This is a genomic window from Planococcus rifietoensis (assembly GCF_001465795.2).
Taxonomy (GTDB): domain Bacteria; phylum Bacillota; class Bacilli; order Bacillales_A; family Planococcaceae; genus Planococcus; species Planococcus rifietoensis.
Window position 1 is genome coordinate 2,141,985 of the sequence record NZ_CP013659.2, and the last position, 230,686, is coordinate 2,372,670.

The window sequence follows — 230,686 nt, forward strand, 5'->3', positions numbered from 1 at the left end:
AACCGATTCCTGCCGGCGCGAGCACCCCTTCGCTGCCGGGACGGTTATTGACCTTGGCGTTATCGCAGACGAGCCGCACTTCCTGTCCACCGCTATGTTCAACGAAGATCTCTACTTCTTCGCTGAATTTATGGATCGGGGCTGGCGGCAGTTTGACGGTTTCCGCTTCGGACGCCCCGTTTTTCTTATTGACTGTCATGCGTGGTTCGTCTTTCATATCAAGCGGAGAGCGGCCGCCTTCAGGCACGTATTGATGCAAGCGCCCGTTGTAAAGGATGCTCGTCGTATCGTATTGGTATTCTTCATTGTATAAAGAAGTGATCGAGGCAAGGCCGTCTCCCATGCCATCGCGCGGTTTTGCAAGGAGCGGCTCGATGACGCTGAGCCCTGCCGCATAATCGAGCAGGACATTGGCATAGCCGTTGTTCTCAAAATAGCTATGGTTGATGCTGCCGGAATACGCTGGCGTCGTGTTTATCGCGCCGCTGCCGATATGGATGCCCGCGATGCCGTTCGAATCGAAATTGCCGCCTTGAATATGGTGTCCATACAATCCGCGCACCATCAGGCCGGTCGCTGCGTTGCCGACGAAATGGCAATCGTAAATCCCGTAGACGTTATTATCGCTGCCACGGTCCGTCTGCAAGCCGCAGCCAAGATGGATTTTATAGGGCGTTCCCGGCGACACCGTCTCTTTCAAAGGCGGCGACACCGTGATGCTGCGTGGGCCGACTTCATCGATGTGGTAGACAGACCCTTCTCCGGAACCCACTTTGAAATAAGCGCCGACATGGACATCTCGCGCGGCTGGATCGAGTTTCATGAATGAAATATTCGTTCCCCGGCCTGAAGCACCGCTGCCTTCGATGACCGATCCATTTTGCGAAAACTGGCACAGCCGATCGAATACGCAGAGATTATTATTGCCTTCTTCTAAAATCTGCAAACCGTGGACAGATCCCCACATAAAGGCAGCTCCTGAAAATAGTTTATCGCGGATTTCACTCGCGACCATACACACTTTGACCAGCTGGGTATAGCCATTTTCGGGATCGGTCCCCATGAACTGGATGCCCTTGACCGAGCCGCTGCCGCCGCGCATGCGCACCAAATAATCCATCGGTTCAGACGGTGCGATGCGCGTCGTCTCCGAACTATGCCCGATCCACGAGACAGCTGCCCCCATGCCCCATTCCGGCACTTCAATGGGGCCGCTGATGCGATACAAGCCCGGTGGAAAAAACAGATTGCCGCCTTTACTCGTGCCATATGCGGCATCGATCGCTTTTTGCAGCGCTTTCCGGTCATCGACTTTGCCGTCACCGATCGCTCCGTATGATTTCACGTTGAATAATTGGTCTGCAGTCTTTTTCGGACTCCACATTTCGCGGACGATATCCTCTTTATTGCGCGGAAGCAATTCTTTCTCCCTCGGTTTTTTCCAAAATGCCATGATTGTGCCGCCCCTTTGCTCACTGAATGTCGTACGACGATTCTACCTGCTAAATGTTAAAAAACGGTTAAAAATTTTTAAAATGAAAAACAGCTCCCAATAACCGGAGTTGTGCCGGCGGGAGCTGCCCATGAAAGGTTCTATTTTACTAAGGTCGGTGCATGGCCTTTCATCAATTCCATTCGTTCAATCAGTGCCGCTGCCCGCAGCACTTTCTCTTCTTCAAAAGCCGGACCCATGATCTGTAATCCTACTGGCAAGCCATCTTTTACCCCTACCGGAATGCTGAGCGCCGGTAAGCCGGTCAGATTTCCCGGCCCCGTAAAGCGGATCACTTCATCCAAGAAACTTAATTCCTGGCCGTTGACATCCACCGTCTGCGAACCGATCGGCGGGGACAGGAACGGCAAGGTCGGGCTGATCAGCACATCGACGCTGTCAAACGCTGCGGCGAATTCCAGATCTAGTTTCCGCCGGATCTGCTGGGACTGGACGTAATCGACGCCGCTCATCAATTCGCCGACTTCGAGTAAAAAGCGCACGTCTTCGCCGTATTTCTCCGGCGATTTCAATAAATTCGCATGATGCACAGCGCTCGCTTCTGTCGTGATCGTCACGAGCTCCGCAAATTCCGCTTGCTTCAAGGACGGAATACTGACAGGCTTAATGACCGCACCCGCATCTTCCAGCTGTTTCAAAACGTGTCGCACTTGTTCGTCCACACGGCTATCGACGTTTTTAAAGAAATATTCCTCCTCAATGCCGATGACTAAATCTTTCGCATCGCTTTCCAATAAACCTGAGAAATTCTTCGCCGGGCGGTCGATCGAAGTCGGGTCTTTCGGATCGTAGCCGCTTAATAATTCCAATAACAATGCCGCATCGTACACCGTCTTTGTCATCGGCCCGATATGATCGAGCGACCAAGCGAGCGGGAAGCAGCCGTATTTCGAAATGCGCCCATGGGTCGGCTTAAGCCCGATGATGCCGCAGCTCGACGCCGGGATGCGGATCGAGCCGCCCGTATCCGTACCGAGGGACGCAATCGACATATGGGACACCACCGCAGCACCCGATCCGCCGCTGGAGCCGCCTGGAATCTTCGTTAGGTCCCACGGGTTTTTGCACGGCCCGAAATGCGGATTGGTCGTCGTCGCGCCCCACGCATATTCGTGCATATTGAGCTTGCCGGTGAATGTCACACCCGACATCTTCAATTTCGAGACGACCGTCGCATCGAAATCCGCCACGAACTCACTGTGGATGCTCGATCCCATCGTCGCCTTCTCGCCTTTAAAATACAGAATATCTTTTAGTGCCATCGGAATCCCATGAAGCGCGCCGCGATAATTGCCGCTTTGGATTTCCTGTTCAGCTTGGGCGGCAGCTTCCAGTGCTTGTTCTTTTTGCACGCTTATATACGCATTGATGTCCCCGTCGTATAAATCGACGTTTGCCAATACCTGCTCCGTCAACTCGACAGGCGACACCTGTTTCGATTGGATGAGCGGCGCCAGTTCCCCGATGGATTTCTGCGCGAGTTCATTGCTCATTTCTGCTCACCTCCAGGAATATGCGTCAAGGCCATATCCAGGTCTTTCAATTGTTCCTGGTTCACCGTCTTGCGCAGCTCCTCGAATCCTGCCATCTGTCCAACGAGCATTTCTTTATGATGATCCGGGACGTTGATGCCTTTCCTCTCCAAAACTTCGTGAATGTCGAACGCCACATGAATCCCCCATTCCTGAATTTTTTCTGAGGTGTAGGTCCTGCTGATTACCGACAGTTTACCATTCTTCTGTGTCAATTAACAGATTGTTCTGAAATCAAATAGTTTGCATTCGAATTTAAAAGCAGTGATTAGAAAAGCTTCCGCTTTTCGACTGCGTTGCAGGGGGCTGCTTGCCGTGGGGCGGGTGTTGAGCCAACGTGCCAAAAAGCTCGGCACGTTTGTCTCGCCAGCCCGCGCGGTCCCACAGGCGTCAGCCCCCTTCCACTCCGTCTCTAGTTTTAAAGAGGAAGGGAGTTTCTTCTATCTGCTCGACTGAAAGTATTAAAATGCTTCAGGCTTTGTAGGCCGTATCACATGAACCAAAGACAAGGAGATTACGAGTGTTAATTTCACCGAAAGCTTTTCGAATTAACATCATAGGTATAGATGCTTCATCTCGGGAAGCGATTCCCCCACTAGCCGGCAACTAGTTACAGAAGCAGATCTGACTAAACAAATTCGAATCAATGGAATTTTTCAGCTGCCGAGCGTAAAAGGGTGTGCCGATGCCGTAAGACAGGTGCTTTTCCTGGCTTATGGCAAGAGGCCAACCCAGAGCACGGCGGCGACCAATAAGATGAAGATCAAATAAAATATCATAACACTTCCACAACCACCCCCCTCGCTGTCCAATCTAAGCTTTTCCAGGGAAGCGATTCCCCACTAGACGGGAACTTCATTTAGAACCAGAACTGTTTGAACTGTCTTCAACCAACGAAATCTCTCAGCCGCCCTGCGCCAAGGGTGAGCCGATGCCGTAAGACAAGTGTTCTTCTTGGCTTATGGCAAGAGGCCAACCCAAAGCAAGGTGGCGAATAGTAAGTTGACGCAGAAATAGAATGTAAGAACATTTTCACTACCAAACTCCTGCCCCCTTCTTTCCATTCTCTCTTGAGAAACCCTTCAGCAACCAGCCCGAAACGAAAAAAAGAAGACACAGCCAAGGCCGCATCTTCTATCAACTACTATTTATTTCGCCGTCACGCCGCCGTCTACCGGAAGCTCGATGCCCGTGATGTGACTGGCTTCATCTGATGCGAGGAACAACATCGCATTGGCGACTTCGGTTGCATTGCCAAGCTCAGGAAGCGCAATTTGTGCGAGGAAATGTGGGCGGAATTTTTCACTTTCCATGTATTCCGCACTCATCGGCGTCACGATATATCCCGGATGAACAGAGTTGACACGGATGTTCTGTTTGCCGTAATCGACAGCTGCCGCTTTTGTAATCGACCGGACAGCTCCCTTGGATGCCGTGTAAACGCCCGCTCCGGACATGCCAGTCAACGCTGCGATCGATGACACATTGACAATCGATCCGCCGCCGTTTTTAATCATATGCGGAATCGCCAGCTGCATGCCGTACATAACGCTGTTCGTATTGATTGCAAAGCCCTTCGCAAAATCTTCTTCGGTTTGGTCCAGGAAATCTTTAGCCACCGAAATGCCTGCGTTATTGACGAGAACATCGATCTTGCCGAAAGTTTCAACGGTCTGACTGATGACGGACTGCCAATCTGTTTTGTCTGCCACATTCTGCTTCATCGCCACCGCTTCAAATCCCGCTGCTCGTACAGCTTGCGCGACCTTTTCCGCCGCTTCCACATTAATGTCAGTGGCGACGACTTTCGCTCCTTCTTTTGCAAACAAGCGAACAGCCGCTTCTCCCATGCCAGATCCGCCGCCAGTGATAATGGCTACTTTGTTTTCCAATCTCATTATAATCACCTCGAATTAAATTTTGATAGTCTGACTATCAATTTATTTCAAGTATACTCCCGCAACGCCATTACTTCAATTAAAGCGCTATACTAAAAGCAAGGAGTGAAAACGACATGCCATCAAAACGACAAGAAAACAAACAACTGCAAACCGATAAAATCGTTGAAGCTGCAAAAGAACTCTTCACAGAACGCGGGCTGAACGACGTGCAAATGAAAGACATCGCCGAACGCGCCGGTGCCGGTGTAGCCACCGTCTTCCGCTACTTTCCGAAAAAGGACGAATTGATCGTCGAAGTCGCCATCCGTTCACTGGATGCCATAGAAGCTGAATTCCAGCGCATCATTTCCATGAAATCAAGCGCCTTCGAACGGCTGGAACAATTGCTCGATACTTTGCTCGATGCACAAAAAGCTGAACAATATAAATCCGCACGTTTCCGGGAAGCATTCGAAAGTTATGCCTCGTTCCGCACCGAACCGCTTCCTGAGATTGACCGCTACTTGGCAAGGCAGCGCCAGATCATGGATTTGCTCGAACCGCTCATTCAAGATGGCCAACGAGACGGCTCCATCAATAGCTCAATTCCCGCTAAACCGCTTATCGTCACCATCATCAACAGCTATTCAAGCTTCACGAACAACGTCGCCTTAAAATCGTCCATCTCTTACCTGGACGAAGACATCCAACCCGAAACCCAGCAGCAAGTGTTAAAGAAAGTCCTGCTCGACTATTGCAGGGCTTAATAAGAAAGCTAAATTGATATCTCTCTCCTTTTCAGCTCATCAGTTGGGCCCATCTCCCGTTTCCAAAACCAATCATTACTAGATGCCGTAACAGGGAAGCGATTTCCCCACTAGCCGGCAACTCCATATAGAAGCAGATCACATTAAACTTGAAATGATCATTGCAATCTCTCAGCTGCCCAGCGCCAAGGGTGAGCCGACGCAGTAAGACAGACGTTCTTCCTGGCTTACTGCCAAAGGCCAACCCAAAGCAGGGCAGCGACTAGTTAATTGAAACACAAACTGAAGAACGGAACAGTTGAACAAGCAAACACTCGCTATCCGCTCAACACCTGCCCAGGGAAGCGATTCCCACACTAGCCGGCAACTAAATATAGAAGCAGACTCACTTAAACTTAAAATAATCAATGCAATCATTAAGCCGCCCGGCGCCAAGGGTGAAGCGAAGCCGTAAGACAGGCGTCCTTCCTGGCTTACGGCGGGAGCTCAACCCAAAGCAAGGCGGCGAATAGCCAAATGAAGCCCGAGCAGAAGCAACGGAACTATTACACAATATAATCCCGCTATCTTCATTCAAAACAAAAAAGACGCAGCTCATCGCTGCGCCTTTTTATATTCAATATAAGATCGGTGCATGGAACATCCCGTCCGGCTGTTCAAGATACTTGTTCCACACCCTCGCCGCTTTGTCGGCAGGGAGCGGCCGGCTGAAATAATAGCCTTGACCGATGACTTCATATTGCCGCATCAAGGTCACTTGCTCGAGTGTCTCGAGCCCTTCGACGACTACGTCCGCCCCCAGGTTTTTCCCAAGTTCGATAATGGTCGCCAAGATCGCCATGCTGCGGTCGCTGCCGAGCACTTCGTCAACCAATGACTTATCGATCTTCAAAGTGTCGATCTGAATGTTCTTGACCGCATTGAGCGATGAATATCCCGTACCGAAATCATCAATCGCCAGCTTGACGCCGAGCGCTTGCAGCTCCTCGACCAATGCGGCGGCGGTGTCGAGGTCGATCATGACGCTTTCGGTGATTTCAATTTCCACGCATTCGGCAGGCACGTTGGTTGCGATTAAAATGCGTGCCACTTTCTCGGCAAACTCCGGATCGAGAAATTGCTTGGCCGAGACATTGACCGACACATGGACATCTGGCCGGCCTTCACGGCGCCATGCACTCAATTGCTGGCAGGCTTCACGCAGTACCCATTCACCGATTGAATGGATCGCGCCGCATTCTTCAGCGACCGGGATGAATTCAGATGGCGGAACCGCGCCCAGTGCTGAATTCCAGCGCAGCAAGGCCTCAAAGCCGATGACTTGTCCGTTCATCAATTCGACTTGTGGCTGATAATGAACCGAAAACTCCCCGTTCACCAAAGCCTGCTGCAGCGCCGACGTTATTTCCTGCTTGCGGATCGAGCTGTCCAAAAGATCCGGGGAAAAGAATTCATAGCTCTCTTTGCCGGCGCTTTTCGCCATGAACAGCGCCAGGTCCGCTTGCTTGATCAAACTCTCCTCGTTCAGCTCCTTAATTTTTTGGCAGCTGATGCCGAGGCTGATGCCAGAAGCCACCGACCGTTCCCCGATCTGTATCGGCTCTTCCATGATTAGCAAAATGTTTTGGCAAAGCCGCTCAAGATACGGCTTTTTTGCATTCGGCACTGCAAAGACAAATTCGTCCCCGCCAAGCCTGGCAAGCGAAATGGTTGCGGGCAGCACCGATTTCAAGCGCTCAACGACTTTTTTCAGGAACTGGTCACCCCCGTCATGGCCGATCAATTCATTGATTGACTTAAAATCATCAAAATCGAGAAGCACCACGCCGATCGACTCCACTTTGCCGTCTGATGAATCCATCAACTCCCGGAAATGTGCAAAAAACCAATGGCGGTTCGGAACACCTGTCAACTGATCGGTATACGCGAGCGTGCGGAATCGGCTTTCGCTCGCTTTCACTTGCTGCAGCAGCCCGTTCTCAGTTTCCAGCGCATGCAAATCGACGAGTGCCAGATTCGCTGCAGACAATAGCAGCAAGGCAACAATCGAAGCGACAAAAACAGCCATCGTGATAGCCCCCATGCCATTAGCTGTCGCTTCCGGAAGAGCCATATTGGAATAGAAGGTTTTTGTTGAAGTGTAATAAAGCAAAGTGAGCACGAATCCTAAAATGGTGGCGTTCTTAAACCGCTGTTTCTCAGTCACTTGCGTCGCATTGGTCTTCATTACGAAGCGGAAGCTGAAGTAGCTTATTCCCAGTACCGTGATTGCCGATAATACATAATAGCCTGGCGAAATCGCTGAAAACCGGACGTTCAATACGCCTGATAACCCAAGAAAATGGACTGCTTTCATAAAAAATGCCGTGACAAGAACCCGTTTTGCCATATCACTGCGGTTGTTGATGTTTTTTGGCAGGATTTTCAAGACATAGACTGCCAATGCACATGCTGTAAACAGCGCAAGCGCAAGCAGCCAATAGCGCGGCGTGAATTGATATTCCGCCATAAAGGTCAAAATGCCAATCACTTGAATGCCAAAAAACCCACTGCCCAAAGCCAGCACCGCCAGCAGATTGGAGCGGGAATTAATGGCCTTTTTCCGCTTGCTTACGTATTCAATCAGGATCAACACGGTGTAGCTCGTCGCTATGGAAACGATGATGGATAAAAAGATTAAACTGATATGCGGGAACATAGCCATGGCAAACCTCCTGACTTGGCGAACCGAAAAAATATTATTTAGCTAACTATTTTCTAGTTACAAAAAGAAAAAGATCGATTAAAGGACTTTTTGCTTACCAATTAAAATCATTAGTGATTCTTAACGCTCTTATTTCTGGAATATAGTAAACATTATACCTTTGATTACCTCCTTTTCACATAGACCTTAATGCCTGCTGCCACCTCATAAAATTATCAATTATTCACTTATCAATGCCAATTATCCTACCCCGTGGGTTTATTGAGTGTTTTTTTTGAAATAAAAAAAACGCCGCTATCGCAGCGCCGCCTCCCTTTGCCCTTTATTCTTTCGGCTTTCCATGGCTCCCTTTCTTTTTCAATGTCACTGTCATTCCGGCTTCCGCCTTGCCGGCGACAATGAATTGCAACAGGCCGCCTGTCTCGACTGCCCCGACCACGTTCAATTCAATCGTCTCTACTTCATAGCCTTCGAAGCCGCGCACCATCTCTTCCAATTTGTCGCGGGAAATCGGTGCGTGCTCACGGCTTTCGCCTTCTGAAGCCATCTTGAATTCCTTTCCGCTGATGTTGCTTTGGATCTGAACATCTGTTCCCTGCTTTTCCTTGATGATTGGCAGCCAGATGAAAGGCTCCTTGGATTTCGCCATACCCATCCTCCCCTTTCGCATTGTCTCCTATATTCCATATTTTCTGCCAATTTCCTGCCGCGGGGTGACCAATGGACATTTTTCCCTTAGAATGGAGATAGACACATCAAAACGCATCAAGGAGGAAATGGGATGGCAACTTTAAGCGACATCGCTCTAGCCGATGATTTAGGGCAATTTGAAATAAAGGAAATCTACGGGGCGACGCATCAGCTGCTGCAGGAAATGCAACAAGCGAAAGCCGAAGCTTTCCCTGGCCGCATCAACGCCATGATCAATCATTTGAAGGAGCGCCTTCAAGGCAAAGCGGCTTATCCGCTCGCTGTGCTGCTGGAGACGAGTTATCTATCGATCCAGCACCAGCTGAAAAAAGACTGGAACTCTGATTTGAAACAGCGGCAATTGTATTTATACGATAATACAATCGAATCGTACCGTGGGCGCATTCCATCGAATGTCTGGAACCAGGTGTGCTTAAACTATGCGGAAACGCTCGTCCATACCGGACGCTCGATTGATGCACAGGCGGTCCTGAAAGAAATGGTCAAAGACGAAAATGACCCATCTTACCAGCGATTGAACGGCGAATTCGGCTGGACATTGATTTTCTACTCGACATTCCTGCCGGTCAAAGCCGAACGCCTTGGCGCACTTGAAAAAGCGCTTGATTTATTCAAGACAGCCAAAACCGACATCAAAGACGAAAAAGGCCAAGCCCTTTACGACGAACGCATCAAGCTTGCGGGGAACATGATCGATCAACTCGGTGATGTGGATCCAGTGAAACTCGCCCAGCAGCCGGAACCTACTGCGGACGAACAGCGCTATCTCAATTGGTGCGCTGAGCAGCAATTGTTCCTCAATAGCGGCAACGACATCGAGCCGGACACAATGGCGAAGCGCGATCTTCCGCTGCGCATCCAGAACAACGCGTTCCTTGGCAATTTCCTGGACTCGCTGACGCATGAATTCACGGCAATGCGCCGTTCGCTCTACCTCGCAATGAACAGCGAAGAAGTCGCAGACGACCACAAGATGGACGGCGACAATACGCGCTATACGAAACGCCAGGAAGACTTGAAGCAAATTTATCGCCAAGCTTATTCCCTCTTCGACAAAATGGCGCTTCTATTGAATCAGACGATGCAACTCGGCGTCGAAGAGCCGCGCGTCAACTTCCAGCGCATCTGGTTCGAAGACGAAGACTTGAAAAAGCCGCTCAAGCCATTTGTCCAAAACACGAAAAACGATGCCTTGAAAGCCTTGTACTGGCAGTCGAAAGAAGTGTACGGTTATGAGAAATCGGACGAACAAAGCCTGTTCGTGAAAAAAGCCTTGCATATCCGCAACCGCATCGACAACAGCTATTTGCAAGTGGTCGAAAAAGCGGAGCCTTTCGAAAAAGACAATGCTCGTGCCCAAAGCCACCATATTACAGAAGCAGAACTAGAGCGCATGACGCTCGCCATGTGCCAAAAAGCGCGCAACGGCATGATGTACTTGCAGTTCGCCTTGGCGATCGGCAAGAAATAACTAGAGAAAAAAGCCGTGCAGTTTTTGCTGCACGGCTTTTCAGAGTGTTGAAGAAGTCTATTAATCCATTACGAATGAGAATGGGATCGTTTTTTCTACATTCAAAAATGCAATGATATTTCTAAGTATTTGGAGAAGCGTTCGCTCGACTCCTGTGGATCAGCGAGACGACCGAGACCCCGCAAGGAGCACAGCGACTGAGGAGGCTTGGGCGCGAGCCCACGGAAAGCGAGCGATAAGCTTCGGAAGATACGATTTCTAACCTTTCTTATTGCCCGTATTGTTGGATAGCGATGGTGACTTTATAGCTTGCGAACTCGCTGATGTCATTCAGGAACTCATCCAGTTTCTGATGCGTCGGGAAATGGCATTCGATTAAATAGCAGCCTTCGCCGCTCGTCTTGAAATAACGGCTGACGGTTTCTGTCCGGCTGTCCAAGTCGTCGAGAAACTTCTGGTGGCGGGGTTCGTGCATGATGGCCGTGACAAAAGCGTGCACAGGATAGCCAAGTTTTTCTTTTGGCACACGGATCGTATAGCCATCGATAATTCCTGCTTCCTCCAATTTCAAGACGCGCGCAGCGGTCGCCTGACCGGTCAAATGTACTTTTTCGCCAAGCTCCTTCATCGTCATGCGGCCATTCTGGGAAAGTTCACGCAAGATAAGTTGATCTGTCGAATCCATTGCCAGGTCAATTCCTTTCATTAATCAAGTGAAAACGCCAAAAGACCTTCACGAGGCCATCGTCTCTATAGTGAATTTCAGTATATACTAGGGTCACACCTCATGAAAGGAGTTCGAATCATGAAAATCGAACAAATCCGCAACGCTACTTTACGCATCCAATACGCAGGCAAGCATTTCCTCGTCGACCCGTTTCTCGGCGACAAAGGAAGCTACCCGCCATTCCCGAATTCCGCACGCCAAGATCAAAACAATCCTTTGTCGGAATTACCGGTTTCAAAAGAACAGCTCGTCGAAGGCATCGATGCGCTAATCATCACCCATCTTCATATGGACCATTACGATGAAGCGGCCAAAGAATTCTTGCCAAAACACTTGCCGCTCTTTAGCCAAAACGAGGAAGACGCACAAGTACTCCGCAACGACGGCTTCACGAATGTCAATGTCCTCGGTGAAGATACGAGCTACGAAGGCATTTCCCTAATCAAGACGCAAGGCGAACACGGGCGCGGCGAAATCCTGAAAATGGCAGGACTAGTGTGCGGCGTTGTCTTTAAACACGAAGACGAAAAAACGCTTTATGTCGCAGGCGACACCGTTTGGTATGCGGGCGTCCAACAAGAAATTGACGCTCACCAGCCGGAAGTCATTGTCCTGAACGCAGGCGACAACCAGTTCCTAGAAGGCGGCTCGCTTGTCATGGGCAAGGAAGACGTCCTACAAACGCACCAAGCAGCACCGCAAGCGACATTGATCGCGAGCCATATGGAAGCCGTCAACCACTGGACCTTATCGCGCGAAGAGCTAAAAGCTTTTGCAGCCGAGCAAGGATTCTCTGATAAATTGCATGTTCCACAAGACGGCGAAGCATTCGAATTTTAATCGTCAAAAAGCCAGGAATCTGAATTCCTGGCTTTTTTCTATGCAAGAATTAGACAATCGACGCCGCACGTTTTTCCTTGCCGCAGCGCTTGCAGCGATACCAACGCATAGCGGGAACTTCTTCAACCCGCTCCTGGCGCTCAAAATCATGAAACCCGATCCGGCACAGCCAATGCTTCTCGCCGTTCCCCGCAAACTGCGCAATGGCCAACATCACCAACCCGCCGACAATGAAATAAACCGCAAATCCCTCCAAAGGCGCCAGCAGCTCAGCATCCGCAAACAACAAGATGATTCCCATCAAAATAATAAAACCTGCTAAAGTCTTCATAAGTTCCCCATTTCCTCATTGTTTTTTAGTATAATGTCCACTGCTTTATATGTATTTGCAGAGAGGAATTTCTAATTGCATATTTGGCAACAGAGATGGAGCGGATGGCGGTGACGCCTGGGGGACTGAGTGGGACTGGCGAGACAAATGTGACGCGCTTTTTGCGGCACATTGGCTCGACGCCCCCCCCCCCCCGGCAAGCATCCGCCAGGAGCGTAATCTCCGTATAAAAAATCCCTATTTACATTTACAACGTGCTGTGCGTTCTAAAATTGAATCTTCAATACTGATATGTATTTCACTTCCCTTTATTCCAATACAAAAACCCCTTCTCAAAAAAGAGAAAGGGCTGTGTTTTACAATGTATTGCCTTCTGCTGGAATCGGATTCTCTTTCAGCATATTCGCTAAGTGGTAAGTATTATACGCTAAACGCTGAATCGCCGATTTGGAGAAGTCGTTGCCATGCCCTGCTTCCAAATACGACGGCCCTGGACCGGCTTCCCCGACCCAATACGCATCCACATTCGGCGGGATGACAAAGCCGATATGCGACAAGCCGTATAACAGAGATGCCGCCGCATGCTTCGCGCCATCTTCATTGCCGGTGATAGCTGCTGCACCGACTTTATTATAGAAAATCGCCTGGCCTTTATCGTTGGTCACGCTGCTCGACCCATATAAGCGTTCGATGGCTTGTGTCGCAAGCGAACTCTTTTCGCCAAGCCATAGCGGTGTCCCGACAATCAAGATATCGGCAGCTTTGACTTTCTCCAATATCTCCGGCCATTCGTCGCCGTCTTCCATATCTTCCTCCACGCCGTAAGCGATGTAATAATCCGCCAACCGGATGATTTCCGATTCGACACCGAGTTTTTTGTAATGGGTTTGAACGTCTTTCATGAACCCTTCAGTATTGGATTCTTCTTCTGAACTCTTCAATGAACAATTAAGGAATATTGCTTTCAAAGCCATGCAGGCACGCCCTTTCGTTTTCCGTCTCCCTCTAGCTTTCCCTGAAACGGCACGAAAAAAACATTAGTTTAAATCTTCGAATTCACGTGCAATGCGTTCCATCGCTTCTTTGATCAGCGGGCGCGGCGACGGGATGCAGATGCGCTGGAATCCTGCACCTTCAGGACCGAACATCGTGCCGTCTTCCAAAATGACGTTCGCTTTGTTATAGATGCGGTCATGGATTTCCTTATCGTCAATTCCGTAGCCGCGGAAATCGAGCCACATGACGTAAGTGCCTTCCGGAATGCGTACTTTCACTTTCGGCATATGTTCTGCCAGGAATTCCTGCATCCATTCGAGCGTGCCGTCAAGGTATTCATTCACTTGGCTGAGCCAGTCGTCGCCTTCTGTATAGGCAGCGATCAGTGCCGCGACCGTGAACGGCGTCGGCAACTGCATGCCGAGTTCCACAGTGAATTTCTCGCGCAAGTCTTCGTTTTCAATGATGACGTTTGTGCAATGCAGCCCTGCCACATTGAAGGTTTTATTGATGGCCGTGCACGTGATGATGTGGTCGGTCTCATCCGCCGCCAAAACCATCGGCGTGAAGGTTTGGTCATTGCGCACCAAGTCGCCGTGGATTTCATCGGCGATGATCGTCACATTGTGGCGCTTGCAGATATCCGCCAATTTCTTTGACTCTTCCGGCGTGAATACGCGCCCTGTCGGATTGTGGGGATGGCAATGGATGAACAATTTCGTATCTTCATCTTTTGCAAGTTCCTCGAATTCTTCGAAGTTGATCGAGTAACGGCCATCTTCATCCATGACGAGTGCGTTGTTTTTCACGACGCGCCCGTTGCCTTCTACAGCGGATGTAAACGGCGGATACACCGGACGCTGGATGATGACGCCATCGCCTGGTTCAGTCAAGGCTTTGACAGCGATATTCAAAGCGTGCACCGTTCCCGGGCTGAAGACGATCTGTTCTTTGTCGATTGCCCAGTCGTAGCGCTTATGAAAATATTTTTGGATCGCCTCGAAATACGCATCCGGTAAAATTGTGTAACCGAAAATACGGTGGTCAACCGTTTTATGGAGCGCATCGACGATCGGCTGCGCGACCGGAAGATCCATATCCGCCGTGAACAACGGAATCGTGTCTTCATCGTAGCGATCGGTGATGCCGAATTGCTTGATCAGTTCCGCACCGTCCCATTTCAGTGAATAGGTATTGCGGCGTTCAATTGTTTCGTCAAAATTATAGTTCATGCAAAAACTCCCTTTCTCGAATGGATTCAACACATCTAGTGTACCGCTCCTATCCAGTGAGTTGGTGAATTTTGCTTATGGTCAGCGCTCGAACTTCTTGAGCAAGTCGCCGCGCAGAACGTCATCCGAGATTTGCAGTTCTTTCGAGCCTTCCTTGAACGGCTCTTCGCAGGCTTCAACGCCCATCGCTTCGCCGGTCATGCGCCAGAAGCAGCTGCCGTTGTCGTAAATCCCATCAGATGATGCGATAAAGCTTAATTCGCTCGTAATAAAGGAGCCATCGCGGAATGTCGCCCGCCCGCCTTCTGCATCCCACATATTGCGGCCGATGAAATGGTGCTGAGCCGGGTCGCCGCCGAGCACGTCCACCAAGGTAGGTGCGAGGTCAAGCTGGCTCGCCACTTGGCTGAAGGTTTTCGGCTCCGCTCCTGGTATGTGGAGAATAAGCGGCACGTTTTTGTTTGTTTCAAAATAATTCAGTGGATCTTCCGCTTCGGTGAACTCCACGAATGCTTTCGTATTCGCCGTCATTCCCGTGCTATGATCGCCGTAAATGACCAGCATCGTGTCATCAAGCATGCCTTTTTGTTCGAGACCATCGACGAATTTGCCGATTGCCTGGTCGACATAATGGATCGACTGTAAATAATTCTTGAAATGGCGATCTTGATAGCCGTCATAGCCTTCCGTATTGAGCAGCTGCAACTCCTCCGGCATCTCAAACGGATGATGGCTCGTCAGTGTCACGATATGGGAGTAGAACGGTTCTGTGAATGTTGCCATTTCTTCAAGCGATTGATCGAGCATCGCTTCGTCGTTGATCGCCCAGCCGATCACTTCCGCTTCCTCGAAATCATCATCGGAATAAAACGTGTCGATGCCAAGCTGCGGATAGATGATGTAGCGGTTCCAGAAACTCGCTTTATATGGATGGAACACATTGGTCCCATAGCCTTGCTCTTTTAAAATGGAAGGCAGCGCATCATACGTGTTTTCTGCATACAGCATGTACGCAGAACCTTCTGCTGTTGGGTACAAAGACGTGTTTAACAGGAATTCGGCATCCGAAGTCCGCCCAAGCGCCGTCTGTTCATAAAAGTTCGGGAAATAGAGATTTTCTTGTGCCAAGCGGTTCAAGTTCGGCGTAATCTCTTCCCCGTTCACTTCACGGTTCAGGACAAAATTCTGCAGCGCTTCCACTTGGAGCACGATGACATTCTTTCCTTCTGCCATGCCCGAATAAGGGCCTGGCATGCGCTCGGCATTGCGCCCGTCGAACCAATCCTGCGACTCTGAAATCTCGTCTTCACTATACACTTTCCGGTTGATGAAATTATCATCGATATAGCGTGTGATATTGGCGCTATGGAATCCGAGCAAGCCGGTGAAATTATAAACCCGCATATTCGAAATCAATTTATTGAACTGCCATGCGCCGCCGTCTTCCATCGATTTATTGAACGGCACCGTCGTCAATTGCCACCCAAGCACGAGCACCAACAGCGCCGTCCCGACTTTTGCAAAGCCTGATGGTTTCGTGACAGCCGTTTTTTTCCGGCTGATGACTACCCATAGAATCGCCATCAATAACACGTCTGCCATCAATAACGCATCACTTAAGCGGAACAAGGCGAAAATGCTTTCGCCGACATCGCCCACTTGGCGCATCTGCATTAACACCGTCACGGAAATGATGTCTTCGAAATAACGGAAATACAAAGTATCCGCCAAAATGATAAAACTCAACACCAGGTTGGTGATGGCCATCCAAAACAGCCGTTTGCGGCCGTACAAAAGCAATAGCCAAAACGTCCCGAGCAGGATCGTCCCAATGCTGATCAACAGCACCCCTTCAAAAATCCGGTCACTATCCCCGCCAAACAGCCAAGCCACGAATTCCCCGGCATAAGCGAACGGTCCGAGTGTCGTAAACAGCGTGCCGCTGACGTTCGAAAAATAATACACTTTTCCAAGCAATAATAAGACAAATAATGCATAATCCCATTGACTGAGCAAGAATTTCCCAGCCGTCTTTATTTTTTCCAATAAAAAAACGCCCTTTTCTCTTTTTCTCATAATATTACCATACTCGAGTTTTATTTTTTCCATTATTTGAATATTTCTTTGTTTTTCATCACACAAGTTCTTTTATACCGAATGCACGCATATCCTCCTTTTGAAACGGGTAAAGGTTTTTATAGCTCATTCTAATTAAAAAGGAGGGATTCCGTGAAACATCTTATTGCACTCGCTATCAAATTTGTCATTATCACGCTTGTCTTGCTCGTTATCCTTACGTGGGCATTTGATGTCAGCTTTATGAATACCTTGATGATCAGCCTTGCCTTGACGGCTTTGTCCTACGCGATTGGCGACATTCTCATTTTCCTGAACGCTGGAAAACCAGGCAACCAGTCGACACGTAATACGATCGCTACATTCACCGATTTTATCATGGCATTGGCCGTTATCTTGTTGATCGGCTGGCTATTGACCGGCGAATTCGCCGCCATGGTCGCGCCCGCACTCACTAGCGCACTCGTATTGTCGGCAGGCGAATGGTTCTTCCACCAATACGTCGACCGCAGCGTGGTTCCTTGGTATAACGAATACAAATCAGCCAAAAGCTAAACACGTAAAAATGCTATCCCACAGTATAGGGATAGCATTTTTATATTTGACTGCACATTCTTCATCTTCATTCAATGAATGCTATGCGTTCACTTGGTATTCGGTTTTTTTCTCGATTTCGGCTTTGGTCGAAGCGACCGTTACTTGGTTGCGCCCGGACTTTTTCGAGTGGTAAAGCGCTCGGTCAGCCTGTTCGATCAATTCATCCAGTGGTTGTTCCGTTTCTGATAGCGCCGCGCCGATGGACACGGTCAACCGCCCTCCCGGCTGTTGATCGGCGCCGTAGAACGCATAGCTTTCGATGCGTTCACGCAAAGCATCCGCTAGTTCAAACGCCTGCTGTTCAGTCGACACGCCCATAAAGCACAAGATGAATTCTTCCCCGCCGTAACGGGCGATGACATCTCCCGGCCGTGCCGATTCTTCCATTAATCGGCCGATCGACCGCAGCACGCCGTCTCCCGCCGGATGGCCATGCGTATCGTTGTAATTCTTGAAATGATCGACATCCATCATGACGACCGCCATGGGCATGCCGCGATATTTCAATTCGCGCACCTGTTCATGGAAAAACCGGAGATTCGGCAAACCCGTCAAGGCGTCGTGCGTTGAATCATGTTCAAGCGCTTTCCAGCGAATGATATTCCGGTGTGTATCATTAAGGATCCAGCCCATCGCCAATACGCCGATCGTCCCCATCAAAGCCATGATAAGTGCCATGCTGGCAGTCGCAGGCGTCGATAAAGCCATCCACACCGATTTGATCACTTCAAATACGACAAAACCGATCATCATCCGCTTAATGCTGATTAGTGCATAAGGCGGCCGGTAATTTTTCCAGTCATGGAACAAGCTGCCGATCAGTACAGGCAGCATAATCCCTTGTAAAATGCCTTGCAAAACAGTCGGGCCTTCCATCATCACTCTGTAAATCGCTGGAATAATCAAGGCGACAATTCCAGGGAACCAGCCTCCTACAAAAGCGATAAAATAAAGAGGCGCCTCTCGTAGGTCCACTCGCATGCCTTCATGAAGAAGTGGATTGTACATAATGACAAACGCCAACACACCCACGAGCAACCCATTCACTAATGGTGCTGTTCGTGATTTTGCAATGGACGGCAAAATATATTCCCGCGCTTTCAAGCCCAGGTACATCATCGCTATGATCAATGCCATATTTTCAAGGAAATAAAAAAAGTACGCCTCCATCATTACACCTCACTCTAGTCAGTCTCCTAAGTTTAGCAGGAAATGTCATTCGGTATATAGATTTTGGAAATAATATATAGGAAAACTGGAATTTTCAACAGCTTAATTGCATAAAAAAAATACCGCAATCGCTCTTTGTAAGCGTTGCGGCATCTTCCTTACATATCCAATAATAATTTCGCCAGACGGTGCGTTTGTTCGTCGAGCTCGTCATGCTTTTTCACAAGATCGCCGAGTTTACCTTTCATCGCGTCGACGTCTTTATCGTCTTCGAATTGCTCGGTGATATCCACTTGTTCCTGCAATACGTGGATCGTCTGTTTTAAGTTTTCACGATATTCCGTGCTCACCGCAAACTTTTCTTCTTTATCTTTCAATTTATCTTTCATCTGTATCCACCTCCTGCTTGTTCTATTCCCGTTGTCCGCCATCAAAAACACCGGTTTCACGCAAAACAAAAAAAGGCCGTTTACCAACTGGTTTCGGCCTTTTTCTCGTGTTGCCATTTATTTTTTGCGAATAGCCAGTAGCACAACAAGCCTGTCGCTGCTCCGGCACTGTCGATCAAGACATCGCGGATTTCGCCGCTGCGTCCGGGAATGAATAATTGGTGGAATTCATCGGACGCTGCGTACAGCGCGCTCAAGGCAAATGCCCACAATAGCGCCCGCCCAAAGGCCATGCCATTTTTCAACAACGCCCTCACAAACAATAGCCCGAGTACGAGATACGCGAAGAAATGGGCGCTTTTGCGGAACAGCGTATGAAGCGTTTCGAATTCCACGGGAACGAACCTAACGATGGCTTCAAACACTTGCCGGACGATTTCCGAACTGATGCCGCCGGATACCCCCGCTGGCTGATGCGATAAAGTAAATATAAGAACCATCCATAAGACCGGCCAAAGCCAGGCCAGCAATTGCTTTTTCATCCTGCCAAATCCTTTTCTTTCTTGTCGTTCTTCCATTATAACCTAGCGCCTTCAATCGACAAGCGCTTCAAGTGAACGGACCATTTCTGCATCAATGAGTTGTTCCGAATCGACGACCAGAAACGATTGATATTGTTCCAGCTGCTGTTTCAGTTCATTCGTCAATCCATCTTTGCCGACCAAATACAGCGAAGCGTTGCGCCGTGCCGCTGCATTCGCCGCAGACAAGGCATCGGTGAAATTCGATGCCGGCGCCAAAACGGCTACGCGGCGTTCAGCGTCTTCCTCTTTCGTGCGCGCTTCGATCGACAAGCGGTCAGCGGCCAGCACAATATCGCTGCGCCCTGCCATCGCTTCGGTCGTTTCACGCGGCATGCGGCTGCCTTGCGACAATAAAATCGGGTATTGATTCTGCGCCGCAAAGACGGACGCGAGGGACACATCTTTGAACGTCGTGCCATCCGCAACGACTGCCCCCTCCGAATCGATGCGCTCAGAAACAAGTGCCGCTGTTTCATAGCGATTGGCGCCGCCGATGCGCTCCGTTTCCACACCCATTATCGATAATGCGTTCAATTGCGCATCCGAAATGACCGGTGCGCTGCCAAGGACGATGGCGTTCGTTGCCCCGAGCCGTTCAATCTCCGCTTTCGCGAATTCATTCAAACGGCCTTTTTCCGTAAACAATAACGGTCCGCCTTCCAAATAAGCGAGAGGTGCCCCGGACAAGGCGTCCGCAAAGCCTTCACCTGTTGCGAGCACGACCGTCTCTGCTGAATCCCATACCGCTTCCGACAATAACGCCGCCGTCTCAAAGCCATTTTCACCGCTGATTTTCGTCACCGCTGCCGCTTTCGGTTCGGGTTCTCCGCTATACGATGCAATGCCGCTGCCGCCATAGACATACACGGTGTCGTCGACAGAAGCGAGCAGTTCACTGCCTGAGGGCACGCCCTCCTGCGCCACTTGATTGCCTTTTGCATCATAGAATTTCAAGCTCCCGCCGCCGAGCACCACAGCACCGCCGGAAGGGGACAGCGCCGCCGCTTCCACGGAATGCTCCAGCACTTTATTGAATCCTCCGTTTGGTGCGGTCACTTGCAAGGCGCCAAGATGATACGGATTGCCGAGCGCACTCGTCCCTTGTTCTTGAAGCAATAGCAGACGGTGATCGCTTTGCTGCTGGTGGCTCAGAGCGGATTCGGTCACGACCGGCCGGTAGCGGTTCTCAAGCGCGCGGAACGAAGCTGAGCGAATCGGCTGGCGCAAGCGCTCGCTTCCTCTGGCATTTAAAAATACCCATTCCCCGGAATCCACAAATTCGACAATCGCACCGTCCGCGTCGGTTCCCGCCAACCGCACCTCTTGCGTCTCGGGCAAGGCTTTCTCATACACGACCCGTTCGTTGTCGAGCGACCGCGCAATCAATGTCGGCATCATCTGCTCTTCGTTTGGTGCTTTAATATAGTAGATGATGCCATCCTGTACGGCATAAGGTTCCAGCACATTAGTCGATTGCCACTCCTTACCGCCTGACAGCGCACGGCCATGGAGCGTCGAGCCGTCGAAATACATCAGATGCCCATTGGAAATGACCGCTTGGCGCAAATCACCGCCCGTCACATCCGCGACCGGCGTGCCATCGAGTTTATGCACAAGCAGCCGTGCGCCGAGATTTCCAGTAATGATCACATGTCCCGACTCAAGAGCGACAGACGCTCCCGAACCGCTCATGCGAAAGCCGTCTGCTAGCGTAAATGCCCCTGTTTCTTTGCCATCCGTTAAATCATGTACCGACACTTCATTTCCGGAAATGACGACAAACGCCCGATTGCCGATTGCATAATGCGCACCCTTCAGTTCCTTGCGCCATAATTCCTTGCCCGCCGCGTCATAACTGACGATCGCCTGCGCTTCCAGCTGATTCTCGAGCACCGCTATGATTTGTTTATCCACAACTGAAAGCTCGCCCGCTTTGACACCGCTAGGCAGCTTGACCAGCTCCCGGTATTCGGTTTCAGCCGCGAGCGCTTCGTGCGTGAAGAGACCTGTCCCTCCTGCTGCAGCGAGCAAGGCGATGCCTACCCCGATCTTGACCTGTTTCATGTACGTCCCCCTCTTCTCCTGGCTGTCTTCTTTCAGCCTAATGATAGAAGGTTAAGGAAATGTTAAAAAAACGAGAAAACGCCCCGGCTGGATTGTGGGAATCCAACCAGGGCGCAAAAAATCATACCGTTTCTTCGCGTTTCGGATGCGGCTGCGTGATATCGACCGCATACACTTCAATTTTATTGACCATCAAGTCTTTGATGCCGTAGACCGGACGTTCACGCTTTTCGACGTCCGCGACGAATTCGTTGAGCTGCTCCTGCAAAAAGACGCCGACCGGCTTTTGGGCGTCGGCGATTTGCGAGGCGGCATACTGGAAGGACGTCTCGAAATACAAATTGGAAATCTCGATTGCATTCAAGGTATCTTCGTCTTTATGTAAGCCGACCACTTTATAGTAATTGCCATATTCATCCCGCACCAAATCACTCTGTTCGATGTTCTGCATGCTCATCAAAATGCCTCCTTCAATTAGTCTGGGTTGGAATTGCCTCATTTACTCCTATAGACGGAACGAGGGGAGCTTAAACAAATTATTATTAGCGAGAGCCGATTACTTGTGAATAAATTAATTGGGTTAAATTCTTCATCAGGGCTTAGCCACAGCTGGGCTTTGGGCTAGCAATGAACTGGCGAAAGGAAGTTGAGCCGGTTCATTTGCGACGCATCTGTCCACAGATGCGGGAGCACGGTTTTCAATCTATGCCCCCAAAGAGTGAAAGGCTAATGCTGCTTGGAGATTTCATTGGGGCACGATGAGCGTGTCGGGTCTGGTTGTTTTATAGTATCTGCCTTTTTGGAAAAGTATAGTTTTAAGCTGAATCGGGATTTACCGAATACTTATGAGCAATGGCAAATGTGCGTAATTGCTTATCGTTTATGCTTACTCCAGTCATAAGGTTCTTTCGCCCAGTCCCATAAAAAATATAAAAGAAATATGATAATCCCGAACACTAGGGTGTTTACCCATTGGATTTCTCCGCCCAAAAGAAGATCCTTGAGCGAGAAGAAAAGAACTACTGCCAAGGCTATTTTCGCATTTTTCTTCAACATGCATTATCCCCCTTTTGTTGCTAAGCCGTAATGTGCACATTCTTCATGAATTGCTCTGACAGAACGATTTTTTTAGAGAAATGCACCAAAAATGAAGCTTCTGGGGCTTTCATCCGTATAGATGTATAGAGGTGAGCATACATGACTTTCCATTCGAAAATCGATTCCTTCTTTATCCGTTTCCTCCTGGCGGCAATCCTGATCATTGCCACTGTTTCGTTTGTTCCGCTACTGTTCGAGGATGCACCGTTTTCAGCTTTCGTAATCGTCACGGCTACATTCCTCCTGACCACCGCTCTCATCTTATGGATCACGTTCGCTATCCGTTACGTCTTTCTAGACCATCATCTGCTCGTGAAAGCCGGCCCTTTCAGAAGCCGCATCCCGTACGAAAGCATCTTGAAAGTTGCCCCGACTCGCGATATTTTCACCGGCTACCGCCTATTGTCGTCCCGTGATGCGCTGGAACTGATCAACAACAAGACCATGTTTGGGACGGTAAAAATCTCGCCGGAAAACCAGCACTCGTTTATAGAAGAGCTGAAGAAGCGTTGCCCTGATTTGAAGATTGATGGCAGACTTTCTTAAGCGGGCATTGACATTGCTTCGTATTTAATTAAATGCCACACCTTCTCTATTCACAAATTATACCTATATCCTATGAATATTGTCATTCAATAGCAAGGTCTTATTACACATAATTTTTGGTAAAGTTTGATGAGACATGCATGTGATTGAAAATTTCCTTTCACACTCGATATGCTTATTTCAGTATTAAAGAATTTATTTTCCGGTAATATAATGGATATTATATGATATATTAGTTCTATATAATTGCAATCCAGTTAATTATCGGAGGATCTGAAATGAAAAAACTAATTATCGCCATCCCGCTATTATCGCTAGCTATACTTGCGGTGTTAGTCATCAAGGCCAATTTCGGCGATTCGGAGACTCTCACCCTACAGGAAGCGGAAGAATCAGCAGAAACCGAAGCTTTGGCAATGTCCGATGCGAATGCAGCAAACCCGAAAAGCACATCCCACCAGCTCGGCTACAGCGAGTACGATGACTTAGAGCATTTTGTCACAACCGTTCATGGCCAATGGTTCGCCATCCATCCGGAACAACGCTTCACTTTTACTATTGAGGGAGAAAATCAGCTTCTTTTGTCGACCGTTGTGAAAGAAGTGAATCATTGGGAATCTGTTATCGAAGAGCGCGGTTGGACAGGGGAATTCGATCGGCTTCAAAGTACCGCGTTTCAAATTTCCAGCCCGCTCAGCGAACTCCACGACCAGCAAAAAGAAAACGAGCTAATCCATTTCCAGGAACAGCTCGACCTGATTTACAAGCGCATCGCAAGCGAATCTTAAAAAACTGGCGTCGCTCAAAACTATCATCCTGCCCGCCATTCTGCACTCTGGAATTGGCAGGCAGGATTTCTTATATTATTCCCATAAATTTGGATTACTTCTGAAATCAAGGGTATACAAAAAGGAAAGAAGCCAAACATTCCCACGAAAGGAGCTTGATGATGCCTTATTGCGAAAACTGTGGAACCGAGTGGAACTGGGGCGACTCGTTAAAGATCGGTTTCACAAACAATCGGAAATGCTCAAACTGCGGCGACCGGCAATATGTCGTGCCTGATAACAGACTAAGAACTTACCTATTGACCATGCTGCCTTTAATAATTCTTATTACGGCAAGCAACTACTTCGACTTCTCAACCCAACTTACGATCGCCATCGCCGCTGTCTTCTTCATCATCATGATGGGCGTTCTACCTTACACGGTTAAACTGTCGAACAAGCAAAAACCGCTATGGTGATAATTAAAAATAAATTAAGATAGGAGCGAATTGATGCCGAATTGTAAGAACTGCGGAACCAAGTGGAGTTGGGGAGACGCATTTAAAGTTTCCTTTTTGAACAAACGGATATGTCCGAAATGCGAAGAGATGCAGTATCTAAAATCACATACCAATGCAAAAAAGTTTTATGCAGCCGGGGCCTTCCTATTCATTGTGAACATCATACGCCCTTATTTGGATATTCCACTCAATCTGTTCACTCTTATTTTCACCTTATACGTTTGCGCTCTTTTTATCGTCTTGCCGTATAACACCCAACTCTCCAATCAACCGAAAACCCGCTGAAGAAAGGAAGTTTTTTTATGCCCCGCTGCCAAAACTGTAATTTCAAATGGAGCTGGAAAGATGTCATGGCGCTCAGTATGAAGGGCAAGAAAGAATGTCCGAACTGCCAGAAACGACAATACGTCTCCAGCAGATCGACCTTCTGGACCACGTTTTTAATTACCATGGGTTTTCTTATGCCAATGAACGTGCTGCGGTATTATTACGAAATTGGATGGCCATTGATCATTCTCGCTTTTGTGATTTATATCCCACTTGTGCTAATGCTTACGCCTTTTCTCTACAAACTATCGAACACAGGCAAACGCTTCGGTAAAACGGTCGAATAGCCGGCTAATTTAAGGTCTTTCAATTTCATACATAATTGCTTAACAGAAAGGGGGGATTGCATGGCTCAATGCCAAAATTGCGGATTCCAGTGGGACTGGAAAGATATGTTCAGACTATACTTTAAAGGGAAGCAAGAATGCCGAAACTGTCATACTCTCCAACATGCAACATACCAATCGAATTTCTGGAGTTCCATGCTATTTCTGATTCCTTTTGTGCTGGTGTTCAATTATCTCCTTATCTATATGGAAGTTGGTTGGCCGCTTCTTATCCTTTTCTTCATTGCATATGTATTGATTGCCTATTTATTAATTCCATTTTTGCTCAGACTATCGAATACGAAACATCGTTTTTGAAAATTTATTTAAACATAAAAAAAAACGCCTGAACAAAACTGTTCAGGCGTTGACTTTGGGTGTTTCAGGGTGCAAATAGCTGTCTATGAACTGCGTCGCTTCTTCAAGCGTTTTATATTCCCACGTCATGCCATTGGACATGTCGCGGATGACCAGTCCCCCGGTGCTTGGCTCGCACTGAACGATAAGCGTTTTACCGTCTTCGGAGTTGAAGGTCTGGGTAATGCGCACGCCGCGATATTCGAGAAGCGTGGATAAAAATGTGCGGATACTCTCTAACTTCATACGGAACGCCCCTTTCAGGTTTGTGGTCCGTGGCTCGAAATCCGTGCAGTCTTATGCTATTTCACATTATCATATTCAGAATAATTGCACGAGAGACTTTTTTCCTCTTTATGGACTAGAAAGCTCGACAAGTTTTGGCACGAATAGGTCCTCTTCCACTGCCATCTCCCAAATCGCGGAAGCCTCCTCCATCTCGAGTAGTTCCTTTAGAATCGCTTTCACGGCTATAGGATTGCGGCATGCTAGCTGTGCCGTCACAAAGCTCAGCATAATTAAAAGGCCGCCCCTGCGCTAATGGCAGGAACGGCCTTTCATTTTTCATAAATTAAACAGTCAATCCGCGTGCTTGGCGGAATTCAGTGATGCGCTCATCTTTGATGATGCCGTCTTCGATGACGATGGCATTTTGGACCATTTCAGACGTATGGCCTTCGAGCAACTCATCGAGCATTGGCGCAAAGCCGGTGCTGAGCACTTTCGTAATTGTATGCGGGAACATCGCCGGCGTGTTGTCGACGGCATAATGAATGACACCGTCTACTGTATAGACCGGGTTGTCGATCGTCGTCGGCGTCGAAGTTTCGATCTCGAGTTCCGGGTCGCAGCTGACATCAATGATCATCGCGCCTTTTTTCAAGCGCTTCAGGTCCTCGCGGTAGATGATGCGGTCGGTGCGCGTCGTGTCCCACATGATGCAGTTGACAAGCACATCGTAATCGACCATCTTCTCGCGGAACAACGCTTCAGCGCGGCGGCCGTAAACGTCCACCTCTGCACCCAGTCCGTGAAGGATGCGCATCGCGCCTTTGGCCGTATGGCCGTTTCCAAGAATCGCGACTCGCGTCTCGTACGGCATCTTGCCGCAATGCTGGTAAGCCTGCAGCACAGCTGCTTCGCCTGCCACTTCACGGTTGCGATAGAAAATATAGCGCCCGCCTTCGAATAACTCTTCCCAAGCAACGACCGTATGTTTGCCAGCAATTGCGCCGTCGGTGAACTTAACATCCTGGATCGCATGCGCCCAGCCGATCAACAACTTGCCTTCTTCCAATTGATCGAAATAATCCGCAAAGCCCAGTTTCACATCGACAATCGCATCGCAAGACAAGACTTCATCACGCGTGGCAATGTTCACGCCCATCGCACGATAATCCTCATCTGACAACCCGAGCACCTCGCCGTAGCCTTGCTCAAAATACAAGCGCTCCGGATGTGCCACTTGCTTCAAATCTGCCGGCAAAATCGCCCGCCGCTTCTCGTTATTTTTACGGCTAATTACAAATCCCATCGTCTTCAAAATTCATTCCTCCATTTTCTCTCGGCAAAGCCGTTAATCTCATATTATCATGAAAACCCTTTCAACGGCGTATTCTGACAGTGGTGTTTTTGTGTCCCTGTGCACCACACAATTTACCGAGTATGATTCGCGTGCTGGCGGCATTTTAGTGTGCGATTGTCCCTGTGCATTACACAATTCTGTATACTATTTTTCACCCGTCGATTATACTGAACGAGATTACATTTTCTATAAGAAAGAAGGGATTCCTATAAGCACATTTTTCATTTCTCCGTCTCCAGTTTCTTCATTCCCCAGCAGTTCCTCAGCCTCTATCCGAAACACCCCGCCTCCCGAACATCCTTACTGCCACCAACTGTCCAACACCTCCCAATCGGACGGTGGCTGCACATGACAAGAAGACGCGAGTTCAACCCCGATTCCTATTACCATGTCATCATGCGCGGCAATAACCGGCAGCCCATTTTTAGCACAAAAGAAGATATGAACGAATTAAAACGCGCCTTTTTATACACCCACAAGCGCTATCCGTTCACCATTCTCGCTTGGTGCTTCATGACCAACCATTATCATATTTTGATTAAACCGAAAGAGGATTCGCTCAGCAAAATCATGAGCATGGTCAATCGCCGCTATAGCTACTCCTACAGCAAGCGCTTCAATCATGTCGGGCGCATCTACCAAAGGCGCTTTTTCGCCAAGGAAATCGCTTCCGCTCACGGCTTATTGGTCGTCAGCAGCTATATCCACCGCAACCCTATCCAGACTTCCACGCCCCTGGTCACGCGCCTCGCACACTATCCGTATAGCTCGTTTCCATATTATTGGAACGAGGATCTGCCAGCCCCTCCGTTTTTAGACCGTTCCTTTCTCTCCACGCTCATGCCATTTCCTCACGAAAAAACCAACGCTTCCTATTGCCAATATTGCTTGAAGTACCGACAGAAAGTGGAAGAAGACATGAAGACGGAAGAGCTTGAAACGCCGGAGATGTAGAGTATGTGCGGCATTTGTCCCTGTGCGCCATACAATTTCGGCGTCGTTCTTTCTCGGAATACCAGGTGCTGCAAGGGTTCGGTGAAGTTCTATTTCTGATGCGTCCCTGTGCACCACACAATTTAAAGAAGCATCCAACCGTTTTAACGATTGGATGCTTCTTTTTTCTGTTGAATTGTGTCACGCACAGGGACATATCCGATCTGAAATCCTGCCACAACAGCGTTCCTGCCCTGTGAATTGTGTCGTGCACAGGGACATTTACCCCTTCATCCGGTTCAAGCAGAACTCCAAGTCCAGCTGCAGATGCGCTTTCATGAGCCGTTCCGCTTCGTCTGCGTCATGAGCAACGATGGCATCGTAGATTTCTTGATGCTCTTCGATCAACAGCGGCCGTTTGTGGTAGACGACCGTCTTGCGGAACAGGTAGATGATCGATTGCATGCGTTCGAAGATGTCGATCATGACCGGGTTGTTCGTCGCGCCGACGATGATTTCGTGGAATTCCTTGTTTGCCGCCATGACTTGTTCCATCGTGCCGGTGCGGCCGACTTCAACGCAGTTTCTCAGTTTGTCGAGATCGCCTTCAGTGAGATACATCGCACAATGGCGCACGGCGAAGCCTTCGAGCAGCATGCGCACTTGGAAGACGTCGCGCAGGTCGCTGTCGCTCGGGTTGACGACGCGTTTGTCTTTGATGAGCCCTTCCTGTTCGAGCTTGCGGATGGAATCGCGCACCGGCGTCCGGCTGATGCCCATTTCTTCGGCGAGCCGTTCCTCGACCAATTTCGTGCCTCGCTCGAGTTCGCCGTTGAGGATGCGGTCCCGTATGTATTCATATGCTTGGATGTACGCAAGCTGTGTGGATTTTTTTGTCATGCTAATCGACTCCTGGGTTATTTATTTCTCCTTACAAAGTATAAGTTCTATTGGAAAAATTTAAAAGCCACTATATTTTTTGTATACATTTTAAAATATTTTGTATACAAAATGAACAATAATGTGTACTATATTGATTAATACCAAAATGAAAGCGCTATTTTATATGGCAGCTTTGTGAATTTGAAGGGAGCAATCATCAATGAACAAAACGATAGGATTTATCGGGCTCGGGATTATGGGCAAGCCGATGTCATTGAATTTACTGAAAGCGGGCTACCAAGTATCGGTCAATGACCTCAACACACAAACGGTCGAAGTGCTCAAGGAAGCTGGCGCACAATTCGCGACACCTGCAGAAATGGGTGCAACTTGTGATGTCGTCATCACGATGCTTCCGGCGTCCCACCACGTAAAACAAGTCGTCCTCGGCGACAACGGCATTTTGACGAACGCCACACCGGGAACGGTCATCATCGATATGAGCTCGATCTCCCCTGTCGCTTCGGTTGAAATTGCCAATGAAGCTGCGAAGCGAGGCGTTGAAATGATCGATGCACCGGTCAGCGGCGGCGAGCCGAAAGCGATCGATGGCACCTTGGCGATTATGGCGGGCGGAAAAGAAAGCGTTTTCGAATCCGTCAAAGATGTTTTCGAATGCATCGGTTCCGATATCGTCCTTGTCGGCGATAACGGCAGCGGCGTCACCGCCAAACTCGCGAACCAAATTATCGTCAACTTGAACATTGCCGCGATGTCCGAAGCACTCGTGCTTGCAGCGAAAGCCGGCATTGACGTAGAGAAAATGTATCAAGCCATCCGCGGCGGCTTGGCCGGCAGCGCTGTGCTGGATGCTAAAGTGCCGTTGATCCTCGACCGCAATTTCGTCGCAGGCGGACGCATCGACATTAATTTGAAAGACATGACGAACGTGATGGAAACCGCACACGAAATTGGCGTGCCGCTTCCGCTTTCGAGCCAATTGGTCGAGATTTTCCACGCTTTGAAAGTCGACGGCAAAGCAGCCGACGACCACGGCGGAATCGTCCAATACTATGAAAAGTTAGCGAATGTCGAAGTAAGGAAGGTGTAACGGATGGCGCATTCTGAAATCCTAAACGCACACGATGTGCTTGCTTCCCTGCCAGCGATTCCGGATGTCACACAAGTCGACGCCTTGCTCGAGCAAGAGCTGCGCGATTTCAATAAAAAAATCATCGTGCTCGACGACGATCCGACCGGCGTGCAAACCGTCCACGGCGTTTCGGTCTATACCGACTGGACAGCGGAAAGCATCGACGCCGGATTTGCGGAACAGCAGTCGATGTTCTTCATTCTCACCAATTCCAGAGGCTTTACGGCAGCGGAAACACAACAAGCGCATAAAGACATTGCGCGCGTTATCCAAGAAACCGCCGCGAAGCACGATAAAGACTTCATCATCATCAGCCGCGGCGACTCGACCTTGCGCGGCCATTATCCGCTCGAGACTGAAGTGTTGAAAAACACGGTCGAATCCGCAACCGATCGTTCATTCGACGGCGAAGTCATCATGCCGTTCTTCCAGGAAGGCGGCCGCTTGACCATCAACAACATCCATTACGTCCAGGACGGCGAGCAGTTGGTGCCGGCCGGTGAAACCGAATTCGCGAAAGACCGCACGTTCGGCTACACGGCGTCGCATCTTGGCGAATGGGCAGAAGAAAAGTCAGACGGCGCCTTCAAAGCACAAGACGCGGTCTATCTGTCGCTCGAAGACATCCGCGCTTTGCGCATCGACCGTCTCGTCGAGCAATTGATGTCCGTTGCGGATTTCAATAAAGTGATCGTCAACGCCGTACAATATATGGATGCAAAAGTCGTCGTCATCGCCTTGATTCGCGCAATGAACGCCGGCAAGCAGTTTATGTTCCGCAGCGCAGCAGCATTGACAAAAATTATCGGCGGCATCAGCGACAAAGCCTTGCTGACGAAAGAAGAACTGATCACTGAACCAAGCGACAACGGCGGGCTTATCATGATTGGCTCCCATGTGAAAAAGACCACCGAACAATTCGAAGTGCTGAAGACGTGCGACTTTATCGAATTTATCGAGTTCGATGTCCATCTCGTCCTGCACCCAGAACAATTCGAAGCGGAAATCAAACGCGTCATCGACACGAGCGAGCGCTTGATTCGTGAAGGCCAGACGGTCGCTGTCTACACGAAACGCGAGCGGCTCGACCTCGGCGACAACCAGCAAGAAGAAGAATTAAAGCTGTCGGTGAAAATTTCGGACGCTGTCACAAGCATCGTCAAAAACTTGCACGTGCGCCCGAGCTTCATTATCGCAAAAGGCGGCATCACGTCGAGCGACATCGGCACCAATGGCCTAAGCGTCCAGCGCGCCACAGTCGCCGGCCAGATTCAACCCGGCATTCCGGTATGGCTAACGGGCAGCGAAAGCAAATTCCCTGGAATGGCTTACGTGATTTTCCCGGGTAATGTCGGCTCGAAAACTAGCCTAAAAGACGTAGCGGAAATCCTCCACGGATAAGCAAGGCGGCACTTGCCGCTTGCCATCCATGTAAGCGAATACAAGAAAAGGCGGTGTGTGAATGTTTATCCAAACAAAAGAAATGTTACAAGCGGCACAGGCCGGACACTACGCGGTCGCCGCATTCAATGTCTACAGCCTCGAAACTTTGCAGGCTGCAATCCATGCGGCGGAACAAGAAAACCAGCCCGTCATCATCGCGCTCGGCGAACGTTATTTCGGCACTGTCGACGTCGAAGGCTTTGCGGCACTGACGAAATCCTTAGCAGAAAAAGCATCCGTCCCGGTATCCTTGCACCTCGACCATGCGTACGAGAAAGAATCGATCGTCCGCGCGATTGCTTGCGGCTTCACGTCCGTCATGTACGACGGCTCGAAACATGAGCTCGAACAAAACATCGCCTACACGAAAGAAATCGTCGAACTCGCGCATCAGGCAGGCGTCAGCGTCGAAGCGGAAATCGGCTCCACTGCCCGCGGCGCGTTCTCCGATGAAGAAGAAGGCACCGGCGCTTTGACGGACCCCGCATCCGCTAAAGAATTCGTCGACCAAACCGGCGTCGATTTCCTCGCCGCATCGATCGGCACCCTCCACGGCATGTACACCGGCGAACCGGACATCAAGCTCGGGCTACTCGACGACATCCGCCAAGCGGTCGGCGTCCCGCTCGTGCTCCACGGCGGCTCGGGCACTCCGGACGATACGATGCAACAAGCGGTCGCCAAAGGTATTTGCAAAGTCAACGTCAATACGGAAGTGTCGCTCGCTGCGACAAACTATTTGAAACAAGCGGCTGATAACCCAATGCATCTATCCGATATGATGGCCGGCATGCAACAAGCCATCACGCCGGTCATGGCGCGATTTGTCCGTCTGTTGAAAAACCCGGATGCTTGAGGGAAGTTCTTGCAGATGGTTAAGCAGTCTATTTGAAGGAAGTTTTTGCATTCATTAAAAAATTAAGGCATATCTAGTCAGCGTCATTGGCTTCTAGGCTATAAGCTGCCCCACCAAACTTTACCGATAAGGGAGATGTTCACATGGTTACAGGAAATTTGTTGATTGTGATTTTTGTTCTGTCGCTCGCCGCTTTGTTTTTTGCCATTCTTAAATTAAAAATCGAGCCATTCCTCGCCTTGATTACCATTGCCGTGCTCACTGCGCTCGCAATCGGCATGCCGCTGCAAGACGTGGCATCGACCGTCACGACCGGCTTCGGCAACACGCTTGCAGGCGTCGGGATCCTCATCGGTCTTGGCGTCATCTTCGGCCAATTCCTCGGAGCGTCCGGCGCGGTTGAAAAAATCGCACAAGCCGTTTTGAAAGTGTTCGGCATCCAACGCTCCCCGGCAGGCCTCGCCTTGACAGGTACAGCCGTTTCGATTCCGGTATTCTTCGACGCTGCATTCGTCATCTTGAGCGGCTTGATCCGCTCGCTTTCGAGCAAAACAGGCATTTCCGTCGTCACGTTCGTTACCGCTCTTGGCGTCGGCTTGATCGTGTCGCACAATATGATCGCCCCGACACCCGGCCCGCTCGTCGTTGCGGAGAACACGGGTGCTGAACTTGGGCTCTTCATTCTCTACGGCATCATCGTCGCCATTCCAGCGACATTGGTCGGCGGTTATTTATACGGCATGTTCATCGGCAAACGCGTCAAGCATTCCGGCGAAGTCGAAGAAGTCACGATCGACAAAGCCGATCTCCCGAAAAAAGAAATCAGCACAGGTTTGAGTTTCTTCATGCTGGCATTGCCGATCGTCTTGATTTTGGCAAATACAGTATCTCAACTGTTGCTTCCTGAAACTTCTGTTTCCAGCTTTTTCGGATTTGTTGGTGAGAAAAACGTTGCCCTCTTGATCAGTGTGTTCGCAGCGATCATCTTCCTGCGCCCTTATATTTCCATCCCGAACAACCGCTTGTACAGCGAAGCCATCAACTCTGCCGGGATCATCATCCTAATCACAGGAGCCGGCGGTGCGTTCGGTGCCGTCATCAACAACAGCGGCATCGGCGACCATTTGATCTCCACCATGCAAAGCTGGAGCATTCCGGTACTCTTGCTCGCGTTCATCTTTTCGCAGATTCTGCGTGCTTCACTCGGCTCGGCAACTGTCGCGCTCGTCACTACTTCAAGCATTCTCGGGCCAATGGTCGGCGAACTCGGCGTCTCGCCAATTCTTTTGGGTCTTGCCATCTGTGCCGGCGGAATCGGCTTGTCCTTGCCGAACGATTCAGGCTTCTGGGTCGTCAACCGCTTCGGGAAACTCACTGTTCCCCAAACGCTTCTCGCCTGGACTGGCGGCGGCTTCATCGCCGGCGTCACAGCCCTGATCACGGTCTTTATCCTGAACTTGTTCTCAGGGATCTTGCCTGGGCTATAAGGAATTAAACATATGCAAAAAAGCCGCATCCATTTCGATGGATGCGGCTTTTTGAATTGTGTGGTGCACAGGGGCGTCCGAACATCGAAACCGCGCTGTGACAGGATTTCTGTCACTGGAATTGTGTGATGCACAGGGACCACCTATCCTGCCTACGCGAATTGTGTCTTGCACAGGGACGTTTTCTTTCTGATACCGCGCCACATCAGCTTTTCTCTCTTCTGAATTGTGTGATGCACAGGGACATCCAACCCACTCTACCCCAAATGCTTCTGCATAAATTCCATAATCATCGTATTCATGGAAATATGATTTTCCATCTTCTCGGTTTGATGTCCTTCGTCTTCGAAGATCACCAATTCCACCGGCTTCCCTTGACTCTCCAGATCTGCAGTCAGTTGCTCCGCTTCAGTTACGGGAACACGGGTGTCGTTTCGCCCATGAAACACCAATAAAGGCGCGGTGATTTTTTCGGTATGGTTGAGCGGTGCAATTTCTTCGAAAAAGTCACTATCGTCTTTCAACGAACCGTATTCAAGCTCGCGCAACGCCCGTCTCCACTCTCCAGTATTTTCAAGGAATGATTTAAAATGCGAAATGCCGACAATATCCACGCCAGCAGCCCAGACATCTGGATAATGTGTCAACGCGGCGAGTACCATGAAGCCTCCGTAGCTGCGCCCCATGATTCCGATACGCGTTTGATCCATTCCGTGGCAAGCAACCAGGTCTTTTGCCAAAGAGTTCAAATCTGCAACGGAATCCATCCGTTTCCGGACGTCATCCATTTGGACGTATTCGCGTCCGTAACCCATACTGCCACGGACATTCGGCGCTGCTACTGCAAAACCATTGGCAGCCAAGAACTGAATCACTGGGTTGAATTCCGCACGAATTTGATATTCCGGTCCGCCGTGCACATAAATGACCACCGGCTGGGAATGATCTTTCTTTCCGTAAAGGAAATACGGAACTTCCAAGCCATCAAATGAAGGGAAGCTATGCAATTCAGGCTCCACCCATTGCGCTTCGATTTCTTTTTCCTGCCCGACAAATGTCAGCCGTTCCGCTTGCTTATTATCCACAGAAACCTTCCACACATCACCAGGAATAATCGGGCTTTTCACGCCGATGATTAATTCTTCATCGTTGGACCAAGACAGCGAATCAAAGACTCCTGAAGGCGTATCTTCTATTAAATACGTATTGCCACTGACGATTTCATAGATGCCAAGGCGCGAGATGCCTCCCTCGTTTATGGTGTAGGCAAGTTTGGAATTATCCGGTGATATCCGGATTCCATCGATATCCCAGTCATCCACTTGGTGAACTTCAAATAACTCACCCGGTGTTTGGAAGTCGAATGACTGAATAGACATCGTGTTGCGGCCCGAATCCGACAGGAGAAACCCACCCGATCCATCTTCAAGCAGCTGAATGGATTGATGGCGCGCGGAAACTAAGCCGTTGCCGATTTTCGCTGTCGATCCACTATCCAAATCAAGTAAATAATACGACTGGTCAATATTCGTATCCGGCATGCTTAAAATCAACGCTCTTCCATTTTTAGTCCAACTTACAGGCGTGCAATTGCCTTCTGCCTCAAATACTTTTTCTTCTATTGAATCATCTAGATTTTTTACATATACGGTAAACTCACCTGGTGAACGCCGGTTGCTTGAATAGGCAATTTTCTGGCCATCCGGCGACCAGCCTCCGAAAATATGAAAATGTTCATCTGACACAACCACTGGTTCCACTTCCAAGGTTTCCAGATCCACCAAATGCAATTGCTGCTTTTCATTCCCATGATGGTCCATTGTAATGACCGCTGATTTTTCTGAAGGAGATGGATGAATTTCCATGACACGGTCGTTAAGATGTGTCAGCTGCTGGATTTCCTGGACATCAGGATCCCATTTCCAAACTTGTGGAAGTCCGCTTTTTTTAGATAAAAACAAGACGCCTTTTTCATGAGGCAGTGATTTCGGCTGCAGTGCGCCCGTTGCATTCAGGTAGGTCGATAAATGTTGATCGGTGAAAACAGTCATGAAACATTCTCCTCAATGATTGATTTTAAAAAAACTACCCGTTTAGTAATAAACGAGTAGTCCAACAATTGATATAAAAATAGAGGCAGCAGACAAACTCGATGTAAAGACCAACAGGTTTTGTGCAATTTTCGCCTTGAATTGCTTCAAGCCCTCATCGTTAGCTAACTGAAGGTTCGCTCTCTCTAAAGAGCGGGACTTCGCCATCGGCATGAAGAACGGCCCCATATTGCGAAAGCCGTCGATGAATAAATCCAAAAACCGACTTTGCCATATCTTGATCGAGGCAGTCAGCATCGCTGCCGCGAGACCGAAGAAAAATGCATAATTGATCCAATCGACCAGCGTCCAGCCGCCGAACCATTTAACCACCGTCCATATAGCCATTAAGATACCTGTCAATGCAATAAATCGTTTCATCTGCTCACCCCATTAGCTTTTTCCACCCGAAGAACGGGCGGATTTCAGCCATTTTTCATCATTATTGTGTTTTTTCAGCCCACTTCAAGTACGGGTAACGGTTGACATAGTAGGCAATGTTTTCGTAATCCTGGTTGACCATATACGTGTTTTTGTAGAAATAGACCGGCATAAACGGCATATCTTCCAATAGGATTTCTTCTGCTTGGTGAAGCAATTCGTAGCGCTTCGCCTGATCTTGTTCAACTTTCGATTCCGCCATGATGGAATCGTATTCTTCATTTACCCAGCCAGTGCGGTTGTTCGGGCTGTCGCCCAAATAGTAATCCAAGTTGACGACAGGATCCAAGAAGATTCCGATCCAACCCATGCGGGCCATTTGGAAATTCCCTTGTTTTGTCGTATCCAGGTAAGTTCCCCATTCCTGGTTCGCCAAGCTTACATCGACATCCAAGTTATTGCTGAGCATTTCCTGTACCGCTTCTGCTATCTTTTTGTGGTTTTCTGAAGTATTGTACATCAAGGTTACTTCAGGGAGCGTATCCCAGCCTTCTTCAGCCATGCCTTCTTCCAGTAATTGCTTAGCTTCTTCAATATTTTCTTCGAAATAATCTCCGCCGACTTCACGGAAATCGCCTTCTGGTGTCTCTGCACCCTCTGGTACCATTGCATAAGCTGGCGTTTCTCCAGCTAGCGTTACATTATCGGTAAGTGACTGGCGGTCAACCGCCATTGCAAAGGCTCTGCGGACTTTAGCATTGTTGAAAGGCTCTTCTTCTACATTGAACATGTACATATATGTTCCGTAGTATGGCACTTCCATGTATTCTTCATTTTCGCGTTCCGAAGCGATGACATCTGTCGGCAAGGTCATGACCAAGTCAAGTTCGCCTGTTTTGAACATTTGATAGTACGTTGTCGCTTCGTTGACCAACTCAAATGTGACTTTCTCCATTTTCACTTCTTCTTCACCATAGTACTCGTCGTTCTTTTCGATGACGACATTGCTTTCATGCTGCCATTCGGTCATTTCAAACGGCCCGTTGCTGACATAAGTATCCGCTTCAGCTGCCCAGTTTTCATCCGCTTCAACAGCTTTCTGTTGAACAGGGTAGAATGTCCAAAGCGTCAATAGGCTATCCATATAGCCAAGCGGTGCATTCAACTCCACTTCGAATGTCATATCGTCAACTGCAGTGATTCCAACATCCTCTACACTGCCTTCGCCTTTATTGTAAGCTTCCGCCCCTTTGATATAGTACATATAAAAGGCGAACGGGCTTCCTGTATCAGGGTTCAAGACGCGCTCCCAAGCGAATTCAAAATCGTTTGCTGTTACAGGTGAACCATCGGACCATTTTGCATCTTCACGCAAAGTGAAAGTATAAGTTTTGCCATCTTCTGATACCGAGACATCTTCAGCTGCGCCAAGCACCGGGTTGCCTTCTTCATCGCGTGTATACAAACCTTCGAAAATATGATCCAGTACCCACCCCGATGTCGTATCTGTCGCAATGGCCGGATCGATCGCCGGCGGTTCAGTCATCGCATTGACGACGATCTCCTGTTTGATGTCCGAGTCGCCGCCGCTATCGCCTGATTGCGCAGTGTCTTCGCCGCCACCTCCGTAGCAGCCTGCGAGTGCCGTGGACGTTGCGAGCATGATGCTGATTGGAAATAACCATTTCTTCATATAATTCTCCCCTGTCTATTTTTAATATAAATGACAAGCAACCCAATGCTCGTCTTCTACCTGTTTCCATTCCGGGTCTTTAGCAGCGCAAATATCCATGGCGTGAGGGCAGCGTGTACGGAACCGGCAGCCGCTCGGCGGATTCGTCGGACTCGGCGGATCGCCCATCAGCACGATGCGTTCGCGTTTCGCAGTTCGCGGGTTGGCTTTTGGAATCGCTGAAAGCAAAGCTTGTGTATACGGATGAAGCGGGTTGCGGAACATATCGTCACTATTCGACAGTTCCATCATTTTCCCTAAGTACATGACACCGATGCGGTCACTGATATGCTTGACCATGCCCAAATCATGGGCAATGAACAGATAAGTCAGCCCTTCCGTTTCTTTCAACTCTTCCATCAAATTGATCACTTGCGCCTGGATGGATACATCAAGAGCGGAAATTGGTTCATCTGCAACAATGAATTTCGGCTCTACCGCAAGTGCCCTCGCGATGCCGATCCGTTGCCGCTGCCCACCGCTGAATTCATGCGGGAAGCGCTTAGCGTGCTCTGGACGCAAACCGACACGCTCCAGCAATTCGTAAATTCTCTCGGTGCGCTGTTTTCCTTTCGCCAATTTATAGGCATCAATGCCTTCAGCAATAATTTCACCGACACGCATTCTTGGATTCAAAGACGCATGGGGATCCTGGAAAATAATTTGCATCTCCTTGTTTACATTGCGTGCCGTTTCGCGGTCTAGATCGAGTACATTCTGGTCGTTATAGATAATCTCTCCTGAGGTTGGCGACTGCAAGCCGACCAGCGTTTTGCCGAGAGTGGATTTGCCGCTCCCGCTTTCGCCCACGAGACCGAAAGTTTCACCACGCCGAATTTCGATCGAGATGTCATCAACCGATTTGACGGTTTGGCCATCTTTGACATTGAAATATTTTTTTAATGAGCGTATTTCCACCAAATTGTCCTGTACAGCTTTTGTGTTGGCATCTGTCAGTTCTTTCACCATTTCTGCCCACTCCCTACTGTCTCAGCTTGTTGTTTTTCCTGTGTTTTCGGGGCAAACTCATGATCTACTTTCGGAGACCGTTCATCGTTGAGCCAGCATTTCGCGTGATGGCCTTCGTTGATTTCAAACGCTCCAGGCATCTTCTCAACACAAATGTCCATTGCAAATTCGCAGCGTGGGGCAAAAGGACAGCCTTTAGGCGGAGCGAATAAATCAGGCGGAGAGCCTTCAATCGGAATCAATTTCTTTTTCTCCGGACCTTCAACATCAGGTATGGAATTGAGAAGGCCCCATGTATACGGATGTTTCGGATTCTCAAACAGATCAAATACCGTTCCGCTTTCAACCATCATGCCGCCATACATGACCATGACCCGCTGTGCAGTTTCTGCCACGACGCCAAGGTCGTGCGTGATGAGGATAATCGATGTATTGGTTTTTTCTTGAATGTCTTTCATTAATTCCAGCACTTGCGCTTGGATCGTCACATCAAGTGCGGTTGTCGGTTCATCGGCAATCAATAAATCCGGTTTGCAGGCAAGCGCGATAGCGATCATCGCTCGTTGCCGCATGCCGCCACTGAATTCATGCGGATACTGATGATAGCGTTCCTCAGGGTTCGGAATGCCGACCAATTTGATCATTTCGATTGCTTTGGCTTTCGCTTCTTTTTTGGAAACATTTTGGTGGGCGATGACGCCTTCTGCGATTTGTTTCCCAACGACCATGGTCGGATTCAAAGAAGTCATCGGGTCCTGGAAAATCATCCCGATTTTCGAACCTTTAATTTTGCGCAGCTCCCTTTTGGAGAGTTTCAGCAAGTCTTGTCCTTGAAAATCGATGGTGCCGCCCTTGATGATGCCGGGCGGGGTCGGGATGAGCCCCATGATCGTTTGAACGGTAACACTCTTCCCGCTTCCGCTTTCTCCGACAATCGCAACCACTTCACCTTTATTGACATGAAACGATACGTCCCGAACTGCCTTGACTTGCCCGCCATATGTCTTGAAATTCACTTCCAGATTGTTTACTTCCAGTATTCGGTCCATCGTTTTGCCTCCTTACTTCCGTGCTCGTGGATCAAGAGCATCTTGAATTCCATCACCCAGTGAATTGAATGCAAACATCGTCAGCGCGATCATGAATCCTGGGAAGAATAACCTCCACCACTGTCCGCTTAGGATAACGCCAAGCGAATCGTTCGCCATCGTTCCCCAGCTGGCAAATGGCGCTTGAACACCGAGTCCGAGAAAGCTTAAAAAGGCTTCCGCAAAGATAGCTGTCGGGATGGTGAACGTTAGATTGATGATGATGATGCCCATCGTATTGGGCAATAAATGACGGGAAATGATTTTCGGATGCGAAGTTCCGAGCTTTTCCGCTGCCAATACGTATTCCTGTGATTTTAATTGTAGAATCTGCCCGCGGATAATCCGGGCCATGCCAACCCATCCCGTAATGGATAGGGCAATGATGATCGTGACGATCCCTGGTTCCATGATGACCATCAGCAAAATAACGACCAATAGATATGGAATTCCGTAAAGAATTTCGACGATGCGCATCAGGACATTGTCTACCTTATCGCCGGCTTTCCCGCGCCCTGCCATATAGCCGGACACTCCACCGATGATGACGCCGAGTGCTAAATCGATAAACGCTGCGACAAATCCGATGGTCAACGAGACGCGCGCTCCTTGCCATGTGCGTGCCCACATATCACGGCCGAGGTCATCGGTACCGAACCAATGATCAGCGGATGGAGGCTGGTTGGTATTGGTCAACTCCTGTTCAGATGCGCTATACGGTGTCATTGCCGGGCCGAACAGGGCAAAAAAGATAATGATCGCGAGTAAGATTAATCCCAAAAGCGCTAATTTATTTTTTATAATACTGAGAAATGTTTCTTTCCAAATTCCAAGGCTTGGGCGTTCAATGACATCTGTTTGCTGCCTTTCCGGATCAATCGGCCGGAATAAAGCGTCGTCCCCTACTTTTACCACCGTCAATCCCCCTTACTGGTCAGCTTGATTCTCGGGTCGATCAATCGATAGGAAATGTCGATCAAGAACAAAGTAACGACTAAGATGACACTAAAGAATACAGTCGTTCCCATGATGACCGGATAATCCCGATTGAAAATGCTGTCCACAAAATATTTTCCGATTCCCGGAATGGCAAAAATCTTTTCGATGACGAACGTGCCTGTGATCAACGCAACGAATAGCGGGCCAATAAAGGAAACAACCGGCAAAATCGCATTGCGGATACCGTGGCTGATGACGATCTTAACCGATGACAAGCCTTTGGCATCAGCAGTTTTAATGTAGTTTTGGTTCATGACCTCCAGCATGCTCGACCGCATGAATCGGGCAACGACTGCTAGAGGTGTTGTCGCAAGGGCGATTGTCGGCAGCACCGAATGCTGGAATGTTCCCCAGGAGGCAACCGGCAATAAGCCCCATTCAACTGCGAAGTAATTAATCAATAAAGGTGCCAGAATAAAACTCGGAACCGAAATCCCGATAATGGCAAAAATCATTGCCGAATAATCGGGCAGCTTGTTATGGTTCAGCGCTGCCACTATCCCCAGCAATAAGCCGAAGAATAAGGCAACGATAATCGACTGGATGCCGAGTGTCGCGGAGGCCGGGAAACCGGCAATTAAAATATCATTGACTGTCCGTGTTTCTGATTGAATGGATGGGCCGAGATCCAAAGTGACAAGATTCTTCAAATACAGTGCATACTGGACCGGAACCGGTTCATCCAAATTATATTTTGCCCGCATGTTTTCAACGACTTCTTCCGGCAGAACATCTGCATCGGAAGCGAACGGATCTCCCGGTATCATTTTCATAATCAGGAAGGTCAGTGATGCGATTACCCAAATCGTCAGGAGCATTGTCAAAAATCTTTTTACAATATACATGCCTTACACCACCGTCCTCTTATTGATTAAACTCACGCATTAACGCTTCCTAAAACCCCGTTGGTCGCTGTCATCGCGATGATCACGCAGCCCCACATATGTTTGTATGCCGTGACGACATCCTCGCATGTAAAACGGATACTTTTCGGGCCCGTCATTTCTACACTTGGAATCGTGGTCGTCATCATCGCCTGTTGGGATCCTTTGAATTGAATATCAAATGTGACCGGGCCTTTAAGTTCTAAAGGCTGATGCTTTTTAGCATTTGTGACGGCGAGCTCCGCTTTTGCCCGAATGGCTTTTTGGGCTTCTTCCGGATGCAGTAGTTCTGCGGCGAAACGATCCACCGCTCGCTTGGTAACGGCTGCTTCGATATTTGGCAGCGTTTCCTGTACTTCCGCGATATAGGCATCATCCCCGCTCGTGAAAATCGGCGGTACGCCAAATGCTCCTGCGACATAAGCGTTCATCTCAGTCTCTCCGACGACTTCGCCATTGATTTTCATTTCGTTTACGCAAATACCTGCAAGCGTGTGGCTGATGACTGCGGTTTCGGATCCGCCTTCCCGGCCATGATGGCCAACGAACATGATGCCATCAAAGCTATCATCCAGCCCTTCCAATTGACACATCACACGATTATTTCCAGACACCAAGCGTGCACGCGGATCCAACTCCTCAATCAGGATATTCGACATATTGCCATGCCCATCGGCAACTACGATTTCTTTCGCTCCACCGCTTATTGCGCCTTCGATCGCGGCATTGACATCCGCTGTCATGAGCTTGCGAAAGCGTTGATATTCGGATGGGGTTTTTAATTGCTGGTTGGTCGCGACACCTGAAATGCCTTCCATATCAGCTGAAATAAAAATTTTCATCTGTTGTTCCCTCCTTAATAAACGAAATATTCCGTCATTTATTCTTAAAAAATATTTATCGAATGTACTCGAATGTGTTTTTGAAGACGTCTAATTGAATGATCGTGTTAACGTCTGTTACTTCTTCTATTTCAGTGATCGCGTACACTACTTCTGTAATTTTTTCTTGATCTTTGACCGTAATCTGGACCAGAAGCGGATATTCACCTGAGGTTACCGTTATATAGCGGATCGGTGGGATTTGTTTCAGTTCTTCGATGACTTTTTGCATCGAGCGCGATTTCACTTTCATCTGGATGATCGCTCCAGCTTTCAAACCGACCGCAATGGGGTTGACGATGCCAACGACATCCAATATTTCCTTGTCCAATAAATTTTTATACCGTAAACGAATCGTTTTTTCCGTCACTTGCAGGTTTTTCGACAGTTCAGCAAAAGATATCCTGCCATCCTGCGACATCATCTTGATGATGCCATGATCGAGTTCGTCCAGTTCGTAATACATATGCCACCTTCTCTCTGATTCTTTATCACTACCGGAAACCGGTACTAATTCTTTTTTCGCTACTCCTTTACAATATTCAAAATATATTTTATTATCTAAAAAAGGAATTAACGATTATTTTATAGTATGTATTTTTATAAATCAATCCTTTTTTTTATAAATTCTGGGAGGTTTTTTAATGATAGCGATTACAAATTCAACCATTTTTGACGGCAAAGGCCGCCAGCACGAAGATCATAGCCTGTTAATCAAAGACGGCAAAATCGAAGGAATTTTTTCTGGACAAAAGGTGCCAGAAGGATATGAAGTGATTGATGCAGCCGGCAAAATGGTGACACCGGGATTGATCGACGTTCATACCCATTTAGGCGTTGCAGAAGAAGGCGTTGGCAAAGAAGGGCAAGATTTCAATGAAACCAGTTCTGCCACAACTCCTCAAATCCGTGCAATTGACGGCATCAACCCAATGGAAAAAGGATTTGACGATGCACGGCGCGCTGGTGTTACTACCGTTCAAGTCATGCCCGGCAGTGCCAACGTCATCGGCGGCGAAATGGTCGTCTTGAAAACGGTCGGGCACATCGTCGATGAAATGGTCATCAAATCCCCTTCCGGCATGAAAGCCGCAACTGGCGAAAACCCGAAACGATTCCACGGAGAAAAAGGAAAAATGCCAGTGACTCGCATGGGTGTGGCTGCGTTAATCCGCGAAAAGCTAATCGAAGCGCAAAACTATTTGGACAGTGACAAAAAAGAACGCAAACTGGATATGGAAAACTTAGCAAAAGTATTGAAAAAGGAAATTCCTTTGCGCGTTCATGCTCATCGCGCGGATGACATTCTAACGGTCCTGCGCATCAAGCGTGAATTCGATATCGACCTCACCATTGAACATTGCACAGAGGGCCATCATATCGCAGACTATATCGCTGGCCATGATGTTCGCGTGTCGGTCGGGCCGACCATGTCCAGCCGCTCGAAAGTCGAACTTAAAGACAAAGGGTGGCACACCGCCAAAGTCTTGCTGGATGCAGGCGTCCCATGTTCTTTGACGACCGATCACCCGGTTGTCGGAATTGAATACTTAGTCACCAGCGCTATCCACGCCATCCGGCACGGTCTGGGCGAACAGCAAGCACTGACTGCATTGACGCTCGACGCAGCCAAACATCTCGGCGTCGAAGACCGTATCGGTTCCATTGAAGCTGGCAAAGACGCAGATTTGGTCATCTGGAGCGGCAATCCTTTCGACCTTCGCAGCACAGTTGAGCAAGTTTTCATCGATGGCAAGAAAATTTGACCATAGAAAAAAGCCGCATCCATTTCGATGGATGCGGCTTTTTGAATTGTGTGATGCACAGGGACGTTTGCGTATCGAAATCGCGCTGTGACAGGATTTCTGTCACTGGAATTGTGTGGTGCACAGGGACACCACCTATCCTGCCTACGCGAATTGTGTGATGCACAGGGACAATCTCATACCGAAATCCCGCTACATCAGCATTTCGTCCCCGAGAATTGTGTGGTGCACAGGGACAAAACTACTTCAGCATCCCTTTCACGTCTTCCGAGACCGCGCCCGTTCCTCCGAAGATCGAGAACCCGCGATAAGTCGGTAGCTGCTGTTCGGTCGCGGATGGGATATTATCCGGGCGCACGAGCAAAATCGGTGCGTTGTTTTTCGCCGCCAACACAGAGCCTGTCAGTGCATCCGGGAAGTTGAGCCCGGTAGCGATAAAGGCGCGGCTATCGCCGAGCGGAAGGCGCGTTGCCACTTCCAAGCCCGTGTCGTAGCGGGTTTTACCACCGAAGCGTTCGGGATTCGGCAAGTGCCCGAAGACGTCTTCACTGACGACGCCAGTGCCGCCAATGACCAAGCTCGATGTATAGCGTTCAAGCGCGGACGCCGTTTCTGTCGGCAAAGCGTCGCTGCGCGTCAATAGGATCGGGATGCCGTTTTTCGCGGCATACGGCGATACCGACAAGACGTCCGGGAAGTTCAAGCCGTTCGCGACGACTGCTCGCCGTGATCCTAGTTTCTCTGCAATCATGGCCGCCGTCTCATAGCGCGTCTCGCCCCCGATGCGCTCGGTCGCAAGATTCATTTCAGCGAGTTCCGCTTCGACCGCTTCCGACACGGCTCCGCTGCCCCCTAGAATGATGGCTTTCTCTGCGCCAAGCCGTTCAATTTCCACTGCCGTTTCGGAATGAATTGCACCAGAACGGGTCAAGAGAATCGGTGCATCTTCCAGATAAGCGAGCGGCCCGCCGGCTAATGCGTCCGGGAAATTGCCTGCAGTGGCGATCACCACTGTATCCGCCGACTCCCAGCCGGTTTGTGAAATTGCAATCGCGGTCTGGTAGCGGTCGATTCCGGAAATGCGCCCTGGCAGTTCGTCAGCTTCCGTTTCTTTGACGGTGACTTCCAGCGCTTCGCTTTGATTGCCGTAACGATCACGAATCGTCAATGTCAGCACACTGCCGGCTGCTTGCTTCGGAATGGCCATGCTGAACTTGCCCGCTCCTGTGTAGCCTTCTTGACGCGCGATTTCACCGCCTTCATTGTCCACGGTAATCACGGCGTCTTCCACAGCTTGAATCAATGTGCCGTTAATTTCCACCGAGCTATCATAGACAGCGCTGACGGCCGGTTGCTCGATGTCAAAAATCATCAACGCCGCTTCCGCATCGATCCGCCCGTGGCCGAAATACGGATCTTTCCCAGCTGCGCCGAGATCAACCGCCGTATCGTACAGACGCTGTTCGATTTCTTCATTCGACAAATCAGGCTCGTTCGCTTTCACAAGCGCCGCAATCCCTGCCACGACCGGGCTCGCCATCGAAGTCCCGCTCATTGAACCGAAACTGCCGCCGGCGATTGTCGACCAAATGCCTGTGCCGGGTGCTGAGATGTCCTGTTCGGCTCCGTAATTCGAGAAACCCGAAAACCGGTCGGCACGGTCCGTCGACCCCACCGCCATAACGTTTTCGTAACCGGATGGATAATGCGTCTTGTCCGTGAAATCATTGCCGGAAGACGCAATCACCAACACGCCGCGCTCATGTGCATAATCAATGGCCTTCTGATAAGATTCACTATAAAAATAATTGCCAAGGCTCATATTGATAACGTCCGCACCGGCATCCGCCGCGTAATAAATGCCTTCGATAACGTCGGATGAATACGCGAGCTCGTCTTCGAACACATCAATCGCCAGCAAGCCTGCGTCCGGTGCAACCCCAGCGCCGTAAGTCCGGTTGTTATGCGCTGCCCCGATGATGCCCGCGACATGCGTCCCGTGATCGTCTTCACTTATGCTCGTCGCAGTCGCATAGGAGCTGACAATTTGCCCGTTCAAATCCGGATGATCCAGGTCAAAACCGTTATCGAGCACGGCGACCAACACATCCGTCGTCCCCATCGTTCTCGTCCAGGCGCGTTCCGACCCGATCAATTCGTGATGATACTGAAATGAATAATACGGATCGTTCGGCACCGCCGTCGTTTCGAGCAAATGGTCGGCCTCGACATTCGCCACGCTCGGCGACGTACCCAGCTGTTCTATGTAATCGTCCACGCTTTGCCCTTCCGGCACCTCGACCGTCACGACTTTATTGGCCGTATTGATGTTCAAAGCATCGACGGTCTCGCCTGTCAGCGCCTGGCTGCTGGTCCCTGCTTCAAGTGTGACGATAACGCGGTCTGTCTGATTGGCTTCCTCCGCTAACGCAAATCCTGCGGCATGAAACACCGCTGCTCCCGTCAACACAGTAATTCCGATTTTCTTAGATGTATTCAAATTGTCGACCCCTTCCGTCTGCTTTCCGTGGCTGGTAAATTCCTGCATATTGTAACATTATTATTTTCCAATTAATAGTAATTCACTTTTTACGAATGGTAATCATTTCATATTCCACTATATGCGGATCGAGTTGAATTGTGTGATGCACAGGGACAAAATCTATCTGCTCAATTTTAAAAACCGCACCCCAACGCCTTTTCGGCACTGGTGATGCAGTTTGAATTGTGTGATGCACAGGGACAAGCAAACCACTCACGCTGTCTGCTCCTCTTTTTTCCACCGGTAATAATTATATCCGGCGTCAAACAACACCGTTAACAAGAACACCAACGCCACAACCTGCAGCTGCGTCTCCGTAAAGACCTCCTGCTGATAAATAATGAAATACATCAGCAGCATAAATGGGATTCCCCATAACGCGCGAATAAATCTCCTTCTATAGGAAAGCCTTTGATAGAGCAGCACAAATCCTTTATCTTTTTTCTTCTTATCCTTCAAAAAGTATTTCATGACAAGATTCACCACGATCACTATGAGCAATGGAACGATTAAGTAGCCGAGCATATCGATGTTTTCCACCTCTTCTCTTATAAATTGTGTCTTGCACAGGGACAACTGACTACCAAAACCCTTCTGCTACAACAATCCCACCTCTCGAATTGTTTGACGCACAGGGGCAAAATCACCCCGCCCGCCGAACACCAAACACCAGTCCAGCCGCGCCGCCCATCACGGCTCCCAAGTATGCCGCAAGCTCATACCCTTCGAGCCCGAGACGCTCATGAATGTCCAATCCGCCCAAAAACGTGCCGCCGATGACAAGTCCGAGAAAAGCGCCGGCCAACACCCCTGCGATCAATCCGATCAGTCCAGCTGCAAGTTTCGACATGTCCTGATTCCTCCCTTGCCATTTCACCCCATTTCCTAAGTTCTTCACTCGCCCACAAATTCCTCTTCGCCGAAACCATGACCTACGAATCAAACGAATCATACACATCAAAAATAGATAGAATATTCGAACTATTAGTTTTATACTAGAGATGAATGAAACAGAAAGGGAGGGTTCTATGAAAAAGCTCATCAAAACCATTGTCATCGTACTGCTCGCCAGCTTGCTTGCATCGCCAAGTGTCTTTGCCAAGAGCGATAACGCCAAAGAATCGCTCGTCGCAGTCGGCGATTCGATTCCGTTCGGCTTTAACCTCGGCCAGACCAACCAAAATCCCGCGAAAACCTCTTATCCTTATTTAATCGGCAAGCTCGCGGATCTGCGCGTGCGCAACCTCGGCGTTCCCGGATGGCAGTCGGATCAACTGCTTGAAGCCTTGCAGACCGACCAGAAATACCGCCAAGCGATCATCCACTCGGATTATGTCGCCGTGACGATCGGCAATAACGATTTGCTCGCCATCCTGCGTGAAGCGGCGGCCGAAAGCGGCGGCGATCAAGTTTTGTTCCAGCAGTTGCTCGGCGCGAAACTTAACGAAAGCGACGTCTTTTCGAACATCCAGCAAATCATCACGGAAATCCGTTCCCTCACCGATTCGCCGGTCGTGCTTTATAATGTCTATAACCCATTCCAGCTGACCGACACGCTCCACTACGCCGCCGATGCCGTCCTTCCAACCATCAATACTGCCTTTACGGCTCTCGCTCTCACCAACCAAGATGTCTTTCTAGCGGATGCCTACACGGCCTTCGGAAACAATCAAGCAGAATACGTCCTGCCGGCAGACATCCATCCGACCAAAGCCGGACAAGCGAAACTCGCAGAAATCGGCTTAGGAGCACTCGGCCTCTACTAAGCGCATAAACCTTAAAAGCTGCCTCTTTTGGCAGCTTTTTTTTGCGTTGAATTGTGTGGTGCACAGGGACAACCGCACACTCCGCGAATCAAAAAACCGCATTCCCCCGCCTTTTCGGCGGTGGGGATGCGGTTAGAATTGTGTGATGCACAGGGACAATACCGTATCAGTCTTCCAATTCTTCATCCAATAGATCTTTTACCTTATCCGACACCGCTCCGGTTCCGCCGAAAATGGTGAAATCATCGTAGTTCGGCAATAGTTTGTCGGTCGCTTGCGGAATTTCATCCGGGCGGACGAGCAGGATCGGCGAGTCGTTTTTCGCTGCCAAGACAGAGCCCGTTAGTGCATCGGGGAAATCTCTGCCGGTGGCAATATACGCCCGCTCAGTGCCGGTCATGAGCCTCGTGGCAATTTCAGCGCCGGTTTCATAACGCGTTTCGCCGCCGTAGCGCGTCGGATCCGGCAATTCATTGAAGACGTCTTCGCTGACAACGCCGGTTTCACCAATGACATGCGTGGATGAGTAATCATCCAATGCTTGTTCCGTCTCCGCTGGCAATCGGTCTTCACGCGTCAGCAAGATCGGCACGCCGTTTTTCGCAGCGTACGGAGAAGCAGACAAGACATCCGGGAAGTTCAAGCCATTCGCGACGACTGCGCTATCGGATTCCAGCTCTTCTGCAATCAAAGTCGCTGTTTCAAAGCGCGTGTCCCCGCCGATGCGGTCGATGGTCAAGTCCATGCTTCTCAATTCCGCTTCTACATTTGCTGAAATCGCGCCTGTGCTTCCGAGGAGAATGACTTTCTCCGCGCCGAGACGCTCAATTTCTTTTTCCGTTTCAATGCCCAAACGGTCAGGTCTCGTTAGCAGGATCGGTGCATCTTCCTGGAAGGCCAGCGGGCCGCCTGCAAGTGCATCCGGGAAGTTGCGCGACGTGGCTAGCACGACTGTATCTGATGCATCCCATCCTTGTTGCGAAATGGCAATCGCTGTCAAGTAGCGGTCAGACCCCGCAATCCGGTCGGTCACTTCCGCGTCGACTTTGACGACCGTCGTGGTCGCTTCGTCACTTTCATTCCCCGCGTTATCAATCGCAATCGCCGTCAGCACTGTGCCGCCATCTTGTGCGTCAATCGGCAAAGTGAACGCCCCGTCACTGCCGGCTTCTCCTCTCGCCAATTCTTCAGAGCCGGCCCAAATGACGACCGTGCTTCCCGCTTCACCCGTTCCGCTGACGCTTGTCGATTTGTTGGTCACTTGATCGAGCACCGGCGCATCTGGTGCGGTCACGTCTTCCACAGTCATGACGGTCTCATCGCTTGCGTTGCCGTCTTCGTCTTCCAACACCACCGTGATGTCCGTGCCAGCTTCTTGCTCCGGAATTTCCACAGCGAAGTTGCCGTCTTCATCCACCTCGCCTGTATACGATCCGTCTGGCGTCGTGACGATGACTTCTGCCCCCGGCTCACCGGATCCTGTCACTTCTGTGTCACCTTCTTCTACATCATCGACATCCGGCGCATCCGGTGCGATGGTATCTTCAACGGTAATGACGACAGCTTCACTTGTCAGCCCTGCGTCATCTGTCAAAAAGACGCCGAGTTCCGTGCCGCCCGGCTGTTCTGGAATGTCCACTTCAAAATTGCCGGATCCGTCCACCGTGCCGCTGCCAATCACTTCATCCTCTTTGGTCACCGTCACTTCCGTTCCCGGCTCACCGGTTCCCGTGACGGATGTATCGCGGTCGGTCACGCCGTCCACATCCGGCGTTTCAGGTGCGGTCACATCGCTCACCGTCACTTCCAACGCTTCGCCTTCAGGATCGCCTGACGAAGAGTATGCTTGGACCGTCAGCACTGTCCCCGCTTGTTGCTGAGGAATCTCAACGGAATATGGGCTATTGGCATCGCTGTCGACCGTGCCGCTGCCGATTTCTTCATCGCCGTTAAATACCCGGATTTCCGTTGCGGAGCCTTGCTTCTTGATTCCTTCGACCACGGTATCCTGATCCGTCACCGTGCCGACGGACAAATCGGTATTCTCCAAATTATACAAGGAAGCTTGAGCCCCTTCATCCGTCAGCACGAACACATCCACTAGAGGAGAAGATGTCACAGCTCCGAAGAACTCCAGTTCACCCGAATCGCTCACCGGCAAGTCTTCGCCGAGTGCATTCAAATCAATCACCAACTCCGCGCTCAACGTCGACGCGACGCTCACATTAAGCGCCTCAAAGCTTGACCCCGAAACAAGCCCTGTGGATGGGTCGACTTCCAAATCATCCCCGCTGATCGTGCCACTGTTCACAGGAATCAACCCCAGCAAGAGCCGCTGTTCGTACTCGATCTGCGCTGCGTCCTGGAAATTCGGCAGCGCTAAAATCTCCTGGAATGCTTCCGGGAGCTGGAAATTATAATATTGTTCATTGAGCGCTCCGACATTCAACAACACTTCCCCGTCAATGTCCAAAGTCAACACGCCGGTCGTCGAATTATAATCCGCCCGCAAGCCTTGGTCTTCAAGCAAGGCAATATCCGCCAGTCCCGCCGCTTGTGCGGAGTTTTGTTGAAGCGAAATGCCGTTTTTGCCGGTACTGAGTTCTGCCGAAAGCGGCGACACCGCCAGCACGCCCGCCATCAGTGCCACCGAAAATAGTTTGGAGCTGCCATTTAACGTTAATCTCTTTCCAGAATAACTCTTCATTCATCTTCCTCCTCTTTTTTGGTTAGCCAAAAATCAAGTTATGGGTGAACGAGTAAATTATTTCCTTTTTAAATTAACGCCTCCTTTTTTTACTATATTTAACATAAGGCATTAATAACTAAATATTAACACATCTCCTCTTATCCGCAATTGATAACCGAAGCGCTACCCATGCGTAAGTGGTGACAATTTCATTTGACAGGAAAATAAGATAGAATTTTCAATTAATAATTATTACTAGAAGCGCAAATAAACATCAAAGCAAAATGAAATCCAGTTCATAAGTTTGTAGCATTTGAAAAATTTGACACTCAATAGTAAAATTAACCATTTTTTTATCATCGCTCTGTCATGTATGGCTAAAATTGTGTGGTGCACAGGGACAACCAGACACTCAAATCCCTCCAAACCAACAATCTCTTCATTTAAATTGTGCCGTGCACAGGGATACAAACAAAAAAAGCTTAGACCCTCTAACTTCAGGGTATTCTATAAATTGTTGTGATAAAAACACGAAAAGGAGAATGTCCCGTGAACTATGTAACATTAAACAATAAACTCGAAATGCCCCAATTAGGATTCGGTGTTTGGCAAGTCGACAGCGACCAAGCTGCCGAAGCCGTATCAACTGCATTAAAAACTGGCTATACCTCTATCGATACAGCCATGATCTATAAAAACGAAGAAGGCGTCGGAAAAGCCTTGAAAGAAACTTCCGTCCCGCGTGAAGAGTTGTTTATCACTACAAAAGTCTGGAACTCTGACCAAGGCTACGACAGCACTTTGCGCGCATTTGACGAAAGCCTTGAGCGCCTCGGCCTTGATTATGTGGACCTCTACCTCATCCACTGGCCAACGCCTGAGTTCGACAATTACGTCGAGACGTATAAAGCGATGGAAAAACTATACAAAGACGGCCGCGTCAAAGCGATCGGCGTCTGCAATTTCCAACCTGAACATCTACAACGCTTGTTGGACGAGTGCGACGTGCCGCCTGTCCTCAACCAAATCGAATGCCATCCATACTTGGCGCAAAATGACGTCAAAGAATTCTGTGCGCAGCACGATATTTTCGTGGAAGCGTGGAGCCCGCTTGACCAAGGCGGCGAAGTACTGAAAGACGAAGTGATTCAACAAATCGCTGAAGCACACAAAAAATCCCCAGCTCAAATCGTCTTGCGCTGGCACCTGCAAAACAACACGATCGTCATTCCGAAATCCGTCACACCGTCACGCATCGAAGAAAACTTCAACGTCTTCGATTTCGAATTAAGCGAAGAGGACATGAACCAAATCAACGGGTTGGACAAAAACCGCCGCAAAGGCGCTCACCCGAACGAAATGAACGTCCGTTAATATCTCCATAAGAAAAGCCCGTTCCTTCCCTGGAACGGGCTTTTTTCTGCTTAAATTGTGTGGTGCACAGGGACAAATGAACATACAAATGCTGCCGCAGCAGGATTTCCGGCCCGCGAATTGTGTGGTGCACAGGGACAGCACCAACTACAAATTCCTCTCCATATATCCCTTGCCCCAGTCGTACATCGAATCGAGGATCGGCATGAGGCTCCGCCCTTGTTCCGTCAGCGAATACTCCACTTTCGGCGGCACGACCGGATACACTTCGCGGTGGACGATCAAGTGATCTTCCAATTCACGCAGCTGGTTCACCAGCATGCGTTGCGTGATGCCGGGCATGAGTTTTTTCAACTCGCCGAAACGCTTCGTGCCTGATTTCCCTAAATGCCACAACACGAGCATCTTCCACTTTCCGCCGATGATGGAAAGGGTCAATTCTTTTTCGCAATTAAATGTCTTCTCTCCCAAATTGGGCATTCATTTTCCCTCCATCGTTCGCGCATTTCATTCTTGTGATGTCTACTGGAATCCGTCGCTCACTGCCCCGAATCGACAGCGGCTGTCCGCGGTTCCAAGATGAATTTATTGAGCACGTGCAACACGCCTTCTTCGTTGTTCGACAAACTGGTGTAATCCGCGAGCTCTTTTAATTCGTCGACGGCGTTGCCCATGGCGATGCCGAATCCCGCTGCTTTGACGAGATCCGTGTCGTTATGGTTATCGCCGATCCCGATCACTTCCGAAGAATCAATGCCGAGATGTTCGGCCAAAAACTTCAAGGCACTGCCTTTATTCGCTTCCGGATGCGTCACTTCGAGGTAGCGCAGTTTGGATTTCTCGATACATGCTTCGTCGCCCAAAACCGCCTGCAATTCTTCCTGCACCGGCGCGAGGGCTTCCGGTTCGTCGATAAACAGCAATTTCATGAAGCCGTTTTTCGCAAGCTTGAGGAGATCCGGTTCGATTTCATAGCCGACTCCGACTTCTTTGGAATACGCTCTAACTTGTTCGTTATCCACGGCGCTGTAGAGCACATCGTCTTGATAGACTTGGATATGCATTTGCTTCTCCGCTGCCAAGTGGATGCATTTTTGCGCGATCTCAAACGGCACGACGCGCTCACGCAGCACTTCTCCGCTCGTCGCCGATTTGATCATCGCCCCTTGGTACGTGATCATCGGTGCATCGAGCCCCAACTCCAAGGCGATGCGCTGTGCGGACGGGTACATGCGTCCCGTCGCAATCGTCACGACCACTCCGTGTTCCATCGATTCGCGAATCGCTGTCATCGTATCTGTTGTCACCGTCAACTCATCCGTCAGCAAAGTTCCATCTAAATCAATTGCAATCATTTTATACATACACTTGCTCCTTCATATCAAAATAGTTTCGTTGGCGGGCCTTTTATTAAAATTAAGCGCTGTACGAGCGGCTCGCCATTCATTTCAATCAACACTGCCCTGTCACCGCAGTTCTCCATTCCATCAATTTTGCACCTCTGTGAGCGAGTTGTCCAATAGGTAAGCTTGGCATGAAAAATAAGCTTGAGACGGAATCACTTCCAGCCTCAAGCTTATTTCTGTGTTATTCCAAATTGGCGTGTGTGCCGAACATCGTATCGGCAGTGATGTGGTGCTGCTCCATATACGCCAAGACGAGCGCGTCGTACACCACCAATAGCGATTGCTCGAACAACGAACCCATCGGTTGAATGGATTTGCCGCTCGCACCCTCCGCCTTGGCTTGCGCCGGGATGGTGAGATGAAGGCTAGCAAGCTTGCCGATTGATGACGCCGGATTGGTCGTCACCGCCGCGACCGTTGCGCCGATTGCGTTCGCTTTTTCCATCATCGCAAGCAAGCTGCCCGTTTCACCGGAACCCGATCCGACGATGAACAAATCATTTTCCTGCAAGCTCGGTGTCACCGTTTCGCCGACGACATAAGCGGTCAAGCCCATATGCACCATGCGCATGACGAACGCTTTCGCCATGAACCCCGAGCGGCCACCGCCTGCGACGAAAATCTTGTCGGCTTGCCCCATCGCAGTGACCAATCGGGATGCTTCTGCCTCGTCCACTTGCCCAACTGTATGCGCAAGTTCGGCTGAAATTTCATTCATAAATCCAGAAGCGCTCACGTTAAACCGTCACGCTTTCGTTCATCAACGCTTTGATTTTCGCCGCTTCTGATTGCTTGTCGTCTTTAGACGTGATGCCGCCCCCGACAATGATCAAATCCGGCTGCGCTTTGATCACTTCCGGCAAAGTTTCGAGCTTAATGCCCCCAGCAATCGCCGTTTTCGCATTTTTCACGACGCCTTTGATGGTGCGCAAGTCTGCAAATGAATCTTTGCCCTCTGCCTGCAAATCATAGCCCGTGTGAACGCAAATATAATCCGCTCCCAGTACGTCCAGTTCAGCTGCGCGTGTTTCGATGTCTTTCACGGCGATCATGTCGACCAGGATCTTCTTGCCAAGTTTCTTCGCTTCTTCGACTGCGCCTTTGATCGACGAATCTTCCGCCTGCGCGAGAATCGTCACGATGTCCGCTCCAGCAGCCGCTGCGTTGCCGACTTCATAAGCCGCCGCGTCCATGATTTTCACATCCGCCAAGACTTCAAGGTGTGGAAACGCCGCTTTCACTTCGCGAACGGCTTTCAATCCTTCTTGGTTAATGACCGGTGTGCCCAGTTCCACGATATCGATCGACCCTTCAACTTCTTTGATCAATTCGATGGCTTGCGGAATATCTACTAAATCCAATGCTAGTTGTAATTTCATCTATGTGTAGCTCCTCATATGCGTATTTTGATGCTTACCAAGTGTAAGTCCTGCCCTACATCTTGGGAAGTACGCACTTTAACCGCACATACAGACAAAAAGTATACCGTCACCTGTGGAATTGTGTGTCGCACAGGGACGAACAGACAGTCAAATGCCGCCGCGACGGGAATCCGGCCCGTCAAATTGTGTGGTGCACAGGGACAAGCAAGAATTCCCCCTACCGGAATTGTGTGGTGCACAGGGACGCAAACCACCATCCGCAACACAAAAACCGCATCCCGGCGCCGTTTCGGCCACCGGGATGCGGTTGGAATTGTGTGGTGCACAGGGACAGCTGCAACAGCTGCAGCAACTACTTCTTCATCGCCTCATACTGGCGCACGACTTCTTTCGCCAGTTCGCTGTCAGCTTCAAGCCCGCTGACTTCTGTCAATACGCGCTCCGGCCCGCCTTGTGCGATCATCTCTTGGATTTTTACCGCTTCTTCGTCTTCTGCATAATCGAACAACAACGCCGCCGCGATCGCTTTCGCGAGATGCGAATACGCAAGCCCCGCTTTTTGCGCTTGCACGGCCGGGCGCACGAGGCGGTCTTCCGGGCCGAGCTTGCGGATCGGCGCGCGGCCGACGCGCGTGACGCCGTCGTTCAAATAGCTGTTTTTGAAGCGTTCGATGTTTTTATCGATATAGTCAAGGTGCTCGTCTTCGTCCAAGCCGTATTGCTTCACGAGGTACGCGCCCGTCTCTTTTAAGGTTTCCCGCACTTCTTGTTCAATTTCCGGGTCGGCCAAGGTTTCATCGATTGTCGTTTTGCCGGCGAGATAGCCGTAATACGCGATGACCGCGTGCCCCGTATTGACTGTGAACAGCTTGCGCTCAATGAACGGCGCCAAGTCTTCGACAATCGTCATGCCGGTCACGTGAGGAATGTCTTCAGTCGTTTCAACAACCCACTCGTAATACGGCTCAACCAAGACATCAAGCGAATGGCCTTCCTGGATCGGCACAATGCGGTCGACCGCCGAATTAAAGAAATACACTTTGCCGGCGAGATCCGCTTTCGCTTCGTCGCTCAAATGGCTCAAAATATGTCCTTTCAAAATATCGGTCGCGCCGATCTGGTTTTCACAGGCAATGATGTATAATTTTTCCGAACCCGCGCTCATGTCTGTCGCTACATCCAAATCAGACGCCGGCACCAAATCCGGCCCCGTCGCGAAATTGCCTTTGACGCGCGCTTCGATTCCTTTTGCGATTAACGGCGCAATGCGCGGCAAAATGTTCGGCCCGATTGCCGTCGTCAAATACGTCGCTTGCTGGATCTTCGCAATGACCGCTTCTTCGTCTTTCATATTATTGATGCCCGATACATTCTCCACCAAGACGCTTTCTTCTGTCTCCTGCGCCATGTTGACGCGGTACTGGCCTTGTGCGTTCAACCCGTCGATAACTTGTTCCGCCACATCGACGAAACTGACGTGATAGCCGGATTCCGAGAACAACGCCCCGATAAACCCTCTGCCGATATTGCCTGCTCCAAAATGAATCGCTTGTTTCATTCCAATCATTCCTTCATCAAATTATTTTGTAAGTATTCGTAAAACAACTCTTCCAACTTGCCGCGGATGACGCCTTCATTCGATGACGAGAAAATCATCATCGCCGCTTCGCTTTCAATGAGGCTCGAACTAATCAAGCTCATGATTTCCTGTTCGCGCTCGCTTAATTCCACCGGCGTCAGCATCAATAATAAATTCGTCATGTGCACGTCGCGGCCATCCATCCCTTTGACCGCACTCGGCGCATCCAAATGCACCACTTGGAACAGCAACTGCCCGACCGACTCGTCGCGGCAATGAAACAGCGCCATATTGGTCCCCGGGATCCCAAGGCCGCCTTTTGTTTCGCGGTCTTGTAATTGCCGCAACGTGCTCGCCGCATCCAACAACCCGTCCGACTCCAGGCCGTCCAATACATCCGAGAGCACACCCCAATAATCGGTGCCGCGCATGTTCACGACCCCGAAATGTTCGAGTATCGCTTCCATGCCGGTCTGCACTTGCTTGATGTCGAGCAGCAAGCGCCGCAGATCCGGCCGATGTTTCCTGCCCGCCTCGCCGAAATCTTCCGCCGGCAAATATTGCTTGTTGCGCGTCACTTTCTGGATATTGTGCTGCAAGTAATTCTCGATATGGCTGATGTCTTGTTCGTTCAAAAGGGGGCTCACCATCAAATAATCCACATCGGTGACCGGCAGGCGGATCGTCGAAATGACCAAATCGTAGTCCTGGAAGTTCGCCGTCTGGAAATCGTGGATCGACAAGATCTTCACCGTATCAATTTCCGGCAGCTCTTTTTGAATGCGGCTCGCCAGCATTTTCGACGTGCCGATACCAGTCGGGCAAACGACGACCGCGTCGATCTGCACACGTTCTTCATTCATCAATAAGGCCGATCCGAAATGAAGCACGATAAACGCCACTTCGTCCGCCGAGAACTCGAGGTCGTCAAACTCCGTCTCCAACGTCTGCTTGACCGCGAGAAACAGCATCGGGTATTTCTTCTTGATCTCGTCGGTCAACGGGTTGAACGATTCGAGCTTTTGCTTGAGCCGGAAAATGAGCGGCTCCATATGCGCAAGCAAGCCTTGGTACAAGGAGAAATCTTTCGTCAAATCAACGCCGAGCTGCCCCGACACGTCGCGTATCATGTTCTTGACCAGTTTCCCGAGCAGCACGCTATCGTAGTACAGCACATTGGACGCCTGGATTTTCGAACCCTTCAACACCACCGCAAGAAACTCAATATCGCGCTCCGTCAACTCCACGCCAAGCCGCTCATGCAAATCGTCACAAATCGCTTCGATCACATGGTACTCGCCGTTCGGCTCGCTGCCAGCCGGTTGCGCGTCCAGCAAAAAGCCGTTTTCGGTGCGCCGCAGCGCCAAAGCGAGATGCACGACCAAGCCCGTATAACCGCTGTCCGCCAAGCGGATCTGCTCGTCGCTGATGTGTTCGCCGACCAATTTATTCGCCGACGCGAGATAGTCTGGGTTGAAATAGCCGAGCACTTTGTCGTCCTGCGTCTTGCCGCGCTGCAAATAATACAGGCTTTCAATGAGCTCTTCGTAGAAATGAATGAGGAAATAGGCAGCCAGCGCATGGCGTTTATGCGCTTCCTCACCTGCCACTTCCACACCGACACCGCGCTGACGGGACAAAGTGACCGAGAACTTGCGCAGCCAATTGCCGAGCTCATCCAAATACGAAGTGAGCGTCGTCGTGCTGATGCCGAGCTGATTCGACAGCACCTGCTTTTTAAAAAACGCGCCTTCTTCCATTAAAATGATGAGCAAGCGCAGCTTCTTCTCTTCAGGCGTCGCTTCCGGCGCACTCGATGCCGCAAGCTTTTGCATCAAGCGATAGATTTTCTCGTTATTGCCATCAATAAACAGCGCATCCGCCGCATTGCGCTTCATCGCAAGGCCGAACCCCTCCAAGAGCTTATCCACCGACTTCAAATCGCGCTGAATCGTCCGCGCGCTGACATCAAGATACGTCGCCAAGGAATTAACCGTATGCTTCGCCGACATCCGCGTCACCAGCTCAATAATCGACTTTTCCCTAACCGTGACAAACATCCACTCACCTACTCCCTTGTCACCTTTCGTTAATGAAGACTTTGTTGAATCAAATACTGAGTCATAAACCATGTTTTCCGAGGCTTACCGTGGGACAGGAATCGAACGGACACTTTTCCAAAACTCAAATATCCCACTGATCTATGCGCACTTCCTATAACTATAGAAGACTATTGTTTTTTACCTATTCTATATACAGTTTCTCACTACTACGCATATTCCGCAAAAACACTGGTTTTCCTCTTTTATCTAACTGAGTTTAGCCCCTCTGCCTATTCGTCACACTGGGATGTAAAAGCGGAAGGCGGCGACTCCAGCGGGAATAGCATGAGTCTTGAGACCCCGCAGGAAGCGAAGCGACCGAGGAGGCTCAAGCCATGCCCGCGGAAAGCGTCCGCCTGGAGCGATTTCCCCACTAACATTTACTATATCTGTTCACTTATTGATCTTGCTCACTTTGAATAAACCAAAGAAATAGCACAAAAAGGCAGGATCTCCCCTGCCTTTTCGTGATGTTGATTATTTGCTGTTCAAGATGTCGAGCAGTTCTTTAGAAGATTTCGCGGCGACGAGTTCGTCGACGTTCGACTGCTCGGCGCAGATGACCGCGATGCCTGACAGGATCTCCAGGTGCGTGCCGTCTTTACCAGCGATGGCGAAGATCAATTTCGCTTTCTCTCCGTCAAAGTCTACCCCGTCCGGCACTTGGACAACCGTAAAGCCGGATTTGATCACCGCTTTTTTCGCTTCTTCGGTGCCGTGCGGAATCGCGACATCATTGCCCATATAGGTCGTCGTGATTTCCTCACGCTTCAACATTTCATCGACATACGATGGCTCGACGTATCCTGCTTTCACAAGTGCGTCACCTGCGAAGCGGATTGCTTCTTCTTTATTTCGGAAGCGTTTATTGATGAAAATATTGTCTTCCGTCAGTAGTGGAGCGTCGCCTTCATCACCAGTCGCTGCGTTCGCTTCGCTGTCGTCGACCAGTTCACTTTGCTCTTCTGTCACGCCATGTTTCATGCGCTCGATCAAGCGGTCGTATTCTGGGCTCGACAGGAAGTTATCGACCGAGATGTGGTACGCATCCGGGCGTTTGTCTTTCGCACGCGGCGTCAATTTATCCTGCGTGATGATGATTTGCGAATCGGCAGGGATCGACGAAATCGCGCTGTTGGTGACTTTGATGTGCATGCCCGCTTCTTTTACTTTCTTACTCAAGAGCGAGGCGCCCATCGCGCTCGACCCCATTCCGGCGTCACACGCAAAGACGATTTTTTGGACATCGTCCGGGAATTTTCCAGATGCAGAAGCCGTGCCTGCAGCTCCAGCTCCAGCGCTAGCGCCAAGTGCGCCGGCAACCGAGCTCTTCTTGCCTTTCATTTCTTCCATACGTTTCGTTGCAGCTTCGACGTCTTCATCAGATGCTGTGTCTTTGCTGCGCTTCAAGATGACCGCTGAAATTAAGAACGAGACCGTCGCTGCGACCAAAATCGCCGTGAAGTTCGCGACGTATGCCATGCCTTCAGGCGGTGTGACCGCTGCGATCGCGAAGATACTGCCTGGTGATGCAGGGGCCATCAAGCCGCCGCCCATCAAGACCAGTGTGAACACGCCGCTCATGCCGCCGAGGATGACGGACAACAGAAGCATCGGTTTCATTAACACGTACGGGAAGTAAATCTCGTGGATCCCGCCGAAAAAGTGGATAATAACTGCTCCTGGTGCCGATTGCTTCGCGATGCCTTTTCCGAAGAACATGAACGCGAGCAAGACGCCAAGGCCAGGTCCTGGGTTCGCTTCAAGCAAGAACAGAACCGAACGGCCAGCCTGCTGGACTTGTTCAAGCCCAAGCGGCGTCAGGATGCCGTGGTTGATTGCATTATTGAGGAATAAAATTTTCCCCGGTTCGATCAAAATGCTTGTTAATGGAAGCAAGCCTGTTTCTAGCAACCAGTCAACGCCTGCGACCAAGACTTGCGTCAATGCGCTGACGGCTGGTCCGATGCCGAGATAAGCGAAGATCGCTAGCGCCCCGCCGAGAATACCCGCGGAGAAGTTATTGACGAGCATTTCAAAACCAGAGCGGATCTTGCCTTCGATCAAATGGTCAAACTGCTTGATGACCCAAGCCGCAAGCGGCCCCATGATCATCGCGCCGAGGAACATCGGCGTATCCGGTGCCCCGACGATAACCCCCATCGTAGCGATTGCGCCAATGACGCCGCCTCGCTGGTCGTGCACCAGCTTACCGCCTGTATAACCGATCAATAGCGGTAGCAAATACGTAATCATCGGCCCGACGAGTGACGCGAAATTCTCGTTCGGGAAAAAGCCCGTTGGAATAAATAATGCGGTAATGAGACCCCAGGCAATAAACGCGCCGATGTTCGGCATAACCATCGAGCTCAGGAAGTTACCGAACTTCTGGACTTTCACTTTGACGCTTGAACGTTCTTGTGCCATTCCTTTCATCCTCCTTTTTTGGGCTCTTGCCCTTGTGCTTTGTTTGTTAATTCAGATTATACGCTCATTGTGTAAGCGCATTCAATCTAATGAAAAACCAACTTTGTCGCCACTGTCCGGACAAGGCTGTCGTTGCCGCAAATTTGTCGTGCACAGGGACGAACCAAGAGCGAAATCCTGCTGCGACGCGAATCTGATGCGCCAAACTGTGTGATGCACAGGGACACAACCGAAAAACAATCGCCAAGCCCTATTACCCGCGCAAATTGTGTCGCGCACAGGGACAAACTACCATCAAAACCCCGACACGACGCGGTTTTCACGTCCCGAATTGTGCCGTGCACAGGGACATGTCGCCGCACTCGCGACAACACTGTCGTTTTTGATCCCACCTTCAAACGGCGCCCTGCTATGCAATTTGCGCAGAAACTGTCATAATGAGGGGTGAATTCGCTTACATCTCAACCACCCTAAGGAGGAATTATTCATGGTAGAAAAATCATTCACAATCACAGATCCAGCAGGTATGCATGCACGTCCAGCTTCAGCACTCGTAGGTTCGTTATCAAAATTCCAATCGGACATCACGATGGAATTCAAGGACAAAAAAGTTAACTTGAAATCAATCCTTGGCGTTATGTCACTTGGCGTTCCTTCTGGCTCAACAGTCCAGATCGCCGCAGACGGTGCAGACGAAGCGGAAGCGATGGAAACAATCGAGCGCGTACTCCAAGAACAAGGAATCTCGAACGAATGAACCGCATCTCCGGAATCGCAGCCTCTAACGGCATCGCCATCGCCAAGGCCTTCCGCCTGGAAAATCCGGAACTGACAATCGACAAGAAAAACGTAGCGGATACACAGGCGGAAATCCAGCGCTTCGGTCAAGCAGTAAATGAATCGATCGCTGAACTCGAAGTCATCAAAAAGCGCACCGCTGAAGAAATCAGCGACAAGGAAGCGGCCATTTTCGGCGCTCACTTGCTTGTCTTGGAAGACCCGGAATTGATCGGGCCGATCACCGACAAGATCAACAACGATAGCGTCAATGCAGAGTTCGCGCTTCACGAAACCTCGACGATGTTCGTCGACATGTTCGAAGCGATGGACAATGAATACATGAAAGAACGCGCCGCCGATGTGCGCGATGTCACGAAACGCGTGCTCGCCCATCTGTTAGGCGTGAAGATCCAAAACCCGAGCATGATCACCGATGAAGTCGTCGTCATCGCAGAAGACTTGACGCCTTCCGATACGGTGCAATTAAACCCGAAATACATTAAAGGCTTCATCACCGATATCGGCGGGCGCACGTCCCACTCCGCGATTCTCGCACGCACGCTGGAAATCCCGGCAGTTGTCGGCGCGAAATCAGCGATGAGCTCCATTGATAACGGCACGATTGTCATCATCGACGGATTGGAAGGCGAAATCCTTCTCAACCCGGACGACGCGACACTTGCCGAATACAAGGAAAAACAAACGGCGTTCGCCAGCCAAAAAGCCGAATGGGCCAAGCTGAAAAACGAAGCAACGCTCACAAAAGACGGCGTTGCAGTCGAACTCGGCGCGAACATCGGCACACCGAAAGATCTCACCGGCGTTCTCGAAAACGGTGGCGAAGCGATCGGCTTGTACAGAACAGAATTCCTGTACATGGGCCGTGACGAGTTCCCGACTGAAGAAGAGCAATTCGACGCTTACTCAGCCGTCCTAAAAGGCATGGAAAACAAACCGACCGTCGTGCGCACACTCGACATCGGCGGCGATAAGGAATTGTCGTACTTGAAATTGCCGAAAGAACTCAACCCGTTCCTAGGCCTCCGTGCGATCCGTCTATGCCTCGAGATGCCGGACATGTTCCGCACGCAGCTGCGCGCACTTCTTCGTGCAAGCGTCCACGGGAATCTCAAGATCATGTTCCCGATGATCGCGACGCTCGATGAGTTCCGCGAAGCGAAAGCTATTCTATTGGAAGAAAAAGCGAAACTTGAAGCAGAAGGCGTTGAAGTGAGCGATTCAATCGAAGTCGGCATCATGGTAGAAATCCCGTCGACTGCCGTTATGGCAGACACTTTTGCAAAAGAAGTCGACTTCTTCTCCATCGGCACCAACGATTTGATCCAATACACAATGGCCGCCGACCGCATGAACGAATCCGTGTCGTATCTCTACCAGCCGTACAACCCAGCCATCCTGCGCCTCGTGAAGACCGTCATCGACGCGTCCCACAAAGAAGGCAAATGGACCGGCATGTGCGGCGAAATGGCCGGCGACGAAATCGCCATCCCGATTCTCCTCGGCCTCGGCCTGGACGAATTCTCGATGAGCGCTTCGTCCATCTTAAAAGCCCGCTCCCAGCTAAGCCGCCTATCCAAAGCGGACATGGAAGGGCATACTGAACACATTCTCGGTCTCGCGACTTCCCAGGAAGTTGAAGACTACGTCAAAAACCTATAATGCAAAAAAGCCGTGAACTCAAATGAGTTCACGGCTTTTTTAATTGTGTGGTGCACAGGGACAACCAAGAATCAGAATCCCGCTGCGACGCGGATTTTCCGCCGCGAATTGTGTGATGCACAGGGACACCTTACAATCCACGCTCCACTTTTACCACCTTACGATCCACCGGCACGTGCCACTGCGGCGCCAACTTCTCCAGCTTGTACTGTCTATAGCCGTCAATATAGTCCTTATAAGTTTGCAAATAGGTTTTGTTCGGGATCTCCATTGTCATTTCTTCTTTTACAATCGCAGTCATCCGATTCATCCTCCTCGATTTTGGTCCTTACAAGTACTGATCACGCGGCTACCAACTCATTTATTAAAAACATTTCTGTTGTAGCTAAATTAAATGCATCTCTTCCCTCTCTAAAATGAAAAGGATAGATTTGCCGTATTCACTTTTTTCGCGGAAGCACATGGAGCGCATCCGTCAGGCGTTCAACAAAATCAGGGAACTCTTCTTTTGAAGTAATCCGCAGTGCATGCTGTCCGTCTTCTACTGACAAACGTTGGGAATAACTTGTCGGCAGCAAAATCGGATGTTCAATGAGCGCTCGCGTGAAACTTGGCAATTGCTCAACCGAAAGCAGGATCGTTGCCTCGTTCATCCCCTCCTGCTCGTCCCGATACAGTTGAACGGAAACGCCGCGGTCGAGTGGCAATCCGATATACAGCTGAGGAACTTGATGCCCTGCGATTTCAGGCGCGCTGCCGAGCGGGCAATTCCGCGTTTTCTCTACCGCTTGTGCGGCCATCATCTTGGCTATCTTGTCGTCTAGTGAAGTCACCTGCTGGGTGTTCATCATGTCAACCATTCCTCCGCTCCATTTAATCGATTTACCAATGAAAGCTTCTTCCTTGCGAGCACCAATAAATAATTAAAAATCATTTTATTATTATAATTGATACTTCATATAACTAATAACACTACAATAAACCTACATTAAGCACCAAAATATGTAAAGTAGTCTATGAAAATTCTCATAATTCAGATATTAATTTGCTTTTCTTATATACTTTTAATGGAAGATAATTAATTTGTTTCTGTCTTAAGAAAAAATCAACACTCAACACAAGCCACTGTTTCCAACTTTTTCCACGCTTTCTCTTTTCACTTTCTCTCAATAAATACCCCACCCGGTTTCCATTAAAAGGCAAATCGCAATAATGATTTTTCGAAACTTTTTTCGCATAGTTTCAATGAAAACATCTATAGCTGCCAAACAATATCTATTCACTTTAATTTATAAACATTCAAAACCGATTCAGTCTTCTCTTGTATTGACGACATCTCCTCACTCCTTCCTTGTTCACCGAGTGCATAAAAGCTCCCGGTTTATTCTCTTCTATTTCAAACCACTTCTATGAATCAAAGAAAAACACACTCCAGCAAATAGTGCCGCATTCGGCTAAGATCGACGAAGAAATGTCATGCCAATAGAAAAAGCCTTGAACTCAATCGAGTTCAAAGCTTTTTGCGTTAAATTGTGTAGCGCACAGGGACACCCAAGCAGCAGAATCCCGCCGCTATGGGAATCGCACACCCGAAATTGTGTCATGCACAGGGACAAAACCGAAAATCCTACGATTCATACCCTTCCCTAACCGCTTTCTGGCGTTTCGCTCGCTTCTTCACTTTTCGATCTTTTCGATAATACTCATCCGACGTAAAGAACTCGTTCTTCAAGTCTTTTACTTTGTTGCTCAACAGCAAAATCGCGATAACGTTCGGGATGAGGATCGCGGCGAGCATGATGTCGAGGAAGCCCCAGATGACTTCAGCTGCACCGACTGCGCCCAGAATGACGGCAAATATGTAGACCACTTGCATGCCGTGTGCCGCTTTCAAGCCGAACAAGAACTCCGCTTGCTTCGCGCCGTAGAATACGACGACCAAAATCGTCGAGAGTACGAAGAAAATAAGGGCAACCGTTACGAGAATGGCACCAAAATCACCGAAAAACTCTTCAAATGCCAAGCTAGTCAACGCCGATGAATTTTCCATCGCGCCTTCTTCTGTCCATACGCCAGAAGACAAAATAACAAACGCTGTCGCCGTACAGACGATCAAAGTATCGACAACTACACCAATGACGGCCCAGAAGCCTTGGCGCACGGGATGGTCGGTCGTCGCCGCTGCGTGTGCAATCGGTGCTGTCCCAAGTCCCGCTTCGTTGGAATAAAGACCGCGGGCAAAGCCCCAACGGATAATTTCCACAATCGCCGCACCGGCAAATCCACCCACGACAGGCGCCGGAGAAAAGGCGTTGCTAAAGATCAGCATAAAGAATTCCGGAACAGCTTGGACGTTCATCAACAAAATGACGACCGCTCCGCCGACATAGAACAAAGCCATGAACGGTACGAAAATCTCCGTCACTTTACCGATGCGCTTGATGCCGCCAAAGACGACGATCGACACGAGCACAGCAGTCGCGATACCCGTCCACAACACCGGAATATTAAATGTCGCTTGCACCGTATTCGCGATGGAATTACCTTGCACCATGATGCTCGGGATCAACTCGATCATCAATGCGAACGAGAACCAAATGCCGAGCCATTTCATGTTCAAGCCTTTCGTCATGTAATACATCGGCCCGCCGACAAATTCGCCTTTCGCGTTTTTCTCGCGGTATTCAACGGCGAGCACGCTTTCCGCGAACTTCAGCGCCATGCCGATCAATGCGATGACCCACATCCAGAAAATCGCGCCCGGTCCCCCGAACATGATTGCCGCCGGCACCCCGACGATGTTCGCCGCACCGATCGTGGATGACAAGGCAGACGTCAATGCTTGGAACGGCGTAACCGTCCCTTCGCCTTTTGGTCTTCTGAAAATGCTCCCGAAAGTCTGTCCTACTATGTATCCGAAATAACGAAACTGAAAAAATCCTAATTTAAAAGTCATATAAAGTCCAGAAACCAATAACAATGTAATGAGTGGGATACCCCATAGCCACGCTGAAAAATCAGCAACCCCTTGTAAAAACTGTTCCAACTGTTTTCCCCCTATAATATTTCAAGATATGAAATATTTCCCTCACTACATAAGGTTTAAACAGAAATCAGGAAATTAATTAGTAAATTTAGAAAAACTCGGAAAATCCGCCTAAGCCGGAAAGCGACAGTTAATCCAATGCTCCTCCCCTAAAACACAAAAACCTCGGAATCCATTAGGGAACCCGAGGCTTTTGGCTGATGACTTATGAAATTACGATACAGGCATTTATCGAAAATGTGTTTTCATAGGATGTGCTTTCTGTTATCCACCATCAAATTCAATGCCGCTCCTCAAACTCCTTGTTGCAATTCCCAAATAACATTGTGAACTATTAAGGTGTTACCGAAATAGCTCGGCACTCAATTGCTAGAGCACTGGTTAGAAATTACTCTCCACATAAGACGCTTCCTGCTCTTCTGACAACAAGCCTGTCGCACGTCCGACCGTTCCGTTATGCCATTCCCAGATGGTGTTGTGCACGTTCACGGCATTGGAGAAATTGCCTTCTTCCCAAGCCGTCAAGCTTTGCTCATAGAATTCGTACTCCTCGTAAGCGCCTTCGTTGGCCTGCAAAATTTTCAGCATTTCATCGATCCGCTCCGGCGTCATTTCGATTGCGCCGCGCTTTTCGGTTGCTTCGATTTTCTGATGCGTCATTTGGTGAAGATGAATCTGGAATTCAACTTCACTTAAACCTACCGTTTCCACAGTCTCATTCGCTTTCGGAGGTTCCGTATCTTCTTGCAGTTTTTCGTCCGCTTCCTCTGCTGCTTGAGAAATTTGTTGCTCATCGCTCTCAGTCAAGCTCTTGTACGCCCAATATCCGGCTCCCGCGAGTATAGCTAACCCCACCAGGAGGATAATGATCGTTCGTAATACGGTTTTCAAATAAGCACGTCCTTCCTTCAATCGAGAACTTTACCCAATCAAAGCGTTTTTAAAATCAGTAAGGACTATTATACAGTAATAATCTATGAAAGAAAGCATTTCTAGTATCTTTCTTCCTATTCATTCAGTAATCTCACATTACTCCAGCACTCCTATATTTCCACTTATTAAAAGAACAACCATCTTCTATTCAATTAATCCGTCAATAATCCAGATTTACCTGCTATACTTTGATATAGGCATTTATACATAGACACATCATTCGCAACGAAAGGATCCTCACCATGACACCTAAGAAACGCAATCGCCTGATCATCGGTTTGATCCTGCTGGGACTCTCACTCCCCCCGCTCACTCCGATGCTTATGGAAATCGCCTACCGCACCGAAATGAATATCCGCTACGACATCGATGAGCTGAACGCTGATTACGCAGGAGCTCCGGACGATACCGATTACAACGGGAACATTATCCGCGCCTCACACGTCGAAACAGGCGAGCCATATTTTGATGATCAGGATGAGCTCGTCCATCCGAGCGACATCCGCCTGACGGTCAACGGCGAAACCGTCGAGACGCTCGAAGACTACCCGGTCCAATTGCTCGATTCTGGAGATATCGCAGTCGAAGGCCTCAACCGCTATACACATTACCTTACATACTGGACTGTTGAAGATAAATTCACCGACCAGGATTTCTTCGCCATCGTCATTTGGCAAAATGGCTATGACACGAGACAGATTGATGAAGATGGCTGGATGGAAGGCTATGTCGACTTGGAACAACTCGAATACAAACTTATCACCATTGCGAAGGACGGCACTGTCTCAGAAGAATTATTCACATTTGAAAACAAATCCAAGCTGCAGACGCAATTGATTACCGAAGACTATAGCGGACCGATCAATTATTATTTGCCGCCGGGCTATTACTACCCGTCGCTATTGTATCCGTTGCTCTACCCGTGGATCACATCGATCGTTGGAATAGCTTTGATTCTCTTCAACTTTCCTTACGGGGCACTGAAAAAGCGACGCGCAAAAAAAGATGCACACTAACGAAACGACACCAACACTGGAAGGAAGGGCCATATGAAAGCTAAATACATCCCCGTCCTCCTTTGGGCGCTGTGCATCCTCGTTGCCACCAATAATTATAATTTCACGGCGCTGTTGGCAAACGATATTGACTTCAACATCCGCCTGTTTCCGAACCTGTCCGATCTCTTCATCACGAGCGACATCCATCTCGACAGCAAGTTGTACGTGTTCCAGAAAACCGGCCACGCCTTGTCATTCGGCATTTTGTATCTCTTAATGAATCAAGCCCTCAAAGAACGACACGTCGCCTTTGTGCTGTGCAGCATGTTCGCTTTTTTCACCGAGTTCCTGCAATTATTCTTTGAGCGCAGCGGCAGGCTGGCAGACGTTCTCATCGACATCGCAGGTATATACGTTGCCTACAGAGTGAGCCTGTATGTTAAAGCACAAGGCGGCATCGTTCCCGCTTTCTCTCATGCCACACAGACGATATCCAACGTCCTAAAAGACGACAAAACTCATTAATCGAACACAAAAAGGCGGACATCTCACCTGAGAGGCCCGCCTTTTTCATTTAACTAGCACCTAACTAGCTACTTGTATTCCAAAGCTGCCGAATTTCAATAACGCCATTTGCCCTAGCACAAGGCGTGTTAGCGACGAGTGCAATTACTTCCTCGACATTTGCTGCTTCGATGATTGAAAATCCCGCAAGCGGCAGGTCATGAGTTTCTTCGATTCCTTCTGTCACGTGTAGCTTTTGGTCCCAATTTCGAACAGCTGTTACTGTAGGTTGTACGGCCGACATCAAATTCCCTCGTTCTTCTATCACCTTGTCTTGAGCCAGCGTTTCCTTCTTCTCGCTATCGCTCAAACCGTTCCACCCGGCTTCATCTCCGTATGCCAAGCAAAGAAACTTCATCGTCCACCCTCTCCTCTTTTTTGTTTTGATAGACCTCTTCGCCAAAACTATCCATATTCCTTTAGGCGGTCTCACAAAATGGAAGAGAGGCTAGAAGCACCTTCTGCTGGAACTTATCCAAACAACTTCAATAACTCCCCAAACTCCTCAATCACATAATCATATTCATCCACGTCCCCAAACCCATACGCCGCATAGACAAACGGGAGCCCAGCCATTTTCGCTGCCTCATGGTCGCCTTTCGTATCGCCGACATACACGGCCTTCGCCACATCGTTGCGCTCCATGATCAGCTGGATGTTTTTGCCCTTCGACAAGCCCGTCCTCCCCGGATTCTCGAAATCGGTGAAATGCTTGTCCAGCGCATGGTACTCATAGAAGCTTTCGATATAGCCTTCCTGGCAATTACTGACGATGTACAACTTGTATTTCTGTGACAGCCGCTCCGACACATCCTCCACGCCGGCGTACAATTCCCCGCCTTGTTGCCGCAAATGCACGCATTCCAGTTCCGAGGATTCTTCCGTCAGCTTTTCGCACTTTTCTTTTGAGAGATGCGGAAACAGCTTCTCCCCGACTTGATCCGCCTGCAGCCCCATAATGCCGCGCAAATCGTCTTTTGTCAGTTGCTCATCGACGCCGTTATCGGCCAATACCTTATTCCACACCGCAACCGACACCTCGAGCGGATTCCAAAGCGTGCCGTCCAAATCAAAAATGATGCTATCCATATGTATATCTTCCTTCCCTCTGTGTTTTCTCCAGTTTACCTCAACAAATTGTGTCATGCACAGGGACGCAAACCGGACCAAATCCCGTTCTATCAATCTTTTTCACCCGTGAATTGTGTGATGCACAGGGACACTAAAGAAAAACCGGAACTCTCCCCCATACGAGAATTCCGGCTTCTGTTATCCAAACAAGTTCAATAATTCCTTAAACTCGTCAATCACGTAATCAAACTCATCCACGTCCCCAAACCCATACGCCGCATAGACGAACGGGAGACCCGCCTCTTTTGCTGCTTTGTGGTCGCCTTTCGTATCGCCCACATAAACCGCGCGCTCCACATTGTTTCGCTCCATGACCAATTGGATGTTCTCGCCTTTTGATAAGCCCGTTCTCCCCGGGTTCTCAAAATCGACGAAATGCTCGTCTAGTTTGTGGTACGCATAAAAACTTTCGATATAACCGTCCTGGCAATTGCTGACGATGTACAAATTGTATTTCTGCGAGAGCTGTTCGAGTACATGCTCCACATCATCGAACAACTGCCCGCCCCGTTTTCTCACGTACGCACTTTCCAGCTCCGACGACAGTTCTTCAAATTTCCGGTGCTGTTCGTCCGATAAATGAGGAAACAGCTTCTCCCTGATTTCATGCGCCTGCAGCCCCATGACGCCGCGCACGTCCTCTTTCGTTAACGTTTTCTCCGCGCCGCTTTCCTCTAGAGCTTCGTTCCAAGCCTCCAAAACGGTATCCAGCGAATCCCATAATGTTCCGTCCAAATCAAAAATGATGCTGTCCATATATATAACTCCTTTCAATTAAAATATTACTGTTTCTTATAAAGTAACCAACAAGAATATAAACCATTCTACATTAAAACAGCCAACTATAATGCTAGTTGACTGTTTAAAATGAATCCTATATTAAAAATCAAATGTGTCTGGATCTGCTCCACTTCTACTATTGATATTCAAAGCGCTAATTTTATTCATATCTTCTTCAGATAAGTGAAAATCGAAAATATCTGCATTTTCAACAATACGATGCTCTTTAACAGATTTCGGAATTGTGACTACACCATTTTGAATATCCCAACGAAGAATGATTTGTGCTGGAGACTTTTGGTATTTTTCTGCCAGTTCTATAATAACTGGTTCACTGAGTAATACACCTTTTTTCAGTGGTGACCACGCTTCCAAACGAATATCGTTTTTCTCACAAAATTCTTTTACTTCTGTCTGCGTAAGATGTGGATGATATTCTACTTGGTTGATTACTGGCTTTACATCACAATCTTTTAATATATCCTCCAAATGATGAACATTAAAGTTACTTACACCGATAGCCCGAACTTTTCCGTCTTTATATAATTTTTCAAGCGCTTTCCATGTTTCTTGAAATTTCTCTTTTACTGGCCAATGAATTAAATATAAATCTAAATATTCAAGTCCTAGTTTTTCTAAACTCACTTCAAATGCAGCCAATGTACTTTCATATCCGTGATCACTGTTCCATACCTTTGTAGTAATGAACAATTCTTCTCTAGGCACCCCTGATTCTTTAATTCCTTGCCCAACTCCTTTTTCATTATCATAGAAAGATGCTGTATCGATACTACGGTAACCGTTCTTGATAGCAGATTTTACAGACTCAACGACCAATTCCCCATCCTCTACTTTGAATACACCTAGTCCCATAATCGGCATTTTTACTCCATTGTTTAAAGTGACGGTTTCTTGTAAGTTTGTATACATATTCTTCCTCCAGTAATCGTATTTTTTATTTAAGTTCTTTTACTATATTAGGTACTTGTTTCCCGGTTACTCCAGCGACTAAATTCTCAGCTGCTTTCATCGCCATATTGAACCGAGTTTTTTCTGTAGCAGATCCCATGTGGGGCAGCGTTACTACGTTTTCCATCGTTAATAGGGGATTGTCTTTTGCAACTGGCTCGACTTCATAAACATCTAATCCTGCTCCGGCGATTTCTCCTTGCTGCAATGCAACAATCAAGTCTTGCTCTTTCACCAGTTTTCCTCTCGAACTGTTAAAAAAGAACGCTGTTTTCTTCATTAGTTTGAATTCATTTTCGCCAATAATGCCTTGTGTAGCGGGATTCAGCGGCAATAATACAACTACAAAGTCAGCGGTCTTCAATAATTCATCCATTTCTGCATAGCGTACTCCATATTTTTCTTCTATATCAAGCCGTCTCGAGCGATTGTAGTAGACGACATCCATATCAAAACCGAGCGAAGCCCGCTTGGCTACTTTCTCACCGATATTGCCCATGCCAATGATGCCGAGCCTAGAATTATAGACATCCTTTCCTAAGAAATAGCCATCATCCAGTTTGCTCCATTTGCCTTGTTTCACATAATAGTCGAGTTCCCCGAGCTTTCTTGCCGCCATGAGAATCATGCCCATCGTATGATCTGCGACGCTATCATCCAAGACGTTTGGTGTGTTCGTGCCGATGATGTTGCGCCTTTTCATCACTTCGATATCGAAAGTATCGTAGCCTGCGGCAATATTGCTGACAATTTTCAAATGTGGCGCATGATCCAAAAATTCGTCGGTCACGACTCCTTTGGATGTCATCAAGCCTTCCACTTCTGCCACTTCGTGAAATAATTGTTCTTTCGGAATCGGCGTTTCTCCTTCCCAAATCTTGTAATCGCAATACTCACCGATATACGCTTCTACTTCCGCTGGTATGGATTTCGCTATGAATACTTTCGGCTTCATCCTCTTCAGCTCCTTTACCATTCCGCTATGCTGCCATCTTCATGGCGCCAAACCGGATTTCTCCAGTTGTGGCCGATTTCACTTTGTTTCCTAACGTATTCTTCATCAATTTCGATGCCGAGGCCAGGGCCTTGAGGAATTTTCACAAACCCTTTTTCGTAGTCGAACACCGATGGATCTTTGATATAATCCAGCAAATCATTGCCTTTATTATAGTGAATGCCTAAACTTTGCTCCTGGATGAACGCATTGTGTGCCGTGGCATCCAGCTGCAAGCATGCGGCAAGTGCGATCGGCCCCAACGGACAATGCGGTGCCAAGGCTACATCGTATGCTTCCGCCATCGAAGCGATTTTTTTGCATTCGGTTATACCTCCTGCATGCGATAAGTCCGGCTGGATGATGTCGACATAGCCATCCGCCAAAATTTGCTTGAAATCCCATCTGGAAAACATCCGTTCACCGGTCGCGATGGGAATCGTCGTATGGTTAGCAATTTCCCTTAAAGCTTCATTATTTTCAGCCAACACCGGCTCTTCTATAAACATCGGTCGGAATTGTTCAAGCTCTTTAACCAAAACTTTTGCCATCGGCTTATGTACTCTGCCATGAAAATCAATACCGATGCCGATATACGGACCCACTGCTTCGCGAACAGCCGCGACTCGTGCTAACGCCTGATCGACTTTTTCATGGGAGTCGATGTATTGAAGCTCCTCCGTGCCATTCATCTTAACGGCTGAAAATCCAGTCTCCACCACTTTTGCAGCTGCAGTGCCGACATCCGCCGGCCGGTCGCCCCCAATCCATGAATAGACTTTAATGGAATCCCGAGACGCGCCACCGAGCAATTGATAAACTGGCGCATTGTAATATTTCCCTTTAATATCCCACAATGCCTGGTCAATTCCTGAAATGGCACTCATTAAAATAGGACCGCCGCGATAAAATCCAGAACGATAGAGCATATTCCAATGATCCTCGATGCGTAGTGGATCTTTTCCGATTAAGTACTCCATCAACTCTGTGACACAAGCTTTGACAGTTGCTGCTCGACCTTCAACGACTGGTTCTCCCCACCCTGTAATGCCTTCATCCGTCTCAATCTTTAAGAACAGCCAACGAGGTGGAACTTGAAATAATTCATAGCTAATGATTTTCATTACTTATTCTCCTTGTGCTTTCGGCTTTTTGATTCGCTTTGTGATAAGTGGTGAAAATAGGGTGATAATGGCTAATGACAACAAGACTACAGTGATCGGTCTTGTAAAAAAGATGCTGAAATCACCCTGTGACATAACCAATGATCTTCTGAAATTGCTTTCCATCAATGGTCCGAGAATAATTCCGAGAATGACTGGAGAAGCAGGAAACTCGTAACGAAGCATGAAATAACCGATGACTCCGGCGATAAACATGACTACGACATCAAAGTAATTGTTGCCGAGTGAATAAGAACCAACTACACAAAGCACTAGAATGATCGGTGTCAAAATCGCTTTCGGAATCAATAGGATTTTTGTGAACAATCTTATGCCGAATAAGCCCACGACGAGAATCATGAAATTGGCGACAAGCATGCCGACGAACAAAGTATAAACTAAAGGCCCGTTGTTCTCGAACAACATTGGTCCTGGTTGAAGACCTTGTACCATCAGTGCTCCGAGTAAAACGGCTGTTACAGCATCGCCAGGAATTCCGAGTGTCAAAAGAGGAATCATCGCGCCACCCGTGACACTATTATTTGCAGCTTCCGGTGCTGCTACGCCTTTCATAGACCCTTTTCCGAATTCTTCTTTGTCTTTTGAAAAGCGTTTTGCTTCATTATATGCAACAAAAGCAGTAATATCTCCACCTGCTCCTGGTATCATCCCGATGAAGGTACCGATACCCGCAGAGCGTAAAATAGTACCAATCAAGACTTTGAATTCTAGCCACTTTAGTCTAACCTTATCGACTTTAATCATCAGCTTCTGCTTCGAGAAGACATTGCCCATGGCGCGAAACGCTTCAGAAGCAGCGAACAAGCCGATCATGACCGGGATGAGGTTGATCCCGCTCGATAGATTCATATTATCGAACGTAAATCTTGGAAATCCACCGATTGGATCGATTCCGACGGTGGCGATCAACAATCCGACAAAGCCAGCGATTAATCCTTTGACCATCGACTTGCCGGCGATGCTTGATATGATTGAAATCCCAAACACAGCGAGCGCGAAAGTTTCTGGTGCACTAAAACGCAGTGCGAAACTCGCTAATTGAGGAGCCACTAAAATCAAGACTATGACACTTAAAATCCCACCTATAGTCGAGGCCAGCGTCGAAATAGTCAAGGCTTTATGGGCCAGCCCCTTTTTCGCCATGGCGTAGCCGTCGATTGCAGTAGCAGCTGAGGCTGGCGTTCCTGGTGTGTTAATTAAGATGGCTGTTAATGAACCACCATATACCGCCCCAAAGTAAACACCAATTAGCAGTAAGATGCCTGTGACAGGTTCCATACCGAATGTAATCGGTAAAATGAGCGCAACGCCCATTGTAGCCGTCAACCCTGGCAATGAACCAATTGTAATTCCGGCAACGGTTCCCAATAGAAGGATGAGTATAACTTCTATTTGAAGTACATTGACGATTCCTTGTGCAAACAAATCCATTCAGTTCATCCCCTAATTAAGAAAATAATGAACCCATTGGGATGGATACATTTAAGAAGTTTTGAAAAAAGATTAAAATAAATAAGTTTGTTCCTATAGGAATACTGATAAGAATAATCCAATTTTTTACCTTTGAAAAAAGCAATAGACTCAAAATCAATAAGAAAGTAGAAATGTAAAACCCGATGAACGGGATGATGATCAAGTAAACTAATACAAGCAGCATAGTAATGGCTGAGTATTTAAATGTATCTTCTTCACGGGTTGGCTCAACTTTCTCCCTGGCACCTTGAAAAATCAACATGGCTCCCAATACAAACAAAAAGATGCAATACACACGCGGCATAAATTCAGCACCGATGGCTTGATTGCTTGAGTCAGGAAAATCAAAAGTTAGTGCATAGAAAAATCCAGCAATGATAATGACAAGTAATCCACTAATAGAATTGGCGTTCTTCAACTTAATTCACTCCTTAAAAAAAGGAGACCCAGCTTCGTGCCAAGTCTCCTTCATGGCAGTCCATTCGACCAGTCAATTTTTTCAGAAAATCAGAAAATTATATCCCTAAATCTCCAATGATCTGTCCATAATCCTCTTCGTTTTCCGCCATGAAATCTCCGAACTCTTGTGAATCGAGCATGCGGATACCCAAACCATTATTCTCCATAAATTCGAGGAACTCTTCTTCCTGTGCAGCTTCCATAAACGCTTCTTCAAGAGTTGCGACAACTTCGTCAGGCGTTTCGGCTGGAACAGTCAATCCTCTCCAAGTACCAGTAGTGTTTATTTCAACGCCACTTTCATTGAACGTCGGAACATCTGGAAGTAAATCAGATCTCTCGTCGGACATGATTGCCAATGTTTTCAGGTTCCCAGCATCCAGCTGTGATTTCACTTCTGCTGGACTTACTGTCACAGCGTCAATATGCCCTCCAACCAAGGCAGTTACCGCTGGTGCTGCACCTTCGTGAGGCACGTGGTTCAATTCGATTTCTGCTGCATTTTCAAGATTAGCTGCAGCGATATGCCAGATGGATCCTGTCCCAGCGTTCCCAACATTTAATTCACCTGGGTTTTCTTCCGCATACGCTATAAATTCTTCCAAGGTATCGTAAGGAGCATCAGCCGGAACGGTCAATGCAGCTGGATCAAAATTGATTAGGCCGATTGGTTTGAATTGATCATATGTTAATGGTGACAAACCTAAATGCTTAAACATCGTTAGTTCAACAAACGCCATTGTTACCGTATAGCCATCAGCTTCTGCGTTAGCACCTTCGGTCATGCCGACTGAACCGCTTCCGCCCGGTTTATTTACTACCCCGACCGACTGCCCCAGGTTATCTTCAACAGCAGTAGCTAACGCGCGTGCAGTGGCATCCGTTCCGCCACCTGCGGAAGCCGGAACGATCAACTCAATTTGTTTTTCAGGGAAATTGCTTCCCTCGTCCCCTGTAGCACTCGTACTGTCATCCCCACACCCTGCTGCTGTTAGTGCAAAAGCTGATAAAGTTAAAACTCCCAATATTTTCTTCATTTAAATTCCCCCCATTTTCTTGTAATCGCTTTCATTCAACTCATCATTTTGAAAGTATGCAGATGCTACTTCCTGAGCACCGTATACCAAAGATCCCTCGACTTGTGCGTCATCGGCTTCGATAATATTCCATCCCTGGTTCATGTATTGCAATAAATGGCTGAATACTTGGCGCAAAGGTTTGGATCCCCCAACCACTACCCAGTTGATATCTTCTTGATCGATTGATTGCATCAATGCTTTTAAGTCATCCGCTATGACCGCTCCAACATAATAGTTGGCTCGCTCACTTTCTGTCAGCTCTGCAAATAATTCCAGTAGTCTGATGTGGTAAAAGCTTCGAGTCAGTCCATACTTTTTCGCCGCTTCATAGCCTTTTTCCAACATGACTGGTTCGATTATACGAATCAGCTCTTCATTCAGAGAACCCGAAAGAATCGTTTCTTTTTGAATCGCGTGTAGCGTTTCCCCGCCTAATGTGGATAAGCAGGATTCCAAACGCTGCTGTTCATCGACGACCACATATTTTGTATGTGAGCCCGGCAAAACCATGAACCCCTTACCTTGGATGTCGAATTGCTTCAATAAGCCAATCGTTTCAACTTCTTCGCCACGCATGACATCATATTCATTTATAAAATCCACTACATCATTAGAGTCGGAAGACACCTTGTTCTTCATCCCTGGAACAAAGATACAAGGGATATCAAGAAATTCTTTGAGCTTAATGACGATGGAATCTGTAGCAAAATCATTTACACTTGCTGGACCAGTGACATGAGGAACTTCATACACCCCTAATTTCGAAGTAATCATTCCTGAAGCTACTATATAGGAGATATTCCTTGATGAAATTTCATTTGTCATTAATAATTTTTCAATCGATTCTTTCAACTTCTCTTTAAGCCGATTATTGTTTCCATCGATGGCTGTGTTTCTCACACCTACATTAATTTTCAGTTGATCAAGGACAGTGTTTTCAACTGTCTCGACTAAACGGATCCTTGAATTTGTTGTACCGGAATCAATTAAAATAACTTTCATACTACGCCCCACTTTTTCATGAATTCTGTATAGCTGTTGCTCGATCAGCTATCTCAACAAAGTCCCTCGCACGTTTTTCGATTTCCTGGAAATCACCCCGCTTGACCAACTCGTTATCCACAAGAGCACTGCCAATTCCAAGCGCTGTACAACCGGCCTTGAAGAATGCGTCAGCATTGTCAATTGAAATTCCGCCGACTGCCATGACATCAATATGCGGTAGTGGTCCCTTTAAATCCTTTATATAGTTTGGGCCGACAGAACGTGCTGGAAAGATTTTCACCATTTTTGCGCCAACTTCGTATGCCGTTAATGCTTCAGTAGGCGTCAATACACCTGGAACGATGAAAGTTCCGTAGCGATTCGCCATGTGGATAGTGGATTCTTTTAATGTTGGCGCCAGCAAGAAAGCTGCACCTGACAAAATGGATTGTCTGGCACTTTCTGGATCCAACACCGTTCCTGCTCCCACAATTAAGTCTGGATACTTTTCTTTTAGTCCTTTGATTCCTTCGAGTGCACCCGGTGTATTCAGCGTCACTTCGACAATTCTGATGCCTCCCCGATGCAAGCTTTCAACCGTTAATTCAAGATCGGCGAGTGAATCTGTCCGTATAATGGCAACTATTTTATGTTTTTTAATGCTGTCTAAGACATGAAACAACTAATCCCACCCTCCCTGTTCCTTAATAAGGAACTATGTTTCTTATTAAGGTTATTTTTTTGACGTTCCTTATTAAGGAACGTCGTTTCTTTTTCTGATTCTAAAAATATTATATGTTCACTTGAAAGCGCTGTCAACAAATATTTTGAATTTTCATTTTGCTCCAAGTAATCGTGATATCTCAGTAGAAACTTTTAAGACTTCTTCTGCCATCATTTCCAACTTTTCTTCCGTCACTCTCATAATCGGTCCGGCCACACTGATGCCCGCTACAACTTCATGTTTATGATTAAATATTGGTGCCGCAGAACATTTAATACCCATTTCATGCTCTTCATCGTCAATTGAATAACCTCTTAACCTTATTTCTTGTATATCTTTAAGCATTTCTTCTCTAGTAGTTCTAGTTTTTTCTGTATACTTTTTCAAACCGGTTTCCTTAATAATTTGTTCTATTTGCTGATCTTCTAAAAATGCAAAAATAGCTTTACCGATCCCTGTACAATGTATTGGAGCACGCTTTCCGATATTTGAGAACATCCGAATTGTTGCAGAGGACTCCAATTTGTCAATATAAACAATTTCATTTTTATCCATAATTGCTAAATGCGCTGTCTCTCCCGTCGTTTCAGTGAGCTGCCGGAGATACGGAGAAGCCACCTTTCGAATATCTAGATTATCCGTAACCACCTGCCCTAGTTCAATAAACTTTAAACCTAGATAGTATTTCTCTGTTTGTAAATCCTGCTGAACAAATCCTTTATTGTAAAGTGACATCAAAAGTCGGTGCGCAGTACTCTTTGACACATCTAATCGATGTGAAAGTTCAGTTACTCCAAGTCCATTGGGTAGGTCTTGTAATATCTCAATAATATTTAAAGCTCTTTCAACTGATTGAACTGAGCTTACTGGTTTTGTCATTTATATCACTCCATACGAATTTTTTAATCTTTACTTTATTTACCTATTTATAAAAGAGGGATTAAGTTCCTCTTAATATATTTGCTAATATCATTTATTGCCTGAGCAGGATTATTAGATGACTCATCTGTCTCTTCTTCCATCATGATCCAACCTGAGTAATGAGTTGCTTTAAGATACTTCACAATTTCTACAAATTGTATTTCACCTGTCCCCATCTTTTTCCACTCCATGTTCGATGAAGCATCTTTAAAATGAACATGCTTAATCCACTCCCGATATTTCTCGAATGTATTCAAGACATTCATCCCCCCCATCATTATATGACCGGCATCTGGAGTATATCCAATGTAAGCTGAATTAAGCCCTTCAAAAAGTCTTTGATAGTCCTCCGGACTTCGAAATGGTGCATTCTCTGGAGAACTTGGATGGAAAGAACAATCTACTCCTTGAATAAGAGCCCTCTTCGCCAAATTGTTAGCACAATTAATAATATTGTCTTGCTTTTCGCTGAGTTGATTTTTATTCTCTAATACTCTTGGAGCTATATTCAAAATAGCACCTTTAAAATTTTGCACATAATCTATATAGTAATTGGCTTTTGCTTTTTCTTCCTCAGATTCTTGTAGTTCTTTCCAACTAAAGGGAATTGTAAGAGCTGCCAATTTCAAATTGCGACTTTCTAGTTCTTTTTTTAATGCCAATGGAGAATTTTTAAATCTTCCTAGCAAGGAAACTTGTATATCAATGCTTTCAAATCCTGCAACATCTACAGTTTCAGTAATCGACGACAAATAATCAGTTTCTTTATCATAATCTAATTCCCAGGTTGACCCATGGCATCCAAATCTAATCAAAAAATTCACCTCTCTGTTGTTCCTCTATAAAGAACGCTGTTTCTAAATTTAGATAGTATAACTATAGTTATTAATGTAAGCGGTGTCAATCCAATTACAAAAATGCCTTTAATAATAAGATACTCTAGTGTTTCGGTAATAAAAAAAGCCTGTCGTTAGACAGACTTAGTTTCGTGACTTTCTATTCCGCAGCCTTATGCTCATAATTCACATGCCCCGCCTGCTTGACCAAATGATAAGTCGTCTCCGGCAATGTCCGCGCACTTTCGAAAAACCGCTTCTGCGCTTCCATTTTGAACTGGAGCTCATACGCTTTTTCCATGCGTCGCTGGATCGACTTCTTACTGCCATCGAGGATGATCGAACTGCCATTGCTCAAATTGACTTTTGTCGTGCAGCCGTCGATGCTGATGCATTCCATAATGTGCTGAAGCGACAGCCAGACACAGCCATCCAATAGCGCCGATTTGCTCGGCAATAAGATGATTCCTTTATCGCGATCGATGATGATTGGGTTCTTATTAAGCTTCCCGAGAATCGCCGCCGAGCCTTCCACCGCGCCGCGCATGCTCGAGCCCCGGAAACGCAAATTCGTATCGATCAAATCGAAGGGCTTCGACTCGACTTTGATCATTCCGTCCGTATGGTAAATCACAGAATTCAAGCAACCATTTTCATCATAGTCCGGCAAAATCAATACGGTATCTTGCCCGATTTCTTTTTCCATATTCATTTCCAACTTGAAATTCTTGCGCTTCCTCATCTTTCTATCCCCTTTTAGTGTTTTTACTTATCTCTTCAACCAAAAAGGAGTATACTAACTATTAGTTGGTACACTCCAACTGAGTGCCTCCAGATGTCTGTCTCCCAAGACCATTACATCCGGAGGTTTCTTTTTGCTTTTATCCCCCTAAGCGTGAACACAGCACACCTCCCCATCTCTAGATTCATCGTCAGTTTCGAGAACAGCTATCCGATTCAACAATATGCAACAATTCAGTATCGCGGCATATCATATTCTTCCACGTTTTAGATAAACCCCCATCAGCCAAACCACATCTGACACTCCGTCAATCCAAGCGGGCTCTCGCGACCGTTGATCTCCAGCGACTTATGCTGAAAACCATACGGCCGCTAAAGCGGAATTAATTTGTCACTCTATTCTAACTTTTATTATTATATAGTTTATTAGTATCACTTGTATACAATTATTTTCCTATTTAATGAGAATTTATAACTTGATAATAAAGATAATAACTAATCCTCAATTAGACATTATGGACGCTTTATTTCACCATTATCTGTCGAAGTTCTAGCAGAAATAAGCATATTTTATCTTTTACTCTTCTGTCCGACTTTCTAGATTTAATCAAAAAAAATCCGTGCTTTCACCTGGTCTGCCAAAAGCAAAAAAGCCAGTAATCGAATTAACCGATTACTGGCTTTTCTTTTGAATTGTGTCATGCACAGGGACAAAGTCAGCCGAATATACCAACAAATCCCTACCCGACAGCTTTTCTGTTGTCAGAATAGTTCCGTGCACAGGGACACTAACGAACGACTACGACTACCCACTATCTCTTCGGTGCCAACTCCACCGCTTGGCGCAAAGCTTCCACCAAGCTGTTCTCATCAGCAATTCCCGTTCCGGCAATATCGAAGGCTGTTCCGTGATCCACGCTCGTCCGGATGATCGGCAAGCCGACGGTAATGTTCACGCCAGCTTCAAGCCCCAGTACTTTTACTGGCGCGTGTCCTTGGTCATGGTACATGGCGACGACGATGTCAAAATCACCCCGCACTGTTCGGAAAAACAAGGTATCTGCCGGCAGCGGTCCTTGTACATCGATTCCTTCTTGTTGCGCTTGCTGAACAGCAGGAATGACTTTTTCTTCTTCCTCGCCGTAACCGAACAAGCCGTTTTCTCCAGCATGCGGATTAATGCCGCAGACCGCGATTTTCGGACTTTCGATTCCTGCTTTTTTCAATGTATCATTTGCCAAGTGGATTACGTGCAACACGCGTTCCGGCGTAATCATGTTAATGGCATCCACAATGCCGACGTGGGTGGTGACATGAATGACCTTTAAATTTGGCGCTGACAGCATCATGGAATAATCCTTAGTGCCAGTCAAGTCAGCCAGAATTTCTGTATGCCCCGGATACATATGGCCGCCTTTTTGCAACGCTTCCTTATTGAGCGGCGCTGTACAAATCGCGTCAATTTCTCCTGCGTTCGCCAGTTCGATGGCTTTTGCCAAATATTGAAAAGCTGCATTGCCTGCTTGTGGAGAGACTTCACCAAGCGGCAGATCTTCTGTCAACAGCCCTAAATCCAAGCAATCGATGCTTTCACGCTCGAATGTGGCTTCTGACGGAGATGCAATTCTGTGAATAGTTTTGGTGCTTGCAGTATATTGTTTCGCCCGCTCTAAAATGCTGGCATCGCCGATGACAAACGAACGACTCGTTTCGTGTACGACGTCATGATCAAAACTTTTCAAAATGATTTCTGGGCCGACGCCCGCGGCATCACCCATCGTGATGCCTATCATTGGTTTACTGATGGTCATAAGTTTTTGCCCCTTTCAAATAATCCACTACATGGACCAGTGAATCTTCATTGCCGAATCCGCCCGCTTTGGTGATGACGGAAATTTCCTTGTCCCGCCATTTGGCCAAGCCAAGCGGCAATCCTGCCTCAACTTCAAATTTCAATTCCATATCCAAAATGCCGAGACGGTTGCAGATCGCTTTTGCTGTATCGCCGCCAGTCATGACGACCGCATCGAATGGATACTTTTCCATTGCCGCGTTCACCAAACTGCCTAGACCTTGCGCAATTACCGTGGAGGCTGTTTCGGCCGTTTCGCCATGCTGGTTCGCCCAGGCTTTCACCTTATCACGGTTGCGTTCAGATGCTGCGACAAAAATCACCGCACTATCCCACCCCGCTGCTTCGTCCAACTTTGAAATCGACTGTTTTACCCCTGCTGGATTTTCCAGCAAAGCAAGCGGATCAATTTCAATCATACACGTTGATGGCCGTTCACTTAATTTCGTTACTTGGCTCTGGGTGTTTTTTGATAAACTGCCACTCACCACAAGCACTTTTTCCTTCTGTTCGACGAGCTGTTCGTCATTGTTTGCAGCTGAAGTATACAAGTGATTAATGAGACCGGCAGATCCTGCAAACCCAATGTGTAAATCGAGTTTCGCTTCAAGAGAAGCCAGGATAGCCAGATCCTCTTCTTCCAAGGTATCACAGACAATCCATTTAACGCCGTTTTGGACTTGTTGTGCAATCCACAATTCCGGTGCTTCTCCGTGCAGCCGGACTTGATCGAGTACATCAACCATGACGCCTTCACTTTCAAGCAAGTCCGGAATGTAATCGTGCAAGACAGGCGTTTTTGGGTCGCGGGCAAATTCGGTCTCCGTGACCGGCTGGCCATATACATATAAATGCCCGTCTTCCACTGTTCGCCCCATACTTGGAAACGCTGGCGCAATCAATAGGACATCCAGCTCCGCTTCCTCTTGCAGCGCTTTTAATTCCTTTCCAACATTGCCGCGAAGTGTTGAATCAATTTTTTTATAGAACGTCGTGACGCCGCGTTCTTTCAAGTTCCTTATTTCTGAGCATACATTTTCATACGCTTGATCTGATGCTATCGAACGGCTGTTGGTATCCGCAACCCATACATCGATCTCTGGTTCCTCTGCAACTGGGTGAGCTGGCGGGGTGAGCATCACCTTGGACCGCAGCCCTTTTTGCGCCAGCCTGACACCGCTGTCGTTTGCCCCTGTAAAATCGTCCGCGATTATTCCAATCTTCCCAGCCATATCGACCACTCCTTATTTGCCCTTTTGTAGCATCTCACCATTTTCGAAGATAAATCCTTTGCGCTCTAAACGCTTCACTAGAAAGCCGATGTATAGCGGCAGCAAAATCGCCGTCGTGACAGTTGATGCCGCTACTTGAACCGTTGCAATATCAACTACAGACGCAAAACTAGCACTTGCCGCTGCGATAGCCGCAGGTGTTGCGACGGCATTACCGGCAGTCGAACCTTCCGCAGCCCCGACAATCGGATTCCATTTCAACGCTTTGAACACAATATAGCCTGCAGTACCGGTTACAAATACCGTTAAGAGACCAAGTATAATACCACCCAAACCGCCTTGAACAATCGCAGTAAAGTCAATTCCCATCCCAAGCGCGAATGCAAAGAATGGAATCAGCATCAAGCTGCCTTTATCCAGGAAAGCACGCATGTCTTCATCCAAGTTCCCCAAAACCATACCGACGATAATCGGCAACAACACAGCGATAAACGCCACCGGAGAAAACAGACCTTCCACAAAGCCCATCGCACCGAAAATGCTCAGCGCCACCATCGTCAAAAATGGTCCATCATTCAAGGCCAACAGTGAATAGGCTGCCCGGTCTTCTTTATTTCCGTATTGGCCAACTAATGCCACAAACAACCCGCCGTTGCTATTAGTCATCGCCGCGATGATCGCGATCGGCGCCAATCCGAGCCATAAGCCATTATCTCCCGCAAACATGTACGCAATCAATCCAAACAGCGCACCGACCACCCATTTTGTCGCGAGCAAGGTCGCGCCTTTACCAAGTGACACGCCAACATTTCTTAAATTGATCTGTGCGCCTGTGCATAATAGGAACAATGCGATCAAGGCGCTCGCGCTATCTACAAACAGCGCTTGTGTAAATCCGCCAATCCGCAATAAATCAGGTGCTACTGTATTGATGACCGCTGCTGTGAGCAATGGCACGACCATCATGCCGCCGGGAATCCGGTCCAGAGTCGCTTTAATCTTCATGTTAATCCCTCTTTTCTCTATTTTAAAAGATTGAAAATTGTAATAAGAAAACGTTTTCATAATCCACTATAAAAATAATAATTAACTTTTGCAACACTATTAATTAAATTAATGTCCATAATCGTAAATTAGTTTAAAATTGCAACACTTTTATGCAAAAAAATAGCACAAACTCAATCTTTGAGTTTGCGCCATAGGGTGGCACGGTTAATTCCCAATCGCTTGGCTGCCTGCGTTTGATTGTAATTTTCTTCTTTCAGCACTTGTTCGATAATAAAGCGCTCGATTTCCTTCAGACTGTGCTGTGGATCTAAATAAAACGACGGTTCGACCACGCCGCTTGTCTGCTCAAAAGGAAGCGACGTGATCGTCTGTTTTTCAATAACATACGATTTTTCCGCCACCGCTATCTTTTTCACATAGCTTTTCATTTCCTCCAGATTGCCTGGCCAGTTGTGCTTGCTCAAAATCGCCATGGCCTCTTCCCGCAAGCGGACAGGCTGGGTTCCGAGTTGTTGATGATATTCGGTCAGAAATTGATTGACCAAATACGGAATATCCTCTTGGCGTTCTCTCATCGCCGGCACCTGCACTTGAATAGATGATCCGAGTGCATCAGCTACTTTTTCATCATATGCTGGTAGCAAAGCGATGAAATGGACGTCGCCCCGTCCGAGCGATTGGAGCAGTTTTTCTGTCTGCTTGATGGTTTCCAGATCAGGCAATTTGCCATAAGCCAAGACGATGGTCGATTGTTCCGGCAGATTAAATGCTGGCAGTTGCTCGAACTCATCCATCTCCACCGTCAACAACAAGCCACTCCTGTTGCGGAACACATGGAGATATTCAGCCAAGGTTTGTTTTCCAGTGCTGTTCTCACCAATAATTAGTACAGGCTGTCTAGAGGCATCTTCACTTTCAATCATTTGCCGGACCTTCTTCATTTCGGGGCTTTCTGACACAATCAATGGCAATTGCGCAGGCTGCGCTAACGTCAACGCAGCGTTTTGGTTATTGACTGAAATCTGTTCGAATGACCATGCCGTAAACAAACCGCTGCGATCTTCCAGTACTTCTCCTTTTACGTAAAAAGCCGCTGCTGAATCGACATACAGCTTTACAAGAGATGAGACATTTGACGACGATAATTGCTTTTGCAGTTCGAGCAATTCTGTGCTGGATATCGGCTGGTGACGGAATGCAGCGTAGCGTTCGAATAACAGCTCGCCATCTTCAGTCAGAATGACAACGTCTTTGTGCCATACATCTAGCAGCAATTCGAGCGCGCGCAATTGCTGTTGGTTTTTCTCGGCATACAAGAACAAACGCCGCGCCTCTTCAAAAGCTTCCAGCAATGTCTCGCGCCCTGATTGAATCAATAAGCCGTTTAATCCAAGCTTAGCTGCCGCATCGATGGTGACAACATCCCCGAGCACTTGCTTGACGCCGCGTTCTTTTAAATGCTTCAAAACGCTCTCCACTTCCGCCGCAGAAGACAGCTCCACCACTTCAAGCCTCAACTCCAGCAAACTGACAATAGAGGCAGCTCCCATCGTGATGTTCGGAAATCCGATGAGTGCTTTCAGCTCGTTTGAATGTCCTTCAGCCAGCATAATCGACCGAAGCAAATCATAGCCTGAGATATGAATTTCCACGACTGGAAGCGATACCGCTTCTCTGATCATTCTCGCTGTCCCGCCGCGGCTGATTAATACATCCGCCCCGTTTCGCTCCATTTCTAAAGCCAGCGCAACGCCCGCCTCCAAGTTCCCGACAGCGCGCGTAATCTGTAAATCTTCCTGCCCAATCGCCAGCTCGTCTATCAGCGGCATCATCGCCTCGTACGGGGAAATGAATCCTACCTTAACTTTCCGCATTATGTACCTCCACTTTTTCAATCCTTTGCCTTATTTTAGCAAAGTCGTGAGATGCGGTATACTTCCCGGTTCATAATTAAATCATAAGGGAGAAAAATACGAATGCATGAAAAGAACCGCCAGCTGACAGTTCAGCTGGCGGTTCTTTTGAAGAATTGTGTCGTGCACAGGGACAAAAACGCTCAAACTTCTCAAAAAATCCCCACCCAACAGCATTTCCGTTGTTAGAATAGTTCCGTGCACAGGGACACTAACCGCAACCACACACCCACTACAACAAAGAAATCCGCTCCCGATACTTCTCAATGAGCCGCATATTATGCGCATCCGCCCCGTCGATATTGCCGCTCAAAAAAATCGGCGGCGCAAAACCGGAATCGGCCATAAGCTTAATCGCTTCCGCAAAAATCGCATTCAACATGGTGGCCCCGACGACCGTAGAAGTCGGGCCAAACGGAACTTCTACGTGTTCATACGACAAAATCGCATCCCCTGACACCGAATGGTTGTCGATAACGAGATCCACCGCATCGAACAAGTACTTGCCAGTGTTATGGCGCGAAGCTTGGCTCCTTGAATAGTCGAGCGATGTGATGCCAATGACAAATGCGCCTTTCTCACGAGCCGCGAGTGCCGCATCCACCGGCACCGGATTGCGGCCGGAAGTGGAGATGACAAAAACCACATCGCCAGGACGGAAATCCTGTTCCTCCAAGAACCCTGAAGCGTAGCCGTTCTCCCGCTCCAGTTGAGAGGATCGGACCGCACCTTCATGCAGCATGAGCGGCTCGACAAAAATCGGCTTGACTGGCACCAATCCACCGGCGCGGTAAAACACTTCTTCCGTCAAAATATGCGAATGTCCGCACCCAAACAATTGAACGATGCCGCCTGCTTGGATCGCGGCTGACACTTTGTCAGCCGCCACAAGCATCGCCGGCCGCTCTTGTTTTTCCACAAGCTCCAAGCGTTCCTGCACTCGTTTAAAATAATCGTTTAACATCACTCGTCCACCTCAACTCACTGTCTTACGCTTTCCCTAGCCCTTCCGCTACGATCAGTTCTTCCACTTTGGCCATAAGGGATTCTTCATCGCTGCCATCGGCTGTGATTTTGATGGTGTGGCCTTTTGAGACACCGAGTGACATGACGCCCATAATGGACTTCAAGTTTACTTCTCTTTCTTTATAGAGCATTTTGACATCTGCAGAAAACGGCGACACCGCTCCTACTAATTTCGAAGCTGGTCGTGCGTGAAGCCCTTCGTCGCTGATGATGGTATACGTTTTTTCAATCATGTTCATTTCTCCTTTGCGCTTACCGCTGAATTTCGGTCGTGAATTTATAACGGTCGGCCCGGTATGTGCTGCGGACCACTTCAAATGGCAAGTCGCCTTCTAGAAAGCTGATGCGTTCAATCATCAAGATCGCTGCGGGCGGTTGGATCTGCAGCAAATCGGCATCATCTTTCTTTACCAGTCCTGCTTCCATGCGCTGCGTCGCGTGGCTGATTTTCAGCTGCTGCTTGTTCTCGATGACCGCATACAGCGAGCCTTGGAACGACTCTTCTGTCAGATTCGGAAAGCGTTTAACCGGCAAAAAGGTGCGTTCGATGGCCATTGGCTTGTCGTCCGCAAAACGAATGCGCTCGACAAAATACACTTGGTCGCCATCGTCCAGCTGCAACTCGTGTGCAACGTCGGTTTCCGGCTCCAGGATTTCAAATCCGATCAGCTTGCTGCTGGGCACCATGCCGCGCGACTCCATGTCTTCCGTAAAGCTGGTCAAGCCATTGAGCGGCTGCTCCACCTTTGGAGAGGCCACGAACGTGCCGCGCCCTTTTTCCCGGTACAACAAGCCGTCATTGACCAAATTGGTGATCGACTGGCGCACCGTCATGCGGCTGACCGCGAAGCGTTCGGACAGTTCGCGTTCGGATGGAATCGACGTGCCAACGGAAAAGTCGCCTTGCTGAATTTGCTGCTTCAGCTGTTCTTCTATTTGAATGTAAATGGGAATCGGCGATTGTTTGTCCAGCACAGCCATCACTCCTTTTCTGCCGCTGCCAGGCTATAGGCTTCCTTGTCTACTATGAGTGTAACATGCGGATGCTTCCATAAAAACGACACCGGAAAATCTTCGCTGACCCCGCCAGCCAAAAACCGTTTCACTGCCGGTGCTTTCTTTTTGCCGGAAGCCAGCACCAAGATTTGTTCACTTTTTAGAATCGACTGAATGCCCATCGTAATGGCGTGCGTCGGCACACTATTCAGGTCGCTGAAAAACCGCGCATTGCTCTTGCGGGTCGATTCTTCTAGTTTCACGCAATGAGTCACACTCGCTTCAGGTGTACCGGGCTCGTTAAAGCCAATATGGCCGTTTGTCCCGAGTCCGAGAATTTGCAGATGCGGCGGGCCGATTCTGTCAATCAAGGCCTCATAGCGCCGGCATTCGTCTTCTACCGGAGAAGCTGTACCGTCTGGAATATGCGTGTTGTCTAGTTGAATATCGATGTGCTGGAATAGGTGCTCATTCATAAAATAGCGGTAGCTGTTCGGATGAGCTGCTGAAAGTCCGCAGTATTCATCCAAGCTGATCGTTTGAACTTGCTTGTAAGAGATATTGCGTTCTTGGACGCCGCGAATTAATTGCTCGTAAAGGCCGAGCGGCGTCGATCCGGTGGCAAGTCCAAGTACCGAACGGCTGTTGTCCAGAATCTGCTGTTCCACTAACCTTGCCGCGCTGCTGCTCATCTCTTCGTAGTTTTCGACTCGTATCAGTTTCATCACAGTCATTCCTTCCTGTAGGCGATTGTTCCTCTGCAAATGGTCAATTGAACGTTCAAATTGTCATCTAAAATGGCGATATCCGCATCCGCACCGCTACAGACTTTGCCTTTATTGGCTAATCCCAATTCGTTTGCGGCATTGGCGGACGTCATGGCCACCAATTCATTTACGCTGCAGCCGGTGATAGACTGCACATTCTGAATCGCTCTGTCCATCGTCAAGATGCTGCCAGCTAAGGTTCCATCCGCAAGCCGTGCGTCTTTTTTCGTCACCTGCACATCCTGTCCGCCTAAATCATAGACACCTGGGGGCAAGCCTTTTGCGCGCATGGCATCGGTAATCAATATTAAGCGCTCGGCTCCTTTTTGCCGAAACGCCATTTCGACGGAAGCGGGATGGCTGTGAATGAAATCGGCAATGAGTTCGACCATCAAGCCATCTTCCATCAACGCCGCACCCACAACACCCGGCTTGCGATGATGGAACGGGCTCATTTGGTTATAGAGATGCGTCACGTGGTTCGCGCCGGAACGAACGGCTGCCTGTACTTCCTCAAAAGTGGCATCGGAATGGCCGATGGAGGCAATGACCTTATCCTCCGTCAGTTTTTTGATAAACTCCATGGCGCCCCGGGTTTCTGGCGCTAAAGTAACCAAACGGATCTGGTTGCCGCTCTTTTTTTGCCATTCGCGAAATAAGGGATACGACGCTTCGACGATATGTTCAATCGGCTGCGCCCCTGCACGTTCAGCAGAAATAAACGGTCCTTCCAAATGAACGCCGAGCATCTCCGCCTGCCCTTCACTAGCATGAAACTCACAGATATTTTCCAGCGCTGCTGAAATGGCCTCATCCGATTGCGTCATCGTGGTCGCGAGAAAACTGGTCGTTCCTTCTTTCGGCAAAGCTTCCGCTAAGCCAGCCAAGTCTTCTGGCGTCGCGTCCATCGAATCGTGCCCTGCCGCGCCGTGAATATGGACGTCGATAAATCCAGGAAACGCAGTCCAGTTTTTACCGCTTGCTTCTATATGAATGTCAGCTGGCACTTCAATCTTTTCGGCCACGCGGCTTATTTTGCCGTCTTCGATGAGGATATCCCCGATAACACTTTCTTCCACCGCATCTGCAATGGTGATGCCCGAAATCAATAGGCTGTTCTTCACGTTGATTCCTCCTTAGGAAAAACCAGGAGAATCACGATGGATGTCCTGGCTTTTCTGTTTTTCTATTCAATTTTCATAATGGAATGGGTTCCTTGTGGTTGATCGCCATCTTTCAAGATGATGACTTTTTGGTCTGTCAGGTTGGTGAAAATGACTGGTGTCGCAAGTGATGGTGCATTGGCGTCCAAGAATTTCAAGTCAAGCTTCAGCAATTTGTCGCCGCGCTGGACGAGCTGTCCTTGTTCAACGAATAGCTCAAAACCTTCGCCATCCAGTTTGACGGTATCCAAACCGACGTGAATCAAGATTTCAATGCCGGTATCGGTCTCGATGCCGATCGCGTGCTTCGTCGGGAAGACGCTGACGACACGCCCGTCCACTGGTGAATAAAGCACATCTCCAGTTGGCATAATGGCAAATCCAGGCCCCATCATTTCTTTGGCAAAAACGTCATCCGGCACTTCTGACAGCGAAATGATTTTCCCGTCGATCGGCATTTCAAAATCTTTCGGGATGATTTCTTTCATGGCCGGTTCCTCATTCGACGTATCTTCAACCGCTGCAGTTTCCGTACCCGCCTCAGGAGCCGGGTTGCCGTTTGCGACACGCGGTTTCATCGCATCTCCTAAGAATTCCACAGCCGTTCCGATAACGACTTGCACATTCGTCTTGTTAATTTTCATAACGCCCATGGCACCGTGGCGTTTCAAGGCTTTTTCGTCTACGAGATCTGCATCTTTCAAGGTCATGCGCAGACGCGTTGTGCAATACTCGGTCGCGACAATATTATCCGCACCGCCCAAAGCTTCAATCGTGTTATAGGCTCTTACATCAATTGCGTTATTGCCTGAAGCTGCATTGTCTGCATCCTCGTCTTCGTCTTCACGGCCAGGTGTTTTCAGGTCCAGTTTGACAATCAAGAAATAGAAGATGAAGAAGTAAATGACGCCGAACACGAGTCCCATGACCAATAAAATGAGCGGGTTGGTCGCGAGCCCGAAATTCAGCACATAGTCAATCGCTCCGGCAGAAAAGCCGAAACCGTGATGGATATCCAAGGCGTACGCGACCATCATCGACACGCCCGTTAGTAAGGCATGGACGACATACAACACAGGCGACAAGAACATGAACGTAAACTCAATCGGTTCTGTGATCCCTGTCAAGAATGATGTGAAGCCGATACTGAAGAACATCCCGCCAACCAGTGCTTTGCGTTCTTTTTTTGCTGCCGCGTACATCGCAAGACAAGCAGCCGGCAAACCGAACATCATGATCGGGAAGAAGCCAGACAGGAATGGTCCTGCCGTTGGGTCGCCCCGCAAGAAGCGGTTAATTTCTCCGCGCACCACTTCTCCACTAGCAGTCGTGAACGTTCCGAAATCAAACCAGACAATCGTGTTGATGACGTGGTGAAGGCCAGTCGGCAACAACAGACGGTTTAAGAAACCGTAAGCACCAACGCCAAACATCCCCGCATTCAAGATCCAGTTGCCGGCACCGTCAATAAGATCCTGGATCGGAGGCCAGGCAACACCGAGTACACCAGCCAAAATGGTCATGGCGGCTGCGGTGATAATCGGCACAAAGCGCCTGCCACCGAAAAAGGCCAGCCATTGCGGAAATTTCACATTATAGAATTTATTGTACAAGAGACCTGCGACAATTCCGGAGATAATCCCGGCAAAGACGCCCATATCAATCGTCTCGTTAATTGTGACAATCGCGGAAGTTAACACCAGATACGCAATCGCACCGGCCAATGCCGCTCCCCCGCTGCCATCATGTGCAAGCCCCATCGCAATCCCGATGGCAAAGATGATCGCCAAGTTATCGATAATCCCCGCGCCCGCCGCCGACATGAACGGAATCCCAAGCAAATCATCCTGTCCAAAACGCAGCAGCAAAGCAGCCGCAGGCAATGTCGCAATCGGGAACATCAACGACTTCCCTATTTTCTGCAGAAAACCAAACATAAAATTTCCACCCCTTTATGTATTCTTAATTTTCACTATAGCCGTAACATGTATAGTTGTCTATACCAATTTCATAAATAATAAAAATAAAGTAAGCGGTTACTGAATGACATAGCAGTTATGTATGTGAAGAAGTATTCCCGTAAGAATCACTCTCGCCAAAATCGCTAGCATCTGTTCTTTTACCAATTGCCCGCCTACCGATGAAGCGAAAATCTTTTAACCCTTGTGAATTTCGGGTAGACAACAATTGAAGCCAGGCATGCTTATATATGAAGAAACAGAATCCAACAATGTTTTGTAAGGAGGTGCATCCACTCATGACACAAAAAGATGAAAATAATCGTTCGGAAATTGATATTAGTTCAAAAAACCATGAACTCTTTATTCGCAACCGCTATAAGTTTTACTACAATATAAACGATGTGCTGATCGCCGTTTGGTTTATAATCGGCAGTATTTTGTTCTTTTGGAAGGAAACCGAAACGATAGCGATTTGGTTTTTCCTCTTGGGAAGCATCGAGCTGTTAGTTCGACCACTGATGCGGATATTCAGCGAAGTTCACTTGAAGAATATTCGATCAGGAAAAGCTGGGTCCGGAGAAGATACCCGTCGATGAACAGTTGTCACAGGTGAATTTTTTAGAATGCTACTTGTTTCACATCGTATTGTTGTTTGAAATCAAAAAAGAAGCCAGCAATCGGTTGAACCGACTGCTGGCTTCTTTGCTTATATTGTGTCACGCACAGGGACAAAACCACACTCAAATCCCCAGATAAAGGCTTTTCCTACCCGGAAATTGTGTGGTGCACAGGGACAATTACAATCCCTACGTCCGGCTAACCAAATAAGACTCATACTTCCCAGTCAACTTCACAACCAATGCCGCCACACCCCAATACATCAAAGCAGCCACCACAAACGCTTCGACATAGTACGAGTTCGACGCCGCGATCAACCGGGCTTCAGCGAAGATGTCGACGACTGTAATCATGAACCCGAGCGAGATGGCTTTCATGACCACGAGGAAGGCGCTGCCGAACTCAGGCAAAGCTTCGACCAATGCTTGCGGTGTGATGATTCGCTTGAATGCCTGGAATGGCGTATACCCAAGCGATCTTGCCGCTTCAATCTGGCCGTAGCTGACCGATAGAAATGAGCCTCTAATCGTTTCGGCCTGGAAGGACGAAACCGTCAGTGACACCGCGACAATCAGGATCACAACCGGTGAGATATTGTTCGCGTTGTAATCCAAATTCATTAAGCCGGTGAAATAGCCGATGATGCTCGGCAAGGAATAATACATGATAAAGATGAACACGATAAGCGGTGTTCCTCTCAAAAACAGCTTGAACAGTAGGACCACCTGCTTCAGCACCGGCACATTGTATTCCTGGACTAGTGCCATTCCTGTCCCGATTAAAATCGACAGGATGAAAATCGTGATGGCCAAAGCGACGGTTTGGGGAACAACAGATAAGATGCCGAAAAAGTTATCGACCAAAATCTCCATGTTGAGCATTTACGCCACCCTCTTTGCTTTGAGGCCTGAATCGAGCTTGAATTTCTGTGTTTTCTTCTCAAACAAACGCACCATGCCATCTGATAAGAATGTCACGACTATGTAGATGGCTGCCACAATCAAGAACACTTGCACTTGGTTCATGCCAAACGAAGACGCAGCAATCAACTCTGCGCGACCCATGATATCGGCAACACCTAGGGCGAATACGAGCGATGTATCGTGGATCAAGTGAATGAGCGCATTCCCCCATCCAGGCAACGCGACCGGAACCGTCTGTGGCAAGATGATTCGGAAGAATTTCTTCGTCGGCGTGTAGCCCAAGCTGTCAGCTGCTTCATGCTGCCCTTTATCGACTGCTTTATATGCAGCACGCAACACTTCCGTCAAATAGCCACCGTGGTAAAGCGTCAAGGCTAAAATCGCTGCGACGGTTGCGCTCATGCTGGTGACATTGATGCCAAAATTCCCGAGCAGCGGCGGCAGTGCGTAATAAACAATGAACAATTGAATGATAATCGGCACACTTCTGGTAAACGAAGAAATGACAACCGTAATTTGCTTCAGGACTGGAATATTCTTGACGTTGATCATCGTCAGTACAGCACCTAATAATAAGCCCAGTACCGCAGACGCCAACAGAATGATAAACGTGATGTGCGCGACATCCAGTAATAACGAAACGATTTCCCACGTACTCGGTGTAACCATACGACGAGCCTCCCCTTTCGCAACTGGCGTTCACGCCCCATTATAAATCCATTCCCCAGCTTTATAATGAGGCATCACCGCCAAATCTAATCTTGCCTATTCTTTCTTCGTCACATCATACTGGAACACATCTTCTCCGTAATATTCCTCTGAAATCTCAGACAGCGTGCCTTCTTCTCTCAGTTCCGTCAGCGCCTGGTCCACTTCTTCCATCAGCTTTTCATTTTCTTCTGATTTGTAGATGAGCATGATCGTCTCGCCGACATAGATTGGATCTGGTTGAACCACTTCGAGTCCAAGTTCATCGATGATCTCGTTTTGCCCCAGGTTAGCTGGCCCGATAAACGCATCGTATTTACCGTCATTGATTTCTTTCAAACGCTGTGCGTAAGGGATATCGCCACTGGATTCTTCCAGCTTAAGTTCATGCTCAGGGTTTGCTTTCTGTCAGTCCAAGACCACCTGCAAAGTTCCGCCGCCAGCCGTGAATGGCGTAATTTTCTTGCCAACCAAATCTTCCAGCGTTTCAATGCCGCTGCCTTCTTTTACGTACATTTTGATCAAGCTTCGGCCAGTCGGTTCAGAAGGCACAAGGAATTGTTCTTCGCGTTCAGGTGTTGGGTAGAAACCGCCGACATTGAGTTCGTACTTCCCTGTTTTCAATCCCGTTTCCTGGGCACTGTCCGCGACCGCTTGAATATTAAATGCATAATCTTCAAGTTTTTCATCGATGGCGCGCAGTACGTCCGGCTCATAGCCTAGGATTTTGCCGTCCGCCGTTTGCCAGCTCAAGTTTTTGGAAGTCGGAGGCGTCGTCACTTCAATCGTCCTGACGTCGCCGTCTTCCGCAGCCCCTGCCGTTGGCTCATCGCCGCACGCTGCCAAAGTCAAAACCGTTCCCAATGCGAACACAGATAATGTAAGTTTCTTCAATAAAAACATCCCCTTTTGTTTTATGAGTGAACTGCCATTAATTCAATTGCTTCCGGATAGTAATGCTTGAGAAATTGCCGTGTTCGTTCGTTTTGCGATTGTTCGAAGATTTCTTCCGGCGACCCTTGTTCAACAATATGGCCTTTTTCCATAAAGACGATTTTGTTTGAGACTTTGCGCGCAAAGTCCATTTCGTGTGTGACGAGCAGAATCGTGACACCCGTCTGTGCGACGCGTTCAATGACTTTCAGTACTTCCGCGACCAATTCCGGATCGAGCGACGAGGTCGGTTCATCGAACAGCACGACATCAGGTTCGACGGCCAAAGCCCGCGCGATGCTCACCCGCTGTTGTTGACCGCCTGACAAGCGCGACGGGTACTCGTCTTTCTTTTCCAATAAGCCGACTTTTTCAAGAAGATCGATGCTTTTTTCGTAGGCTTCTTTTTTGGACTTTTTCTGGACGGCGATTTGGGCATCCATGACGTTTTCAACGACCGTTTTGTTTTTGAATAAATTAAATTGCTGGAACACCATCGCCGTATTGCGCCTTAACTGAAGAACCTCTTTTTTGTGGATTTTCTTGAAATCGACACTTACATCCGCCAACTGCATTTGTCCTTCGTCCGGTTCGACCAAGTAATTGACGCATTTCAGGATGGTTGTTTTCCCCGTTCCACTCGGTCCGATAAATGTGACGACGTCGCCTTTATTGACCTGTAAATCCACGCCTTTCAATACTTCCTTATCCCCGAATGACACTTTCAAGTTTTGAATCGCTAACATGAACCCTCACTCCTTTACGGAATTATTGTCAATCGCATGTGTTTCAGTTAATCAATTTCTCAGCGGCGCCGTAGCTGCTCAACTCTTCGAAGGTGATGTTCTCAAGATTTACGCCTTCTTTGCGGTAATCCACTGCTGACAGCAAACAAGTGATGTCGATCAATGAGTCAGTGTATGGAATATCAATTCCGGCTTTTTTGGCGATTTCTGAAATGGCTACTAAGCCGAACGGGATGTCTTCTGTGAAGTAACGATGATTTAAGGTGGTCGGCCCGTTGCCTTCTGGGAACAAGCCAGGCAAGGCTTTGTACAGATCGGAATAATCGGTGCCATAGAAATTGTTCAAGATGCTCAGAATGTCTTGAGTCTCGACATGGAACAGATCGGCAATCTTCCTACGCTCTTCGTCTACTTTTTCGATGTAGCGAACCGTCAGCGGTGAGACGCCGTCCGGATAAAAACGGAACGCTTTCGAATCGTCGATGCGGCTGGCATTGAATACTGAGATCGGCACATGGACAACGACGTTTGTGTTATTGAACGAAGTTTCGAAAATGTTCTTGGATGGGATGAGATGCGGAAATCTCTCCCAGAACCGAAGCGGCAATGCCGGCTGGCCATTCGATGTCGACAGCGTACTGACCAATACATTGCTCTTGATCCGCCTGATGACTACGCCTCCTGCATCGTCGGCGTTGCTGATGAACGGCTGTGCGCTCGTTTCAGCGATCGTGATGTTTTTCGTTTCGATGTCACTCCCGAGAATCTGTTTGCACTCAATCGCTCCCCAATATCCAGGAATAAAGACGATGGTCTGGTTGGGCTCTAAATATGGCTGCATTTCCTTGATGACCGGCTTATGCCCATCCGCCGTCGTCGAGACGATAATGATCTCTGCTCCGCTCAACACTTGCTCCATCGAAGTCGAAGCTTTCAGTTGAACGTATCCGGAATAAATGCCGGTCACGTCCAATCCTTCACGAGAAATTCTCGCCGCCCTGTTTTCATCTCTTGTGTACAAGCTCACCTTTTCATCGTTCAATGCCAGATAGCCAGCAATTGCCTGGCCCGTATTCCCTCCACCGATCACTGCATACGTCACAGAACCACCCCTAAGTTTAGTTTATGGCCAGGTTATTTCCCCTCGCTCGCTGCTTTGTTCGCGCTCTCGTATTGTTCGACTGCCTTGACCGCGACTCTCATCGCTTCAATGATGTGCTTTTCAATCTCCAGCTCCGCCCGGTCTTTATCTCGGTTAACCATCGCATCCAGGATAACTTCGTGCTCATCGGATGAGGTTTTGATCTCAACCAAATGCTGGTGCGCCAAATGGCGGTAGCGATTCAGCCGGTCATTCAACTGAAAGATGATTTTTACGACTGTCGTGTTATTGCTGATGGTATAGATGGCGTTGTGAAACTTGCCGCCGAAATCCTCGGTATCTTTGTAATTCTCCAAACGCGACGTCAATTGCACCATCTTTGTGAGATAGGATAAATACTCAATCGACTCATCCGTTAAATTATCGATGGCATCGCGGATCAAGATCCCTTCGAGCTTGCTTCGCATGATAAACAGCTCTTTAACTTCTTTAATCGAAATTGGCGTGACACTGAAAGTGCCATTGGAATTACGCACCACTAACTCTTCCACTTCCAATCGCTGCAAGGCTTCACGAAGCGGCGTGCGGCTGATTTCCAGTTCTTTCCCAAGCTTCTCATTAACAATCGCCTGGCCAGGTTCCAACACACATTTCAAGATCTTTTCTTTAATTTGTTCATATGCAATATCTTTTGCGGATATTCTGCCTAAATTGCTTTCCATCGTTTCAAACAAGATTGCCACCCCCTTGAACAATTTAATATCTGAATAATTGTATACATTTATTATAACTTTAATTATTCAGAATACAATGACTATTTTGAATTTATTTTCTTTAAAGGCTTTATTGTTTTAGCTTTAGTTACTAAATATAAGAGTTTACCAATAAAAATAGAGCCACCGATAATTTTTATCGACGGCTCTAAAGTGAAATCATTTTGTAAATTATTTATTGAATCTTAAATTTAATTTGTGGAATTTAAAGTTATAAATTCTTCATAGGAATAACTTTTTTAAATAAAACTATCAATTTGTTACTTTCATTTTTGAATAGTTCTTTTTCATAACTATTCATGCCTAACTTCCACAAAATGGCTAAATAAACGACACTAAAAATTGTTCCTTTTAGTATTAATCCAGTCCAACTTATATAGTTTATCCAACTTAATAGATGCCCTATAAAAGTTGCAATTATCATTGAAATTAAAAGATATCCAAATACTTTTCTATAAAATAATAACATATTTAATTTCACTTTAAATTGATAAAAAATATTCATAGCAATTATATTACCAATGGTTAACGATAACGTGGTTCCTAAGGCAGTTCCAATTATACCGTACCATTTGGTGAGATAAATACTAATAACTACATTTACTATAGAAATACACAAATAAATTATTGCTCTATATCCATGCATATTTTTGGCTTGTAAAATTGTAATACCAATTGTTTGAGTTAATACTACTGATAATGGTATTACTATTACAAGTGTTATATACCAAGCTTCCATAAATTCGCTACCTACCCATAGGTATATAAAATCTTTTCCAAAAAGAATGAAATTACTGAGCACTAATCCAATTACTATGAATTGTAAACGACCAGTTTTGATCATTAAATTTGTTAACTCTTCTCCTGTTGTTTCGAGCACTACCATTTTTGTTATCTTAGGAAGAAAAACACTTGAAATAGCAGTAGAAAATGCAATAAAATATTGACCAATTAGCATCCCTACAGCAAATATAGCCACTTCACTCGTACTTGCCATAACACCTAATATTAAATGCCCTATTCTCCAATAAATTTGATCTACGATTACGCTAATGAAAATTAGTGAAGAGTAAGAGAAAATTTCTTTTATTAGATTTGAATTTAAATCGTAAAATTTTATTTTCACGTTTAATTTCCTTAAAGCATAGAAAATCATTGAAAACATCATTATTACATTTAATATTGCATCAACTAAAACAACTGTAATCACATTATAATTCAAATTTAATAAGATAACTATCGCTAACACACGAACTAATGCTCTGATTATTGTCAAAAGGCGAGGGAAAACAAACTTTTCATAGGCTGTTATTATTCCTCTAAACAAATTCATTGGTAATGTAAACGAAAGACTTATTACTAGAATAATAAACATTACTTTTGCAATTTCGATTTCTTCACCTGTTAGAGAATTTCCAAAAATCAATTCTAAATTTATATATATAAGTGATCCTAGTATAAGAACAGCAAAAGATATTAGAGAATATATAATTAAAGTTAAAAATATAAAATTTTCTTCTTCTTCTTTCTTGCTTTCTGCTCTGAATTTAGATATGAATCTTATTGTAGTATTGCTTAAACCAAAATCTAACACTGCAATATAGCCAACAAATGCGCCAATTAGTATATATAAGCCATATTCTGATGATCCTAGGCTTTTAATTAAAAATGGCGTTAAGAATAAATTCGTGAGATTAGTTACTAATAGCGAGATATAAGATAAGTAAATTCCACTTTTTAGTTGGCTTTTTGCCATGAGAGTCACCATTCTTTTAATTAATTACTATGTATTAAATCTCTCTATATAACTACTAGAGTTCAGTAGTTTAACGAAATAAAACACAAAAAATTTCACATATTACTAATATTAAAAAATTAAAGTTATCATTCTTTCAAATGCTTGTCTAAAATCTTAAAATGCTGTTTTGCTTCTTGTGAATATCTGGTCATATCAATTAAGTTATTTTCTTTTTCTAAAGAGAAAATAATTTCTTCGTAATCATTTTCAAATAAACTTTTTATTGACTTTACAGTGCCTTCGTATTTCAAATCATCTAAAGTATTTATCATTTTCTCACTATAAGCTATCGGAATCACTGAGGAACTTTGTACTAATCCTAATATCATAGCATGAAATCTAGAAGCTACCACAATTTCCATAGAATTGAATTCCTTTAAAAAATAATCAATATCTCCACTGTAATTTACAATTTCCACTTCATCTGACAGATAGGAAACTCTATTTAACAGGTTATTCGCAGCAGTTAAATCTCCTTCTTCCTCACAAAAGGAAAATAACTTTATAGTATAACCCTTACTAGCATAATTAATTATTATTTCTTTTAAATTGTTTAAATAAATTTCCTCTTTTTCCAACAATTCTTTCCTGTCACTCAAATTTATAATTGAGATCCCAATGCTTTTAGGGGTTTTTTCGTAATTATTTGAATATGAGAGTACGATATCAGGTGATACTCTTGCGTTATCTATGTCATGAAATAGTTTCAATGACTTTGTATCTCTAAATGATATATCATTAAATACTTTAAATAATTCTTTGTACGAATTCAAATACTCATCTTTTTTAAAAGGACCAAAATTACAGCCAAGCAAGAAGTTGTTGCTAAATGAATTTACTTTTAAAGAATATTTATGAAATTTACGCTTCCACTTGTCATTTTCAATAAAAAGCGATCCGCCAATATGAACATGAGAATTTACAAAAAAAGAAAGTATTTTTGTTGCAAATAGCCTCCTGAAAATTTTATAAGATATTTCATCGATGTAATAACCTATAGTCGAAGCGTGTAAATTATTAAAGGATTTTAAAAAAACTGTTTTTTGGGGTGTAAATATTATAAATTTTATATATGGAAATCTTTCACATAAAATTTTAAGAAACAAATCATCTCCCAGGTTGTTATTAACATAAGCAGATAACATAATTTTTTTCATATGGTCCCCCTTATCTATCTTCTCAATATCTTTATTTGACTTTTGAACCACCATATACTACTTATTAGTTTATAACTTTTTTTCTCTAGCAAGTAATTCAATATGAAGAAATAAGGTTCCTTCCTTGGGTCGAATAGATTTATTTTCAAAAGTTTCTCTAATTGGCTATCGTATGGTATTTCTTCTATTATTTTTTTTAGACTTTTCTTTGAAAAATTCTTTTTTTGTAATAAAGTATAGTATTCAATATTACTTACAAAAGCACTCACATATCTTTTTGATAATACTCGTTCGATTTGATTATTATTTAAATCAAAATAAGCAGCGAAATTTTTCATATAATTATATTTAATGCGTTCGGACTGGAAATATTCATATGTAAAGTTATTGGTAGCACTTAATTGATTGTTATTATAAAAGTACAAATCTCTAGATACTACAGCTATTTTTGTAACTTTTTTTAAATATTCCAAATTAAATAATCTATCTTCACCATATTTCATATCTTCAGTGAATCTAATGTTATTTTTTAATATTAATTTTCTACTGAATATTTTTGTACAAACACTATTTAAATCATTATTTTCAATAAATATTCTAACAATATCTTTTATTTCATCCTCTTTTAGAACTTTTATATCTTCAAAATTAAATCTAAAGGCATTCTTTTGCTTTTCTCTCAAGAAATTGAAAAGCACCCATTCATGGTCATCACTTTCTAATTTGTTAATTAACCAATCAATATTTTTAGATATTACTAAATCATCGCTATCGATAAACCAAACATATTTACCTCTGGCGTTTGCTAATCCTCTATTTCTTGATATACTCACTCCAGAGTTTTCTTGGCTAAGTATGTATAAGTTTTTAATTCCCGAGTACTTATTAATTACGTTTAAAGTATTATCATTAGATCCATCATTAATAAGGATAATCTCAATTCTCTCTAGATAACTTAAATTTCGAAAAATCGATTCAAGACATTTGTCAATGCTTAATTCCCCATTATAAATTGGAATAATTATAGTTAACAAAGGAGTTGGGTTTGACTTCGATTTATTTAAATCCATTTTTTTTGTATCCTTTCAATAAAGTTATCCATGAAAATCCAATCCCTAAATATACATAAGTAAACTTGTCATACCAAGTAACTGTAGTAAAATCTCCGAAAAGTTTAATAGAGAAAAGTAATATTAGCGTATTTGTTATATAATCTCTTTCTTTAATATATCTTATTAAAACAAAAATTATATATAAGTGAAGTCCATAAAAAATCAAAGTCCAGATGAGACCGTTATTCACCAACAGTTCTATATAATTATTATGAGACGGACTGAATGTTCCGAAAAAATCTTCATAGATTACACGATAATTTCCAGTTCCATAACCTAATAAGGGGCTTTCCTTAAAAATTTCCCAACCGAACTGTATCATAGTGCTTCTAGTTTCAAAAGAATTATCGGTTTCACTGTTACCTGATAAAGAAGCTATCAAACTTTCGAACCTTTTAAATGTGTTATCGAAAATATTTAAAGTACTTAACCAAAATAAAGCCCCCATTGCAACTCCCAAAGATATAAACAGGGTAAAAATCTTTTTGTAGTTATAAATCATAACAAGTAAAATCAAACAGATTATTAACAACAATACTGCTTTTCTTGAACCAGATAGTATGGCAAATAAAAAAGGTATAGTGCTAATTAAAAATGGAGAGTACCTCTTTTTATGTAAAGCATAGGAAACTAAAATAGCGAACGTAATCACTGAAAAATATCCAAAACTATTCTCCTGATTGATGTCTCCGCCGACCCTTAACCCATATAGTAATGCATTTAGCAACTCTTCCAGTCCATAATAATAGATCGAATATCCGCACATTATCAACCCACCGACAACTATATATTTCAGCAGTTTTTCAATATCTCTTTTTTTCTCAATAGTGTTATATATGCCTAATGATAATATAGAGAGTTGAGCAAGGGTCACAGATTTACTAAATACAATATTCCCATCCATGCTCCAAAAGTAGGACAAGAAAGAAAGAAAGAGAAGGATTATAATAATAATTATAAATTTCGGTACTTTAATTTCATTTTCTAAAATAATTTTTCTGGCAATTAAAGCCATAAACATAACAAAGAATAATTGTGAGATAACATTTAATTGAACGTCAAAATTAAATATAAACAAGGTCGTTATATATATCCCTAAAATGTCTACTAAATAGTTATTAGAAGAACTGACTTTTGTTATCATTTATATTTCTCCTTGTTTATTTAACATTAAATAATGAAAACTAAAGTATTACTAATTGAAAATTTTATACTGATCTTTTAGAGTTTTGCAAAATCCATTTTAAAATAATCTTGAATATTTTTAGATTAATTTCATTTACTTAGCATTTTTCCAGCGTTTTAGAAAGCTTTTTAAAGAAGGTATCGTAGTCATAAACAAGTGATCTTTCATAAGATAAAGAACTGTAGGTTGCTCTTAGTTCTTTATTAATTGATAACTCAATTATTTTCTCTGCTAATTTTTCTTCTTCCCTATTAATTTGGTTAACATGGTAGTTTGGAGGGCCACTTTTAAATGGTTCGATTAGAATTCCATAACTTTTGAAAAAAGGTAAGTTATTATTTCTTTCTTCAGACTGCATTAAAATCTCTTTAGGTCCATTTTTACAATCTGTAGAAATCACTGGTAATCCAACTGCCATCGCTTCTACAATAGCATTTGGAAATCCTTCATTTAAAGATGAGCATACATAAAAGTCACATCTCATAAGAAAGTTATACGGGTTTTTTTGAAATCCAACAAAAAAAACATCTTCTTGGAGTCCTGATTTTTTAATCATTTCTTTAATATCTTTTTCTAATTCTCCCCTATGGCCAATAAATACAAGCCCTAAGTCAGGAATTTCTTTTTTTGCTAAGATAAAAGCTTTTATTAAATGCCAATATCCTTTATCTTGTTTAAAAGCTCCCATAGTCACAGCAGTAGTATGAGTTTCTGTGAAATTGATAAAATCTAACTCACTTTGTTTTAATTTTTCATGAGATAATTTTTGAATGTAATCTACGTTAAAAGGATTTGGCAGTACTATTAGCTTGCTAGAATCAACGTTATAATCATTAATGAAGTCTAACTTCATTCTATCGGTTTGTACAATAAATCGAAAAGAGTTTTTTATCATTTTAGAATACTTATGCCCATTCTTTTCATAATCTCTTTGTCCTCTGCATGTCAGAATTGATTTACCTTTGTGATTTGCAAAATAATTAACTGTATTTGCAGCATATAAAAAACTAATTGTAGTTTCTATATTATATTTACGTAAGTAATAAGATAACTTGATTATTCTTGAAAATCTATTTAATACTTTTAGAATTTTATTATTACTTGCGCTGGAATTCAAATTCACTAAAGTTCCGCCATAGTCGTAACTTATATTCGAATCATCATAAACAAAAACAAATACATCAATGCCTGACTCTTCAAATAACTTTGATGTGATAGAAACTACTCTTTCTGCACCACCAGATTCTAAATGAGGTATTAGCAGACCGATTTTTTTATTTGAATTCATAATACTTCTAGATCTTTTCTGTTTTTTATAACTTTAGCCGGATTTCCTACCACTATCGAATACTCTGGAATATCTTTCGCAACTACTGTTCCGGCTCCTAGTATACTTCCTCTTCCAATTTTAACCCCTGGTAGAATAATAACTCTTCTTCCTAACCAACAATCATCGCTTATAAGAACGGGTTTAACTTTTTCAGATCCTTGCTGTTGCATAGGAATATCTGTTCTACTACTTGCATGATTATGTGTATATATAATTACTTCAGGACCCATATTCACATTTTTACCTATCATAACAGGACCATGAATTTCACAATTAACACCTATTCCAGAATTATCATCTAAAGTAACTTGACTATTAAAAACAGCACCTCTCTCAATGTTAATGTTTTTTCCGGTCGATTTCATTATTTTTCTAGCAAAAAAACCTCTAATATTTTTTGCTGTTTTCAAATGGTTAGATTGAGGTAAATGCTTTCCGAAAAATGAATAAAGCAGTATGAGTATCTTTTCTTTCCTTGATTTCATAAAATACAAATCTCCTGTTTTATTTAAAATTTTTAATTAATTTATTTATAACTAGATCTGCATGATATTTTTTTCCTTCTTCAATGCAGTTTATTTTCATTTCCTCCACAACTCTTATATTCTTCACCAAATAAAGAAGTTTGTTATAAAAATCTTCACGGACATTAAATTCGTATACATAGCCTGTAGAACCCATAGTTATAATATCTTCCCAAGATTCCCATTTTGAAGCTACAACTGGTAATCCACTCAAATAGGCATCAAGAATTGTTCCAGGAAAGCCTTCAGTATAAAACTTTGTTGGAAATAACAATAAATAATACTGACTTAATATCGGAATAATGTCGTTATATTCTACTGTACCTTTATATTGAACAAAATTTTTATTTGAAATAATGAGTTTTTCTAATTCTTTTTTATAAATCGGATCTATAGGACCGTAAATATCTAGAGTTACTGCCGGATCGATTTCGTTTATTCTTCTAACAACTTCTATTGCTTCACCAATCCCTTTTTTTTCGTTGATTCTTGAAAATATACACAATTTTTTAATCCTATGATTTAACGGAGCCACTTTTTGTAGATCTATCGGCGGAATCATTTTGAAGTTTTCCATTATTTCTACATTGTTGACACTAATTTCATTAAGTTTTTTCTGGAAAGTCTGGGTTTGGACATAAATAATATCTATTTTTTTAATGAAATTTAAAAGTATTTTTTTTCCTTCTAATAAATTCACCAACCATGCTCCAACTACTATATAATGCAATTTTCTATTAAATAATCCGCATAAAATAACAAATAACGGTACGAATGCACGCACACCATTATGCGCCGGAATAATTATAATATTTTCGCAGTTTTTAACTAATTTAAAACACATTAATAACAACTTAAATGGATTTGCTTTCCACCCCTCAGTATCAATAATGGCAATTTCATTTGCTCCATAAATTTCTTCTAACTTTTTTTTTATAATTCTAGTTTTTATAGTTTGCCCGCCTTTTGCCTCTTTCCCTAATGCAAAATTACCGCAGATGCCAATTTTTTTCATATTATATCTCCATTTTAGAACTTATTATTTTAGCGTTAGTGCTTAATGATTTTTGCCATTAAGCACATCAATTATTAATCGCATTTTTCACTATTAAGATACTATAATGTAACGAAAATTTAATTATAGTCTCCACAAATCTATTGCATTAGGTTTTTCACTTAATGGCAAAATACTTTTAACATCTACAAGTATTCCTTTTTGATTTTTTAATAAGGACTGCATTTCTTTCCAATTTTTTTCAACATATTTTTTGTGGGGCACAGCTAATACTATAGCGTCAGCTTCTTCTAATTTATTGTATGGTATTAATTTGATTCCATATTGTTTTTCAGCTTCTTCCGAAGTTGCTTCAGCATCCGTTACTTGGACCTCGATATCATATTCCTGCAATTCTCTAATAATATCTAAAACTTTTGAATTACGTAAATCTGGAACGTTTTCTTTAAAAGTTAGACCTAAGACAGTAACCTTAGCACCTTGAACTCCTACGCCTTGTTTAATTAACTTTTTTACTAAGGTTCTTGCAATATATTTTCCTAGTTCATCATTTATTCTGCGTCCTGATAAAATAACATCTGGTTGATATCCCACTGCTTGAGCTTTGTGTGTTAGATAATAGGGGTCTACACCAATACAATGGCCACCAACTAGCCCTGGAGAGAACTTAAGAAAATTCCATTTGGTACCTGCTGCTTCTAATACTTCAGCAGTGTCAATGTTAAGAATATCAAAAATCATTGCTAGTTCATTCATTAGAGCAATATTTACATCACGTTGAGTATTCTCAATTACTTTAGCAGCTTCTGCAACCTTAATCGAGCTTGCTTTGTGTACTCCTGCTTTAACTACACTAGAGTATGTATCTGCTATGACATTTAATATTTCATTATTTTGACCAGCTACTACTTTAGTAATAGTGGTAAAGGTGTGCTCTTTATCACCTGGGTTAATGCGCTCGGGTGAATAACCTACAAAGAAGTCTTCACCATATTTTAATCCGGAGGACTTTTCAAGAACCGGAACACAAACTTCTTCTGTAGCTCCCGGGTATACAGTTGACTCATACACAACTATTGTTCCACTAGTTAAAACTTTACCCACAGTCTCAGATGCTTTAATTAATGGATTGAGATCTGGCTGGTTATGTTCATTGATTGGTGTAGGCACCGCCACAATTATAAAATCTGTTTTACTTAAGCTAGAAGGGTTTGATGTGAATTCAATATTGACATTCTTTAATTCTTCATCAGTTACTTCATTAGTATAGTCTGTACCACTTTTTAAAGTTGAAATTCGATTTGAATTAATATCAAATCCTATAATTTGATGTTTTTCACCAAAAGCAACTGCTACTGGTAAACCAACATAACCTAAACCTACGACTCCAATTTTTCTATTCATTACAATTTCACTCCATAATATTTGATGTACCAATCAACAAATTTTCCCACACCATGTTTAATATTTGTTTTTGGCTGAAAATCAATTTCTGTAAATAAATCTTCTACATTTGCATATGTAGCTGGAACATCTCCCGCTTGAAGTGGCATAAAGTTCTTAATTGCTTTTTTACCAGTTTTTTCTTCAATAGCTTCGATAAAATCCATTAATCTTACTGGATTGTTGTTTCCTATATTATATATTCTATACGGCGCATAGCTAGTTCCAGGATTTGGATTTTTACCTGTCCATTTAGGATTTGGCTTTGCTGGTTTTTTTATCAACCTTGATATTGCTTCAACAATATCATCGACGTAAGTAAAATCTCTCATCATTTCTCCATTATTAAAAACGTTTATTGGTCTTTCTTCAATGATATTTTTTGTAAACATAAATAAGGCCATATCAGGGCGTCCCCAAGGCCCATATACCGTAAAAAATCGCAAACCAGTCGTAGGAAGATTATATAAACTACTGTATGTATGGGCCATTAACTCATTAGCTTTCTTAGTTGCTGCGTATAAACTCAATGGGTGATCAACATTGTCGTCAACATTAAATGGCAACGTTTCATTGGCTCCATATACTGAGCTGGAGGAAGCATAAATTAAATGTTTAACGTTACTATGCCGACTAGCCTCTAATACGTTCATAAATCCCACTATATTTGAGTCAATATAAGCACTAGGATTTTCTAAGCTATATCGAACCCCTGCCTGAGCTGCTAAATTAACTACTACTTCTGGATTTTCTTTCAAGAAAATATCATTTATTTCTTTTTTATTTTCTAAATTTGTTTTGTAAAAATTAAAATCATCACAACTAAGTAATTTTAACCTAGCCTCTTTTAATGAAACAGAATAATAATCATTTAAATTATCAATACCTACTACTTCATACTTAAGTTCTAAGAGTTTCTTAGATAAAGTCGATCCTATAAATCCCGCAGCACCAGTGATTAATATTTTCATAACAAGCACTTTCCTTTACTATTTTAATTAGTTTCTAACTACTTTTAATGTTTTTTCTCTGCAATATTCACTAAGAAAGATGAGAGTTCTCCATAAACGATGTCCGCATTGAATTTTTCGTTAAACAACTTTATAGCTCTCTCAGACATTAATTCAACTTCACATGTATTATTACTATAGTATTTAATTTTAGATGCTAGCTCTAAACCATTTTTATATACTGTACCACTTCCATATTCTCTTGATAATTCAGCCATAACTCCATCTATTGACAATAAAACAGGTAAAGAAGCTGATAAGTACTCTCCGAACTTATTTGGAGTGTTATCTATAAAATTCCGACTCTTACGGTATGGAGCAATCCCCATGGAAGAAGCTCTTAGTAAAGTATTAATCTTTTCTTTTTCAATCCAGCCAGGCATAATAACATTATCTAAATATTCCGTTTTCTTTTTAACCTCATCAAAGGATTCGCCTAATCCACATAATACAAATTTAACATTTGGAGTATCTTTTAAAATTTGGGCTGCCTCAATAATAGGTTCAAACTCAAATTGTTTACCAAAGTTCCCAAGAAATGCAACTATGAAATCTGAACTATTTAGATTAAAAGTGGTCCATTCTTCTTCAAATATGTCTTTATCTTGAGAATGTAATTGTGGTTTATATGAAGTGTAAAAAACTTGATCGTTAAATCGTTTATTTATTTCCGCAACATCTAGGCCATACTGAAGAAATTTTGGAGTAACACCTATTATTGAATCAGTGTTCTTAATCATTTTTTTTACTTTTTTCTCACTAAATTTAATATATGGCTTGATAATATTCTTACTCCACGATGGAATAACTTCATAATAAATTTCTGGCCACAAATCTCTAATATCTACTACAACTGGTATGTCATTTTCGTTCGCGTAGCCAACGATTTCATTAGATAACTCTAAAGGAGCTAATGTTGTTATGATAATGTCAGGTTTTTGAAATTTAGTTACATTTAGTTTCATCCATTTCGCTAACTTACGATGATGTAAAACTCTTGAAAGAGAAACATTTTTTTTATATCCTTTCGTTTTAATTAAATGAATCTTCAAATTTTCATTTACTGAAATATCAATATCAATTTCACTTCTTTGAATTTTCTTATAGTGATGAAAAGCAGAACTAAACCAGTGTACTTCATGTTTTTGTTCAGCCATTAGAGTTGAAAGCATACCCATTCGTCGTAACCTAACATTTTTCCCATCTGAAGGTAGAGGTTCACCTTCTGAGACAATCCATACTCTCATTTATTACTCCTTTCAAATAAATATTCTTTAAGCTTTTTGTAACCGTTTTTTATTTTTAATAGATGTAATGTTATTAATAACTTTATTTACACTAGAAGGACTTAAAGAAGAATATAAAGGAAGAGAGATTATTTCTTCAAACCACTTTTCAGTGTTTTTCAAATTAGAGTTATATTTATACTCATTATAAGCACTCATCAAATGTACTGGAATGAAATGTACACTAGTTCCTATATCTTTCTCAGCCAAATGATCAATAAGTTCATCTCTAGTTAAAGGAAATTCTTCAGTAACCCTGATAATAAATAAATGCCACGCATGTTTGGTAGTGTATTCATTTTCTTCTTGTAAAACTATTCCTTCTACGTCTTTAAGACCTTGCTTATACAAACTTACCAAAGACTCTCTTTTATACTGCATGTCTTCAAGACGTGCCAATTGATTTAGTCCTAATGCTGCTTGAATATCAAACATATTGTATTTATAACCAGGTTCTTCGATGTCATACATCCAAGAGCCCCCTTTACCATATCTATTCCAAGCGTTTTTGCTCATACCATGGGTAATTAGCACACGGGCTTTCTGGGCAATATTTATATCATCTGTAACTAGCATGCCACCTTCACCAGTCGCAAGATTTTTGGTCGCATAAAAGCTATATGAAACGGCACCTTGTGGCTTGTGGCCAATTCTATTCCCCTTATATTCTGTATAGATAGCATGAGCAGCATCTTCTGAAACAAACAAATCATATTTATTAGCAATATCATAAATTTTGTCAAGATCACATGCTTGCCCAGCATAATGTACAGGTACAATTGCTTTTGTTTTGTCTGTTATTTTTTCTTCTATTTTATTTACATCTATCAAACCAGTATTAGGATCAATATCTACAAATACAGGTTTTGCTCCTACGTGAAGTATGGTGTTTACCGAAGCAGCGAAAGTCATTGAAGTTGTAATAACTTCATCTCCTTTTCCTACTCCAGCAGCGATTAAAGCGATGTGAAGCGCCGCTGTGCAAGAATTCATCGCTACAGCATATTTAGCACCTACATACTTAGCAAATTTTGCTTCGAATTCAAGGGTCTTAGGCCCCTTGGCTAACCATCCCGATTGCAAAGTATCAATTACATCTCTTATTTCTGCCTCAGTAATATCTGGTAAACAATAAGGAATAAAATTATCGCTCATATGAAAAATCCTTTCTCGGCCAGTAATGGTATACTGAACTTTTTTCATTATAGGTAAAACCTTTATTCAAATAACAATTGACTGCCTGTATATTATCCACCTGTGTCCCAACTCTAATAACTGGAATTTCTTTTTCGTACGCGAAATTTTCCAGTGTAGAAATGAGTTTTGTTCCTATCCCTTTTCCTTGAGCCTGTGCAGAAAGGGAAATTAGTTCAATTGTTACAATATCATCTTTCAAGGAAAACAGTAAAAAACCTACTATTCCGTTCTCTTCAGCCAAAATAAAATACTTGTCTGGTTTTTCGAAAGAATTCTTAACCCAGTTAGCATAGATTTTCTTTGCAGCTTCAATGTCTAAGTTGGGATCATTAAAGAATCTAGAATAATTAAATGCCTCCGAAGCAATTTGGATGACCTCATTTATTTCCTCACAACTACTTTCAATTAGATAAGAACTATATTCCGATTTATACGTAATTTTCTTTTGAAATTGCATATTTGTGTCAACCAAAAAACTTGACGTCATTTTACCGATAAGATAATTATTAAAAGGGTTATTATTAATATTGGTAAATGTCACAAACTGAAACTCTTCTGTTCCTTGTAATAGCTGATTAAACTCACATTCTTCTAATTTCTCATGAAGAACTACTTTAGCAGAACTAACTCCAAAATATTCAGTATCCCAATCGAGTCGCATTATATCGTATTTCAAATTAAGAACCTTCTTTCGAAAGAAAGACGTTTTTTCTAAACAAAACAGTTTGAACGGTCTTTAAAAAGATTCTGCAATCAAAAAGAAAGCTAATGTTTTGCGCATAATAAACGTCATTCTTTTTCCTTTCTGACCATTCGATTGAATTCCTAAAGTAGGCTTGATTAAAACCAGTCAGTCCAGGTAAAACAGTGAGTTTTTCTTTGTCTTCCACAGTGTATTGCTCTATGTGCTCTGGCAAATCAGGCCTTGGTCCAATAATGCTCATATTACCTATAAGCACATTGAGTATTTGAGGTACTTCATCAATACTTGTTTTCCTGAAAATCTTCCCTGTTTTTAAGAGTCTTGGATCCTCTTCAGAGTTAAAAGTCGATCCATCTGGATTCCTTAAATCTGGGGCATCGACTTTCATTGTTCGAAACTTATACATTTTGTAAATTTTTTCATCTTTACCTAATCGATTTGCTGTGTAAAATACTGGCCCTTTATCTTCTAATTTTATTGCAATTGCAACTACTAAAAAAAGCACGATCATAAATGGCAGCAAAACAATAGAGAGAATCAAATCAATTAGTCTCTTAAAAAAGTGTTTGTACATACTAATCCATCCAAATCTCTAATTTATTTTTTGTAACATCTTACTTTCCACATTTTTTCTATTTGCTAATCCTACTAATACTTCTTTAAGCTGAATATCGTTCATTTCATGAAGCTTTTCCATAATATATTTGAGTTCTAATTCCGCTATTGGATTTGCTACACCAATGAAAATTTTAGGGAATACTTGTTTGTCTTGAATTTCATCAGAATCAAGTAGTTCTTCATACATTTTCTCGCCAGGACGAATTCCAGAGAAATTAATTTGTATATCTTCCTCTGAGTAACCAGACAGACGGATGAGATTTTTCGCTAAATCTACAATCTTCACCGGCTCTCCCATATCTAATACAAACACTTCTCCACCACGCGCTAATGTTCCAGCTTGTATTACAAGTCGTGAAGCTTCGGGAATCGTCATAAAATAGCGCGTCATATCTGGATGTGTAACCGTCACCGGGCCACCAGCTGCTATTTGTTTTTTGAAGAGGGGAATAACTGACCCACGGGATCCAAGCACGTTGCCAAACCTAACTGCAACAAAAGTTGTTTCACTTCGCTTCGCTAGGTTTTGGACAATCATCTCCGCAAAACGCTTTGAAGCTCCCATCACATTCGGAGGGTTGACTGCTTTATCGGTCGATACCATGACAAAGTTTCTCACTCCAGCCATATGGGAAGCTTCAGCGACATTCTTCGTTCCATAAATATTGTTTTTCACAGCCTCCATTGGGTTTCCTTCCATTAAAGGAACATGCTTATGTGCTGCCGCATGGTATACAACATCTGGTGTGTATTCATCCATAATCGTGATGATACGTTCTCGGTCTTGGATATCGGCTATTAAAGGAATGATTTCAGTTTCGTTGCCTATAGCTTTTCGTAACTCCATATCGATTAAGTAAATGGAGTTTTCACCATGTCCAAGTAATAAAAGTTGTTTTGGGCCAAATCGAGCGATTTGACGGCAAATTTCAGATCCAATCGAACCACCTGCGCCCGTAACTAAAATTGTTTTTCCAGTCAATTGGTCGGCAATTTTATTCATATCGAGTTTTACTTCTTCACGTCCCAAAAGGTCTTCAATTTTTACGTCTTGAATATCAGTGACAGATACTTTTCCAGTCATAATGTCTTCAATGAGCGGAATCGTCTGAGTCTTGATCCCAGTATCCATACAATGCTTAATCAATTCAGCCGAATCTTGTTTGCTTAGTGATGGGATAGCAACGATAATTCGTTCAATCGCATTGTCTTTTGCGATGGCATCTATTTCTTTGGTTTCTCCGTGTACGACGCGTACATCATAGATATCAAGACCATGTTTGTTCTTATCATCATCCACGAACAACACTGGCAATAAGCCGTTTTCAGGATTATTCAATAGCTGACGTGCGACAAGCGTACCGGCTTTTCCTGCCCCCACAATCATCGTCCGCTTCAATTCTTGATTGGAAGATTTCAACTTAAAAGCTCGCCCACGCATCATGCGCCAAGAAAGTCGAGAGCCCCCTATCAGAAGAACATGGAGCATCCAAGTTATGGCTAGTGCTCGAAGAAGCACGTCTCCGCGATAGAAGAATTGTACAAAACCAATTGCGATAATTGAAAGAGTCACAGCTTTGACAATCGAAGATAGTTCACCAATCGAGGCGTATTCCCATACTTTCCGGTAAAGACCGAAGTACATGGCAAAAACATGATGAGCAATGAAGATGGTTAAGGCGCTTGCTAAGAGGAATTGGTTCTGGAAGATATCTACGTAAGGGTAGAGGATGTAGTAGCCGACGAAGATGGAGAAAAAGACAATCAGCGAATCGACTACTATGAGTAAAGACATTCTGTTTTTCAGTGACATGTAGGTCCACCCTTTCACGAGGCATTACTATTTACACAAGTGCTGGAAATCTGTTGCTAATTTTAACATGCATTTTCCAGTAAAGATAGAGTAGAAATGTAAAATTCATACTAAAATATTAGGTTTTAAGCAAATATATTCCACCACTTGCCCTTCTCTATGTCTTGTGGCTCAAGAACGTACAAGTCTTGGTCGAGGAGGATACGGTCATTGTTTTCAAGAAGGATATCGATCATCTGGTGACGGTTCTTCTTCTCAAGTACATCTAGACCCGCATTGAAATGGAACGGGCGCACGTCTTCACTGTGCACATCCGAACCGTAAACGTGGATCATATTTGCTTCTATTAGTTGCAGCGCTGTCTTTTGGATGCTCTTACCGAAGCTTCCGGAAAGGGATCCTGCCGTCACTTGAGCCATCGCACCGTGAATTAATAGTTTCTTTAAGCGTTCAGGCTTTTGAATGATGCCTTGATTGCGCTCTGCATGAGCAATGATTGGGATATAACCAGAAGTGATCAATTGCTGGATGACTGGCACCGTGTAAGCAGGAATTCCGGATGAAGGCAGTTCTAATAACACATAGCGTGATTCCGCTAAAGTCAAGGCTTCGCCATTTGCGAGGCGCTCTGGTAATTTATCTGACAGACGGCATTCTTGTCCACTATAGATTTCAAGCGGCAATTGCGCTTCTTTTACGTAGTCTTTCACTGTTTTTAATTGCATATGGAGCGCAGCGATATCGGTCTTAAAGTTTGGGTGATGGCCGTGTGGCGTCGCAATGATTCCCGTCAATTGTTCATTGACCGCCATGTTCAATAACCGCTTGGTATGTTCCATCGTTTCTGCACCATCGTCCAGTGCCGGTAAAATATGTGAATGCGTATCGATCATGTCTAGTTCCCTCCTGTTGCTCGGCAATCATTTCTCAGGTCCAGGTCTTCATTTCTCTATAAGAGTTCTCTATGTATTAGTTCGCAATTGATAGATTTGACAATTATGGCTAGCTAAGATTCTTTCCTTAAAAAAATTGGGTACCCCAATTAAAAGAAAAAGTAAAAGGGAGAAATGCCCCTTTTACTCTTCAGCATTGCCGTAGTATTGGTAATAATAGCTGTCTTTTGCCAGCTCAAAATTGTTCAATACGGCGCCGATCAATTTGCTATTGGACGCTTCGATTGCCTCTTTTGCTTTGGCGGCCATTTCCTTTTCCGTGCTTCCGGAATTGACAACCAAAATGGCACCGTCGCATTTATTCGCTAATACCTGCCCGTCTGTAACAGACAATACAGGAGGCGCATCAAAAATGACGACATCATATCGTTTTTTTAGATCTGAAATAAGCATTCCCATTGCGTTGGAGGCCAATAGTTCTGCTGGGTTCGGCGGAATTGGGCCGCATGTCATCAAGTCGAGACGTTCGATTGTCGTTGGACGGATTGCGTCTTCTACTGTTGCTTGACGCGTCAAAACGTTAGACAATCCGATAGTGTTAGGCATATGGAATGTATAGTGAGTCGTTGGTTTACGCATATCGCCATCTACAAGAAGTACATTTTTTCCTTCTTGTGCGAATACAGTCGCCAAGTTAGCAGATGTTGTCGACTTTCCTTCACCTGGTGCAGCGGAAGTGACAACAATTGAACGCAGTTCCAAATCAGGCGATGCAAAATTGACGTTCGTCCGCAAAGTGCGGAATTGTTCAGATACAAAAGATCGCGGTGTTGTATGCGTAACGACTTTACGTGCAGTTGCTTGCAAACTCTGTTTTTTCTTAGCCATTCAATTCCGCCGCCTTTCTGCGATTGCTCGTCGTTGTTTCAAGTTCTGCTTTTTCTTTAATCGGTGAAATCACACCTAGTAGCGGGACTCCGAGAATGTCTTCGATATCTTGTTCAGTCTTCATCGAGGTGTCGAGGTATTCGCGCAAGAATGCGATACCGACACCAAGCATCAATCCGACTACTGCGGCAATTGCCATATTCAATATCGGATTCGGTTCAACCGGGCTTGGGTTTTCTTTCAATACGGCTGGCGATAAAATCGAAACGTTATCTACGTTCATCAACTCACGAACATCGTTTTCAAATACTTCGGCTGTTGTATTGGCGATTTCTACCGCTTGGGCTGGATCTTCATCGCGCACCACAACGTTCACGACTTGTGAGTTTTCTGCTGTATTAACAGTAATTTTTGAAGTTAATGCTTCTGCGCTCATATCCAAGTTCATCTGCTCGATGACTTGATCGAGGATCGCTGGGCTTTTGATGATGACCGAGTATGTATTGATGAGCTGCAAGTCAGTTTGGATATTTTGGTTCGTCAATTGCGCTGCTTCAGTTTGTTCCTGGTTGACGAGGATTTGTGTCGAGTTCTCATAAATCGGGGTCAGGAACAAGAACGAAACCGCTCCTGCAATTGTGATCGCCAGGATCGTCGTGAGGGCAATAATTCCGAGGTTCTTCTTTAATGTCTTGAATAAATCCTGTAAGCTAATAGTCTCTTCCATGTAGTAAATGGCTCCTTCTATTTCAATTTAAATAATAGACAAATTTAAACAACATAAGACAGTATATCACAGGAATATACCATTTGGACTTCCAATTTTAAAAAGTTATATAGGAACAAGGATGGATTTATGCTATCTTTAATTTATATAAATGGCTATTTTTGAAAGGAGCAAAATATGAAATTGTATAAATTAGGAGCGCTCGTTGCAGTCCTTGCCTGCCTAGGAATCCTTGTCTTTTCTTACTTATCTTGGCAGGATAAACTGCAAGGTGCAGGAACACCTGACCGTACCACAAGCGCTGAAACTGAAAACACTGATTCTGAAACTCAAACCACCCAAAGTGAGTCAACTGGTGACGATTCTGTGAACACAGAACTATTCGCTAATATGGACGAACAAGTGCAAGAACTCTTCCTTCAGAAGAACTCCGAGGGCGAAAATCTCCAACTGTTGATTATTGGATCTGAAGCTCTTGAGTCTGGTGACCCGGGTTACGCAGAACGCCTAAAGACTTCCTTAGAAGAAGCTTACGGCGAATCGATTGAAGTGACGATTGAAGCAGTCGAAGGCACATCCGACTCGCTTCAATCTGTCGACCTGTCGGCTGGATATGACTTGGCTCTACTTGAACCATTGACACTGATGAATAACGATCGCATCTCCATTGAAGATGAACGTCAGGATGTTATTGCCTTCTCCGATCGTTTGGAACAAGAGAATTCAGACGCACTGGTTATCTTGCACGCGCCACAGCCGATATACGGCGCTGGCTATTACCTCGCACAAGTCCAGGCACTCGGTGAATTCGCCAATATCTACGGATATCCGTATATTGAGCACTGGGATGCATGGCCTGACACGGACGATATCGCTTTGAAGGAACATTTGACCGAAGACGCCGTCCCTAATGATAAGGGCGCTGAAACGTGGGCAACCGAACTAGCAAATTATTTTATCGCGAACTAACGGAGGAACGACATGAAAAAGAAAAGAAAATGGCCCAAGTACGTGCTCATTGCATTGCTTTTGGCAGTTATCGCTGGAGGCATCTACGCCTATAGCGTCTACTCGAATTTCACGACGACACTCGATACGATGCACGAACCAGTAGAACGCGAACAACCGTCTGTTGAACGGACGGAAATCGTTGAGTTCGACCAGCAAGATCCATTCTCTGTGTTACTGCTCGGTGTTGACGAACGCGAAGACGATCGCGGCCGCTCGGACACAATGGTCGTCATGACCGTCAATCCGGAAACGCAGTCAACCAAAATGGTCTCCATCCCGCGTGACACTTACACCGAAATTATCGGGCGCGGCACGACAGACAAGATCAACCACGCCTATGCATTCGGCGGTATTGAAATGTCGATGAACACGACCGAGAACTTACTCGATATTCCGATCGACTACGTCGTGCAAGTGAATATGGAAGGCTTTGAAGATATCGTCGATGCAGTGGACGGCGTGACCGTCAACAACTCACTCGCGTTCGACAACTTCCCAGAAGGCGAAATCGAATTGAACGGCGAACAAGCGCTTGATTACGTCCAAATGCGCAAACAAGATCCACGCGGTGACTTCGGACGCCAGGACCGCCAGAAACAAGTCATTCAAGGCATCATGAGAAAAGGCGCTTCCATCAACAGCCTTTGGAACTACCAGGACATCTTTGAAGCCCTCGGACAAAACGTCCGCACGAACATGACTTTCGATGAAATGGTCGACGTGCAGCGCAATTACCAAGACGCTGTCACCAATGTTGATCAACTGATTGTCGAAGACGGCTACGGCGAAACCATTAACGGCATCTGGTATTACATGATGGACGACGCAGAACTTGCGGAAATCCAGTCTACGTTGAAAGAACATCTGGAATTGCAACAAGCAGCGGAATAATAAGAAAAACTGCACCAGAGCCTAAGTGGCTTAGGTGCAGTTTTTTGTTTACTGTCATATTTGGACTGTAGACATTTCTGTTTGTTGATTGGGCTTCTCTCTTTTTCGCAAGATTTCATCCACTACGAAAAAGACAATCGATGAAATGACCGCGAAGATGACATAATCATGCAGGAATAAATGCGATATAAAGCCAAATGCAAGATGGATCAACAAGGCCAATAAGACACGGAACTTCCCAGCGCGCACAGTCACCCAATCCGCGATGAGCGAGGTGGGAATCCCAAAGACAAAATTACCGAATAGAAAGATCAGCAAGATATGCGACGCCAATGAGAATGCTGCAACATCTATCCCTTCTAGCTCACTTATCGTGTACATCGCCAACGGCACCAAGACTAAACCAAGCGAAGTATAAAGAGCAGCCTTCGCTTTCCGTTTCACCCGCTCCGGCTTGTGCAGTTGTTTGCTGATTTTCGGGATGAATGTCAAGGCGATAACCCCAAGCGCAATCATCATTTCCATCGATGCGATATGAACTACCGGCATGTATAACACAAAAATAAAAAACGGCGCATACATAATAAATTTAGTCATCATTTGCCTCCTCATCTTTATGATATCAAAAAGTACGGACTCGCCGGACAATGATAACTACCACCCTTAATCAACCCTATAATACTTGATGTAGTGGAAAGCCGGGACTAATGAATGAGCGAAAGAGATTTGAGCTTATTCATTTGCGACGCATCTGCTCGCAGATGTGGGAGCAGCATTTTCGAAGAAGTATATGTCTAACGAGCTGAAGCCCCTGGACTGAGCAAAGCGAAGGAAGCGGCTGAAGCAGGCCCCCTTGGGCAGCTGAAAACGCGACGTCCTGTCGCATCAGCTGCATGACCTGCATCCTGCAGGCCTAAAGCATCGGCTTGGAACGAAATCTCAACCCACAAAAATAGCCACCCTCAAAGGGCAGCCATCAATTCACCGGAGTTCAGTGCTTTTTTTTTAATGAGGTCGAACTTTGCTTTCTGCAGCTCGCATTGCTGGACGAAATAGACGAATGCCCGGCGCGGGATCCCTAACTCTTTTGCACCGACAGCCGGTCCCAGGTCCTTTTCGATGTAGTAATCGTACATAATGTCTTCAATCGCTTGCTTATGTTCTCTCTCTAATTGCTTTTTTACCAGCTCGTAGTCCTTCATGCCCCCGGACACTCCTCCCATGATTTGCGTTTATATGTGGTGTTGTTTTAAAAGATGTACCTATTATATTCCTTTTAATCCCTTTTGACTAGTCTTATTTGAACATTTATACCTACTCAATCAAAATAATTATATTAATTAACTTTAAACCAGTTCGTTGTTCCTCATTATCAATTTTTCTCATTAAAATTTTGTATCTCTATACTAATTTATTTTCAAAGAAAAAACCGCCCCATGTGGAATGGGCGGTTTGTATACTTATAGGCGCTGCAGCTTGTCGGGCTTTAAATTGAATTCGTGGACGAAATGCATAAACACTTGCCGCGGGATCCCGAGCTCTTGGGCGCCAGTGGCAGGGCCGTAATCTTTGTCGATGTAGACAGTACGCATGATTTGTTCGATCGGTTCTCCGTATTTTTTCTCTAAGCGGTGTTGGTATTCAGCAAAATCCATTCTGCTCCACCTGCTTTCTCCTTATTCAGGGAGTGACTGGAGTCCCTTCCTGTATTATCTAGTTCTCAGTATACAACAGGGTTCTCCGAATTCATAGACCAAATGATACAAGAAATCGATATATAATTTCCAATTTCATCAAAACTCCTTTAATTAGCGGCTTTTGAGAGAACTTTCAGATAAATAAACAGCAATTCTTACCCGTTACTTTTCTCCTTGCCTGCTAGTTTGCCATTCGCAAGCTCAATGAATTCCGTCATCACTGCATCAATCTCGAATTTACGCGCTTTATTTTTGCAGCGCTCCGCCACTTTACGGTAGACATTTTCAGAAACCAGCAGATTTTTTACGAGCTCGCCGATTTCATACATCTCGGGCGCTTCCCAGTACGATTCCCCGACTTCGTAAGGCGGCAGTTCGTGAAAATACCCTTCCGTTAACGCTTCGGCATCATTCGCGCGTGACGTGATCCCTGGGACTCCGGAACCGCACGCTTGAATCATCACCGCTCCGGAGCCGATAAAGCAAAAACAGTCTCGCAGCACTTCTTCAATCGCACCACTTCTTGGCATTGAATGCAAGAAGATGTGGTCGCGTGCTTCGGATTCCGCGATGCTTTTTCTGAGACGCGCTTCGTCCGGCCCTTCGCCGTAAATATGATACGTGAATTCCGGATCGATTTGAATGAGTTCTTCCATCAACTCGATCACTTGTGCGTAATGGGTCGTGAAAGCTTGGATCGCTCCGACCGAGACGATGCGTCTTGAATGTGGGCTGCCGAGCTGTTGGTCTTTTGCGCCTTGTTCGACGGGTGGCGGCATGAACTGTTCCGGCACTTCGGTTCCGAGCGCACGCGCCGTGTAGCGTCGCACCGTCGGATTCATGAACACGAGCTTGTGATGGAACTCTTTATCGATCGCTTTTAGCGCACGGATAATTTTTTTATTGCGCTCGAGCTTGTACATCTCAGGCTGGTAGACGCCCGATAAACGCAGCTGTGCTGGCACCGCGTACGACAGCAGCATTCCCGATGGACTAAACGAATAGACCAGATCGTATTTTTCGGACCTCATGAGCTGGTTTAAGACCGACAGATCGAGCGTCGGTTCTTTGCCGTTATCCCGCACGATGACGTTAAGCTTATTGATTTGCCGGAGATGTTTAAGGAGGGGGCCGCCGCCGCTATAGAGATAAACGCTCACGTCAAAGCCGTTCTCTATAAGCCAGCGCGACATGCGGACAATCAATGCTTCGACGCCGCCCGCTTTCATATGTTTGTGGACGAGGGCGATTTTTTGGATCTGCCCACTCGTCCTATTGCTTTGTTTCTCAACCGTTTCAAATGGAATCATGGGACACCTCATGGCACTCGTCGTTTGGTTTACCTGTTATACAACTTCCCATAGCCGCTTTTTCGAAAGCGTCCAATCGATTGTTTCTTCAATGCCCTGCTCGAACGTCGTTTCCGCTTCGAAATCGAATTGCTGCTTCAACTTATTCGATGAGACCGCAAAGCGATGAGGCGGTTTTGCCCCGTCTGCCGGCTCGACAAAACGGATCTGGTTTTTGTACGTGTCATTTCCCGGGAAATGACGATCGAGCGATTCGCAGATTTTCTCGACGATTTCAAGGGTCTTGAGCGGCGTATTGCCTCCTGCAAGATAGGTTTCTCCTGCATCCCCTAAATGAAACACAGTATCTGCCGCACGCCAAAAATCGTTCACCGATACCCAGTCGTGGACATCTTCGCCACCAGAATAAACGGGAATGATGCTACCCGATAAGGCTTTTTGTAAAATGATCGGAATGAGCTTATCGTCTTGCTGATGCGGGCCGAAGACGTTCGACGCCTGCAGCACGACCGCATCCATGCCGTAGCTTTCGTGGAATCCCGTCACCATCAAATCAGAACTCGCTTTGCTCGCCGCATATGGGCTGATCGGATCGTACTTCATCGCTTCGTCCGCGAAGCCTTGTTCACGCGGCCCATAGACTTGATCGGTCGAGATATGCAAAAAGCGCGAGCCTTCGTAGCGTGGTTTCATTTCAAACGGGCCGTTCATCCATTGCTTGCGCGCTGCATCGAGTACGTGAAATGTACCGAGCACATTCGTCTCCGCAAAAATCCCCGGATTTCTCATCGACTCCCCGACATGCGTTTTCGCCGCAAAATGGATAACGTCGCTGATTTCGTAATGCTCAAATACCTGCTCGACCACATCGCTATTGCGGATATCGACTTGATGAAACGCATAGCGCTTGCAAGCTGCTAACGGCCGCAATAATTCCGGCACGTTGTCGGCTTCCTCGTCGATCGCCACCACCTGGTAGGCCGGGTATTTGATAAGTAATTCATGGATAAAGCGCGACCCTAAAAAGCCGTGCCCTCCCGTTACTAAAATCGTTCTCATGATTGGCTCTTCCTCCTCTCCTGTTGGTTTGAATCCCACATCAGTTCTCATGGTGCCCCCACCTCTTCCGCCGTTTTCTCTAATTTACCGGTCAGAAGTTAAAAACAAGTAAAAAACTTGTATTTTAAATATTGGTTTAAGTATACAAAATATTTAGGTATTATGGAACACTTTTGGTAAATTTTAAGAGACTATAGTTATAACTATTGCAAGATATTATCCATTTACTTAATAAGAAGAGAACAAACGTGCAGTAAATCCCGTTTTCGTATAAATTATTGCTATTAGAAATCGCGTTTTGTATCAGAAATTAGACAGAAAGAATGAGTCTCGGGGTGATTGAGGCTAGAAAAATTCAGTTCTTATTATAGAAGGAAGTCAAATTGGGTATGGTATAAAGTAAGAAAGGAGTGGACGATATCAGCTCAACTATAGTTATGTATATTCTTTTCGTAGGCGCTGCGCTCATTATGGGGGCACTAACTGCCATTATTTTCATGAACATCTATCGCAAGAACAAACGGGCTGGCGGTTTGGTCGCCGTGCTGACTCTTTTATGGATCACGTATCAGCTATTTACGCTATACCGGATCTCACCTTCCCTTGCAGTGACGGTCGTTATAATCTATGTATTCTTCTGGATTGCGGCGTATTGGAAGTTGAAAGCTGAGGAGTCTGTAACTTGAGGAATTAGCTCCGCTAGAGGTGGGGCTTTTTTCATTCTATGACTTTTACCACGCGCTATTTATAGTAAACAGCGCATGGGATGTCAGATACGTCTAATAATATTCGCAGTCGCCGCTTAGTGTTGGGGTGACTGACTAAAGCTTGTCTATTACATTCAAGGAAATCAAACAGAGGTCTAGTATTTTTAATCATATATTGTAGAACATGACGACTTTTTATACTTACTCTACTTATAGAGATGAAGCGCAGGCGGCGACTCTGGAGGGATCAGGACGAGCTGAAGACCCTGGACTGAGCGCCAGCGAGGGAAGCGGCTGAAGCCGGCCCCCGGGCAGCTGAAAACGCGACGTCCTGTCCCATCAGCTGCATGACCCGCATCGTGCGGGCCCAAAGCGTCGGCTTGCAGCGCAATCTCCCCACTATCTCTTCCTATATAAAACACAAAAACAGACCCAAGAGAAAATCTCTTGGGTCTGTTTTTGTTTACTGAATCGTGTAGCCGTATTTCGCGAAGCCGTTTTGTGTGACTTCGATATATTGGATTGCTGGCTCGCGTTCTGCCAAGCTTTGTGCCGAATTCGACGTTTCGAACACAAGGTTCGGGTCGCCTTCTACCGGCGCAAACTGCCAGTTGCCGTCTGCGGATGGATCAATCGTGCCGACATCCAAGATGTAATCTTGGAGCACTTGGCGGTTCTCATACGCGAAGTCGATCGACTCTGTCGCATTGCGGACGCCTGGGAAGTTGCCGCTCGCACGGTAGTTGTTCGTTACGACCAGGAATTCCTGGTTCGGATCAATCGCTACACCGTTATATTGAAGGTTCTCGATGCGTTCCGCGCCTTCATTAACTACAGCGCCTTCACCATCGTATTTCGCCGGCTCTGTGATGTTGATGTCGTATGTGACGCCATCGATGACATCGAAGTTATACGTGCGGTAGTTGTCGTCGATGAATCGCTGTTCGCCTGTTGCAGCTGGGTCAATTTGTGTGAACTGGCCAGCTGACATTTCGAGCCATTCTTTGACGTCTGCGCCTGTCAGTTTCAAGACGAAGACAGTGTTGTCGTAAACGTAAAGGTCTGCGACGTTTTTAATAGCGATTTCGCCGGTTTCGATATTCGTGTAGTAATCGCCGCCGTTGCGTCCGCCTGCTTTAAACGGTGCCGCTGCGGATAGCAATGGCAGATCGGCGTTTGCCGTTCCAGCGAATTGCTGCTCGGCGTACCAAAGCTGTGCATTGTTGACGATCTGTACGGATGGATCATCTTGAACAAGTGAGAAATAGCTGTTGATCGGTGCCGTCGTTTCGCCGACAGGGCTGCGGATGTATTCCACCGTAGCTTCGTGCGTTTCTTTCACTGCTTCGATGACTTGCTCGGCTACTTCATCAGATGTTGAATCAATGGCGCGCAATTCTGCTTCACTATTCGTGATGCGCCATTTCTTGCCGCGTGGCTCAAGCGTCAAATCGATAACGCCGAGGTGGCTGCCGAATTTACCTGGCATTACCACAGGGACGCCGTTGATCGTGCCATTTTCCTGGTCGACATTTTCAAGATCGCCGAACGATCCCGGGAAGACGTCGTGGTTATGGCCCGTGATGATTGCATCTACGCCGTCCACTTCTGTCAGCTGATACGTGATGTCATCTTCTTTATCAGTATGAACTTCATCGCCCATTCCGGAGTGGGATAGAACGACCACTACATCCGCTCCAGCTGCCTCAACTTCTGGAATGAATTTCTCAACTGTGTCCGCTGCATCTTCTGCAATGACTTCACCTTCAAGATGCGCACGGTCCCATGCCATGATTCCCGGTGCGACAACGCCGATGACGCCGACTTGAATCGTGTGCTTTTTGCCTTTACGGTCTGTGACTTCTTTATCCATGATCGTGTACGGCGTGAAACGGTTCTCGCCCGTTTTCGCATCGTACACATTGGCGTTTAGTACCGGGAATGACGCTTCTTCTAATGCGTTATCGAGATACTCGAGCCCGAAGTTGAACTCGTGGTTGCCCAGTGTCGATGCATCGAAATCAAGTGATTCGAGTGCAGCGAACGCCGGGTGCAACTCATCTTTTTCAAGCGGGTCGACATTGACTTTATAGCCGCCGAACGGAGTGCCTTGGATCAAGTCGCCGTTATCGAACAACAAGCTGTTCGGGTTCTCTTCGCGTGCATCTTCAATCAAGACGCCCGTTTTCGCGAGCGATAATGAATTGGATTTCGCGTCGCGGTAGTAATCATAGTTGACGAAGTTTGTATGTAAATCCGAGGTGCTGAGAATCTGTAGTTCCACTTCTTTCAATTTTCCAGGTTTGCCGTTCTTCTTCCATTCCTGGATGCGTTCTTTGTAGCTTTGCCCATTGCCTTTCACCGTCTTCGGCGCTTTTTCTTTCGCCAATTCGTGATGATCCCCCGCAGCAATCGCCGGAGCTCCTGCCGTTAAACTGCCAAGCGCCAACACCGAAGCGGCGAGCGTCAAGGATAGTTTCTTGCTCATCTGTCCATCTCCTCTTTGTTCATAATGGTCAAGCTTGTTTATTATACTACTTCGGATTTCGGAATAGAATGCGTTTACACAAAATTGCATCAATTGTAACAAGCTTTACTTTATGGATAAGTTTTGAAGGGACCTTGGAGCATAAATAGTCATATGGGAGTTATAGCTAATTGATTAGTCTTGTGAGATGGGATGAGAGTAGCTTTCTTCACAAGATGAGAGATATATGAGAGGAGTTCTGTTTGAGGCGTCTCTCGAAAGAGCCGCAGTGTCCGCTTGGGGTTGAGCTTTCGTAATAAGCCAAGAAGAACACTTGTCTTATTACTTCGCTTCACCCTCGGCGCGGAACTGCTTTTATATTTGGTTGATTGGGGGTAGTCACGAATGAATGGTTTTGCATCTCGCATCCGCTGTTAAATTCAGCTTAGTGTTTGTGGAACTTTGATCCATAAAAAAAGAGCAGTCGCTGTGACTGCTCCGTTTCCTTTCAAGTGTTGCATGATTCTTCTCCGGCTACAGACCGATTGTGTCTACTGCGTAGACCGCGTCGGCGTTGCTGAAGCCTTCAAATTCTAGTTGTTCGATGAGCCCTTCTCTAGAGAAAGGCGTATAGTCCAGGTAATTTTGTGCTTTTTTGATGGCTTGTTCTGTCCAGTCGACAGTGATGTTTTCGACAGCATACGCTGCGTCTTCATTACTAAAGCCTTCAAAGACGAGCTGTTCGATCAAGCCGGATTTGGAGAAGGCTTGATATGCCAGATAATCTTGAGCTTTCAAAACAGATTGTGCTCTCCAGTCGACATCAATTTTATCGACTGCATACACAGCATCTGAGTTGCTATAGCCTTCGAATTCCAATTGCTCGACTAGGCCGCTCTTTGAGAAAGCGGTATAGCTGATATAATTCTTGGCTTGTTCGACTGCTTGCTGCTGGGATAAGGTTCCGGCTTCGGCAGCGGCTTTTTCAGCAGCAGCTTGTTCTGCCGCTTCCTCTTCAGCTGCAATACGAGCTGCTTCTTCCTCAGCTCCACGAGCCGCGGCTTCTTCCGCTTCACGTTCTGCCTCTGCTGCCGCTTTTTCTTCAGCTTCGCGTGCGGCTTGTTCTTCTGCTTCTTTAGCTGCGGCTTCTTCCGCCTCTTTTTCCGCAGCTTCTTCAGCTTCGCGTGCAGCCTCTTCTTCTGCCTCTCGTTCTGCGGCTTCTTCCGCTTCACGTTCCGCCTCTTCTTGCGCCTCTCGTTCCGCTTCCTCCTCCGCATCACGGGCGGCCTGTTCTTCCGCTTCGCGCTCAGCATCTTCATCAGCGGCTCCCTCTTCAGGTGGTGTTTCAGCTTCCACTTCTTCAACGGCTGCCAGATTTTCTTCAACCGGATCCGCTGTAACGCCAAACATCACGAATGAAATCAGTAGAGCAGGCACAAAGTACATCACGACTTTCTTTCGATTGCGTCCGTTTTCTGGCAGCCACTTTAAAATAAGGCCTGGTTTGATTAACCCGATGACCAAGGCAATTCCGGAAAGCAAAAACAGCAGCAAGAATACATTGTCCATTCTTCTTCCTCCTCTTTGAGTGAATATATGGCTGAAAACAAGTATTACCCTATTAATGTTTATTAATGACTACTCACTAGACCTTATGATAGAACTTTATAACTGACTTAATTGTCTTAAATTTCATTATAATGATTAATTATTACTAAAACAATGCAAAAATTTATTTATTTCTATTTTAATTTTATAGAAATTACAAAAGTAACCCCAGAAAACTAACAGTCTTTCTCTGTTTAGCTAAATATCTATTTAGACATCCTTTAGCCCGTTTTCAGTTTCTTATGTTTGCCCCAATATAAAAAGCCTTGCACAGGGCAAGGCTTTACTCAAGTAACGCTATTTATTTCACAAACTTATTGAAGAATCTTTTTCAAATCTTGCGTCTGTTCTGCCGTCAGCCTGAAGAATTCCTGATTTTCTTTATGGGACAGGACATTGCGTTCGTTGGACATGATGGCACGGCCATTGTCGCGGTACCAGACAAAGCGGCGAATTTCCTGGACGTCATCATCTGGACGGTCAATGGTGAAGACGGCTTGCGGTTCGATTGACAACCGGTCTAGTGACTCAAGCTCTGTTTCGTTTTGCAGAATGGTTCTGAGTGACACAATGGAAGCACGGTCCTTGATATCTTTTTGGAAATGGACACCTTCTGTCAGGCCATCGGTAAACGGCACGCCGACCCGTATGACTTCATTGTGTGTACATGCTGAAAGCATAATCGCCATTGCCATTATGACTCCCAGCCAAATCGACTTTTTGATGCTATCACCCCTTTATACCCATACACCAGCCTAAATTTACAATTAAATACAGCTTATCATGATATCTCGTCTAATACGAGTTATTCTATTAAATTCATCAAATTTTTAATCAACAGCCTATTCCACACACTGCCACATTAATCAGTGGGCCCTCGTGCATAAGGTTATATAGACATAAGTGCTTAGATTCCCTAAGGCACTAGCCTTCTCACTACCGGCGTCTTCTGCATCAAGCGGATGATGACATACGACAGGATAAAGATGACAATCCACGACAACGGCACACCGATCCATACATTGATGGTCGTTTCGTTGAAATTCAACAAGCGGTTCAAATACGTCTGGATCAGCGGATGAATAATGTAGACGCCAAACGTCGCCGTACTGATGCGCGTAATGAGTGCGGTTGATTTCAAATTTTTGCCGAGCTGTTGAAACGCCACGAAGACAAATAACGAAACAAAGATAGCGTGTGGATAATAATGCTCGTAGAAGAAGTCGTCGAAATCGCCCGCTTCACGCCCCTCATTGGCCGACACCGTTCCGTATAACGTAACCGCATAGCCAATAATCGCGAGCACACCGAGTGTCGGCAGCCAGCGCTTCGGCAACGGGTACATGACAAGATATGCACCGAGCAGGAAATAACCAATATATGGCGCGAACATCTGCCCCGCAAAAGCGACTTCATAGCCCGTCGCCCGCGTGAAAATCGGCACAGCGGCCGAGAACAGGAACCAGAACGCGAAGAAATAATGGAACATCGTCTTGCCCATATGCTTTACGAGGATGCGCAAAAACGGCGCCATCAAGTACAGCCCTGTGATGATGTAGAGAAACCAAAGGTGGAAATAAATATCGTCTGAGATGAATGCGCCGAGCATTTGCCCGACGGTGTACTCCTCACCGAGCTGAAAAATATTGTACGCCATGTAGACGGCACTCCAGAACACGAGTGGCAATAGGACTTTGCCGAGCCGCTTCCGGAGAAATTCACCGATAGGTTCTTTGCTGTCGCGCGTCAGGAGCAATGCGCCGCTCAGCATGAAGAAGATCGGTACGCACCAACGGAGTGCGCTGTCGATCGCGTTTGCATAATGCCATTCCCAATCGCCGGTTGTGTAATTATTGATGATTTTCGATGCGACGTGGACGCCGACGACCGTAATGATCGCAAACACCCGCATCCAGTCCATATAGCCGTATCTTCGTGCCATTGGGTTGACCTCTTTTCACTATGATTCCTCGCTTAGTTTAACCGAGCTGCCTCTGTAATTACCACGACAAACGCATTACACTTCCATGACAACTCATAACAAGCGGCATAATTTATCCAGTTCAGCGCTTTGTGTCTCGATCATCTGCTGCCCTACCCGGCGAAGCCTTGCGAGGTTTTCAGGCGTGACGCGGTCGAGCTGTTCAATGCCCGAATCGTCTGCGGGCAGTTTTTCCTGGAACCGGTAATAGCGCTGGTCGATTCCCTCGTCTTTCAACAGGTGACGCAGCTGATGATCGACGGAGTCGGAACTGCCGTCCATCATCACTTTCAACAGCGAACGCGCCCAGCCGTAATGAAACCACGCCCGCCAGCCGGTCACTTCCACTTCGCGCTGCGCTTCCCCTGTACCGAGTGACACCAACAGAAAATCTTCTTCTTCGTCTCCGTAGAGTTCAAGTCCTTCCGTATACGCGCTAAGCCCAGGGTCATTGGCAAACACGCCGCCGTCGATAAACGCTGCTTTCGGGTAATCCGGGATCTTCGCCGGTGCGAAATAACTCGGTGCCGCCGTCGCAGCACGGATGATATGACGGATTTCGCTGTCAGGCTGCCGTTCATTCAAATTAATGACGGTGCTTTTGAAGAAATGCGCATGCCGGCCATGGATGTCGTAACTCGGGATAACGGCCGGCTGAAGCAGGTCGGATAATTTCAAGTTAATGAAGTAATGCTTGAGCACTTGTTCAAATTCCTTATGGCTGTACTGGGTATGCAGGAAGCGCCCGACGATGCCGAACGAACGGTGAAGAAAGGATTTCCGGAACATGCGCTCAGCTTCTGTTTCGTAAAGCTTGAGGATGTCATTCGCCGTGTAGCGCGGCTTTTTGCCATCCGGCACTAAAAGGCCGAGTGCTAGAATCGCGCCGGTCGAGGTGCCAACGAAGATATCGAATTGCTCAGAGACCGGTTTCCCTGTCCGCCGCTCCAGCTCACACAGCATCATCGCCGGCAAAATCCCCCGTATGCCCCCGCCATCGATCGATAGGATCTTCTTCATCTGGACAACCTCCTTCTATAGATATGTATTTCTTTTTTCTATTAGTTAATGAATGAGTGATAGGTGAAGTAAGAATGCTTTATAAGATATCGGTCAATACAGCCCTTGGCGCTTTGGGCATGGCTTTCGTGATGAGCCCGAAAGACCATCGGTCTCATCACAACGCCTAGCCCTTGGACGCGCCGACGCTTAGCTCAGTTCATTGTGAAATGGGTGAAACAATTGGATTTCATTGTTTATAGTTTGTGATGATACGAAGAATGCAAGACTGCTCCCGGCGCTTCACGCCGAGTCGCTGTGAGTTGTATTAACGGTGAAATGAAATTTTCTAAACTTAAGTTGTGATTCATCAAAACTACTTTCTTCTATATAAATAAGCACAAACTCAATTTCACAAAACAGGATCTACTAGCAATGCTTACACATCAATGAAATATGATATCTGCTTATCCTTCTAAAATTAGAGATGGAGCGGAAATCGGCGACTCCGGGAGGACCAGCGAGACAATTGAGACCCTGCAGGAACGTAGCGACGAAGCGGCTCAATGCGAGCCCTCCGGAAAGCGTCCGATTGCAGCGCAATCTCTCCCTTAACTCCTCCTATATCCACTAAAGATCAAAACACTATTAATTCCCGTATACCCCTAACCCGCAAAAATAAAGCAATGAATGGATTGTTACAATTGTGTAACAAAGCTTTATTGCTATAGTTTTTGATTATTCTATTAATTATATGATTAAATTGACTAAAAAACTGCCATGAAAGTATTCAGAGTCCCGATTTGGAAATTATAGGCTCTGAAATTTACAACGAATTCTGTTGGACTGTAATATTTTATGAATTCAAACTCGCGTAAGAAGCTCTTATTTCCCGTTTTTCAAAGAAATAAACATCAACTTGTAAATATTACCACCTCTAAAACCCTTGATATAACTAGGTTTATGAGGCGTCATTCACTTGTAATATTGCTGTAACCTAATTGAAACTCCACAGACATTGTTTTTGTAGGGGGCAGTCTATATAGTAAGTGGCAGAGCAAATTAATGATAATCCTTATATCTAGATAACATAAATTTAAAAAAATAATCCTTCGGAGGTACTGACTAAATGAAAAAAGCATTCTTTACACTACTCGCAGCAGGCGCATTGGTCTTTTCTAGTTCAGCTACAGACGCACAAAATACAGTACAAGCACAACAAGCACATACAGAAGTCGCACAGAAAGCATCTGAGCCAGCAATCGTTCAAGTATCTAACAGCACTTATAAATTCAAATACGCTACAAACGTCCGCAGAGATGCCGGCACTAGCCACGGCGTCATCAAAGTCGCTTCTAAAGGCGCAACTGCAACAGTAACAAAATCCGCTACAATCGGCAGCGGCAAATGGTTCAAAGTCCGCACTGGCGGAACGCACGGTTGGGTACATAGCTCACTCGTCTCAAAATCATCAGGATCTGGCGTTGTCCAGGCTTCTGCTAAAACAGCAAGCGTTTCTTCTTCAGCAGTCGTTTCTAAAGCACTAGCGCTTAAAGGCATCCCGTACCGTTTCGGCGGCACGACTACAGCTGGGTTTGACTGCTCAGGATTTGTACAATATGCATTCAAAAAAGCAGGCAAAAGCGTGTCACGCACAACGCTTTCTCAATATGCTCAGTCTTATAAAGTTTCAAGCCCACGCCCAGGAGACTTGGTCTTCTTCGCGAACACTTACCGTCCAGGGATCTCACACGTTGGGATCTACATCGGGAACAACCAGTTCGTCCACTCTGGCGGATCTAAAGCAGAAGTGAAAAGCTTGAGCGGCCCATACTGGGGCAAGAAATTCCACAGCTTCAAACGCTTCAAATAATATAGGCTTCAGGGAGTATCCGAAATCTCGGGTGCTCTTTTTTTGCGCATTTTTTTAATAGACTTCGTGTGCCGCGCAGTATCTTTTCTCTTCCTTCTATATAAACATGGTTGCTATTATATTAATTCAAAATAAATAGAATTTTATTTTCAATTTATATTGAATTTATAATTTCATTCCGTTAGAATTAAGAAAATGCTTAAGGAGGTTTTCAGTATGAAGATCATAGATGCTGCGTTACCAGAAGAGACGGTTCATTTAGCTGTAGAACAATCGCCGGTGTGGGAATGGATCGTGGGGATTGCGGGCTATACGCACGGGCAATTGCGCCTCACGTTTGAAATGGATGATGAATGGACACAGGATGCACAAGCGATGCCTGCTTCTTTGCTCGACTCACTGGCAAAGATCGAAGAGACGAATTTATGGTACGGCTTGCTGTTGTTGCAAAATAAGTTCGGGGCCAAGTCAGTGGATGAATTTATCAAGCGGCTGGCTGAGATTTCAGAGGAGCGATTTTACGATGTTTTACTGCCCTATCATAGCCGGTCTGCAGAAGCGCTACGGGAACAGGCGGCACAACACCCTGAAGACAGTGGCTGGTGGTCTTCTTATGCCAATTTGTTTGAAGGGCATGCATACCTGAGTGGATACGTATGGCAACTTTACGGACATACAAGAGCCGAGCTAAGCGAATTGTTTATGGCGGTGTTAGGCGAATGGCAAGATTGGATGGCTGAGAAACCGTATATTTCAAAATGGTTGAAAGCACTGGCGTTTGAAGAACAGCAGCATCGCGAGCTTGATTCGGCGAATGCGATAAAGGAAATCGAGCGCGTGGCGGGTGTTGCGTATGCGCCGGAGCCTTCGATTTGGTCGGTCAAGCTCATCCCGCATGTGTCGTACCGGCCGTGGCTGCTGACGATTCGTACGGCTGATGTGAAATTGTTTTTCTATCCGGTCAGCGAACAGCAGATTCTCGATCCGGAAGTGCCGCCGAACGAATTGATCCAAGGGCATAAAGCGCTTGGCGACGGGCTGCGCTTGAATGTCTTGCATTATTTACGCCAGGGCCCCGCTCCCTTGCAGGAAATGAGTCAGCGCTTCAAAATGTCCAAGACGACTTTGCATCATCAATTGGCTTTGTTGAAAGCAGCGAAGTTTGTCAAGGTCGATAAAGGCGTCTATTCGATTCAGCCAGAGAAACTCAAAGCGTTTTCTACTCAATTGAACCGATATTTAAAACTGGATGAGTGACAAGCAGTTCCAATACGAGACGATGACATGACTTAGGTCTGCCCCAGTAGTTTATTGAATTGGTCTCATAAGGTATCTATTTGTGCTAAAGCCCTGTACACTTGCCCAAATGGAATGGATAGCTTCTTCCGTTTAGAGGAGAGAGCACATGACTCAAGAAAAAACGGTCGAATCCATCATCAGCGGTTTCACTGTATCCATCTTGCGGGAGCATTTCGGCAAAGGGCCAAGCTCAGTGTATGTGACCATCTACAAATCATTCGTCTGCATTCAGATCCGGGATTTCCTGGCGCCGATAGAGAGAATCCTATTGGATCAGAATGAAAAGAACCGTGTGTTGAAAACCAGGGATTTATTGATGGTTGAATTAATGGCCGAATTCAAGAGGAATTTCTGGAAGCAAGCCGACCTCAATGTCATGGAGTTGTATGCCGATTGGAATTTGGACGATCATTCCGGCATGATTCTGGGGGTATTGGAAGAACCAAAATCGCATAAACTCAGGTGGCCGGAAGAAGTGGACGAAACGGAACTCCGGAAAGAAGTGATCCGTTTAAGCATCGCCGGACAGAAAGAACCGGAAGAAACCAATTTCTTTTGGCTGAACGACCGGACACTGCTCATTGAACGAATCGGCATTTTTACTTTGCTGGAGAAAGAACTGATCAAAAATGAATTTCAGGAAGCCTTGAAACTGGCAAAACGACCGCTGGAGTATATGTTATTTGCAGAATCGGAAGTGCCCGCAATCGTCAACCGCCCGTTAATCGGCAGTTATGTTGACTGGGACTTTGAAGAAGATAAAGGCTACGCGCTACTGGCCTTTAAAAAATAAGCCTAGCTTCACTCCCCCGGACCTGTCGTGGCAACGCGACAGCCCGGGGGGTTATCGTGACAATGGCTGTTCATCCCCGCCGCCTAAGCAGGCGCTGTTGATTTGTGATGCGAAAGCTATTTTTTCTAAACTTTAGGTAAATTTTCATAACAAGCGTTTCTTTCTAACTATTTTCTAAATAGTCAGTTTACTTAATGAAATAAATTGGGTATGGTGTAATTGTACAAGTTATCAATGAACGCAAAGCAACTGCCTTTTTCATTTTAAAGGCCAACCCAATAATGAATCGGTCGTATACACCAGACACCAGTGCTGGAGGTAGCGCCAAAAAGAATGTTCTATTCTTTTTGGCGCTTTTTTAATGGCCTTTTCATCGATGAAGCATATTTGAGAAGGAGGGATTTGAATGATGATTGAATACGAACCACGCCACCGGGAGGCTGTACTGCGCTTGCTTTCCCATCTACCCACAGCCCAGCAAGGAGTTTCAGTCCAGCAAATACTCAGCGCCTACGAAAGACAACCGGAGCGCCGATTGTATCTATGGGAGGAAAATGAAAAAGTGGTTGGAGTGATCGGCATCCACATACAGAAACAAACCTTTGCTGTGCAGCACATCGCCGTTCACCCTTCCTTCCGCAATCGAGGAATCGGCAGTGCCTTGATTCAAGCCGTACAGGAAGAATACGTATCACAAGCAATGTGCTCAACTCAAGAAACCAAAGATTTTCTGGACAGATGCTGGCACAAGCAATCTCAATTTAGTTGATTTCCATAAGTCGCGCCGAATACTGGCAGAAAGGACGATCGACATGGAGACGTTAACAGCAAGTGCAGCGGAAAAGGTCAAATCCTATTTGGATGCTGAAGTGGAAATTGCTGCAGGCCAGACAGTCGTTAAAAAATCCCGTGAAATGAAAATTTTTCGGGAGCAGCAATGCTTTACGTGCATCATCGAGCACGATATCTCGTTTGAGAAAGTGAACGCTGACGGCACGGCGTTGAACCGCGCAGAGATTTTTCTATTGCCTGAAGAGTATCCTTCTTTCCTGTTTGCCTGGAATGATTTCCACATTCCCTTGCCGACCGATTATCGCCAGTGGCAACAGGTCAATCCGCATATTGTCAGTGTCTGCATGGAGTCGGTCGAAGCGCCAGAAGATTTTGCCGCGCGCTTGGCCGCTGCCTTCAATGCCTTGGAAGCGTGACTTCTCATCGAATAGAAGCATGTTCTAGAACTCCCTTTCACTGCTTTGGCGACACTTCGGCCTAGGGTGGCCCCCGGCTGAATTTATATAAAGCGACTCCCAAATCAAGCACATCATGCTTGTTCCGGGAGTCGCTGTTTTGTTGGTTCAAATTCAATTTGTGGCGTACGCATCACACGTCGCGTTCATAGCGAAGCGATTTGTAGTTGTCGCTTTCCGGCATCCCGTAAGCCGCTTCTTCGTATTGAAACTCAAAGCCGCGCGCTTCGTAAAATGGGATCGCCATGCCGTTGCCTTTTGCGACCGCCACCCATTGCGTTCTGGCGCCACGTGCTTTTTGGTCTTGTGTGATCGCTTCAAGGAGCTTCGTGCCGATGCCTTGGTATTTGCGATCCGGATCCAAATAAAGAACGAAGATTTCCGCTACGGTTGCACCGGTGAAACCGCCGCCGCCCGCACCGATGACTTCTCCGTTCTCCACGGCCACAAACCAGCCGTTCCATTCCTGATTAGTGTTTTCGATTTCACCCATAATGCGCGGCTCGTTATAAAATTTCTCGATGATGCGTTCGATTTCGTCGTGTGGCAATAAATCACGATAAGTGCTGCGGTAGCCGGCTGTGCAGACTCTTTTAATGCCCGCTGCGTCTTGTGCTTGTGCTTTACGGATTTCCATTATGTAATTGCCTCCTTATCCGAATAAATAGTACAAGATAAGTCCGGTGATGATGCCAAGCGTAAAGAATAGAATGAGTTTTGGTGTTTTTCTCATGGGTCTCCTCCTTTGTTCGTTAATTGCTGATGAGCTAATCAGCGCCAGCTTCGGGGTGGATTTCCTTCAAGTAGTAATCTTCCGCTTTCCAATAGCGTTGCTCGAATTTCTTCCACTGTTTTTGCGTTTCGGTATTTTCTCTGCGGAACCGTTTTTCGCGTGGGCTGTCGACATAGCAAAGGAAATCAAAATAAGCACGCCATTCTTTTCTCTGCAGAAAAACACCTTCTATGATGATAAGGCTATTTTCGGGGAGGTAAATGCTTTCTGCCCGATGCTGATCGCTTGTTTCATCGTATACCTCCACAGAGAGTTTACTCGCTGTTTTCAATGGCGCAAGCAAATGTTCTGCCAACTGTTCCAGGTCCCATTGCAGTTTGTAGTATTCTCTCCAGGACTCGATACCGGTTTCATAACGGCGGTTTCTTTCCACGATATAATCATCCAAATGAAGGAGAACAACCGGCACTCCCTTTTCTACGTAATGACTACATAAAAAGTTTCCTATAGTCGTTTTTCCGGACCGGCTTAATCCGTCGATTCCGATAATAACGCGCTCGCCATCCGACGGCACAGGAATCACATCGTTTAGTTTTTGAAGTTCGGTTTCCATGTCTTTTCCTCCATTGATAAAGTCTGTTATTTCAAAAGGATTTATCGTAATTAACAAGAATTATACCTTAACAGTTAGACCATTCAGAATAGAAGGAGGAACATCAATGATTTCAAAAATCGGGCAGGTCATGGTGTATGTGCGCGACCAGGAAGCGGCGGTCACGTTTTGGACAGAGAAGATGGGCTTTACGGTTCTCGGTGACAAAGAGAACGAAGGCATGCGGTGGATAGAAATTGCGCCTAGTGAAGACGCAGGAACGAGCATCGTCTTGCACGACAAGAACTTGCTTGAACAGATGGATACGGGCTTGAATTTGGAGGCTCCGTCGCTATTGTTTTACGCGAATGATTTCGAGCAATTTCGCAACGGACTAGCCGAAAAAGGCGTCACGGTCGGCGATATCGTCGAGATGCCGACAGGCCGGACCTTCAATTTCGCGGATGCAGAAGACAATTATTTCGCGGTGTTGGAGTCGAATTGAGCCATGAAAAAAAGAGCTTGGAGGGTATTCTCCAAGCTCTTTGTATGCTGTCTTATTTTAAGTTTTTACGGATGTACGCAGCGATTTTGCGCAATTCTTTTGCGTGCGGACGGCCGAATGGGCTCGTTTGCTGCTGCTGGTACATGACCTTGCCTTCTTCATCGAGCAAGTAATACGCCGGCTCGCCGTGAATGCCGTGGTCTTCGTACAATGCATCTTCTCCGTGATGGTAGACACCGTATTGTTTCAGGATGTCTTCAGTCGCATCGGCCAAGATTGGCGAGGTCAAGCCGTGTTTTTCTTTCATTTCATTGAGATCTTGCTGATTGTCTGTGGACAAGAACGTGAAATGGATGTCCTTGCCTTCGAAATACGATAGGCTGTCTTGGATTTCCTGCAATTCTTCGTTGCATACTGGGCACCATGAGCCTCTGAAGAAAATGACAAAGCGCCAGCCTGGACGTTCGGATAAGTCCTGTTGCAATGAGTAATCTCCGCCTTCAGCGCGCGGCAATGAGAATGATGGGGCTAAATCCCCTAATTGTAGTCTATTCATGTGAATGCCTCCTCTTATATATAAGTAGTTTACCCGGAATAATAAGCTTTAACCTTTTTCACCGTTCTATTTCCATTTCAATAAGCCGTTCAAGTCCGAAAATACATAATCCGGCTCTAAGCCGAGCTGTTCGACCGGCGCCTCTTTGCGGTTGATCCACGCGGTCTGGAAACCGAAATTCTTCGCTCCTGAAATGTCCCAGCCGTTTGAAGACATGAACAAAACTTCGTCGCGCTCGATGTTCAATTGGTCCAAGACGTATTGATAAGCGGCCGGTGCCGGCTTGAACTGCTTGATCTCATCGACGCTGACGGCTTTGTCGAGCAAGTCCTTAATGCCTGCATTTTCGATCAGGGGATCGAGCATATCGTGCGAGCCGTTTGAGAACACGACGAGCTGATGATCCTGCAGTTGTTTCAATACCGCTTCTGATTCCTCATAGAGCGGCAAATGCAAATAGGCGTCCATCAATTGCTGCTCGATGTCATCTGTTGATTCGAGCCCCTCGTCTTCAAGGGCGTATTTCAAGGCGCTGCGGGTGACAGCGTATAGCGTATCGTATTTCCCCATCAGTTGGCGCATCATGAAATATTCGACTTGCTTCTTGCGCCACGTCTGGCTAATCGCTTCGCCGTGCCCGGGAAACACTTCTTCGCATTGCTCTTTGATGGCGATAACGTCGAACAATGTGCCGTACACATCGAAGACGAACGCTTTGATTGGTTGGTCCATATGATCGTCCTCCTTTAATTTCGCTGACGAATTCTACTGCTTTTCCTTGTATCCCCTTTTAGGCAGAAAAATAACGGCATTAAAAAAAGCATCTTCTGTGAGATGCCGTGGGAGTGTATTTAGTTGTCTCGATTGTTATCGCACTCAAGAGTATTAATGAATTATAAAATTCTCCGCTGAAAGAAAGCTGTAGAGCTGCTCGGCATGTTTTTCTTCCATTGTGTAGAGTGTATGGGTGTCTGCTTCATCCATGACGGATCCGTAATCTGCCGACACCCATAAGTAAAATTCTTTTTCACCGAATTCTACTTTGAAATCCGGGTCCACTACATCGGCGACGCCTGAGACTTTTTCCGCACGCGAAATGGCTTCGGCAAACAACTCGATCGTTTATTCATCCGTCACTTCGACTCGCGAGTTTTCTTTCACTTCCCCGAAACTCTTCATTTGATGCAAGACGATCTTATCGACGGATTGTTGTTCGGCGTTAAGTAATCCGTTCTGGCAGGCTGATAAAACAACTAGCATGACCAGGAGCATGCCGATGATTTGCAGTTTTCTCACGAGCCGTTCCCCCTAGAAGCTATGATTATGATGTCGGAAATGGCGGCTTCCACTTGCTGTTCATTTGCCACGTGAATCAGATAATCTGCTTCGTCTGGCGTGGGTGTGACGCCGGGGTTATCGATGGATTCAGCTTGTTGACGCTTGAGGACATCATGAAACGAAGAAACGGTGCGCAAGATGGATGTGTCTCGCCCAGACTGATCAATTCTCGTTTCCAACAACTCGTCTGCCATGTCAAAGTTTACTAAGATAGTCGTAAAGCCTTTCGATCGGTAAAAATCCAACAGCTTCAAACGGCCTTGCCGGTTGCGATTGGCGTTGCACGAAATGACGTGGCAATCGGTTTGATCGACCGCATGATCGACGATGGTCTGAGTCAGGGCATACTTGATCGCATTCGCCCCCTCTTTCGGGACGAGCACCGGATAATAAGTTTTCAAGATTTCTGCATGATTGTCCTGGTCGACGACGATGGCATTGGCAAGCTGTCGCTCGAGTGCTTTGGCGAATGTCGTTTTGCCACTATGGGTTTTGCCGACCGTGATGACCGCTACTCTGTTCACATGTGCAACTCCGTTCATATGGTCTGTGAAAATGGATTACTGGATAGCCGCCGCGCGATTCATGAACGCAACAAGATGTTCTTGATCTTCCGGGTAATCGTGAAGTAGTTCTTTCAGTTCAGCCTCTGTTTTCCACGTGATTTCGTCGATTTCGTTGTCGGGATCCCGGAAACAAATATCGCCTGAAATGACATCGCATAGAAAATAATGGCTGGTGACTTCGTAATTGCCGATTTGCACATGTTTCGTATGAAGCTGTTGCTTCACCTCAATGCGAAAGCCGGTTTCTTCCCACACTTCCCTCACGCACGCTTGTTGCGGGGATTCGCCCATTTCGATTTCTCCGGAAGGGATGCTCCATTTACCGGATGCCTTCGATTTCACCATGAGGATTTTACCTTGGTCGATCACTACTCCAGCTGCGCCTTGCCAAACTTTTTTAATGTCTTCCACAGATTCCCCCCCTAACACTTTAATGCCTTAAATATAATCGAGAATTTTAATATCCATCTCATCCAGGACCCCGATGTCCTCTTTTGTATCCCATAACTTCATTTCCGTCGTTTCGTCGTTTGGCATAAAGGGCTGTAGCTTCTCTACTGTTCCAAGAAAAACTGGATTGTATTTGATTTCCCGGGTGTCAGTATGCTGTAGCTTGAGCAAGCCTTTGAATTCCAAGTCTTCAACCAACTGGCCGGATTCTTCGTATAATTCCCTGACGGCACATTCTTTCGACGTCTCTCCGTCTTCTCTCCTGCCAGCCGGCAGTTCCCATTGCTCGCGCCATTTGTTGTAAACCATCAAATTTTTGCCGCCGCATTTGATGACTGCAAAAGAACCAGCAATTGTCTCGAACTGATGGATCTCGTGCTCCTCCATAAATAGAAAGTCCAGAAATTGAAAGCCATGGCTTCTTGTCGTGTTCATCGGTTACTCTCCTCCGTCGTGTATGCTTACAAGCCATATAACTTTATTGTTCTGTAGTCAACGCGAATTCCTCTACTTGCCCGTCCCATTTGATCTCCACATCCAGCTGTTCATCTTGTTGAATGACCGCACAGCCTTCGCAGGCGCTTTTGCCGACCAGCACTTCGCCTTCATCAACCGAGACATTTCCGCTCGATGCGCCGGCAGTCGATTCAATGGAATAGATAATGGTTTCAGGGGGCGGTTCTTCGCCGGTGTAGACAATTTTTCCAGTCGCTTCCTTGCTGTCTTGCGAAGTCGCGTCTACGGTATAGAAGACATCCCAATTGTCGCCGCTTCCTTTGAAGTTGTAACGGTCGGCCTCCGAACAGCCGCTAACAATGAGCAGTATAGCCAAAAGTGAACCAAGTTTTTTCATGAGATGCAAACCCCTCTCTTGATTAGTCGACGTGGCTTAGGAACAGTTCCAATGTTTTCGCATGTAATTCCGCTTGTTCGGCATGGACCAGATGAGACGCGAACGGTATAACCGACACCCGGACATGGTCATGCTTAGCAGGATAATAAAGGACGCCTTTCGTTTCGTTCGGGTTGCCTTCCCCTGTGATGTAGAGAATCGGTGAATCAATGTCCGACAAGTCGTTCGTTTCTTCGAATGGGTACCAGTCTTCATTCTGTCCCATTTCGATGAACTTCCGCCAATCGCCTTTATGCAGTTGATTGAAATACGTAATGGCTTCCTCGTATTGAAAAATCTGCTGCTGGTTTTGGGTCTCTTGTTCGCGCAATTGCTCCCAATTGTCTGGCTTTTCCGCCGTCACCCCAGAAATCGTCAGGCTTTTCACTTTTGCTGGAAACCGTTTGGCAAAGAAAATTCCTGACAGTGCCCCAAGCGATGCGCCGACAATATGGGCCGATTCAATCCCTAGATGTTCAAGCGTTTCTGCTACATCCTTGGCACAGTCTTCAAAGAAATCAGTCACGTCCTCGCTGACGGAATTCCCGTGCCCGCGAAGGTCCGGCACGATGACCTGAAACTGCTCCTTAAAATAATTGCGCTGGTATTCAAAATCGGTAAGCCCGGTCTGCAGCCCGCTATGCAGGAATACAATCGGTTCCCCTTTGCCGAAACTTTCGCTGTGTAAAATCATTTTATCGCCCCTTGTCTGTACATCCATTCGCGCCATCACTAATCTTCTAAAATTAGATAATATTGAAAATATGGTTATTTCTAGTGTAACGCACTTTCGCAGATTATTCAGTACAAAGGGTCAGGTTTTTGTCATCTTGAGTGGTATAATAGAATCAACCATCGATCAGAACACCCATGCCTAACGCCAGGATGCAGATATGCAATTCGATTCAGCCTCCTCACCGCTTGTTACATAAAACTTGAGGAGGGGTTCCCCATGAAGCGCCACGTATTTGTGCTGTTTCTGGCCGGTGTGCTATTGCTCGCAGGATGCGGCGATCAGGACAAAAAGCCGCAATACGAAGCGACGGAACCGGTGATTGCCGCTGGTGCTTGAGACTGGATGGCACAAGAGTCTCATTTGTGCCATTCAACGCTAAGGAGGGACAAAGCGGCTGCTTTGTCCCTTTTTATAATTAAAAGCTAATTATCCCGTGCCTCATTGCAGTCTAATTTTTCATAGTGCCAAGGACTCCGACTTGTTACAATGATTACAGGGGGAATCCACATGTACAAATATCTCTTATACATACCGGTCTTTGCCATATTGGCGTTTGTCATATGGGCTAGTTCATGGGGGATCGGAATAAAAATCACCTTCAGCGTGGTTATTTTGATTTTCATTCTAACGATCAACAAATTCCTATCTACAAAGAGCACGGTATTCCGAAAAGTCACAGCAGCGTTCTACGCTTCACTTTGTCCGATTGCTTTTCTGTTGCTTATGGATAGCTACCTGGACACTGACTACAACGGCGTGGATTTTGCAGATTTATATTTCCTTGCTGCCTTGTTCTTGATTTTCCTGTTTGGATCCATCGTTTACGGTGTACCAGCTTCCTTGATTTCCGATTTCGCAACTTCCGATGTGAAGCGCTATCGCTTTCCACTTGCGTTCCTCATCCATCTTGGATTCGCTTTATTTTCCTATTTGTTCCTTGGGCAGCTCATGTATTTCGCGTTATTAGTGGCCGTCTTGTTTTTCTTGTTTGATGAGTTTTTGCGAAAAAGGGAGATAAGACGTTCTAACGAGTTTTCGGCCTGACAAACGAGGCTTTACGGGCAACGCTGGAAATATCTATCTGCGGAAGTTCTTGATGAACCAACCCAAAGATTTCTTCAATGAGCGCCTCCAGTTCTTTGGTGGCATCCGACGGCTCTTGAAAAAACACCGATTCCAAACGGGCGGTACAATTATCCGGTTTGATTTCCATTAAAGCGAGTGAATTGCGTTGCCATTTAAACGCCGGATGGGGAATGTATTGGCGATTCAAGCCGAACAGCAGCCCCATAATATTCGTTTGGACGGAGACGACCACTTTATAGAACATGAGCCAATCCTTCCGGTGAACGAGCGCTTCCCGGTTGTTCCAACGGCTCCCGAAGTCGCTAAAATGCTTAATCACTTTTTCCTGCAATTCAAGCGGATAATGCTCGACTTGTTTTTTCAGCTGCTCGATCACCGCTTCCCCATATAGTGGGATGCCGTGTTGTACTGCAGCTGCAATGCATTGCATGTCTGGGTTGACGTCGAATTTCCGGGTTACTTGATGGATGGTTTGCCGAATCGTTTCAGTGAGAAAACTGCTGATTTCAAATTTCACGCCGTCTACTGTGTAGGTTTCAGCCCACTCTTCCTCTTCATATGGATGAAAATCCAATAGTTTGCCGTCCAGTTGATGGATGATTTGTTTACGTTCTTCGTCGGATGGCACTTGCTTCCAAAAAATGAGCAATTCAATATCCGAGAATTCGTCCTGCCAACCCCTCGATACCGATCCAGCCAGCATGACCGCTTCTATATTAGGGATATGCGCGTACTGCTCAGCAGCTCGCACCGCTAGTTTTTTGAGTTCCATTCCATCTCTCTCCGTTCGTTCTGACTTTGGCGATCGGTCAGGTCTTATTAGCTTTACTATATATTTTTCTTTCCGTATTTCCTATCCCTAATACATATCAAACAGAAACAAAGCGTCCATTCAATATGAGTGGACGCTCTGTTTTGTGTGGCTATTCATTTTAAGCCTTCAGCAGTTTCGCATTGATCGCGACGATGACCGTACTCAAGCTCATGAACACGGCGCCGACTGCGGGGCTGACGATGATGCCCCATGGTGCCAGAACGCCGGCTGCCAGCGGAATCGCAAAAATATTATAGCCGGTCGCCCACCACAAGTTCTGGATCATTTTGCGGTAGGTCTTTTTCGACAGATCGATAAGCGCGACAACATCGTTCGGGTTGCTTTTGACGAGCACAACGTCTGCTGTTTCCATCGCAACATCCGTCCCCGCGCCGATTGCAATGCCGAGGTCTGCTGTTGCGAGTGCCGGGGCATCGTTTACGCCGTCTCCGGTCATAGCGACGCGCCAGCCTTTGTCTTTGATTTTCTTGATTTGATTCGCTTTGTCATCCGGCAGCACTTCCGCGTACACTTCCTCAATGCCGAGTTGCGCGGCGACCCAGTTCGCGACTTTTTGGTTATCGCCTGTCAGCATGATCGAGTGGATGCCTTTTTCCTTCAAAGCCGTAACCGCTTGTTTCGCCGTGTCGCGTACCATATCAGCAAGCGCGATCATGCCCGCTAGCTTGTCATCCGCCAGGACAAAGACGACCGTTTTGCCTTGTTCCGACAAGGTATTGAAGGTGTGTTCGTCGTAAACCAAATTCTCTCCCTTGATATAGCCAGGGCTGACGGCGTTTATTTGCACACCGTCCACTTGCCCTTGTATGCCTTTACCGGTAATTGATTCAAAATCGGTGACTTTGCCGATCGCCAGGCTGCGCTCTTTTGCCGATTGGACGATTCCCGTCGCAATCGGATGTTCCGAGTTCTGTTCAATCGCTGCGGCGAGCTGCAATACTTGTTCTTCGCTGTAGCCATCGCTGGCGACGATGTCGGTGACCCCAAACTCACCTTTTGTCAGGGTTCCTGTTTTATCGAAGACGACGGCGTTCAAATTGCGCGCACCTTCGAAATCGGCGCGGTTGCGGATCAACAAACCTTGCTTCGCTGAAATCGATGTCGAGACCGCGACGACGAGCGGTGCTGCAAGTCCGAGTGCGTGCGGGCAAGTGATGACCATGACCGTCACCATGCGTTCGATGGCGATATCAAAGGAGTAGCCGAGTGCAAGCCAGGCGAACAGCGTGGCGAATCCGGCAACGAGCGCCAAATAAAACAGCCATTTCGCAGCGCGGTTCGTTAAATCCTGCGTTCTGGATTTTGATTCCTGGGCTTCCTTCACCATCGTGATGACTTGGGACAAATACGAATCTTCCCCGGTCTTCTCGACTTCCACGACGAGCGAACCTTCTTTATTAACCGAGCCGCCGATGACCGCATCGCCGTCTTCTTTTTCAATCGGAATCGATTCACCCGTCAGCATCGATTCATCGACTGCGGAATGGCCTTCGACGATGACGCCATCAACTGGAATCTTCTCGCCCGGCTTGACCAATACCCAATCCTTGTTGCGGATTTCGGACAAAGGCACGTCCTCGACTTGTTTATCTTCATCCAAACGATGCGCTTCATTGGGCATTAATTTGACGAGCTGCTCGAGCGCGTTCGACGCCCCCATGATGGAGCGCATTTCAATCCAGTGTCCAAGCAGCATAATAGTGACAAGCGTCGCGAGCTCCCAGTACAGCTGATTGCCGTCCCAGCCGAACACGACCAGCGTGCTATAGCTATAGGCAATGGTAATCGCGAGCGCAATCAAGGTCATCATACCCGGCGCTTTGTCTTTCAGTTCAGCGATGCCGCCCACGAGAAACGGCCAGCCGCCGTAGAAAAAGACAATTGATGATAAGGCGAACAACACATACATATCATTGCCGAAGCGCCAATCGACGCCCATGAAATGCTGGATCATCGGTGAAATCGCAAGGATCGGGAGGGTCAGGATCAGCGAGATGAAAAAGCGCTTCTTGAAATCTTCCACCATGTCTTCATGTCCGCCGTGCCCGTGATGGCCGTGTCCGCCTCCGTGATCTTCCGAATCATGCCCGTTATGCCCATGTTCTGTGTGCACATGTTCTTCTTGCACGGTCGAATCATCTTCATGCGGTTTCGTTTCGTCATGTTTCGCCATTAGCTTTCACCTCTCGAATCGTTTTTCGGTTCTCTTTCCTACATTATAGGCACCAATTATCGAGAAATTATCGAGAACCATGAAGCATCCGATATTCGGAATTTGTGCAGTTTCTATGGAATTTTCGTGGAGTTCAATGCATTCCGTTTACTTCCAGTTCGAGCGGGAAATTTCCTTACTGACAAGTTAAATTTAATGAGGAGGTTTTTGGAATGGCTCACGAACAACACCAACAATTGCTCGAAACGCTGCACGATTGCATGGCGGCGTGCAATCATTGCTTCGATGCTTGCCTACAGGAAGACGATGTCAAGATGATGGCGGGATGCATCCGTTTGGACCGGGAATGCGCAGATATGTGCGCGTATCTGGAACAGGCGATTACACGCAATTCACCATTTGTTTCCCAACTCGCCAAAGTATGTGCAGAAATCTGCCAGGCTTGCGGCGACGAATGCCAAAAACACGCCGATATGCACGACCATTGCAAACACTGTGCAGAAGCTTGCCACAAATGCGCAGAAGCGTGCCGTTCAATCGCATAAGTCAGAGAGAGCCAGCTGGAAATTTTCCGGCTGGCTCTTTTGTGCGTTTATTCGGCTTCGTTCAACCATTTATAGCCGACGCCCCAAACGGTCAGGAAATGCTTATCGACAGGAAAGCCGGATTGGCGGATTTTCTCCCGGACGTTGCGGACGTGCGAATCGATCGTGCGCCCTTCCGTTTCTGAGTCATAGCCCCAAATGAGCAAAATCAATTGGTCACGCGAAAACACTTTGCCGGGATTTTTCACTAATTGCCCGACCATGAAGAATTCTTTCGGTGTCAGTTTGATCGGCGTGCCCAAATAGCTCAGCTCAAAGCGTTCTTCGTTCCATTTCAAGCCGCCTACTTCGATGATGTTTTTCGGCGCCTGCCGCCTGAGCAGTGCTTCGATGCGTGCGAGCAATTCTTCTTCGTTGAACGGCTTGGTGATGTAATCATCCGCACCGAGCTTGAGCCCTTTGACGATGTCTTCTTGCTGCTCACGCGCCGTCAGCATGATGATCGGCACATCGGAGAAACTGCGGATTTTCGCACATAGCTCAAAGCCGCTCATCTCGGGCATCATGATGTCGAGCAGGACGATATCGAACGCCTGCGTCTCCAAATAACGCAGCGCTTCCCGCGGCCCTTGGGCTTTCGTGCATTGATACTGATGAGGCTTTAAATACAAGGACAATAAATCGAGCATGCGCTGCTCGTCGTCAATCAATAAAATTTTATGCAAGTCCGTTCCCCCTCTTCAAGGTAATCGTAAGCGTCGTTCCTTGTTGTGCTGCAGAATTGATGTGGATTTGGCCCCCGTGCGATTCTACCAGTTCTTTGGCGATCGCGAGCCCAAGCCCGCTGCCGCCAGACTGCCGGGATCTGGATTTGTCGACGCGGTACAAGCGCTCGAAAACAAACGGCAAATCTTCTGGAGGGATGCCTTCGCCTTGGTCAGTGACGCTGATGGTGATCGATTCTTCGTCTTGTTGCCCGCGCAATGTCACGATGGTGTTCGGCTCGGAATGCTTGCGTGCATTGTCGAGAATGTTGAGCAGCACTTGCTGGAAGCGCGCCGGGTCGATCCACGCAGTGATTTCCGGATCGCATTCGACCGATATCGTGATGTTCTTATCATTGAACGCTGGGCGCACGAGCGCTGCGACCGAATGGCATAGCGCATCGATTGGCACTTGTTCTTTCTGGATAGAGAACTGGTTATGGTCGAGCTGTGCCAATTCGAATAATTGCTTGATGAGCTTCGTCAAATGACCGGTTTCCTCGCGGATGATCGCCAGGTACTCTTCCCGCTCTTGTTCCGTCAGCCCGGGCCGGCTCGCGATATCGGCGTAACCTTTCATATAGGTGAGCGGCGTGCGCAATTCATGGGAGATGCTCGCGAGAAAATCGTTGCGCTCTTGCTTGAGCCGGTCCAAATCATCGGACAAATGGGTGATGGCATTGGCCAGTTCGCCCAGTTCGTCATTGCGCTCGATATGAAGCGCCACGTCGCTTTGCCCTTTGCCCAGTTTCTCCGTCGCTTCTTTCATGCGAATGAGCGGCAAGGTGATAAAGCGCGACAACAGGAAAATGGTGATGACCGTTAGCAGCACCGAGATCAAGCCGCCGAGCAGGAATTGATTTCTCATGCGGTCGACCATTGCTTTGATGTGATTGGTCTCGGCGAACATGAAGACATGGCCCCGGTGCTCGCCGCCGATGGTGATCGGGCTGTCGGTTGCGATAAAGCGCTCGTCCTGCCAATTGTCCTCAAGGATCTCACCTTGTTCCGGCACCTGTTCGATGTCGGTATGGCCGAGCACGTCGAGCATTTCCGGTTCGATCCGGTCGGAATGGGTCAATTCATTGCCGGTTTCATCGGTGATGATGACAATGAAGTCCGACGACGATTCCATCATCGCGACGTGGGATAAAGTCGATTCGTTGAAACTGTCCTCGAGCACGTCACTATGGGTATTGCCCCGCGCGAGAAGATTCGACATCACTTCGTCGACGCGTTCGTTGACGTAGGTGATGTAGAGCGTCGAAAACAAGAACAATTCGATACTGACGATAAAGACGAAAAATAATAGGCCGATTTTTAATGCCAGTCGATTGAACATAAACTCCCTCTTTCAGCGTATCAGCTTGAATTTTGTCAGGCTTGCGCTTTCATGTTGTGCTTAATTTCTAGCTACGCGTTCCTTTGTCCTGCACTCGATAAAGACAAAGACGTTCTACTATTCAGTGTACCGGATAAGTTTCGAGTTTTTGTGCATATTCGGTAAAAGCTGCTTGCTTCTGTCACAGAAAACTAAATAATGTGCAGAAAGATAAATTGTCACGTTTCCTGCACACATTATGCAGAACTTCGGGGTAGCTTAACCATATAGCGTGCTTCACTATTTGTTTGACGGCAACTACGCATACAACTAAGAAAAGAGGGGTAGAAAATGATTAAAGATAAGATGATGATGGGTGCGCTGTCGATTGTGGCTGCTTTGGCGCTTGGTGCGTGCAACGCAGATCCGTCACCGGCTGACGCGCCGATGGATATGGACGAGCAGATGGACGAAAACATGGGAGAGAACTCCGATGAGATGAACGACCAAATGGACGAGAATATGGATGATGAAGATGGCCATATGATGAACCATTCCGGCTCCGGCGAAGTTCCGGATGACTTAGAGGAAGCTCAAGATCCTAAGTACGCTGTCGGAACGCAAGCGATCATCACGACCGATCATATGAGCGGGATGAAGGACGCTGAGGCGACGATTGTCGGCGCTTATGACACTACCGTCTATGCGGTGAGCTATACGCCTGAGGGCGGTGGTGATCCGGTTGAAGACCACAAATGGGTCATCCACGAAGAATTGGACGATGCACCTGAAGAACCTTATGCAGCTGGAGATGAAGTGGTGCTTGATGCCGACCATATGGAAGGCATGGACGGCGCTTCTGCGACCATCGATTCTGCCGAAGAGACGACTGTTTACATGATTGATTTCACTACAACAGATACCGAAGAAGAAGTGACCAACCATAAATGGGTCACAGAAGATGAATTAGCACCTGTTGAGTAACACATAATCAAAAAATCATAAAGGAGAGAGAGATGATGAACAATTATTTAAAATTCGGAATCATGATCGGGACATCCACATTTATTATGTACTGGCTGATGTATTTGAATGTCTTTGAATTTGCGCATGTCAGCTATAGTGAAACACGACTGTACATGGCGTTGATTATGGGCTCTGTGATGGCGATCGTCATGTTGCTGTTTATGTGGCCGATGTACAAGAATAAGAAAGCGAATGCCGGAATCCTTGCCGGCAGTGCGCTGATTTTCGCCTTATCGCTTTACCTCGTACGCAGCCAAGTACTCATTGAAGACACTGGCTGGATGAAAGCGATGATCCCCCACCACTCGATCGCGATATTAACGAGTGAACGCGCGAACATTTCAGACCCGCGCGTAAGACAGCTGGCGGACGAAATTATCGAAGCCCAGCGCAAGGAAATCGCGGAGATGGAACAATTGATCGAGGACTTGGAGAATGAAGAATAACCATATAGCGAAAGGCTTGCCGAAAATCCGGCAAGCCTTTTCTTTTTTATGCGATTGGCGTTTTGCCTTCTAAAGCTGCTTCAGCCAAGCCGCTTTCTTTGGATTGTCTGAAACTTACCAATAACAGCAGGACCGAGATGCCGAGCATGACTGCAGTCGAAGCGATAACGACTGGCTGCACGGTCACCAGTTCTGACGCAACCCCAATGATTGCGGTCGTCACAATGATGAGCAAAGCTTCAAAAATCCCATAGACGCTGACGGTCCTGCCCATGACTTCGACCGGGATATTGTATTGCGTGAAGGTGTGGAAACCGGTGTTGGCAAACGCAAGCGAAAACGCCAGGATGAAGAATCCGATTGCTGCTGCGGCAAACGAACTCGAAAACGCATAGACGAGATACCCGAGTGACACCATCACCGACCCGCCGCCAATCAAAGCGGCGACTGTCAATTTTTTCGTGAACACGGTGTTAACAATGGCCCCGAAAATGATGCCAGCACCCGCGACGCTCACAAGAAATCCGTATTCGCCGTCTGTCAGGCCGAGCACCCGCTTCGAGAACGTCGCTTCCTGCGAATCGATGGCGGTGGCCATGACCATCATGCAGCTGAACAGAAAGAAGACCGTCATGACAAGAACGTGGCGTTTGCTGAAGGCAATGACGATTCTCCAATCGAGGCGGATTATTTCCCAGGACATACGCGTTGGAATGTCCGTAGCAGCCGTTTTTTTATTGAGCTTCGGCATGGTACTCAAGATGAGCGCGGAGATGATGAGCGCAATGGCATTCAAATAAATGGCCGTCACCGGCGTGCCCATCATGAACAAGACACCAGCAACTGCCGGGCCGATCAGGAAGGCGCCCGAATCGATCAGGCTGCGGAAAGCGTTGAAGCGCTGGCGGTTTTTCTCCGGAATCAGTTTAGTGATATAGCTCATCGAGGCAGGTTCAAACATCGAGCCCGCCATATTGATGAGCAGCACGAATGCGTAAATGAGCCATAAAGAGGAAGCGAACGGCAAGCATGCGATGAGCACGGCACGCAGCACATCGAGCGTGATCATCAAATTGCGTTGGTTCGTCCGGTCGATGACGCTGCCGGACCAAAAGTTCGTCAATAATGTCGCAGCCGGCTTGACGATGTAGAGCCCCGCGACTGCAAGTGCTGATCCAGTCATATCGAGCACGATCAAGTTCAAGGCGATCAAGTACACCCATGCCCCGAAGTTCGCGATGCCGATTCCCGTTAATAATATGGCGGGTTTCCGCCACTCCTTTTTGTTTCCTATCTTTTTCATCTCCGCCACCGCTTCCTTTTTCTTTTGGGCAAAGAAAAAAATCCCGCTCCCAAGACAATTGTCTTGGGGACGAGATTCCGGTCGTGGTGCCACCCCTGTTCGCCCATATGTCGCCATATGCGCCTCATTCGGTACACTGGATCTATACCTGAGCTCTGTAACGGGAGCAGACGCCGCATCATCCCCATCCGGTTCCGACGCGGTGCTCAGAGGCTTGCTTCACCGAAATCCTTTTGCTCCGTTTCACCACCCCGGAGCTCTCTGGGAAAAGGAATTGCCAGCTACTATTCTCTTCATCGCACTGAATTTTGATTTTTATTAGATTACCACGTGGCGCTAACATTGGTACATAATAAGTTTCTGTTAATTCCACCAACATTCACTCAACCGTTATGCGGGATGCGAGAAAATAAGGAATATCAGGCGTGGTATCAAACGGGGTCACGTTGACGCGATCGCCTTCTTCCAGCTCCTCGAATGAGCTGATGGCTCCGCTGAATTCGGTATGGTCGGTGAGAAAAATCTCTTGCGTCGGATCTTGTCGTGAATCATCCGACCTGACCTCAACTATAAAGCTTGCCTCTTTCTTTTCAGCTACTGTTCCTTCCAACCTTCCGCAGCCTGTTAAAAACACCAATGAAATGATCAGTAAGCTAAGCAACTTCTTTATTGTTCTCACTCCCATCCCCGAATTTCTTAATGGCTTACTCTTTAAAGCCATCTATCGTTTTCTTAATTGCTTTAATCACGAAATAAACGAGCGCGATGGTTAGAAGAAGCATGACGAGTATTGCAACTGGCCCCATAATCTTGCCCCCTTTATTCGAATTCAATTTATATGGATTATATGGAAAATATTGATAAATAAATCCTATCATATATAATCAGGGCAGAACATAGTTAATCATGAGCAATTCCTTCTCAAAGGAATAACTGGAATTCTGGAATATTTTGGAGCTAATGCAGTATAGTTAACTGAAAACATTTTAAGACATTGAGTGAAAAGATAGAGAGTGAACCGTTTCATGCGCCTTTTTTTGGGAAAATCGTTAAGTAACATGCATTTGTACTGGATTCACAAAAATTTAGAGTCAAGGAGGAATTATAATGTCCAACAACAATAAACCAGAAGACCAGCGCGACCGCCTGCAATTGAAAGACCAAAAAGATCACGCAGGCAGCAATGTCAACGACTCGACCAACCGCGCACAAAGCGGAATGCCGGATACGCGCGGCATGGGATTGAAAGAAATCGGCGGGGTCATCTTGCTGCTGGTGATCTTGGTGATAGCTTATGGTTTGTATCAAATGTTTTTCGGTTGAGACGGCCGTTTAGCGGAAGGGATTGGGGAAGTTGAATAAGAAGGTTTTGATCGTGGTATTAACGTTAATGGTGTTTGTGGCTTTAGTCGGCGGGACGCTGATTTTTTTGAAAAGCAACCCGCCTCTTGAAATAAATATGCAAGCCTCTAATGAAAACCAACATTTTGCCGTAGTCGGTTTTGGCAACGAGGGATGGGGAGATATCCGCGTGACGAATGTGGCAGTGAATAATTATGAAGATCCACAAGATAGCAAAATTCAAGTAAGCAACGAAGTACAAGGACTAATTCATACAGACGATTTTCAGTCCGAAGCGGCGCAGGCCTATCGCTTCCTCAATTTCGATGAAGTAACCATCCAAAAAGATACTTCTCCGCCTCACAATGCCAATAGCGCTTCCAAAGATGAAGAGATTTACGGGCTAAACGTGATTCACAATGAAGAAATCCGGACCATACATATCCAATATAGCTATTTTGGCATCACCTTATTTGAAGAAGTGGAAATATCTTTCTGAGAAGGAACGATAAAAGCGACACAGCTGTTTGAATCTGCTGCGTCGCTTTTATCTATCTTTATTCAGATTCTCACCCTTACTCTTCCAATAGAACGATCCGGTCCGCGACGACGCCTGCCAGATCGGGGCCTTCTTCAAATTTCCAGACCACTACTTTATCCCCCGCCTTGAATGCTCCCTCGAACCTTGTCCCATTCGAAAAGAAAGTAGCCATCGGGAGTTCATAGCTTTGATAGTCGATTTCAAGCGCTTCTTGCTTGGTGATGCCTTCGACGACCATCATGACTCGATCATCTTCAATCACCTCGATGATATGGCCAGTGACCACTGGCGCATCTGCTATCAATTCTGTTGCCGGGTAAGGAGAATTGCCGACATCAGGTTCATCCGAGCAGGCGGATAGGGAGAGCACAGCGCTTGCGATTGCTATGTATTTTAGAATTCTCAATTGCCCTCCTCCTTGATAGCTTTAATTTCGGTTCATATCGAAGTAACCACAGTTCTTCCAGGATTCATTCCAAAGTAATTTTTCTTATGCTATGCTTGTCTTATTAACAATTAATTGGAAATGAATGAATCTGAATATCTGTAGAGAAAAATATAACTAAAAAGGGGATTTTACAATGACTTCTGTGTTCCTGACTGGAGTGTTCAGTTTAATATTCAGCTGGGTTTTACCGATTGCCATCATTGTTGCATTGGTAGTGCTATTCAAAAAGGTAAATCGGTTAGAAAAAAAGCTCGATAAGTGAGCCGTTTAAGAAGATTTCATCAATTGCAGCTTATGTTGAATTGTTTATGTACTAGTTGCATGCGGTCGGTTTAAAGTTTCAAAAGGATCGGTTACTTTCCAACCTTTTATTACGACCACGCGTCTCCGTTTAAGATTCTTCCTCATCCAAATGGAATGTTTCTGATGTACCATCCCATTTGATCTCGACTTTAATTTTCGTATGCTCTTGAATGATTCCGCAATCCACGCAATTTGTGTTTTGCAGTGTTGCTTTTCCATCTGTCACAGGGATACCGGTCGCCGATTGGCTTTGAGTGACCGTACTCATTGAGTACTCGATTCTCTCCGGTGCTGTTTCTGGCCCTATATAATTCAGCAGCCCCTCAACTTGCTGGCTGCCGCTTTGTGACTCGACTACTTTATATGTCATACTCCAGCTCCCACTGTTTCCTGAATAGCGGTGCTGCTCTCCTTCAATACATCCACTTAACAACACAGCTGCGAATAAAATTGTGATCAGTTTCTTCATCAGCTTTGCCTCCCTATTCGGTTGCTACTCCTCTTTCTGCTCAATCCGCCAAACGATAAACTTCACAAGCTCAGCGGCAAAAAAGAAGCCGAGCACCCAGAGGAGTAGGCCGTCTGCTGCCCCGTTCGTAAAGACCTTGGCAACGATAAACCCGATAATGACAGCGGCGAGGAATGATAAATGGTAGGCTTTATTTTCTTTTAAGTATTCTCTCATCCCTTCCACTCCCATTCGCTAGCCATTTATTTCAATATCGGCAAGCTCGCCTTGTTTACCCAATCCATAATGAAGCGTTCCTGATGCGCATTGATTTGTGGCAGTGCGTCCGGTTTGAAAAAGCGATGCTCATGGCTTTCCGCACCTTCTTGAATCAGCTCTCCTGAAAACTCTTGAGTGTGAAAAATGATTTGCACGCTATAGACCTGGTCGCCGTTTTCGTATTCAGCATAGCCTTGTGCTCCCGAATAGAGGCCGAACAGCTGCAAGTTCTCGGCTTGCAGGCCGGTTTCCTCATAAGTTTCCCGTACAGCCGTCTCGAGAAATGTTTCACCAGGCTCCATCACGCCGCCCGGAATGCCCCATACGTCTCTGTCTTTTCTATGCTGAAGCAAAATTTGGCCGTGCTGTTCTAGAATGATTCCGCAGCCAACCGTCATCAACAAATTCGAACCGATGAGCTGCCGCATGTCTTGAATATAATTCATTGCCATTCCTCCGCTAGTTATAGTTTCTCTTTATCGTTGGTTTCCCCTTTAACTTTCGACGCCGCTATCTCCTTGCCAGTAACAGCTTGCTTATTCATCTCGATCATCCATCTCATGAGCACCACGCGATCCACCAATTTCACTCCATTGGATGCAGCCAATTTCTTTGCCGGCTCTGTATAGCCGCTATTGGTGACCACCCAGCATTCATCCGCTTTATAATGGAGCTTCGCCGTGGAAACTTCTTGTACGGCTTTCAACCCGACATTCTTTTTATAGCGTTTCGCTTGGACGACAATTCTTTGCCCGCCTTTCGACAAAATGAGATCTGCGCCGTAATCGCCGGTGGCTGGCGTCATTTGCACATGATAGCCTCGTTCTAAAAACAATACGCGAAGATAGTCTTCAAATTCCTTGCCCTTCATCTGATCCACTTGCAGCATGCCGGACCGCTTCAGTTTGCGGTCTCTGAGAATATTGGTAATTAGCGCAAGCGAAAAAGCGCCTAAAACAAAGACGACCAGAAACCCTGCTAATTGAGGCTCTGCTGTGGCGATGCTCCACAACATATCCAACCCTAATTGAAAACCACTAAAAAACTCCTCCATAAGATGCTCCCCCAGTTCCCATTTTTAATTCTTTATTACCTTAAATATACCAAAAAAATCCACCATAAAATAGAAAAAGAGAAGAATTTTCAGATTCTTCTCTTCAATCTCTTGCTATCATTTTGATTCATTCGTTAAATTCAACATTAACGTATTAATGGCTCTTTCGGAAGCAGCACACGATCCAAGGTTTTCGCCGTCGCGGGCATAATGGCGTTCAAGATAAGCCCGCCGAAACATACGGTCAGCACAGTTCCGATGCCGATCGGCCCCCCGAACACAACGGCCAGGATCAGGAACATCAAATAGATGGCGGTTCTGGAGTAGAACAGATTGGTCTTCGCCAGTTCTTTTACGAGAAGCGTCAGGCGGTCCACTGGAATCGGTGCGAAATTCGTGTGGAGATAGATTGCCGTTCCCACGCCTACTGCGAAGAGACCCGCTGTAAAGTAGAGAATCTGGCTGGTGACACCAACAGGCGCAATCGCTGTGCTCAATGCATGAAGCCAGAAATCGATGCCGATTCCGACAATGACGGCGGTCATGATGCCAAGGAGTTCCGGTTTTTGACGGCCGAGCATGGCGTTGCCGACAATCATGATGGCGGCGATGATGATTTCCCAGCTCCCCACCGTCAATCCGACATTAAAGCTCAGCCCAACCAATAAAGCGTCGAACGGTGACGTGCCGAGGTCTGACAAAATGGTCAGCGAAATGCCGAGTGACAATAACAGCAAGCCTGCGACGTAAAAGAAATATTTCATTTTTTTCACTCCTCCTTCTTGCATTGGCCGAATGATTCTTGTACACTCAATATAATTCATTATTGTTGCAAATGCAACATAATAAAGGAGTTATTCTATGGCAGAAATTCTGCGTGAAATCGGCATGATTGCCCGTGCCCTTGATTCCATCAGCAATATCGAATTCAAAGAGCTCGAGCTGACGAAAGGGCAATATCTTTATCTCGTCCGCATCTGTGAAAATCCCGGCATCATCCAGGAACAATTGCTCGACCTCATCAAAGTCGACCGCTCCACTGCGACACGCGCGCTCCAGAAATTGGAGAGCAACGGCTTTATTGAAAAACGTAATGACCCGGACAATAAGAAAATCAAAAAGATCTACCCGACCGAAAAAGCACGCCAAGCCTATCCTTTCATCATCCGGGAAAACGAGCATTCGAATACCGTTGCACTCGAGGGCTTTACCGTACAGGAAGCGTTAGAGGCCGAGCGCTATTTGCGACGCATCCGAGAGAACATCGAAGTCGATTTCGAATCGGTCAAAAAAGGCCATAAGCGTGATTACTAATCATTAAAGGAGCGAATCTTCATGGCAAGCCTACGTAAATGCACAGCAAGCGATCTTCAAGAACTGCAGGACATCAGCATTCTCACTTATAAAGAAACCTTCGACGAACACAATAGCGAAGAAAACATGAACACCTATCTTGAAGCGGCTTATAATAAAATGAAGCTTGAGAAAGAACTCGCCACGCCCGCTTCCCATTTCTATTTCGCGATGGTTGATGGTGAAGTGGCCGGCTATTTGAAAATCAACACAGACGAAGCGCAAACGGAGCCAATGGGCAGTGAAGCGCTTGAAGTGGAGCGCATCTACATCAAGAAGAAATTCCAGAAAAACGGCGCTGGGAAAGTGCTGATGAACCAGGCGTTCGAGATGGCACATGAACTCGGCAAAGAAAAAATCTGGCTCGGCGTCTGGGAGCATAACGACAATGCCCGGGCTTTTTACGATAAGAAAGGCTTTGTCGAAACCGGCAGCCATTCGTTTTTCATGGGTGACGACGAGCAGACAGATTTGATTTTGACGAAGACTTTGTAACTTTATTGCTTAAGGAGGCCTACTATGTACATTCCAAAATACTATAAAGTGAATGACCCGGAAGAGATCCGCGCGTTTATCCAGGCCAATGCGTTTGGCACCTTGGTCACGACTAGAAAAGACCGACCGATTGCTACTCATCTGCCTTTGCAGCTGAAAAAAGAAGGCGAGGATTATTACCTGACCGGCCATTTCGCTTATGGAAATCCTCAATGGCGCACGATTGAAGTGGCCAATGAGGTTCTCGTGACGTTCCAAGGTCCTCATGCTTATGTTTCTTCTTCCTGGTACGAGCAGAAAAACGTGCCGACTTGGAACTATCAATCGGCGCATGTGTATGGAACGGGGCGGTTGTTGTCGGAAGATGAACTGCGACAGGATTTAGTGACGCTATTGGAAACATACGAACAGCATCGCGACGAGCCGGTGTTGTGGGATACCTTGCCAAAAGAAATGCTGGAGCAGGAAATCAAAGGCATTGTCGGTTTCAAGCTGAAGATCACCGAAATCCAGGCAGCTTACAAGTTAAGCCAAAACCGCACGGCGAAAGACTATCAAAACGTCATTGACGGATTGCGCGAAGAAGACCATCCTGCTGCACACGAAGTGGCGGACGTCATGGACAAAAGACGCCCCTAGCTGCCTGACCCTTATCGCTTGAAGTTCAGGTCCTTTTCTTATATAACTAAGATAATTGAATGATAAAAAAAGTTTTCTAGGGTTCCGCAGCATCGCTGGCCTGGTCCGAGAGAAGACACACAGCTCATGCTGTGACACGGAGGGACAAAAGCCTGGGAGAAACTGTTTTTACAGTTCTCCTGGGCTTTTTATTTTGTAAGCCGCTGCTTTTGCGAGCGTAGTGGAGCACGGAATAGCGGGATAAACAAAAAAAGAACCCCTGCCTGCAGAAAGTTCTCGTTCATGGTCTGAGCTTTCGAAAATCCAGCGCCCTGAGGCACGGTCAGGATGATTTCTCTAACTCGTTCATTCTTTTTTCAAGTTCTTTGACACGATTGTTGCTCGTTAACGAAGTGGTAAAAGCAATAATCGCGAAAGTGAAACCAGACAGGCCAAAAATAAAGCCCATGAGTCCAAAGGCTTCCATGCAATCCCTCCTCTGTTGACCTTAAGCAAGGCTTTTTTCGCTTATTCCTGGACCGATTGTGTGGGAATTATAAAGACACAAGCTTTATTCCACGGAATTGTAGACATTCATTGTACCATTTCCAGTGTCTGGAAGATATCGGTTCGATATTGAAACGGCTGTACTTTTTTAAATGCAGGAACAGCAAATATGTTGAAAAACTACCTCGAATAACATACTTGGATTCGTGTTACCTTCGTTTTTATGAATTTTATTAACCTGGATGAAAAAGCGGAGGATGGCGACTAATGAATAAGCGAAAGGAACTTGAGTTTGTTCATTTGCGACGCATCTGCCATGCAGATGTGGGAGCAGCTGCGTTTCGAACTGTTTCATTAGCGAACAAGAAGCGGCTGAAGCCGTGCCCTGGCAGCTGGCACCGCGACGTCCTGTCGCGCCAGCTGCATGACCCACATCCTGTGGGCCCGAAAGCGTCCACCTGCAGCGAATTCATTAGTTGATCTACATTAGTTTTTCACTTTATTTATTATTAGGAGGAATTCCAATGAATTTTCAATGGGGAAAAGTATTAATCGCGGCATTGTTTGAAGTGGCGTGGGTAGTCGGATTAAAGCATGCGGATTCGCTCGGCGAATGGCTGATAACGGTCGTTGCGATCGGCGTCAGCTTCACGTTGCTGATCGACGCCGGAAACAAATTGCCGGTCGGCACCGTGTATGCGGTATTTGTCGGGCTCGGGACAGCCGGGACGGTCTTGTCCGAAATCGTCTTGTTCAACGAACCTGTCAGTGCCGCAAAATTGGTACTGGTCGGGATACTACTGCTCGGCGTTATCGGATTGAAACTCGTGACACCGGATTCTGCACCTGAAAGGAGTGAAGCGTGATGGCTTGGGTTTCATTGATATTTGCAGGGATTTTTGAAATGGTCGGCGTCGCCATGATCAACAAATGGCATCACGACCGCAAATGGCAGTCACTCGCGATGCTCATCGGCGGCTTTGTCGCGAGCTTCTTATTTTTATCGTTTGCGATGGAAACACTTCCGATGGGAACGGCGTACGCGATTTGGACCGGCATCGGGGCATCCGGCGGTGCGATCATCGGCATGCTGTTCTACAACGAATCAAAAGATTGGCGGCGCATCTTGTTTATCGCGATGGTGCTCGGGTCTGCCGTCGGGTTGAAGCTCGTTTCATAATTAATAATGGCAAAACTCCCCCGCTTCCCCTACTATGAAAACTAGAGATCAATGGCAAAAACATCCTTTTTTGCCACTACACCAAGACTTACACCATCTATTCAAAGGGAGTGGGATGGAATGGATTTCAAGAATGTCACGGTCGCAGGAAGTGGTGTGTTGGGGAGCCAAATCGCTTTTCAGTCTGCGTATCACGGGTTTGACGTTGCGGTATACGATATCACCGAGGAAGCGTTGACTCGCGCAAAAGAACGTTTCGACGTGCTGAAAAAGCATTTCAAGAAAGATTTGAAAGCGACCGATGAAGCGTTGGACGCAGCGTATCATCGCCTGTCTTTCCATACGGATTTAGGGGAGGCCGTAAAGAATGCCGATTTGATGATCGAAGCGGTGCCTGAGGTACTCGATATCAAAAAAGAGTTCTACACGAACTTGGCAAAAGTCGCACCGCAACAGACCGTCTTTGCGACCAACACGTCAACGATGCTGCCGAGCACGTTTGCGGAATATACAGGACGGCCCGAGAAGTTTTTGGCGCTTCATTTCGCTAACGACATCTGGCGCAGCAATACCGCAGAGATCATGGGACACGGTGGCACCGATGAATCGGTCTTCAACGACGTGGTCGAGTTTTCTCAAGCGATTGGCATGGTGGCGCTGCCTCTACACAAAGAACAGCCGGGCTATATTTTGAATACCTTGCTCGTGCCGTTTTTGAATTCGGCGCAGTATTTGGTCGTCAATGGCATTTCGGATCCGCACACTGTCGACAAAACCTGGATGATCGCAACCGGCGCGCCACGAGGACCGTTCGCGATCTTGGATGTTATCGGCATCAATACGCCCTATCACTTGTCCGTCGCCAAAGCCAATGCCGGCGACGCAGAAGCGGCAAAAGTCGCGGACTACCTGAAAACGGAATTTCTCGACAAAGGCCGCATGGGCATCCAAAACGGCAAAGGCTTCTACGATTACCCGAACCCGCGCTATATGGACAAAGATTTTTTAAAAGAATGAGCTAAGACAACCCGCAAATCTGTGCGTGAATAAACACAGGTTTGCGGGTTTTTTGCGTTTTTATTTTCTTGTAGATTAAAGATGCACCCAAACTGAGCCTCTTAGTTTGGTGGTGCTTCTCTATTGTTTAGATCTTGCCTTGATATATGCGCTTGCCGCTATCCAAGTCGATGATTTCTAACTCTTGGCTATGTTTCAGAAAAATGGTCTTGAACTGTTTTTCACCGCTTTCATTCACTAGAAAGAGAATGCGGTTTCCTGGATTGTCTGTGGCTAAATGGTAGGTAAGTGAATCCGTAGTTACTTTCGTTTCGATCGTCGCGTATTCTGCGTAGTTTGCGGCATCTACCGGCCGGCTGAATTCCTCGTCAGGGACAGCTTCTTCATCGGGAGCTTGTGTTAAAAATTCCCCTGATGCGGCGTCGATCATGAACTCATATTCACGGCTAGAACTTTCCACTTCGACTTCGTAAAAACGATTATCTTCTAACGATAACTCCACTTCCTGTACCGTTCCTTCCACTTTAGCGAACACTTCCTGCAAAGCTTCCTCTGCACTTATTTTCGGTTCCTCAGTGGCGTTCAATGCAGACGCCCCTACAACAGACGCGCCGCCAATGCCGCCCGCGATGGCAGTTCCTGCAATGAGTTTCATCCCTAATTTTTTCAAAACGATTCCTCCTTTTTGTTATTACACAATAACAATAACGAACCGAAATGAGCTTCAACTGAGGAGAAGATTAGAATTCGATGAGAATCCCCGCTTTCGTCTTTTACTTGTTTAACTGCTTGTTTCGTGACCCCTTTTACCATTGGATATATGATCTGATCGACACAGCAACAACATCTTCAAAAATTCATTTACTATAGCTTTTGTTAAGGTACGAAAAAAATTGTCTAGCTGGATTCGCCAAACTACAGTACAGTGTTGTGCAGCGACAGGAACAATATTGGGACTGAGAAAAGATAGATTTCAGCAAATACATCGAATATGGTAGAGACAAGGGAGGCCTGAAGGATGTTTTTAGACGAACGAAGCGCTAATTTACTAAAGCTCCTGCAGTATTCATCGATTCCCTCGATGAGTGAAATGGAAGATCAAACAGGGCTGACACGCAGACAGATTCAATACAGTTTGGGTAAGGTCAATGATTGGCTCCAATTTAATAATTATGCCCTTGTGCAGTACAAAAAAGAACTTGGTTATTTTTTGCCCGATCAGATTCCAGAAGATGAAATCAGCGTCAAGCTGACCAAACGGAGTTATGTTTTTTCAGAAAAGGACCGGGAGCAAGTCATTTACTTAATGATCCTGCTGAGCCAAGAATCACTGTCCGTTTTTCATTTCCAATCGGCCACGGGCGTTTCAAGAAACACCGTACTGAATGACCTCCAGCGTTTGAAAGAACTGGCTAGCGGCATGGGATTAACCATCCAATACTCCAAGCAATCCGGTTACATCATTACGGGCGACAGCCGGATCAAACGATTCGTCATCGAGCAGCTGCTGTATGAAGTATTGAACAGCCCAAACAGCCAAATGATTACACAGTGCATCTGGAGTGAATTTGAAGAGCGCATCACGGCGGTGCATCAGAAGTTGGAAACCATCGAAAAGCAGTTGGGCATCATGTTCACGGATGAACGGCTCGATGAACTCGCCTACCTGTTCTTTTCGACCGATCAATTGATCGGTAAAGGAGAAGAGTTGGAGCAAGACCCGAGCTGGCTGCCATTTGCAGAAACTAAAGAATATGCACTGATCGAAGCCATGATCAACACAGCAACGTTCCAATCCAATTGGAGCCAGACGGAAAAACTCTACGCTACCTTGCATCTCGTCAGCATGAACCGGACAAAAGACCGGTCTCCCTTAAGAGATGATCAAGTTTTCCGCGAGCTGTTGCAGCAAGTCACGGAAGAGTTTGAACGGCTGACATTTGTCCATCTTCAAGATAAAGACCAGCTGTACGAGCAGTTGTATGTCCATTTCAAACCGGCTTTTTATCGCATCAAATACGGGTTTCCTCACGTGAATCCGATGATGGAGCGGGTTTCCAAAATTTATCCGGAACTTCATCATTTGACGCGTAAATCCTTGAAGATCCTGGAGAAAGAGCTGGGCATCGAACTGCCGGAAGATGAAGCCGCTTATTTTACGATCTATTTCGGCGGCTGGCTTCAACGGCAAGGCACCCGTTTGGACGACCGGAAAAAAGCGATTGTCGTTTGCCCTCACGGCATCGGCGTCAGCAATATCCTCAACTACACGCTGCGGGAATTGTTTCCGACGATCCTGTTTTTGGATGTCTTGTCTGTCCGGGACACAGCGGAGTATCCACTGGATTATGATTTGGTCTTTTCATCGGTCTACTTGAATACGGAAGCCACTTTATTCGTAGTCCCGCCCATTCTTGAAGAGCGGGACAAGCAGAAACTCAATAAACAAGTGATGCAGGAACTTTACGGTTATACCGTGCCGGACTCGGATGTTGACGGCTTGATGAAGCTCATTTCACAATACGCAACGATCCACGACCCGAAACAATTGGAAAAGGAATTGCAAGCCGCTTTGTATACGCAAGCCGCAGGAACAAACACACATGCAGTAAAGGAGGCAGAAAAACCTGTGCTAGGAGAACTACTGACTACCCAAACTCTTCAATTAAAACAACAAGTCGCCACTTGGCAAGAAGCGATTCAACTGGCTGCCAGCCCGCTCGTCGAATTAGGCACCGTGAAAGAACAATATGTAACGGCGATGATCGAATCGATCGAGAAGAACGGCCCGTACGTGGTCATCACCCCACTGGTCGCCATCCCCCATGCACGCCCTGAAGAAGGAGTGCTGTCCTTATCGATGAGCTTATTGAAGCTTGACCAGGCGGTGGATTTCGCGCCGGATAAACCTGTTCAATTGATCATCGTCTTGGCGGCAGCGGACAGTGACTCGCATCTGCGTGCTTTGATCCAACTGACCACTTTACTGAACGAGCCGGCCAATATTGAAAAAATGCTTGAAGCTACAGACAAAGAACAATTATTGGAGATCATCCAAACATATTCTAAGGAGGAAACAGAATGAAAATCATGGTAGTGTGCGGAAACGGATTAGGAAGCAGCTTTATTATGGAATTGAATGTGAAAAAAGCGTTAAAAGAATTAGGAAAAACAGCGGAAGTCGACCATACCGACCTGACTTCGGCGAAATCGGTGCAGGCTGATATCTTTATCGGAGCTGCCGATATCATGAGCCAACTCGAAGATGGGAAAAGAACCATCATCAACTTAGAGAACATGATGAGCATTCCGGAAATCAAATCCAAACTAGAGCCTCATTTAGCATAAGTCTGGCGTGAAGGGAGAACTGCTATGTTACAGGTAATCATGAACGACATCTTAGGTGAACCAGCCATCCTCATCGGATTGTTTGCGCTCGTGGGGTTATTGCTGCAGCGCAAAAGCAGCGCGGACGTTGTTTCGGGCACATTAAAAACAGTCATGGGCTTTCTCATTATTGGAGCCGGCGCGACAGTACTGATCGGCTCACTGGACATCTTCGGGAAAATGTTCGACTATGCATTCAATGTGCAGGGCGTCATTCCGAACAACGAAGCGATTGTCGCTGCTGCACAAAGCGAGTTCGGAACATCTACTGCCTTGATCATGGTATTCGGGATGATCACCAATATCGTGTTGGCGCGCATCACGCCGTTTAAATTTATCTTCCTGACAGGTCACCATACCTTGTTTATGGCGTGCCTACTCGCTGTCACGTTGTCAGTCGGCGGTCTCGAAGGCGCTCCATTGATCATTGTGGGATCGATTATTTTGGGCTTGTGCATGGTGCTGTTTCCAGCGCTGTTGCAGCCGTATGTGCGGCAGATTACAGGCAGCGACGATTTTGCTGTCGGGCATTTCGGCTCGATTGGCTATTTTGTATCTGCCAATGTCGGCAAATGGGTTGGCGATAAAGAAAAAACAACTGAAGAGATCAAAGTTCCTAAGTCACTGGGCTTTTTGAGAGATACTTCGGTAGCCGTTTCGTTGACAATGGTGTTATTCTTCCTCGTTGTCGCTTTGTTTGCCGGACAGGACTATATTGAAACGACGCTATCAGGCGGTTCGAATTTCTTGGTCTTCTCCTTCATCCAAGCGATCACGTTTGCGGCAGGCGTGTTCATCATCTTGGCGGGTGTTCGAATGCTCATTGCTGAAATCGTCCCTGCTTTCCAAGGGATTGCCGATAAATTGGTGCCGAATACGAAGCCGGCATTGGACGTTCCAACGGTCTTCCCGTTCGCGCCAAATGCTGTCATCATCGGATTCCTATTCAGCTTCCTTGCTGGATTGCTGGCGATGTTCGTCCTACCGGTTCTCGGGTTAAGCGTTATCGTCCCTGGATTGGTTCCGCATTTCTTCACGGGAGCTGCAGCTGGCGTCTTCGGCAACATCACAGGCGGAAGACGTGGTGCCATGGCGGGCGCGTTTGCCAACGGATTGATCATCAGTTTCATCCCGGCCATCCTATTGGTCTTGATGGGCGATATCGGATTCACCGGAACGACTTTCGGCGACTCGGACTTTGGCGTTGTCGGCATCTTGATCTTGAGCATCATGAAGTTGTTAGGTTTCGCATAATCAATAAAAAAACCATTCCAAAATCGACTGATTTTGGAATGGTTTTTTGTGTGCAGTATTATACAGTTGTTTGCCAAATCCTTTGGACATTTCGCGGGTTTACTCCATCAACTCCAAGACCCGTTCTTTCGTCGGAAGTGAAGAAATAGCCCCTTTTTCAGTAACGGCCAGTGCCCCGCTCGCATTCGCAAAAGCCAGCAGCTCTTGGTGATGCTCACTTAATATGGCTTCCAGATTGCCTGGTCCTGCATCCAGACTCAATAATCGGTACAAGAAAGCGCCAGTGAATGCATCTCCCGCCCCTGTCGTATCTTCGACTTTGACTGAATATCCCGCGGATGAGTATTTTTCGTTTTGTACGTACAGATCTGCTCCCTTAGCGCCTTTAGTCAACACCACTGCCAATACCTCCCCTGTGAACAACGAGTTAATGGCTATGGATTCGTCTGCTATGCCTGTGATGAACTCCAGTTCGTCGTCGGATACCTTGACGATATGTGCCTTCGGAATGAATTCCTGGATGGTCTCCCGGCATTGCTTCGGATTGTCCCAAAGCGGCAAGCGCACATTGGGGTCAAAACTGATGATGGCGCCGTGCCTCTTGGCTGCCCCGATCGCTTTCACGTGGGCTTTTTTTATCGGGCTGTCGACTAAATCGACCGAACCGAAATGCAGCACATCGCCTTGCTTGAACCAGTCGGCATCCACTTCTGAGGCTTCAAGAAGCAAATCTGCAGAAGGATTTCTGTAAAACGAAAAGTCCCGCTCCCCGTCTTCCCGCAACGAAACGAAAGCAAGCCCGGTATTCGCTTTTTTTGTCCGTGGAATCTTATCGATTTTCACGCCCGCTTCGGCAAGCCGTTCCAACAGAAAATCACCAAAGGCATCTTGTCCGACTTTGGTGATCAATGAAGCCGTGCCGCCAAACTTTGCGACTGAAGCTGCCACATTGGCAGGCGCTCCCCCTGGCACCCGTGTAAAAGAATCCACATCTTTCAAGGCGATGCCTTTTTGATGGGGAATAAAATCGATCAGTACTTCGCCAATCGAGAACAGATTTCCCATTCGGCACCTCTCCCTTATCTAGCTTTCGCTTCTCAATAGTCCCACTTCACCGCTTTGAACGCAGCCCGGCCGCCTGTCGCAAAAAACCGGATTTCCTGGCTGCGGATATCCGGGAAGATCCGTGCGGTAAACACTTCTTCCCCGTCGTTGACGAAAATCTCCACGGATGATGAATCGACAAACAACTGAAATTTGTAGACGTCCCCGTCCAACTTGCATTTGCGTTCGGTGCCATGCTTGCTGCCGATCACTTTGCCTGATAATGCGCGGTCCATGATGACTTTCCCTTGAACAGCATCGAATTTAATCACCGTTTTTTCTTCCTCACTCGCACGGAATTCAATGCCATATTCCAAGGCATCTCCTCGTTCGAACTCACAGACAAGCTCATACGTGACTCCAGAGAATCCTTCAATCACTTTCTTTTCATCTGACAGTTCCCCTTGCGCTACGGTTTTAGCCTTGCGCAGCGATTGAAGTTCTGGAATTGGCGTCTGGATGATTTTCCCGTCCCGAAGCGTTAATTGCCGGAGGATCGTCAAGCAGTTCGCCCATCCATTGATATCGGTCGGGTACTCAATTTCAGGCAAGCCCATCCAAGCCACCATGAGCCGTCTGCCATGCGGGTCTTTCATCGTATGCGGAGCGTAAAAATCAAATCCGCGGTCCAATTCGATAAAATCCCCGTGAGTCAGTTTGCGCCGCTCTAAATCAATTTTCTCCCCCAGCACATAACCGGCCTGGTAAATATTTTGATACAGATCCCCCTGCGGCTCCAGCCCTTGCGGCGAGAAGATCAAGATGCCCCGGTCATCCATTTCAAAATAATCCGGGCATTCCCACATAAAACCGAAGTTATCCAAGTTGGTGGCCAGTTCTCCCTCGAACTTCCATTCCAATAGATCGGTCGAACTCAGCAGACAAACAGCCCCCGTTTCATCGGTCCGCTGCGCGCCGATGACCGCATAATACCGGTCTTCCACTTTCCATAATTTCGGATCGCGGAAATGCTCGGTATAGCCATCGGGCACTTTATCAAGCACGGATTTTTTCGATTTGATAATATTTCCCTCATCATCCATAAGCGCGATACAGAGATAAGGATGTCTCACAAGATTCTCATCCCGCGTATTGCCGGTATACAGCAAATACAGTTTTCCGTCGTGTTCGACTGCACTTCCCGAATATGCGCCGTGGCTGTCAAAATACTCGTCCGGCTTGATCGCTATGCCGACATTCTCCCAATTGACCAGGTCTTTTGATTTGGTATGGTACCAATACTTCAAGCCGTGAAATGGCCCGAGCGGATGCCATTGATAATACAAATGAAATTCGCCGTTATAAAAACAAAAGCCGTTCGGATCATTGAGAAGCCCGGAAACCGGTTGGATATGAAAAGTTTGCCGCCATGTACAGCTATTGACCCTCAAAATCAAATTGTCTATATCTTCTTGGCTGATCTGATCAAGCCGAATATAACTCTTCCCCCGCGGTAACTCCATTTTTGTCATTTCTCTCATTCTCCTTTTAGGAAAAGCAGAATTTTATATTGACGTATGAATTAAAAAATTCCCTTGCGACCTCCTTTCCCATTAATCAAAATCTCTGGACGGCATCGGTTATACACCACCTAAAACGAAAGCGTTTATTTAAACGAATTATAATATTTTCAGGATATATTTTCAATGAGACTCACTTAAAAAGTCTGATATTTCTGTAAATTTGTGAAAGTAGTGTGTCTTGAGGTTAGTCAGATGACTGAACTGTAGGATGATTTAATTTCATTCAGAATTCCCCACAAAAAAATGGAAGAAAGATGTCGATTTCATCCTTCTTCCTCCGTTGATTTATTGTAGAATTGCGGGTGGTGCTGATAAGTCCTCACATACATAGTTCTTTCTCTTTTTAACAAGCATTTCCATTACTTTAAAATCGGATTTGCCGAAAATTCAATGATTGGAAATTCCGGATTTGCCAAGCCTTCATAATAATCCATGACCGCTTTTTCTTCCCTTGTCAACTTAGTCTTTGAGTTCTTCATGTTTTGAATAGCTGTGTGATCCTGCATATAAACTCCATACCAGTCTTCCTGATCTTCATCATCCAATTCGATTGATACTGTCCTGTATTCTTCTTTCAACAAAGCAAAAGAATCTGCAATTGATTTCTTCGCCGCTTCTTCCCCTGAGCCTTGTGTCATCAGTTTGACTGCAATTAAGCTCTTATTAGCGCCTTCCTGTCTTTCCGTTTCAGTAAAGGCAGGGATGTTGTTTTCGTCTACCCCCATTTCGTCATAAACTGAATTACTGCAGGCAGATAAAAACAGCACAGCTACAAATGAAATAGTAATTAAGCTTTTCTTTTGAATAAACATTAATTCTCCCCCGCACTCTCTAAACTAAAAGCCTTGAAACTGTTCATTAGAACTTTGGCTTTTTCCGTTCTGTTGCTATGCCTTTCTTTTTTACCTACCTTTTTGTGTATATATGATAAACCGTACTAAACCCACTACCGCCTCCATATCCACCTCCGAAATTTAAAGCCTTGGTTTTAAAATCAATTCTGCGATTTCTAAGCTCTTCTAACATAGAAAAGTGTTGATCGACATTTGCCGTTGTATGGTACAACTCCCATTTTGAGAACCAATTAGTAAATATAAATTTCTTCATGGACCTGCCTCCATTCTAGTTTTATAAACCAATTACCCAAAAATTACTTACTCTTATTTTAACAAACAATCTTGTCTCCCTAACACTCGATATGTAGAACAATATATTGCCAGTATGCAGTACTTCAATTATTGCAATATCGGATTTGTCGAAAACTCGATGAGGTTAAATTTCGGACTTCCCAAGCTTTCACAATAATTCATGACCGCTTTTTCTTCCCTCGTTAACTCAGTCGTTAAATTCCTTAAATTTTGAATAGCTATATCATTTAGCCTCTTCTTTAGAAAAAAAATCTATATTCCCCTCCGCTACCCACTGTCTATGGCCTCTAGCCCACACAAGATCTTTCATTTAAATTACGGGTACGGATCGACTTTACTGATAAGGTAGGTATCAATTTCATCCTATAAAAATAAGATTGAATCCTTTTGCTATCTTTTTCATCGCATCCATGTTACCTTTAGTAAGAGTTATTTTTGTTCGGTTCAGATTGAGAATAAATTTTGTTTTTCGTCTAAGGTATTTGAGCAAGGATAGTAACACATTGTGTGGAGATCCACACTAGGAGGCAACAATTATGGAACAAGGTACAGTGAAATGGTTTAATGCAGAAAAAGGTTTTGGTTTTATCGAGCGTGAAGCAGGAGATGACGTATTCGTACATTTCTCAGCTATCCAAAGCGACGGTTTCAAATCTTTAGACGAAGGTCAAACCGTAACATTTGATATCGAAGAAGGACAACGTGGCCTACAAGCTACAAACGTTACAAAAGCTTAATAATAGCTTGAAAAGAGATCCTATACTGTATAGGGTCTCTTTTTTTGTCCTTAAAAACTATCAGAGGGAATCCATTCAAATGCTGCTTCGCCGAGAGCGTAAAATATTGAGTCCCACCATAGCTATCACCGCAAAGCAAAGTAGTAGGCCGATAAAAGTATTCACATAGATTTGAAAAAACAGCCCTAAGACAAGGTTGGTCAGCATTATACTAAATAGCGACCAAAATAATTGCTCATTTCTTTTCATAAAGAAAGTAATAGCTCCAATTGCCAGAGACAGCACAACAATAACCCATATAATCAGATGTCCGATAAAAATCCCCCGCTTCGTATTAGTGACATGCAGAATCAATTAATCCTCATTTATTGACCTGTCTCACCCGACATTTAAGTTAAGAGAGAACCGAAAATCAGTACCAAAGCAATAATCATGGTATTGAGTACAGTAATCACAAAAGCACTTATAGAAACGAGATTGCGTTTGATTTTGTTTAAAATAAACAGAATTGAAAAAACCAAAGTGATGGCTGCTCCAAATAAAATGACATAGATCAGCAAACCGGCTACAACTTCTGACGATGCGTTTGCAATTGGGTCTAGGAAAATCATTAGCAAAGAAACGAGTATGCTTAAAATAAGATAGATAGTATTTACAGTATTTTTAATCTCAATTCCCCCTCGAATTTTCGAGCTTCGTTGTTATCTGCATTATACATTTCTTCCAATTAAAAACATATGATTTCTCAAATTTTTAAAGGAGCTTGAATTTGATCGATTCTAGAAGCGGCAAAATAAGTTCTTAATTACAAATGATATTGATTATTTTCTGTTGGGCATCTTCAGCTTCAGGAACAGGCATAACGACAAACACATGATTCATTTTAGGATACACAAAGGTTTGGATTTCAATTCCTTGCTCCGTTAGTTTTTCGTCCAATTTAACTGCGTCGGGATATATGAGTTCATGTGTTCCGACAAATTGATTAATCTTGCCGAGCCCCGTTAAATCTCCATAAATCGGGCTAATCAAGGGATCTTCTAAACTTTTATCATCAGACCAAATATTAGTGATTACGTCCATTCCCCCGGCCGATAACATCGGATCCTTTTTTTCGTATTTGGGAATAAGGGGATTATCAAGGGTTAGATCGACGGCTGGCGACAACAAAATGATATCCTTCGGTTGAGGCAAATCATCTATCTTTAACAGTTGGGCCAGCCCAAGCGCGATATTTCCTCCGGCTGAATCCCCCATAATTGTTAATTGCTTAGCACTCTCAATTGTCCGAAGCGTCTCTTTGTACAGGCTTAACAATTTCGGATATGTATGCTTGTAATTAAAATGGGGCACTTTGGGATAAATAGGCGCGATGATCTTTGCACCCACTGCCTGTGCAATCTTATCCATCAGCTTCCAATGGAAAGACAAAGGCTGGTTCGTCCACGCTCCGCCGTGCAAATACAGCACCACTTTCTGTTCCCGGGAATTCTGGTCGTTTAAGGTGAACACCTGTATGTCTTCATACATCTCCTCTTTCAACGAGTTGGAAAAGCTCATATTTTCAATCACATACGGTTTGATATTTTCAGTTCCTCTTTGCTGAACGAACTTTGTGGTGTTTTCTACACTGGAAAACCCCTTTTTCGTACCTCGCAAAATTAGGTATTTCTCGAGGATCCGACTCCTTACAGACCGTTTTTCTCCATAAGTTTGGATAACCATTTACTAGCCCCTCTCTACACTGCTTGATGACTCGCTAATATGCTCTTTACTTTCTGCTTCCTGAATCTATAAATAGTCAATCTTGATAAGTTATTCTACCTCTATCAAGAAAGCATAATTTCCATCACCCTGATTCCAGTCAGCTATTACATGGTATACATATACGCCACTTTCATTTGGCACTTTAATTCTTTTATTATTTACCTCAACCATTTTCGAATTATGTTCATCGAGCCATTGCTCTAATCTTAGATTTTCCGGTTGGTACCCTATCGGAAATTCAATTTCAATTTCGTCATTTTTGGACACTATAGATGGGGCATGTGATTCTGTCATGTCGATTGGAGAAGTATGAATGGTATCTACACACTGCGCAAGCAACATGGCATCCCAGCAATATGACCCTTGTGTTGTAGGAATTCCCCTCTCTCCTACTGAAATTTTCGGAGTCGGCGGTTCTAAACGAAATGGTTTAACAATAACTATTGCTATGATTAGAATCCCAACAACTATAAACACTGACCTTTTTTTCATATATCTCGTCCCCCTTTTGTACAATAATAGACGTTTATATTTTTACAAAGTAGCAGCATTCACTTTAACTTGAAAATTTCACCATCGACAAAACCGTTCTTATAACTACACGTTCCTAGTTGAAAAGGGATAGAAGTTATTGAACCAATCTTATTTTCTATCTGTTTTCATTTAAGAACTTTTGATGATTCCTCAACTGTAAATTCTGTTTGTAATATTTTCCTGATTCAAGCCTAACAAGGTATTTCAAAAAAGTTGAACATAATTTTTCACACTGGCAAAAGGACTCCCAATCATTTGGAAGTCCTTTGTGCTCTTTTTAATACTTTCACCGTTGATACTTACATTTCTCCACTAAATATAAAAGATAGGCAAAGAATATATAAAATACCTAATGGAACAGATAATAAAGAAATATATTTAATGAACCCTTTTTCTTTTTTAACGAAAGCAATTATTCCAAGTACTACACCTGCTATATAAATAGCGAAACCAATGGGTATGGCTAGCATCGACCACTTCCCAAAAGTCATATTGATAGGTGGAAAAATCATGTATGCAATAAAGATTCCTATGACCACTAAAAAGAGTGAATACTTGCTGTATTTTCTATTCATTTTTATGTCCTCATTCCGTCAGTAAAATAACAAATATGCTTATTCTACGAACCTAAAAAACTTTGTCTTGTCATAGGATACGTTCAAATATTCGTGGAAGTATCTTTTAATAAATAAAGGAAAGGAAGAAACACATAGCTAAAGCCCTTCCAATAAGTAGTCATATATAAACTGAGAAGGAGATTCAAAACCGGCTAGATTGCATTCAACTCTTTCCATTCGCGAATGTCCGTGAAATGTTCAGCCAAGCGGTTCGCTTGGTCTGTGACACTTTCGGGATAACCCAGAATTTCCAATAGCTTAATAGCGTTCCTTGTTTCAGAAGATCCTTCATGGATTTTATAATCGAACAGCACTTCACCATTCTCGATCGACTCCCTGAAATGATAATTGGTATACACATTCCCCGCAATTTCCGTCAATTCAATATCGTGCGAAGCAATAATGTTCATGCCTTTATTGACCGACAGCCATTCCATGATAGCTGCTGATGCGGAAATTCGTTCAACTGTATTAGTTCCTTTTAGAATCTCATCAACGAAAGAAATAACAGGTTTCTTTGCCTTACACAACTGGACAATTCGTTTCAGCGACTTTATTTCTGCAATAAAATAACTGTCCCCATCCAGTACGTTGTCTTGGATCGCCATCGAGGTCACGATATAACTAGGTTTCATGGTCCAATTTTTAGCCAATACCGTATGTATTGTTTGTGCCAAAATCGCATTGATGGCAACCGCTTTGATATAGGTCGATTTTCCGGAAGCGTTAGATCCTGTAATCAATACGGTCTTACCTATTGTAGAAGAATTCGTTACCGGTTTATCTAGAAGTGGGTGGGCCATGTCTTCAAACGACAACTCTTCTTTGTCGACAAACTGAGGCAAGGTATAAAAAGAAAGTGACTTTCGATAAAAAGCGATCGCAATCGCGGCATCCAGTTCGCCAATCGATTCCCATAATTGTCGATAGGCGTTCTGATGCGTGACGATCGCTTTCACGATTTGATTATAGGAAATAAAGTCGAGTAAAAAAACAATCCGGAAGTATTCAAAGAAAACATCAAAATCGCCACCGGTATTTGTTCCAATGGATAAGACCTTGCCAAAGAAAGAAACTTTTTTCAGACCTTTCCCTTCTTTTTTAAAAATATCACCAAACACCGAAAATCGAGGATGACGTATCGAAGTCAAACTCCTCCCTGTATTCACGATGGCAGCTACGTATGTAATAGAATGCAAATCATTTTCCAGCATCTTTTTATTACGGTAATAGATCACAGCGTTTATAACTAGCGAGCTTGCCAAACTGACGATTCCCACCTTTAAACTAAAGGACATCAACAGCACTGAGAAAATGGGCAAACATGCAAGAAGCACGTACATGTATGCGAACTTGATTTTGTGGTCGCTGAAATTGTAAAAGTAGGAGGAAGTGTCCGCATAATTGCGTTTTCCAAGACTGGATAAAATAAGAAGGACTTTTTCTCTTAATCCATCATCCTTCGCCATGAGAGTATAAAGTTCTTCTTTGGACTGAAGGCCATCAAGCTTCGGATCAATGTCCCGTAATTGGTTGAATAAATATTCTGAGCCCACACTGGTTTGGGTGTAATTCATCTTATTAAACACCTGATCCATCCCTAAGTCGTCCCAGGTGATTTGATCGACCCCTGCATAAAATTCTGAACGCTCTTTATTGTTTCTCCAATAGGATGACACGGATTGAACATCTTCTTTTATCGCAATATATGTTTCAGTTTCCCACTCTTGCCGGATTTTCTTAAGTTTCCGCCGATTTCTCGTTAAAAGTTGATAAGTAATGAGACAGACGACAAATAACCCCATTAATATAAACGGACTTTCCATTTCAGCACCTCTTCCTCCTAATTTATACGGCTTTTCTTCCAGAAAGTTTCAATAGGAGAGGTATAAATTTCCATAATTCATCCATATTCATGCAGTAGTAAGAATCTTTCATAAAAGTACACTGAAAACAAAAAAGAGAAGGTGCTCATGGCCAGCACCTTCTCAAACGTTCTTAAATTTAGTTTTGTGGACTTCCGTTTAATCCAAAGTATAACCTTCCGATGACCGTGTGATATGTAAACTCCTACCCATTCAGAAATACGATCTCAAAACCTTAGATTATAGCCTTTTGAATGTAACTTAATTGCCATTAAATTTCATTCAGAATTAAGAAAGAGCTTTCACTAAATCCCTCTTTTTTGAAAAAATGAAACTTTAAAGGAAGTTGATTAGTATAGTTAGTGTAACTAATTGAACAATAAGGAGGCGACTTCATGTATGGTGTTGAATCTTCTTTTTCGCTAGCTTTACTTCTCATAGTTGCCATTTTCCTCGTAATGCTAGCCTTATTTAATGCCATCATGCGAAAGTGGTTAAGAGTCGAAAAACCAAAAGCATTCTCCAATAACCATGTAAATGATAAGCACAAGAAAATCGATTGGAGCATCCGAATTTTCGGTATCACTATGATGGTAGCAGGATATTTTATTAATGTGACGAGGCTTCCTCAAGAACCTTACTTGCTCCTGGAACCATGGTTTTTGTTGTTGGTATTCCTCTTTGCCACCGAAATCGTAAGAGCAATCATGGAACGCAAATATGCGAAGAATCCTAATGCCTATCTTTATACAATCAGCCAACTGGTTTTTCTACTTATATTTCTCGTCTCATTATTTACAACTGATTTTTTTGGTTTTTTATAACCAATATAACTAACCCTTCTACTGGAATGCGAATGTAACTTAATTGCTATTAAGTTATATTCAAACTGAGCAGAAGAACTCCTTAGGATTTTTTTAGAGAAATGAAATTTGTATGGAGAAAAAAGGTATATGTAATACTGAGTGAAATATTAAAAATTAAACTACATAAAATTTCATAATTGGATTAAGGAGATTAAAAAATGAAAAGTTACTTAATCTATATTTTTCTAATAATCGTAATTACTATAGCTGCCATTGATACCTAAGGGCAGACCGACAAAACTATCATGTACGGCATAGCTCTTGTAAGCACAATAGTTTTAATAATTATAAAAGCAACAGAGAAAGAAGAAGGAGAGTAGCAATTGCTACTTTCCTTCTTTTAAATAATCAACTATCCATAGTTGATTATTTCCTTGCTTAATTCTAAGCGGTTAATGAAAAAGACAAACAAGAGAATCTCTTATCTACTCTTTTGAATGTAACTTAATTCACATTAAGTTACATTCACATTAGATGAAAACCTTAATCAAGATAATAAGAATCCAAGATATTGTAGAAGATAGGAATTAAAAAAGCACCTGCAATACAAATAAGGGCCGCTATTTTCGCTTGTTTTCGCAGGCGATCCTCATCGCTTTTTAAGTACTCGAAAAAGTTAAAAGTAAAATAAAAGCCAATAATAAGCAAAACCACTGATAAAATTTCCAACCACCTCTGTGTTTCTAGTAATCCTAAATTAAACAATTAAATTTCCTCTTTTCACTTTTAGATTTAATTTTTATTTTAGCTAAATTGAATGTAACTTAACTGCACTTAAGTTACATTCACACCCTCAACTTTATTGTCTATTTCCCAACTAACTCCGCTGTCCACTCTTTGAACCAATCGGGTGGTAATTTCAATTTGGTGAGGTCCATTTTCATAAGCTGTTCACGTGAATAAAACTCGTACCAATATAAATCCCATTGTGCTTCAATATCCCGTGCAATACCAAAAGCTACTTGATCCTGGTCGTCTAAATCTTCTTCATCCCAAGCCATCGTTAAATTATCGCACCACATAAAAAAATCAACTTGAGGAAATTTGTTTTCTTTCTTGCAAATCGTATCTAAAAGAGTCTTAAGATTTTCATATGAATAGGGACGATTGATGCTGGTCTTATTCAAATTCCACTCCACAACAAAGTCCTCCTCTTTTAATACGGTTCATCAGCAGAAATTTTAATGATTTTCATTTTTTACTAATAATACCATATTGGAAAGTGGAGAATTATAATCGAAAGAAAATTTATCAGAAAATAACCGTTCGTAAAAGTACACCTTTACGAACGGCCTTGAATTTTCTTATATTTTTTTGAACACTTATGACTCTCCGCTATTCTACAGTTTAGCAACTTATTTTAGCTTGAAATCCAAGCGGCTGTGGCCGAGAAGTTTTCCCCCGTCCCGCCATAAGTATTGAATTGAGTATTGGTTTCCAAGGTCTTGTTCGGCAACTTCAATGGTTATTGAAGAACTGTCAGATGAGACAATTTCTTCACTTACTTCTTCTTCGCCGCTGTCTAACTCAATCAACCTAACTTCGCTCGGCTTCGGCTCCATCATTTCCCAGTCGATTACAATGCTGTCGCCCACTTCTGCATCTCCAGAATGAACGTCAGACACCTCATAGCCCCTATCAGGAGTGCAATTGTTCCAACATACTTGAGAATAGGCGTGATCGAACGTCTCACCATTTGACTCAGCGGAACCTATTTTTGTAATCGAAGGCATTTCCATATATGTGTACTTTGGCAGCTGTCCGGCATTCTGTCCTGGTGCTTCTTCGATAACGATATTCCCTACATATTGAGCTTCATCAGCTCGATTGATGAACTCCACTTCTAAAACATAATTCCCTTCGTTTTGCGGAAAGCGAAATTCTCTCGAATCGTTAAGTTCAAGCTTCATTTCTTCTCCGTCTTTCCATAAGGCCGCCGTAATTGTCGGATCGGTCCAAATGTCTCCGCCGTTCTCTTCATTCTCCTTGAAATCAAAAGAAGCCGGCTGGTTTGGCGAGACCGTAGTGACTTCCTGGGATAAACCAAAATCTTCGATATCATCTATCGTTTCCGTGACTTCTCCAGTCGATGAACTCCAACTGATATTGGCTTGTGTTAAAGACATAGGTTGTCCCCGCAAACTATCATCTGCCAGTAAATAGGCTCTTGGAACACCAACGTCATAATCCTCGGCTAAACATCCTGCCAGCATAAGAATTGACAGCAGTACAGAAACGAGTATCAACACTTTTTTCACATAAAGCCACTCCTTGCATGGTTTGAACTGACAATCTCCCTGTCTCTCGGTTATGAAGAATTGAATAATGAATGAGCCTATGCACTACAGGTTTTCGCATGGCTAAAATTTTGAGCTCTTCAACGATTTAAAAATTCTTCCTTAACGATTTGTTTGAAATACGGTTTAAAATCCACTTGGACACTGATCACCGTTTCTTCATTTTCCGTAATCAGCAAAACGCTTGAGCGATCATTTTGGTCAGCGAGAATTTTGAATTTATTGACTTTCTTCAAGTCCAATAAAGAAAGCATTTTCCCTGAATCGCTTTTGCTCACTTGAATAAGAACCTCTTCCGAAGCTGGAGAAATATGCACTACAAAATCCTCTTCCCCGTTAGTGAATCGGTAGACCGCTTCTTTGTAATACATCGGCATTTCTTCCGTATCATCAGACAGCACCGGCTCACTTTCGAATAAAGACAGCAGTTCCAGTTCAGTTGGAAAATCCGACATATTATTCATCTCTATTCACTATCCGGTCGATATCTACCCATTCGTAAGCAAGTTCGGGTATTTGTTTGCCGGCGATTTTTATGTGTTTTTCGTCGATGACTTTGCCGCCCAACTTTTCATAAAAGCCGCTGGATTGATTCTCCTTGAGCACCCAAACAAGCATGGACTGAATGTCACGGTCCAACAACTCCTTGCTTATTGCCTGCATCAGCAGTTTTCCGACACCTTGTCCTTGATAGGCTTTCAGGATATAGATGGAATACACTTCTCCTTCTATGTCCGGGTAGTCACCGGACCGTTCCTTGCCGCCGTCTGCAAAGCCGATGACTTCTCCCGCTTCATTTTCTGCAACGAACGCTGTGGAATGCTGCAAGTTGCGCTCCCATTGCTTCTCTCTTTCAAGGTATTTCAGCCCATCCAAATATTCATCTGGGACAATATTGCGGTAAGTGGTAATCCAACTGTCTACATGGACTTTTGCAATTCCTTGGGCGTCCGAAACTCTCGCTCTTCTAATCATCATCCACTCACCCTTTCGGCGTAAACTTCATCACTGCGTTGAACAGGTCGGAAGTCGATTCCTGGAATCCCCGCTCCTCGCTCTTGAAGCTGTCGAGTAATGTATAGCCGAAGACAAGACCGGCGATGGTTTGTGCTGTGGTGCTGCTAAAAAGAAGCGTGTTAATTTGAACATATATTTCATCAGAAAAAATTAGGTTTTCGATAGGCAATAAAGGCAAAATGGATAAAGCTAATACAATGAATGCCGGCACGCCAACCGCCAAGAATTTACTCCAATCGAATCCACCAATCCGGCTTTCTTTTCTTTCCAGCATGAATTTGGGCGTACGTAATAATAAGCCGATGATGATTGGAAAAATAACTATGTAAATCCAAAGTGGCCTTGGCTCAAATTCTGAAGCTGCCTTTTCACTCAATAGTTGTTGAAGCTGTAATCCTGCATACACAATAAAGATGATGGCGATGCTCCAGATGAAGTAATAGAAAAATCTTTTCATTTTCTTTTCCTCCTTAAATTAATTAGTTGGTATATATACTGTTAAAAATGGAAAAGCGTTTCGTTTTATTTCTAATCAAATGAATGCCAGCATAAAAATAAAAATGACAGCAATCGGAAAAATAATGAACAGCCAGTTCAACGCCTGGAGAATCCATACACCTGATGGTTTCGGGCCTTCCGTCTTTCGGATATAGAGAAATGAAACGAGTCCAAAAACCGGCGTCATTAATTGCATGCCGCCGCCATAATTCGGGGGCGATGCGTCTAGTAACTCTTCCATCAGAAAAGAAAACAGCACGAGGTTGATGGCGAGCAACACGAGTGGAATCGACAGATGAAATTGTTTCGTAGTGTTCTTCATTCTCTTCCTCCTTTAAACGATTCCTTACTTAAATATATCTATCCGACTAATAATTCCCATATTTTCACTCTAACACACTAAGCTTTTGCAGCGGTTCGTTTTTTACAGAGAAAAACAGCGGGTATCCCTAGGGATTATCCGCTGTTTGGCTTTTAATTCTTCAATTGCTGGTCCAATTGTTCCCGTACAATCTCGCCGACTGCACCGGTGCCGCCAAAAATTGAGTACGCTTCATAAGCATTCAATTGTTCGGCTGTCGCATCTGGAATCACTTGTTCTTTTACCAACAAAATCGGCGCATCGTTTTTCGCTGCCAGAACCGATCCTGCCAGTGCATCCGGGAAATTCGATCCCGTTGCGATAAAGGCTTTTTCTGTGCCCATCATAAGTTTGTTATTTACTTCTAATCCTGTTTCATAACGGTTCTTGCCCCCGTAGCGAACAGGATTTGGCAATGAATTGAATACTGCTTCTGCCACGGCACCGGTGCTGCCGATGACATGCGTTTTCGACGTCGACTTGAGTGCAGCTGCCGTTTCAGCAGGTAGTTTATCTGTACGTGTCAGTAAGATAGGAATACCGTTTTTCGCTGCATATGCCGATACAGACAATACGTCAGGGAAGTTCAATCCATAGGCAATCACTGCTTCTGCAGAATCAAGGCGTTCGGCAATCAAAGCGGCCGTATCAAAACGGTTTTTGCCGCCAATTCGCTCTGTGATAATGCCCATTTGTTTCACTTCTTCTTCAACCTCTAAAGAAACTGCGCCTTTGCTGCCAAGGATAATTACCTTTTTAGCGCCAAGCCGTTTAATTTCTGCTTTCGTTTCATCTGTTAAATTTCCTGTACGCGTCAATAGGATCGGAGCATCTTCTTGGAATGCCAATGGCCCGCCCGCTAATGCATCCGGGAAATCACCCGCAGTTGCAAGTACGACGGTATCAGCTGTTTCCCAACCTTCTTTGGAAATGGCGATGGCTGTGCCATAACGGCTCTTCCCGGAAATTCGCGTCGTTTCTTCCGGTGCAGCTTTCTCTACTAGTACGCTCGCTTTTCCACTTATATTTCCTGCTTGATCTGCTACGGTCACTTCCAGTTTCGTATCGACTGGTTGTGGATCGATCGCAATTCGGTAAGTCCCCTCTTCCGTAGCTATTCCGCTCGCAATAACTTTTGAATCTTTCGATACCGACACTTTGCCGAGTGCTTCTGCAGAACCTGTAATTTCAGTTGTCTTATGCGTCACTGGGTTTACAGATGGGATTTCAGGAGCGGTTACGTCTGAAATTATTATTTCTGTCGCTTCACTTGTATTTCCGGCTGTATCAGTCGCCGTGATTATCAACTTAGTTCCTGCTTTTTGTTTTGCAATGCTTACTTCGAAATTTCCCTCTTTGTCTGTAATACTCTTGGCAAGTTCTTTTGATCCAGTTTTCACCGAAACATTCGACCCTGCTTCTGCAGTTCCAGACACAGTAGTTGATTTGTCAGTGACCTCTTCTACTGAAGGGGCAGATGGAGCAGTGCCATCCTGAACTGTTACCATCGTTGCTTCACTTACGTTTCCTGCTTTATCAGTGGCGGTTACGTTCAACTCTGTTCCAGCCGTCTGTTTAGCAATAGAGACCGCATAATTTCCTTGTGCATCAGCTGTAGCTGTCCCGATTTCCGCCGATCCTTGATTTACGCTAATTGAAGATCCTGCTTCTACAGTTCCTTTTACTGAAACCATTTTATCCGTTACTTTTTCTACAGTTGGCGCTTTGGGAGCAGTCATATCAACAACAGTAATGCTGAGTGCTTCACTAGCGTTTCCAGCTGCATCTGTGGCGATGACCGTTAGCTTATCGCCTGCTTGCTGTTTTGTTATCGCTATGGAGAAGTTTCCTGATTCATCAGCTGAGCCTTCTCCAATTGTGTTGTCCCCGAGTTTAATTGCGATTGCAGCACCCGCTTCTGCTGTTCCATTGATCATCGTGTCTTTATCGGAAACCGTTTCTGCCTTTGGCGTTTCAGGAGCTGTTTTGTCTTCGACTGTGATGATGGCCTTTTCGCTGACAATACCTGCTTCATTGCTTGTGGATATCGATAATTCAGTACCCGCTTTTTGAGCTGGGATTTCAATCGCGAAGTTACCATCTGAACTCACTTTGCCTGAAGCGATTTCTTCCTCGCCTGCGGCAATCAAAATAGTAGTGCCTACAGCCGCTTGTCCGGTTACAGAAGTCGATTTATCATTAATCGGCTCTACTACCGGTTTCGAAAGCAAAGTGGTGCCGCTAGCTTTAACGGTCTCGCCGACATTGTCATTGAAATCAGCCGCTGCGATGGCAACATCATATGACGTACCTTCTTCAAGCCCAATGAACGTATAGTCAAGCGTATCGGCAGAGACTGCTTCTACGAATTCACCGTTCAAATAGAGTTCATATCCGTTAAGGTCTTGCTCGGAGTTCGCATTCCATGATACTTGGAGTTCAGTCGCTGTTGTTTTTGAAACGGAGAAGTTTTGAACTTCCGCTGGTGCTACAACATCTGTCACTGAGATTTGCTTTTTCATATTATTTCCGAAAACATCCCGCAAATTGAAGCTGATTCCGTCGGAAGTTACCGGATCTGCAGTGGCCGTGAACGAACCATCCGCTTCAAGCGACACTGGGTTTCCTTGCATCGTCACATCCAAGAACGGCAAAGTTTTCCCTTTAATTACGGCTGTATCCATGTCGTTCGTCAGATCTTCGCTGTGGATATCAAAAGGAACCGGGTACGCTTGGTTCGATACACTAGTCGAGCGAATCGAGTTCACCCCACCAATGACTCTTACTGCTCCAGGAGCTGCATAGGAAGTCGAACCATACGTCACGGTTTTCGCATTCAACGTGCCGCCGATGCTGAGACCGCCGTGCGTGATAAGCGTCCCGTAAACATACACATCTCCTGTGATGGTCACATCATCCGCAATCGTAATTGTCGAATTTGGACCGATGTAGAGATCTTTATCGATGGTTTTGTTGATCCATGCTTCATTTTTTGTAGTTACTGCATATGGGAGTGCAGGATCGTTGATTGATGGGTTTTCTAGGTCGCTTTCACCACGTTTTACTATAAAGTTTAAGTTTTCACTTACTCCTATGAAATCTTGTGTATAGTACAATTCTAGATTCGATGCATTGTCATGTGCGGCAATGTAATGGAAGGTCCATTGACCGACCTCATCGTTAAATTCAATTTGATAGGAACCTTCGAATAAACCAGTTTCTGGGTTGAGGTTTAAGTCAATACTTATATTTCGATTGGCTGACGGAGAATTGAACCTTGCACTTACACGCCTTACTCCCGAAATATCGTCTACTACCGAAGCCTTTACCATCACTTCTTCCCCAATAGAAACCTCTTTTGAACTAACCTCTAAAAATTCTACTTTGGGAGGTGTCCCGTCCCCGTCTTCATTTAACACTGTATAATCTAAGGAATTCTGAAAACTTCCCGAGTAGTACAACTCCAAGTTAGAGGCATTATCATGTGCGGCAATATAATGGAAAATCCATTGACCACCTTCATCGTTCTCCTGAATTTGATATGACCCTTCAAACAAGCCTGTTGTTGGGTTTTCAGTTAAATCGATGCTAATACTCCGATTATCTGATGGAGAATTAAACCTCGCACTGACACGTCTAATCCCAGAAATATCATCAACTACCTCAGCACTTACCTTTATTTTCTCTCCAACGTTCACTTCCTTCGGACTTACCTCCATAGAAACTACTTTTGGAGGTGTTCCATCTCCGCCTGCATTTAGCACTATGTAATCTAAGGAATTCTGAAAGCTACTCGAGTAGTACAACTCCAAGTTAGAGGCATTATCATGTGCGGCAATATAATGGAAAGTCCATTGACCACCTTCATCGTTCTCCTGAATTTGATATGACCCTTCAAACAAGCCTGTTATTGGGTTTTCAGCTAAATCGATGCTAATACTCCGATTATCTGATGGAGAATTAAACCTTGCACTGACACGTCTAACCCCAGAAATGTCATCAACTACCTCAGCGCTTACCTTTATTTTCTCTCCGACGTTCACTTCTTTTGGACTTACATCTATAGAAACTACCTTAGGTGGAAGTCCATCGCCGCCATCCGCAAACACCGGAACCATCCCAGAAACTAACTGGAACATCATTAAAATCACTGTAAATATTACTGCTCTCTTCATCAAACTAGACCTTCTTACCATTAATTGTTGACCACCAATCCTATGTATTTAGATATGTACCACAGTCCATTATATAACGTACTGAGTGTGTGTATACAAAAAATCACTAATTATGTAAATTTTTTATATATAATTTTTCAATCAACCTTAAACATTAATGATTCAGATTACACAGTAGAAAATTTATAATTACTAAACAAAAAGAACCCCAAATGCGCGCCGTCTTACTGGCACTCATTTGGGGTTCGCTGCATGTCTCTATTATCATCCTTCAAACAAAGGACTGACTGGCTTTTCATTGTGCACGTGCTCGATTGCTTCTGCAAGCAATGGCGCGATAGATAGGATAGTGATTTTCGGGATGCGTTTTTCTTTCGGCACATGGATTGTGTTAGTGACCACGAGTTCCGTCAACGCGGAGTTTTGGATGCGTTGAACGGAATCGCCGGACAACACGGCATGCGTACAGCAAGCGTAGACAGCTTTCGCGCCATTTTCCACGAGTAGGTTCGCTGCGTCTGAAATAGTCTTCGCTGTATCGACGATGTCGACGATGATAACTGCGTTTTTGCCTTTGATGTCTCCGACGATGTTCATCGTCTCAGCTTCGCCTGGCATTTTGCGCTTGTCGATAAAGCCGATTGGGACGTCCAAGCGATCCGCAAGTCTGCGCGCTCTGGTCAATCCGCCATTGTCCGGTGCTACGACAATGGCATCTTCGAGGTTTTTATTGATGAAATGCTGCGATAACTCGGTAATGCCGAGCAGTTGGTCAACCGGGATATTGAAGAAGCCTTGTACTTGCGGTGCGTGGAAATCCATCGTGATAACGTGGTCCACACCCGCTTTTACCAGCATGTTCGCCACGAGTTTCGCCGTGATCGGTTCACGTGAACTCGCTTTCCGGTCTTGACGCGCGTAGCCGTAATATGGAATGACCGCTGTGATGGAGTCTGCCGATGCCCGCTTCAAGGCGTCGATCATGATCAATAATTCCATGACGTGTTCGTGTCCTGGCTGCGAAGTCGATTGGACGACATAAACTTCCGCACCACGCACGCTTTCTTCGATATGGATTTGAATTTCCCCATCGCTAAAATGGGTGATGGAGTTCTTGCCCAGCTCACAGCCGAGATGATCCGCGATCTCCTGAGCCAGTTCCTGATTTGAATTCAACGAAAATAGCTTGAAATTGTCTCTTAATTGATAAGCCACCGTTCAACTCCCCTTTCAGCAAATTATAAATTCGTAAATTGATAGCTGACTGTTTCCCATGAAATTTCTGTTCATGCGGCTTGTATCAGTTGATTTCATGATAGCTCTTTCTCGGCGCAAATGCCACCAAAGATGGAGAATCGCGCCCTTGTTCACAGGCTTAGTAGAAAATCTGCCACAATATCGAGATTCCAAATTAAAAGGATCAATCCGATTAAAGAAGCTGCCATCAGCAAGCTGCTCAAACGAAAAGCGGCGAGTTGCAATCTTTCCGAGAAAAATTTCTCGCTGCACCAAAACAGGAAACTGAACAAGAACCCTACAACGAAAAAAGGGCCATCTCCATACGAAAACACTTCTTTCAACTCTTGTTTCTCCCTATTTTTTATCGGCTTAATGGCCACATATATATTTTGAATTGCGATGCCGCCCAGTAAAATTGTCAGTATATAAACGGCCCATTGCGGCAAGTTCAGTCCCCCTTGTTTATTCAAATTGATGGCACATATTTTGACGGCCTTGATATTCTCTTCAACTTTCGATCAGTATAGCTGCCAACCCCTGTTCAATTCTCTCCAAAACGTCTACATATCCGATTGTTAAAAGTAGAAAAGGGACAAAGAAAACCAAAGCAATGCTCAAGATTCTTAGCGTCTTGCTTATTTTCAAAAAGTCGAGGCGCTTGTGCTCGAGCAAGAAGAATATGCTCATTGGGATGAGTGCCGAAAACAGCGTTAAGAAGCTTTGCAGCTTGCGAATATTGGCTTGCAACAAGCTCATTAGCAGCCAATCACTTGTTTCATAATCCTCAACATTTACGGTCACCGAACTTTTCTCCAAACTCCCTTGTGTGACTACTATCCCTTCGCTCTTCTCTTCATAACTGACCGCTCCTGGAAAGATATTCAGGTAAGCAATCAAATAGAAAGAAATACCGATCAATAAGAAGTACGCCAGTAATGTAACAGTGTCTTTTTCTTTCGAATTGTGTTGAGCCATATGCCCTCCTATTGTTTCTGATTAGTAACCTATAATCCATTTTTGAAGATTGATTTATTATACAGTGCTTGAATATTCTGCTTGTTTGAAACCATTTCCCCATTATACCGTACAGTATGTTAAAGGAATTAACATTTTTTTCAAAAAACCACTTGGAGGTTCTTATGAAAAACATACTCACCGTCTCATTTACCATGCTGGTACTCGTACTTGGCAATTGGCTTGTAAGCTTTTTCATGCCGCTCGGGTTTTTGGACATCGCCATCCCGTTCGCAGGGCTCGCGGTCGTCATCGTGTTCTTTTTTAAATCGAGAGGCGGGATGGCCAGCCGCCAGTTGGACATGTCGATTCAAGGAGCGACCGGCATCCGGATGGAGCAGAGCGCGCCTGTCTCCAATCGTTCCTATATTTTGATCGGCTCGATTTTGTATTTGGTGCTGATGGTCGGGATTACGTTTTTCGCCTACCGTGACTATTTTTTTAACTAAGTGCGGCTCATTATCATGTTGATTAAGGGGGGCGAATATGAAAAGGCTTTGGACGATTTTGACGAAATTTCTATTTGGCGTGATCGGCATTATTTTAATCAGTGCGGCTCCAGCTTTATTTAATGGTAGTTCTTTTTTGGATTTCCGTTCTTACGGAAATGCTTTGCAACTGATCTTCACCGGGTTTACGACTCCTTCTGAGTGGACCTTGAGTTACCGCATTCCGGGTTCTCTTGAGACGATTCCGGTATCCTTCGAGAAGTTCTTAAGCGGCCCTTATATGTATTCAATGTCCATTTTCCTCATGGCACTGGCATTAGCTTTCGTTTCAGCCTTTATTCTTTCCTTTGCCGTGTTGTTGTCGAAAGGCGCCTTGAAGCGCTCGATGCTGGAAATCATTAAGGTCCTTCAGTCTTTCCCTGATTTTGCCTACATATTCTTGATCCAAATTGGCGTCATCGCCATTTTTCAACAGACCGGTTTTTTGCTTCTGAGCTTTTACAGCCTAGGCGGCGAGGAGATTTACTTGGCGCCCGTCGTGTGTTTATCGGTCGTGCCCGCGGTATTGTTTTTGAAGCTGTTTATTTTATTGTACGAAGAAGAACAGCGATACCCTTATGTGGAACTCGCACGTTCCAAAGGGCTGAGCCATTTTGAGGTTCTATGGAAGCATTGCACGTCCAATGTATTGAGAAGCGTGTTCTATCAATCCAAATCGATTGTATGGCTGGCGCTTTCTGCACTATTGATCATCGAGCATTTATTCGGAGTCGAAGGCATTCTGTATTATTTGCGCAATGATTTCAGCGCGAAAGGCATTGCGTTCATTTTATTGAGCGTATTCATTCCGTTCTTCATTTTCTATGCGCTAGTGGAATTATGGCTCGGGAAATACGAGATCGAGCGAAATGCGGTATTTAGCAAATTCAATTTGCGCCTCTTCGACTTAAATGAAATCCAGGCTAGCCTTCGCTCGCTTTTTGCAAAACAACAATCTGCTTCGATGCGCACAGCATCTTATAAGAATCCGCGTATCTTCATTCCTGCATTTATTGTGCTCGGCCTGTTAACGGCGAGCATCCTTTATGGCGTATTCACAGGCGATGCCATCGCACAAACGAATTATGTGTACGACGAAGAAGGCAGCATTGAAAGCAGCGCGCCGCATTCACCTTCCGCAGAGATCCTGTTCGGTACAGACCCATACGGCTATTCGATCGCCCAGCAATTAATGGTCGGCATGAAATACACCATTGTCTTGAGTCTATTGATTGCCAGCTTGCGCATCGTCTTCGGCTATCTACTCGGCCTGGTCTACACCTTTTTCTTTACCGACAAGCTGCGGCATTTCGTTAATTCGATCGCAGAAGGCATGCATTTTTTGCCGCTGACGTTAATGACTTATATTTTATTGCTGCCAGTCCTGATCAGTTACGGACAATGGGAGCTGAGTTTAACGGAGCGTCTGCTCTTCCAAGTGTTGATCATGTCACTCGTCGTCTTGCCGATCACGACAAGCGCCATCGGGAATGAAATGAACGACACCTTGAAAAAAGAGTATGTCATCAGTTCGGTCTTGATGGGCGGGTCGATGAGCTGGATCCTCTCGAAGCATATCCAGCCGGAGCTATGGCCGAAACTCGTGTTGATGTGGGTGCAGCACATCATTCAAGTACTGCAGATGTTCGTTCACCTTGGCATCTTGAACATCTTTGTCGGCGGCGCTCTTGCCCAACCCGATTCGCCGCGGCTTGTTCCGGAAATTTACGAACTCTCGGGGATGATCGCTATTTCCCGGGAAGTTTTCTCCACGAATCAAGTCTGGATGATCCTCCCGCCTTTAGCTGTGTTCATGATTTTGATCTATTGCTTTATCACGATCGCTGAAGGGCTTACGCAGAAACAATTACCTGTTGTGCAGCCGGAAGTAGAAGATGCACGGGATTCTGTGAAGAACTTAGACACGAGACCTTCTTTTACACGCATTCGCTATGCAGAAGCCAATAAAGAATGAACGGTTTACTTCATCGATAAAGGAGAATTGGATGCTATTTTCAAAATGGACTGTTTACCAAGCGGCCGCTTTGGCAGGCTTGATCGCACTCGCTGTTGTGGCCGAACTTTATTCACTGGATATCGGAAACGCGCTCGCTTCCGGTGCCATCAGCTCGATGCTGATCGTGCTGACATTCATCTTGCTGAGCACGAGCTTGATTCATTTATTTTTCATCTTCCACAGCAAAAAAAGCGAGCGCTTCTTGTCGCATCCTTTGTGGAACAAGATGAACGTGCTGTCAGGCCTTTTGCTCGCGGTTTTCGTCGTCATGTTCATTTCAGCGGCGGTGTTCACTCCTCTAAATGACTGGATCATGGATGGACGCTGGATTTTATACGGAATCCTTTATTTCTTCCTGTTTCTCTATAGCCTGTTCGTGCTGTCAGTCGTGCACAAAGTGAAGCAGGGCAGCGCGAAAGAAACGAAAATCGAAATCTCATTCGGTGCGACTGTCGTGAGCTTATGTGTGTTGCTATTCCTGCTATAAATTTAAAAACAGCCTTCGGTTTTGGCCATTCTATGGCTTAAACCGAAGGCTGTTTAATTTGAAGGAGGGCAGTTCTTTAGGACCTTGCCGTTTTGGCATGATTCCGAGTTCAGCAACGAACATCATCAACAAGCAGTAGAACGCAGTCAAGCTAGCGGCATTGGCTGTACTAGCGGGTTGAGGAAACGAATAATTATAGACGGCTAAATTGACGATCAAGGCCACGACGAATCCTGCATAGGACAAAGTAAACAAGTGACTTCCAACGATTATTCGTTTATCGTTTGTCGAATCCCATGGCACCGACTTTGCAACAGCAATGGATTGTTTGATTTGCCCAAATGCGCCGTAAGCAAACCCTGCGATGATTAGAATCGGAACGAGATCCACCAACCATTCCATTTGAACACCTCCAAATTAAGAATTTTTAGTTTGTCCGTTGGGCTGCCCTGCGCAGCCATTTTTGGTTATTGCGGTACAGGATTAGAAGTAGGGTCAAAAGCCCTGACAGCCCGAAGAAACCGGAGAACAAAGTGAGCCCAATCGTTGGCGAATTGAGCAACATCGCGCTCATCAATAGTAAGCCTACCGCCATCAGCGACAGGAAAATGATGTGCGTCGTTTTACGGTCTTTCAACAGCCAAGCCGATAGCTGGAAGATGATGAACAGGAGTGAAGCCGCCATCAATAACGGAAACAGCGGCTCGAATTTCGCCGCGTAGACGAAATGGTCAATCGCCAAAATATCGCTCGCCTCATTCACGGGCCCGTTTAGCCAAGTAGAAAATACGGCTGAGTATTTCCATTCCCATGAAATATCGCGCAGTTGCCCGCCTTCATACCAACTGGCAAGTGTCGAAAAGATAAATACGAGAGAAGCGCCGATCAGGTAAATGATGTGTTTGAATTTCATGCAATTCCCCTTTCATTTTCTAAGTCTTAATTCCGTTAACCTTGTTGCTTTTACTATACTAATAAGGCTCTGGAATTTCTACATAATTCTGGAAGAAACTAAATGAACTACTCCATCCCTTTTATTCAATCAGTGATAAATAAGTTGAATGGATGGAGGATGTAAATTTCCATCCATAGGGACATATGTCCTTCCATCCTTTTACTATGCCCATTATCCTTAAGTTAACGAAAGGCGGTGGACCGGATGAAAGGAATTTTATTTGCTTTAGCGGGAGGGTTTTTCCTGACCTTCCAAAGCGTGGCGAACGCGACGATCAGCGACCAGATCGGCACGTGGCAAGCAGCGGCAATGACCCAACTGACGGGCTTTGTACTTGCGATCTTGATCGTTTTGGCGCTAAGAGATACATCGATTAAACACTTGAAAAAAGTTTCTCCTCTATATGTCTCAGGCGGTTTGCTTGCGGCGTTCATCTTGTTCAGCAATATGACCGCCATCCACCGCATGGGCGTGACACTGACGATTAGCCTGTTCCTGATCGCGCAGCTGATCGCGGCGATCGTCATTGACGGCAAAGGCTGGTTCCATATGGCGAAGAAGAACGTCGGAAAGACACAGATTGCTGGAGTGGTGCTGATGATTGCGGGCATTCTCATCTTGAAATGGTAAGGAGGAAAAACTTTGCAGCCAATTAACGAGTATCTTCAACAGTATGGGTTGGCGGATTTGTTCCCCGCTGCCGTCGTCGATTCGATGCAGATTGACCGTTTTGCGACAGGACATCGATTATTCTCACAAGGTGATACTGCGGATATGCTGTATTTACTCGTCGAGGGCAAATTGAAGATTTCCATGTTGTCGCCAGAAGGCAAACGGCTGATTTTGGCATTCAAAACGCCTTTCGATATCGTCGGCGACATCGAATACGTGCAGAAATGCCCGTTCATCAATACGGTCGAAGCTGTCACCGATTTAGTATTGCTCCGCGTCCCGCACAAAGCCCTGGATCATGAAATGAGCGGCAACGCCCTCTTCCAGCAATTTTTATTGGAAACGATCACGCGCAAGTTTGTGACGAAAGCACAGGAATTGAATTTCAATTTGCTGTATGCCGTCGATGTGCGCGTGGCGAGTTATTTGCTCTCCATGACGCCGAATAAGCCGAGGCTCGATTCTCCTTCGCTTGTCGATATGGCGGATTTGATCGGCACGAGTTATCGCCACTTGAACCGTGTACTTCAAAAATTTGAGCAGTCGGGGTGGATTAAACGCAACAACGGCAAAATCGATTTGCTCGACCGGGACGCGTTATTGGATCAGGCGGGCCATAATATTTACGAATAGGAGGAACTCTCATGGTTGTTGGCATCATACTGGCACTTTCAGGCGGTGTCTTTGTTTGCCTGCAAAATATATTCAACGCGAATGTGAAACAACACGTCAGCGTCTGGGCAACGACGGCACTGGTGTTGTTACTTGGATTTATCGCCTCTTTTATCGCAGGCTTTGCTGTGAACGGCATGGGATTGTTTCACTTCGAAGCAGAGCCGTGGTTTTGGTTCAGCGGCGTGCTTGGTGTCGGGGTCGTCGTCTGCGTCACGCAAGGCGTCCAGACATTGGGCCCGAGCCGCGCAATCTCGATTGTCATGGTGTCGCAAATTTTCTTCGGCTTGATGTGGGACACGGCGGGCTGGTTCGGGCTCGAGCAAGTTCCGTTCACATGGCAATCACTGCTTGGCGTGCTTTTGATCAGCGCGGGTATCTTGTTATTCCAACTGGGTCCTATATTGGAACGAAAACCGTTTGTCCAAAAACAAAAAGCTCAGAATGAAGTTTAATTTTATAGTAGATTTTCTCCACCGCTAAAATTTGTCTTCAATTCGAACATCGGACTCCGTGCATATTTTTTTCAACTGCTATATCATGTATGTATAATACTGTTAGTTTGAAATCATACTATTTTATTTCATGCATGATTTTTCACCGAAGAATGATTGTGCAATTGAGGAGAAGAAGCGAATGTTCAAAAATATTGAGTTGCAGGATTTTCTGCTTGAGAGAACCAAGGGATTGACTGAACAATGGTATGAAACGCTCGATAAAAGTGCGGGTGGCGTCTATGGCGAAACCGAACCGCAGGCAATCGAGAAGCTGAAACAGCAAAATTACGAGTTCCACGAGTTGTTCTGTTCGGCTTTCAGCAAAGATAAAAGCGATTGCATCGAGATTTTCAAGGAATGGATCATGCGCGTTGCCAATGACGAAGCACATTTGTCGACACCGTTCAACTCGGTCATCAAGGAATTCTTCCGCACGCAAAAGCAATACTTGGAGCTGATCGAAGAATTCGCAGTATTGCAGGAAGAAACCATTTCGCATGCGCAGTTGAATGCGTGGAACCAAGCCGTGGTCGACACGACGAATGCCATCATTCTGGAGTTTATCGACCAGAACACGAAAGCGGCTGAACGCCGTTTGAATGCCCAACAGGAAATGATCGTCGAAATGAGCGCACCGGTCATCTTGCTTTCGAAAGACAGTGGATTGCTTCCATTGATCGGCGAGATCAATACATACCGTGCAAAAATCGTCTTCGAAAAAGTATTGCAGCAATGCCATGAGAAATCGATCGAGCGTTTGTTCATCGATCTTTCCGGTGTACCGATCATCGATACGATGGTCGCCCACCAGATCTTCCAGCTGATCGAAGGCTTGAAAATCATCGGTGTGCGCACCGCACTCGCCGGCATCAGCCCGGAAATCGCACAGACCGCGATTCAATTAGGCGTCAACTTCGGCGAAATCGATGTCTACAATAAATTAGACCAGGCCTTGCGTTATCACAAATTGGAATTTACGAAAAACTAAATTTCTCCATAAAAAAATCCATCCGCGGCATATATGCGGATGGATTTTTTATGCTTATTGGGTTTCTGCGATGCGTTTTAATTCGGCCGCGCGCGTCGACAGGAATTTTTCCATATGGCGTTCGAGAAATAATTTATCGGCCAGTTTTCCGATGACCCCAAACGGCGCACGGTAGACAAACCAGTCTTTCATCAGCGTGCCGCTTCCGCTTTCGGTGAATTCATGCGTGTGGTGGAAAGAATGAAAAGCGCCTTTTACCATAGCATCGCTGAATCGATACGGACGCTCCAGTTCAGTGATTTTCGATGTAAGTTTTTGGCGGACACCGAGATGCGTCGCTTTCCACGTCACCCAGTCGCCTAGTTCCATCAAACCGCTTGTCGTCCCGGCAATGGCACGTTCGTTGGTGTTCGAGACAGTTTCGATATGCACTTCGATGCTTCTGGCCAAGTCGAATACGCACTCGATTGGTGCTTCAATATAGGTTTCGTGATAGATCATGGGCATGTGATTTCCTCATTCCTCGCGTTGGCTATCTGTCTTTCTCTATCTTTACCCTTAACGCGCTTTTGTTATTCGCTGCTGCTTTATTTGGCAAGCAGGAGATTCTTTCACTTCTCGAGAATGATTAAAAGACAGGAGGAGTTTAAGTGAATATAGACATACTGAAACAAAACCGCTCGAGCTGGAACACGGTCGCCGACCATTTTAACGGCGTCGATGCGCTGCCTGGCTACGGGCCATTCACGCAAAGCGAGAACGAATTGCGGTTACTCGATTCAATTGAAGGCAAAAACGTGCTCGATATCGGCTGCGGCAGCGGCCATTCCTTGCTTTACGTGAACAAACAAGGCGCTAAAGATATGTGGGGCGTCGATTTATCCGATAAGCAAATCGAACGGGCAACAGAGATGTTAAATGGTTTGGATGCACAGCTCTATTGCGCTGCGATGGAAGAAGATATTGGCCTCCCGGAAGCCTATTTCGATATTGTCTATTCGATTTATGCGATTGGCTGGACAGTGGATCTCGACCAGACGTTCAGATTGATCTATTCGTATTTAAAGCCTGGCGGGTCGTTCGTTTTCAGTTGGGACCATCCGCTTTATGTGCATTTAAAAAGCGAAGATGGGCTTGTTTCACTGAACGGATCTTACCAGGATGAAGGCAGCGTGCATTATGCCAATTTTAAAGGCGAAGATGCCCCGATGACCATACCGAAGCGCAAGTTCAGCACGTATTTGAACGCCTTGGTGAAAGCCGGATTTTCCATCGAGCAAGTCGTCGAACCGGATGTGCCGCATGACTTGAAGGATGCAGAGCCGGTAGTGTCTGATCGTTATTACTCGCTCTATAAAGCGCAGAAATTCCCGACGAGCTTTATTATCAAGGCAAGGAAATAAAAAAGACCGTGTCTGCGCTTTCGCGTAAACACGGTCTTTTATAATGATTCTTTCGTTAGCGGATCCGCCCCATCACTACGGTATCGTAATAGTTTCCATCCGCTAAGCGCTTGTCCATTTTCAATATGCCTTCTACTCTAAAGCCACAATTTTTATACAGTTCAATCGCTTTTTCATTTTTTTCAAGTACTTTTAAATTCATCTTCTTGATTTCTTGTGCATCCGCCCAGTGGATCGATGACTCCAAGAGCTTGCGGCCGATACGATAGCCCCAATACTTCTTGAGCACCCCGACGCCAAACTCCACTTGATGCTCAGTCCGCCTCAGTGCGTTTCCTTCACATCTGGAAAACCCGGCGAGCTGTCCGTCCACTTCGGCCACCAAAAATAAATTCCGGCCGCTTGTCGCATCTTCTTCGATGAGACGTATGAAGGCCGCTGCATCCAAATAAGCTTCTCCCCGCTTGCGGTCCATATTTTCCGTCTCACCGTCGATCTGCAAACGGACTTTCTCCAATTGCGCTGCGTCTTGGATCTCCGCACTTCGAATGCAATAATCCAAGCCTTTCACTTGAAACAGCTGCTTCGCTAATTGCATCTCATCTTCCCCTGACCTGTTGGAATCGGTTATTTAAATTGCGCCGTCATATCCTCAGTGAACTGAAGTTTCTTTTTCTGTCTCATTTGATAATAAACGATCGTCAATAAGACAATCAATTCCGAAAGCGGAATCGCAAGCCACGCGCCCGTTACGCCGAAAAACACGGGCAAGATGCTCAGCAAAATCAACAGCACGACAATTTCACGCGCTGCGGTGATCCATGTCGCCATACGGATTTCGCCCGTTGATTGATAATAAGTCATCATGACGAAATTGGTGCCCATGAACAGATAGGCAATAAAGAACAGTTGGATGCCGGAAGTCGCGAGATTCATCACGGCGTCTGGGAAATCGCCGAAAACGCTGGCGATGGTGGCGGCAAAGAATTGCCCGAAGATAAAGAACAGCAAGCCTGCCACAAACGCCGTGCCGATCGCCAATTGCAGCGTCTTCTTGATCTTCGCCTGGTCTTTCGCCCCGCTGTAATAACTGACCAGCGGCTGAATGGCCGAACCCATCCCAAGGAATGCGAGCAGCATAACGCTGTGAACATAATTGAGAATCGCAAATGCGGCAACGCCTTCTGTTCCTGCCAGGCGTTCAAAGACATTATTATGCGAAATCGTGAACACCGACATGCCGACTTCCGCTAAGAAACTTGGAAAGCCGATGACGAGAATCAACAGCAGCAATTTTCGGTTCGGCTTGAACCGGACAAAGCGCAATTGATTGTCTTTTTTAAAGAAATGCGTGCACAAGACGAGCATGCCGACAAATGCAGCGAGCAAAGTCGCAGCGGCCGCGCCTTTGACGCCGAAATCTAATACGAACAAGAACACGTAATTCAAGCCGATGTTCAGAAGAGAAGTCGTGATAAGCGACACCATCGCCAAGTTCGGGCTGCCGTCATTACGCACCATGATGCTGAGGGCATTTTCCATCGTGAAGACGAAGCCGAATAACAGCATCAAGTATAAGTAATCGGAGACGTATGGATAGGTTTCCGCGTTCGCCCCAAGCAAATAAGCGAGTTCTGTGCGAAACGGAAATGCCAATAGCCCAATGAGGAGCGTCACCGCAAAAATTGACGCCATCGCGTGCGAAAAGACGACGCGTGCTTCCGTTGTCCGCTTCGCCCCCATGAGAGCAGAAAACCTCGTGGCGCCGCCGATGCCGATCCAGAGCGACATCGCGACGAATAAGGTATAGACCGGTGCCGCAATCCCGACACCACCCAGTGCGACCGGCCCGAGACGGTTGCCGACCATGATGCCATCTGCGACGATATTGATTGCCATCAGCAGCATGCCGATAGTCGAGGGTACTAAATAACGGATGAATGCCTTGCCGACCGATTCGTTATCGAGACGGTGAATAGATTGTTGTGCCATATTGTATTGCCTCCTAGCTTTCTAAAACACTGAAAACTATATTTGTTTTTTTAGTTTTTTTAGACCGAAGAAATACTGGCTTTGGTTAGCCAGCATTTTTTCTATTCGTTTTTGACGAACCCGTCCAATAATAATTCACTCATCGTTTCAACAGCTTCCTTGATGGAAATGCTTTGTTCCGAGAAGAACTGCTGATCCAAGGAAATATTGACGACGTTCAAAATCATTTTCATTAACAGATCGATGTTTTGTTGTTTGATCAGGCCAGTTTCCATGCCTTCTTCAAGCAATTGCTTCAAGTCATCCCACTGGTTCATTTCCCGATCGACACGCTGCCATTGCTCTGGGTAATAACGCTTCAACTGCTCCAATACGCGCAAATCGAAAAAGTCATTATGGTTCGGAATCATGACAATCAATCGGTGGATCTTTTCCTGCAAGTCGAGGGTTTCGTCTTCTCGGATGATGCGGGCCCGCTGTTCGTACTCTGAAAAGGCCTGGTCGATGATCGTTTCCAGAATTTCCAGCTTGGATGAGAAGTTCTCATACAAGGTGCGCTTGCTGATGCCCAGCCGTTTAGCCAAATCATCCATCGTAAATTTGATGCCGTTGTTTCTCGTTTCTTCGATAAACGCCTGTATAATCCGATTTTTCACAGCTGAACCCCCTTCGTTAAAACTAATAATACTATAATAGTTTTCTTAGTTCAAGTAGAAGGATTTGATGACGTAAATAAGGATCGGCTTTATGAGCCAATCCTTATCAGAGTGTTGAAGAAATTTATTAATCAGTTATAAATTAAAAGGGGAACATCTTTTCGACATTAAAGAATCAATGACCTATCTGAGTATTTGGAGAAGCGTTCGCTCGTAAACCCTTCTGCTCAATAATGCTGCGCATTACTTTCGCAAAGATAAGGTCTCCCGTAGGTCGACCTTATCTTTCCTGTGGATCAGCGAGACGACCGAGACCCCGCAAGGCGCAAAGCGACTGAGGAGGCTTGGGCGCGAGCCCACGGAAAGCGAGCGATAAGCTTCGGAAAATGCGGTTTTCTAACTCTTTCTTTTACGCCAATAATTTACTGCTTTTCGTTTTCTCCAAACGGTACACTAACACCACGCCAAGCACCGCACCGCTGATGCTCGATACGAGAAATGGCGGCATGAAGAACAAGGCGCCGACTTCGGTTCCCATCAGGACACGTGCGTATGGCACCGCGACTAGTGAGGCGATGATGCCGGTTCCGAGGATTTCACCGACTGCCGCAAAACCGATCCGTCCGCTGTAGCGATAAAAGACACCAGCAAGCAAGGCACCGATCATGCCTCCGGGAAAAGCGAGCAGCGAGCCGGTCCCCGTTAAAACGCGAACCGCACCGGTCAATAAGGCGATGACGACTGCAGGCCCTGGCCCGAAGACGACAGCTGCGATGACATTGATGGCATGCTGTACCGGATAGGCGCGGGCGATGCCGGCTGGGAACCAGACGAACGCGGATCCGGCGACGGCGAGTGCGACGAACATCGCCATGAGTACGAGTTTTTTTGTATTCATCCGACACGCCTCCCCGGAATCGATTGTTTAAACCGTTCGATTTGTCCCGCGACATCTTGTGCCCCTGCAATAGAGGAAATAACGGCGATGCCCGAAACGCCTGCCCGCCAGACCATTTCGGCGTTGCCCGGTTCGATGCCTCCGATGCCAATGACCGGTACGTGCGGATATTGGGTTTTCACTTTAATGATTTCAGCAACACCCGCCGGCGGTTTCGCATCGCTTTTTGTGCGTGTGCCAAATACCGGTCCCATGCCGAGATACGTGGCGCCGCACGTCAGCGCTTCATTCGCTTCTTTGACTGAATGTACCGAAACGCCAAGAGCCATCGACGCGCCGATTTGTTTTCTCACTTGTCCGCAGTCCATATCGTCCTGGCCGATATGGATGCCGTCCGCTTCGATCGTGCAAGCCAGTTCGACATCGTCATTGATGAAGATCGGAACACCGTATTCACGGCATAGGCCCTTGCACTCTGCGGCGAACTCTGCAAGCGCATCGCCCGTCAATGCCCCGCGCCCTTTTTCGCGCAGCTGAAAATGGGTGATGCCGCCTTGAAGCGCTTCTTCGAGCAACGCGAGCGGCTCTTTAGTACCGGCGTTTGTCGTACCCATTAGAAAATAAATCGCTGGATTCCCGAACAAGATGAACCACTTCCTTTTCGATAGATTCTTTGTACGCCGCATGGTGTGTCGGACCGTGGCCATGCCCGATGTGAAGCGGATACGCGAGTGCTGCCTGGATGAATTCCTTGGCGGTGAACAAGGCTTCTTCGACTGAATTGCCTTTGCCGAGTTCAGCTGTCAATGCCGCTGAAAACGTACAGCCCGTACCATGGGTCTGTTGCGTTTGGAGACGCTCCGAACGCAGCAAGATCACCGTGCCTTGCTGATCTAGATAAAAGTCTTCCGCAACGTCAGGGTCAGTGCTATGGCCGCCTTTGATGACTACCGCTTCGGCACCGAGCGATAAAATCGCTTCCGCCGCATTTCTGCGTGAGGCATCGTCTGTGATTTCTATGCCACTCAATACTTCCGCTTCCGGGATGTTCGGCGTGATGATGGCAGCGAGCGGGACGAGCAAGGTTTTAATTGCTTCGACCGCTTCTTGCTGCAACAAGGAAGCGCCCCCTTTTGCGATCATGACAGGGTCGATGACGAGCCTGTCCCAGCCGTAGCGTTTGATGCCTTGCGCCGTTTCTTCGATGATGCCGGCGTCAAACAGCATGCCGGTCTTGAGCGCACGGATATCGAAGTCGGTTCCGATCGCATCGAGTTGTTGTTTGACCGCTTGCCGGTCCATCGGGTAAATACCGTGAACGCCCTGCGTGTTTTGGGCGGTCACCGCCGTTATCGCCGAACAGCCAAAAGTGCCAAGTTCCTGGAACGTTTTCAAATCCGCCTGTATCCCCGCTCCGCCGCCTGAATCAGATCCGGCGATCGTCAATACTTGCGCTTTAGCGTCCATAAAGTGCTGCCTCCTGTCGTTTGGATAGTTCGTCCAAAAAGGCCATCTGGAAAGTTCCCGGATTCAAGGCGATTTTCGAGGCACGGCTTCCTGCATTCGCATACATCTGCAAACCATAAGCAAGCGCATCTATCGGGGTAGATTCTTCGTCCGTCAAAAAGGCGGCAAGCACCGCACTGAGCAAACAACCCATCCCCGTGACCGACGCCATCAACGGGTCTCCGCCTGTGATGTGCTCGGTCCGGTCACCATCTGTCACTAAATCGCTTGTGCCTGTTACCGCGACAATTGTTTGGTATTCATCCACCACTTGTTTAGCGATAGCTTCCAAATCGCCTTGTCCTTCTCCGGCATCGACACCGCGCGCTTGCCAGTCCGCTCCTGCAATGGCCGCGAGTTCACCTGCATTGCAGCGGAGTAGCGTGATATCGAGTTCCGTCAGCAATCGCTTCACGGCCTGCAAGCGATAAGCTGTGGCCCCGGCACCGACCGGATCCAACACAATCGGTATACCTTTTTTCATTGCGGCGCGTCCCGCAATGAGCATGCTTTCAAAAGAGCGCTCCGTGATCGTGCCAATATTGAGCGATAAGGCATCGGCGTGTCCTGTGAGTTCCGCGACTTCCTGTTGTTCATCGCCCATGACCGGCGAGACGCCGAGCGCGAGCAAGCCATTTGCCTGAAAGTTCGAGACGACGTGATTGGTGATGCAATGAATCAAGGGTTTTCGTGCGCGCAATTCTCTAAGCATGGCGGACACTCTCCTTTTTCGCGGGCAGCTCCCAAGTTTCCATCGTCCACGCTTGCTGCCAGAACTGCCATTCATAATAACTGCTTCTCATAAAGCGCTTTTTCAATTCCTTGCGCCGCTCTTCTGGCAAGCCATCCGCTAAGCAGTCCATTCGTTCGATTTGTTCATTCACCAGTTCCCCGAACCATTCGGAACCGTATGTGCCGATCCATTTTTGGAAAATCGGTTCTTCCGGTGTTGCCGTCTTCAAACGTTCGCCAATTTCGTAATAAAGCCAATAACACGGAAGCAAGGCCGCGAGTACATCTGCCAAGTCGCCTTCTGCGGAGCGGTACATATGCGAAACATAAGCATAGGCGTGGGGAGACGGTTCAAATAGCTTCCAATCTTCCTCACTTACTCCAAGCAATTCCATAAACGATTCATGGAGCGCGAGTTCCGCGGCACAGGTCTGTTCTGCGTGATGCGCAAATGATTGCGTCGTTTTCAAATCTTTCGCTTTCACTGCCCCCAGTGACTGCACTTTTGCGAAATGGGTCAGGTAATAAGCGTCTTGCATGACGTAGAATTTGAAGACATCGAGCGGCAAATCGCCTTTCGCGATGCCTTTTACAAACGGGTGTTCAAAACTGGCGTCCCATAAATCTGCGCATTCCAACCGGACTTCTTTACAAAATGTCATGTGGCTCTCTCCTTTTTTGGGCAAAATAAAACACCGCTTCCCAGGTAAGGAAGCGGCGATAAAGGTCAGCTGAAGAAATTGGAGAAAGGCTCACAATTCGCCCACTTCCCTACGCTGGTATAATCCAGATCAGGTTCAAAGGGTCCGGACTCTTGTCCGTCTCAGCCAACATGGCTCCCCTAGTGGAATAGCGATATTTTTTTATTGTCGGCAATAGAATACCATAGCTGGCTTGCGAATTCAAAACTTTTTGAATTTGGAATAGCAAGAGTCTAATTGTTTAATTAGAATTAGCTTGCCCGGTTCGTCTGCCAGCTATCCGCAGCCCGCTTGGGGTTGGCCTCCCGCAATAAGCCAAGAAGATCACTTGTCTTATTGCTTCGGCTCACCCTTAAGCGCGTGGCTGCTTTTAGATTTGGTTGAATTGGATTGAGAACATGGGACTGGGTTCGTATATGTCATCCACTTTGGTTCATTCGCATAGCGCGGCTAGCTAGTCGTAGGAAAATAGCTAGAGTTTTGGTGTTTAGTTTTGATGGTATTCACTGCAGTTTCTGCTGGTTCTTCGCAGCCACGCTTGGGGTTGAGCTTTCACAATGAGCCAATTAATTGGCGAAAGGCAGTTGAGCCGCTTCATTTGCGACGCATCTGCTTTTGCAGATGTGGGAGCAAAGTTATACGTTGATTTCCCAATCTAGTGGAGTATGCGAAGTTTATCATTTTCCGGCTTCGCTTCACCCTTAAGCGCGTGGCTGCTTTTAGATTTCGCTGGATTGGCAAGAGAACAAGTGAATAAGTTTATAAATGTCATTCGCTTTAATTCATTTACTTAGCTGGGCTAGCTAATGGAATCAAGATAGCTGTAATTTTGATGTTTACTTGGAATAGTACTTATCAATTCTGGTTCTAGTTATCCGCAGCACGCTTGGGGTTGGCCTCCCGCAATAAGCCAAGAAGGTCACTTGTCTTATTGCTTCGGCTCACCCTTAAGCGCGTGGCTGCTTTTAGAGTTCATTGAAATTTAAAATGTGTAAGCAAGTGGCTGTGCAATTTTCATCTACTTTGGTTCGATTGCTTAATTGGAATGGCGAGGTCTAGCTTGTGTATAGGCAAAGGCTTCAGTCAGAGTCAAGATTTGTCCGGTTCAAGACTTCCTTAAAGTATTGCTGCATTTCCCCTTCACCTTGGAATGCCGCCGGCAATAAACGGCTAACTTCATGGCACAGTTCCCTGTATGCGTGATTGCTTTTTCTATTAGGCTTGCTGTCGATGTGCATTAGCTGGATGATTTTATCTTCAGGTTTTAGGCTGCGGGCTTTTCCGATCATTCTTTCTCCGATCCTGTATATATCCGAACCGTATTCTCCGCAAATTTCAAGAGCGGACAAATCGAAGTAGTCCGGAAATAAAGAAATCATGTAGCCATAACTCGATAGAAAGTCTGGCTCTTCAGGGAACGTTATTTGACCGAAATGAGCCAGTTCCGAAAATAACTTTCCGCATTCATCGATTCCAATTGCGTCCAACCCATTATCACCAAGTACATCTGCTTCTACGGTTACATACCAGCAAAGAAAGCCTAATCGGTTGGCCACTTTCAAATCTTCGGGATTCTTTTCCCATTCAATGACCATCAACGTCAACGCTTCTATGTACTTCTCCTGTGCTTCCAGCGCATCGATTACATCCCAGCGATAATCCATCAGTTTTCCTCTTTTCATTTAAAACGGCGTCATTGCAGGCCTTTTTTGAGTTTGAATCTCTTTTAAACATCCGCGTTGCCATTTAGATCTTTTTTCAATGAAAAGCAACTTGGCCTTTTGCCAAGCTGCTTTTTTAAATAGCAGACCCAGTCTTTCTTGCCAAAATCAAGCGGTTAATTCCCACATTCTTCCTATCTCATCGCCGGGTAACGCAGGCGGATGAGACGGTAAAGGTTTTGGACGACGGCTTTTCCTACAGCGTAAGTTGGGATGACCAAGATCATGCCGATAAGTCCAGCTAGGTTGCCTCCGATATACAACAGGAAAATGATGGTTACCGGATGCACCGATAGTTTCTTGCCCATGATATTGGGCGAGATGAGATTACTTTCGACTTGCTGGATGATAATAATGGCGATCAGCACCCATAAGCCGAGAATCGGTTCCTGGAAAAAAGCTACGACAATGGCCGGAACGGCTCCAATAATCGGGCCGACAAACGGGATGACGTTTGTGAATGTCGCGACCAATGCCAAGATGATGGCATAATCTACGCCGAGTATCAGGTACGTGATATAGCTCAGCCCCCCGACGAATAAACTGACCGTCGCCTGTCCTTGAATATAGGCACTGAGGTTTTCGTCCATATCATGAAGGATTTTGGCGCCTTCTGCCCGCGAATCCTGCGGCAACAACTTAAGGAAGCTGGCCGGCAATTTGTCGCCGTCTTTCAATAAAAAGAATAGGACAAACGGCACGACGACCAGTGAAGTCAAGGCGCTGACGAGCACACCGGTAAAACTCAGGATATTCGAACCGATGCCTGTCAGTGCGTTCCGGAAATTCGCGGCTATAGCGTCCGGATTCAAGCCAGGCAGAAAATCCTGTTCTTGAATATAGCTCCACCATTGACTCGACAAGGCCCTGTTCGATTGATTTTGAACTTCTCTCACGATCGACGGAAAGTTTTCGATCAAGGATTGGATCTGCCTGAAAATCAGCGGGCCAATCCATAAGGAAAAGCCGACGAGCAGCGCCAGGAACACAACGAAAATCACCAGAATGGCCACGACACGGGGCATCTTCTTAGATAATAGCTTGACGATTGGCCTAAAGATATAAAACAGAATCCCGCCGATGATGATAATCGGCATCAAGGTAGAAAACGCAACGCGGACCGGGTAAAACACAAAAGGCACACGCACTGCCAAGTTGATGATGGCAAAGATCAATAGCGTGCTGAGCAAGAAACGAAACCATTTGGTCTTGGGCATGTTCATTCCCCTTTCGTCTGTCTGAGCCATAGTTTTGTGCTGGCAGCTGCTTCACTTACCGTAGATCTGAGGGTTGAAATTGTTTGCGGTTCCATCTATTGATTTCCATTTAAAGCGCAACGCTGCAATTTCTCGATTTCAAAAAAGAGCCTTCAACAGAAGGCCCTTTATCGTTCTTCCACATATTCAATCTGATAATCCCCGTACTCATCAATCACGACGGTGTAGAGTCGCCGGTGGTCGATTGTTCCGGTCTCGCCGTTTGCTTCGTGGTAATTGAATACAGCGCCGGCTTCGACGTATGCGCGGTCGCCTTCAATTTCCACAGAACTGACTTCCGGCACGACTGAATCGAATACGCGGCCCTCTTCGGAATACTCCTGGATGACACTGTCAACCGCTTCAACCGCCTGGCTTCCCGGCACTAAATAGGAAGAGTAATAATTCAGCTCCTCGTCATTCATCGAATACGGCAGCAAGTCGTAATAGGCTTCGATGAAACTCGATAATAGCGCTTCTTCAAAATACGCATCCTTCACGGACGGTTCCACCAATTGCGAATCGGGCAGCGGATCTGGGTTATTCGCCCAGCCATCCAACATTTCCTTTTTTAAATAAAGCGGGATTGCATAGCCGATTTCGGGATTGTCTTCAAGCATGACCGAATTGATGCCGAGCACGCGGCCGGTGCTTGCGTCTAGAAGCGGCCCACCGCTTGAGCCCTGCTTGATCAAGGCATTCATTTCATAGAGGTCCGTATAGACGAAGACTTCCGAGAAATCGACGCCAGTGTCGGTGATTTCCCCTTCGGTCGCAGTATTTGCTGCATTTTCAGGGCTGCCGATGGCGATAACCGGCGTGCCGATATCGACCGGTTCCATTTCCTGCTCAAGCGGCTCTTTTCCTGCGAGGTCTTCAACACGGACAAGCGCCAAATCCTCATCGAGCGACATGCCGATCACTTTGCCGGCGAATTCCTGCCCGTCGCTATTGACGAGTGAAATAAACGTGGCATCTCGTACGACATGGGCGTTCGTCAAAATGTCGCCCTTGTTATTGAATAAAAATCCGGATCCTTGCTCGAAATCGGTATAGATTGTGTAGACGTGCGTCTTGGCATTCGCCATCATTACGGCTTTTTCCTGAGCGGCCGTATCGACCGGCGAATCCGTCTGCTCTGTTTCAGCTTCCGGCGGCGCCTCTGTCCCCGTACTTCCGCAAGCCGCAAGAATCATCGCCGACAGGAAAACCATCAGCCATTGCATCATCCGTTTTTCCATAGTCTCAACCCGCTTCCGTTAATGTGAGTTCATTATAGCAAGCCAGAATTGAAAAAGGAATGGCGAAGGGACATCGTTTTGATCGGCGCTTCAGCATGGCAAGTCGATCCATTTTTTGACGAATAGAAAAAGCTGAGGAATGAATTCTTCCCCAGCCTTTTTCTATTCATTTATCTTCTGTTTTTCACCAATTGCCCTTTGTTCGTAACGACTGTGTAATGGCCGAGTTCGTTGACTTCCAATGTGAAAGTCGAACCGTTTTTGCTGCCTTGGATGATTTTCCATTTACCTTTAGCGTCTTCACGTGCACCGAACTGGACTTTGATGCCTGGATCCGTTTCGAAACTCAATTCTACAGCTTCTGTGAATTTCAGGTTAAGTTGTTCGCCTTCTGCATCCAGCACGGCGATATCGAGCTGGCCTGTCATGGTAGGGCGGTTGTTGACTTGAGCATCATCTCCAGCTTCAAGTGCAAGCGTCATGCCATCTCCAGCTGATTGTGCCAATTGCTGCAAATTGGCTGGCGTGAATCTCAAACTGGCATCGTCCAGTTGGATTAGCAAAGCTTTGCCGCTTTCAAGCAATTCATCGATTGTGCCTTCCGTAAATGTGATATCAAGGGTACCGTCTTCATCAAATTCTCCAGCTTCAACTACTGCTGAAAAACCTGAGAAATCCGGATCCGCTTGCTGTTCACCAGGCACTTGCGGTTTGTCGAAAGTGATTTGTGCAAGTAATGGATCATGGTCCGATGCGCGTCCCTGTTCTTCCATGAACATCGAGTTGATGTGGACCATATCAAGTTCTGTATTGTCCGCCAAGTTGTTTGTCACCAACAAGTGATCGAGCACTTGCGAGTTGCCTTGGTAGTAATAAGAGAAACGGTCTTCTTCAGGAACATCGTTGACTTTGTTCGTCAAGATATCCCCTTCTAGTGCTTCAAGTGCTGGCGTGAATTCGAAATCGTTCATATCGCCAGTAACGACGACATTCAGTTCCGGATTGATTTCCAGGCCTTCTGCAATGAATCCGTTGATGGCTTTCGCCAATTCAATGCGTTCGATTTCAGACGTGAACTGCGGCGGCTGGTTCTGTCCGAACAAGCTTTGGTCCCCGCCTTTTGAGTTCAAGTGAGTGGCGATAACGACGATTTCTTCGCCTTGGAATTCAAATTGTGCTGCTAGTGGCTTGCGTGTGTTCGGCATTGCAATTGGCTGAACGCGTCCAGGGTTCAATTCAAGGTCGCCTTCCGGTGTCCACGAGTTGTCCTGTGTCGCTGTTCCTTTTTCACCTTCAGACAACTCAACGCGGTCCGGGTTGTACAAGAAGCCAACGCGGATGTTGCCGCCTGGCTGTCCGCCATCCTGGTTGTATTCCGGTGCGATGTCTGTCCAAGCGTATTCAGGTCCGCCTGCAGCTTGGATGTCTTCGATGAGGCGCTCATAAGAAGCGGTCGCATCGGAGTTTCCAGAAGCAATCGGCCCATCGCTGTCTTGGACTTCGATCATCGAGATAACATCTGGTGAATTCAAGTCATTCACAAACGATTCTGCGATGCGTCGTGCTTTCTCATCTGATGTGTGGGTCGGATCTGCTGAGAAGTTTTCAACATTATAAGCTGCAACTGTCAATTTATCGTCTGCGTTCTCGATCCATGTCTGTTCCGGCTGTACTCCGCCGTCTACGATTTCTGGCAATTCATCAGTTTCTGTCCAGATTTGGTAGTTGCCGAATCCGTAGCCAAGAACACCGACTGGCGCTTCAGCGAATGTGTCGCCCGCTTTCGCGATAACATCTTCACCTGTTGTGACGGTGATACGTTCCGGGTTGAAATCGTCTTCTTCAAGAAGAATTCCGTTTTGCTTGTGGAACTCGTTGTTTGTCGCATTTTTCGATACGACAAATACTTCGCCGTAATTTTGCGGTCCGACGATTTGTGCATCAGCTACGCTGACACGCATCAATTCCAGTGACTCCCAGAAATCAATACCGTCTTCTTCCGGCTGGAATTCCGTCAAGCCATCATTTTCAATATTTTGAGTCGGCGGGAAGACATCTTCACCGATCACGATCGGTTCAGGCAGTTCTGCAGTTGCTGTTTTCACAACGTCCGTTGAACGAATGCGTGTTACCGGTAGATCGTTGTCGCGCATATCGGAATAGCCTTTATAGAACCATTCTTCGACCGTACCTGCGACTGTTACGACATCCCCAACTGCAAAGTCGCTTGATGCGGATGAGCGGTTGACGATGATCGCTTCTGATGTTTTCCAGTCGCCGTCACCTTCTGTATCTTGGATGACGAAGTTTGCGCCGTTATAGAAATGCGTGATGACGCCTGTCACTTCATTGACAGCTACATCTTCATATTTTGAATAATGGCCTTGCCCTTGGATGTCGCGGATTTTCAAGTCCTCTGATTTCAGGACCGTGTAATCAAATGAAAATACTTCCGATGTTTCGCCTGTCACTGCAATCGCTTTGATCACTGTATCTTGCGTCAGGACGATCGGCGCAGTGTAAACTTCACTTTCTGCAGTCGGTGTTGAACCGTCTGTCGTGTAATGGATTGTTGCATTGTCCAAGCCGCTTGCGAGCGTGATTTCAGTTCCTTCCGAGACGACGCCCGGGAAGATGTCTGTGTACACAGCCGGCTTGTTGACGAGCTCGAAGCTGTCGAAGCCGAGCGTTTTCACTTGGTACATATCGTTATATTTCGAAGCGATGCCTGAAAGATAGATCAAGTCGCCTTCTTTGTATTCTTTTGTGAAATCTTCGAACGTCAAGCCATTGCGGTTGTCGTTGCGGACGACGACTTGCTCGCCATTTTCCGCCACTGCCGTGAACTCGAACGTTCCATATGTGTTAACGGCTTTCAAGTTAGTGATTTCGACGCGTTCGATCGAAATGCGTTCGCCTTGAGTCTCTTCATTGACGCCTGCCGGTGAAATCAACTGTGCTTCCGGCAATTCATTTCCAGAAGACACGACTTCTACTGTGTTCGGCTGCAATTGAAGCTCGCCGCTGTATTCAGACATAGTACCTTCCAAACGGACGATATCCCCTGCCGTTACAGTTGCGCTCGATGTGTAGACATAAATGCCCGCTGTTTCATCCTGTACGTAAAAAGCGTTGCCGCCCCAGAAGCCTGTTTCGGTCGTCACAGTTGCTTCGACGGAAATCAATCCTTCAGAGTCGCGTGCTTCCTGAACACTGTCTACAGGTGTCGCGGTCGGCGGTGCTTCGCCTTCAGACAGGATTGTGAATGCTGAAGCTGAACGTAAACCAGGAACTGTGAAATAAGCTCCAAGCGTTCCACTGATCGTTACTTCTGCTTTGAAATTAGTAGGGTTATCGACCAAGTTCAAACCAGCACGCACGGATCCTGATGGTAATTGAACCGGCAGGATTTTCGCCGGGTCAGTTTCATCCGGGGAATCCGCCAAACCAACATTGGTTGCTGCTGTGAAAGGTGCTTCCTGATCATAGCTGGTTCCACTATTTGCAGTTCCAACGATAAACCCTTTCACCGTTGCTGTTCCTGTATTGTTTTCAATGGCTTCTGCAACTGAAATGGTTTCTGCTGCTTCGGCTGTCGCCATATATGGCAAGGCAGCTGATAAAGCCAATAGGAGACTCAAAAAGATCTTGCTGAACGCGCTTTTTGTCACAAACCTTCACTCCTCTAATAATTTATTGTCATACTGATTTAGTATACTCGACAAATGTAAACGCTTTATTGAATATTTGTAAATTTCTTTTATTTTTGACCAAATTATTTATAATATTTCCTTTTTTATCCTGTATATTAGGAGCAAGAGAAAGCTATTTTCTAATTTTGCACATTGAATAATTCATTAGTCCTGCAAGCTTGTCAGTTGTGAATTTTTCCGCAACATAATCGCCCGAGATACGTCTAAACTAGAGGTTTCGTGATAAGATAGGGAAATGGAATTGGGAGATTATTGCTCCTATATATAAGGAAAGAATTTGGTTTTGTTTTACCGCTTAACCATTTGAAGAAAGTAGGATTTTGTTTTGGGCAGAAAACTCGCTATCACCGGCATTTTGTTTGTCATTGCGTCGCTGTTTTTGAAAGTTTCCGGGCTTCTCCGGGATATGGTTATTGCCTATCAATTTGGGGATTCCTATCAATCAGCTGCATATTTCGCTGCATTCGCTATGGCCAATACCTTTATTTTATTCTTCACTACCGGCATGAAGAACGCTTTCGTGCCAAGTTTCATCCATGCACAAGCGGATGGCAAGGGCCATCATCATTTTTCGCAAATCATCCGCGGGACGATGGTGCTCGGATTGATTGTTTCCGCTCTCGGTGCATTGGTATCACCGTTGCTACTACCTTTGCTATTTCAATTCCCTAACCTTCAGCCCGATGTGCGAGCTGATGCGATTGAATTGAGTGTTGCTTTAGCTATTATCTTCTTTATAGCTGTCTTTCTCGTGTCATTGAACTCGGTCTATGAGGCCTATCTTGATGCAGAAAACAAATTTTCATTGTCGGTCATTTCACAGATCATCGTCATCGGCAGCACCATTCTCAGTACTTTATTGTTTGCAGATGAGATCGGCGCCTACTCTATGGCGTTTGGTTATTTGGCCGGTGCGTTATTATCGTATATCGCTAAACGGCTTTGGTTCGTCCCTAAAGGCAGCCATAAAGTAATCGGCAAGCTCGATTGGGAGGAAATCAAGCCCTTTTCGATCATTTTCATCCCGGTCGCTATTACGGTTATGGTCGGCCAAGTCAATTTGACCATCGACAATATCTTTGCGAGTTCGTTCAGTGATTCAGCGGTCAACTACGTTAACTACGCCAAGAACATCGTCCACTTCCCACAAGCGATTATTGGCGTAACCATCGGGACGATTATTTTCCCGATTTTGTCGAAAGCCATCGCGAATGCCAATGAAAAAAGCTTCAAACAAGGAATCGAATACGGCTTGATGTTGACGCTTTTGGTTTTGCTGCCTGCTGTTGCGGGAATGATGTGGCTGATGCAAGATCTCATCACGATCGTCTATGAACGCGGCGCCTTTACAGCGGACGCGACGGCAGCCACTGCAAATGTCGGCTACCTTTACCTGGGATCGGTATTATTCTTCAGTTTGCAAAACATCTTGAACAAAGCTTTCTACTCAAAAAAGCAAGGCCATGTCATTTTGCGCATTTCCTTATTCTCCATCGCGCTCAATGTCGCATTGAACTTCCTGTTCATCGCATTGCTTGACTCGTATTTGGCGATTCCACTTGCTTCGTCCGTCATGGCGCTCGTTTACTTTGCGCTCAACTGGGTTGTTTTTAACCGGACGCAAGGCAAGCTCAACTCGCACTTTATTGTAAAAGACGCGGCCAAGATTTTTGCAGCGACCGCTGTGATGCTATTGGCTTTATGGCTCGCTTCAGGAATTCTCGAGGATCTCAATATCTATATCCGCTTCGGCCTGACCGCGATCATCGGCGCCATTGTCTACGTCATCGCGGCGCTCGCCTTGAAAACGGAGATCGCGCGCTTTCTCATCAGCAAGCTTAGAAAATCATAAGGAGTTTTTTGCATTATGAAACAAGCATTAATGAAAAACGCTGCGCCGGTGCTGAATCCGGCGATCAAAGCTTCCTTGAAACGCTTTTACAAAGCCGACAAGCCGCTCACTCCACTTGAACCGGCACAGCGCGTGCTGGTCTTTGCGCCCCATATCGATGACGAAACGATCGGGCTCGGCGGAACCATCCGCCGTTATGCCGATGCCGGTGCGCAAGTCACCATCGCCATTATCACCGATGGCAAGAACAGCAACGCCGCACCGGTAGAAGCCGATGCCTTGGCTGAAACCCGTAAACAGGAATTGCGGTCGATCCAAGACTTGCTCGGCTTTACAGATGTCCGTTATTTGGATTATCCCGACAGCAAGATCAAGCATGTCGCTTCGAGCGAACGCTTTGTGGAGCTGATCGACGAAATCCGACCGGATACGATCTATACGACGAGCTTGATCGACGCCCATCCGGATCATGTGTATAGCGCCCACTTGGTGGCGGATGCCTTGAAGCATACGGCTTATCAGCCAAAAGTCGTCCGCGAATATGAGATCAATTGCCCTGTACCACCGGAAGCGATCAATTGTATCATGGACATTACCGATCAATTCCCGCTCAAACAACGGGCGACCGAGGCATTCAAAAGCCAAGTCATCGCGTTCGATGGATTCTTGGTGCTCGCTGAGGTCAAAGCTGCACAGACAAACGATGCACACGCACGCTACGTAGAAACCTTCATCGAAAACACACCGCAACAATTTGTCCAGGCGGCCGATCATTTAAAGACGCAAGACCGCCAGTACGAAAAGCATTTCAAGCAAGCGAACCGCACCGTCACATTGTGGTGGGCAATCTTTAAGAATTTGAAGTTGAAAAAGGCGATTTATCAAAGCCGCTAATTATAAATGCATTTGGAGGATATTATGAACTTTTTTAAGAACGATAACGAAAAATGGTTTTGGCTCATTGCCTTGATCGCCATCATGCTAATAGGTTACTCAGAGCTTGCCATCATCGGCTACGCGTTGACTGCCGTGTTGTTCGCCTATGCGTTCATCAATCCGAAGCACGGCATCCTGCTGCTGTTCGTCTACATCCCAGTCCGTGAATTTGTTACCCAGTACAATCCGGGACTCAGCTATTTAACCGAAGCCATCGTATTCGGTGCGCTGTTCCAAGTGTTCTGGATGAACCGCAAAACGATCGGGAAGTTATTCCATTTCAAGAATTTCGAATATGCCTATTTCGCCTTTCTGATCATCGGTTCAATTTCTGCACTTATCATGGGCATCAGCCCAATCTTGATTGCTATGCAATTGCGCCAGTTCCTGCTCTTTTACTTGGTCTATTACATCGTCTACCGCCTTGGGATCACGCGTAAAGACCTCGTCAACCTCGTGTGGATTTTCATCTGGACGGCGATCTTGGTCATTATCCAGGCAATCACTGAAAAACTGTCCATCCGCAACATGTTCCTGCCAGAATCATGGGAAGCCATGGCGCTGTCGGCAAAAAACCGCGTGCGCATCTATGGCATGCTCGGCAACCCGAACGTGCTCGGCATTTACTTGATGTTCGCATTCATCGCCTTCTATTACGCGAAGAATAAATTGAAGGAATTCAACCCGCGTTATATGGATATCTTGAATGTCTTGTTGGTCGGCATCCTAGTACTGACATACTCACGCGGCACGTGGGGCGGGTTCTTGATCGCCGCTATCGCCTTCTTGATCATGACAAGGAAAATGAGCGTGCTGATCGACTTCGTCAAATACACGGCAATTGCTCTCGTACTTGTGGTCTTGCCGCTGAATCTATTGACTAATTACTTTGAGAGCACCGACATCGGTTCTGAAAAAGTCACCAACATCCAACAATTCGATGTTGGCGGCGAGTCTGGTTTCCGCGACCGCATCGGCAGCACATTCAGCGAAGATACGGTCACCGGCAGCCAAAGTTCCGGCCGCTTGTTCATCGTCAAAACCGGCTTTGAAGTATTCAAAGACTACCCGATCATCGGGACCGGATTTGCCACATTCGGCGATTCCACTACCCTTTCGAACGGTTCGCCGATTTATGATGAATACGAAATCGGCCATAAGTTCTATTCCGATAACCAATACATCCAAATCATTGTCCAAACCGGCGTACTCGGTGTAATCGCCTTTGCCGCCTTCTTGTTAACGATGTTTTGGCGTTACGCAAAAAAGCACAAAGAAAGCTATTTGTATTCACTGACTGCGAGCATCTTGCTCGGCGCGTATTTCATGGGTCTTGTCTACAACCTATGGGAATCTGATATTTTCGGGCTCGCGTTCTTCGCACTTCTAGCTGCGGCATCTCGCCGGGAAGATTTCGGATTCCGGGATGATGGTGACACTTTATGATCCGCCTTTACCAGCCAGGCGATGAGATCGGTATCAATGCCCTGTATGAAAAAGTCTTTGGCAAACAGCGATCACTCGCTGAATGGCAATGGAAATTCGAAACCTTTCCAGAAAGTTCGACGATTGTCGTTTCAGAAGACGATGGCCACATTAACGGCCATGCTGCTTTCCTGAAACTGACGGCGCGCCAGCAAGGCACGGAACTCTCGCTTGGTGAACGGGTCGACATCATGGTCGATCCAGACTTCCAAGGCCGGGGCATCTACAAGCAAATCGTTTCCCGCATGATTGAGGAATGTGAAACGGAAGAGCTCGACATCCTCTATGGCTTCCCTGCTGAAACCGCGAAGCAAGTGTTCATGAAAGTGGCAGGCGGCAAAGACCTTGGGAATGTTCCCCGCTTTCTTGCCGTCAATAAGCCAGGCGCTTTGCTTGCGGCAAAGGTCGGCAAGCTAAAAGCGATCCAGTCGCCGCTCGACAAAGTGTTTTCTATGAGCATCCCTAAAAAGAGCAGACATCAACTGCGTGAACTCGGCGATCGCCTTGCCGTAGTCGATATGCTGTATGGGCGTTTTGAAAATCAATACCCGCTTCATGCCAAACGCAGCGGAAGCTACATCCAGCGCCGTTTTCTTGATCATCCGACAAAGCCCTATCAAGTGTATACCTTGGAGCAGAACGGCTACGCTGAAGGTTATTGCGTGCTGCACGAGGAAACGAAAGAAAATGGCGTGAGCTTCGCGACGATTGTAGATTTGTTCGGTCCGAACGATGAAGCGATCATTGCGGATCAACTGAAGGCGATCCGCCGGTTCACTAAAGCAGATGTGCTCAATTGCTGGGCCGTGCCTGATAGCCCGCGCTACCGCGCATTGAAGAAAGCCGGCTTTTTCCATATCAATAGCCCGATGCCGTTCGTCATCAAGGATTTCACTGGCACGGGTTCTTATGACGAGCTGGCTGATTGGCATTTGTCGCAGTCAGATGTTGATTCGTATTAATGCTTGCCCTTCTTCCGGGATTCCGGGAGAAGGGCTTTTTTATGCGTTGGGGACTTAGTGTGAAGGTGTATAAGGAGATAGTAAGGGATTGGTTGTGGAATTGTTGCGAGGCTCTATTTTTTCTTCTTGGTAATATTCGCCGCCTTGCTTTGGGTTGGCCTTTGGCACTAAGCCAATGAAATGGCGAAAGGAAGTTGAGTCATTTCATTGCAAACTGACTGTTTAAGTAGATCTGCTTCTGTATGGAGTTGCCAGCTAGTGGAGGAATCGCTTCCTGGGACAAGTTTGGGATAGATAGCGAGGATTTGTTGTTTGTGGACCTATTACGATGTTTGATTTCAGCTTCATTCTAATAGTCGCCGCCTTGCTTTGGGTTGGCCTCTCGCAATAAGCCAGGAAGAACACCTGTCTTATTGCTTCGGCTCACCCTGGGCGCTAGTCGGCTTAGAGATTTCATTGCAAGTTGACTGTTTAAGTAGATCTGCTTCTTTATGCAGTTGCCGGCTAGTGGGGGAATCGCTTCCCAAGACACTTCATCTGGCACATGGCTGCTTACTTTTAAATTATGCGGATAGATCCGAATTAATTTGCACATTCTTAAAAATAAGATGACTCAAGATACAAAACATGACGCACTTTCACGTAAAAGAAATTAGTAGGTTGAAGAAAATACCTCCCACTCTAAATATAGAGACGGAGTGGAAGGGGGCTGACTCCTGTGGGACTGCGCGGGCTGGCGAGACAAACGTGCCGCACTCTTTGGCACGTTGGCTCAACACCCGCCCCACGGCAAGCAGCCCCCTGCAACGTAGTCGAAAAGCGGAAGCTTTTCAAATCTCTTCTTTCTATCTAACAGTTTTCGTCGCATCAGCTGCATGACTCGCATCCTGCGAGCCTCAAGCAGTCCCCTGCAACGCAGTCAAAAAGCGGAAGCTTTTCCTCTCTCCTTTTTTTAATCCCTACCTCCTATCCCCATCAAAAAAACAGGCATCCCTCCATTGCGAAGGGTGCCTGTTTTGTGTTCACTTGATAAACGCTTCATATGTATCCAGCTCGCCGGCTTTGATGACATGTCCAATAAAGTCTTCGTAGCTGATGATGCCGAGTGCAGTGGCTTCATCGAACAGTTCCTGCACGCGTGCTGTGTCTGGATGGATTTCTGCGTTTTTGGTCGGGTGCAATTTGCCGGAATGGTCGACGATCTTGCCTGCTTCGTCGAAAACGACGTTCAGTTCACCGAGGTTGGTGTCGTATTCGCCGGTCTGTACGACTAGCGTATCCCCGATATGGTTCGGTGGGTTGGTCGTAACATGCGAGTGGCCGCCGATAATAACGTCGATGCCTGCCACTTCTTTCGCCAATGTCCGATCATGCCCGACGCCGATATGGGTCAACGCCACGATTTTATCGATGCCGATCGATTCGAAATGGGCGACCGCTTGTTTGGCCGCTTCGGTATAATCTGCGAATGAAACATCGCCAGGAACGGTCACGACTTCCTTGTAATGCGTGATGCCAAATATGCCGATTTGTTCATCGCCCACCGTTTGCACAAAACCTTTATTGATGCGGCCATCTACTGGCGCGTCCGTATAGCTATAGTCTGCATAGGGCTCAAGGAATTGATCTTGCGAGAAGTCGACATTGGCGCCAAGCACTGGATGCGCGGCGTTTTTAACGTAAGTGCTGAGCGGGCCATGGTCAACAACTCCTTCCCCGAGGTCGAACTCGTGGTTGCCGAGCACCATCCCATCATAATCGAGGTGGTTCATGAACACGGCATTAGCCAGTGAATCCTGCGCTTTTCGCCCAATTTCCCAAGACGTTACATCCCCTGCCGATAATAAAAGATGATGGGTGCTGGCTCCGCGGATTTCTTCAATCAGTGAGGCGCGCCGTGCGATATTGTCCATCACGGTATGGGTATCGTTTGTGTGGATTAAGGTCAGTTCAAACGGTTCAGGTTCGACAGGTTCGGATTCCGGCGAGTCGTCTGGTGTGGCGTCTGTTGAAGCCGTTTCGTTTGGATCCGGTGTTTCTGCATCGCCAAATCCTTCGCTTTGGTCTTTCTGCGGCCAAATGAGGAAGGCGGTGAAAGCCACCATAATCGCCGCTAAGAATGTTACGATTTTCTGCATCGTTGTCACGTCCGTTTCTCTACATAATCTCTATAGATAGTCTACTATAAAATATGGAAAAAATACGGAATCTCACGGATTCTTAACCAAGTCTTAATGCTTTTCTCAATCTCTTTACGAATAGAAGTCTCAAAGGCAAAAAAATACCCGGCTGCCTGAGCAGCCGGGTATTAGTATTTCGATCAATCGTGCAATGCTTTGATGACTTCTGGAGAAACGACTTGCGTTCCGCCTGAAGTGAAGACTGTGCCATAGTAATGCGCACGGTTTTCAACAACGGAGTTGACGCTGTCTTTCTTCACAAGAAGCATCGGTGCTTCATAAGCTGCTGCAAGAGCGTTTCCAGTCAAAGCATCCGGGAAGTTCTGGCCGTTTGCAGCCAAGCCTTCAACTGCGCCGTCGAACAAGAGATCTGCAACTGCTGCAGAAGTTAGGTAACGGTCTGCGCCGCTGACACGATCAGCGTTCGGCAATTCATCCGCTACGCCTTCAGAAACAGCTTGCGATCCGCCGATGATTGTCGTTGTGTCATAGTTTTCGAGTTCGTCTGCAATGACAGCCGGAATGCGGTCAGGACGCGTCAACAGGATTGGCTTGTCGTTGACTGCTGCATAAGAACCAGCGGACAAAGCATCCGGGAAGTTCAAACCGCTTACGACAACTGCATCAGTTGCTGCTGTTTCAAGTTCATTCGCGATGGCAACAGCTGTGTCATAGCGTGTTTCGCCGCCGATGCGTTGAACATCAAGGTCAAGTTCTTCAAGTTCAGCTACCACATCAGCTGAAACGGCTTTTGTGCCGCCAAGTACGATGGCATTTGTTGCGCCAAGGCGTGCGATTTCTTCAGCGACGCCAGAAGCCAATGCGCCAGAGCGAGTCAATAGGATTGGAGCTTCGTTTTGGTCAGCTAGTGGAGCTGCTGTCAAAGCGTCCGCATATTGGTCGCCGCGAGCGATGACTACAGTATCAGCTGATTCCCAGCCTTGTTTCGAAACGGCGATTGCTGTTTCGTAACGGTTTTCACCAGACAAGCGCACTTGGTTGATACGGCGTTCTTCGTATGGCTCTACACCTTCATCAGCGAAGGATTGTGCATGCTCTTCGAACATTTCCCAGTCTGTGAAGCCAGGCTCAGTAACACGTCCCTCTTCATAAGCTTTACCAAATGAGTCAAAACCGTCGCCGCCTTTAGCAGTGAACGAGTTCGTTGCGACTGTATACGTTTCTTCCAAATTCAATTCGTCGTAAGTTTCCCCACCTGTGTCAACAAAGACAGACAAGACGCGTTCGCCTACTGGTGCTTTGCCGTCATAGTTGAAGAACATGCCAGATACGTGAAGGAATCCGCCGTTTTCTTTCGGGTATTCACGGACACTGTGCTCAAGAGCATCTTTGAGTTCCTGGCCAGTGACTTCCATAATTGCCAAAGCATTGCCGAATGGCAAGACTGTCAATACTTCACCATAAGTGATTGGTCCTGGCTCGATGGAAGCACGGATGCCTCCGCCGTTTTGAAGGGCGATCGTTGTATCAGGATTGATTTGCTGCGCTTTTGCGAGCATGCCATCCGTGATGAAGTTTCCAAGGTTCGTCTCGCTTGCACGAATTCCGAACTCCCCGCGCGTGCCGTTCAAGAAGACATTTGCTTCAACACCGATTTCCGTTTCTTTCAATTCTTCCACTTCTTCTTTAAATGGCGCAAGGATTTCTGCCGCTTCTGCATCTTCTTCAGCAAGCGCAACTTCGTGGTGCTCACCGACAAAGTTTGTTACATTTCCAGCTTCATCGAAAGTGACGTCCAATTGGCCAAGAAACTTATTATATTCGTTCGCTTGGACGATGACTGTATCTTCAACTTGTACTGGTGGCAATAGTTTTGTATGTGTATGTCCGCCGACGATTACATCGATTCCATCTACTTCTGCAGCGAGCGTACGGTCGTTATCGACTGCTGCGTTATCGTCATAGCCGATGTGCGTCAAAGCAACAATTTTATTGACTTCTTGTCCTTCAAACCATTCAACTGCTTCATTTGCTGCGTCGATATAATCAGTGAAAAGGATATCTTCCGGGCTTGAAATGTCAGCTGTTTCAGCAGTTGTTAAGCCAAAGATCCCAACTTCCTCACCGTTCACTTCTTTCACAACGCCGCTGTAGATTTGTCCGTTAGCAGCCGTTTTCGTAAACGCTTCGCCTGCTACCAGCGGTGACATATTCGCATCGCCTGAGAAATCAACGTTAGCCCCGACCAACGGGAAGTCTGCTCCGCCAACGAATTCAGCTAGTGAAGCGTGGCCTTCTTCGCTCGAACCAAGGTCGAACTCATGGTTACCGAACGTCATGGCGTCATACTGCATATAATTCATCAACGCCAAATCCGCTTGCCCTTCGAAGATGTTGAAATACAATGAGCCTGAGAAAACGTCGCCTGCATCAAGCAATAGGTTGTTCGTATTCTCCGCACGAAGCTGCTTGATCAAAGTTGCGCGTTTCGGCGCGTTGTCCAGGTTCGCGTGCGTGTCATTCGTGTGCATGATCGTTAACTCGAAATCGCCTTCAGCTGCCTCCGCTTTTTGCGAATCGTAGATCCCGACGACTGTCAAAGCCAGTGTCGTCGCCATTACAGAAGTGAAAATCTTTTTCGGCATTTCTACACCATCCTATCAATTTTTTTTGACGAACGTCTCTCAGGGCTGTATCTTTCTGACTATGTATGAAGACGTTTGTCCCTATTACCCATAATACTACAAAAGATTTCGAAGGTAAGTAAAATTTTGATAAATATTTCGAAAACGTTTACATTTTTTCTGTTTGTAATAAATGATTTGAATAAATTCCATATAAAGGGATTTATACGGAGTTCTTTTCACCTTATAAATTGGTTATCACTTCATTTTAAGTTCGTCTCACTGATGAGTTTCTACTATTATAATAGCGACTTCAATCAGATTTGAAATAGAGCATTAAAAAGCGGAGCGCCCGAGGGCACTCCGCTTTCATAAGTCTTACTTATTGTTCAAGTACTCGTCCAATTGCTTCAAGATGTCATCGGATACGGCTTGTGATCCACCGATCACTTTCACGTATTCAACGCCATTCTTCTGCAAGTGTTCGCCAAGTTCTGCTGGTACGGATTTTCCTACCAAGTAGACGCCAGTATCATCTTTCGCTGCCAGCGCGCCGCCTGCTAGAGCATCCGCATAAGATTTGCCTGTTGCTACGTAAACTGTATCAGTTGGGTTGCCGAAGTATTTCGCCACTTCAAGTGAAGTTTTGTAACGGTCAGCACCGCTGATACGGAATGAGTTAGGAAGCTCGGAAGCTGCCTTCTCGCTGATAGCGCCAGTTCCACCGATGATCAAGCTGTTTTCCACGCCCAATTTCACCAATGCCGCTTTTGTTGCGTTCGGCACTGAATCTGTACGGGAAAGCAAGATCGGTGTGCCTTCAGATCCAGCATAGCTAGCTACGCTTAGAGCATCCGGGAAGTTCGTGCCGCTGACGACGATTGCAGATTCGGATTTACCGAATTTCTCAGCAATTTTCGCTGCAGTTTCGAAACGGTCTGCGCCACTGATGCGTTCTACTGTGATGCCGTCAGATTTCAATTGCTTCACGACAGCGTCAGAGATCGCGCCAGTTCCACCAAGGACGTGAACTGTTTTAGCGCCAAGGCGTTTGATTTCTTCATAAGTGTCTGCAGGCAATTTCGCTGTGCGGGACAATAGAAGCGGTGCGTCATGTTTCTTCGCAAGTGGTACGCCTGCTAGAGCATCAGCATAGTTATCGCCGCGTGCAAGGACGACTGTATCGGAAGATTCCCAGCCTTCTTGGCTCAGCTCAACTGCTGTGATGTAGCGGTCTGCACCGGAAATGCGCTCTGCGCGAAGCTCGGAATCAGAACGGTCGATCTTCACTTCTTTTTCGATCTTGTTGCCAGCTCCGTCTTCTGCAACTACCATGAACGTGTTAACGCCAGGCGCCAAGTCGACTTTCGCTGTTACTGTTTTGCTGACTGGATTAGCCAACGTGATTTCATCAAAGACGTCCTGGTTGTAAAGAACATCTCCATCAAGTGATAGTTTCACCATGTTGAAGTTGTCTTTTACCGTGATGTCGAATTCCACTGATTCCTCGTCTTGGTCAACAACGCCAGGAGCGTCGATTGCAAGCGTCGGGTTCACTGTATCCACATAAACTGGGCGGATGATCGAAGACGTGTTGCCGTTGTAATCCGTCGCTTCGAACTTCACATCGTGGCGTCCAGTTTCAAGCTCGATTGTTGTATCGAACGCAAAGCCTTTGTCTGTTTCAGTGAATTTCACTTCTTTGCCGTTCACTGTCAAAGTTTTCAAGTTTTCTTCCACTACATATCCTTTAAGCGGTACAGTGCTTGTTCCGTAAAGACCAAGTGCTGCTGGGCCGTTATCGTCTACGTAGATGACTGGTTTAACTGTGTCATCTGCATTCGAGATGGCATAACCCAAGTTGTATGCATGGTCATAAACTACGACTTCGATCAAGTCAGCTTCTGATGCATCCAAGCCGAATTCATCAAGATCAACAACTTTTTCGTCTGCTCCGAAGTAACCTTCAACCGGCAAGCGTTCGCCATCAACATTGACGGAGAATTGCTTGACGCCTACACCTTCATCGGACAAGGAAACTTCCAATGTGTTGTCTTCTTCATTTACAGTAACAGAAGCTTCCGGTGCAGTTGTATCGATGTAAACTGGCAATGATTTGCTCTGCCAATCTGCTTCTTCGTAGTCAACTTTCGCTTTGTACTCATATTCGTACAAGCCGTCTGCTGCCACTTCACCTTTCACTTTGCCGTCCCAAGCGCGCGCGTTCACGTAGCTAAGGAACGTGCCAGTTCCACCGTTAAAGTAGTTTTTACGGACGTCTTTTTCGATGTTGACTGTACGGACTTTCTCGCCCGCTTCGTTCAAGATGTTTGTTTGCAATTCATCCGCATTACGGAGAAGCGTGATGTTTCCGTTGATCTTATCGTGCAAGCCATCGCCATTTGGTGATACTGGATAAACCCATTCGCCATCGACTTCTACTAGGTCATAGTAGTAAGCTTCGCCGTCATAGTCCACTCCATCGTCAGCATCTTTGACTCCTAACAAGTCATAATACTGCTGGTAAAAATGCGGCTCGTCTTTTTCTTCAACTCCGAAGGAATCAATGATATCTGGACGGTCCCATTCGCCGTAGAAGCTGATATATGGCAAGACCAAATCAGGATTTGACGATCCTTCTTCAGCTGTCAATTTCACAAAGCCTTCGACAAAGACATCTTCTTCAAGCGCTTTTGTGATGGCGTTGCCGTCTTTATCAAGCCCTGGCACTTTGCCTTCGCTGATATCGACTGTCACTTTCACATCAACTGTTCCGTTAGCCGGTACAGTCACTGTTTCAGGAGCAGAAACTTTCGCTCCTTCAAGAGCGCCTGATTGAAGCAAGTTGGAAGTTACTGCGCCTTCTTCTTGGAACATATCAACTAACACTGAAGTGTCAACCGAATACGTTGCTGCTTCATTAGACAAGTTTTCAGCTTTCAACGTGAACGTGAAGGAATCTCCTGTGAAGTCTTTGACATTCACTTTCGCTTCGTTCGTCGATTTTTCAGTCATAATAACTGGCGTAGTGACAGCGCCGTTAAGCTGCATCATCCCAGCGCCTTGGCGGCGAGGTGAGATCGTGTCGCCTGATTTACCGTGCGTGATGTCCGCAGTGTTTAGCAGTAATACTTTTGCAAGGCGAGTACGTTCTTCTAATGAAAGGTTTTTGAACTCGTCATGGTTTTTCAAGTATTGCTGAACAAGTGCTGCGCCGCCCGCAACGTGTGGAGCTGCCATAGACGTTCCGCTCATTACGCCGTATTTGTCGTTTTCAAGCGTCGACAAGATATTTCCGCCTGGTGCAGACAATTCAGGTTTGAACTCAAGGTCCGGTGTTACGCCCCATGACGTGAAGTCTGTTGCACGGCCCACTTCAGGTCCTAGCTCTTTTCCTGTTTGTTCAATATCTGCGCCAAGTTCGCCGTCTTCAGCAAGTGCTGCTTCAAGCTCCAAACCTTGTGCTCTTGTAATCTTCATGAATGGGATATCCCAGCCGCCTTGGTCTTTGTAGAATATTGGGCTATCGGAGTTATAAACGATGATTCCTGCTGCTCCAGCTGCTGCTGCCCAGTTCGTTTTATCAACGAATGTGTGTGCACCACGTTCGACAACAACGACTTTTCCTTCTACATCGATGCCTTCATAGTCTGATGCAGCACCCAATGCGTCTGATTTCCCTGTCAATTCTTTCAAGGATACAACTTCAATGTCGTCGCCTTCTACTTCGAAGTCAGTCCAATCATCAACACCAAATCCTTCTACAGTGAAACCATCGAACTCAACATCATGCGTGAAGTGATTTACTACGTTTCCAGTAGCTGCGACTTGGATTGTATCCTTGTTAAGTCCTGGAGATCCAACCAAACCGTAATCCGGGTTGTCGTAATGCGGGTTATCGTAGCCGTAGCCGATATGCCCTGAGTTACCAGCTGATACAGCTGAAACGATTCCGTTGTTTACAGCGTTTGTGATGGCTTTGTCTTCTGCGCTATCAGCGTCATAGAACGAAGAAGTTGAACCTAGGCTCATGTTCAATACATCAGCGCCAAGCTTAACAGCATCGTCGATTGCCGCTAAATAAATATCAGAGAAAGTTGATGGGAAGTTGACGTCATTCGAGAATACTTTCATCCCTAGGATTTGGGATTCTGGAGCTACCCCTTTTAGGCCGCCTTCGCTTTCGTCTCCGTTAGCTCCGACTGTTCCTGCAACGTGCATGCCGTGCATGGAAGCGTCTGGACCATCGTCTTGGATTTCGGCGTTTTTATCATAATAGTTATAAGCATAAGGAACTTTAACGTTTTGATAAGCACCTTTCAAGCCGTCTTTTGAGATAAGTCCTTCAACATCGGATTTCGTCAAATCAACTTTTGAGTCGTCAGAGATGTTGAAATCTTTATGGTCAGGATCAATTCCTGTATCGATTACAGCAACGACCATGCCTTCACCTTGGAATTTGCTGTCAGCCCATACTTGACGCGACTGAATGAAATCATGGCTCGTCGTCATATCTGGCTTAGCTTCTGGTCTTTCATATTCGTTTGCAATATATACGTTCTTAACGTTCGGCAATTCTTTGATTTTCTCAACGTCGCTGAATTTAACTACGCCACTGAAACCATTGAATGCCGTCGTATATTCATATTGGGAGTTTAGCTCGACGCCTTTGGAAGAAATGGATTTCTTCACGGTTGAATGCGTTTGCATTAACTGAGTTTCAATCTGCTCTTTTTCAGCTTTAGCAAGCGTCTTGTATTGAACGCCTTTTGCAGATGCCACTTCAACTGCTGATTGGCCTTCAATTTCAACAATGACGCGAACTTCTTCGTTCGGGTCTAATGCATCTTTTTGTACCATATCATTTTTCTCTTGTTTCTTAAGCTGCTTGATCAGCTCTGCTTTTTCGTTGGAAAGAACGTTGATTGCCTGCAAATCTTTATCACTGGCTTTCTCTTTGTCGCCAGATGTAGCACTTGCAGTCATAACACCGTTACTTGCAACTAAACCTGCGATCATAGCAACAGATACAAACTTTTTCCAAGTCTTTGAACCGTTTTGCACAATGTAGCCTCCCCTAATGTTTTTTCGAGGAAATTCACCCTATGTATAATACCCACTTATGTACGCATTTCCTCACAGATAAAATAGTAACAATAGTCATACAATTATGTCAATATGTTATTTGAATATTCTTGTGAATTGAATTACTGGAATTTAATAGAAATCATTTAAGCATAAAAGATGACTAAACGGACAATATATTCCTGCAAAACGCATGTGCTTAAGGAACCTTTTCGCAAAAATAAATTTTCGAGTATCGAATTATAAAGGGTATTTTAGCCTATTATTATTACGTTTTTTCTCTTCAAGTTGGATTTTCTAAAAATACTGGGTATAAATAATACTTGTCCCGACAGATCTGAGCTTCAGAAAAAAATATGTATTTTTTTCTAGTATTTTTTTATTTTTTGCTAGTTTTCTTGCCATGCTTTTCTTTTGGAGAGCTTATTTCTGGGAACTCTAAGAGAGATGACCGGAAATGAGGCTTTGGATAAAGAGCAGATAGTAAGTTTTTTAATGTAGAGAAGTTTCGACATTTGATTTGTGTTACATGTTGGTAGTCGCCGCCTTGCTTTGGGTTGGCCTTTGGCAATAAGCCAGAAAGAACGCCTGTCTTACTGCGTCGGCTCATCCTTGGCGCCGGGCGGCTGAGAGATTTCGTTGATTCGGGTGCGTTTAATCAGATCTGCTTCTGTATGCAGTTGCCGGCTAGTGGGGGAATCGCTTCCCGGGATACAGCATCTGGCATATTATATGCTTGAGTTAAAAACCTTGTTGGAGTATGAGAAAGGACCAGACTCTCTGTATCAAAGATGATTTAAGCCACAACGCATGAAGCATTTCTACATTTTCTGTCGAGTGAACAGAAGAAATTTCCTTCCCCTTTTAAAAAGAGAGACGGAGTGGAAGGGGGCTGACGCCTGTGGGACCGCGCGGGCTGGCGAGACAAACGTGCCGCGCTATTTGGCACGTTGGCTCAACACCCGCCCCTATCCCCGGGCAGCTGAAAGCGCGACGTCCTGTCGCATCAGCTGCATGACCCGCCTCCTGCAGGCCCCAAGCAGCTCCCTGCAACGAAGTCGCAAAGCGGATGCTTTTCCTATCACTTCTTTATTCATTTCGCAGTTTAAGTCGCATCAGCTGCATAACTCTTATCCTATGAACCCAAAGCCTGCGCCTGCAACGCAGTTGAACAAATAAAGCTTTTCCAATCACTCCTCTATCACCTCCCTAGCTCAATTGCATTTCCACAAAAAAAGAACCATCCGCCAGAGGCAGATGGTTCTTCGTTTTTATTCGTAGCTCACCAATTCCACAACAGATTCCTGTTTGTCGTCTCCATTTGCCACTACTGTTTTTTCCTGGATGAATCCAAGATCAGGAGCGAAATAGCGTGTCATGGTCGTTACTTGATCGGATGATTCGGATTTCAGGACTTGCTCGACGACCAAGACGTCTTCGAATGTTCCTGCTTGTGTTTCAAGCGTTTCATCATTCGATGTGACGATCCATTCGCCTTCTGTGCTATTGGCTTCATCGATCATGACGACCGGCGCGTTCATCGGCACCAATCCTTCGATCGAAATGTCGCGCTCGCCTTCGAGTTCAGATGTTTCGATCAGCATGTTCATGGACGACTCTGTCCACTCCGTCACTTCAATCGTAGCAGCTTCGCCGAATGTAATTTCTTCGAGCACTTGGTTGCCGGATACTTCTAGTACTTCACGCGTCAATTCGAAGTCTTCCACTTGGAACTTCTTGACGAGTCCGAGTTCAGGCATGTAAAGCTGCAAGCCTGTTGGGTCTGTCACTTCGATTGGTGCGTCTTCAGGAGCTTCTTCGGTTGCTTCCACTTCTGTTTCAGTTGTTTCTGTTTCCGTGGCTTCGGTTTCGGTTGTTTCTGTGCCGCCTGTGCCGTTATTAGCGTCTTCCGCAGAATCGGTCACAGCGGTGCCACAGCCGCCAAGCAGGACGGCTGAAAGCAAAAGACCACTGAATTTCTTCATGTATATAACCACCTTATCATTTTTGCATTGCGTTGATCGTTGTTTTCACAGATGGGTTGATGGCGCCGCCGATATAGTACGTGCGGTTGATCAATTTCTCTGTGCTGTGTTGAGTCAATGATGTTGTTAAATCTGATGGCATTGCGTCATCCGGCACTAGGAATAGCGGCGCGTTGTAACGGGCAGACACTGCCGAAGATACGAGCGCATCCGGATAGTTTGTACCAGTTGAAACGATCAAGCGGTTGGACATGAAATCATCTGCGAAGAAATCGATCGCAGCTGTTCCAGTTTCGTAACGTGTTTTACCGGATAGGCGGCGGACGCCGTCAGCACCGATTTCACGTTTAACTGCTGTTTCCAATGAAGCTGGCACTGCAGATGTTCCACCGATGATGACGACTTCGTCACCGAAAGCTGTTTTCAAGCTGTTCGGCACAGGCAATCCTTCACGGACCAGCACGATCGGCCAGTTTTTCACGACGGCAACACTCGCTGCAGTCAAAGCATCTGGGTAGTTATCACCAGCTGTGACGAAGACGCCATCAGCAGAAGGCAGTTTTGCGTTGATTTTTTCGTTTGTTTCATAGCGTGTTGAACCGGACAGGCGCTCTGTGCTCATGCCCATGCTCTTCAGCTTGCTTTCGACTGAAGTCGAGAGTGCAGCTGTTCCGCCGACCATAATGACGTGTTTCGCTTTCAAGCGTTTCAATTCTTGCTCAACTTCTGCCGGCAAAGCGCCTGCTCTGCTCAAAAGAATCGGTGCGTTGCCGTAATGTGCGGCAAGCGGACCAGCTGACAAGGCATCCGCGTATTGCGCAGATGTCGCAAGAACTACTGTCTTTTGCGCTTTTGTAGAAGCAAAGCCGTTCGGGTAAAGCAATTTCGAAACCGCGACAGCCGTTTTCAAGCGGTCAGAGCCTTCGATGTTTTGCGGTGTGTAGGAATACTTTGTTTTGTCTGTGTTCGTAAAGATGACTTTCTTTGCCCACACATCATACAATTCGGAGTTTGGCCAGTTGCGCGCATAGTCGCGGGCTTCCTCACGGTTGTAAAGGTGGACCATCTCGCCTTTGTCTTTCGAACGGACGATGAAGTTTTTGCGTTTAAAGTTCGACCAGACGGTGTCGTCTTCAAGCGTCGACTCATCGATTACGGATGCTTGCGATAATTTGCCAGCTCGGGCAATCGCCGCTTCTTCCTGATAGAAACGCTCCACTTCTTTATCACTGCCGTCTAGGACTACGTATTTCTTCGGCAAATAATTGGACCAAAGCACAATGCCGGTTGTCGTATGGACAACGCGTGTGTTCTTCCATTTTTTCGCTTCGTTGATCGCTTCTTGTTCTGTACCGAATAGATTATCTTTCATTTTTACGGATGGATGATAAATGCCATAGACTAATGGGCGTTCAACCGGTTCCGGATCTGGCTTTGTTGCGCCGTCTACTTTTCCGGTTTTCTTATGGATCACATAACTGCCTGAAACAGTTTTCGAGTAATTCAATGCATCGGTTTTCGATGTATAGTGTTTGATTGCTTTGCCGTTTTTGTCGTTGACGACATAAACGTTGAAGAAATCATCTACGCCTTTTGCAACATTCGCTGCAACTTTCTGTTGGAACCAAGCTTGCTTAATCATCGCTTCTTCTGTCGGGTTGGACATATACCCAACTTCAAGCAGCACAGCTGGCACGTTTGATGTACGTGTTACGTAAAGGCTGTTTGCGACGATGCCGCGGCCTTCCTTAACGCCTGAATTGATGACTGCGCGGTGCGTGTTTGTTGCCAAACGTCCGCTTTCCGGCGAGTAATGGCGTTGCAAGACGGATGGTGGATACGACGAACTCGCATATCGATTGTCGAAGTAATACGTTTCGTATCCGCCGTATGTAGGTGAACTCGTCGCATTGTGGTGAACGGACATGAACACGGTATTGTCATTATTCCCGCTTGCAATCATGCCGTTTGCGACTTTCATCCGCTCGACGAGATCCGCACTGGATGAAATGCGTGAAAACTGGACATCGGATGTTCTGGTCATGTGAACGACAAATCCTCTTTTCTCTAGTTCGGATTTCAATCGCTTCGACACTTCCATATTGGCGTGTTTCTCGTAATAGCCGGTTCGGTTTCCTGAGTAACCGGCCGTTCCGCCATATGCTCCTCCGTGTCCCGGATCTAAAATAACAGTTGGTTTACCGGCTGCCGAAGCAGTTCCGGTTCCCATTCCAATGGCTAGCAGCAGCAACAGCACGAACAAAAGTTTCTTTTTCAATGCTACATTCCCCTCTTTCTGACCTAATAGTACGGGGGAAAATTAGGAGAAACAAGAGAATTTTACAATATTTTCTTAAAATGATTCTTTATACAGCGTTTAAAAGTGAATTTTTCAGACGTAAAGATAATAGTCCTATGTAAATTACGAAAAACCCTCTAATTGTATACACAATTTAGGTATTTATAACCAATATCTTTTTATTGATTATGCAATAAATTTGCATTATCATTCGTAAATTTGAATTAACAAAAAAAACCAGAGAAGAGTTAACTCTCTTCTCCGGTCTCTGTTTCTTCGTCGTCATCCAGGAAATTGCTCAGTAATG

229 protein-coding genes, 2 riboswitches and 1 other annotated feature (2 of these 232 only partly in view) are annotated in these 230,686 nt (G+C 46.1%); of the genes, 61 read left to right on the top strand and 168 right to left on the bottom strand.

Annotated elements, in window-relative coordinates:
• The 4 genes from AUC31_RS10670 to AUC31_RS10685 all read right to left on the bottom strand — a co-directional run.
• Nucleotides 1-1,453 carry the 5' portion of a right-handed parallel beta-helix repeat-containing protein gene (locus tag AUC31_RS10670; RefSeq protein ID WP_058383217.1) on the bottom strand. Its footprint begins 71 nt before the window's first position, so 1,453 of the gene's 1,524 nt are visible here — the first part of the coding sequence; the start codon lies at nucleotides 1,451-1,453; its stop codon lies off the left edge, out of view.
• 140 nt (nucleotides 1,454-1,593) lie between these two features.
• The gene (locus AUC31_RS10675; protein ID WP_058383216.1) at nucleotides 1,594-3,006 is read right to left on the bottom strand and encodes an amidase; all 1,413 of its coding nucleotides are present in this window, start codon (nucleotides 3,004-3,006) and stop codon (nucleotides 1,594-1,596) included.
• On the bottom strand, nucleotides 3,003-3,182 hold the full coding sequence (locus AUC31_RS10680) for a hypothetical protein (protein WP_058383215.1): 180 nt from the start codon (nucleotides 3,180-3,182) through the stop codon (nucleotides 3,003-3,005). The genes AUC31_RS10675 and AUC31_RS10680 overlap by 4 nt, the downstream gene beginning before the upstream one ends.
• A 1,011-nt stretch (nucleotides 3,183-4,193) precedes the next feature.
• Complete coding sequence (locus tag AUC31_RS10685) at nucleotides 4,194-4,943, bottom strand: SDR family NAD(P)-dependent oxidoreductase (RefSeq protein ID WP_058383214.1); 750 nt, start codon at nucleotides 4,941-4,943, stop codon at nucleotides 4,194-4,196.
• A 116-nt stretch (nucleotides 4,944-5,059) separates the two neighbouring features.
• Here AUC31_RS10685 and AUC31_RS10690 point away from each other — a divergent pair, with 116 nt between their 5' ends.
• On the top strand, nucleotides 5,060-5,692 hold the full coding sequence (locus AUC31_RS10690) for a TetR/AcrR family transcriptional regulator (RefSeq protein ID WP_058383213.1): 633 nt from the start codon (nucleotides 5,060-5,062) through the stop codon (nucleotides 5,690-5,692).
• A 616-nt stretch (nucleotides 5,693-6,308) separates the two neighbouring features.
• Here the strand turns inward: AUC31_RS10690 and AUC31_RS10695 are convergent.
• The gene (locus AUC31_RS10695) at nucleotides 6,309-8,396 is read right to left on the bottom strand and encodes a bifunctional diguanylate cyclase/phosphodiesterase (protein ID WP_058383212.1); all 2,088 of its coding nucleotides are present in this window, start codon (nucleotides 8,394-8,396) and stop codon (nucleotides 6,309-6,311) included.
• Nucleotides 8,397-8,718: 322 nt separating this feature from the next.
• Nucleotides 8,719-9,045: a hypothetical protein gene (locus tag AUC31_RS10700; protein ID WP_058383211.1), complete on the bottom strand. Its 327-nt coding sequence runs from the start codon at nucleotides 9,043-9,045 to the stop codon at nucleotides 8,719-8,721.
• A 132-nt stretch (nucleotides 9,046-9,177) separates the two neighbouring features.
• On the opposite strand from AUC31_RS10700, the gene AUC31_RS10705 reads away from it, so the two are divergent.
• Nucleotides 9,178-10,578, top strand: coding sequence for an LA2681 family HEPN domain-containing protein (locus AUC31_RS10705; RefSeq protein ID WP_058383210.1), 1,401 nt, complete (start codon nucleotides 9,178-9,180; stop codon nucleotides 10,576-10,578).
• Nucleotides 10,579-10,846: 268 nt separating this feature from the next.
• Here AUC31_RS10705 and AUC31_RS10710 read toward each other — a convergent pair whose 3' ends face one another.
• Nucleotides 10,847-11,263 (bottom strand): Lrp/AsnC family transcriptional regulator, encoded by a 417-nt coding sequence (locus AUC31_RS10710; RefSeq protein ID WP_058383209.1) that lies wholly within the window; start codon nucleotides 11,261-11,263, stop codon nucleotides 10,847-10,849.
• Between the two features lie 120 nt (nucleotides 11,264-11,383).
• Between AUC31_RS10710 and AUC31_RS10715 the strand changes: the two genes are divergently transcribed.
• On the top strand, nucleotides 11,384-12,145 hold the full coding sequence (locus AUC31_RS10715) for an MBL fold metallo-hydrolase (protein ID WP_058383208.1): 762 nt from the start codon (nucleotides 11,384-11,386) through the stop codon (nucleotides 12,143-12,145).
• A gap of 49 nt (nucleotides 12,146-12,194) precedes the next feature.
• Here the strand turns inward: AUC31_RS10715 and AUC31_RS10720 are convergent, their stop codons facing one another.
• From AUC31_RS10720 to AUC31_RS10735, 4 genes are all read right to left on the bottom strand, one after another.
• Complete coding sequence (locus AUC31_RS10720) at nucleotides 12,195-12,476, bottom strand: hypothetical protein (RefSeq protein WP_058383207.1); 282 nt, start codon at nucleotides 12,474-12,476, stop codon at nucleotides 12,195-12,197.
• A 356-nt stretch (nucleotides 12,477-12,832) separates the two neighbouring features.
• Nucleotides 12,833-13,450, bottom strand: a complete 618-nt coding sequence (locus AUC31_RS10725) for a flavodoxin family protein (RefSeq protein WP_058383206.1) — start codon at nucleotides 13,448-13,450, stop codon at nucleotides 12,833-12,835.
• Nucleotides 13,451-13,513: 63 nt separating this feature from the next.
• Complete coding sequence (locus AUC31_RS10730) at nucleotides 13,514-14,704, bottom strand: MalY/PatB family protein (protein ID WP_058383205.1); 1,191 nt, start codon at nucleotides 14,702-14,704, stop codon at nucleotides 13,514-13,516.
• Nucleotides 14,705-14,785: 81 nt separating this feature from the next.
• Nucleotides 14,786-16,750, bottom strand: coding sequence for an LTA synthase family protein (locus tag AUC31_RS10735; RefSeq protein WP_167549938.1), 1,965 nt, complete (start codon nucleotides 16,748-16,750; stop codon nucleotides 14,786-14,788).
• Nucleotides 16,751-16,933: 183 nt separating this feature from the next.
• On the opposite strand from AUC31_RS10735, the gene AUC31_RS10740 reads away from it, so the two are divergent.
• The gene (locus AUC31_RS10740) at nucleotides 16,934-17,335 is read left to right on the top strand and encodes a DUF2512 family protein (protein ID WP_058383203.1); all 402 of its coding nucleotides are present in this window, start codon (nucleotides 16,934-16,936) and stop codon (nucleotides 17,333-17,335) included.
• A gap of 81 nt (nucleotides 17,336-17,416) precedes the next feature.
• On the opposite strand, the gene AUC31_RS10745 is transcribed toward AUC31_RS10740, so the two are convergent.
• From AUC31_RS10745 to AUC31_RS10770, 6 genes are all read right to left on the bottom strand, one after another.
• Complete coding sequence (locus AUC31_RS10745; protein WP_237150593.1) at nucleotides 17,417-18,550, bottom strand: GGDEF domain-containing protein; 1,134 nt, start codon at nucleotides 18,548-18,550, stop codon at nucleotides 17,417-17,419.
• A gap of 155 nt (nucleotides 18,551-18,705) precedes the next feature.
• Nucleotides 18,706-18,936 (bottom strand): hypothetical protein, encoded by a 231-nt coding sequence (locus tag AUC31_RS10750; RefSeq protein WP_058383201.1) that lies wholly within the window; start codon nucleotides 18,934-18,936, stop codon nucleotides 18,706-18,708.
• Between the two features lie 80 nt (nucleotides 18,937-19,016).
• Entirely contained in the window at nucleotides 19,017-19,514 is a 498-nt protein-coding gene (locus AUC31_RS10755) for a VanZ family protein (RefSeq protein ID WP_058383200.1), read from the bottom strand.
• Nucleotides 19,515-19,529: 15 nt separating this feature from the next.
• Nucleotides 19,530-21,584, bottom strand: coding sequence for a cell wall-binding repeat-containing protein (locus tag AUC31_RS10760; protein ID WP_058383199.1), 2,055 nt, complete (start codon nucleotides 21,582-21,584; stop codon nucleotides 19,530-19,532).
• 121 nt (nucleotides 21,585-21,705) lie between these two features.
• Complete coding sequence (locus AUC31_RS10765; RefSeq protein ID WP_058383198.1) at nucleotides 21,706-22,041, bottom strand: hypothetical protein; 336 nt, start codon at nucleotides 22,039-22,041, stop codon at nucleotides 21,706-21,708.
• 416 nt (nucleotides 22,042-22,457) lie between these two features.
• Nucleotides 22,458-22,640, bottom strand: a complete 183-nt coding sequence (locus tag AUC31_RS10770; protein ID WP_058383197.1) for a hypothetical protein — start codon at nucleotides 22,638-22,640, stop codon at nucleotides 22,458-22,460.
• Between the two features lie 141 nt (nucleotides 22,641-22,781).
• Here AUC31_RS10770 and AUC31_RS10775 point away from each other — a divergent pair, with 141 nt between their 5' ends.
• From AUC31_RS10775 to AUC31_RS18040, 6 genes are all read left to right on the top strand, one after another.
• Entirely contained in the window at nucleotides 22,782-23,228 is a 447-nt protein-coding gene (locus tag AUC31_RS10775; protein ID WP_058383196.1) for a PH domain-containing protein, read from the top strand.
• Nucleotides 23,229-23,506: 278 nt separating this feature from the next.
• Nucleotides 23,507-24,016: a hypothetical protein gene (locus tag AUC31_RS10780; RefSeq protein ID WP_058383195.1), complete on the top strand. Its 510-nt coding sequence runs from the start codon at nucleotides 23,507-23,509 to the stop codon at nucleotides 24,014-24,016.
• A 161-nt stretch (nucleotides 24,017-24,177) separates the two neighbouring features.
• Nucleotides 24,178-24,474, top strand: coding sequence for a TIGR04104 family putative zinc finger protein (locus AUC31_RS10785; protein WP_058383194.1), 297 nt, complete (start codon nucleotides 24,178-24,180; stop codon nucleotides 24,472-24,474).
• A 33-nt stretch (nucleotides 24,475-24,507) separates the two neighbouring features.
• A complete protein-coding gene (locus AUC31_RS18035) occupies nucleotides 24,508-24,801 on the top strand; it encodes a TIGR04104 family putative zinc finger protein (RefSeq protein WP_058383193.1) in 294 nt (97 codons plus the stop codon).
• Between the two features lie 77 nt (nucleotides 24,802-24,878).
• Nucleotides 24,879-25,130: a TIGR04104 family putative zinc finger protein gene (locus AUC31_RS10795; protein WP_237150765.1), complete on the top strand. Its 252-nt coding sequence runs from the start codon at nucleotides 24,879-24,881 to the stop codon at nucleotides 25,128-25,130.
• 105 nt (nucleotides 25,131-25,235) lie between these two features.
• Entirely contained in the window at nucleotides 25,236-25,487 is a 252-nt protein-coding gene (locus tag AUC31_RS18040; protein WP_418054985.1) for a hypothetical protein, read from the top strand.
• A gap of 42 nt (nucleotides 25,488-25,529) precedes the next feature.
• Here the strand turns inward: AUC31_RS18040 and AUC31_RS10805 are convergent, their stop codons facing one another.
• Nucleotides 25,530-25,772, bottom strand: a complete 243-nt coding sequence (locus AUC31_RS10805) for a hypothetical protein (RefSeq protein WP_058383190.1) — start codon at nucleotides 25,770-25,772, stop codon at nucleotides 25,530-25,532.
• Between the two features lie 325 nt (nucleotides 25,773-26,097).
• A complete protein-coding gene (locus tag AUC31_RS10810) occupies nucleotides 26,098-27,060 on the bottom strand; it encodes a N(5)-(carboxyethyl)ornithine synthase (RefSeq protein WP_083509236.1) in 963 nt (320 codons plus the stop codon).
• Between the two features lie 399 nt (nucleotides 27,061-27,459).
• Here AUC31_RS10810 and AUC31_RS10815 point away from each other — a divergent pair, with 399 nt between their 5' ends.
• A complete protein-coding gene (locus tag AUC31_RS10815; RefSeq protein ID WP_058383189.1) occupies nucleotides 27,460-28,065 on the top strand; it encodes an REP-associated tyrosine transposase in 606 nt (201 codons plus the stop codon).
• A gap of 261 nt (nucleotides 28,066-28,326) precedes the next feature.
• Here AUC31_RS10815 and AUC31_RS10820 read toward each other — a convergent pair whose 3' ends face one another.
• Nucleotides 28,327-28,944, bottom strand: coding sequence for a GntR family transcriptional regulator (locus tag AUC31_RS10820; protein ID WP_058383188.1), 618 nt, complete (start codon nucleotides 28,942-28,944; stop codon nucleotides 28,327-28,329).
• A 202-nt stretch (nucleotides 28,945-29,146) separates the two neighbouring features.
• Here AUC31_RS10820 and garR point away from each other — a divergent pair, with 202 nt between their 5' ends.
• From garR to AUC31_RS10840, 4 genes are all read left to right on the top strand, one after another.
• Nucleotides 29,147-30,037, top strand: a complete 891-nt coding sequence (gene garR, locus AUC31_RS10825; RefSeq protein WP_058383187.1) for a 2-hydroxy-3-oxopropionate reductase — start codon at nucleotides 29,147-29,149, stop codon at nucleotides 30,035-30,037.
• 3 nt (nucleotides 30,038-30,040) lie between these two features.
• Entirely contained in the window at nucleotides 30,041-31,480 is a 1,440-nt protein-coding gene (locus tag AUC31_RS10830) for a four-carbon acid sugar kinase family protein (RefSeq protein WP_058383186.1), read from the top strand.
• A 61-nt stretch (nucleotides 31,481-31,541) separates the two neighbouring features.
• The gene (locus AUC31_RS10835; RefSeq protein ID WP_058383185.1) at nucleotides 31,542-32,378 is read left to right on the top strand and encodes a class II fructose-bisphosphate aldolase; all 837 of its coding nucleotides are present in this window, start codon (nucleotides 31,542-31,544) and stop codon (nucleotides 32,376-32,378) included.
• A gap of 143 nt (nucleotides 32,379-32,521) precedes the next feature.
• A complete protein-coding gene (locus AUC31_RS10840; protein ID WP_058383184.1) occupies nucleotides 32,522-33,865 on the top strand; it encodes a GntP family permease in 1,344 nt (447 codons plus the stop codon).
• A 257-nt stretch (nucleotides 33,866-34,122) separates the two neighbouring features.
• On the opposite strand, the gene AUC31_RS10845 is transcribed toward AUC31_RS10840, so the two are convergent.
• The 9 genes from AUC31_RS10845 to AUC31_RS10885 form a co-directional block, all read right to left on the bottom strand.
• Nucleotides 34,123-35,916, bottom strand: coding sequence for a S9 family peptidase (locus AUC31_RS10845; RefSeq protein ID WP_058383183.1), 1,794 nt, complete (start codon nucleotides 35,914-35,916; stop codon nucleotides 34,123-34,125).
• A gap of 42 nt (nucleotides 35,917-35,958) precedes the next feature.
• Complete coding sequence (locus tag AUC31_RS10850; protein ID WP_058383182.1) at nucleotides 35,959-36,336, bottom strand: DUF3899 domain-containing protein; 378 nt, start codon at nucleotides 36,334-36,336, stop codon at nucleotides 35,959-35,961.
• Between the two features lie 61 nt (nucleotides 36,337-36,397).
• Nucleotides 36,398-38,029, bottom strand: a complete 1,632-nt coding sequence (locus tag AUC31_RS10855; protein ID WP_058383181.1) for a peptide ABC transporter substrate-binding protein — start codon at nucleotides 38,027-38,029, stop codon at nucleotides 36,398-36,400.
• Between the two features lie 21 nt (nucleotides 38,030-38,050).
• Entirely contained in the window at nucleotides 38,051-39,037 is a 987-nt protein-coding gene (locus AUC31_RS10860; RefSeq protein WP_058383180.1) for an ABC transporter ATP-binding protein, read from the bottom strand.
• Nucleotides 39,031-40,086 (bottom strand): ABC transporter ATP-binding protein, encoded by a 1,056-nt coding sequence (locus AUC31_RS10865; protein WP_058383179.1) that lies wholly within the window; start codon nucleotides 40,084-40,086, stop codon nucleotides 39,031-39,033. Before AUC31_RS10865 ends, AUC31_RS10860 begins: the two co-directional genes overlap by 7 nt.
• A 12-nt stretch (nucleotides 40,087-40,098) precedes the next feature.
• Nucleotides 40,099-41,040 (bottom strand): ABC transporter permease, encoded by a 942-nt coding sequence (locus tag AUC31_RS10870; protein WP_058383178.1) that lies wholly within the window; start codon nucleotides 41,038-41,040, stop codon nucleotides 40,099-40,101.
• 2 nt (nucleotides 41,041-41,042) lie between these two features.
• Nucleotides 41,043-41,969 carry an ABC transporter permease gene (locus tag AUC31_RS10875; protein WP_058383177.1) on the bottom strand — a complete coding sequence of 309 codons (927 nt, stop codon included), beginning with the start codon at nucleotides 41,967-41,969 and terminating at the stop codon, nucleotides 41,043-41,045.
• A 32-nt stretch (nucleotides 41,970-42,001) separates the two neighbouring features.
• Nucleotides 42,002-42,850, bottom strand: coding sequence for a M55 family metallopeptidase (locus AUC31_RS10880; RefSeq protein WP_058383176.1), 849 nt, complete (start codon nucleotides 42,848-42,850; stop codon nucleotides 42,002-42,004).
• A gap of 55 nt (nucleotides 42,851-42,905) precedes the next feature.
• Nucleotides 42,906-43,355, bottom strand: coding sequence for an Lrp/AsnC family transcriptional regulator (locus AUC31_RS10885; protein WP_058383175.1), 450 nt, complete (start codon nucleotides 43,353-43,355; stop codon nucleotides 42,906-42,908).
• 178 nt (nucleotides 43,356-43,533) lie between these two features.
• Between AUC31_RS10885 and AUC31_RS10890 the strand changes: the two genes are divergently transcribed.
• Nucleotides 43,534-44,655 (top strand): amidohydrolase, encoded by a 1,122-nt coding sequence (locus tag AUC31_RS10890; RefSeq protein ID WP_058383174.1) that lies wholly within the window; start codon nucleotides 43,534-43,536, stop codon nucleotides 44,653-44,655.
• Between the two features lie 241 nt (nucleotides 44,656-44,896).
• Here the strand turns inward: AUC31_RS10890 and AUC31_RS10895 are convergent, their stop codons facing one another.
• From AUC31_RS10895 to AUC31_RS10905, 4 genes are all read right to left on the bottom strand, one after another.
• Complete coding sequence (locus tag AUC31_RS10895; RefSeq protein ID WP_218916834.1) at nucleotides 44,897-47,155, bottom strand: cell wall-binding repeat-containing protein; 2,259 nt, start codon at nucleotides 47,153-47,155, stop codon at nucleotides 44,897-44,899.
• 82 nt (nucleotides 47,156-47,237) lie between these two features.
• Nucleotides 47,238-47,414, bottom strand: a complete 177-nt coding sequence (locus AUC31_RS17730; protein ID WP_157073489.1) for a hypothetical protein — start codon at nucleotides 47,412-47,414, stop codon at nucleotides 47,238-47,240.
• A complete protein-coding gene (locus tag AUC31_RS10900; RefSeq protein WP_157073490.1) occupies nucleotides 47,411-47,737 on the bottom strand; it encodes a hypothetical protein in 327 nt (108 codons plus the stop codon). The genes AUC31_RS17730 and AUC31_RS10900 overlap by 4 nt, the downstream gene beginning before the upstream one ends.
• Nucleotides 47,738-47,840: 103 nt before the next feature.
• Entirely contained in the window at nucleotides 47,841-48,047 is a 207-nt protein-coding gene (locus AUC31_RS10905) for a hypothetical protein (RefSeq protein WP_058383171.1), read from the bottom strand.
• A gap of 178 nt (nucleotides 48,048-48,225) precedes the next feature.
• On the opposite strand from AUC31_RS10905, the gene AUC31_RS10910 reads away from it, so the two are divergent.
• Nucleotides 48,226-48,963 (top strand): GDSL-type esterase/lipase family protein, encoded by a 738-nt coding sequence (locus tag AUC31_RS10910; RefSeq protein ID WP_058383170.1) that lies wholly within the window; start codon nucleotides 48,226-48,228, stop codon nucleotides 48,961-48,963.
• Between the two features lie 166 nt (nucleotides 48,964-49,129).
• Here AUC31_RS10910 and AUC31_RS10915 read toward each other — a convergent pair whose 3' ends face one another.
• Nucleotides 49,130-51,670 (bottom strand): Ig-like domain-containing protein, encoded by a 2,541-nt coding sequence (locus tag AUC31_RS10915; RefSeq protein WP_058383169.1) that lies wholly within the window; start codon nucleotides 51,668-51,670, stop codon nucleotides 49,130-49,132.
• A gap of 531 nt (nucleotides 51,671-52,201) precedes the next feature.
• Between AUC31_RS10915 and AUC31_RS10920 the strand changes: the two genes are divergently transcribed.
• Nucleotides 52,202-53,026 (top strand): aldo/keto reductase, encoded by an 825-nt coding sequence (locus AUC31_RS10920; protein WP_058383168.1) that lies wholly within the window; start codon nucleotides 52,202-52,204, stop codon nucleotides 53,024-53,026.
• 147 nt (nucleotides 53,027-53,173) lie between these two features.
• Here AUC31_RS10920 and AUC31_RS10925 read toward each other — a convergent pair whose 3' ends face one another.
• The 7 genes from AUC31_RS10925 to AUC31_RS10955 all read right to left on the bottom strand — a co-directional run bounded on the left by AUC31_RS10925 (nucleotide 53,174) and on the right by AUC31_RS10955 (nucleotide 61,922).
• Nucleotides 53,174-53,506 carry a winged helix-turn-helix transcriptional regulator gene (locus tag AUC31_RS10925; protein WP_058383167.1) on the bottom strand — a complete coding sequence of 111 codons (333 nt, stop codon included), beginning with the start codon at nucleotides 53,504-53,506 and terminating at the stop codon, nucleotides 53,174-53,176.
• Nucleotides 53,507-53,565: 59 nt separating this feature from the next.
• Nucleotides 53,566-54,390, bottom strand: coding sequence for a Cof-type HAD-IIB family hydrolase (locus AUC31_RS10930; protein ID WP_058383166.1), 825 nt, complete (start codon nucleotides 54,388-54,390; stop codon nucleotides 53,566-53,568).
• A 223-nt stretch (nucleotides 54,391-54,613) separates the two neighbouring features.
• Nucleotides 54,614-55,150 (bottom strand): 6-phospho-3-hexuloisomerase, encoded by a 537-nt coding sequence (hxlB, locus tag AUC31_RS10935; protein WP_058383806.1) that lies wholly within the window; start codon nucleotides 55,148-55,150, stop codon nucleotides 54,614-54,616.
• Between the two features lie 19 nt (nucleotides 55,151-55,169).
• Nucleotides 55,170-55,811, bottom strand: coding sequence for a 3-hexulose-6-phosphate synthase (gene hxlA / locus AUC31_RS10940; RefSeq protein WP_058383165.1), 642 nt, complete (start codon nucleotides 55,809-55,811; stop codon nucleotides 55,170-55,172).
• Nucleotides 55,812-56,166: 355 nt separating this feature from the next.
• Nucleotides 56,167-57,372 carry a mannitol-1-phosphate 5-dehydrogenase gene (locus AUC31_RS10945; RefSeq protein ID WP_058383164.1) on the bottom strand — a complete coding sequence of 402 codons (1,206 nt, stop codon included), beginning with the start codon at nucleotides 57,370-57,372 and terminating at the stop codon, nucleotides 56,167-56,169.
• A 5-nt stretch (nucleotides 57,373-57,377) separates the two neighbouring features.
• Nucleotides 57,378-59,453 (bottom strand): BglG family transcription antiterminator, encoded by a 2,076-nt coding sequence (locus AUC31_RS10950; protein WP_058383163.1) that lies wholly within the window; start codon nucleotides 59,451-59,453, stop codon nucleotides 57,378-57,380.
• A gap of 519 nt (nucleotides 59,454-59,972) precedes the next feature.
• Entirely contained in the window at nucleotides 59,973-61,922 is a 1,950-nt protein-coding gene (locus AUC31_RS10955; RefSeq protein WP_058383162.1) for a PTS mannitol transporter subunit IICBA, read from the bottom strand.
• Nucleotides 61,923-62,409: 487 nt separating this feature from the next.
• On the opposite strand from AUC31_RS10955, the gene AUC31_RS10960 reads away from it, so the two are divergent.
• On the top strand, nucleotides 62,410-62,679 hold the full coding sequence (locus AUC31_RS10960; protein ID WP_058383161.1) for a phosphocarrier protein HPr: 270 nt from the start codon (nucleotides 62,410-62,412) through the stop codon (nucleotides 62,677-62,679).
• Nucleotides 62,676-64,382, top strand: a complete 1,707-nt coding sequence (gene ptsP / locus AUC31_RS10965) for a phosphoenolpyruvate--protein phosphotransferase (protein WP_058383160.1) — start codon at nucleotides 62,676-62,678, stop codon at nucleotides 64,380-64,382. The genes AUC31_RS10960 and ptsP overlap by 4 nt, the downstream gene beginning before the upstream one ends.
• Nucleotides 64,383-64,512: 130 nt before the next feature.
• Here ptsP and AUC31_RS17735 read toward each other — a convergent pair whose 3' ends face one another.
• From AUC31_RS17735 to AUC31_RS10980, 4 genes are all read right to left on the bottom strand, one after another.
• Nucleotides 64,513-64,683 (bottom strand): hypothetical protein, encoded by a 171-nt coding sequence (locus tag AUC31_RS17735; protein WP_157073491.1) that lies wholly within the window; start codon nucleotides 64,681-64,683, stop codon nucleotides 64,513-64,515.
• Between the two features lie 139 nt (nucleotides 64,684-64,822).
• The gene (locus AUC31_RS10970; protein WP_157073492.1) at nucleotides 64,823-65,242 is read right to left on the bottom strand and encodes a hypothetical protein; all 420 of its coding nucleotides are present in this window, start codon (nucleotides 65,240-65,242) and stop codon (nucleotides 64,823-64,825) included.
• Nucleotides 65,243-66,009: 767 nt separating this feature from the next.
• Complete coding sequence (locus tag AUC31_RS10975; protein ID WP_058383158.1) at nucleotides 66,010-67,428, bottom strand: alanine/glycine:cation symporter family protein; 1,419 nt, start codon at nucleotides 67,426-67,428, stop codon at nucleotides 66,010-66,012.
• Nucleotides 67,429-67,809: 381 nt separating this feature from the next.
• The gene (locus tag AUC31_RS10980; protein WP_058383157.1) at nucleotides 67,810-68,319 is read right to left on the bottom strand and encodes a DUF6241 domain-containing protein; all 510 of its coding nucleotides are present in this window, start codon (nucleotides 68,317-68,319) and stop codon (nucleotides 67,810-67,812) included.
• Nucleotides 68,320-68,603: 284 nt separating this feature from the next.
• Here AUC31_RS10980 and AUC31_RS10985 point away from each other — a divergent pair, with 284 nt between their 5' ends.
• Nucleotides 68,604-69,377 (top strand): hypothetical protein, encoded by a 774-nt coding sequence (locus AUC31_RS10985; protein ID WP_058383156.1) that lies wholly within the window; start codon nucleotides 68,604-68,606, stop codon nucleotides 69,375-69,377.
• 33 nt (nucleotides 69,378-69,410) lie between these two features.
• Nucleotides 69,411-69,884, top strand: a complete 474-nt coding sequence (locus AUC31_RS10990; RefSeq protein WP_058383155.1) for a VanZ family protein — start codon at nucleotides 69,411-69,413, stop codon at nucleotides 69,882-69,884.
• A gap of 64 nt (nucleotides 69,885-69,948) precedes the next feature.
• On the opposite strand, the gene AUC31_RS10995 is transcribed toward AUC31_RS10990, so the two are convergent.
• The 24 genes from AUC31_RS10995 to nagE all read right to left on the bottom strand — a co-directional run bounded on the left by AUC31_RS10995 (nucleotide 69,949) and on the right by nagE (nucleotide 94,092).
• Nucleotides 69,949-70,281 (bottom strand): YciI family protein, encoded by a 333-nt coding sequence (locus AUC31_RS10995; protein WP_058383154.1) that lies wholly within the window; start codon nucleotides 70,279-70,281, stop codon nucleotides 69,949-69,951.
• 113 nt (nucleotides 70,282-70,394) lie between these two features.
• Nucleotides 70,395-71,012: an HAD family hydrolase gene (locus AUC31_RS11000; RefSeq protein ID WP_058383153.1), complete on the bottom strand. Its 618-nt coding sequence runs from the start codon at nucleotides 71,010-71,012 to the stop codon at nucleotides 70,395-70,397.
• Nucleotides 71,013-71,192: 180 nt separating this feature from the next.
• On the bottom strand, nucleotides 71,193-71,810 hold the full coding sequence (locus tag AUC31_RS11005) for an HAD family hydrolase (RefSeq protein ID WP_058383152.1): 618 nt from the start codon (nucleotides 71,808-71,810) through the stop codon (nucleotides 71,193-71,195).
• A 123-nt stretch (nucleotides 71,811-71,933) separates the two neighbouring features.
• Complete coding sequence (locus AUC31_RS11010; RefSeq protein ID WP_058383151.1) at nucleotides 71,934-72,764, bottom strand: aldo/keto reductase; 831 nt, start codon at nucleotides 72,762-72,764, stop codon at nucleotides 71,934-71,936.
• A gap of 25 nt (nucleotides 72,765-72,789) precedes the next feature.
• Nucleotides 72,790-73,758, bottom strand: a complete 969-nt coding sequence (locus AUC31_RS11015; RefSeq protein WP_058383150.1) for a 2-hydroxyacid dehydrogenase — start codon at nucleotides 73,756-73,758, stop codon at nucleotides 72,790-72,792.
• Nucleotides 73,759-73,772: 14 nt separating this feature from the next.
• On the bottom strand, nucleotides 73,773-74,921 hold the full coding sequence (gene dgoD, locus AUC31_RS11020; RefSeq protein ID WP_058383149.1) for a galactonate dehydratase: 1,149 nt from the start codon (nucleotides 74,919-74,921) through the stop codon (nucleotides 73,773-73,775).
• 3 nt (nucleotides 74,922-74,924) lie between these two features.
• Nucleotides 74,925-76,412: a tripartite tricarboxylate transporter permease gene (locus tag AUC31_RS11025; protein ID WP_058383148.1), complete on the bottom strand. Its 1,488-nt coding sequence runs from the start codon at nucleotides 76,410-76,412 to the stop codon at nucleotides 74,925-74,927.
• Between the two features lie 16 nt (nucleotides 76,413-76,428).
• Entirely contained in the window at nucleotides 76,429-76,872 is a 444-nt protein-coding gene (locus tag AUC31_RS11030) for a tripartite tricarboxylate transporter TctB family protein (protein ID WP_058383147.1), read from the bottom strand.
• Between the two features lie 97 nt (nucleotides 76,873-76,969).
• The gene (locus tag AUC31_RS11035) at nucleotides 76,970-77,950 is read right to left on the bottom strand and encodes a tripartite tricarboxylate transporter substrate binding protein (RefSeq protein WP_058383146.1); all 981 of its coding nucleotides are present in this window, start codon (nucleotides 77,948-77,950) and stop codon (nucleotides 76,970-76,972) included.
• Complete coding sequence (locus AUC31_RS11040) at nucleotides 77,951-78,994, bottom strand: 2-dehydro-3-deoxygalactonokinase (protein ID WP_058383145.1); 1,044 nt, start codon at nucleotides 78,992-78,994, stop codon at nucleotides 77,951-77,953.
• Between the two features lie 16 nt (nucleotides 78,995-79,010).
• The gene (locus AUC31_RS11045; RefSeq protein ID WP_058383144.1) at nucleotides 79,011-79,658 is read right to left on the bottom strand and encodes a bifunctional 4-hydroxy-2-oxoglutarate aldolase/2-dehydro-3-deoxy-phosphogluconate aldolase; all 648 of its coding nucleotides are present in this window, start codon (nucleotides 79,656-79,658) and stop codon (nucleotides 79,011-79,013) included.
• Nucleotides 79,659-79,811: 153 nt separating this feature from the next.
• The gene (locus AUC31_RS11050) at nucleotides 79,812-80,579 is read right to left on the bottom strand and encodes an IclR family transcriptional regulator (RefSeq protein WP_058383143.1); all 768 of its coding nucleotides are present in this window, start codon (nucleotides 80,577-80,579) and stop codon (nucleotides 79,812-79,814) included.
• A 47-nt stretch (nucleotides 80,580-80,626) separates the two neighbouring features.
• A complete protein-coding gene (locus AUC31_RS11055; RefSeq protein WP_058383142.1) occupies nucleotides 80,627-81,436 on the bottom strand; it encodes a sugar phosphate isomerase/epimerase family protein in 810 nt (269 codons plus the stop codon).
• Nucleotides 81,437-81,617: 181 nt separating this feature from the next.
• Nucleotides 81,618-82,199 carry a competence protein ComK gene (locus AUC31_RS11060; protein ID WP_058383141.1) on the bottom strand — a complete coding sequence of 194 codons (582 nt, stop codon included), beginning with the start codon at nucleotides 82,197-82,199 and terminating at the stop codon, nucleotides 81,618-81,620.
• A gap of 811 nt (nucleotides 82,200-83,010) precedes the next feature.
• On the bottom strand, nucleotides 83,011-84,009 hold the full coding sequence (pdxA, locus tag AUC31_RS11065; RefSeq protein WP_058383140.1) for a 4-hydroxythreonine-4-phosphate dehydrogenase PdxA: 999 nt from the start codon (nucleotides 84,007-84,009) through the stop codon (nucleotides 83,011-83,013).
• Nucleotides 83,996-85,282 (bottom strand): four-carbon acid sugar kinase family protein, encoded by a 1,287-nt coding sequence (locus AUC31_RS11070; RefSeq protein ID WP_058383139.1) that lies wholly within the window; start codon nucleotides 85,280-85,282, stop codon nucleotides 83,996-83,998. The genes pdxA and AUC31_RS11070 overlap by 14 nt, the downstream gene beginning before the upstream one ends.
• Before the next feature lie 12 nt (nucleotides 85,283-85,294).
• Nucleotides 85,295-86,287: a 2-keto-3-deoxygluconate permease gene (locus AUC31_RS11075; RefSeq protein ID WP_058383138.1), complete on the bottom strand. Its 993-nt coding sequence runs from the start codon at nucleotides 86,285-86,287 to the stop codon at nucleotides 85,295-85,297.
• 173 nt (nucleotides 86,288-86,460) lie between these two features.
• Nucleotides 86,461-88,164 (bottom strand): sigma-54-dependent transcriptional regulator, encoded by a 1,704-nt coding sequence (locus tag AUC31_RS11080; protein ID WP_058383137.1) that lies wholly within the window; start codon nucleotides 88,162-88,164, stop codon nucleotides 86,461-86,463.
• Between the two features lie 271 nt (nucleotides 88,165-88,435).
• A complete protein-coding gene (locus AUC31_RS11085; RefSeq protein ID WP_058383136.1) occupies nucleotides 88,436-89,167 on the bottom strand; it encodes an SIS domain-containing protein in 732 nt (243 codons plus the stop codon).
• A 25-nt stretch (nucleotides 89,168-89,192) separates the two neighbouring features.
• Nucleotides 89,193-89,462 carry a phosphocarrier protein HPr gene (locus tag AUC31_RS11090; protein ID WP_058383135.1) on the bottom strand — a complete coding sequence of 90 codons (270 nt, stop codon included), beginning with the start codon at nucleotides 89,460-89,462 and terminating at the stop codon, nucleotides 89,193-89,195.
• Nucleotides 89,463-89,481: 19 nt separating this feature from the next.
• Nucleotides 89,482-90,204 carry a GntR family transcriptional regulator gene (locus AUC31_RS11095; RefSeq protein ID WP_058383805.1) on the bottom strand — a complete coding sequence of 241 codons (723 nt, stop codon included), beginning with the start codon at nucleotides 90,202-90,204 and terminating at the stop codon, nucleotides 89,482-89,484.
• A gap of 5 nt (nucleotides 90,205-90,209) precedes the next feature.
• Nucleotides 90,210-90,950, bottom strand: coding sequence for a glucosamine-6-phosphate deaminase (nagB, locus tag AUC31_RS11100; protein WP_058383804.1), 741 nt, complete (start codon nucleotides 90,948-90,950; stop codon nucleotides 90,210-90,212).
• A gap of 5 nt (nucleotides 90,951-90,955) precedes the next feature.
• Entirely contained in the window at nucleotides 90,956-92,116 is a 1,161-nt protein-coding gene (gene nagA / locus AUC31_RS11105; RefSeq protein WP_058383134.1) for an N-acetylglucosamine-6-phosphate deacetylase, read from the bottom strand.
• A 62-nt stretch (nucleotides 92,117-92,178) separates the two neighbouring features.
• Nucleotides 92,179-94,092 (bottom strand): N-acetylglucosamine-specific PTS transporter subunit IIBC, encoded by a 1,914-nt coding sequence (gene nagE / locus AUC31_RS11110; RefSeq protein ID WP_058383133.1) that lies wholly within the window; start codon nucleotides 94,090-94,092, stop codon nucleotides 92,179-92,181.
• 320 nt (nucleotides 94,093-94,412) lie between these two features.
• Between nagE and AUC31_RS11115 the strand changes: the two genes are divergently transcribed.
• The gene (locus AUC31_RS11115) at nucleotides 94,413-94,712 is read left to right on the top strand and encodes a YrhK family protein (protein WP_058383132.1); all 300 of its coding nucleotides are present in this window, start codon (nucleotides 94,413-94,415) and stop codon (nucleotides 94,710-94,712) included.
• 210 nt (nucleotides 94,713-94,922) lie between these two features.
• Here AUC31_RS11115 and AUC31_RS11120 read toward each other — a convergent pair whose 3' ends face one another.
• From AUC31_RS11120 to AUC31_RS11235, 24 genes are all read right to left on the bottom strand, one after another.
• Nucleotides 94,923-95,615, bottom strand: coding sequence for an amino acid ABC transporter permease (locus tag AUC31_RS11120; protein WP_058383131.1), 693 nt, complete (start codon nucleotides 95,613-95,615; stop codon nucleotides 94,923-94,925).
• Nucleotides 95,616-96,326: an amino acid ABC transporter permease gene (locus AUC31_RS11125; RefSeq protein ID WP_058383130.1), complete on the bottom strand. Its 711-nt coding sequence runs from the start codon at nucleotides 96,324-96,326 to the stop codon at nucleotides 95,616-95,618.
• Nucleotides 96,327-96,422: 96 nt separating this feature from the next.
• Nucleotides 96,423-96,704 (bottom strand): type 2 periplasmic-binding domain-containing protein, encoded by a 282-nt coding sequence (locus tag AUC31_RS18045; RefSeq protein WP_058383129.1) that lies wholly within the window; start codon nucleotides 96,702-96,704, stop codon nucleotides 96,423-96,425.
• Nucleotides 96,705-96,773: 69 nt separating this feature from the next.
• On the bottom strand, nucleotides 96,774-97,259 hold the full coding sequence (locus AUC31_RS18050) for a transporter substrate-binding domain-containing protein (protein WP_058383128.1): 486 nt from the start codon (nucleotides 97,257-97,259) through the stop codon (nucleotides 96,774-96,776).
• A gap of 20 nt (nucleotides 97,260-97,279) precedes the next feature.
• Complete coding sequence (locus tag AUC31_RS11140) at nucleotides 97,280-98,044, bottom strand: amino acid ABC transporter ATP-binding protein (RefSeq protein WP_058383127.1); 765 nt, start codon at nucleotides 98,042-98,044, stop codon at nucleotides 97,280-97,282.
• Nucleotides 98,045-98,087: 43 nt separating this feature from the next.
• Nucleotides 98,088-99,146 (bottom strand): NAD/NADP-dependent octopine/nopaline dehydrogenase family protein, encoded by a 1,059-nt coding sequence (locus tag AUC31_RS11145; RefSeq protein ID WP_058383126.1) that lies wholly within the window; start codon nucleotides 99,144-99,146, stop codon nucleotides 98,088-98,090.
• A gap of 32 nt (nucleotides 99,147-99,178) precedes the next feature.
• Nucleotides 99,179-99,880 carry a GntR family transcriptional regulator gene (locus tag AUC31_RS11150; protein WP_058383125.1) on the bottom strand — a complete coding sequence of 234 codons (702 nt, stop codon included), beginning with the start codon at nucleotides 99,878-99,880 and terminating at the stop codon, nucleotides 99,179-99,181.
• 250 nt (nucleotides 99,881-100,130) lie between these two features.
• Nucleotides 100,131-101,675 carry an oligosaccharide flippase family protein gene (locus tag AUC31_RS11155; RefSeq protein ID WP_058383124.1) on the bottom strand — a complete coding sequence of 515 codons (1,545 nt, stop codon included), beginning with the start codon at nucleotides 101,673-101,675 and terminating at the stop codon, nucleotides 100,131-100,133.
• Nucleotides 101,676-101,803: 128 nt separating this feature from the next.
• Nucleotides 101,804-102,874, bottom strand: coding sequence for a polysaccharide pyruvyl transferase family protein (locus AUC31_RS11160; protein ID WP_058383123.1), 1,071 nt, complete (start codon nucleotides 102,872-102,874; stop codon nucleotides 101,804-101,806).
• A 14-nt stretch (nucleotides 102,875-102,888) separates the two neighbouring features.
• Entirely contained in the window at nucleotides 102,889-103,944 is a 1,056-nt protein-coding gene (locus AUC31_RS11165) for a glycosyltransferase family 2 protein (protein WP_058383122.1), read from the bottom strand.
• Nucleotides 103,931-105,130, bottom strand: coding sequence for an O-antigen ligase family protein (locus AUC31_RS11170; RefSeq protein ID WP_058383121.1), 1,200 nt, complete (start codon nucleotides 105,128-105,130; stop codon nucleotides 103,931-103,933). The genes AUC31_RS11165 and AUC31_RS11170 overlap by 14 nt, the downstream gene beginning before the upstream one ends.
• A gap of 139 nt (nucleotides 105,131-105,269) precedes the next feature.
• Nucleotides 105,270-106,460 carry a glycosyltransferase gene (locus AUC31_RS11175; protein WP_058383120.1) on the bottom strand — a complete coding sequence of 397 codons (1,191 nt, stop codon included), beginning with the start codon at nucleotides 106,458-106,460 and terminating at the stop codon, nucleotides 105,270-105,272.
• Nucleotides 106,457-106,987: an acyltransferase gene (locus AUC31_RS11180; protein WP_058383119.1), complete on the bottom strand. Its 531-nt coding sequence runs from the start codon at nucleotides 106,985-106,987 to the stop codon at nucleotides 106,457-106,459. The genes AUC31_RS11175 and AUC31_RS11180 overlap by 4 nt, the downstream gene beginning before the upstream one ends.
• 19 nt (nucleotides 106,988-107,006) lie before the next feature.
• Complete coding sequence (locus AUC31_RS11185; protein WP_058383118.1) at nucleotides 107,007-108,041, bottom strand: glycosyltransferase family 4 protein; 1,035 nt, start codon at nucleotides 108,039-108,041, stop codon at nucleotides 107,007-107,009.
• 123 nt (nucleotides 108,042-108,164) lie between these two features.
• Complete coding sequence (locus AUC31_RS11190; protein ID WP_058383117.1) at nucleotides 108,165-109,445, bottom strand: nucleotide sugar dehydrogenase; 1,281 nt, start codon at nucleotides 109,443-109,445, stop codon at nucleotides 108,165-108,167.
• On the bottom strand, nucleotides 109,445-110,455 hold the full coding sequence (locus AUC31_RS11195; RefSeq protein WP_058383116.1) for an NAD-dependent epimerase: 1,011 nt from the start codon (nucleotides 110,453-110,455) through the stop codon (nucleotides 109,445-109,447). The genes AUC31_RS11190 and AUC31_RS11195 overlap by 1 nt, the downstream gene beginning before the upstream one ends.
• A gap of 44 nt (nucleotides 110,456-110,499) precedes the next feature.
• Entirely contained in the window at nucleotides 110,500-111,741 is a 1,242-nt protein-coding gene (locus AUC31_RS11200; protein WP_058383115.1) for a glycosyltransferase family 4 protein, read from the bottom strand.
• Between the two features lie 27 nt (nucleotides 111,742-111,768).
• Nucleotides 111,769-112,983, bottom strand: a complete 1,215-nt coding sequence (locus tag AUC31_RS11205) for a DegT/DnrJ/EryC1/StrS family aminotransferase (protein ID WP_237150595.1) — start codon at nucleotides 112,981-112,983, stop codon at nucleotides 111,769-111,771.
• Nucleotides 112,925-113,653, bottom strand: a complete 729-nt coding sequence (locus AUC31_RS11210; protein WP_058383113.1) for a GNAT family N-acetyltransferase — start codon at nucleotides 113,651-113,653, stop codon at nucleotides 112,925-112,927. Before AUC31_RS11210 ends, AUC31_RS11205 begins: the two co-directional genes overlap by 59 nt.
• Before the next feature lies 1 nt (nucleotide 113,654).
• Entirely contained in the window at nucleotides 113,655-114,254 is a 600-nt protein-coding gene (locus tag AUC31_RS11215) for a sugar transferase (protein ID WP_058383112.1), read from the bottom strand.
• Nucleotides 114,255-114,272: 18 nt separating this feature from the next.
• Nucleotides 114,273-116,111, bottom strand: coding sequence for a polysaccharide biosynthesis protein (locus AUC31_RS11220; RefSeq protein WP_058383111.1), 1,839 nt, complete (start codon nucleotides 116,109-116,111; stop codon nucleotides 114,273-114,275).
• A gap of 125 nt (nucleotides 116,112-116,236) precedes the next feature.
• Entirely contained in the window at nucleotides 116,237-117,004 is a 768-nt protein-coding gene (locus AUC31_RS11225) for a tyrosine-protein phosphatase (RefSeq protein ID WP_058383110.1), read from the bottom strand.
• Nucleotides 117,005-117,187: 183 nt separating this feature from the next.
• Nucleotides 117,188-117,892 carry a CpsD/CapB family tyrosine-protein kinase gene (locus AUC31_RS11230; protein ID WP_058383109.1) on the bottom strand — a complete coding sequence of 235 codons (705 nt, stop codon included), beginning with the start codon at nucleotides 117,890-117,892 and terminating at the stop codon, nucleotides 117,188-117,190.
• The gene (locus AUC31_RS11235) at nucleotides 117,885-118,619 is read right to left on the bottom strand and encodes a YveK family protein (protein ID WP_058383108.1); all 735 of its coding nucleotides are present in this window, start codon (nucleotides 118,617-118,619) and stop codon (nucleotides 117,885-117,887) included. Before AUC31_RS11235 ends, AUC31_RS11230 begins: the two co-directional genes overlap by 8 nt.
• A gap of 177 nt (nucleotides 118,620-118,796) precedes the next feature.
• On the opposite strand from AUC31_RS11235, the gene AUC31_RS11240 reads away from it, so the two are divergent.
• Together AUC31_RS11240 and AUC31_RS11245 are read left to right on the top strand one after the other, a co-directional pair.
• Nucleotides 118,797-119,588 carry an SGNH/GDSL hydrolase family protein gene (locus AUC31_RS11240; RefSeq protein ID WP_058383107.1) on the top strand — a complete coding sequence of 264 codons (792 nt, stop codon included), beginning with the start codon at nucleotides 118,797-118,799 and terminating at the stop codon, nucleotides 119,586-119,588.
• Nucleotides 119,589-119,600: 12 nt separating this feature from the next.
• Nucleotides 119,601-120,521 (top strand): LCP family glycopolymer transferase, encoded by a 921-nt coding sequence (locus AUC31_RS11245; protein ID WP_058383106.1) that lies wholly within the window; start codon nucleotides 119,601-119,603, stop codon nucleotides 120,519-120,521.
• Between the two features lie 54 nt (nucleotides 120,522-120,575).
• Here AUC31_RS11245 and AUC31_RS11250 read toward each other — a convergent pair whose 3' ends face one another.
• The 5 genes from AUC31_RS11250 to AUC31_RS11270 form a co-directional block, all read right to left on the bottom strand.
• Entirely contained in the window at nucleotides 120,576-121,118 is a 543-nt protein-coding gene (locus AUC31_RS11250; RefSeq protein WP_058383105.1) for a hypothetical protein, read from the bottom strand.
• A gap of 365 nt (nucleotides 121,119-121,483) precedes the next feature.
• Nucleotides 121,484-121,723, bottom strand: a complete 240-nt coding sequence (locus AUC31_RS11255) for a hypothetical protein (RefSeq protein ID WP_058383104.1) — start codon at nucleotides 121,721-121,723, stop codon at nucleotides 121,484-121,486.
• Nucleotides 121,724-121,981: 258 nt separating this feature from the next.
• On the bottom strand, nucleotides 121,982-122,176 hold the full coding sequence (locus AUC31_RS11260) for a hypothetical protein (protein ID WP_058383103.1): 195 nt from the start codon (nucleotides 122,174-122,176) through the stop codon (nucleotides 121,982-121,984).
• Nucleotides 122,177-122,373: 197 nt separating this feature from the next.
• Entirely contained in the window at nucleotides 122,374-123,528 is a 1,155-nt protein-coding gene (locus AUC31_RS11265; RefSeq protein ID WP_058383102.1) for a glycosyltransferase, read from the bottom strand.
• A gap of 36 nt (nucleotides 123,529-123,564) precedes the next feature.
• Nucleotides 123,565-124,638 (bottom strand): dTDP-glucose 4,6-dehydratase, encoded by a 1,074-nt coding sequence (locus AUC31_RS11270; RefSeq protein ID WP_058383101.1) that lies wholly within the window; start codon nucleotides 124,636-124,638, stop codon nucleotides 123,565-123,567.
• Nucleotides 124,639-125,057: 419 nt separating this feature from the next.
• On the opposite strand from AUC31_RS11270, the gene AUC31_RS11275 reads away from it, so the two are divergent.
• Nucleotides 125,058-125,273 (top strand): hypothetical protein, encoded by a 216-nt coding sequence (locus AUC31_RS11275; protein WP_157073493.1) that lies wholly within the window; start codon nucleotides 125,058-125,060, stop codon nucleotides 125,271-125,273.
• 484 nt (nucleotides 125,274-125,757) lie between these two features.
• On the opposite strand, the gene AUC31_RS11280 is transcribed toward AUC31_RS11275, so the two are convergent.
• The 5 genes from AUC31_RS11280 to AUC31_RS11300 form a co-directional block, all read right to left on the bottom strand.
• Entirely contained in the window at nucleotides 125,758-127,782 is a 2,025-nt protein-coding gene (locus AUC31_RS11280; RefSeq protein ID WP_058383099.1) for a bifunctional 2',3'-cyclic-nucleotide 2'-phosphodiesterase/3'-nucleotidase, read from the bottom strand.
• A 513-nt stretch (nucleotides 127,783-128,295) separates the two neighbouring features.
• A complete protein-coding gene (locus AUC31_RS11285; protein ID WP_083509176.1) occupies nucleotides 128,296-129,330 on the bottom strand; it encodes an Ltp family lipoprotein in 1,035 nt (344 codons plus the stop codon).
• Nucleotides 129,331-129,683: 353 nt separating this feature from the next.
• On the bottom strand, nucleotides 129,684-130,058 hold the full coding sequence (locus AUC31_RS11290; RefSeq protein WP_058383098.1) for a hypothetical protein: 375 nt from the start codon (nucleotides 130,056-130,058) through the stop codon (nucleotides 129,684-129,686).
• Between the two features lie 227 nt (nucleotides 130,059-130,285).
• A complete protein-coding gene (locus tag AUC31_RS11295; RefSeq protein ID WP_058383097.1) occupies nucleotides 130,286-131,311 on the bottom strand; it encodes an acyltransferase in 1,026 nt (341 codons plus the stop codon).
• Nucleotides 131,312-131,404: 93 nt separating this feature from the next.
• Complete coding sequence (locus tag AUC31_RS11300) at nucleotides 131,405-132,370, bottom strand: patatin-like phospholipase family protein (protein ID WP_058383096.1); 966 nt, start codon at nucleotides 132,368-132,370, stop codon at nucleotides 131,405-131,407.
• Nucleotides 132,371-133,478: 1,108 nt separating this feature from the next.
• On the opposite strand from AUC31_RS11300, the gene AUC31_RS11305 reads away from it, so the two are divergent.
• From AUC31_RS11305 to AUC31_RS11325, 5 genes are all read left to right on the top strand, one after another.
• Nucleotides 133,479-134,222: an SH3 domain-containing C40 family peptidase gene (locus AUC31_RS11305; RefSeq protein ID WP_058383095.1), complete on the top strand. Its 744-nt coding sequence runs from the start codon at nucleotides 133,479-133,481 to the stop codon at nucleotides 134,220-134,222.
• 216 nt (nucleotides 134,223-134,438) lie between these two features.
• A complete protein-coding gene (locus tag AUC31_RS11310; RefSeq protein WP_058383094.1) occupies nucleotides 134,439-135,479 on the top strand; it encodes an ArsR/SmtB family transcription factor in 1,041 nt (346 codons plus the stop codon).
• A gap of 148 nt (nucleotides 135,480-135,627) precedes the next feature.
• Entirely contained in the window at nucleotides 135,628-136,314 is a 687-nt protein-coding gene (locus tag AUC31_RS11315) for a Na-translocating system protein MpsC family protein (RefSeq protein ID WP_058383093.1), read from the top strand.
• Nucleotides 136,315-136,720: 406 nt separating this feature from the next.
• Entirely contained in the window at nucleotides 136,721-137,083 is a 363-nt protein-coding gene (locus tag AUC31_RS11320; protein WP_058383092.1) for a GNAT family N-acetyltransferase, read from the top strand.
• Nucleotides 137,084-137,126: 43 nt separating this feature from the next.
• Complete coding sequence (locus AUC31_RS11325; RefSeq protein WP_058383091.1) at nucleotides 137,127-137,522, top strand: hypothetical protein; 396 nt, start codon at nucleotides 137,127-137,129, stop codon at nucleotides 137,520-137,522.
• A gap of 172 nt (nucleotides 137,523-137,694) precedes the next feature.
• On the opposite strand, the gene AUC31_RS11330 is transcribed toward AUC31_RS11325, so the two are convergent.
• Both AUC31_RS11330 and AUC31_RS11335 read right to left on the bottom strand, forming a co-directional pair.
• Nucleotides 137,695-138,201: a GNAT family N-acetyltransferase gene (locus tag AUC31_RS11330; RefSeq protein ID WP_058383090.1), complete on the bottom strand. Its 507-nt coding sequence runs from the start codon at nucleotides 138,199-138,201 to the stop codon at nucleotides 137,695-137,697.
• Between the two features lie 127 nt (nucleotides 138,202-138,328).
• The gene (locus AUC31_RS11335; RefSeq protein WP_058383089.1) at nucleotides 138,329-138,907 is read right to left on the bottom strand and encodes a kinase; all 579 of its coding nucleotides are present in this window, start codon (nucleotides 138,905-138,907) and stop codon (nucleotides 138,329-138,331) included.
• Nucleotides 138,908-139,013: 106 nt separating this feature from the next.
• Between AUC31_RS11335 and AUC31_RS11340 the strand changes: the two genes are divergently transcribed.
• Nucleotides 139,014-139,391 carry a VOC family protein gene (locus AUC31_RS11340; RefSeq protein WP_058383088.1) on the top strand — a complete coding sequence of 126 codons (378 nt, stop codon included), beginning with the start codon at nucleotides 139,014-139,016 and terminating at the stop codon, nucleotides 139,389-139,391.
• 52 nt (nucleotides 139,392-139,443) lie between these two features.
• Here AUC31_RS11340 and AUC31_RS11345 read toward each other — a convergent pair whose 3' ends face one another.
• The 9 genes from AUC31_RS11345 to AUC31_RS11380 form a co-directional block, all read right to left on the bottom strand.
• Nucleotides 139,444-139,947, bottom strand: coding sequence for a peroxiredoxin family protein (locus AUC31_RS11345; protein WP_058383087.1), 504 nt, complete (start codon nucleotides 139,945-139,947; stop codon nucleotides 139,444-139,446).
• 66 nt (nucleotides 139,948-140,013) lie between these two features.
• Nucleotides 140,014-140,679, bottom strand: a complete 666-nt coding sequence (locus AUC31_RS11350) for a haloacid dehalogenase type II (RefSeq protein WP_058383086.1) — start codon at nucleotides 140,677-140,679, stop codon at nucleotides 140,014-140,016.
• A gap of 153 nt (nucleotides 140,680-140,832) precedes the next feature.
• Nucleotides 140,833-141,060, bottom strand: a complete 228-nt coding sequence (locus AUC31_RS11355) for a YhfM domain-containing protein (RefSeq protein WP_058383085.1) — start codon at nucleotides 141,058-141,060, stop codon at nucleotides 140,833-140,835.
• A gap of 9 nt (nucleotides 141,061-141,069) precedes the next feature.
• Nucleotides 141,070-141,243 carry a hypothetical protein gene (locus AUC31_RS17740; RefSeq protein WP_157073494.1) on the bottom strand — a complete coding sequence of 58 codons (174 nt, stop codon included), beginning with the start codon at nucleotides 141,241-141,243 and terminating at the stop codon, nucleotides 141,070-141,072.
• Nucleotides 141,240-141,809, bottom strand: a complete 570-nt coding sequence (locus AUC31_RS11360) for an AAA family ATPase (protein WP_058383084.1) — start codon at nucleotides 141,807-141,809, stop codon at nucleotides 141,240-141,242. The genes AUC31_RS17740 and AUC31_RS11360 overlap by 4 nt, the downstream gene beginning before the upstream one ends.
• A gap of 36 nt (nucleotides 141,810-141,845) precedes the next feature.
• Entirely contained in the window at nucleotides 141,846-142,262 is a 417-nt protein-coding gene (locus tag AUC31_RS11365; RefSeq protein ID WP_058383083.1) for an NUDIX hydrolase, read from the bottom strand.
• A 27-nt stretch (nucleotides 142,263-142,289) separates the two neighbouring features.
• A complete protein-coding gene (locus AUC31_RS11370) occupies nucleotides 142,290-142,736 on the bottom strand; it encodes an NUDIX domain-containing protein (RefSeq protein WP_058383082.1) in 447 nt (148 codons plus the stop codon).
• Between the two features lie 43 nt (nucleotides 142,737-142,779).
• The gene (locus AUC31_RS11375; RefSeq protein WP_058383081.1) at nucleotides 142,780-143,154 is read right to left on the bottom strand and encodes a hypothetical protein; all 375 of its coding nucleotides are present in this window, start codon (nucleotides 143,152-143,154) and stop codon (nucleotides 142,780-142,782) included.
• A gap of 22 nt (nucleotides 143,155-143,176) precedes the next feature.
• Nucleotides 143,177-143,887, bottom strand: a complete 711-nt coding sequence (locus AUC31_RS11380; RefSeq protein ID WP_058383080.1) for an alpha/beta fold hydrolase — start codon at nucleotides 143,885-143,887, stop codon at nucleotides 143,177-143,179.
• Between the two features lie 549 nt (nucleotides 143,888-144,436).
• On the opposite strand from AUC31_RS11380, the gene AUC31_RS11385 reads away from it, so the two are divergent.
• Nucleotides 144,437-144,973, top strand: coding sequence for a hypothetical protein (locus AUC31_RS11385; RefSeq protein WP_058383079.1), 537 nt, complete (start codon nucleotides 144,437-144,439; stop codon nucleotides 144,971-144,973).
• Here the strand turns inward: AUC31_RS11385 and AUC31_RS11390 are convergent.
• Together AUC31_RS11390 and AUC31_RS11395 are read right to left on the bottom strand one after the other, a co-directional pair.
• Nucleotides 144,954-145,787, bottom strand: a complete 834-nt coding sequence (locus tag AUC31_RS11390) for a DUF4037 domain-containing protein (RefSeq protein WP_058383078.1) — start codon at nucleotides 145,785-145,787, stop codon at nucleotides 144,954-144,956. The genes AUC31_RS11385 and AUC31_RS11390 overlap by 20 nt on opposite strands.
• Before the next feature lie 160 nt (nucleotides 145,788-145,947).
• Nucleotides 145,948-148,023 (bottom strand): copper-translocating P-type ATPase, encoded by a 2,076-nt coding sequence (locus AUC31_RS11395; protein ID WP_058383077.1) that lies wholly within the window; start codon nucleotides 148,021-148,023, stop codon nucleotides 145,948-145,950.
• Between the two features lie 212 nt (nucleotides 148,024-148,235).
• Between AUC31_RS11395 and AUC31_RS11400 the strand changes: the two genes are divergently transcribed.
• On the top strand, nucleotides 148,236-148,568 hold the full coding sequence (locus AUC31_RS11400; protein ID WP_058383076.1) for a four-helix bundle copper-binding protein: 333 nt from the start codon (nucleotides 148,236-148,238) through the stop codon (nucleotides 148,566-148,568).
• A 47-nt stretch (nucleotides 148,569-148,615) separates the two neighbouring features.
• On the opposite strand, the gene AUC31_RS11405 is transcribed toward AUC31_RS11400, so the two are convergent.
• Both AUC31_RS11405 and AUC31_RS11410 read right to left on the bottom strand, forming a co-directional pair.
• The gene (locus tag AUC31_RS11405; protein ID WP_058383075.1) at nucleotides 148,616-149,293 is read right to left on the bottom strand and encodes a response regulator transcription factor; all 678 of its coding nucleotides are present in this window, start codon (nucleotides 149,291-149,293) and stop codon (nucleotides 148,616-148,618) included.
• The gene (locus tag AUC31_RS11410) at nucleotides 149,286-150,674 is read right to left on the bottom strand and encodes a sensor histidine kinase (RefSeq protein WP_058383074.1); all 1,389 of its coding nucleotides are present in this window, start codon (nucleotides 150,672-150,674) and stop codon (nucleotides 149,286-149,288) included. The genes AUC31_RS11405 and AUC31_RS11410 overlap by 8 nt, the downstream gene beginning before the upstream one ends.
• Before the next feature lie 330 nt (nucleotides 150,675-151,004).
• On the opposite strand from AUC31_RS11410, the gene AUC31_RS11415 reads away from it, so the two are divergent.
• Together AUC31_RS11415 and AUC31_RS11420 are read left to right on the top strand one after the other, a co-directional pair.
• Nucleotides 151,005-151,637 carry a YdhK family protein gene (locus tag AUC31_RS11415; protein WP_058383073.1) on the top strand — a complete coding sequence of 211 codons (633 nt, stop codon included), beginning with the start codon at nucleotides 151,005-151,007 and terminating at the stop codon, nucleotides 151,635-151,637.
• Between the two features lie 35 nt (nucleotides 151,638-151,672).
• Entirely contained in the window at nucleotides 151,673-152,125 is a 453-nt protein-coding gene (locus tag AUC31_RS11420; RefSeq protein ID WP_058383072.1) for a DUF305 domain-containing protein, read from the top strand.
• A gap of 46 nt (nucleotides 152,126-152,171) precedes the next feature.
• Here the strand turns inward: AUC31_RS11420 and AUC31_RS11425 are convergent, their stop codons facing one another.
• Together AUC31_RS11425 and AUC31_RS11430 are read right to left on the bottom strand one after the other, a co-directional pair.
• A complete protein-coding gene (locus AUC31_RS11425; RefSeq protein WP_058383071.1) occupies nucleotides 152,172-153,428 on the bottom strand; it encodes an MFS transporter in 1,257 nt (418 codons plus the stop codon).
• 62 nt (nucleotides 153,429-153,490) lie between these two features.
• Nucleotides 153,491-153,734 (bottom strand) — a binding site (T-box leader).
• 73 nt (nucleotides 153,735-153,807) lie between these two features.
• Nucleotides 153,808-154,107 (bottom strand): hypothetical protein, encoded by a 300-nt coding sequence (locus AUC31_RS11430; protein WP_157073495.1) that lies wholly within the window; start codon nucleotides 154,105-154,107, stop codon nucleotides 153,808-153,810.
• 428 nt (nucleotides 154,108-154,535) lie between these two features.
• On the opposite strand from AUC31_RS11430, the gene AUC31_RS11435 reads away from it, so the two are divergent.
• Both AUC31_RS11435 and AUC31_RS11440 read left to right on the top strand, forming a co-directional pair.
• On the top strand, nucleotides 154,536-154,751 hold the full coding sequence (locus AUC31_RS11435; protein WP_058383069.1) for a DUF6366 family protein: 216 nt from the start codon (nucleotides 154,536-154,538) through the stop codon (nucleotides 154,749-154,751).
• Between the two features lie 52 nt (nucleotides 154,752-154,803).
• Nucleotides 154,804-155,268 (top strand): hypothetical protein, encoded by a 465-nt coding sequence (locus AUC31_RS11440; protein WP_058383068.1) that lies wholly within the window; start codon nucleotides 154,804-154,806, stop codon nucleotides 155,266-155,268.
• Nucleotides 155,269-155,344: 76 nt separating this feature from the next.
• On the opposite strand, the gene AUC31_RS11445 is transcribed toward AUC31_RS11440, so the two are convergent.
• From AUC31_RS11445 to AUC31_RS11470, 6 genes are all read right to left on the bottom strand, one after another.
• Nucleotides 155,345-155,716, bottom strand: a complete 372-nt coding sequence (locus AUC31_RS11445) for a hypothetical protein (protein WP_058383067.1) — start codon at nucleotides 155,714-155,716, stop codon at nucleotides 155,345-155,347.
• A gap of 433 nt (nucleotides 155,717-156,149) precedes the next feature.
• Complete coding sequence (locus AUC31_RS11450) at nucleotides 156,150-156,530, bottom strand: membrane lipoprotein lipid attachment site-containing protein (protein WP_058383066.1); 381 nt, start codon at nucleotides 156,528-156,530, stop codon at nucleotides 156,150-156,152.
• A 24-nt stretch (nucleotides 156,531-156,554) separates the two neighbouring features.
• On the bottom strand, nucleotides 156,555-156,746 hold the full coding sequence (locus tag AUC31_RS11455) for a hypothetical protein (protein WP_058383065.1): 192 nt from the start codon (nucleotides 156,744-156,746) through the stop codon (nucleotides 156,555-156,557).
• Between the two features lie 26 nt (nucleotides 156,747-156,772).
• Nucleotides 156,773-157,234, bottom strand: a complete 462-nt coding sequence (locus AUC31_RS11460) for an NUDIX hydrolase (RefSeq protein ID WP_058383064.1) — start codon at nucleotides 157,232-157,234, stop codon at nucleotides 156,773-156,775.
• A gap of 17 nt (nucleotides 157,235-157,251) precedes the next feature.
• Nucleotides 157,252-157,842, bottom strand: a complete 591-nt coding sequence (locus tag AUC31_RS11465) for a restriction endonuclease (protein ID WP_083509177.1) — start codon at nucleotides 157,840-157,842, stop codon at nucleotides 157,252-157,254.
• 146 nt (nucleotides 157,843-157,988) lie between these two features.
• Nucleotides 157,989-158,606 (bottom strand): YczE/YyaS/YitT family protein, encoded by a 618-nt coding sequence (locus AUC31_RS11470; RefSeq protein ID WP_058383063.1) that lies wholly within the window; start codon nucleotides 158,604-158,606, stop codon nucleotides 157,989-157,991.
• Nucleotides 158,607-158,703: 97 nt separating this feature from the next.
• On the opposite strand from AUC31_RS11470, the gene AUC31_RS11475 reads away from it, so the two are divergent.
• The 3 genes from AUC31_RS11475 to AUC31_RS11485 are packed head-to-tail and all read left to right on the top strand — an operon-like array spanning nucleotide 158,704 to nucleotide 160,329.
• On the top strand, nucleotides 158,704-159,156 hold the full coding sequence (locus tag AUC31_RS11475; RefSeq protein ID WP_058383062.1) for a MarR family winged helix-turn-helix transcriptional regulator: 453 nt from the start codon (nucleotides 158,704-158,706) through the stop codon (nucleotides 159,154-159,156).
• A 21-nt stretch (nucleotides 159,157-159,177) separates the two neighbouring features.
• Nucleotides 159,178-159,690 carry a spermidine/spermine N(1)-acetyltransferase gene (paiA, locus tag AUC31_RS11480; protein ID WP_058383061.1) on the top strand — a complete coding sequence of 171 codons (513 nt, stop codon included), beginning with the start codon at nucleotides 159,178-159,180 and terminating at the stop codon, nucleotides 159,688-159,690.
• Nucleotides 159,691-159,714: 24 nt separating this feature from the next.
• Nucleotides 159,715-160,329: an FMN-binding negative transcriptional regulator gene (locus AUC31_RS11485; RefSeq protein WP_058383060.1), complete on the top strand. Its 615-nt coding sequence runs from the start codon at nucleotides 159,715-159,717 to the stop codon at nucleotides 160,327-160,329.
• 65 nt (nucleotides 160,330-160,394) lie between these two features.
• Nucleotides 160,395-160,490, top strand: a riboswitch (guanidine-I (ykkC/yxkD leader).
• A gap of 161 nt (nucleotides 160,491-160,651) precedes the next feature.
• On the opposite strand, the gene AUC31_RS17875 is transcribed toward AUC31_RS11485, so the two are convergent.
• The gene (locus AUC31_RS17875; protein WP_167549940.1) at nucleotides 160,652-160,795 is read right to left on the bottom strand and encodes a hypothetical protein; all 144 of its coding nucleotides are present in this window, start codon (nucleotides 160,793-160,795) and stop codon (nucleotides 160,652-160,654) included.
• 544 nt (nucleotides 160,796-161,339) lie between these two features.
• Between AUC31_RS17875 and AUC31_RS11490 the strand changes: the two genes are divergently transcribed.
• The 3 genes from AUC31_RS11490 to AUC31_RS11500 all read left to right on the top strand — a co-directional run bounded on the left by AUC31_RS11490 (nucleotide 161,340) and on the right by AUC31_RS11500 (nucleotide 163,012).
• A complete protein-coding gene (locus tag AUC31_RS11490; RefSeq protein WP_058383059.1) occupies nucleotides 161,340-161,681 on the top strand; it encodes a DMT family transporter in 342 nt (113 codons plus the stop codon).
• Nucleotides 161,681-161,995 carry a DMT family transporter gene (locus tag AUC31_RS11495; protein WP_058383058.1) on the top strand — a complete coding sequence of 105 codons (315 nt, stop codon included), beginning with the start codon at nucleotides 161,681-161,683 and terminating at the stop codon, nucleotides 161,993-161,995. Before AUC31_RS11490 ends, AUC31_RS11495 begins: the two co-directional genes overlap by 1 nt.
• Nucleotides 161,996-162,115: 120 nt before the next feature.
• A complete protein-coding gene (locus tag AUC31_RS11500; RefSeq protein WP_058383057.1) occupies nucleotides 162,116-163,012 on the top strand; it encodes a 3-hydroxyacyl-CoA dehydrogenase in 897 nt (298 codons plus the stop codon).
• 127 nt (nucleotides 163,013-163,139) lie between these two features.
• Here AUC31_RS11500 and AUC31_RS11505 read toward each other — a convergent pair whose 3' ends face one another.
• Nucleotides 163,140-163,682: a PepSY domain-containing protein gene (locus tag AUC31_RS11505; protein ID WP_058383056.1), complete on the bottom strand. Its 543-nt coding sequence runs from the start codon at nucleotides 163,680-163,682 to the stop codon at nucleotides 163,140-163,142.
• A 348-nt stretch (nucleotides 163,683-164,030) separates the two neighbouring features.
• Here AUC31_RS11505 and AUC31_RS11510 point away from each other — a divergent pair, with 348 nt between their 5' ends.
• Genes AUC31_RS11510 through AUC31_RS11520 form a run of 3 tightly spaced genes read left to right on the top strand, consistent with a single transcriptional unit; the run spans nucleotide 164,031 to nucleotide 167,653 of the window.
• Complete coding sequence (locus tag AUC31_RS11510; protein WP_058383055.1) at nucleotides 164,031-166,097, top strand: BglG family transcription antiterminator; 2,067 nt, start codon at nucleotides 164,031-164,033, stop codon at nucleotides 166,095-166,097.
• Nucleotides 166,094-166,360 (top strand): PTS sugar transporter subunit IIB, encoded by a 267-nt coding sequence (locus AUC31_RS11515; RefSeq protein WP_058383054.1) that lies wholly within the window; start codon nucleotides 166,094-166,096, stop codon nucleotides 166,358-166,360. Before AUC31_RS11510 ends, AUC31_RS11515 begins: the two co-directional genes overlap by 4 nt.
• A gap of 24 nt (nucleotides 166,361-166,384) precedes the next feature.
• Nucleotides 166,385-167,653, top strand: a complete 1,269-nt coding sequence (locus AUC31_RS11520; protein WP_058383053.1) for a PTS ascorbate transporter subunit IIC — start codon at nucleotides 166,385-166,387, stop codon at nucleotides 167,651-167,653.
• A 99-nt stretch (nucleotides 167,654-167,752) separates the two neighbouring features.
• Here AUC31_RS11520 and AUC31_RS11525 read toward each other — a convergent pair whose 3' ends face one another.
• The 4 genes from AUC31_RS11525 to AUC31_RS11540 all read right to left on the bottom strand — a co-directional run bounded on the left by AUC31_RS11525 (nucleotide 167,753) and on the right by AUC31_RS11540 (nucleotide 171,387).
• Nucleotides 167,753-168,718: a carbohydrate kinase family protein gene (locus tag AUC31_RS11525; protein ID WP_058383052.1), complete on the bottom strand. Its 966-nt coding sequence runs from the start codon at nucleotides 168,716-168,718 to the stop codon at nucleotides 167,753-167,755.
• 32 nt (nucleotides 168,719-168,750) lie between these two features.
• A complete protein-coding gene (locus AUC31_RS11530; RefSeq protein WP_058383802.1) occupies nucleotides 168,751-170,220 on the bottom strand; it encodes a glycoside hydrolase family 32 protein in 1,470 nt (489 codons plus the stop codon).
• 419 nt (nucleotides 170,221-170,639) lie between these two features.
• Complete coding sequence (locus AUC31_RS11535) at nucleotides 170,640-171,092, bottom strand: hypothetical protein (protein WP_058383051.1); 453 nt, start codon at nucleotides 171,090-171,092, stop codon at nucleotides 170,640-170,642.
• A 94-nt stretch (nucleotides 171,093-171,186) separates the two neighbouring features.
• On the bottom strand, nucleotides 171,187-171,387 hold the full coding sequence (locus AUC31_RS11540) for a hypothetical protein (RefSeq protein WP_058383050.1): 201 nt from the start codon (nucleotides 171,385-171,387) through the stop codon (nucleotides 171,187-171,189).
• Nucleotides 171,388-171,964: 577 nt separating this feature from the next.
• On the opposite strand from AUC31_RS11540, the gene AUC31_RS11545 reads away from it, so the two are divergent.
• Nucleotides 171,965-172,165: a cold-shock protein gene (locus AUC31_RS11545; RefSeq protein ID WP_058383049.1), complete on the top strand. Its 201-nt coding sequence runs from the start codon at nucleotides 171,965-171,967 to the stop codon at nucleotides 172,163-172,165.
• An 801-nt stretch (nucleotides 172,166-172,966) separates the two neighbouring features.
• Here the strand turns inward: AUC31_RS11545 and AUC31_RS11555 are convergent.
• The 4 genes from AUC31_RS11555 to AUC31_RS11570 all read right to left on the bottom strand — a co-directional run bounded on the left by AUC31_RS11555 (nucleotide 172,967) and on the right by AUC31_RS11570 (nucleotide 176,909).
• The gene (locus AUC31_RS11555; protein ID WP_058383047.1) at nucleotides 172,967-173,890 is read right to left on the bottom strand and encodes an alpha/beta hydrolase fold domain-containing protein; all 924 of its coding nucleotides are present in this window, start codon (nucleotides 173,888-173,890) and stop codon (nucleotides 172,967-172,969) included.
• 90 nt (nucleotides 173,891-173,980) lie between these two features.
• On the bottom strand, nucleotides 173,981-174,424 hold the full coding sequence (locus tag AUC31_RS11560) for a hypothetical protein (RefSeq protein ID WP_058383046.1): 444 nt from the start codon (nucleotides 174,422-174,424) through the stop codon (nucleotides 173,981-173,983).
• A gap of 341 nt (nucleotides 174,425-174,765) precedes the next feature.
• Nucleotides 174,766-175,041, bottom strand: a complete 276-nt coding sequence (locus AUC31_RS11565) for a hypothetical protein (protein WP_058383045.1) — start codon at nucleotides 175,039-175,041, stop codon at nucleotides 174,766-174,768.
• 194 nt (nucleotides 175,042-175,235) lie between these two features.
• Nucleotides 175,236-176,909 carry a MutS-related protein gene (locus AUC31_RS11570; protein ID WP_058383044.1) on the bottom strand — a complete coding sequence of 558 codons (1,674 nt, stop codon included), beginning with the start codon at nucleotides 176,907-176,909 and terminating at the stop codon, nucleotides 175,236-175,238.
• 434 nt (nucleotides 176,910-177,343) lie between these two features.
• On the opposite strand from AUC31_RS11570, the gene AUC31_RS11575 reads away from it, so the two are divergent.
• Nucleotides 177,344-177,772 carry a DUF4181 domain-containing protein gene (locus AUC31_RS11575; RefSeq protein ID WP_058383043.1) on the top strand — a complete coding sequence of 143 codons (429 nt, stop codon included), beginning with the start codon at nucleotides 177,344-177,346 and terminating at the stop codon, nucleotides 177,770-177,772.
• Between the two features lie 525 nt (nucleotides 177,773-178,297).
• On the opposite strand, the gene AUC31_RS11580 is transcribed toward AUC31_RS11575, so the two are convergent.
• The 11 genes from AUC31_RS11580 to AUC31_RS11630 all read right to left on the bottom strand — a co-directional run bounded on the left by AUC31_RS11580 (nucleotide 178,298) and on the right by AUC31_RS11630 (nucleotide 188,376).
• Entirely contained in the window at nucleotides 178,298-178,519 is a 222-nt protein-coding gene (locus AUC31_RS11580) for a hypothetical protein (RefSeq protein ID WP_058383042.1), read from the bottom strand.
• Between the two features lie 101 nt (nucleotides 178,520-178,620).
• A complete protein-coding gene (locus AUC31_RS11585; protein WP_058383041.1) occupies nucleotides 178,621-178,953 on the bottom strand; it encodes a hypothetical protein in 333 nt (110 codons plus the stop codon).
• Between the two features lie 216 nt (nucleotides 178,954-179,169).
• Nucleotides 179,170-180,072, bottom strand: coding sequence for an EexN family lipoprotein (locus AUC31_RS17905; RefSeq protein ID WP_174520003.1), 903 nt, complete (start codon nucleotides 180,070-180,072; stop codon nucleotides 179,170-179,172).
• A gap of 119 nt (nucleotides 180,073-180,191) precedes the next feature.
• Complete coding sequence (locus AUC31_RS11595; RefSeq protein ID WP_058383040.1) at nucleotides 180,192-180,566, bottom strand: hypothetical protein; 375 nt, start codon at nucleotides 180,564-180,566, stop codon at nucleotides 180,192-180,194.
• A gap of 1 nt (nucleotide 180,567) precedes the next feature.
• Entirely contained in the window at nucleotides 180,568-181,089 is a 522-nt protein-coding gene (locus AUC31_RS11600) for a GNAT family N-acetyltransferase (protein ID WP_058383039.1), read from the bottom strand.
• Nucleotides 181,090-181,093: 4 nt separating this feature from the next.
• Nucleotides 181,094-181,585 (bottom strand): hypothetical protein, encoded by a 492-nt coding sequence (locus tag AUC31_RS11605; RefSeq protein WP_058383038.1) that lies wholly within the window; start codon nucleotides 181,583-181,585, stop codon nucleotides 181,094-181,096.
• 75 nt (nucleotides 181,586-181,660) lie between these two features.
• The gene (locus AUC31_RS11610; protein WP_058383037.1) at nucleotides 181,661-181,948 is read right to left on the bottom strand and encodes a hypothetical protein; all 288 of its coding nucleotides are present in this window, start codon (nucleotides 181,946-181,948) and stop codon (nucleotides 181,661-181,663) included.
• A 152-nt stretch (nucleotides 181,949-182,100) separates the two neighbouring features.
• On the bottom strand, nucleotides 182,101-186,162 hold the full coding sequence (locus tag AUC31_RS11615; protein WP_167549942.1) for an Ig-like domain-containing protein: 4,062 nt from the start codon (nucleotides 186,160-186,162) through the stop codon (nucleotides 182,101-182,103).
• A gap of 264 nt (nucleotides 186,163-186,426) precedes the next feature.
• Nucleotides 186,427-187,377: a ribose-phosphate diphosphokinase gene (locus AUC31_RS11620; protein ID WP_058383035.1), complete on the bottom strand. Its 951-nt coding sequence runs from the start codon at nucleotides 187,375-187,377 to the stop codon at nucleotides 186,427-186,429.
• 152 nt (nucleotides 187,378-187,529) lie between these two features.
• Nucleotides 187,530-187,847: a hypothetical protein gene (locus tag AUC31_RS11625; RefSeq protein ID WP_058383034.1), complete on the bottom strand. Its 318-nt coding sequence runs from the start codon at nucleotides 187,845-187,847 to the stop codon at nucleotides 187,530-187,532.
• 61 nt (nucleotides 187,848-187,908) lie between these two features.
• Nucleotides 187,909-188,376 carry a hypothetical protein gene (locus AUC31_RS11630; protein WP_058383033.1) on the bottom strand — a complete coding sequence of 156 codons (468 nt, stop codon included), beginning with the start codon at nucleotides 188,374-188,376 and terminating at the stop codon, nucleotides 187,909-187,911.
• Nucleotides 188,377-188,540: 164 nt separating this feature from the next.
• Here AUC31_RS11630 and AUC31_RS11635 point away from each other — a divergent pair, with 164 nt between their 5' ends.
• From AUC31_RS11635 to AUC31_RS11645, 3 genes are read left to right on the top strand one after another with little or no spacing between them, the layout of a single operon-like run.
• On the top strand, nucleotides 188,541-188,864 hold the full coding sequence (locus AUC31_RS11635; protein ID WP_058383032.1) for a hypothetical protein: 324 nt from the start codon (nucleotides 188,541-188,543) through the stop codon (nucleotides 188,862-188,864).
• 37 nt (nucleotides 188,865-188,901) lie between these two features.
• Nucleotides 188,902-190,878, top strand: a complete 1,977-nt coding sequence (locus AUC31_RS11640) for an ABC transporter permease subunit (RefSeq protein WP_083509179.1) — start codon at nucleotides 188,902-188,904, stop codon at nucleotides 190,876-190,878.
• Between the two features lie 31 nt (nucleotides 190,879-190,909).
• Nucleotides 190,910-191,407, top strand: a complete 498-nt coding sequence (locus AUC31_RS11645; RefSeq protein ID WP_058383031.1) for a hypothetical protein — start codon at nucleotides 190,910-190,912, stop codon at nucleotides 191,405-191,407.
• Nucleotides 191,408-191,437: 30 nt separating this feature from the next.
• Here the strand turns inward: AUC31_RS11645 and AUC31_RS11650 are convergent, their stop codons facing one another.
• Nucleotides 191,438-191,809: a hypothetical protein gene (locus AUC31_RS11650; RefSeq protein ID WP_058383030.1), complete on the bottom strand. Its 372-nt coding sequence runs from the start codon at nucleotides 191,807-191,809 to the stop codon at nucleotides 191,438-191,440.
• Nucleotides 191,810-191,834: 25 nt separating this feature from the next.
• Nucleotides 191,835-192,320, bottom strand: coding sequence for a DUF4306 domain-containing protein (locus AUC31_RS11655; RefSeq protein ID WP_058383029.1), 486 nt, complete (start codon nucleotides 192,318-192,320; stop codon nucleotides 191,835-191,837).
• Between the two features lie 246 nt (nucleotides 192,321-192,566).
• Between AUC31_RS11655 and AUC31_RS11660 the strand changes: the two genes are divergently transcribed.
• The 4 genes from AUC31_RS11660 to AUC31_RS11675 all read left to right on the top strand — a co-directional run bounded on the left by AUC31_RS11660 (nucleotide 192,567) and on the right by AUC31_RS11675 (nucleotide 195,191).
• Nucleotides 192,567-192,992: a DMT family transporter gene (locus tag AUC31_RS11660; RefSeq protein ID WP_058383028.1), complete on the top strand. Its 426-nt coding sequence runs from the start codon at nucleotides 192,567-192,569 to the stop codon at nucleotides 192,990-192,992.
• A 12-nt stretch (nucleotides 192,993-193,004) separates the two neighbouring features.
• Complete coding sequence (locus AUC31_RS11665) at nucleotides 193,005-193,667, top strand: Crp/Fnr family transcriptional regulator (protein WP_058383027.1); 663 nt, start codon at nucleotides 193,005-193,007, stop codon at nucleotides 193,665-193,667.
• Nucleotides 193,668-193,678: 11 nt separating this feature from the next.
• On the top strand, nucleotides 193,679-194,161 hold the full coding sequence (locus AUC31_RS11670) for a DMT family transporter (RefSeq protein ID WP_058383026.1): 483 nt from the start codon (nucleotides 193,679-193,681) through the stop codon (nucleotides 194,159-194,161).
• Nucleotides 194,162-194,342: 181 nt separating this feature from the next.
• Nucleotides 194,343-195,191, top strand: coding sequence for an STAS domain-containing protein (locus AUC31_RS11675; protein ID WP_058383025.1), 849 nt, complete (start codon nucleotides 194,343-194,345; stop codon nucleotides 195,189-195,191).
• Nucleotides 195,192-195,245: 54 nt separating this feature from the next.
• Here the strand turns inward: AUC31_RS11675 and AUC31_RS11680 are convergent, their stop codons facing one another.
• The gene (locus tag AUC31_RS11680; protein ID WP_058383024.1) at nucleotides 195,246-195,698 is read right to left on the bottom strand and encodes an SRPBCC family protein; all 453 of its coding nucleotides are present in this window, start codon (nucleotides 195,696-195,698) and stop codon (nucleotides 195,246-195,248) included.
• A 143-nt stretch (nucleotides 195,699-195,841) separates the two neighbouring features.
• Between AUC31_RS11680 and AUC31_RS11685 the strand changes: the two genes are divergently transcribed.
• Nucleotides 195,842-196,594 carry a class I SAM-dependent methyltransferase gene (locus tag AUC31_RS11685; protein WP_058383023.1) on the top strand — a complete coding sequence of 251 codons (753 nt, stop codon included), beginning with the start codon at nucleotides 195,842-195,844 and terminating at the stop codon, nucleotides 196,592-196,594.
• A gap of 55 nt (nucleotides 196,595-196,649) precedes the next feature.
• On the opposite strand, the gene AUC31_RS11690 is transcribed toward AUC31_RS11685, so the two are convergent.
• The 12 genes from AUC31_RS11690 to AUC31_RS11745 form a co-directional block, all read right to left on the bottom strand.
• Nucleotides 196,650-197,192, bottom strand: coding sequence for a GNAT family N-acetyltransferase (locus AUC31_RS11690; protein WP_058383022.1), 543 nt, complete (start codon nucleotides 197,190-197,192; stop codon nucleotides 196,650-196,652).
• A gap of 29 nt (nucleotides 197,193-197,221) precedes the next feature.
• Nucleotides 197,222-198,586: an MATE family efflux transporter gene (locus AUC31_RS11695; protein WP_058383021.1), complete on the bottom strand. Its 1,365-nt coding sequence runs from the start codon at nucleotides 198,584-198,586 to the stop codon at nucleotides 197,222-197,224.
• Nucleotides 198,587-198,687: 101 nt separating this feature from the next.
• Entirely contained in the window at nucleotides 198,688-199,242 is a 555-nt protein-coding gene (locus tag AUC31_RS11700) for a TetR/AcrR family transcriptional regulator (protein ID WP_058383020.1), read from the bottom strand.
• Between the two features lie 409 nt (nucleotides 199,243-199,651).
• Complete coding sequence (gene thiW, locus AUC31_RS11705) at nucleotides 199,652-200,140, bottom strand: energy coupling factor transporter S component ThiW (RefSeq protein ID WP_058383019.1); 489 nt, start codon at nucleotides 200,138-200,140, stop codon at nucleotides 199,652-199,654.
• Nucleotides 200,137-200,784, bottom strand: a complete 648-nt coding sequence (gene thiE, locus AUC31_RS11710; RefSeq protein WP_335339093.1) for a thiamine phosphate synthase — start codon at nucleotides 200,782-200,784, stop codon at nucleotides 200,137-200,139. The genes thiW and thiE overlap by 4 nt, the downstream gene beginning before the upstream one ends.
• Nucleotides 200,729-201,607, bottom strand: coding sequence for a bifunctional hydroxymethylpyrimidine kinase/phosphomethylpyrimidine kinase (thiD, locus tag AUC31_RS11715; protein WP_058383017.1), 879 nt, complete (start codon nucleotides 201,605-201,607; stop codon nucleotides 200,729-200,731). The genes thiE and thiD overlap by 56 nt, the downstream gene beginning before the upstream one ends.
• Nucleotides 201,597-202,358, bottom strand: coding sequence for a hydroxyethylthiazole kinase (gene thiM / locus AUC31_RS11720; protein WP_058383016.1), 762 nt, complete (start codon nucleotides 202,356-202,358; stop codon nucleotides 201,597-201,599). The genes thiD and thiM overlap by 11 nt, the downstream gene beginning before the upstream one ends.
• Nucleotides 202,351-203,040: a thiaminase II gene (gene tenA, locus AUC31_RS11725; protein ID WP_058383015.1), complete on the bottom strand. Its 690-nt coding sequence runs from the start codon at nucleotides 203,038-203,040 to the stop codon at nucleotides 202,351-202,353. Before tenA ends, thiM begins: the two co-directional genes overlap by 8 nt.
• Before the next feature lie 89 nt (nucleotides 203,041-203,129).
• Nucleotides 203,130-203,231, bottom strand: a riboswitch (TPP riboswitch).
• 927 nt (nucleotides 203,232-204,158) lie between these two features.
• A complete protein-coding gene (locus tag AUC31_RS11730; protein ID WP_058383014.1) occupies nucleotides 204,159-204,743 on the bottom strand; it encodes a hypothetical protein in 585 nt (194 codons plus the stop codon).
• 191 nt (nucleotides 204,744-204,934) lie between these two features.
• A complete protein-coding gene (locus tag AUC31_RS11735; protein WP_058383013.1) occupies nucleotides 204,935-206,017 on the bottom strand; it encodes an AI-2E family transporter in 1,083 nt (360 codons plus the stop codon).
• Nucleotides 206,018-206,184: 167 nt separating this feature from the next.
• The gene (locus tag AUC31_RS11740; protein ID WP_058383012.1) at nucleotides 206,185-207,297 is read right to left on the bottom strand and encodes a S1C family serine protease; all 1,113 of its coding nucleotides are present in this window, start codon (nucleotides 207,295-207,297) and stop codon (nucleotides 206,185-206,187) included.
• 170 nt (nucleotides 207,298-207,467) lie between these two features.
• Nucleotides 207,468-210,968, bottom strand: coding sequence for a DUF6359 domain-containing protein (locus AUC31_RS11745; RefSeq protein ID WP_058383011.1), 3,501 nt, complete (start codon nucleotides 210,966-210,968; stop codon nucleotides 207,468-207,470).
• A gap of 367 nt (nucleotides 210,969-211,335) precedes the next feature.
• On the opposite strand from AUC31_RS11745, the gene murJ reads away from it, so the two are divergent.
• From murJ to AUC31_RS11765, 4 genes are read left to right on the top strand one after another with little or no spacing between them, the layout of a single operon-like run.
• On the top strand, nucleotides 211,336-212,862 hold the full coding sequence (gene murJ / locus AUC31_RS11750) for a murein biosynthesis integral membrane protein MurJ (RefSeq protein ID WP_058383010.1): 1,527 nt from the start codon (nucleotides 211,336-211,338) through the stop codon (nucleotides 212,860-212,862).
• A 15-nt stretch (nucleotides 212,863-212,877) separates the two neighbouring features.
• Complete coding sequence (locus tag AUC31_RS11755; RefSeq protein ID WP_058383009.1) at nucleotides 212,878-213,756, top strand: PIG-L deacetylase family protein; 879 nt, start codon at nucleotides 212,878-212,880, stop codon at nucleotides 213,754-213,756.
• A 24-nt stretch (nucleotides 213,757-213,780) separates the two neighbouring features.
• Nucleotides 213,781-215,244: an O-antigen ligase family protein gene (locus tag AUC31_RS11760; RefSeq protein WP_058383008.1), complete on the top strand. Its 1,464-nt coding sequence runs from the start codon at nucleotides 213,781-213,783 to the stop codon at nucleotides 215,242-215,244.
• A complete protein-coding gene (locus AUC31_RS11765) occupies nucleotides 215,241-216,245 on the top strand; it encodes a GNAT family N-acetyltransferase (protein WP_058383007.1) in 1,005 nt (334 codons plus the stop codon). Before AUC31_RS11760 ends, AUC31_RS11765 begins: the two co-directional genes overlap by 4 nt.
• Nucleotides 216,246-217,267: 1,022 nt before the next feature.
• On the opposite strand, the gene AUC31_RS11770 is transcribed toward AUC31_RS11765, so the two are convergent.
• The 6 genes from AUC31_RS11770 to AUC31_RS11795 all read right to left on the bottom strand — a co-directional run.
• Entirely contained in the window at nucleotides 217,268-218,383 is a 1,116-nt protein-coding gene (locus AUC31_RS11770) for a bifunctional metallophosphatase/5'-nucleotidase (protein WP_157073496.1), read from the bottom strand.
• 182 nt (nucleotides 218,384-218,565) lie between these two features.
• On the bottom strand, nucleotides 218,566-221,031 hold the full coding sequence (locus AUC31_RS11775; RefSeq protein WP_058383005.1) for a cell wall-binding repeat-containing protein: 2,466 nt from the start codon (nucleotides 221,029-221,031) through the stop codon (nucleotides 218,566-218,568).
• A 357-nt stretch (nucleotides 221,032-221,388) separates the two neighbouring features.
• The gene (locus AUC31_RS18005) at nucleotides 221,389-226,074 is read right to left on the bottom strand and encodes a cell wall-binding repeat-containing protein (RefSeq protein ID WP_058383004.1); all 4,686 of its coding nucleotides are present in this window, start codon (nucleotides 226,072-226,074) and stop codon (nucleotides 221,389-221,391) included.
• Nucleotides 226,075-227,366: 1,292 nt separating this feature from the next.
• Entirely contained in the window at nucleotides 227,367-228,080 is a 714-nt protein-coding gene (locus tag AUC31_RS11785; protein WP_058383003.1) for a hypothetical protein, read from the bottom strand.
• Between the two features lie 16 nt (nucleotides 228,081-228,096).
• A complete protein-coding gene (locus AUC31_RS11790; RefSeq protein WP_058383002.1) occupies nucleotides 228,097-230,358 on the bottom strand; it encodes a cell wall-binding repeat-containing protein in 2,262 nt (753 codons plus the stop codon).
• 269 nt (nucleotides 230,359-230,627) lie between these two features.
• A protein-coding gene (locus tag AUC31_RS11795) for an LTA synthase family protein (RefSeq protein ID WP_058383001.1) crosses the window boundary here: on the bottom strand, nucleotides 230,628-230,686 show its end. 1,816 nt of this gene lie beyond the right edge of the window; the window shows 59 of its 1,875 coding nt (coding positions 1,817-1,875); its start codon lies off the right edge, out of view — the gene reads right to left on this strand; its stop codon occupies nucleotides 230,628-230,630.

Excerpts from the sequence above, each read along its gene's own strand:
- AUC31_RS11080 (WP_058383137.1), bottom strand. The coding sequence starts at position 88,164 with ATGCGGAAAGTTAAGGTAGGATTCATTTCCCCGTACGAGGCGATGATG.
- AUC31_RS11000 (WP_058383153.1), bottom strand. The coding sequence starts at position 71,012 with ATGGATAGCATCATTTTTGATTTGGACGGCACGCTTTGGAATCCGCTC.
- AUC31_RS17735 (WP_157073491.1), bottom strand. The coding sequence starts at position 64,683 with ATGACTGCGATTGTAAAAGAAGAAATGACAATGGAGATCCCGAACAAA.
- AUC31_RS11660 (WP_058383028.1), top strand. The coding sequence starts at position 192,567 with ATGAAAGGAATTTTATTTGCTTTAGCGGGAGGGTTTTTCCTGACCTTC.
- AUC31_RS11565 (WP_058383045.1), bottom strand. The coding sequence starts at position 175,041 with ATGAATAGAAAATACAGCAAGTATTCACTCTTTTTAGTGGTCATAGGA.
- AUC31_RS11545 (WP_058383049.1), top strand. The coding sequence starts at position 171,965 with ATGGAACAAGGTACAGTGAAATGGTTTAATGCAGAAAAAGGTTTTGGT.
- AUC31_RS11510 (WP_058383055.1), top strand. The coding sequence starts at position 164,031 with ATGTTTTTAGACGAACGAAGCGCTAATTTACTAAAGCTCCTGCAGTAT.
- AUC31_RS11525 (WP_058383052.1), bottom strand. The coding sequence starts at position 168,718 with ATGGGAAATCTGTTCTCGATTGGCGAAGTACTGATCGATTTTATTCCC.
- AUC31_RS11320 (WP_058383092.1), top strand. The coding sequence starts at position 136,721 with ATGATGATTGAATACGAACCACGCCACCGGGAGGCTGTACTGCGCTTG.
- AUC31_RS11005 (WP_058383152.1), bottom strand. The coding sequence starts at position 71,810 with ATGGACAGCATCATTTTTGATTTGGACGGAACATTATGGGATTCGCTG.
- AUC31_RS10950 (WP_058383163.1), bottom strand. The coding sequence starts at position 59,453 with ATGTTTGTCACGGTTAGGGAAAAGTCGATTATTGAGCTGGTGACGCGG.
- AUC31_RS11300 (WP_058383096.1), bottom strand. The coding sequence starts at position 132,370 with ATGAAGAAGATCCTATCGATCGATGGCGGGGGCATACGGGGGATTTTG.
- AUC31_RS11415 (WP_058383073.1), top strand. The coding sequence starts at position 151,005 with ATGATTAAAGATAAGATGATGATGGGTGCGCTGTCGATTGTGGCTGCT.
- AUC31_RS11170 (WP_058383121.1), bottom strand. The coding sequence starts at position 105,130 with ATGATAACAAAAGTCAGTTCTTCTAATAACTATTTAGTAGACATTTTA.
- paiA (WP_058383061.1), top strand. The coding sequence starts at position 159,178 with ATGGCAAGCCTACGTAAATGCACAGCAAGCGATCTTCAAGAACTGCAG.
- AUC31_RS11015 (WP_058383150.1), bottom strand. The coding sequence starts at position 73,758 with ATGAAGCCGAAAGTATTCATAGCGAAATCCATACCAGCGGAAGTAGAA.
- AUC31_RS11380 (WP_058383080.1), bottom strand. The coding sequence starts at position 143,887 with ATGATTTTACACAGCGAAAGTTTCGGCAAAGGGGAACCGATTGTATTC.
- AUC31_RS11630 (WP_058383033.1), bottom strand. The coding sequence starts at position 188,376 with ATGGCTCAACACAATTCGAAAGAAAAAGACACTGTTACATTACTGGCG.
- AUC31_RS11735 (WP_058383013.1), bottom strand. The coding sequence starts at position 206,017 with ATGCCCAAGACCAAATGGTTTCGTTTCTTGCTCAGCACGCTATTGATC.
- AUC31_RS11640 (WP_083509179.1), top strand. The coding sequence starts at position 188,902 with ATGAAAAGGCTTTGGACGATTTTGACGAAATTTCTATTTGGCGTGATC.
- AUC31_RS11185 (WP_058383118.1), bottom strand. The coding sequence starts at position 108,041 with ATGAAAAAAATTGGCATCTGCGGTAATTTTGCATTAGGGAAAGAGGCA.
- AUC31_RS11785 (WP_058383003.1), bottom strand. The coding sequence starts at position 228,080 with ATGAAGAAATTCAGTGGTCTTTTGCTTTCAGCCGTCCTGCTTGGCGGC.
- AUC31_RS11140 (WP_058383127.1), bottom strand. The coding sequence starts at position 98,044 with ATGTTAGCGATTCAAAACTTGAAAGTGTCATTCGGGGATAAGGAAGTA.
- AUC31_RS10970 (WP_157073492.1), bottom strand. The coding sequence starts at position 65,242 with ATGGTTGACATGATGAACACCCAGCAGGTGACTTCACTAGACGACAAG.
- AUC31_RS11655 (WP_058383029.1), bottom strand. The coding sequence starts at position 192,320 with ATGAAATTCAAACACATCATTTACCTGATCGGCGCTTCTCTCGTATTT.
- AUC31_RS11195 (WP_058383116.1), bottom strand. The coding sequence starts at position 110,455 with ATGAAAATATTAATCACTGGTGCTGCGGGATTTATAGGATCGACTTTA.
- AUC31_RS11245 (WP_058383106.1), top strand. The coding sequence starts at position 119,601 with ATGAAAAAGAAAAGAAAATGGCCCAAGTACGTGCTCATTGCATTGCTT.
- AUC31_RS10865 (WP_058383179.1), bottom strand. The coding sequence starts at position 40,086 with ATGGACCGAATACTGGAAGTAAACAATCTGGAAGTGAATTTCAAGACA.
- AUC31_RS10930 (WP_058383166.1), bottom strand. The coding sequence starts at position 54,390 with ATGTATAAAATGATTGCAATTGATTTAGATGGAACTTTGCTGACGGAT.
- AUC31_RS11315 (WP_058383093.1), top strand. The coding sequence starts at position 135,628 with ATGACTCAAGAAAAAACGGTCGAATCCATCATCAGCGGTTTCACTGTA.
- AUC31_RS11205 (WP_237150595.1), bottom strand. The coding sequence starts at position 112,983 with ATGAAAAAAGTTCAGTATACCATTACTGGCCGAGAAAGGATTTTTCAT.
- AUC31_RS10850 (WP_058383182.1), bottom strand. The coding sequence starts at position 36,336 with ATGAAACGATTTATTGCATTGACAGGTATCTTAATGGCTATATGGACG.
- AUC31_RS11250 (WP_058383105.1), bottom strand. The coding sequence starts at position 121,118 with ATGACTAAATTTATTATGTATGCGCCGTTTTTTATTTTTGTGTTATAC.
- AUC31_RS10810 (WP_083509236.1), bottom strand. The coding sequence starts at position 27,060 with ATGGGATTTGTAATTAGCCGTAAAAATAACGAGAAGCGGCGGGCGATT.
- AUC31_RS11230 (WP_058383109.1), bottom strand. The coding sequence starts at position 117,892 with ATGGCTAAGAAAAAACAGAGTTTGCAAGCAACTGCACGTAAAGTCGTT.
- AUC31_RS10715 (WP_058383208.1), top strand. The coding sequence starts at position 11,384 with ATGAAAATCGAACAAATCCGCAACGCTACTTTACGCATCCAATACGCA.
- AUC31_RS10905 (WP_058383171.1), bottom strand. The coding sequence starts at position 48,047 with ATGTCGAAACTTGCAGCTGGACTGATCGGATTGATCGCAGGGGTGTTG.
- AUC31_RS11215 (WP_058383112.1), bottom strand. The coding sequence starts at position 114,254 with ATGTACAAACACTTTTTTAAGAGACTAATTGATTTGATTCTCTCTATT.
- AUC31_RS11155 (WP_058383124.1), bottom strand. The coding sequence starts at position 101,675 with ATGGCAAAAAGCCAACTAAAAAGTGGAATTTACTTATCTTATATCTCG.
- AUC31_RS11035 (WP_058383146.1), bottom strand. The coding sequence starts at position 77,950 with ATGAAGAAAATATTGGGAGTTTTAACTTTATCAGCTTTTGCACTAACA.
- AUC31_RS10720 (WP_058383207.1), bottom strand. The coding sequence starts at position 12,476 with ATGAAGACTTTAGCAGGTTTTATTATTTTGATGGGAATCATCTTGTTG.
- AUC31_RS10725 (WP_058383206.1), bottom strand. The coding sequence starts at position 13,450 with ATGGCTTTGAAAGCAATATTCCTTAATTGTTCATTGAAGAGTTCAGAA.
- AUC31_RS11220 (WP_058383111.1), bottom strand. The coding sequence starts at position 116,111 with ATGTCACTGAAAAACAGAATGTCTTTACTCATAGTAGTCGATTCGCTG.
- AUC31_RS11165 (WP_058383122.1), bottom strand. The coding sequence starts at position 103,944 with ATGGATTTAAATAAATCGAAGTCAAACCCAACTCCTTTGTTAACTATA.
- AUC31_RS10885 (WP_058383175.1), bottom strand. The coding sequence starts at position 43,355 with ATGTATTACGAACTGGACGAACTCGATCATGGCATCATCAAGATGATG.
- AUC31_RS10880 (WP_058383176.1), bottom strand. The coding sequence starts at position 42,850 with ATGAAAATTTTTATTTCAGCTGATATGGAAGGCATTTCAGGTGTCGCG.
- AUC31_RS11695 (WP_058383021.1), bottom strand. The coding sequence starts at position 198,586 with ATGGCACAACAATCTATTCACCGTCTCGATAACGAATCGGTCGGCAAG.
- hxlA (WP_058383165.1), bottom strand. The coding sequence starts at position 55,811 with ATGAAATTACAACTAGCATTGGATTTAGTAGATATTCCGCAAGCCATC.
- AUC31_RS10925 (WP_058383167.1), bottom strand. The coding sequence starts at position 53,506 with ATGCCCAATTTGGGAGAGAAGACATTTAATTGCGAAAAAGAATTGACC.
- AUC31_RS11070 (WP_058383139.1), bottom strand. The coding sequence starts at position 85,282 with ATGGCTGGGAAGATTGGAATAATCGCGGACGATTTTACAGGGGCAAAC.
- AUC31_RS11385 (WP_058383079.1), top strand. The coding sequence starts at position 144,437 with ATGTACAAATATCTCTTATACATACCGGTCTTTGCCATATTGGCGTTT.
- AUC31_RS11125 (WP_058383130.1), bottom strand. The coding sequence starts at position 96,326 with ATGGTTACACCGAGTACGTGGGAAATCGTTTCGTTATTACTGGATGTC.
- AUC31_RS11435 (WP_058383069.1), top strand. The coding sequence starts at position 154,536 with ATGTCCAACAACAATAAACCAGAAGACCAGCGCGACCGCCTGCAATTG.
- AUC31_RS10745 (WP_237150593.1), bottom strand. The coding sequence starts at position 18,550 with ATGATGGAGGCGTACTTTTTTTATTTCCTTGAAAATATGGCATTGATC.
- AUC31_RS11090 (WP_058383135.1), bottom strand. The coding sequence starts at position 89,462 with ATGATTGAAAAAACGTATACCATCATCAGCGACGAAGGGCTTCACGCA.
- thiW (WP_058383019.1), bottom strand. The coding sequence starts at position 200,140 with ATGAATACAAAAAAACTCGTACTCATGGCGATGTTCGTCGCACTCGCC.
- AUC31_RS11520 (WP_058383053.1), top strand. The coding sequence starts at position 166,385 with ATGTTACAGGTAATCATGAACGACATCTTAGGTGAACCAGCCATCCTC.
- AUC31_RS11755 (WP_058383009.1), top strand. The coding sequence starts at position 212,878 with ATGAAACAAGCATTAATGAAAAACGCTGCGCCGGTGCTGAATCCGGCG.
- AUC31_RS11400 (WP_058383076.1), top strand. The coding sequence starts at position 148,236 with ATGGCTCACGAACAACACCAACAATTGCTCGAAACGCTGCACGATTGC.
- AUC31_RS11335 (WP_058383089.1), bottom strand. The coding sequence starts at position 138,907 with ATGGAAACCGAACTTCAAAAACTAAACGATGTGATTCCTGTGCCGTCG.
- AUC31_RS10765 (WP_058383198.1), bottom strand. The coding sequence starts at position 22,041 with ATGAGCATGCAGAACATCGAACAGAGTGATTTGGTGCGGGATGAATAT.
- AUC31_RS10685 (WP_058383214.1), bottom strand. The coding sequence starts at position 4,943 with ATGAGATTGGAAAACAAAGTAGCCATTATCACTGGCGGCGGATCTGGC.
- AUC31_RS11760 (WP_058383008.1), top strand. The coding sequence starts at position 213,781 with ATGAACTTTTTTAAGAACGATAACGAAAAATGGTTTTGGCTCATTGCC.
- AUC31_RS11650 (WP_058383030.1), bottom strand. The coding sequence starts at position 191,809 with ATGGAATGGTTGGTGGATCTCGTTCCGATTCTAATCATCGCAGGGTTT.
- AUC31_RS11050 (WP_058383143.1), bottom strand. The coding sequence starts at position 80,579 with ATGACAAAACCAGTAAGCTCAGTTCAATCAGTTGAAAGAGCTTTAAAT.
- tenA (WP_058383015.1), bottom strand. The coding sequence starts at position 203,040 with ATGACATTTTGTAAAGAAGTCCGGTTGGAATGCGCAGATTTATGGGAC.
- AUC31_RS11295 (WP_058383097.1), bottom strand. The coding sequence starts at position 131,311 with ATGGCACGAAGATACGGCTATATGGACTGGATGCGGGTGTTTGCGATC.
- AUC31_RS10705 (WP_058383210.1), top strand. The coding sequence starts at position 9,178 with ATGGCAACTTTAAGCGACATCGCTCTAGCCGATGATTTAGGGCAATTT.
- AUC31_RS11645 (WP_058383031.1), top strand. The coding sequence starts at position 190,910 with ATGCTATTTTCAAAATGGACTGTTTACCAAGCGGCCGCTTTGGCAGGC.
- hxlB (WP_058383806.1), bottom strand. The coding sequence starts at position 55,150 with ATGAATGAAATTTCAGCCGAACTTGCGCATACAGTTGGGCAAGTGGAC.
- AUC31_RS11460 (WP_058383064.1), bottom strand. The coding sequence starts at position 157,234 with ATGAATTATATTCAAGACATGCGGCAGCTCATCGGTTCGAATTTGTTG.
- AUC31_RS11410 (WP_058383074.1), bottom strand. The coding sequence starts at position 150,674 with ATGTTCAATCGACTGGCATTAAAAATCGGCCTATTATTTTTCGTCTTT.
- AUC31_RS11225 (WP_058383110.1), bottom strand. The coding sequence starts at position 117,004 with ATGATCGATACGCATTCACATATTTTACCGGCACTGGACGATGGTGCA.
- AUC31_RS11395 (WP_058383077.1), bottom strand. The coding sequence starts at position 148,023 with ATGGCGAAACATGACGAAACGAAACCGCATGAAGATGATTCGACCGTG.
- AUC31_RS10890 (WP_058383174.1), top strand. The coding sequence starts at position 43,534 with ATGATAGCGATTACAAATTCAACCATTTTTGACGGCAAAGGCCGCCAG.
- pdxA (WP_058383140.1), bottom strand. The coding sequence starts at position 84,009 with ATGACCATCAGTAAACCAATGATAGGCATCACGATGGGTGATGCCGCG.
- AUC31_RS11490 (WP_058383059.1), top strand. The coding sequence starts at position 161,340 with ATGAATTTTCAATGGGGAAAAGTATTAATCGCGGCATTGTTTGAAGTG.
- AUC31_RS11615 (WP_167549942.1), bottom strand. The coding sequence starts at position 186,162 with ATGAAGAGAGCAGTAATATTTACAGTGATTTTAATGATGTTCCAGTTA.
- AUC31_RS11560 (WP_058383046.1), bottom strand. The coding sequence starts at position 174,424 with ATGAAAAAAAGGTCAGTGTTTATAGTTGTTGGGATTCTAATCATAGCA.
- AUC31_RS11570 (WP_058383044.1), bottom strand. The coding sequence starts at position 176,909 with ATGGAAAGTCCGTTTATATTAATGGGGTTATTTGTCGTCTGTCTCATT.
- AUC31_RS10835 (WP_058383185.1), top strand. The coding sequence starts at position 31,542 with ATGTTTATCCAAACAAAAGAAATGTTACAAGCGGCACAGGCCGGACAC.
- thiM (WP_058383016.1), bottom strand. The coding sequence starts at position 202,358 with ATGCTTAGAGAATTGCGCGCACGAAAACCCTTGATTCATTGCATCACC.
- AUC31_RS11370 (WP_058383082.1), bottom strand. The coding sequence starts at position 142,736 with ATGAACACGACAAGAAGCCATGGCTTTCAATTTCTGGACTTTCTATTT.
- AUC31_RS11390 (WP_058383078.1), bottom strand. The coding sequence starts at position 145,787 with ATGGAACTCAAAAAACTAGCGGTGCGAGCTGCTGAGCAGTACGCGCAT.
- AUC31_RS11680 (WP_058383024.1), bottom strand. The coding sequence starts at position 195,698 with ATGCCCATGATCTATCACGAAACCTATATTGAAGCACCAATCGAGTGC.
- AUC31_RS18035 (WP_058383193.1), top strand. The coding sequence starts at position 24,508 with ATGCCGAATTGTAAGAACTGCGGAACCAAGTGGAGTTGGGGAGACGCA.
- AUC31_RS11010 (WP_058383151.1), bottom strand. The coding sequence starts at position 72,764 with ATGTATACAAACTTACAAGAAACCGTCACTTTAAACAATGGAGTAAAA.
- AUC31_RS11340 (WP_058383088.1), top strand. The coding sequence starts at position 139,014 with ATGATTTCAAAAATCGGGCAGGTCATGGTGTATGTGCGCGACCAGGAA.
- AUC31_RS11475 (WP_058383062.1), top strand. The coding sequence starts at position 158,704 with ATGGCAGAAATTCTGCGTGAAATCGGCATGATTGCCCGTGCCCTTGAT.
- AUC31_RS11280 (WP_058383099.1), bottom strand. The coding sequence starts at position 127,782 with ATGAGCAAGAAACTATCCTTGACGCTCGCCGCTTCGGTGTTGGCGCTT.
- AUC31_RS11495 (WP_058383058.1), top strand. The coding sequence starts at position 161,681 with ATGGCTTGGGTTTCATTGATATTTGCAGGGATTTTTGAAATGGTCGGC.
- AUC31_RS11455 (WP_058383065.1), bottom strand. The coding sequence starts at position 156,746 with ATGAGAGAATACTTAAAAGAAAATAAAGCCTACCATTTATCATTCCTC.
- AUC31_RS11765 (WP_058383007.1), top strand. The coding sequence starts at position 215,241 with ATGATCCGCCTTTACCAGCCAGGCGATGAGATCGGTATCAATGCCCTG.
- AUC31_RS11770 (WP_157073496.1), bottom strand. The coding sequence starts at position 218,383 with ATGCAGAAAATCGTAACATTCTTAGCGGCGATTATGGTGGCTTTCACC.
- AUC31_RS11595 (WP_058383040.1), bottom strand. The coding sequence starts at position 180,566 with ATGTCGGATTTTCCAACTGAACTGGAACTGCTGTCTTTATTCGAAAGT.
- AUC31_RS11290 (WP_058383098.1), bottom strand. The coding sequence starts at position 130,058 with ATGGCGATTATGCTTTCAGCATGTACACACAATGAAGTCATACGGGTC.
- AUC31_RS10700 (WP_058383211.1), bottom strand. The coding sequence starts at position 9,045 with ATGGCGAAATCCAAGGAGCCTTTCATCTGGCTGCCAATCATCAAGGAA.
- AUC31_RS10845 (WP_058383183.1), bottom strand. The coding sequence starts at position 35,916 with ATGACTGTTTTCACCGATCAACATTTATCGACCTACCTGAATGCAACG.
- AUC31_RS11730 (WP_058383014.1), bottom strand. The coding sequence starts at position 204,743 with ATGGATTATCGCTGGGATGTAATCGATGCGCTGGAAGCACAGGAGAAG.
- AUC31_RS11605 (WP_058383038.1), bottom strand. The coding sequence starts at position 181,585 with ATGAAAAGATTTTTCTATTACTTCATCTGGAGCATCGCCATCATCTTT.
- AUC31_RS10710 (WP_058383209.1), bottom strand. The coding sequence starts at position 11,263 with ATGGATTCGACAGATCAACTTATCTTGCGTGAACTTTCCCAGAATGGC.
- AUC31_RS11285 (WP_083509176.1), bottom strand. The coding sequence starts at position 129,330 with ATGGACAATGTATTCTTGCTGCTGTTTTTGCTTTCCGGAATTGCCTTG.
- AUC31_RS10730 (WP_058383205.1), bottom strand. The coding sequence starts at position 14,704 with ATGAACTATAATTTTGACGAAACAATTGAACGCCGCAATACCTATTCA.
- AUC31_RS11265 (WP_058383102.1), bottom strand. The coding sequence starts at position 123,528 with ATGATTCCATTTGAAACGGTTGAGAAACAAAGCAATAGGACGAGTGGG.
- AUC31_RS11255 (WP_058383104.1), bottom strand. The coding sequence starts at position 121,723 with ATGAAGGACTACGAGCTGGTAAAAAAGCAATTAGAGAGAGAACATAAG.
- nagB (WP_058383804.1), bottom strand. The coding sequence starts at position 90,950 with ATGAAACTGATACGAGTCGAAAACTACGAAGAGATGAGCAGCAGCGCG.
- AUC31_RS11200 (WP_058383115.1), bottom strand. The coding sequence starts at position 111,741 with ATGAGAGTATGGATTGTCTCAGAAGGTGAACCTCTACCTTCAGATGGG.
- AUC31_RS11350 (WP_058383086.1), bottom strand. The coding sequence starts at position 140,679 with ATGGACCAACCAATCAAAGCGTTCGTCTTCGATGTGTACGGCACATTG.
- AUC31_RS11540 (WP_058383050.1), bottom strand. The coding sequence starts at position 171,387 with ATGAAGAAATTTATATTTACTAATTGGTTCTCAAAATGGGAGTTGTAC.
- AUC31_RS11555 (WP_058383047.1), bottom strand. The coding sequence starts at position 173,890 with ATGGTTATCCAAACTTATGGAGAAAAACGGTCTGTAAGGAGTCGGATC.
- AUC31_RS11515 (WP_058383054.1), top strand. The coding sequence starts at position 166,094 with ATGAAAATCATGGTAGTGTGCGGAAACGGATTAGGAAGCAGCTTTATT.
- nagE (WP_058383133.1), bottom strand. The coding sequence starts at position 94,092 with ATGTTTGGTTTTCTGCAGAAAATAGGGAAGTCGTTGATGTTCCCGATT.
- AUC31_RS11040 (WP_058383145.1), bottom strand. The coding sequence starts at position 78,994 with ATGAAAGTTATTTTAATTGATTCCGGTACAACAAATTCAAGGATCCGT.
- AUC31_RS11160 (WP_058383123.1), bottom strand. The coding sequence starts at position 102,874 with ATGAAAAAAATTATGTTATCTGCTTATGTTAATAACAACCTGGGAGAT.
- AUC31_RS11375 (WP_058383081.1), bottom strand. The coding sequence starts at position 143,154 with ATGAAAAAACTTGGTTCACTTTTGGCTATACTGCTCATTGTTAGCGGC.
- AUC31_RS11190 (WP_058383117.1), bottom strand. The coding sequence starts at position 109,445 with ATGAATAGAAAAATTGGAGTCGTAGGTTTAGGTTATGTTGGTTTACCA.
- AUC31_RS10830 (WP_058383186.1), top strand. The coding sequence starts at position 30,041 with ATGGCGCATTCTGAAATCCTAAACGCACACGATGTGCTTGCTTCCCTG.
- AUC31_RS11425 (WP_058383071.1), bottom strand. The coding sequence starts at position 153,428 with ATGAAAAAGATAGGAAACAAAAAGGAGTGGCGGAAACCCGCCATATTA.
- dgoD (WP_058383149.1), bottom strand. The coding sequence starts at position 74,921 with ATGAAAATCATTAGCTATGAATTATTTCAAGTTCCACCTCGTTGGCTG.
- AUC31_RS11275 (WP_157073493.1), top strand. The coding sequence starts at position 125,058 with ATGGGGGCACTAACTGCCATTATTTTCATGAACATCTATCGCAAGAAC.
- thiD (WP_058383017.1), bottom strand. The coding sequence starts at position 201,607 with ATGGACGCTAAAGCGCAAGTATTGACGATCGCCGGATCTGATTCAGGC.
- AUC31_RS11260 (WP_058383103.1), bottom strand. The coding sequence starts at position 122,176 with ATGGATTTTGCTGAATACCAACACCGCTTAGAGAAAAAATACGGAGAA.
- AUC31_RS11740 (WP_058383012.1), bottom strand. The coding sequence starts at position 207,297 with ATGGAAAAACGGATGATGCAATGGCTGATGGTTTTCCTGTCGGCGATG.
- AUC31_RS10795 (WP_237150765.1), top strand. The coding sequence starts at position 24,879 with ATGAAGGGCAAGAAAGAATGTCCGAACTGCCAGAAACGACAATACGTC.
- AUC31_RS17875 (WP_167549940.1), bottom strand. The coding sequence starts at position 160,795 with ATGGAAGCCTTTGGACTCATGGGCTTTATTTTTGGCCTGTCTGGTTTC.
- AUC31_RS11610 (WP_058383037.1), bottom strand. The coding sequence starts at position 181,948 with ATGAAGAACACTACGAAACAATTTCATCTGTCGATTCCACTCGTGTTG.
- AUC31_RS10760 (WP_058383199.1), bottom strand. The coding sequence starts at position 21,584 with ATGAAACAGGTCAAGATCGGGGTAGGCATCGCCTTGCTCGCTGCAGCA.
- AUC31_RS10755 (WP_058383200.1), bottom strand. The coding sequence starts at position 19,514 with ATGGAAGAACGACAAGAAAGAAAAGGATTTGGCAGGATGAAAAAGCAA.
- AUC31_RS10875 (WP_058383177.1), bottom strand. The coding sequence starts at position 41,969 with ATGTATATTGTAAAAAGATTTTTGACAATGCTCCTGACGATTTGGGTA.
- AUC31_RS10985 (WP_058383156.1), top strand. The coding sequence starts at position 68,604 with ATGACACCTAAGAAACGCAATCGCCTGATCATCGGTTTGATCCTGCTG.
- AUC31_RS11240 (WP_058383107.1), top strand. The coding sequence starts at position 118,797 with ATGAAATTGTATAAATTAGGAGCGCTCGTTGCAGTCCTTGCCTGCCTA.
- AUC31_RS10960 (WP_058383161.1), top strand. The coding sequence starts at position 62,410 with ATGGTAGAAAAATCATTCACAATCACAGATCCAGCAGGTATGCATGCA.
- AUC31_RS11060 (WP_058383141.1), bottom strand. The coding sequence starts at position 82,199 with ATGAGGAAGCGCAAGAATTTCAAGTTGGAAATGAATATGGAAAAAGAA.
- AUC31_RS10675 (WP_058383216.1), bottom strand. The coding sequence starts at position 3,006 with ATGAGCAATGAACTCGCGCAGAAATCCATCGGGGAACTGGCGCCGCTC.
- AUC31_RS11025 (WP_058383148.1), bottom strand. The coding sequence starts at position 76,412 with ATGGATTTGTTTGCACAAGGAATCGTCAATGTACTTCAAATAGAAGTT.
- AUC31_RS11085 (WP_058383136.1), bottom strand. The coding sequence starts at position 89,167 with ATGTTAAACGATTATTTTAAACGAGTGCAGGAACGCTTGGAGCTTGTG.
- AUC31_RS10945 (WP_058383164.1), bottom strand. The coding sequence starts at position 57,372 with ATGAAACAAGCGATTCATTTTGGAGCAGGCAATATCGGCAGAGGGTTT.
- AUC31_RS11575 (WP_058383043.1), top strand. The coding sequence starts at position 177,344 with ATGTATGGTGTTGAATCTTCTTTTTCGCTAGCTTTACTTCTCATAGTT.
- AUC31_RS11305 (WP_058383095.1), top strand. The coding sequence starts at position 133,479 with ATGAAAAAAGCATTCTTTACACTACTCGCAGCAGGCGCATTGGTCTTT.
- AUC31_RS10815 (WP_058383189.1), top strand. The coding sequence starts at position 27,460 with ATGACAAGAAGACGCGAGTTCAACCCCGATTCCTATTACCATGTCATC.
- AUC31_RS11470 (WP_058383063.1), bottom strand. The coding sequence starts at position 158,606 with ATGAAATATTTCTTTTACGTCGCAGGCTTGCTGTTATTGTCACTCGGC.
- AUC31_RS10775 (WP_058383196.1), top strand. The coding sequence starts at position 22,782 with ATGACTTTCCATTCGAAAATCGATTCCTTCTTTATCCGTTTCCTCCTG.
- AUC31_RS11465 (WP_083509177.1), bottom strand. The coding sequence starts at position 157,842 with ATGGAGGAGTTTTTTAGTGGTTTTCAATTAGGGTTGGATATGTTGTGG.
- AUC31_RS11775 (WP_058383005.1), bottom strand. The coding sequence starts at position 221,031 with ATGCCGAAAAAGATTTTCACTTCTGTAATGGCGACGACACTGGCTTTG.
- AUC31_RS11675 (WP_058383025.1), top strand. The coding sequence starts at position 194,343 with ATGTTCAAAAATATTGAGTTGCAGGATTTTCTGCTTGAGAGAACCAAG.
- AUC31_RS10910 (WP_058383170.1), top strand. The coding sequence starts at position 48,226 with ATGAAAAAGCTCATCAAAACCATTGTCATCGTACTGCTCGCCAGCTTG.
- AUC31_RS11345 (WP_058383087.1), bottom strand. The coding sequence starts at position 139,947 with ATGAATAGACTACAATTAGGGGATTTAGCCCCATCATTCTCATTGCCG.
- AUC31_RS10955 (WP_058383162.1), bottom strand. The coding sequence starts at position 61,922 with ATGGCACAAGAACGTTCAAGCGTCAAAGTGAAAGTCCAGAAGTTCGGT.
- AUC31_RS10750 (WP_058383201.1), bottom strand. The coding sequence starts at position 18,936 with ATGAAAGATAAATTGAAAGATAAAGAAGAAAAGTTTGCGGTGAGCACG.
- AUC31_RS18040 (WP_418054985.1), top strand. The coding sequence starts at position 25,236 with ATGTTCAGACTATACTTTAAAGGGAAGCAAGAATGCCGAAACTGTCAT.
- AUC31_RS11690 (WP_058383022.1), bottom strand. The coding sequence starts at position 197,192 with ATGCAATTAGCGAAGCAGCTGTTTCAAGTGAAAGGCTTGGATTATTGC.
- AUC31_RS11115 (WP_058383132.1), top strand. The coding sequence starts at position 94,413 with ATGACACAAAAAGATGAAAATAATCGTTCGGAAATTGATATTAGTTCA.
- AUC31_RS10855 (WP_058383181.1), bottom strand. The coding sequence starts at position 38,029 with ATGAAGAAATGGTTATTTCCAATCAGCATCATGCTCGCAACGTCCACG.
- AUC31_RS11325 (WP_058383091.1), top strand. The coding sequence starts at position 137,127 with ATGGAGACGTTAACAGCAAGTGCAGCGGAAAAGGTCAAATCCTATTTG.
- AUC31_RS11450 (WP_058383066.1), bottom strand. The coding sequence starts at position 156,530 with ATGAAGAAACTGATCACAATTTTATTCGCAGCTGTGTTGTTAAGTGGA.
- garR (WP_058383187.1), top strand. The coding sequence starts at position 29,147 with ATGAACAAAACGATAGGATTTATCGGGCTCGGGATTATGGGCAAGCCG.
- AUC31_RS11120 (WP_058383131.1), bottom strand. The coding sequence starts at position 95,615 with ATGCTCAACATGGAGATTTTGGTCGATAACTTTTTCGGCATCTTATCT.
- AUC31_RS11530 (WP_058383802.1), bottom strand. The coding sequence starts at position 170,220 with ATGGAGTTACCGCGGGGGAAGAGTTATATTCGGCTTGATCAGATCAGC.
- AUC31_RS10995 (WP_058383154.1), bottom strand. The coding sequence starts at position 70,281 with ATGAAGTTTCTTTGCTTGGCATACGGAGATGAAGCCGGGTGGAACGGT.
- AUC31_RS10820 (WP_058383188.1), bottom strand. The coding sequence starts at position 28,944 with ATGACAAAAAAATCCACACAGCTTGCGTACATCCAAGCATATGAATAC.
- AUC31_RS11235 (WP_058383108.1), bottom strand. The coding sequence starts at position 118,619 with ATGGAAGAGACTATTAGCTTACAGGATTTATTCAAGACATTAAAGAAG.
- AUC31_RS11175 (WP_058383120.1), bottom strand. The coding sequence starts at position 106,460 with ATGAATTCAAATAAAAAAATCGGTCTGCTAATACCTCATTTAGAATCT.
- AUC31_RS10770 (WP_058383197.1), bottom strand. The coding sequence starts at position 22,640 with ATGTTGAAGAAAAATGCGAAAATAGCCTTGGCAGTAGTTCTTTTCTTC.
- AUC31_RS10990 (WP_058383155.1), top strand. The coding sequence starts at position 69,411 with ATGAAAGCTAAATACATCCCCGTCCTCCTTTGGGCGCTGTGCATCCTC.
- AUC31_RS11075 (WP_058383138.1), bottom strand. The coding sequence starts at position 86,287 with ATGAAGATTAAAGCGACTCTGGACCGGATTCCCGGCGGCATGATGGTC.
- AUC31_RS11600 (WP_058383039.1), bottom strand. The coding sequence starts at position 181,089 with ATGATGATTAGAAGAGCGAGAGTTTCGGACGCCCAAGGAATTGCAAAA.
- AUC31_RS11420 (WP_058383072.1), top strand. The coding sequence starts at position 151,673 with ATGAACAATTATTTAAAATTCGGAATCATGATCGGGACATCCACATTT.
- AUC31_RS11635 (WP_058383032.1), top strand. The coding sequence starts at position 188,541 with ATGAAAAACATACTCACCGTCTCATTTACCATGCTGGTACTCGTACTT.
- AUC31_RS10780 (WP_058383195.1), top strand. The coding sequence starts at position 23,507 with ATGAAAAAACTAATTATCGCCATCCCGCTATTATCGCTAGCTATACTT.
- AUC31_RS10690 (WP_058383213.1), top strand. The coding sequence starts at position 5,060 with ATGCCATCAAAACGACAAGAAAACAAACAACTGCAAACCGATAAAATC.
- AUC31_RS11535 (WP_058383051.1), bottom strand. The coding sequence starts at position 171,092 with ATGTTTATTCAAAAGAAAAGCTTAATTACTATTTCATTTGTAGCTGTG.
- AUC31_RS10860 (WP_058383180.1), bottom strand. The coding sequence starts at position 39,037 with ATGGTGAAAGAACTGACAGATGCCAACACAAAAGCTGTACAGGACAAT.
- AUC31_RS11500 (WP_058383057.1), top strand. The coding sequence starts at position 162,116 with ATGGATTTCAAGAATGTCACGGTCGCAGGAAGTGGTGTGTTGGGGAGC.
- AUC31_RS10840 (WP_058383184.1), top strand. The coding sequence starts at position 32,522 with ATGGTTACAGGAAATTTGTTGATTGTGATTTTTGTTCTGTCGCTCGCC.
- AUC31_RS11180 (WP_058383119.1), bottom strand. The coding sequence starts at position 106,987 with ATGAAATCAAGGAAAGAAAAGATACTCATACTGCTTTATTCATTTTTC.
- AUC31_RS11485 (WP_058383060.1), top strand. The coding sequence starts at position 159,715 with ATGTACATTCCAAAATACTATAAAGTGAATGACCCGGAAGAGATCCGC.
- AUC31_RS11310 (WP_058383094.1), top strand. The coding sequence starts at position 134,439 with ATGAAGATCATAGATGCTGCGTTACCAGAAGAGACGGTTCATTTAGCT.
- AUC31_RS10785 (WP_058383194.1), top strand. The coding sequence starts at position 24,178 with ATGCCTTATTGCGAAAACTGTGGAACCGAGTGGAACTGGGGCGACTCG.
- AUC31_RS10915 (WP_058383169.1), bottom strand. The coding sequence starts at position 51,670 with ATGAAGAGTTATTCTGGAAAGAGATTAACGTTAAATGGCAGCTCCAAA.
- AUC31_RS11270 (WP_058383101.1), bottom strand. The coding sequence starts at position 124,638 with ATGAGAACTGATGTGGGATTCAAACCAACAGGAGAGGAGGAAGAGCCA.
- AUC31_RS10695 (WP_058383212.1), bottom strand. The coding sequence starts at position 8,396 with ATGGCTATGTTCCCGCATATCAGTTTAATCTTTTTATCCATCATCGTT.
- AUC31_RS11670 (WP_058383026.1), top strand. The coding sequence starts at position 193,679 with ATGGTTGTTGGCATCATACTGGCACTTTCAGGCGGTGTCTTTGTTTGC.
- ptsP (WP_058383160.1), top strand. The coding sequence starts at position 62,676 with ATGAACCGCATCTCCGGAATCGCAGCCTCTAACGGCATCGCCATCGCC.
- AUC31_RS10805 (WP_058383190.1), bottom strand. The coding sequence starts at position 25,772 with ATGAAGTTAGAGAGTATCCGCACATTTTTATCCACGCTTCTCGAATAT.